The organism is Pseudomonas agarici (assembly GCF_001543125.1).
Taxonomy (GTDB): Bacteria; Pseudomonadota; Gammaproteobacteria; order Pseudomonadales; family Pseudomonadaceae; genus Aquipseudomonas; species Aquipseudomonas agarici.
The window spans coordinates 5,183,169-5,412,874 of record NZ_CP014135.1 but is presented as its reverse complement, the minus strand read 5'-3'; the positions used below and the strand labels follow the sequence as shown (position 1 = coordinate 5,412,874).

216 protein-coding genes, 4 tRNA genes, 1 other RNA gene and 2 pseudogenes (2 of these 223 cut by a window edge) are annotated in these 229,706 nt (G+C 56.0%); 159 read left to right on the top strand and 64 right to left on the bottom strand.

Annotated elements, in window-relative coordinates; genetic code table 11:
* The 4 genes from AWM79_RS23725 to secB form a co-directional block, all read left to right on the top strand.
* On the top strand, positions 1-745 hold the 3' end of the coding sequence (locus tag AWM79_RS23725; protein WP_017134350.1) for a hydantoinase/oxoprolinase family protein. Its footprint begins 1,397 nt before the window's first position; only the last 745 of its 2,142 coding nucleotides appear in the window; its start codon lies off the left edge, out of view; it ends in the stop codon at positions 743-745.
* Between the two features lie 40 nt (positions 746-785).
* Positions 786-3,104 (top strand): hydantoinase B/oxoprolinase family protein, encoded by a 2,319-nt coding sequence (locus AWM79_RS23720; RefSeq protein ID WP_060783883.1) that lies wholly within the window; start codon positions 786-788, stop codon positions 3,102-3,104.
* A 75-nt stretch (positions 3,105-3,179) separates the two neighbouring features.
* Positions 3,180-3,680, top strand: a complete 501-nt coding sequence (locus AWM79_RS23715) for an acetone carboxylase subunit gamma (RefSeq protein WP_017134348.1) — start codon at positions 3,180-3,182, stop codon at positions 3,678-3,680.
* A 120-nt stretch (positions 3,681-3,800) separates the two neighbouring features.
* Positions 3,801-4,253: a protein-export chaperone SecB gene (secB, locus tag AWM79_RS23710; protein ID WP_017134347.1), complete on the top strand. Its 453-nt coding sequence runs from the start codon at positions 3,801-3,803 to the stop codon at positions 4,251-4,253.
* Between the two features lie 96 nt (positions 4,254-4,349).
* On the opposite strand, the gene AWM79_RS24720 is transcribed toward secB, so the two are convergent.
* The 4 genes from AWM79_RS24720 to AWM79_RS23695 form a co-directional block, all read right to left on the bottom strand.
* Positions 4,350-5,318 (bottom strand): YeeE/YedE thiosulfate transporter family protein, encoded by a 969-nt coding sequence (locus tag AWM79_RS24720; RefSeq protein WP_081503079.1) that lies wholly within the window; start codon positions 5,316-5,318, stop codon positions 4,350-4,352.
* Between the two features lie 598 nt (positions 5,319-5,916).
* Positions 5,917-6,546 carry a cytochrome P460 family protein gene (locus AWM79_RS24715; protein ID WP_082712668.1) on the bottom strand — a complete coding sequence of 210 codons (630 nt, stop codon included), beginning with the start codon at positions 6,544-6,546 and terminating at the stop codon, positions 5,917-5,919.
* Positions 6,547-6,712: 166 nt separating this feature from the next.
* The gene (locus AWM79_RS25825) at positions 6,713-7,600 is read right to left on the bottom strand and encodes a helix-turn-helix domain-containing protein (RefSeq protein ID WP_244159600.1); all 888 of its coding nucleotides are present in this window, start codon (positions 7,598-7,600) and stop codon (positions 6,713-6,715) included.
* A gap of 482 nt (positions 7,601-8,082) precedes the next feature.
* Positions 8,083-8,649, bottom strand: coding sequence for a carboxymuconolactone decarboxylase family protein (locus tag AWM79_RS23695; protein WP_039792943.1), 567 nt, complete (start codon positions 8,647-8,649; stop codon positions 8,083-8,085).
* Positions 8,650-8,967: 318 nt separating this feature from the next.
* Here AWM79_RS23695 and AWM79_RS24705 point away from each other — a divergent pair, with 318 nt between their 5' ends.
* Positions 8,968-9,882 (top strand): LysR family transcriptional regulator, encoded by a 915-nt coding sequence (locus AWM79_RS24705; protein ID WP_039792942.1) that lies wholly within the window; start codon positions 8,968-8,970, stop codon positions 9,880-9,882.
* A gap of 63 nt (positions 9,883-9,945) precedes the next feature.
* Here AWM79_RS24705 and AWM79_RS23685 read toward each other — a convergent pair whose 3' ends face one another.
* Together AWM79_RS23685 and AWM79_RS23680 are read right to left on the bottom strand one after the other, a co-directional pair.
* The gene (locus AWM79_RS23685) at positions 9,946-10,482 is read right to left on the bottom strand and encodes a YkgB family protein (RefSeq protein ID WP_060783882.1); all 537 of its coding nucleotides are present in this window, start codon (positions 10,480-10,482) and stop codon (positions 9,946-9,948) included.
* Positions 10,483-11,192: 710 nt separating this feature from the next.
* Positions 11,193-12,167, bottom strand: coding sequence for an AraC family transcriptional regulator (locus AWM79_RS23680; RefSeq protein ID WP_017134342.1), 975 nt, complete (start codon positions 12,165-12,167; stop codon positions 11,193-11,195).
* A gap of 118 nt (positions 12,168-12,285) precedes the next feature.
* Between AWM79_RS23680 and AWM79_RS23675 the strand changes: the two genes are divergently transcribed.
* Positions 12,286-12,819, top strand: a complete 534-nt coding sequence (locus tag AWM79_RS23675) for a carboxymuconolactone decarboxylase family protein (protein WP_017134341.1) — start codon at positions 12,286-12,288, stop codon at positions 12,817-12,819.
* 77 nt (positions 12,820-12,896) lie between these two features.
* Here the strand turns inward: AWM79_RS23675 and AWM79_RS25820 are convergent, their stop codons facing one another.
* The 3 genes from AWM79_RS25820 to AWM79_RS23665 all read right to left on the bottom strand — a co-directional run bounded on the left by AWM79_RS25820 (position 12,897) and on the right by AWM79_RS23665 (position 15,504).
* On the bottom strand, positions 12,897-13,775 hold the full coding sequence (locus AWM79_RS25820) for a helix-turn-helix domain-containing protein (protein WP_244159599.1): 879 nt from the start codon (positions 13,773-13,775) through the stop codon (positions 12,897-12,899).
* A gap of 34 nt (positions 13,776-13,809) precedes the next feature.
* Positions 13,810-14,484 (bottom strand): peroxiredoxin-like family protein, encoded by a 675-nt coding sequence (locus tag AWM79_RS23670; RefSeq protein WP_060783881.1) that lies wholly within the window; start codon positions 14,482-14,484, stop codon positions 13,810-13,812.
* Positions 14,485-14,892: 408 nt separating this feature from the next.
* The gene (locus AWM79_RS23665) at positions 14,893-15,504 is read right to left on the bottom strand and encodes a cytochrome P460 family protein (RefSeq protein ID WP_060783880.1); all 612 of its coding nucleotides are present in this window, start codon (positions 15,502-15,504) and stop codon (positions 14,893-14,895) included.
* Positions 15,505-15,879: 375 nt separating this feature from the next.
* Between AWM79_RS23665 and AWM79_RS23660 the strand changes: the two genes are divergently transcribed.
* Entirely contained in the window at positions 15,880-16,308 is a 429-nt protein-coding gene (locus AWM79_RS23660) for a c-type cytochrome (protein ID WP_017134339.1), read from the top strand.
* A 542-nt stretch (positions 16,309-16,850) separates the two neighbouring features.
* Entirely contained in the window at positions 16,851-17,135 is a 285-nt protein-coding gene (locus tag AWM79_RS23655; protein ID WP_017134338.1) for a cytochrome c maturation protein CcmE domain-containing protein, read from the top strand.
* A 254-nt stretch (positions 17,136-17,389) separates the two neighbouring features.
* Here the strand turns inward: AWM79_RS23655 and AWM79_RS26155 are convergent.
* The 3 genes and pseudogenes from AWM79_RS26155 to AWM79_RS23645 form a co-directional block, all read right to left on the bottom strand.
* Positions 17,390-17,962: pseudogene (locus AWM79_RS26155) on the bottom strand (methyl-accepting chemotaxis protein); the annotation flags it as partial.
* 285 nt (positions 17,963-18,247) lie between these two features.
* Positions 18,248-18,934: pseudogene (locus AWM79_RS26150) on the bottom strand (cache domain-containing protein); the annotation flags it as partial.
* Between the two features lie 388 nt (positions 18,935-19,322).
* Positions 19,323-19,973, bottom strand: a complete 651-nt coding sequence (locus AWM79_RS23645) for a flavin reductase family protein (RefSeq protein WP_060784041.1) — start codon at positions 19,971-19,973, stop codon at positions 19,323-19,325.
* 417 nt (positions 19,974-20,390) lie between these two features.
* On the opposite strand from AWM79_RS23645, the gene AWM79_RS23640 reads away from it, so the two are divergent.
* From AWM79_RS23640 to AWM79_RS23555, 18 genes are all read left to right on the top strand, one after another.
* Entirely contained in the window at positions 20,391-20,936 is a 546-nt protein-coding gene (locus tag AWM79_RS23640) for a 4-hydroxylaminobenzoate lyase (RefSeq protein WP_017134335.1), read from the top strand.
* Between the two features lie 47 nt (positions 20,937-20,983).
* On the top strand, positions 20,984-22,144 hold the full coding sequence (locus tag AWM79_RS23635; RefSeq protein WP_060783879.1) for an ABC transporter substrate-binding protein: 1,161 nt from the start codon (positions 20,984-20,986) through the stop codon (positions 22,142-22,144).
* Between the two features lie 77 nt (positions 22,145-22,221).
* Complete coding sequence (locus AWM79_RS23630) at positions 22,222-22,827, top strand: NADPH-dependent FMN reductase (RefSeq protein ID WP_017134333.1); 606 nt, start codon at positions 22,222-22,224, stop codon at positions 22,825-22,827.
* Entirely contained in the window at positions 22,824-23,741 is a 918-nt protein-coding gene (locus AWM79_RS23625) for a branched-chain amino acid ABC transporter permease (protein WP_026013460.1), read from the top strand. The genes AWM79_RS23630 and AWM79_RS23625 overlap by 4 nt, the downstream gene beginning before the upstream one ends.
* Before the next feature lie 4 nt (positions 23,742-23,745).
* The gene (locus tag AWM79_RS23620) at positions 23,746-24,699 is read left to right on the top strand and encodes a branched-chain amino acid ABC transporter permease (protein ID WP_039792961.1); all 954 of its coding nucleotides are present in this window, start codon (positions 23,746-23,748) and stop codon (positions 24,697-24,699) included.
* A complete protein-coding gene (locus tag AWM79_RS23615; RefSeq protein ID WP_017134330.1) occupies positions 24,696-25,448 on the top strand; it encodes an ABC transporter ATP-binding protein in 753 nt (250 codons plus the stop codon). The genes AWM79_RS23620 and AWM79_RS23615 overlap by 4 nt, the downstream gene beginning before the upstream one ends.
* Complete coding sequence (locus AWM79_RS23610) at positions 25,445-26,155, top strand: ABC transporter ATP-binding protein (protein ID WP_060783878.1); 711 nt, start codon at positions 25,445-25,447, stop codon at positions 26,153-26,155. Before AWM79_RS23615 ends, AWM79_RS23610 begins: the two co-directional genes overlap by 4 nt.
* A gap of 257 nt (positions 26,156-26,412) precedes the next feature.
* The gene (locus AWM79_RS23605) at positions 26,413-27,915 is read left to right on the top strand and encodes a 2-hydroxymuconic semialdehyde dehydrogenase (protein ID WP_060783877.1); all 1,503 of its coding nucleotides are present in this window, start codon (positions 26,413-26,415) and stop codon (positions 27,913-27,915) included.
* Positions 27,916-27,924: 9 nt separating this feature from the next.
* Positions 27,925-28,317, top strand: coding sequence for a RidA family protein (locus AWM79_RS23600; protein ID WP_060783876.1), 393 nt, complete (start codon positions 27,925-27,927; stop codon positions 28,315-28,317).
* A 10-nt stretch (positions 28,318-28,327) separates the two neighbouring features.
* Positions 28,328-29,119, top strand: coding sequence for a 2-keto-4-pentenoate hydratase (locus AWM79_RS23595; protein ID WP_017134325.1), 792 nt, complete (start codon positions 28,328-28,330; stop codon positions 29,117-29,119).
* 6 nt (positions 29,120-29,125) lie between these two features.
* Positions 29,126-30,088: an acetaldehyde dehydrogenase (acetylating) gene (locus AWM79_RS23590; protein WP_017134324.1), complete on the top strand. Its 963-nt coding sequence runs from the start codon at positions 29,126-29,128 to the stop codon at positions 30,086-30,088.
* Positions 30,075-31,109, top strand: a complete 1,035-nt coding sequence (gene dmpG, locus AWM79_RS23585) for a 4-hydroxy-2-oxovalerate aldolase (RefSeq protein WP_208599960.1) — start codon at positions 30,075-30,077, stop codon at positions 31,107-31,109. Before AWM79_RS23590 ends, dmpG begins: the two co-directional genes overlap by 14 nt.
* A complete protein-coding gene (locus AWM79_RS23580; protein ID WP_017134322.1) occupies positions 31,106-31,885 on the top strand; it encodes a 2-keto-4-pentenoate hydratase in 780 nt (259 codons plus the stop codon). The genes dmpG and AWM79_RS23580 overlap by 4 nt, the downstream gene beginning before the upstream one ends.
* Positions 31,882-32,313, top strand: a complete 432-nt coding sequence (locus tag AWM79_RS23575) for a RidA family protein (RefSeq protein ID WP_017134321.1) — start codon at positions 31,882-31,884, stop codon at positions 32,311-32,313. The genes AWM79_RS23580 and AWM79_RS23575 overlap by 4 nt, the downstream gene beginning before the upstream one ends.
* Positions 32,313-32,870 carry a 3-hydroxyanthranilate 3,4-dioxygenase gene (locus tag AWM79_RS23570; RefSeq protein WP_017134320.1) on the top strand — a complete coding sequence of 186 codons (558 nt, stop codon included), beginning with the start codon at positions 32,313-32,315 and terminating at the stop codon, positions 32,868-32,870. The genes AWM79_RS23575 and AWM79_RS23570 overlap by 1 nt, the downstream gene beginning before the upstream one ends.
* The gene (locus AWM79_RS23565; protein ID WP_017134319.1) at positions 32,867-33,862 is read left to right on the top strand and encodes an amidohydrolase family protein; all 996 of its coding nucleotides are present in this window, start codon (positions 32,867-32,869) and stop codon (positions 33,860-33,862) included. The genes AWM79_RS23570 and AWM79_RS23565 overlap by 4 nt, the downstream gene beginning before the upstream one ends.
* A gap of 281 nt (positions 33,863-34,143) precedes the next feature.
* Positions 34,144-35,103, top strand: a complete 960-nt coding sequence (locus AWM79_RS23560) for a LysR family transcriptional regulator (protein ID WP_017134318.1) — start codon at positions 34,144-34,146, stop codon at positions 35,101-35,103.
* A gap of 398 nt (positions 35,104-35,501) precedes the next feature.
* Complete coding sequence (locus AWM79_RS23555; protein WP_017134317.1) at positions 35,502-36,740, top strand: OprD family porin; 1,239 nt, start codon at positions 35,502-35,504, stop codon at positions 36,738-36,740.
* 97 nt (positions 36,741-36,837) lie between these two features.
* On the opposite strand, the gene AWM79_RS23550 is transcribed toward AWM79_RS23555, so the two are convergent.
* The 6 genes from AWM79_RS23550 to AWM79_RS23525 form a co-directional block, all read right to left on the bottom strand.
* Complete coding sequence (locus AWM79_RS23550) at positions 36,838-37,803, bottom strand: hypothetical protein (RefSeq protein ID WP_017134316.1); 966 nt, start codon at positions 37,801-37,803, stop codon at positions 36,838-36,840.
* Positions 37,796-38,785, bottom strand: coding sequence for a diacylglycerol/lipid kinase family protein (locus AWM79_RS23545; protein WP_017134315.1), 990 nt, complete (start codon positions 38,783-38,785; stop codon positions 37,796-37,798). Before AWM79_RS23545 ends, AWM79_RS23550 begins: the two co-directional genes overlap by 8 nt.
* Before the next feature lie 72 nt (positions 38,786-38,857).
* A complete protein-coding gene (lptG, locus tag AWM79_RS23540) occupies positions 38,858-39,940 on the bottom strand; it encodes an LPS export ABC transporter permease LptG (RefSeq protein WP_017134314.1) in 1,083 nt (360 codons plus the stop codon).
* Entirely contained in the window at positions 39,937-41,010 is a 1,074-nt protein-coding gene (gene lptF / locus AWM79_RS23535; RefSeq protein ID WP_017134313.1) for an LPS export ABC transporter permease LptF, read from the bottom strand. Before lptF ends, lptG begins: the two co-directional genes overlap by 4 nt.
* A gap of 127 nt (positions 41,011-41,137) precedes the next feature.
* Positions 41,138-41,950 carry a nucleotidyltransferase family protein gene (locus AWM79_RS23530; RefSeq protein ID WP_026013457.1) on the bottom strand — a complete coding sequence of 271 codons (813 nt, stop codon included), beginning with the start codon at positions 41,948-41,950 and terminating at the stop codon, positions 41,138-41,140.
* Positions 41,934-43,067: an N-acetyltransferase gene (locus AWM79_RS23525; protein WP_167375443.1), complete on the bottom strand. Its 1,134-nt coding sequence runs from the start codon at positions 43,065-43,067 to the stop codon at positions 41,934-41,936. The genes AWM79_RS23530 and AWM79_RS23525 overlap by 17 nt, the downstream gene beginning before the upstream one ends.
* Before the next feature lie 577 nt (positions 43,068-43,644).
* Between AWM79_RS23525 and AWM79_RS23520 the strand changes: the two genes are divergently transcribed.
* From AWM79_RS23520 to AWM79_RS23460, 13 genes are all read left to right on the top strand, one after another.
* Positions 43,645-45,396 (top strand): fatty acyl-AMP ligase, encoded by a 1,752-nt coding sequence (locus AWM79_RS23520; RefSeq protein ID WP_017134310.1) that lies wholly within the window; start codon positions 43,645-43,647, stop codon positions 45,394-45,396.
* Between the two features lie 11 nt (positions 45,397-45,407).
* A complete protein-coding gene (locus AWM79_RS23515; RefSeq protein ID WP_244159598.1) occupies positions 45,408-46,307 on the top strand; it encodes an NAD-dependent epimerase/dehydratase family protein in 900 nt (299 codons plus the stop codon).
* Between the two features lie 35 nt (positions 46,308-46,342).
* Positions 46,343-46,603: an acyl carrier protein gene (locus AWM79_RS23510; protein ID WP_017134308.1), complete on the top strand. Its 261-nt coding sequence runs from the start codon at positions 46,343-46,345 to the stop codon at positions 46,601-46,603.
* Positions 46,590-47,783 (top strand): serine palmitoyltransferase, encoded by a 1,194-nt coding sequence (gene spt, locus AWM79_RS23505; protein ID WP_017134307.1) that lies wholly within the window; start codon positions 46,590-46,592, stop codon positions 47,781-47,783. The genes AWM79_RS23510 and spt overlap by 14 nt, the downstream gene beginning before the upstream one ends.
* Positions 47,784-47,892: 109 nt before the next feature.
* The gene (locus tag AWM79_RS23500) at positions 47,893-49,617 is read left to right on the top strand and encodes an ABC transporter ATP-binding protein (protein WP_017134306.1); all 1,725 of its coding nucleotides are present in this window, start codon (positions 47,893-47,895) and stop codon (positions 49,615-49,617) included.
* A 39-nt stretch (positions 49,618-49,656) separates the two neighbouring features.
* Positions 49,657-50,463 (top strand): nucleoside/nucleotide kinase family protein, encoded by an 807-nt coding sequence (locus AWM79_RS25815; RefSeq protein ID WP_244159597.1) that lies wholly within the window; start codon positions 49,657-49,659, stop codon positions 50,461-50,463.
* A gap of 6 nt (positions 50,464-50,469) precedes the next feature.
* A complete protein-coding gene (locus AWM79_RS23490; RefSeq protein WP_017134304.1) occupies positions 50,470-51,216 on the top strand; it encodes a nucleoside/nucleotide kinase family protein in 747 nt (248 codons plus the stop codon).
* A 113-nt stretch (positions 51,217-51,329) separates the two neighbouring features.
* Entirely contained in the window at positions 51,330-53,093 is a 1,764-nt protein-coding gene (gene cptA / locus AWM79_RS23485; protein ID WP_017134303.1) for a phosphoethanolamine transferase CptA, read from the top strand.
* A 161-nt stretch (positions 53,094-53,254) separates the two neighbouring features.
* A complete protein-coding gene (locus AWM79_RS25810) occupies positions 53,255-53,596 on the top strand; it encodes a hypothetical protein (RefSeq protein WP_060783874.1) in 342 nt (113 codons plus the stop codon).
* A gap of 98 nt (positions 53,597-53,694) precedes the next feature.
* Positions 53,695-54,951: a TolC family protein gene (locus AWM79_RS23475; RefSeq protein ID WP_060783873.1), complete on the top strand. Its 1,257-nt coding sequence runs from the start codon at positions 53,695-53,697 to the stop codon at positions 54,949-54,951.
* On the top strand, positions 54,948-56,432 hold the full coding sequence (locus tag AWM79_RS23470; RefSeq protein ID WP_026013452.1) for an efflux RND transporter periplasmic adaptor subunit: 1,485 nt from the start codon (positions 54,948-54,950) through the stop codon (positions 56,430-56,432). Before AWM79_RS23475 ends, AWM79_RS23470 begins: the two co-directional genes overlap by 4 nt.
* Positions 56,429-59,587 carry an efflux RND transporter permease subunit gene (locus tag AWM79_RS23465; RefSeq protein ID WP_017134299.1) on the top strand — a complete coding sequence of 1,053 codons (3,159 nt, stop codon included), beginning with the start codon at positions 56,429-56,431 and terminating at the stop codon, positions 59,585-59,587. Before AWM79_RS23470 ends, AWM79_RS23465 begins: the two co-directional genes overlap by 4 nt.
* A complete protein-coding gene (locus AWM79_RS23460) occupies positions 59,584-59,937 on the top strand; it encodes a copper-binding protein (RefSeq protein WP_017134298.1) in 354 nt (117 codons plus the stop codon). The genes AWM79_RS23465 and AWM79_RS23460 overlap by 4 nt, the downstream gene beginning before the upstream one ends.
* Before the next feature lie 145 nt (positions 59,938-60,082).
* Here AWM79_RS23460 and AWM79_RS23455 read toward each other — a convergent pair whose 3' ends face one another.
* Positions 60,083-61,072 carry a LysR family transcriptional regulator gene (locus tag AWM79_RS23455; RefSeq protein ID WP_060783872.1) on the bottom strand — a complete coding sequence of 330 codons (990 nt, stop codon included), beginning with the start codon at positions 61,070-61,072 and terminating at the stop codon, positions 60,083-60,085.
* Between the two features lie 182 nt (positions 61,073-61,254).
* Between AWM79_RS23455 and AWM79_RS23450 the strand changes: the two genes are divergently transcribed.
* The 4 genes from AWM79_RS23450 to AWM79_RS23435 all read left to right on the top strand — a co-directional run bounded on the left by AWM79_RS23450 (position 61,255) and on the right by AWM79_RS23435 (position 65,921).
* Entirely contained in the window at positions 61,255-61,785 is a 531-nt protein-coding gene (locus AWM79_RS23450; protein WP_017134296.1) for a 4-hydroxylaminobenzoate lyase, read from the top strand.
* Between the two features lie 361 nt (positions 61,786-62,146).
* A complete protein-coding gene (locus AWM79_RS23445; protein WP_026013451.1) occupies positions 62,147-63,613 on the top strand; it encodes a benzaldehyde dehydrogenase in 1,467 nt (488 codons plus the stop codon).
* A 13-nt stretch (positions 63,614-63,626) separates the two neighbouring features.
* Entirely contained in the window at positions 63,627-64,760 is a 1,134-nt protein-coding gene (locus tag AWM79_RS23440) for an NAD(P)-dependent alcohol dehydrogenase (RefSeq protein ID WP_017134294.1), read from the top strand.
* A gap of 321 nt (positions 64,761-65,081) precedes the next feature.
* Positions 65,082-65,921, top strand: coding sequence for an AraC family transcriptional regulator (locus AWM79_RS23435; RefSeq protein ID WP_060783871.1), 840 nt, complete (start codon positions 65,082-65,084; stop codon positions 65,919-65,921).
* 81 nt (positions 65,922-66,002) lie between these two features.
* Here AWM79_RS23435 and AWM79_RS23430 read toward each other — a convergent pair whose 3' ends face one another.
* From AWM79_RS23430 to AWM79_RS23405, 6 genes are all read right to left on the bottom strand, one after another.
* Positions 66,003-66,518: a YkgB family protein gene (locus AWM79_RS23430; RefSeq protein WP_060783870.1), complete on the bottom strand. Its 516-nt coding sequence runs from the start codon at positions 66,516-66,518 to the stop codon at positions 66,003-66,005.
* 444 nt (positions 66,519-66,962) lie between these two features.
* A complete protein-coding gene (locus AWM79_RS23425) occupies positions 66,963-67,478 on the bottom strand; it encodes a YkgB family protein (protein WP_060783869.1) in 516 nt (171 codons plus the stop codon).
* Between the two features lie 456 nt (positions 67,479-67,934).
* Positions 67,935-69,374, bottom strand: coding sequence for an efflux transporter outer membrane subunit (locus AWM79_RS23420; protein ID WP_017134291.1), 1,440 nt, complete (start codon positions 69,372-69,374; stop codon positions 67,935-67,937).
* Positions 69,367-72,546 carry an efflux RND transporter permease subunit gene (locus AWM79_RS23415; protein ID WP_017134290.1) on the bottom strand — a complete coding sequence of 1,060 codons (3,180 nt, stop codon included), beginning with the start codon at positions 72,544-72,546 and terminating at the stop codon, positions 69,367-69,369. The genes AWM79_RS23420 and AWM79_RS23415 overlap by 8 nt, the downstream gene beginning before the upstream one ends.
* A 24-nt stretch (positions 72,547-72,570) precedes the next feature.
* Entirely contained in the window at positions 72,571-73,707 is a 1,137-nt protein-coding gene (locus AWM79_RS23410; RefSeq protein ID WP_244159596.1) for an efflux RND transporter periplasmic adaptor subunit, read from the bottom strand.
* A 43-nt stretch (positions 73,708-73,750) separates the two neighbouring features.
* Positions 73,751-73,981 (bottom strand): hypothetical protein, encoded by a 231-nt coding sequence (locus AWM79_RS23405; protein ID WP_060783868.1) that lies wholly within the window; start codon positions 73,979-73,981, stop codon positions 73,751-73,753.
* Positions 73,982-74,631: 650 nt separating this feature from the next.
* Here AWM79_RS23405 and AWM79_RS23400 point away from each other — a divergent pair.
* Positions 74,632-75,549, top strand: coding sequence for a LysR family transcriptional regulator (locus tag AWM79_RS23400; protein WP_017134287.1), 918 nt, complete (start codon positions 74,632-74,634; stop codon positions 75,547-75,549).
* A 128-nt stretch (positions 75,550-75,677) separates the two neighbouring features.
* Positions 75,678-76,565 (top strand): LysR family transcriptional regulator, encoded by an 888-nt coding sequence (locus AWM79_RS23395; RefSeq protein WP_017134286.1) that lies wholly within the window; start codon positions 75,678-75,680, stop codon positions 76,563-76,565.
* 21 nt (positions 76,566-76,586) lie between these two features.
* On the opposite strand, the gene AWM79_RS23390 is transcribed toward AWM79_RS23395, so the two are convergent.
* Together AWM79_RS23390 and AWM79_RS23385 are read right to left on the bottom strand one after the other, a co-directional pair.
* Entirely contained in the window at positions 76,587-77,402 is an 816-nt protein-coding gene (locus tag AWM79_RS23390) for an alpha/beta fold hydrolase (RefSeq protein WP_017134285.1), read from the bottom strand.
* A 239-nt stretch (positions 77,403-77,641) separates the two neighbouring features.
* Positions 77,642-78,553 (bottom strand): LysR family transcriptional regulator, encoded by a 912-nt coding sequence (locus AWM79_RS23385; RefSeq protein ID WP_017134284.1) that lies wholly within the window; start codon positions 78,551-78,553, stop codon positions 77,642-77,644.
* A 148-nt stretch (positions 78,554-78,701) separates the two neighbouring features.
* Here AWM79_RS23385 and AWM79_RS23380 point away from each other — a divergent pair, with 148 nt between their 5' ends.
* The 4 genes from AWM79_RS23380 to AWM79_RS23370 all read left to right on the top strand — a co-directional run bounded on the left by AWM79_RS23380 (position 78,702) and on the right by AWM79_RS23370 (position 82,503).
* Positions 78,702-79,907, top strand: coding sequence for an MFS transporter (locus AWM79_RS23380; RefSeq protein ID WP_060783867.1), 1,206 nt, complete (start codon positions 78,702-78,704; stop codon positions 79,905-79,907).
* Between the two features lie 81 nt (positions 79,908-79,988).
* Positions 79,989-81,113, top strand: coding sequence for a maleylacetate reductase (locus tag AWM79_RS23375; protein WP_425262047.1), 1,125 nt, complete (start codon positions 79,989-79,991; stop codon positions 81,111-81,113).
* A 75-nt stretch (positions 81,114-81,188) separates the two neighbouring features.
* Positions 81,189-81,752, top strand: a complete 564-nt coding sequence (locus AWM79_RS24695; RefSeq protein ID WP_074861814.1) for an NADPH-dependent FMN reductase — start codon at positions 81,189-81,191, stop codon at positions 81,750-81,752.
* Between the two features lie 361 nt (positions 81,753-82,113).
* On the top strand, positions 82,114-82,503 hold the full coding sequence (locus tag AWM79_RS23370; RefSeq protein ID WP_017134281.1) for a nuclear transport factor 2 family protein: 390 nt from the start codon (positions 82,114-82,116) through the stop codon (positions 82,501-82,503).
* A 310-nt stretch (positions 82,504-82,813) separates the two neighbouring features.
* Here the strand turns inward: AWM79_RS23370 and AWM79_RS23365 are convergent, their stop codons facing one another.
* Complete coding sequence (locus AWM79_RS23365; protein ID WP_060783866.1) at positions 82,814-83,728, bottom strand: LysR family transcriptional regulator; 915 nt, start codon at positions 83,726-83,728, stop codon at positions 82,814-82,816.
* A 154-nt stretch (positions 83,729-83,882) separates the two neighbouring features.
* On the opposite strand from AWM79_RS23365, the gene AWM79_RS23360 reads away from it, so the two are divergent.
* Positions 83,883-84,752, top strand: coding sequence for an intradiol ring-cleavage dioxygenase (locus AWM79_RS23360; RefSeq protein ID WP_017134280.1), 870 nt, complete (start codon positions 83,883-83,885; stop codon positions 84,750-84,752).
* 377 nt (positions 84,753-85,129) lie between these two features.
* Here the strand turns inward: AWM79_RS23360 and AWM79_RS24690 are convergent, their stop codons facing one another.
* From AWM79_RS24690 to greB, 3 genes are all read right to left on the bottom strand, one after another.
* Positions 85,130-86,017 (bottom strand): LysR family transcriptional regulator, encoded by an 888-nt coding sequence (locus tag AWM79_RS24690; protein WP_074861817.1) that lies wholly within the window; start codon positions 86,015-86,017, stop codon positions 85,130-85,132.
* 128 nt (positions 86,018-86,145) lie between these two features.
* Positions 86,146-87,603 carry an amidohydrolase family protein gene (locus tag AWM79_RS23355; protein ID WP_026013448.1) on the bottom strand — a complete coding sequence of 486 codons (1,458 nt, stop codon included), beginning with the start codon at positions 87,601-87,603 and terminating at the stop codon, positions 86,146-86,148.
* Between the two features lie 467 nt (positions 87,604-88,070).
* Positions 88,071-88,583 carry a transcription elongation factor GreB gene (gene greB / locus AWM79_RS23350; protein ID WP_017134277.1) on the bottom strand — a complete coding sequence of 171 codons (513 nt, stop codon included), beginning with the start codon at positions 88,581-88,583 and terminating at the stop codon, positions 88,071-88,073.
* Between the two features lie 92 nt (positions 88,584-88,675).
* Here greB and AWM79_RS23345 point away from each other — a divergent pair, with 92 nt between their 5' ends.
* The 9 genes from AWM79_RS23345 to AWM79_RS23305 all read left to right on the top strand — a co-directional run bounded on the left by AWM79_RS23345 (position 88,676) and on the right by AWM79_RS23305 (position 96,988).
* Positions 88,676-88,873: a hypothetical protein gene (locus tag AWM79_RS23345; protein WP_017134276.1), complete on the top strand. Its 198-nt coding sequence runs from the start codon at positions 88,676-88,678 to the stop codon at positions 88,871-88,873.
* Positions 88,874-89,024: 151 nt separating this feature from the next.
* Positions 89,025-90,062: a LacI family DNA-binding transcriptional regulator gene (locus AWM79_RS23340; protein WP_208599919.1), complete on the top strand. Its 1,038-nt coding sequence runs from the start codon at positions 89,025-89,027 to the stop codon at positions 90,060-90,062.
* A 149-nt stretch (positions 90,063-90,211) separates the two neighbouring features.
* On the top strand, positions 90,212-91,348 hold the full coding sequence (locus AWM79_RS23335) for an acyl-CoA dehydrogenase family protein (RefSeq protein WP_017134274.1): 1,137 nt from the start codon (positions 90,212-90,214) through the stop codon (positions 91,346-91,348).
* Positions 91,349-91,367: 19 nt separating this feature from the next.
* Positions 91,368-92,981 carry an AMP-binding protein gene (locus tag AWM79_RS23330; protein WP_143063220.1) on the top strand — a complete coding sequence of 538 codons (1,614 nt, stop codon included), beginning with the start codon at positions 91,368-91,370 and terminating at the stop codon, positions 92,979-92,981.
* A gap of 31 nt (positions 92,982-93,012) precedes the next feature.
* Complete coding sequence (locus AWM79_RS23325; protein WP_060783865.1) at positions 93,013-93,789, top strand: citryl-CoA lyase; 777 nt, start codon at positions 93,013-93,015, stop codon at positions 93,787-93,789.
* A gap of 5 nt (positions 93,790-93,794) precedes the next feature.
* Positions 93,795-94,292 carry an acyl-CoA thioesterase gene (locus AWM79_RS23320; RefSeq protein WP_017134272.1) on the top strand — a complete coding sequence of 166 codons (498 nt, stop codon included), beginning with the start codon at positions 93,795-93,797 and terminating at the stop codon, positions 94,290-94,292.
* Between the two features lie 3 nt (positions 94,293-94,295).
* Positions 94,296-95,081: an enoyl-CoA hydratase/isomerase family protein gene (locus tag AWM79_RS23315; RefSeq protein ID WP_143063221.1), complete on the top strand. Its 786-nt coding sequence runs from the start codon at positions 94,296-94,298 to the stop codon at positions 95,079-95,081.
* 214 nt (positions 95,082-95,295) lie between these two features.
* The gene (locus AWM79_RS23310) at positions 95,296-96,042 is read left to right on the top strand and encodes an electron transfer flavoprotein subunit beta/FixA family protein (RefSeq protein ID WP_026013446.1); all 747 of its coding nucleotides are present in this window, start codon (positions 95,296-95,298) and stop codon (positions 96,040-96,042) included.
* Between the two features lie 13 nt (positions 96,043-96,055).
* Positions 96,056-96,988: an electron transfer flavoprotein subunit alpha/FixB family protein gene (locus AWM79_RS23305; protein ID WP_026013445.1), complete on the top strand. Its 933-nt coding sequence runs from the start codon at positions 96,056-96,058 to the stop codon at positions 96,986-96,988.
* Between the two features lie 162 nt (positions 96,989-97,150).
* Here the strand turns inward: AWM79_RS23305 and AWM79_RS23300 are convergent, their stop codons facing one another.
* Entirely contained in the window at positions 97,151-98,215 is a 1,065-nt protein-coding gene (locus AWM79_RS23300; RefSeq protein WP_017134268.1) for a LacI family DNA-binding transcriptional regulator, read from the bottom strand.
* 323 nt (positions 98,216-98,538) lie between these two features.
* Here AWM79_RS23300 and AWM79_RS23295 point away from each other — a divergent pair, with 323 nt between their 5' ends.
* Positions 98,539-99,051: a RidA family protein gene (locus AWM79_RS23295; RefSeq protein ID WP_017134267.1), complete on the top strand. Its 513-nt coding sequence runs from the start codon at positions 98,539-98,541 to the stop codon at positions 99,049-99,051.
* A gap of 131 nt (positions 99,052-99,182) precedes the next feature.
* Positions 99,183-100,487 carry an MFS transporter gene (locus AWM79_RS23290; RefSeq protein ID WP_017134266.1) on the top strand — a complete coding sequence of 435 codons (1,305 nt, stop codon included), beginning with the start codon at positions 99,183-99,185 and terminating at the stop codon, positions 100,485-100,487.
* Positions 100,488-100,689: 202 nt separating this feature from the next.
* Here AWM79_RS23290 and AWM79_RS23285 read toward each other — a convergent pair whose 3' ends face one another.
* Positions 100,690-103,194, bottom strand: a complete 2,505-nt coding sequence (locus tag AWM79_RS23285) for an ABC transporter permease (RefSeq protein WP_060783864.1) — start codon at positions 103,192-103,194, stop codon at positions 100,690-100,692.
* Complete coding sequence (locus AWM79_RS23280; protein ID WP_017134264.1) at positions 103,194-103,877, bottom strand: ABC transporter ATP-binding protein; 684 nt, start codon at positions 103,875-103,877, stop codon at positions 103,194-103,196. Before AWM79_RS23280 ends, AWM79_RS23285 begins: the two co-directional genes overlap by 1 nt.
* A gap of 10 nt (positions 103,878-103,887) precedes the next feature.
* Here AWM79_RS23280 and AWM79_RS23275 point away from each other — a divergent pair, with 10 nt between their 5' ends.
* From AWM79_RS23275 to AWM79_RS23265, 3 genes are all read left to right on the top strand, one after another.
* The gene (locus AWM79_RS23275) at positions 103,888-104,493 is read left to right on the top strand and encodes an arylesterase (RefSeq protein ID WP_017134263.1); all 606 of its coding nucleotides are present in this window, start codon (positions 103,888-103,890) and stop codon (positions 104,491-104,493) included.
* 55 nt (positions 104,494-104,548) lie between these two features.
* Positions 104,549-104,842 carry a hypothetical protein gene (locus AWM79_RS23270; protein WP_017134262.1) on the top strand — a complete coding sequence of 98 codons (294 nt, stop codon included), beginning with the start codon at positions 104,549-104,551 and terminating at the stop codon, positions 104,840-104,842.
* 121 nt (positions 104,843-104,963) lie between these two features.
* Positions 104,964-105,932, top strand: a complete 969-nt coding sequence (locus AWM79_RS23265) for a L,D-transpeptidase family protein (RefSeq protein ID WP_017134261.1) — start codon at positions 104,964-104,966, stop codon at positions 105,930-105,932.
* Positions 105,933-106,052: 120 nt separating this feature from the next.
* On the opposite strand, the gene oprI is transcribed toward AWM79_RS23265, so the two are convergent.
* Positions 106,053-106,304, bottom strand: a complete 252-nt coding sequence (gene oprI / locus AWM79_RS23260) for an outer membrane lipoprotei OprI (protein WP_003172710.1) — start codon at positions 106,302-106,304, stop codon at positions 106,053-106,055.
* A 638-nt stretch (positions 106,305-106,942) separates the two neighbouring features.
* On the opposite strand from oprI, the gene AWM79_RS23255 reads away from it, so the two are divergent.
* Entirely contained in the window at positions 106,943-107,224 is a 282-nt protein-coding gene (locus AWM79_RS23255; protein ID WP_017134260.1) for a GNAT family N-acetyltransferase, read from the top strand.
* Between the two features lie 69 nt (positions 107,225-107,293).
* Here AWM79_RS23255 and AWM79_RS23250 read toward each other — a convergent pair whose 3' ends face one another.
* The gene (locus AWM79_RS23250; protein WP_017134259.1) at positions 107,294-108,370 is read right to left on the bottom strand and encodes a 3-deoxy-7-phosphoheptulonate synthase; all 1,077 of its coding nucleotides are present in this window, start codon (positions 108,368-108,370) and stop codon (positions 107,294-107,296) included.
* Between the two features lie 337 nt (positions 108,371-108,707).
* Between AWM79_RS23250 and AWM79_RS23245 the strand changes: the two genes are divergently transcribed.
* From AWM79_RS23245 to cysB, 6 genes are all read left to right on the top strand, one after another.
* Complete coding sequence (locus AWM79_RS23245) at positions 108,708-109,043, top strand: thioredoxin family protein (protein WP_060783863.1); 336 nt, start codon at positions 108,708-108,710, stop codon at positions 109,041-109,043.
* Positions 109,040-110,014 carry a putative 2-dehydropantoate 2-reductase gene (locus AWM79_RS23240; RefSeq protein WP_060783862.1) on the top strand — a complete coding sequence of 325 codons (975 nt, stop codon included), beginning with the start codon at positions 109,040-109,042 and terminating at the stop codon, positions 110,012-110,014. The genes AWM79_RS23245 and AWM79_RS23240 overlap by 4 nt, the downstream gene beginning before the upstream one ends.
* A complete protein-coding gene (locus tag AWM79_RS23235) occupies positions 110,011-110,988 on the top strand; it encodes a putative 2-dehydropantoate 2-reductase (protein WP_060783861.1) in 978 nt (325 codons plus the stop codon). Before AWM79_RS23240 ends, AWM79_RS23235 begins: the two co-directional genes overlap by 4 nt.
* Before the next feature lies 1 nt (position 110,989).
* Positions 110,990-111,901, top strand: coding sequence for a 5'-nucleotidase (locus AWM79_RS23230; protein ID WP_017134255.1), 912 nt, complete (start codon positions 110,990-110,992; stop codon positions 111,899-111,901).
* An 81-nt stretch (positions 111,902-111,982) separates the two neighbouring features.
* Entirely contained in the window at positions 111,983-112,483 is a 501-nt protein-coding gene (locus AWM79_RS23225) for a universal stress protein (RefSeq protein WP_017134254.1), read from the top strand.
* Positions 112,484-112,595: 112 nt separating this feature from the next.
* Positions 112,596-113,570 carry an HTH-type transcriptional regulator CysB gene (gene cysB, locus AWM79_RS23220; protein WP_017134253.1) on the top strand — a complete coding sequence of 325 codons (975 nt, stop codon included), beginning with the start codon at positions 112,596-112,598 and terminating at the stop codon, positions 113,568-113,570.
* Positions 113,571-113,717: 147 nt separating this feature from the next.
* Here the strand turns inward: cysB and AWM79_RS23215 are convergent, their stop codons facing one another.
* The 5 genes from AWM79_RS23215 to rloA form a co-directional block, all read right to left on the bottom strand.
* Positions 113,718-114,452 carry a phosphoadenylyl-sulfate reductase gene (locus AWM79_RS23215; protein WP_060783860.1) on the bottom strand — a complete coding sequence of 245 codons (735 nt, stop codon included), beginning with the start codon at positions 114,450-114,452 and terminating at the stop codon, positions 113,718-113,720.
* Between the two features lie 154 nt (positions 114,453-114,606).
* Entirely contained in the window at positions 114,607-115,950 is a 1,344-nt protein-coding gene (gene pabB / locus AWM79_RS23210; protein ID WP_060783859.1) for an aminodeoxychorismate synthase component I, read from the bottom strand.
* A 97-nt stretch (positions 115,951-116,047) separates the two neighbouring features.
* A complete protein-coding gene (locus AWM79_RS23205; protein WP_060783858.1) occupies positions 116,048-117,034 on the bottom strand; it encodes an alpha-L-glutamate ligase-like protein in 987 nt (328 codons plus the stop codon).
* Positions 117,034-118,566 (bottom strand): osmotic stress tolerance membrane protein RloB, encoded by a 1,533-nt coding sequence (gene rloB, locus AWM79_RS23200; protein ID WP_060783857.1) that lies wholly within the window; start codon positions 118,564-118,566, stop codon positions 117,034-117,036. Before rloB ends, AWM79_RS23205 begins: the two co-directional genes overlap by 1 nt.
* Before the next feature lie 5 nt (positions 118,567-118,571).
* Positions 118,572-119,111 carry a retropepsin-like aspartic peptidase RloA gene (gene rloA / locus AWM79_RS23195; RefSeq protein WP_017134248.1) on the bottom strand — a complete coding sequence of 180 codons (540 nt, stop codon included), beginning with the start codon at positions 119,109-119,111 and terminating at the stop codon, positions 118,572-118,574.
* A gap of 300 nt (positions 119,112-119,411) precedes the next feature.
* Here rloA and AWM79_RS23190 point away from each other — a divergent pair, with 300 nt between their 5' ends.
* The 5 genes from AWM79_RS23190 (at position 119,412) to prpF (ending at position 126,303) form a co-directional block, all read left to right on the top strand.
* Positions 119,412-120,134: a GntR family transcriptional regulator gene (locus AWM79_RS23190; RefSeq protein WP_017134247.1), complete on the top strand. Its 723-nt coding sequence runs from the start codon at positions 119,412-119,414 to the stop codon at positions 120,132-120,134.
* Positions 120,131-121,030: a methylisocitrate lyase gene (gene prpB, locus AWM79_RS23185; RefSeq protein WP_017134246.1), complete on the top strand. Its 900-nt coding sequence runs from the start codon at positions 120,131-120,133 to the stop codon at positions 121,028-121,030. The genes AWM79_RS23190 and prpB overlap by 4 nt, the downstream gene beginning before the upstream one ends.
* A gap of 57 nt (positions 121,031-121,087) precedes the next feature.
* On the top strand, positions 121,088-122,215 hold the full coding sequence (gene prpC / locus AWM79_RS23180; RefSeq protein WP_017134245.1) for a bifunctional 2-methylcitrate synthase/citrate synthase: 1,128 nt from the start codon (positions 121,088-121,090) through the stop codon (positions 122,213-122,215).
* Positions 122,216-122,458: 243 nt separating this feature from the next.
* Positions 122,459-125,041 carry a Fe/S-dependent 2-methylisocitrate dehydratase AcnD gene (acnD, locus tag AWM79_RS23175; RefSeq protein ID WP_060783856.1) on the top strand — a complete coding sequence of 861 codons (2,583 nt, stop codon included), beginning with the start codon at positions 122,459-122,461 and terminating at the stop codon, positions 125,039-125,041.
* A gap of 71 nt (positions 125,042-125,112) precedes the next feature.
* Positions 125,113-126,303 carry a 2-methylaconitate cis-trans isomerase PrpF gene (prpF, locus tag AWM79_RS23170; protein WP_060783855.1) on the top strand — a complete coding sequence of 397 codons (1,191 nt, stop codon included), beginning with the start codon at positions 125,113-125,115 and terminating at the stop codon, positions 126,301-126,303.
* Positions 126,304-126,348: 45 nt separating this feature from the next.
* Here the strand turns inward: prpF and ppsR are convergent, their stop codons facing one another.
* A complete protein-coding gene (ppsR, locus tag AWM79_RS23165; protein ID WP_017134242.1) occupies positions 126,349-127,167 on the bottom strand; it encodes a posphoenolpyruvate synthetase regulatory kinase/phosphorylase PpsR in 819 nt (272 codons plus the stop codon).
* A 294-nt stretch (positions 127,168-127,461) separates the two neighbouring features.
* Between ppsR and ppsA the strand changes: the two genes are divergently transcribed.
* From ppsA to AWM79_RS22985, 36 genes are all read left to right on the top strand, one after another.
* On the top strand, positions 127,462-129,837 hold the full coding sequence (ppsA, locus tag AWM79_RS23160) for a phosphoenolpyruvate synthase (protein WP_060783854.1): 2,376 nt from the start codon (positions 127,462-127,464) through the stop codon (positions 129,835-129,837).
* A 103-nt stretch (positions 129,838-129,940) separates the two neighbouring features.
* A complete protein-coding gene (locus tag AWM79_RS23155) occupies positions 129,941-130,912 on the top strand; it encodes an alpha/beta fold hydrolase (RefSeq protein WP_017134241.1) in 972 nt (323 codons plus the stop codon).
* A gap of 414 nt (positions 130,913-131,326) precedes the next feature.
* Complete coding sequence (gene rraA / locus AWM79_RS23150; protein WP_017134240.1) at positions 131,327-131,818, top strand: ribonuclease E activity regulator RraA; 492 nt, start codon at positions 131,327-131,329, stop codon at positions 131,816-131,818.
* A gap of 29 nt (positions 131,819-131,847) precedes the next feature.
* Positions 131,848-132,843 (top strand): zinc transporter ZntB, encoded by a 996-nt coding sequence (locus AWM79_RS23145; RefSeq protein WP_017134239.1) that lies wholly within the window; start codon positions 131,848-131,850, stop codon positions 132,841-132,843.
* Positions 132,844-132,907: 64 nt separating this feature from the next.
* A complete protein-coding gene (locus AWM79_RS23140) occupies positions 132,908-133,153 on the top strand; it encodes a hypothetical protein (RefSeq protein ID WP_017134238.1) in 246 nt (81 codons plus the stop codon).
* 2 nt (positions 133,154-133,155) lie between these two features.
* A complete protein-coding gene (locus AWM79_RS23135; RefSeq protein WP_017134237.1) occupies positions 133,156-133,980 on the top strand; it encodes a mechanosensitive ion channel family protein in 825 nt (274 codons plus the stop codon).
* A gap of 91 nt (positions 133,981-134,071) precedes the next feature.
* Positions 134,072-134,662, top strand: coding sequence for an RNA polymerase sigma factor SigX (sigX, locus tag AWM79_RS23130; protein ID WP_026013444.1), 591 nt, complete (start codon positions 134,072-134,074; stop codon positions 134,660-134,662).
* 106 nt (positions 134,663-134,768) lie between these two features.
* Positions 134,769-135,752 (top strand): OmpA family protein, encoded by a 984-nt coding sequence (locus AWM79_RS23125; RefSeq protein ID WP_017134235.1) that lies wholly within the window; start codon positions 134,769-134,771, stop codon positions 135,750-135,752.
* Between the two features lie 361 nt (positions 135,753-136,113).
* On the top strand, positions 136,114-136,788 hold the full coding sequence (locus tag AWM79_RS23120; RefSeq protein WP_017134234.1) for a helix-turn-helix domain-containing protein: 675 nt from the start codon (positions 136,114-136,116) through the stop codon (positions 136,786-136,788).
* Entirely contained in the window at positions 136,785-138,449 is a 1,665-nt protein-coding gene (gene sctC / locus AWM79_RS23115) for a type III secretion system outer membrane ring subunit SctC (protein WP_082712665.1), read from the top strand. Before AWM79_RS23120 ends, sctC begins: the two co-directional genes overlap by 4 nt.
* A 1-nt stretch (position 138,450) precedes the next feature.
* Positions 138,451-139,560, top strand: a complete 1,110-nt coding sequence (gene sctW, locus AWM79_RS23110) for a type III secretion system gatekeeper subunit SctW (RefSeq protein WP_017134233.1) — start codon at positions 138,451-138,453, stop codon at positions 139,558-139,560.
* Positions 139,561-139,569: 9 nt separating this feature from the next.
* A complete protein-coding gene (locus AWM79_RS23105; protein WP_017134232.1) occupies positions 139,570-141,624 on the top strand; it encodes an EscV/YscV/HrcV family type III secretion system export apparatus protein in 2,055 nt (684 codons plus the stop codon).
* 12 nt (positions 141,625-141,636) lie between these two features.
* The gene (locus tag AWM79_RS23100) at positions 141,637-142,044 is read left to right on the top strand and encodes an InvB/SpaK family type III secretion system chaperone (protein ID WP_017134231.1); all 408 of its coding nucleotides are present in this window, start codon (positions 141,637-141,639) and stop codon (positions 142,042-142,044) included.
* Positions 142,041-143,330: a type III secretion system ATPase SctN gene (gene sctN / locus AWM79_RS23095; RefSeq protein WP_017134230.1), complete on the top strand. Its 1,290-nt coding sequence runs from the start codon at positions 142,041-142,043 to the stop codon at positions 143,328-143,330. The genes AWM79_RS23100 and sctN overlap by 4 nt, the downstream gene beginning before the upstream one ends.
* A complete protein-coding gene (locus AWM79_RS23090) occupies positions 143,314-143,769 on the top strand; it encodes a hypothetical protein (RefSeq protein ID WP_017134229.1) in 456 nt (151 codons plus the stop codon). The genes sctN and AWM79_RS23090 overlap by 17 nt, the downstream gene beginning before the upstream one ends.
* Positions 143,766-144,668, top strand: a complete 903-nt coding sequence (locus tag AWM79_RS23085) for a hypothetical protein (protein WP_060783853.1) — start codon at positions 143,766-143,768, stop codon at positions 144,666-144,668. Before AWM79_RS23090 ends, AWM79_RS23085 begins: the two co-directional genes overlap by 4 nt.
* Positions 144,665-145,618 carry a FliM/FliN family flagellar motor switch protein gene (locus AWM79_RS23080; protein ID WP_244159594.1) on the top strand — a complete coding sequence of 318 codons (954 nt, stop codon included), beginning with the start codon at positions 144,665-144,667 and terminating at the stop codon, positions 145,616-145,618. Before AWM79_RS23085 ends, AWM79_RS23080 begins: the two co-directional genes overlap by 4 nt.
* On the top strand, positions 145,608-146,267 hold the full coding sequence (locus AWM79_RS23075) for an EscR/YscR/HrcR family type III secretion system export apparatus protein (protein WP_017134226.1): 660 nt from the start codon (positions 145,608-145,610) through the stop codon (positions 146,265-146,267). Before AWM79_RS23080 ends, AWM79_RS23075 begins: the two co-directional genes overlap by 11 nt.
* A gap of 10 nt (positions 146,268-146,277) precedes the next feature.
* On the top strand, positions 146,278-146,532 hold the full coding sequence (locus AWM79_RS23070; protein ID WP_017134225.1) for an EscS/YscS/HrcS family type III secretion system export apparatus protein: 255 nt from the start codon (positions 146,278-146,280) through the stop codon (positions 146,530-146,532).
* A 7-nt stretch (positions 146,533-146,539) separates the two neighbouring features.
* Positions 146,540-147,313 (top strand): type III secretion system export apparatus subunit SctT, encoded by a 774-nt coding sequence (sctT, locus tag AWM79_RS23065; protein ID WP_060783851.1) that lies wholly within the window; start codon positions 146,540-146,542, stop codon positions 147,311-147,313.
* Between the two features lies 1 nt (position 147,314).
* Positions 147,315-148,349, top strand: coding sequence for an EscU/YscU/HrcU family type III secretion system export apparatus switch protein (locus AWM79_RS23060; RefSeq protein WP_060783850.1), 1,035 nt, complete (start codon positions 147,315-147,317; stop codon positions 148,347-148,349).
* A gap of 113 nt (positions 148,350-148,462) precedes the next feature.
* Positions 148,463-148,954, top strand: a complete 492-nt coding sequence (gene sicA, locus AWM79_RS23055) for a type III secretion system translocator chaperone SicA (protein WP_017134222.1) — start codon at positions 148,463-148,465, stop codon at positions 148,952-148,954.
* A complete protein-coding gene (gene sctE / locus AWM79_RS23050) occupies positions 148,951-150,729 on the top strand; it encodes a type III secretion system translocon subunit SseC family protein (protein WP_026013443.1) in 1,779 nt (592 codons plus the stop codon). The genes sicA and sctE overlap by 4 nt, the downstream gene beginning before the upstream one ends.
* Positions 150,730-150,751: 22 nt before the next feature.
* A complete protein-coding gene (locus tag AWM79_RS23045) occupies positions 150,752-151,744 on the top strand; it encodes a protein IpaC (protein ID WP_143063222.1) in 993 nt (330 codons plus the stop codon).
* 8 nt (positions 151,745-151,752) lie between these two features.
* Complete coding sequence (locus tag AWM79_RS23040; protein ID WP_060783849.1) at positions 151,753-152,832, top strand: IpaD/SipD/SspD family type III secretion system needle tip protein; 1,080 nt, start codon at positions 151,753-151,755, stop codon at positions 152,830-152,832.
* A 93-nt stretch (positions 152,833-152,925) separates the two neighbouring features.
* Positions 152,926-153,222, top strand: a complete 297-nt coding sequence (locus AWM79_RS23035) for a phosphopantetheine-binding protein (protein WP_017134219.1) — start codon at positions 152,926-152,928, stop codon at positions 153,220-153,222.
* 210 nt (positions 153,223-153,432) lie between these two features.
* Entirely contained in the window at positions 153,433-154,677 is a 1,245-nt protein-coding gene (locus tag AWM79_RS23030; protein ID WP_026013442.1) for a winged helix-turn-helix domain-containing protein, read from the top strand.
* On the top strand, positions 154,674-155,114 hold the full coding sequence (locus tag AWM79_RS23025) for a transglycosylase SLT domain-containing protein (RefSeq protein WP_026013441.1): 441 nt from the start codon (positions 154,674-154,676) through the stop codon (positions 155,112-155,114). The genes AWM79_RS23030 and AWM79_RS23025 overlap by 4 nt, the downstream gene beginning before the upstream one ends.
* Positions 155,115-155,233: 119 nt before the next feature.
* A complete protein-coding gene (locus AWM79_RS23020) occupies positions 155,234-156,391 on the top strand; it encodes a PrgH/EprH family type III secretion apparatus protein (protein WP_082712664.1) in 1,158 nt (385 codons plus the stop codon).
* Between the two features lie 3 nt (positions 156,392-156,394).
* Positions 156,395-156,655 carry a type III secretion system needle filament subunit SctF gene (gene sctF / locus AWM79_RS23015; RefSeq protein ID WP_017134215.1) on the top strand — a complete coding sequence of 87 codons (261 nt, stop codon included), beginning with the start codon at positions 156,395-156,397 and terminating at the stop codon, positions 156,653-156,655.
* Positions 156,656-156,709: 54 nt separating this feature from the next.
* Positions 156,710-157,018 (top strand): type III secretion system inner rod subunit SctI, encoded by a 309-nt coding sequence (gene sctI, locus AWM79_RS23010; RefSeq protein ID WP_017134214.1) that lies wholly within the window; start codon positions 156,710-156,712, stop codon positions 157,016-157,018.
* Positions 157,015-157,728 carry an EscJ/YscJ/HrcJ family type III secretion inner membrane ring protein gene (locus tag AWM79_RS23005; RefSeq protein WP_060783848.1) on the top strand — a complete coding sequence of 238 codons (714 nt, stop codon included), beginning with the start codon at positions 157,015-157,017 and terminating at the stop codon, positions 157,726-157,728. Before sctI ends, AWM79_RS23005 begins: the two co-directional genes overlap by 4 nt.
* The gene (locus AWM79_RS23000) at positions 157,725-158,285 is read left to right on the top strand and encodes a protein OrgA (protein ID WP_060783847.1); all 561 of its coding nucleotides are present in this window, start codon (positions 157,725-157,727) and stop codon (positions 158,283-158,285) included. Before AWM79_RS23005 ends, AWM79_RS23000 begins: the two co-directional genes overlap by 4 nt.
* A complete protein-coding gene (locus AWM79_RS22995) occupies positions 158,260-158,973 on the top strand; it encodes an HrpE/YscL family type III secretion apparatus protein (RefSeq protein WP_060783846.1) in 714 nt (237 codons plus the stop codon). Before AWM79_RS23000 ends, AWM79_RS22995 begins: the two co-directional genes overlap by 26 nt.
* Positions 158,963-159,394, top strand: coding sequence for a hypothetical protein (locus AWM79_RS22990; RefSeq protein WP_060783845.1), 432 nt, complete (start codon positions 158,963-158,965; stop codon positions 159,392-159,394). The genes AWM79_RS22995 and AWM79_RS22990 overlap by 11 nt, the downstream gene beginning before the upstream one ends.
* A gap of 71 nt (positions 159,395-159,465) precedes the next feature.
* Positions 159,466-160,488 carry a quinone-dependent dihydroorotate dehydrogenase gene (locus AWM79_RS22985; protein WP_060783844.1) on the top strand — a complete coding sequence of 341 codons (1,023 nt, stop codon included), beginning with the start codon at positions 159,466-159,468 and terminating at the stop codon, positions 160,486-160,488.
* Positions 160,489-160,617: 129 nt separating this feature from the next.
* Here AWM79_RS22985 and rmf read toward each other — a convergent pair whose 3' ends face one another.
* Positions 160,618-160,833, bottom strand: coding sequence for a ribosome modulation factor (rmf, locus tag AWM79_RS24685; protein WP_074861824.1), 216 nt, complete (start codon positions 160,831-160,833; stop codon positions 160,618-160,620).
* A 707-nt stretch (positions 160,834-161,540) separates the two neighbouring features.
* Between rmf and rlmKL the strand changes: the two genes are divergently transcribed.
* On the top strand, positions 161,541-163,808 hold the full coding sequence (gene rlmKL / locus AWM79_RS22980; protein ID WP_060783843.1) for a bifunctional 23S rRNA (guanine(2069)-N(7))-methyltransferase RlmK/23S rRNA (guanine(2445)-N(2))-methyltransferase RlmL: 2,268 nt from the start codon (positions 161,541-161,543) through the stop codon (positions 163,806-163,808).
* Between the two features lie 134 nt (positions 163,809-163,942).
* Entirely contained in the window at positions 163,943-165,892 is a 1,950-nt protein-coding gene (locus AWM79_RS22975; protein ID WP_060783842.1) for a sensor domain-containing diguanylate cyclase, read from the top strand.
* A 42-nt stretch (positions 165,893-165,934) separates the two neighbouring features.
* On the opposite strand, the gene dacB is transcribed toward AWM79_RS22975, so the two are convergent.
* Positions 165,935-167,389, bottom strand: coding sequence for a D-alanyl-D-alanine carboxypeptidase/D-alanyl-D-alanine endopeptidase (gene dacB / locus AWM79_RS22970; RefSeq protein ID WP_060783841.1), 1,455 nt, complete (start codon positions 167,387-167,389; stop codon positions 165,935-165,937).
* A gap of 232 nt (positions 167,390-167,621) precedes the next feature.
* Between dacB and AWM79_RS22965 the strand changes: the two genes are divergently transcribed.
* Complete coding sequence (locus AWM79_RS22965) at positions 167,622-167,966, top strand: YggL family protein (protein WP_017134205.1); 345 nt, start codon at positions 167,622-167,624, stop codon at positions 167,964-167,966.
* 92 nt (positions 167,967-168,058) lie between these two features.
* Here the strand turns inward: AWM79_RS22965 and AWM79_RS22960 are convergent, their stop codons facing one another.
* Positions 168,059-168,817, bottom strand: coding sequence for a hypothetical protein (locus tag AWM79_RS22960; protein ID WP_017134204.1), 759 nt, complete (start codon positions 168,815-168,817; stop codon positions 168,059-168,061).
* 360 nt (positions 168,818-169,177) lie between these two features.
* Between AWM79_RS22960 and AWM79_RS22955 the strand changes: the two genes are divergently transcribed.
* From AWM79_RS22955 to AWM79_RS22940, 4 genes are all read left to right on the top strand, one after another.
* A tRNA-Glu gene (locus AWM79_RS22955) sits at positions 169,178-169,253 on the top strand.
* A 2-nt stretch (positions 169,254-169,255) separates the two neighbouring features.
* A tRNA-Gly gene (locus AWM79_RS22950) sits at positions 169,256-169,331 on the top strand.
* 103 nt (positions 169,332-169,434) lie between these two features.
* Positions 169,435-169,510: transfer RNA gene (locus tag AWM79_RS22945), tRNA-Glu, on the top strand.
* 3 nt (positions 169,511-169,513) lie between these two features.
* Positions 169,514-169,589 (top strand) — tRNA-Gly (locus tag AWM79_RS22940).
* A gap of 423 nt (positions 169,590-170,012) precedes the next feature.
* Here the strand turns inward: AWM79_RS22940 and AWM79_RS22935 are convergent.
* Positions 170,013-171,029, bottom strand: a complete 1,017-nt coding sequence (locus AWM79_RS22935) for a hypothetical protein (protein ID WP_060783840.1) — start codon at positions 171,027-171,029, stop codon at positions 170,013-170,015.
* 568 nt (positions 171,030-171,597) lie between these two features.
* On the opposite strand from AWM79_RS22935, the gene AWM79_RS25185 reads away from it, so the two are divergent.
* Together AWM79_RS25185 and AWM79_RS24680 are read left to right on the top strand one after the other, a co-directional pair.
* Complete coding sequence (locus AWM79_RS25185; protein ID WP_156430147.1) at positions 171,598-171,966, top strand: hypothetical protein; 369 nt, start codon at positions 171,598-171,600, stop codon at positions 171,964-171,966.
* A gap of 54 nt (positions 171,967-172,020) precedes the next feature.
* Complete coding sequence (locus AWM79_RS24680) at positions 172,021-172,908, top strand: scabin-related ADP-ribosyltransferase (protein ID WP_082712663.1); 888 nt, start codon at positions 172,021-172,023, stop codon at positions 172,906-172,908.
* A gap of 190 nt (positions 172,909-173,098) precedes the next feature.
* Here the strand turns inward: AWM79_RS24680 and AWM79_RS22920 are convergent, their stop codons facing one another.
* Both AWM79_RS22920 and AWM79_RS22915 read right to left on the bottom strand, forming a co-directional pair.
* Positions 173,099-173,857: an aspartyl/asparaginyl beta-hydroxylase domain-containing protein gene (locus AWM79_RS22920; RefSeq protein WP_017134200.1), complete on the bottom strand. Its 759-nt coding sequence runs from the start codon at positions 173,855-173,857 to the stop codon at positions 173,099-173,101.
* Positions 173,858-174,337: 480 nt separating this feature from the next.
* Entirely contained in the window at positions 174,338-174,754 is a 417-nt protein-coding gene (locus AWM79_RS22915) for a cupin domain-containing protein (RefSeq protein ID WP_017134199.1), read from the bottom strand.
* Between the two features lie 882 nt (positions 174,755-175,636).
* On the opposite strand from AWM79_RS22915, the gene AWM79_RS22910 reads away from it, so the two are divergent.
* Entirely contained in the window at positions 175,637-176,548 is a 912-nt protein-coding gene (locus AWM79_RS22910; protein WP_026013438.1) for an NAD-dependent epimerase/dehydratase family protein, read from the top strand.
* 170 nt (positions 176,549-176,718) lie between these two features.
* On the opposite strand, the gene AWM79_RS22905 is transcribed toward AWM79_RS22910, so the two are convergent.
* Positions 176,719-177,126, bottom strand: coding sequence for a PA2817 family protein (locus AWM79_RS22905; RefSeq protein ID WP_017134196.1), 408 nt, complete (start codon positions 177,124-177,126; stop codon positions 176,719-176,721).
* Between the two features lie 63 nt (positions 177,127-177,189).
* Positions 177,190-179,637 (bottom strand): acyl-CoA dehydrogenase, encoded by a 2,448-nt coding sequence (locus AWM79_RS22900; protein ID WP_060783839.1) that lies wholly within the window; start codon positions 179,635-179,637, stop codon positions 177,190-177,192.
* A 386-nt stretch (positions 179,638-180,023) separates the two neighbouring features.
* Between AWM79_RS22900 and AWM79_RS22895 the strand changes: the two genes are divergently transcribed.
* The 3 genes from AWM79_RS22895 (at position 180,024) to AWM79_RS22885 (ending at position 182,489) form a co-directional block, all read left to right on the top strand.
* Positions 180,024-180,647: a glutathione S-transferase gene (locus AWM79_RS22895; RefSeq protein WP_017134193.1), complete on the top strand. Its 624-nt coding sequence runs from the start codon at positions 180,024-180,026 to the stop codon at positions 180,645-180,647.
* Between the two features lie 133 nt (positions 180,648-180,780).
* Positions 180,781-181,713, top strand: a complete 933-nt coding sequence (locus tag AWM79_RS22890; protein ID WP_017134192.1) for an ABC transporter ATP-binding protein — start codon at positions 180,781-180,783, stop codon at positions 181,711-181,713.
* Entirely contained in the window at positions 181,710-182,489 is a 780-nt protein-coding gene (locus AWM79_RS22885; RefSeq protein WP_017134191.1) for an ABC transporter permease, read from the top strand. The genes AWM79_RS22890 and AWM79_RS22885 overlap by 4 nt, the downstream gene beginning before the upstream one ends.
* Before the next feature lie 39 nt (positions 182,490-182,528).
* On the opposite strand, the gene AWM79_RS22880 is transcribed toward AWM79_RS22885, so the two are convergent.
* Complete coding sequence (locus tag AWM79_RS22880; protein WP_060783838.1) at positions 182,529-183,065, bottom strand: DUF2062 domain-containing protein; 537 nt, start codon at positions 183,063-183,065, stop codon at positions 182,529-182,531.
* 140 nt (positions 183,066-183,205) lie between these two features.
* On the opposite strand from AWM79_RS22880, the gene AWM79_RS22875 reads away from it, so the two are divergent.
* The 12 genes from AWM79_RS22875 (at position 183,206) to AWM79_RS22820 (ending at position 194,678) form a co-directional block, all read left to right on the top strand.
* Entirely contained in the window at positions 183,206-185,440 is a 2,235-nt protein-coding gene (locus tag AWM79_RS22875; RefSeq protein WP_060783837.1) for a DNA internalization-related competence protein ComEC/Rec2, read from the top strand.
* Between the two features lie 99 nt (positions 185,441-185,539).
* On the top strand, positions 185,540-186,175 hold the full coding sequence (locus AWM79_RS22870) for a MotA/TolQ/ExbB proton channel family protein (RefSeq protein WP_017126384.1): 636 nt from the start codon (positions 185,540-185,542) through the stop codon (positions 186,173-186,175).
* Positions 186,172-186,600, top strand: coding sequence for an ExbD/TolR family protein (locus tag AWM79_RS22865; RefSeq protein WP_060783836.1), 429 nt, complete (start codon positions 186,172-186,174; stop codon positions 186,598-186,600). The genes AWM79_RS22870 and AWM79_RS22865 overlap by 4 nt, the downstream gene beginning before the upstream one ends.
* Positions 186,600-187,610: a tetraacyldisaccharide 4'-kinase gene (gene lpxK, locus AWM79_RS22860; RefSeq protein ID WP_060783835.1), complete on the top strand. Its 1,011-nt coding sequence runs from the start codon at positions 186,600-186,602 to the stop codon at positions 187,608-187,610. Before AWM79_RS22865 ends, lpxK begins: the two co-directional genes overlap by 1 nt.
* A 26-nt stretch (positions 187,611-187,636) precedes the next feature.
* Complete coding sequence (locus tag AWM79_RS22855) at positions 187,637-187,822, top strand: Trm112 family protein (protein ID WP_010447200.1); 186 nt, start codon at positions 187,637-187,639, stop codon at positions 187,820-187,822.
* Complete coding sequence (gene kdsB / locus AWM79_RS22850; RefSeq protein ID WP_060783834.1) at positions 187,819-188,583, top strand: 3-deoxy-manno-octulosonate cytidylyltransferase; 765 nt, start codon at positions 187,819-187,821, stop codon at positions 188,581-188,583. Before AWM79_RS22855 ends, kdsB begins: the two co-directional genes overlap by 4 nt.
* A complete protein-coding gene (locus AWM79_RS22845; protein ID WP_060783833.1) occupies positions 188,583-189,047 on the top strand; it encodes a low molecular weight protein-tyrosine-phosphatase in 465 nt (154 codons plus the stop codon). Before kdsB ends, AWM79_RS22845 begins: the two co-directional genes overlap by 1 nt.
* Complete coding sequence (gene murB / locus AWM79_RS22840; protein WP_060783832.1) at positions 189,044-190,063, top strand: UDP-N-acetylmuramate dehydrogenase; 1,020 nt, start codon at positions 189,044-189,046, stop codon at positions 190,061-190,063. The genes AWM79_RS22845 and murB overlap by 4 nt, the downstream gene beginning before the upstream one ends.
* A 236-nt stretch (positions 190,064-190,299) precedes the next feature.
* Positions 190,300-190,770, top strand: a complete 471-nt coding sequence (locus AWM79_RS22835; RefSeq protein WP_060783831.1) for a (2Fe-2S)-binding protein — start codon at positions 190,300-190,302, stop codon at positions 190,768-190,770.
* Positions 190,767-193,085 (top strand): xanthine dehydrogenase family protein molybdopterin-binding subunit, encoded by a 2,319-nt coding sequence (locus tag AWM79_RS22830; RefSeq protein ID WP_060783830.1) that lies wholly within the window; start codon positions 190,767-190,769, stop codon positions 193,083-193,085. Before AWM79_RS22835 ends, AWM79_RS22830 begins: the two co-directional genes overlap by 4 nt.
* Positions 193,085-194,071 carry an XdhC family protein gene (locus tag AWM79_RS22825; RefSeq protein WP_060783829.1) on the top strand — a complete coding sequence of 329 codons (987 nt, stop codon included), beginning with the start codon at positions 193,085-193,087 and terminating at the stop codon, positions 194,069-194,071. Before AWM79_RS22830 ends, AWM79_RS22825 begins: the two co-directional genes overlap by 1 nt.
* Positions 194,064-194,678 (top strand): nucleotidyltransferase family protein, encoded by a 615-nt coding sequence (locus tag AWM79_RS22820; protein WP_060783828.1) that lies wholly within the window; start codon positions 194,064-194,066, stop codon positions 194,676-194,678. Before AWM79_RS22825 ends, AWM79_RS22820 begins: the two co-directional genes overlap by 8 nt.
* A 204-nt stretch (positions 194,679-194,882) precedes the next feature.
* Here AWM79_RS22820 and rne read toward each other — a convergent pair whose 3' ends face one another.
* Entirely contained in the window at positions 194,883-198,113 is a 3,231-nt protein-coding gene (rne, locus tag AWM79_RS22815) for a ribonuclease E (RefSeq protein ID WP_176987320.1), read from the bottom strand.
* 710 nt (positions 198,114-198,823) lie between these two features.
* On the opposite strand from rne, the gene rluC reads away from it, so the two are divergent.
* Genes rluC through AWM79_RS22800 form a run of 3 tightly spaced genes read left to right on the top strand, consistent with a single transcriptional unit; the run spans position 198,824 to position 201,441 of the window.
* Positions 198,824-199,780, top strand: a complete 957-nt coding sequence (gene rluC / locus AWM79_RS22810) for a 23S rRNA pseudouridine(955/2504/2580) synthase RluC (protein WP_017134176.1) — start codon at positions 198,824-198,826, stop codon at positions 199,778-199,780.
* Positions 199,770-200,432, top strand: a complete 663-nt coding sequence (locus AWM79_RS22805; protein ID WP_017134175.1) for an HAD-IA family hydrolase — start codon at positions 199,770-199,772, stop codon at positions 200,430-200,432. Before rluC ends, AWM79_RS22805 begins: the two co-directional genes overlap by 11 nt.
* A gap of 19 nt (positions 200,433-200,451) precedes the next feature.
* Complete coding sequence (locus AWM79_RS22800; protein WP_060783827.1) at positions 200,452-201,441, top strand: S49 family peptidase; 990 nt, start codon at positions 200,452-200,454, stop codon at positions 201,439-201,441.
* 64 nt (positions 201,442-201,505) lie between these two features.
* Here AWM79_RS22800 and AWM79_RS22795 read toward each other — a convergent pair whose 3' ends face one another.
* Positions 201,506-202,084, bottom strand: coding sequence for a Maf family protein (locus AWM79_RS22795; protein WP_017134173.1), 579 nt, complete (start codon positions 202,082-202,084; stop codon positions 201,506-201,508).
* Between the two features lie 105 nt (positions 202,085-202,189).
* Between AWM79_RS22795 and AWM79_RS22790 the strand changes: the two genes are divergently transcribed.
* The 14 genes from AWM79_RS22790 to ffs all read left to right on the top strand — a co-directional run bounded on the left by AWM79_RS22790 (position 202,190) and on the right by ffs (position 212,809).
* A complete protein-coding gene (locus AWM79_RS22790) occupies positions 202,190-202,717 on the top strand; it encodes a YceD family protein (protein ID WP_017134172.1) in 528 nt (175 codons plus the stop codon).
* Positions 202,718-202,730: 13 nt separating this feature from the next.
* Positions 202,731-202,913, top strand: a complete 183-nt coding sequence (gene rpmF / locus AWM79_RS22785) for a 50S ribosomal protein L32 (protein ID WP_017134171.1) — start codon at positions 202,731-202,733, stop codon at positions 202,911-202,913.
* Between the two features lie 3 nt (positions 202,914-202,916).
* Positions 202,917-203,927: a phosphate acyltransferase PlsX gene (plsX, locus tag AWM79_RS22780; protein WP_017134170.1), complete on the top strand. Its 1,011-nt coding sequence runs from the start codon at positions 202,917-202,919 to the stop codon at positions 203,925-203,927.
* A 138-nt stretch (positions 203,928-204,065) separates the two neighbouring features.
* Positions 204,066-205,004 (top strand): ACP S-malonyltransferase, encoded by a 939-nt coding sequence (fabD, locus tag AWM79_RS22775; protein WP_026013437.1) that lies wholly within the window; start codon positions 204,066-204,068, stop codon positions 205,002-205,004.
* 17 nt (positions 205,005-205,021) lie between these two features.
* Positions 205,022-205,762, top strand: a complete 741-nt coding sequence (gene fabG / locus AWM79_RS22770) for a 3-oxoacyl-ACP reductase FabG (protein ID WP_017134168.1) — start codon at positions 205,022-205,024, stop codon at positions 205,760-205,762.
* 195 nt (positions 205,763-205,957) lie between these two features.
* Positions 205,958-206,194: an acyl carrier protein gene (gene acpP, locus AWM79_RS22765; protein ID WP_017134167.1), complete on the top strand. Its 237-nt coding sequence runs from the start codon at positions 205,958-205,960 to the stop codon at positions 206,192-206,194.
* A 111-nt stretch (positions 206,195-206,305) separates the two neighbouring features.
* A complete protein-coding gene (gene fabF, locus AWM79_RS22760) occupies positions 206,306-207,550 on the top strand; it encodes a beta-ketoacyl-ACP synthase II (protein WP_060783826.1) in 1,245 nt (414 codons plus the stop codon).
* Positions 207,550-208,365 (top strand): aminodeoxychorismate lyase, encoded by an 816-nt coding sequence (gene pabC / locus AWM79_RS22755; protein WP_017134165.1) that lies wholly within the window; start codon positions 207,550-207,552, stop codon positions 208,363-208,365. The genes fabF and pabC overlap by 1 nt, the downstream gene beginning before the upstream one ends.
* Before the next feature lies 1 nt (position 208,366).
* Positions 208,367-209,554 (top strand): endolytic transglycosylase MltG, encoded by a 1,188-nt coding sequence (gene mltG / locus AWM79_RS22750; protein ID WP_026013435.1) that lies wholly within the window; start codon positions 208,367-208,369, stop codon positions 209,552-209,554.
* Between the two features lie 19 nt (positions 209,555-209,573).
* The gene (gene tmk, locus AWM79_RS22745) at positions 209,574-210,206 is read left to right on the top strand and encodes a dTMP kinase (protein ID WP_017134163.1); all 633 of its coding nucleotides are present in this window, start codon (positions 209,574-209,576) and stop codon (positions 210,204-210,206) included.
* Positions 210,199-211,182, top strand: a complete 984-nt coding sequence (locus AWM79_RS22740) for a DNA polymerase III subunit delta' (protein ID WP_017134162.1) — start codon at positions 210,199-210,201, stop codon at positions 211,180-211,182. The genes tmk and AWM79_RS22740 overlap by 8 nt, the downstream gene beginning before the upstream one ends.
* A 54-nt stretch (positions 211,183-211,236) precedes the next feature.
* On the top strand, positions 211,237-211,593 hold the full coding sequence (locus AWM79_RS22735) for a PilZ domain-containing protein (RefSeq protein ID WP_017134161.1): 357 nt from the start codon (positions 211,237-211,239) through the stop codon (positions 211,591-211,593).
* A gap of 15 nt (positions 211,594-211,608) precedes the next feature.
* Positions 211,609-212,397 (top strand): TatD family hydrolase, encoded by a 789-nt coding sequence (locus tag AWM79_RS22730; protein ID WP_060783825.1) that lies wholly within the window; start codon positions 211,609-211,611, stop codon positions 212,395-212,397.
* Between the two features lie 315 nt (positions 212,398-212,712).
* Positions 212,713-212,809: signal recognition particle sRNA small type (gene ffs, locus AWM79_RS22725), an RNA gene on the top strand.
* 221 nt (positions 212,810-213,030) lie between these two features.
* On the opposite strand, the gene AWM79_RS25180 is transcribed toward ffs, so the two are convergent.
* The 8 genes from AWM79_RS25180 to AWM79_RS22700 all read right to left on the bottom strand — a co-directional run bounded on the left by AWM79_RS25180 (position 213,031) and on the right by AWM79_RS22700 (position 220,332).
* Entirely contained in the window at positions 213,031-214,131 is a 1,101-nt protein-coding gene (locus AWM79_RS25180; protein ID WP_156430146.1) for a hypothetical protein, read from the bottom strand.
* 342 nt (positions 214,132-214,473) lie between these two features.
* A complete protein-coding gene (locus tag AWM79_RS22715) occupies positions 214,474-215,178 on the bottom strand; it encodes an ATP-binding cassette domain-containing protein (protein WP_017134158.1) in 705 nt (234 codons plus the stop codon).
* On the bottom strand, positions 215,178-215,921 hold the full coding sequence (locus AWM79_RS22710; RefSeq protein WP_017134157.1) for a hypothetical protein: 744 nt from the start codon (positions 215,919-215,921) through the stop codon (positions 215,178-215,180). The genes AWM79_RS22715 and AWM79_RS22710 overlap by 1 nt, the downstream gene beginning before the upstream one ends.
* 11 nt (positions 215,922-215,932) lie before the next feature.
* On the bottom strand, positions 215,933-217,132 hold the full coding sequence (locus AWM79_RS24675; RefSeq protein ID WP_167375442.1) for a YcaO-like family protein: 1,200 nt from the start codon (positions 217,130-217,132) through the stop codon (positions 215,933-215,935).
* Positions 217,129-217,923, bottom strand: coding sequence for a SagB/ThcOx family dehydrogenase (locus tag AWM79_RS24670; protein WP_082712661.1), 795 nt, complete (start codon positions 217,921-217,923; stop codon positions 217,129-217,131). The genes AWM79_RS24675 and AWM79_RS24670 overlap by 4 nt, the downstream gene beginning before the upstream one ends.
* Complete coding sequence (locus tag AWM79_RS24665; RefSeq protein ID WP_074861834.1) at positions 217,920-218,783, bottom strand: McbB family protein; 864 nt, start codon at positions 218,781-218,783, stop codon at positions 217,920-217,922. Before AWM79_RS24665 ends, AWM79_RS24670 begins: the two co-directional genes overlap by 4 nt.
* An 82-nt stretch (positions 218,784-218,865) precedes the next feature.
* Entirely contained in the window at positions 218,866-219,102 is a 237-nt protein-coding gene (locus tag AWM79_RS25175) for a hypothetical protein (RefSeq protein WP_143063225.1), read from the bottom strand.
* A gap of 438 nt (positions 219,103-219,540) precedes the next feature.
* Entirely contained in the window at positions 219,541-220,332 is a 792-nt protein-coding gene (locus AWM79_RS22700; RefSeq protein ID WP_017134155.1) for a substrate-binding periplasmic protein, read from the bottom strand.
* 149 nt (positions 220,333-220,481) lie between these two features.
* Between AWM79_RS22700 and dnaX the strand changes: the two genes are divergently transcribed.
* The 5 genes from dnaX (at position 220,482) to AWM79_RS22675 (ending at position 226,421) form a co-directional block, all read left to right on the top strand.
* The gene (gene dnaX / locus AWM79_RS22695) at positions 220,482-222,605 is read left to right on the top strand and encodes a DNA polymerase III subunit gamma/tau (protein ID WP_060783823.1); all 2,124 of its coding nucleotides are present in this window, start codon (positions 220,482-220,484) and stop codon (positions 222,603-222,605) included.
* Between the two features lie 62 nt (positions 222,606-222,667).
* A complete protein-coding gene (locus AWM79_RS22690; protein ID WP_017134152.1) occupies positions 222,668-223,006 on the top strand; it encodes a YbaB/EbfC family nucleoid-associated protein in 339 nt (112 codons plus the stop codon).
* 256 nt (positions 223,007-223,262) lie between these two features.
* Complete coding sequence (locus AWM79_RS22685) at positions 223,263-223,496, top strand: PP0621 family protein (RefSeq protein WP_017132841.1); 234 nt, start codon at positions 223,263-223,265, stop codon at positions 223,494-223,496.
* The gene (locus AWM79_RS22680; RefSeq protein ID WP_060783822.1) at positions 223,486-225,075 is read left to right on the top strand and encodes a sensor histidine kinase; all 1,590 of its coding nucleotides are present in this window, start codon (positions 223,486-223,488) and stop codon (positions 225,073-225,075) included. The genes AWM79_RS22685 and AWM79_RS22680 overlap by 11 nt, the downstream gene beginning before the upstream one ends.
* Positions 225,076-225,077: 2 nt before the next feature.
* Positions 225,078-226,421: a sigma-54-dependent transcriptional regulator gene (locus tag AWM79_RS22675; RefSeq protein ID WP_017132839.1), complete on the top strand. Its 1,344-nt coding sequence runs from the start codon at positions 225,078-225,080 to the stop codon at positions 226,419-226,421.
* Here AWM79_RS22675 and thiO read toward each other — a convergent pair.
* The 3 genes from thiO to AWM79_RS22660 all read right to left on the bottom strand — a co-directional run.
* Entirely contained in the window at positions 226,399-227,517 is a 1,119-nt protein-coding gene (gene thiO / locus AWM79_RS22670; RefSeq protein WP_017132838.1) for a glycine oxidase ThiO, read from the bottom strand. The two genes, AWM79_RS22675 and thiO, sit on opposite strands and share 23 nt — an antisense overlap.
* A 106-nt stretch (positions 227,518-227,623) precedes the next feature.
* Positions 227,624-228,022: a type IV pilin protein gene (locus tag AWM79_RS22665; RefSeq protein WP_017132837.1), complete on the bottom strand. Its 399-nt coding sequence runs from the start codon at positions 228,020-228,022 to the stop codon at positions 227,624-227,626.
* Positions 228,023-228,034: 12 nt separating this feature from the next.
* Positions 228,035-229,706 carry the 3' portion of a pilus assembly protein gene (locus AWM79_RS22660; protein WP_060783821.1) on the bottom strand. Its footprint extends 1,484 nt past the window's final position, so the window shows 1,672 of its 3,156 coding nt (coding positions 1,485-3,156); its start codon lies beyond the right edge, outside the window; it ends in the stop codon at positions 228,035-228,037.

Sequence of the window (229,706 nt, the reverse complement as noted above, 5' to 3'; positions counted from 1 at the left end):
CTATGGCGGCGGCGGTCCCGTGCATGCCTACGGCTATACCAAGGGACTGGGTTTCAAGGAAACCATCGTGCCCGCTTGGGCGGCCGGTTTTTCTGCCTTCGGCTGCGCGACCGCCGATTTCGAATATCGCTACGACAAGAGTGTCGACATCGGTATCAACGAGAAGTCCACCACTGCAGATATCACCGCAGCCACCACCACCCTGCAGGCAGCCTGGGACGAACTGCGCGCCAAGGTGTTGGAAGAGTTTCGGATCAATGGTTTCAAAGATGAGGAGGTCACTCTGAGCCCTGGTTACTCCATGCAATATCTGGGGCAGTTGAACGATTTGGAAATCGATTCGCCGGTGGCGGCGCTCTCCGGTGCCGAGGACTGGGACGATCTGGTGCAGTCGTTCAACGATACCTACGCGCGGGTCTACGCCGACGCCGCGAGATCGCCGGAATTGGGTTACGGGATCACCGGCGCCATCATGCGCGGTTCCGTGGAAACCAAGAAACCCAATATTCCCGAGGAACCGGGAGCCGGTCCTACTCCGTCGCTTGAATCACACCTGGGTACCCGGCCTTTCTATTACGAAAAAAAGTGGGTCGACGCCGCTATCTATCATATGGAAAAGCTTAAGCCCGGTAACGAAATAAAAGGCCCGGCGGTCATCGAATCCGATGCCACCACTTATGTGATTCCGCCGGGATTCGAGACGTTCCTGGATGTGAACCGTCTGTTCCATCTGATCGAATGCTAATGACCAGCCAATTATAAATATAACGTGTTGAGGATCTCTCATGACTATTCAAGAAACCTTTGTCCAGGCGGGAAAACTGCTGGATAGCGGACTGACGCTCAATGAGCATCGCAATCTGATTTTGCAGCGCACGGAAAGAACAGGGTGCTACAACGGTCTGACACGGCTGGAGTTTAAAGAGTCGGACCCCATCGGTTATGAGCGGATTTTTTCCAAGCTCCGTGCGGGGTTGGTCAATTCCCGCGAAGTAGCCAAGAAGATTGCGGCATCGCCCATCGTCGAGCAAGAAGGAGAACTGTGCTTTACCCTCTATAACGTGGCAGGGGACTGTATTGCCACCTCTACGGGAATCATTATTCATGTGGGCACCATGGGCGCCGCCATCAAATACATGATTCAGAATAACTGGGAATCCAATCCTGGAATCAACCCAGGTGACATGTTCACCAACAACGATTGCCAGATCGGTAACGTGCATCCTTGCGATATCGCCACCATCGTGCCGATTTTCCATGAAGGCCTGCTGATTGGCTGGGTGGGCGGTGTGACCCACGTCATCGATGTGGGTGCGGTGGGGCCTGGCTCGATGTCCAACGGTCAAGTCCAGCGTTTCGGTGACGGGGTGCAGATCACCTGTCGCAAGACCGGTATCAACGACACGCCGCTGCGCGATTGGCTCCATGAGAGCCAGCGCAATGTGCGCACGCCAAAGTATTGGATCCTGGACGAGAAGACCCGTATCGCTGGCTGCCACATGATCCGCAATCTGGTCGAGGAAACGGTTCGCGAAGAAGGTATCGCGGCCTATGAAAAATTTACCACCGAAGTAATCGAGGATGGCCGTCGCGGGCTCATCAGCCGGATCAAGGCGATGACCATTCCCGGCAAGATCCGCACCGTCGCCTTTGTCGATGTGCCCTACATGCATGAAGATGTGGTCGTCCCGCCTTTCGCCAAGCTCAATACCATCATGCACGCCCCGTGCGAAATCACGGTCAAACCCGATGCTACCTGGCGCCTCGATTTCGAGGGCTGCAGCCGTTGGGGCTGGCACACCTACAATGCCAACCCGGTGGCATTCACCAGTGGCATCTGGGTCATGATGACCCAAACCCTGGTCCCCACTGAACGGATCAATGACGGTGCCCGTTACGCCACCGAGTTCCGCATGCCCAAAGGTACCTGGACCAATCCTGACGACCGCCGTACCGCCCACGCCGATGCCTGGCACTTCCTGGTCTCCTCCTGGAGCTCCCTGTGGCGTGGTGTGAGCCGAACGTATTTCGGTCGTGGCTATCTGGAGGAGGTCAACGCGGGCAACTCCAACCCCTGTAACTGGCTGCAGGGCGGCGGTATCAACCAAGAAGGCGAGATCCACGCCGTCAACAGCTTCGAAACCGCAGCCTGTGGCACGGGCGCCTGCGCCGTCAAGGATGGCCTGAATCACGCGGCGGCGATTTGGAACCCCGAAGGGGACATGGGCGATATCGAGATCTGGGAGCTGGCCGAACCGCTGCTCTATATGGGACGGACCATCAAGACCAATACCGGCGGGTATGGTAAATACCGCGGCGGTCTTGGATTTGAAACCTTGCGTATGGTCTGGGGCTCCGCCGATTGGACCATGTTCTTTATGGGCAACGGTTATATGAACAGCGACTGGGGGCTGATGGGGGGATATCCGGCCGCCACCGGTTACCGCTTCGAAGCCCATGACACTGGCCTTTTGGATCGCATCAAAGCGGGAAAATCACTGCCTCTTGGTAAGGATCGCGATCCCAGCGCCTGCGAATTCGAGAAACATCTCGACGCCGGTGCGCAGGTTAAGCGTGATAAGCAGTGCATCACTACTGAAACAATCTTCAAAAATGGTGATCTCTACCTCAATTACCTGCGTGGCGGCCCTGGCTTTGGTGATCCCCTGGATCGCGATCCGACGGCGGTCGCCGACGATCTCAACCAGAACTTCGTGCTGCCTGAATTTGCTCAAAAGGTTTATGGCGTAGTGATCTCTCAGAACGAAGCCGGCGACTGGATGGTCGATGAAAAGAAGACAGTGGCACGGCGCCAGGCGATCCGCCAGGAAAGAATTACCCGGGGCCAACCGACCCAGCAATGGATGAAACAGGAGCGTCAGAAGATTCTGGATAAGGAGGCATCGGTCCAGGTCCAGCAGATGTTCGCTTCCAGCTTTGCTTTGTCGGAGAAGTTCCTTGGCGAATTCAAAGCGTTTTGGGAGTTGCCGACCGCATGGGCGCTGAAAGAGAAAGATCTCGGTATCCCTATGTTTGGTGCTGAACACCATATGGATCTGAGCGAACTGCCCGATGTTCACCCCGTGATCATGACCGAACAGTGATTGTCTGCGAAGAGGGTGCCCGAGCATCCTTATCAATGACATCTCACAATTCAAAAAACAAAAGAGAGACTGATTATGTCAACCTATACCAAAAAACAAGTGTCTGATTTGGTCAAAGGGGACTTGGACTGGGATACTTTGCACCGCATGTTGTCTTTACCTAAGGACAAGGAACGTTACGCTAATTACATCGCCGTGTTACAGGAACAGGTATCTTGGGACGATAAGATCATCATACCCCTCGGTCCTCACCTTTTTCTTGCGGAAACACCGAAAGATAAGAAACTTGTCAGCAAATGCTCATGCGGTTATGAGTATGGCGATTACCGGAAAAACTGGAAGCTCAATGCATTGATCTACGTGCGTGACAGTAAAGAAAAGATGCAGGAGGTCTATCCTGCGCTGATGGCGCCAGACACCAGTTGGCAAGTTTACCGCGAGTACTATTGTCCAAGTTGTGGGGTGATGCACGATGTCGAGGCGCCCACTCCTTGGTATCCGGTCATTCACGACCTCCAGCCGGATTTGAAATCCTTGTTTGATTGGCTGGATCTGCCGGCGCCAGTGAACGCCTGACCGGCGTCCGTCACGCTGATTGATACCCCGACCGGGGCTCCGGTTGGGGTATTGCGCAGATTCCTTCCATGGCAAGCCAGCTTAATAAATTGAAATGCTGAAGAAATTATGAGGCGGATTATGTTGGACAAAGATAAAAATACCCATAAGACCGAACAGGTGTTTTTCGCGTTACAAAAAATCTATATTAAAAACTCATCTTTTGAAGCGCCGAATGCGGCAAAGGTTTTCAAGCAGAACTGGAAGCCTGAGGTCAGCCTGGATCTGAATGTCAGCTACGAATCGATCGGCGACGACCTCTATGAAGTGGTGCTGTCCATATCGATCACCGCAAAAAACGATAGCCTTCTGGCTTTCTTGGTCGAGATCGACCAGGCCGCATTGTTTATCATCAAGGGCTTACCCGAGCAGAAACTGGATGAAGCCCTCAATTGCGCCTGTCCTATGATCATGTTTCCTTATATCCGCGAGGCCCTCGACACCATAATGTTGAAGGGGTGTTTCCCACCGCTGATGCTGGCCCCCGTCAACTTCGACGCGCTCTATACGGAAAAAAACAGAGCCCGTGCTTAAGCCGGAAAATATTGCTTTGGCGGTTGTTCATGGATGGGTGTCGGGTAGACAGATTGCAGAGCGCTTAGGGTTTGCACGAAATAACCACACAGGCCACTAAGCGCTGTGACTAAGCTTAAATAGTCCGATTACCGCAACAAGCATCGCTGCATAAGCGATAAGAGCGTGGGGGGCGAGTGATGGAATACCGTGCAGCAGTAAAGTCTCGTTACCACCTGGGATGATTTCCGCGGAAAAACTCATCAACGAGCCTCCCGCGAGCTTTCGAAAAAAAGGTAAGGGTTGGGGTTTTCGGACTATTAGTTTGCGGGTCTTTCTCGCTGCCACGATGGCCCCCAAAATGAGCGATCCCGTAGCGGTAAACACCTGGAGAGCGACATCAGGTTGAGCTGGGTTGATCAGTTTGGCGGCACTGTGGGAAAGCACCGTCAGATATCCCCAGTTGCCGATTATCGCGTGGAGCAACCCCCCGGCGGCACCGATCACAGACATCGAAAAAAAAGGGCTCCAGGCGCTACCGGAAGGAGTCATGTTATTATTCGATGCAATGAAGCGATGCTTTAAATCAATATCATGAAAAGCAATTGCGATAAATGCCGCCCATATACAAATAGTTAACACGTTAGGTGTCGACAGATTTACTAAATAGAGAGGACTGCTGGGGGGGAATGGAACCACTTGAGCCAGGAGTGCGCCGATAAACATACCAATAAGCGTCCCAATATAGTCAGTTTCGCCATTAGCCAGATGAGCAATCGTGCCAAACACGCACGAACGATTTAGAAAAGCGCCAAAGCCGAAAAGTGCTCCAGCGACGAAGGTGATCTCAGAAGGTTTATAAGTGGGGGAGAGGTTAACAACACTTGGGAAAAACCAAACACTTGGTAAAAGCAGAGCTCCTGCCCATGCCGCGGCTGTAATAAACGCCCGAAGGTGGCTGGTTTGCTTATGTTTCATCCAATGGCCGACTGCAGCTACCGCACAAATATCGCCACGTCTTATGGCAAAGCCCATGATGAAAGCAAGGGCTGAGCTGATAACGATGGTACTGATAGAGTATGACAATTTCGTTAATTCTAATTAAGTTAATAGGAGGTTGAACGATTTGCAGTTGTAAGATAAAGTATCAGTTAGTTGTTTGTTGTGTTGAAACGAAAAAAATTTCCGTTGGTCTGTGATTACTATAGTTCAGATTTTTCTTCTTCTCAAAGAAATTGTAAAAAATTTATGCGTTTTTGGGGAAGAGTCTAAAGATCGTGAGACTTTTTAAGAAGTTTAAAAAAGTCTGTAATATAAAATGTTAATCTAGATGAAGTGCGATGAAAATTCTGAGTGGTAGAGTGTTGTTGGCTATTGTTTTATTTTTATAGGGTATAAAATTTGTAGAAAGTATCTTATGTGAAAGTGGCTGGGTAATCTTCTTGTTCCCTGTAATTTCTAAAATCTGAAGCCGTGGTGAGCGCGGATAGTAAAGGTTATCTTCGCTATAAATCCGCGCTCGGCTTATTTATTGGAGTATAATGTCTGCATAAGCTGTCAACACGGCATTCCCTCAGTAAACTCAATGCAATACTCATTAGCTTTTAGGGGGTTCACTGAAGGGCCGGCTTTTCAACATTCCGAGTCTGATAGGCTTGCCCTGTGAATGAATTATATTGTGTTTTTAGTTGTTGAGTGTCGAGATCTTGTCATGTGCGTTGAGAAGAGGATATGCCCATACATGTACCCAGTCAGTTTTCTTTACAGGGGTATGGCAAGCGATGCATGTACTTGTATCTTTGTTGGTAGTGACGGATGGAGCCTCTTGAGCAATTAACGCCCAACCCCAGCCATCAGTCCATATTCCGCTGTCTTTGTAGCGACCTTTTGTGTCTTTTATCATCACAAACCAACCTTCTCCTTGATTCCAAAATGAAGCATGGCCTGTCGTCAGGTCGGCTGCCGTGGTGCCTTGTAGTTCTTTGATTAGCATAGCGCCATCGGGAAAATCCCCGTGGGAGCGATAATATTCAATCGAGTCGCGATCAACATACACTTGGTGGAGCTGTTTTAAGCCCCCCAATGAATCTCCACCAGGTACTGCGAAGGAACCAAGAAATACAAATTCCGTTCTATAATCTTTCGGTACCTTTATATTTCCATTTTTATCTACATAATTTTTGTAGGTTTGTGAATAAGTTGTGGAGTGAATATTTGAAGGTTTAGCCATTGACTCTGCTAGCGATATGGCTGGAAGCGTAGAAACCAGCAAGGCCGTGAGTACGGTTACGACTCTGATTTTATTGGCAATCATTTTAATAACCTGCTTCGGAATTAATGAATTTTACGACAAGCTGCAAGCTGCATTGAGCGTTTCACGCGTGCATAGAGCTAATCGCTCATAAATTTTAGTTGATAATCATCTCCTGTCATTTCAAAATCGTGCTTTTTTAAGACGTAAGTCTTGAACGACACCAAGTTTAATTGCACCAAAGATCTCGGTATTGTCCTGGTGTTATTCCAACATGTTGTTTAAAAGCCGTGCTAAAGTGCGATTGTGAACTGAAGCCGCATTCTTGGGAAATTTGTGCCAGGGTAAGGTTCGATTCAGCCAACATATGTTCGGCACGTCGTACCCTATGTTGCAGAATATAAGCATGAGGGGATTGCCCTGTCCGGGCTTTAAATGTGCGTGTAAAATGAAAATGGCTCTGTGCGGCAATACTTGCAAGTTCTCCAACATGGATTGAAGAACCAATACGTTGCTCGATATATTCGGCTACCTTAACGAACCTAGGTTCTGGCAGGCACGACTTTGGCAGTTCTATTTCAAAATTAAGTGCAGTGTTTTTTTTGCCTTTTAATATCATTGCAATAATAAATCGGGCTGCGGCTGGGCAGTGAAGACCGTTCCTAACCAGGCTGGCGCAGGTATTAATTCCATCTCCGATCTTTTCAACTACACGACGTGCAACACAACCAAAGCCTGATTCTGGGCCGTAATGAAGGACTATATTTTTAAGGCAAGTTAAGTTTAGCTGTAAAGTTTCAAGGGTTCGTAATAGAAAGTAGTCATCAATCATTATCTCTACAAAGCTATTCGGAGTTTCCCATGTGATGATTTGGCTGTTTTCCGCGCCTTTTAGCACAAGGCATGTGCCATACTTTATTTCCACCTCCTTGTGACGTTCCAATTCGGTAAGCGATAGTGAACCATTAGAGGTGAGAAAAATTATTATCGTCATTTGTCCGCGACGAGACGAGTACCGTTGATTTCCTTTTTGTTTTAATGACCTGGCGCTGACAATTGTGTATATTTGAGTTGTGATAGAGGTTGAGTCGGAGCGAGGAGGAAGTAGTACCGTCATATTAGCCTCTGAAATACTTTTAGCTGTCGGCTATTAGTCCGTGAATAGCTATTATTAGATGTCTATCTTTTCTAATTGATCACAAAACGATACGGTTTTCTGATCGTTGTATAAGAGTCGGGAGAATAAGCTGAGGAGAGCCTCTAAGTGGCCTGAACGCAACGCTTGAGCTACTATGCCCCTGATCGTCACCTGTAGGAAAGATGTGATTTTTTCTACTAAAAGGTGAGTCATTTGCTTGCTCCAATTGGCGTGAAACCTTCTGTTGTTTCCACGTTTGCTTGAAAGCCCTAGAGCGCGCCGGAGAACACGCCCACATCAGCGAGATAACGGTGCAAGCATAACCTATACGATCAGTGGTCGGGAAAGACCGGTTGTTTTATCAGTATAGTAGGTTTTTTTGGATTGATAGGATGTGCTTGTCTCCGATTTAACTAAGTTAGCCCAATCAAGAGTAAGGCTATTTCAAAAACTTGCTATTTTTATGATTGATTTTGCATGATCTCATCTTTGCTCTCAGCGTGAGGGAAGTCAATGATGGTATTGTTTATTCTGTTTACCAGGCTGGTGAATTTTGTGGACGTGATAACAAAGCAGATCTCTATTAGATTTTTTTCGGTGTAACCAACGTTAAAAAGCTCTTGAATACTGCGGAAACTAATCACTCCCTTTGAGCTTATTAGCGTTCTGGTGAAGTCAAGTAGTGTATCAAATTTTTCGATGTTGGTTGGTTGTGCTATTTTTATTTTTTTTATAGTGTCTTGCGATAGACCGGCGAATTGCGCCAAAAACGTATGCGCAGTAATACAATAGTCGCAACCGGCGTTTACACCGACTGTGAGCCTAATTGCTTCTATTTCTATTTTTGAAAGCGTACCTTTCTCTATTATTTCATCGAGCTCAAGTATGGCTTTTAAACCTGTTGGGCTATGCGTTCCAATAGTTGCATAAACATTAGGTACCATGCCTGCCGCTTTTTTTATGGAGGTGTAGATTTCGGAGGCGATGCCAGAAGCTGAAGATGGATGAATGGTTGACAAGCGAGACATTGGAACTTTCCCTTGGTCTGACGATGTGGTAACTACTAGCTGCTCACAAGGTATGCGTGTTTGCTATTACTTGGCTCAGATAGATGCATCGAAAGGCATTAGTCGGTGGTGCATTTCAACACAGTCAAAGCAGATCTCAATGCTTGCAAATGATCAGTAAATTATTACAAGGCAAGCAAGACGTGCTCGAAGCTGCGCTCAGATATAAATTATCATTTGGCTTTGTGCGTTTTTATTGCTGACTGTATCTAGGATAATCGGCTATTATTGCTTAATAGACTAGCCACCTAACGCAGATAACATAAATTCGGATTTTGCATGAGTGAATATCTTTTTCCATTTCGTTTATTCGTCCGTGTCGCTTATTCAGGCAGTTTCTCCCGCGCTGGTCGAGAGCTAGGTATTTCTCAGTCCTCAGCTTCGCGGATAATTGCTGCTTTAGAGCATGACCTGGGAGCGAAGTTGCTGGTTCGAACGACGCGTGCAGTAATGCTTACTCCGGCAGGTGAAGCTTACTTGGCAAACATAGAGCCCATACTGGCGGCTTTTGATGAAGCAAATCTTGCCACTCGTGGCGGAACACAGCATCATGGCCGGCTGAGACTTGGAATACACTCCGGTGTGTCTCTCAGAGAGGTTGTACCGAAATTATCAGAGTTCCTTGATGCTCATCCAGCGCTAAGCGTCGATCTGGTTGCAGATCAGCCTAACCGAGATGCGCTAAGAGAGCGTGTAGACCTCACCCTCCAGGTAGATGTGCCTGAAAATGTCACAACATCAATGCGGCTTGTCAGCAGTACTCCTAAGATTTTAGTTGCTTCTCCCAAGTATCTTTTGCTCCGAGGAGTGCCGAACTCGCCTGTTGAACTGATGGCACATTCAATTATCGCTGAGCCTTCTTCGTCGAGAGCAGGTACCTGGTTTTTTTCGCACAATGGTAAGGCTGTATCAATCAGTATTGAACGGAGAATGACGGCTAATGCGTATGAAGCAGCCATGGCTGCGGCTGTTAGTGGCGTCGGTATTATGTCTACAGGGCTCTGGTCGTGTAAAGCGGAACTAGAGTCGGGTGTATTGATTCGCGTGCTTGAGAACTGGGATATGGGCGATATTAAACTCTATGCTTTGTTTCCGGCAGGCGCCGCATCGAAAACTGTCGCACGTTCCTTTGTCACCCACTTGGTCTCGGAATTCCAAAAGCAAGAACAGAGTGGTAAAGCATGGCCCCCCTAAATGTTGTTATGGGGAGCCATGTATTCTTGATGTTCTTAAGTATTTAAATCTTGCTCAACTCGATTACTTGTGACGCATTTTATATCGCTGGCTCTCTATGGCTGTCAGCGAATTTCCGATTACCAATATGGATAAAGCCAACAAGCCGACGTCTTTTAGTAGAAATTGACCGGGAACAACTGATATGGCAGGGAAGCCCAGTGCCGGCTCAAACACCACTGGAGTCGTGAGCATAAATGTAAGTGTCGTTACAAATAGTCCAACTGATAGAATTCCGCCAATAAGTGATAGTTTAGGAGATATGCATCTGGCTGAAATTAATAGTCCAATCGCAATCTCAAGAATCCCTAGGAAATAGGAGAATCCCATGATACTCATGAAATTATACATCCAAGATAACACTGGACTATGACTTACAAAACCGTAAATACCGTTCGCCTCATACTCGGTAAATTTCATACCGCCGAACCATAAATAGATTACCGTTAGTGCGGCAAAGGCGGCATACCATCCTGTTCGAGTGATTAGCACGCCTAAAGAATTGTTGATTATAAGAAGGTTTTCAATCTTATCGATATGCGAAAGCGGTCGGGTGTTCATGGTGTCTCCTCAAAAAAAGCATAAATATTTCTTATTAATCATGGGGGAAATGTGAATATCGGTTACTTCAATATCTCGTAGTCATTTTTCCTCTCGCATAAAATTAAAGCTCGGGGTGTTTGTGAGCTTGGATAATCCCTAGTTAATTTTAGCCATAGGACTTGTACCCACGCTAAGAAAGAGCCTCGAACTTTATATAAAGTAGGCAGAAATGGTAAAAAATATTTATGTGTTTAATTTTAATTTTCGCAAAAAATTAAATTTTAAAAAAAGGTGGACGCATAAACCAGCGAACGTGCGTCCCACCTAAGGGATGATCAAAGGAGCTCCTTCAAAGAGGCCACCGCTAAAATTGCTTGAAATGTAAAGTCGTAATTCATGCTTCACTTGAGAGCGGGGACAAACATTAGCTTGTTTGTTTACAGGTTTGTTTCGAAATCGTGCTTTTTTTGATTGGACGTCTAATGCATCGAGCTACGCTAATGGTCTGTACAGTCAGTTGGTTGGCCCAAGTTCGGCTGGCACAAGTCCATGGCCAATGTGCCATGACCCGTTATAGCTTGCTATGGCGAGGGACAGCAACGCGGATCAGGGGACTTGTCGCGCCGAAATTGACTAACCAAACAGGCTACCGGGAGCGAGGGGCCAGGCAATCACTTTAACGTTCGTTGGGGTCGGTTGAATCAAAGTCGATTGGGCTTGATCGGGGTTCATGGTGTCTCTGAGCTTTGAGTGGTGAGCAGCCTCGATTGTACGCGCCATTTGCCCGGCGTCATCCCTATGTGGTTTTTGAACGCCCTTTGGAAGGCCGCATCCGATTTGTATCCAGTGTCTTGAGCTATTTTAGAGATTGAGTTCGATGTCTGCGCGAGCTGCTTGCTTGCCTTCATCATGCGTATTTCTACGAGCATATCATTAGCGGACCTGCCAACTGCCTCACCAAATTGTCTCGCAAAGGTCGACCTCGACATCAGGCACAAAGATGCTAATTCTGACATCGTCCATGTCTTGGAGTAATCTTCAAACATTGCTGTAAAAGCTGGCTGAAGCCTTGGGCGTTGCACTAGACGTAACAACCCGGTTAGCGGTTCGGCACCTTCACTCGCCAGGCGTAAGGTCATACCAAAAAGCGCCCCGGACAGGTGATTAATTATCGACTCACTACCAGAACTGTGTTCTATTGCTTCTTCATGCATTAACGTTACTAATCGGGCGAGTCGGGTACGTGCGACTTGTTCTTCCGTTGAGTGGGTGAAGTTATTAGGATCGCAAATTCCCCGAATAATTAGCTGTCGAGGCAAGTTGTCCTTTATCATTTGTCGTGGAGATAATGGTAAAATAAAGCGCCCACAGAGCATGTTTACAGGTTTAGCATCGCTCTCATTAGTTATAATTCTAAGACCGCGTTCACGATGCGACTTGCCAGTCGTCGATAAGGCTCTGCCCCCTTCATATAAAACATGGGAGACACCCGAAGGGATGAGTAAAATGTCGCCTGCTTGCATAAATAAGACGGGATGCTCGCCGTCGTCGACTTGAGCGGTGCCCCGCAAGAGTATGTGATAAGGGATCTCGCGCGGTCCGCTGGCGGCGTAATCGAGTCTCCAGGGAGGACTGAAATGGCACCGAATGTCCAGCGTACCGCTTGCCGGCATCAGAAGAAGCAATCTGCTTAAAATGTCCATTCGAGACGCTCGAGCATGAATTCGGTTAATTATAGCATTAACATGACAGGCGTCCAGGGTTAGGCTATACAGTCTCTCATGCACTGAGGTTAATTGCTTTATTCAGTAGGAGTATTCGATGTCGCGCTTGACCACCATGGATCCGACTGAAGCTAGCGGATTGCTGGCAGAAACCTTCGCATCTATTAAAAGAGCCGCAGGTATGATTCCTAATGCTTATTTAACTATCGGAACGCATAGTCCGGAGGGATTGGACGCGGTGCTGCGTATAGATGAAGTGGTCGCTAAGAGCGATATTTCTGATGCTGATTTAGAGATTATTCGCCTGGTGGTGAGTGAGTGGACGGGTTGCCGTTACTGCATCGCGGCTCATAGTCTAAAAGCTCATTTTTTTGGCCTTTCGCACGAGATTACTTCAAACATTCGAGAAGGTAGTAGCACCGGTGATTTTCGTCGTGATGCCCTCGTTGAATTTGTCCGAACGATTTTTAGTAGCAAGGGGGCGCTTAATTCGCAGAGTGTGGAGTCGATAATTGCCGCAGGATATTCTGAGCGCCAAATTATCGAGATGTCCCTGGCGATTGCATCAACGATATTCATCAGTACCGTAAATCGAATTAATGATACAGAGATAGATTACCCTGAATTTTGATCGGTTTAATGGTGTCCTAAGTTTGCTATTTTTATAATTAATACTGTGATGGTACTTCCAGTCATGTAGTCTTGTGCTCAGCGATGAAGATCGCGGTATTTTCCAGGTGTTAAGCCTATTCGTTTCTTGAATGTTGTTGTGAAATGGGATTGTGAATTGAAACCCGAGTCGTTGGCGATCTGTGAGAGGCTGACGTTAGTTTCAGATAGTAAAAATTCTGCGCGGCGAATTCTACTGTCCAAGATATAGGAGTGCGGAGAGCTACCAGTGCTCGCTCGAAATGTGCGGGCGAAGTGAAATCTACTTTGGGCGGCAATTTCGGCCATTTCAGAAACACTTATTGCAGTTGATATTTCATTTTCGATATGATCGACAATTTCTTTCAAGATGTTCTCTGGTAGAGAGAGCCTCTTCTTATTCGATTTATCCTGATTTATGTTGTTTCGAATGTTAACCATCATTGCAATCAGAAAACGTGCCGTAGGCGCACAATAATATCCATCTGCCACTAAGCTTGCACTGGTTTTTTGATTCCCCAACATTTTGCATGCTAAACGTTTAGCGAGGGCACCGAATCCTGCTTCCGGGCCATAAACTCCGATAACGTCTGAGAGCGCAGTTTTACTCGGTGTAACTGCTGCTATCACATCTGAAACAAATCTATCTTCAATAGCTATCTCGAGCAGCTTATTAGGGGCAGTCCAGGACATGGTCTGCTCTTTTTCAGTGTTCCCGATCAGCACTGTGGTACCAATCTTGGCCTCGACGTTGATGCTGGCTGAAGAGTTACTAAATACCAGGCGTCCGTTATCGCTAAGAAATATAACTATGGTAAAACGCCCGGTGTTTGAAACATAATTACCTGAAGGTTCGCAATTTAAAATACGTGCACTGACCAACACAATAGGGCGGTAACGTCTTGAATTGTTCGATTGGATCAGCCTTTGGTGTTGCATTTATTATCTCGCTTTAGCTGAAAAGGGTAGGCAGCTATTCTATCGCGCGGCTTTTGCGAGGCTGCGGCATATTGTCCAGTACTAATAAGATTTCATTCATGCTCATTAGTTGTACATAATTCGGGTTGACGTCTGAATACACAATAGTCCCTTGTCTATCGATAATATAGAACGATGTCATGGGTAGCAGCTCACAATCTGCTCCATTCAATTTATCGAGGTCTGCTCCAAGTTGGAGATAGGTTTTTTTAAGAGACACCGATAGCCGCCATGCAACCTGAAACTCCTGGGCGATTCGACTGCGAGAATCGCACAGCAGTGGAAAGTTGAAAGCTTGTTTTCTGTCTACATCTACTTGGGAGAAATGTAGTTGTGGTGATATGGCAATGACTGACACTCCTCTATCACTTAGCGCCGTATGGATTGTTTCTAGAGCAATGAGGGTCGTATATGAATACCAGCACCATAGTCCTCTTAAAAAGACAATAACAACAGGCCCTTTTCGAGTAAGATCAAGCGAATTTACTTCGCTTCCCTCCATGTCGAATAATGTGAAATCAGGCGCACGGAGTCCCGCCTTGATTGCATGTGTTGCAATTTTTGATTCACACAACTCCACAATCGAATTTCGTAAAATTTCCTGACCCTTGGCAGCAGGCGGGTTCTGATTTCCCGTTAGAAAATTAACCGGGGGCGTGTACAACACCATCAATTTTCCTTAGTTTTTTAATTTCTTTAAAATTTATTGATTATACAAATTTTTAGGGAAAAATTTCTCGAATTGCAGTTTGTGTTATCACCAAAATGTTTATTTTTCAAACGCGTGAATTACCGTAGATCATGGTAGCATAAGTTTATTCCAAAAACGTGCGGTTTTTTATTTGCCATGAAAACTGCTGCGATTGGTGCGGATTTTGCTTTCCGCAATCAATCGGTGAGATGTTGGGGGGGGTGAGCAGTGTATGGAATAATAAAATAAGTTTACTTTGCTTTTCCTTATATCTTCACTTGTCCATGCTGCAGGTTGATATCAATGGAATTGATTTATTTGGCCAGTCGCCGAAAAGCCTTATTTATTTTATAAATAAGGCTTTGTCCGTAAAATATATGTTGTTAATTAAGGAAGAGGAAGAGGGGTCAGGATCGGCTTGTAGAATTGGATGTATACCATATCTTCCTTGGCGTTATCGATATGGCATCCGGCGCAGGCTTCTTTCGGTGACTCTGTAGACGCTGCGGAGTAGGGAGGGGCGTGATGGCCGAAGTTGAAATAGCCCCAATTTTTTGTTTTTGCAAAGCGTTTACTGTCTTTGACGGAGACGTCTAACCCACTTGGGCCTCCACCGGGGAAATAACCTCTACCCGATGGTTCAACACTTGATCCATCCGGTAATTGGCCTTTTTGAGTCAGGTGCAGCTCCTTCACCATCATCGTACCTTCTGGCCAGGTCCCGGTTTTTCGATACTGCTCGAAAGCCGCAGGCTCTACGTAAACATTATGATACTCAGGAAATCCCGCCTTCCCGTTGTTTAGCCCGTTTGGGGTAATGGGGGCTCCGAGAAAAACCCATTGCCGGAAATTCTTTGGCTGCACCAACTGACCTTTATCGTTGAAGGTTGGGCCAATTTTTATGTCCGGGTAGCCTGCGGATTGCGCGGCAGTAGCGTATAATCCGGCAAACGCCGTTATCGCTATCGCGGTGGTCATGTTAGTTATCAGGCTTTTCATTATGTTGTCTCCAGTAGGCAAGAGCTGAGATCTCTAATCTTAGAAGCGAAAACGTTCAGTAGTGATGCGATCATCATGTTAGTGTACGATCTGATGCATCGCTTTCAAAAACGTGCGGACTTTGCCATTCGTTGGCTGCATTGGCTGGACACTGGAGGCCGGCGTTCCTAGAATCATGCTTGTTGCGTGTGTGAACAAAGGTCAGGAGATCTATTATTGTCCCATTCACTCAGGATGGTCACGTGTAGATCTTTGGCGCGCTTTTTTTGCATTGGTTGGATTTAAGTGTGCCTGTTGCCTATGTAGCAATTTAGATTCGATATTTACCGAAAGCCTGATAGAAGTGATAAATTTAAACTAGCATCGGAGCCTTATATGAAATCTATCTTGACGAATTGCTCTCCAAGATTTTTGGCAGGGCTACTAGCGCTTGCTTTTGTTACGCCTTTGTTCGCTGAGGAGGGTGATGCCAAGCGTGGTGAGGCCGTTTTTCAACAATGCTCTGTTTGCCATCAGGTCGGGCCTACAGCGGCCAATGGAATCGGCCCGAATTTAACCGGTGTGGTCAATCGGAAAATGGGATCGCTTTCTGATTTTTCTTATGATACCGGATTACAAAAAGCGGCCCAGGCAGGAATGAGCTGGGATAAAGATAAAATATTCAAATGGCTTGCCGATCCGCAAGGCTATATTAGAGGTGTCGTGCATGATGATTCGGTTACTACAAAAATGACCATTAAAGTTAGTGACGAGCAGGCTCGCCGAGACGTGATTGCCTATATTGCTACGTTTAGTGGTAAATGAATTAACCTGCGATATGCTGAATGGTTTACTCATAAATCATGCTTGGAAATGTTTGCGACGATTCAACGGGGAGGACATTCACATGGGAAGAATGTCCTACACCTATAACGTAGGTACATAGCTAGGGCATTTGGTCGATTTCGTCGAGTTGCTCTCCAGAGGCGTTTTATGATGCCTGTGGCTGCTATATGCCCTTCGCAGCGCCCACGCATTGCTGATACTGCTGTGCAATGTGTCGCCTCGAGTGGAGCGCGGATAATCGCTGTTGCGCTGGTCACCGAGGCTATTTGGAGTCAGTCAATCTGGCGCTCATGGCCGTTTTAGAATACACGGCTAATGCGACAGTTGGCATGATCAATATATCTGCATCAAATAGTTGGTCGAATAATTAAGCGCGCTTCATCGGGGTGAGAACTTCAGTTTGTATGGGCTGTTGATGGTATCTGGTTTCTAGTGCTTATTATTAATGTCTTGCTGACATTTTTCATGCATCGGCGCTACTTGCATCGGTAGTTTTGTCGAGTACGACGGGAGGATAGCAAATGAGTCAGCTCCATAAATTACGGTTGATTTTCTTTCTTAGTATGCTTGCCGGGATCAGCACGGCTTCCACCGTGGTAATGAGCGCCTTGCGGGAAAACATCAGCCTCTTTTACACACCTACTCAAATAGCTAATGGTGAGGTTCCCGAGAATACACGGCTTCGTGCTGGGGGAGCGGTTGAGGTAGGATCGCCGCATCGCTCGACCGACGCGCCCGACGTCTCCAAAGCATTAAAAAAAAGCGGCCAGTCTTTACAGAACACATATAACATGCCGGCGAAGTAGAGATAATTAATTAGTTCTGAACTTGATCGTCTGACGATAGTACTCGCCCTGTGCTTTACCGGTGTGCAAGCCATGGTGCTGCTGGAGGGCTTAGTCCGGTGGCATGGACTATGTCGGGATGCCTGTAGTCGCCATGGCCGCTATGTTTAGCAGTCGTCTCAGTGCCACCCGAGGAGTTTAGTCGAGTCCGTAGGCGATCATTGATGGGGTATTCCTTGTATCGGCATTATGCTCGAGTTGTGGTGGATCTATCATCAAACGCGGAAGCGACCTAGTAGCTGATTTAAGTCACCCTTCAGCTGTTCTAAATGACGACTTGCTTCGTTGGATCGATCGGCCAGCGCCGCGCCATCATGAGCCAACGACGCTGCTTGGGTAACACTCTTATTGATTTCGTCAACCACCTGGGATTGTTGTAAGGTAGCGCCGGCGATGGACGCGTTAAGACCGCTGATGTTGCGCAGTGAAGACGTAATCTGATTCAGGTTCTGTCCCGCTAGGCGGGCTAGCTCAACTGTTTTTTGGGATGCCATGCTGCTGGCGTTGATTGCTTTTACCGCTGCTTGGGAATTGTTTTGCAGTTGCTCGATCATGAACTGAATTTCAGCGGTCGAGGTCTGAGTACGCTGCGCCAATAGCCGGACTTCATCCGCTACAACAGCAAAGCCGCGACCTTGCTCTCCGGCGCGGGCAGCTTCAATCGCCGCGTTCAGGGCCAGTAGATTGGTTTGCTCGGCAATCGCTCGAATGACCTCTAAGACTCGACCAATCTGTGAGCTTTCTTGATCCAGTCTTTGAATTACCACGACCGCTTGGTCAATCGTTTCAGACAGTCGATCGGTTTGGTGCAAGCTAGACTCGATACTGTGTTGGCCTTGTAAGGCTTGCTCCTCTGCCTGGAGCACTTCGTTGGCAGCGTGTTTGGCGCCTTTGGCGACATCTTGTACAGCATAAGAAACTTCGTTGATAGCGGTAGCCACTTGTTCCATTTGCTGTGACTGTTGTTGGCTTTGTCGTTGACCTGTGCTCGCGACATCGCCAAGTGAGAGAGAGGCGTGATCCAGTGCGCCAGCGACCTGACGGGTTTGACTGATGACCCTGTTCAGATTACCCATGAAGGAATTGAAGTGCTGCCCAAGAGCAGTTAGCTCGTCGTGTCCTTTGTTGTCTAAATTGCGGGTCAAATCGGCATCGCCGGTGGCGATGTTCGCCATGGCGTCAACTATCGCGGTCAATGGTAGGGAGATGCTGCGCGAGATAAGGGTTACCAAGACCGCTAGCAAGATACCGACTATCGCTAAGTTTCCTAATGCGTTGATAATTTTTCCGCGAAACTCGAGTAACACATCATTGACATAAGCGCCGGAGGTGATAATCCACCCCCACGGCTTAAACAATTCTACATACGAGACTTTTGGCAATGGCTCATCAGAGCCAGGTTTTGGCCAGAAATAGTCAACTTTTCCTTGTCCTTTATACTTAGCCAGATCGACCATCTCCCGAATGTAGAGTCTCCCTTCTGGATCCTTGGTTTCAAGCATGTTGACGCCTTGGAGTTTGGGATTGGTCGGATGCATAAGCATCGTGCCCTGTAGATCCAGGAGCACAAAATAATCCGTCTGATTGTAGCGCAGGCCATTTACCATGATACTGGCCTGCTTCTGTGCCTCTTCTCGGGTCAGTTCACCGGAGATTTCCTTTGCATGATAATAGCGCAGGATGCCGCTGACCGTCTCAACTACATGATGAGTTTTCAATGTCTTGGCATTGAATAGGTCGTCGCGGATCTGGTAGAGCATCAACGCTGACAACGCAATCAACATCAGCATGGAGGTTAACAGGATCAACCATAAGCGACGGCTGATAGGGACATTACGCAGAATAATCACCGAAAAAGCTCCTTTCTTGTCCTTTTTAGGTGTTACTTAACAGCTAGAAAACACCCGGAGGCGCAGGAATAAACTGCTTCGCAATGAGCGTAGTAGCGAGGCAACGGAATGGGGCGCCGTTGCACCTATTAAATGCGGTTATTTTGCAGTACGACACACTTAACGAAACAATCAGCCTTAAGGTCTGCCAATTTAACAAATATCAGCCTAAAGCCTTAAGAGCCCGCAAATAACAATCGTCAATAAAGCAGGCTAAGGTTTTTTATAAACTAAAACCGAATTAGGAAGAATCTGAAAATTACTCTCTTGGTTTTCCGGAAGAGGGTAAAAATGTTGGAACGGTGAGGCGAACCCGGTCGGTCGTTCGGCAATAGTTCGGGCCGCCCAATCGTCCATAGGGTTGAAAAAGGTCTACACGTACCCTGAGTTTTTCTTCATCAATTAGATCGTCCCGAAAATACATCGCTACGATTTCGCCGAATACAATGGAGCGCTGCTTTGAGAATTCTATGATTTTGTAGAGCTTGCATTCCCATGCAATGGGTGCGTCGCTAATGCGAGGCACATCGATTGCGGTGGACGGAGTCAAATCAAAGCCGACGGATTGTGCTTCTGAAATATGAGAGGGGAAGTCAGTACCACATAAAACCATTCTCTCGGCGATGCTTTCGTCAACCATGTTGACCACGAACTGCTCACGCTCGATGATATTTCTTAGTGTATCCTTTTGTTCGCCTGGGCGATGGCTTTCCTCACCATAATGGTCCACTGCAATCACAAACAAGGGTGGATCTTCGCCCATGTAGTTGAATGCGCTGTAAGGAGCTGCGTTGCACAGCCCTTCACTGTTCAAACTAGTTACAAGTGCGATAGGGCGAGGACCCACACTTCCGGTAATTAACCAATATTTTTGCATATTGGTAAGCTTTGACATGGCAATGTGCGTCATGCGTATCTCCCGGTTCGTTGTCTCGCGCATCGCGATCATTTTATTTTATGGGTAGAGCAACTGTAAGGGATTTTATCCGGTGGCCGTCCCGGGCTCAAATGAGAAATTGGCAAACTGATATAGCTATCGGTAATACCAGGGGGCGTGATGTCGAGGAAAGGAAAGACGAAGCGAAGAAGAAATGCATCAATAGCGTTCATGTTTGCACATTTGCGACGATTTTGGTGCGTTTTCGTTTAAAATATGGGTCTGGTATTACCGATGGTAATGCATGGTCACGACATCTTGAATTGTCGTGTTTTTTTTTACGCCATAGACTCGATTTCGCCAGGTAATTTATCTTGTCAGTCGGGTAGAGCCAGGTGTGTGAGGTCCACCGATTGCTTGGTTGTGTCCCTACCTTTGCAAGGAGTCATTATGTCAAAAGCCCCGAATGCACAGCTCGCAACACAGGAGAAAGGTGCGGTTTTGCCTTCTGGCCCGAGCAAGCCTGAAATGATGAAGGCTGTCGCTTCGTTATTATTATTTCTAAAAGGCAAGCCGCTGGATAAACAGCTGGAGGTGGAGCTTAATGAGAAATTTGGTGCGACTTCCGAGGCTTATTTAAATCTGTTGAGGTTGTTGCGTGTAGGCATAGGCGAAGGATGGGCCTGCTACGCGCAAATTGATGGGCCGGATTACTGTCGTGGCCAGTTAGCTAAGGCAACAGACAATCCAAATGGCTACAGCGTGGAAAGCGGCATGTTGAAAAATGTGTTGGGCAACTTCCACATTCATCCACGGGGCGAGATCAATATGATCGGTCCCGTGGACGAGGGCGCTACTTTTTGTGGAGGTGGTGCAGGTTGGAAAGTCTTCGAGCCCGGTAGCCGACACTTTCCAACGGTCGAGGGCGGAAAAGTTACCATGTTGTTCTTTCTTCCTGGTGGGGAAATTGAATACGTTGATCCGTATTGCAATTAGAGGCTTTATTTAACTTCCTGATAATACTCATATAATAAGGAAAGAAGATGAAAAAGCTCACTGCGTTTGCGTTACTTTCTGTGTTGACCTTTTCTGTTCAGGCGGCTGATAGTGTCAAGGTTGGGTTTATCAGTACGTTGTCCGGGCCAATTGCCGGCTTTGGTCTTGAAATTCGAGACGGTTTTAACCTGGCGCTAAAAAATAATGGGAACAAGATCGGCGGTTTGCCGGTCGAGGTTGTAGAGGGAGATGATCAGGCCAGCCCTGATGTTGGTAAACAATTAGCTGATAAGATGATCAAACGGGACAAAGTCGACTTTTTGACCGGGATTGTTTATTCGAACGTTATGCTGGCTGTGGGACCATCTGCATTCGCAGCAAAGACTTTTTATATCAGCGCCGCGGCTGGGCCGGCAGCACTTGCTGGTGAGCGATGCAATAAATATTTTTTTGGTTTGTCCTGGCAAAATGATGGGCAAAGTGAAGCGGCGGGTAGCTATATGAGTAATAAAAACTACAAAAAAGTTTTTATTCTTGCACCCAACTATACCGGCGGCAAGGAAAACCTGGAGGGGTTCAAGCGCTTCTTCAAAGGCGAGATTAGCTCAGAGGTTTATGTAAAGTTGGGGCAGCTCGATTTCGCCTCGGAGCTTGCTCAAATTCGCTCGAGCAAGCCAGACGCCGTGTTCTTCTTTTTGCCAAGTGGAATGAGCATTAACTTTATCAAACAGTATGTTGGTGCCGGGTTGGATAAAGAGATTCCTTACTTCTCCACGGGGCACTCGGCGGATGAAGATGTTGTTACTGCGGTTGGCGAGCAGATGGTCGGTTTGAAAAATGCCTCGCACTGGGCATGGGATCTGAAAAACCCACAAAATGAAGCTTTTGTGGCCGATTTCAAAAAAACCTACGGTCGTATTCCAACCATGTATGCCTTTCAAGGTTATGACGTAGTACGCCTTCTTGATAGCGCCGTTAAGGATGTAAAAGGGAATTTGTCAGATAAAGAGGCATTGCATGCTGCCCTGATGACGACCGATTTCAAGTCACTACGTGGTAATTTTAAATTTAATACCAATCAGTTCCCAATGGATAGCTTTTATCTACGTGAGGTTAAAAAGGATAGTGCTGGAGCTGTCACTAACAAAACTGTTGAAACAATTTTCGATAATCACTCCGACGCCTATGTAGGTGGCTGCAAATTGTAAGTTCTGTTGGGGTGAGTATTGATTTTAGTATTTTTTGTGCCTTTGCTCGTCAGCTTTAACTGAACGGAAATAATTTCATGAAACCTATAAAAATATTAGCATTTTCCGGTAGTGTCCGAAGAGCTTCATTGAACGTTAAATTATTGAATCTCGCTGTCGCTGCGACGTTGGAGCATGGCGCTCAGGTCACTCATATCGACTTGCGAAAATTCCCGTTACCCATTTACGACGGTGACTTGGAGGCTGAGTCGGGTGTGCCGGAAAACGCTCAAACTTTGCGCGAATTGCTGCTGACTCATGACGGGTTGTTGATTGCTTCGCCTGAGTACAATGGCTCAGTTACCGCGTTGCTAAAAAATACCTTGGATTGGTGCTCTCGGCCCGCCAACGGCGTCGACGGTCTAGCACCGTTTCGCGGTAAAGCGGTTGGCTTGATGTCAGCTTCACTCAGCCCCTTCGGTGGCTTGCGCGGGATCATCGATTTGCGCGGTATCATGGCAAAACTGGGTGCTATTGTTTTGAGTGAAGACGTTGCGCTGCCAACGGCACAAAATGCATTCGATTCCCAGGATGCCTTTGTCGATGTCAATGTCGGAAGACTGGTTCATCAGTTTACGTCGAACCTGATCGGACTCAGTACGAAGTTGCGATCAACTGTCGACGTTTCCGGGGTCGAGCCATGAGCACATTAGTGATTGAGGAAGCACTGAACGGGCTGCAGTTCGGGCTCATGCTTTTCTTGCTCGCGGCCGGATTGACCTTGGTGTTTGGGATCATGGACATGATCAACCTGGCCCATGGCTCACTGTACATGATTGGTGCTTACCTGACTGCTACCGTCGCCGATGCCAGTGGTTCTTATTTTATCGGCGTACCCGTTGCGCTGGTGGGCACGGCGATCATTGGCATGGTGTTGGAGATAAGCTTGTTCCGAAGGCTGTATCGGCGAGATCACCTGTCTCAGGTACTGGCCACCTTTGCCCTGATCCTCATCTGTAACGAGGCTGTGCGGATGATTTGGGGGGTACAACCGATTGCGCTCAACGCCCCGGCGGCTTTTTCACGTCCGATTGAGTTGATTGCCGGTCTACATTATTCCGCGCAGCGGTTGATGATTATTGCCGTGGGGTTGGTGGTCGCAATTTCCATGTACTTGCTGGTAGCAAAAACCCGGTTGGGCATGTGGGTCCGCGCCGGTGCGTCGAACCGAGAAATGGCTACCACCATGGGGGTGAACATCAAGGTGTTGTTCACCGTGGTGTTCGGTGTCGGTGCCGCGCTTTGTGCATTGGCGGGCGCAATGCTTGGACCCTTGTTGGCAGTACAGGTGGGCATGGGTGAAAGCATCTTGATTCTGGCCTTCGTGGTGGTCGTTATCGGGGGCATCGGGTCCATTAGAGGGGCATTCGTCGGTGCGCTGCTGATAGGCGCCGTCGATACGTTGAGCCGCTCATTGCTTCCCCTGTTGCTCGGCAAGTTCCTATCGCCAGCGGTGACCTCCTCGATTGGCGCGGCGATGGCTTCAATCATCATTTATGTCCTTATGGCTGCCGTTCTGTTCTGGAAGCCACAAGGCCTGTTTCCTGCTCGTGGGTGATCCTATGTACTCGACTCTCCACCACAGCATACGGTTAGGCGTGGCGGCCGTCGTTCTGCTTTGCTTGCTAGTCTTGCCTTGGCTGGCCAGCGTTTTTGATCAGACGTTCTACATGACATTTGCTACGCGAATCATGATCTTCGCGCTGGCCGCGACGAGCCTCAATCTAGTGTTGGGGTTCGGCGGGTTAGTTGCCTTCGGCCATGCCGGGTTTTTCGGGATCGGGGCTTACACGGTCGCTATCTTGATGGATATGGGAACCAGCTCCGCGTGGATTGCCTGGCCAGGTGCCGTTGCTCTGAGCGCGGCGTGTGCATGGCTCATCGGATGGATTTCGCTACGGACTCGCGGTGTCTATTTCATCATGATTACCCTTTCGTTTGCGCAGATGCTGTACTACATCTCTCAGTCGTTGACGGCTTTTGGGGGGGATGACGGCATGTCGTTACCAGGTCGTTCGACTCTGGCGCTGGGACCTGATCTTTCGTCAGATGTGAGTTTTTACTACGTCGTATTGTCGATTAGCGTCGTGGTGATGTTCGCCATGCAGCGATTGGTAAACGCGCGATTCGGCCGGGTTTTGCAATCAATACGGGAAAATGAATCGCGCATGGAGTCGATTGGCTATGCCGTGTTTCGCTACAAGCTGGTGGCCTTTACGTTGTCTGGTGCCCTGGCGGGATTGGCTGGAGCCCTGGTTGCCAATCAGAACGGCTTTATCAGCCCGAACCTTATGCTTTGGACACAATCCGGAACCCTGATGGTCATGGTAATCATGGGGGGAGTGGGCTATCTGTATGGTGGGGTCTTCGGTGCGGCAATGTTGTTGATATTGGAGGAGACATTGTCCAATTACACGATCCACTGGCAATTGCCATTGGGAGCCATTCTACTGATTGTCGTGTTGTTCGCACCAACAGGTATCGCTGGTCTGTTCAGCAGGAAGGTATCGCCATGAAGCAGCCGCTGCTGGAAGTGCGTAATCTCGTTAAGCGCTTTGGCGGGTTGGTCGCCACCAACGGCGCCAACCTGACTGTCCATCAAGGTGAAATTCACGCACTTATTGGTCCTAACGGTGCGGGTAAAACCACGCTGATTCATCAGATATCTGGAGCACTGAATTCTGATGAGGGCAGCATGGTGTTTGATGGGGTCAATATCATGGGCATGTCCATGCACCGGCGCGTTGCGGCTGGTCTGGCCAGGTCATATCAGATCACCAGTGTTTTTAAAAAACTGACAGTGCTGGATAACGTAGCGTTGGCGGTTCAAGCGCGCAGTGGCAGTAGTTTTCGCTTTTGGCGCTCGGCAATTTCCGAGACTCAGTTGTTCGACGAGGCCTATGCGATCCTGCAAGAAGTTGGCCTGGCATCCAGAGCCAAAATCATCGCCGGCAGTCTGGCTCATGGAGAACAAAGGCAGTTGGAATTGGGAATCACACTGGGTACACGACCAAAGCTGTTATTGCTCGACGAACCCATGGCCGGAATGGGGCCTGAAGACTCGGAGAGAATGGTGGATTTGCTCATGGCGCTAAAAGGTAAATCGACCGTGCTGCTTATCGAGCACGATATGGCCGCGGTTTTCCGGTTGGCTGACCGAATGTCGGCGCTAGTCTACGGAAATGTCATTGCCTCTGGTGTGCCGTGCGATGTGCGAGAAGACCCTGAAGTGAAGCGAGCTTACCTGGGGGAGGAGGCGGTATGAGTGCGATCCTTGAAGTCACCAACGTAGAAACATCGTATGGCCAAAGCCAGGTTCTGTTTGGTGTAAGTTTGCAGATTCGCGAAGGAGAGGTCTCGACCCTTCTTGGACGCAATGGCATGGGTAAAACCACCAGTGTTCGATCTATTTTGGGTTTGACGCCGATCCATTCTGGAACGATCCGGTTTCGCGGTGAGCTCATAGAGCGCAAACCCGCCGACGTCGTTGGGCGAAAGGGGATCGCGGTCGTACCGGAAGGACGCCACATCTTTCCCAACCTCACGGTGAGAGAGAACCTGGTCGCTTTTGCCTGCAATCGAAACAAGACGTCGGAGCCGTGGACGCTGGAAAAAATTTACAACTTTTTCCCTCGACTGGCAGAGCGCGAACGGAATATGGGTGGGCAATTGTCGGGTGGTGAACAGCAAATGTTAGCCATCGGTCGCGCACTGATGACCAATCCTCATTTGTTGATTCTCGACGAAGCTACCGAGGGGTTGGCTCCACTGATCCGGGATGAGATCTGGACCTGTCTTCACGCATTGAAAAAAAGCGGACAAACCGTTTTGGTGATCGATAAGTATATCGAAAAACTCATTGCTCTGGCCGATCATCACACCATTATCGAAAAAGGCCAGGTCGCCTGGCAGGGCTCTTCAAAGGAGCTGAGCCTCGATCAAGGTCTGTGGCAGAGATACCTGGGGGTTTGACACTCAGGCATCAGACTCCCCGTCAAGCGTGCTTGCTCGTCTGTTTTCACCTTGTCTGGCCTTCGCTTGAAAGCATTTCGTAAAGAGCCTAGACAGTTCTGTTTTGGCGGAGTGAGTCAGAGGGTTGCTCCTGGGCTTGCTTCGCCGTTTTTTCTGGTATTACTTTCGCTAATAAATGATCGCTATCTTTTGAATTTTGCTTTTAGCCAACTTCGATAAAATAAAGTCATCTTGCAACCACATCAGAGCAGGAAACTATGAGTACCTTACCGAATCAAGTGTGGCGTGCCGAATCTGCTGGTGTGCCAAGTCAACTTCTTAATTACATTGATGGCAACTTTGTCACTTCAGCGACAAGTTTTGCCAATATTAATCCGGTTAACGGAAAGCTCATTTCTAATGTGTTCGAAGCCGATGCCAAACAAGTCGACGAAGCGGTTATTGCTGCGCGAAATGCGCTGAAAGGTCCGTGGGGGAAGCTTAGCGTTGAGAGTCGCGCGGCGTTGATTCATAAGATTGCCGATGGCATCGAGGCGCGTTTCGAGGAGTTTGTCGCCGCAGAGGTTGCTGATACCGGGCGCCCGGTTCATCAAGCGCGAACGCTCGATATTCCTCGTGCGATTGCCAATTTTCGAACTTTTGCCGACTTGGCGAAAACCAGCCATACCGATTTGTTTGAAATGTCGACAGCAGATGGTGCCGGCGCGTTGAACTATACCGTGCGCAAACCACTGGGGGTAATTGGGGTTATTTCTCCTTGGAACCTTCCATTGTTGTTATTTACCTGGAAGGTCGCGCCGGCGTTGGCTTGCGGTAACGTTGTTGTTGCAAAGCCATCCGAAGAGTCACCTTCTTCGGCTACTTTGTTGGCTGAAGTGATGCATGACGCTGGCGTGCCCCCGGGGGTATTTAACTTGATTCACGGTTTTGGCAAAGATTCGGCGGGTGAGTTTCTGACTCGGCACCCCGGGATCAGTGCATTGACCTTTACCGGTGAGTCCAAGACGGGGGCGACCATTATGAAGGCGGTGGCCGATGGGGTGAAGGAGGTCTCTTTCGAGTTGGGCGGCAAAAACGCTGCGGTAGTCTTTGCCGACGCTGATATGGATGCCGCCATCGCGGGGGTATTGCGTTCTTCCTTTACCAACTCCGGGCAGGTTTGCCTGTGTTCCGAACGTGTGTATGTACATCGTTCGATCTTTGATGAGTTTGTCTCTAGGCTCAAGGTTGAAACCGAGCGGTTGGTCGTGGGCTACCCGGACCAGGACGGCGTGAGCATGGGGCCGCTGATTTCCCATGGGCATCGCGACAAGGTGCTTTCCTACTACCGTTTGGCGGTCGAGGAAGGCGCTACCGTCGTTACGGGTGGCGGGATTCCCATCTTCAACGACGAGCGCGACCAGGGTGCCTATGTTCAGCCGACGATTTGGACAGGGCTTTCGGACAAGGCCCGCTGCGTGACCGAAGAGATTTTTGGCCCGGTCTGTCACATCTCGCCATTCGACGAAGAAGACGAAGTTATCAATCGTGTCAACGACAGTGATTACGGCCTCGCCTGTGCCATCTGGACCACTCATCTTTCCCGTGCACACCGTGTTTCACGCCAAATCCATGTCGGTCTGGTCTGGGTAAATACCTGGTACTTGCGAGATCTTCGCACGCCATTTGGTGGTGTGAAATTGTCAGGATTGGGTCGTGAAGGTGGTCGTTTCTCGATGGATTTCTACTCCGACATTGCCAACATCTGCATAAAAATTTAAGGGGCAGGTATGCGTCAAATCCTGAAATCGAGCGCCATTGCCGCCCCGCGCTTTCATTATTCGCCCTGCGTGGCGATTGGCGACACTTATCAAGTGTCTGGAATGATTGCCCTGGACCCCGCCACTGGCCAATTGGTTGATGGCGATCCTGGGGTGCAGGCCAGCCGCATTCTCGACAATTTGCGCCGTGCATTACCTGATTACGGATTGACGTTGGACGACTTGCTCATCGCTCGTATCTACACCACTCGCTTTGATGCGTTTGCCCAGATCAATGCCGCCTGGGAAGCATTTTTTAGCCATGGCCAGCTTCCTCCGGCAAGAACCAGCGTCGGCGTTAGTGCTTTGCCCCTGGGAGCCAGTGTGGAAATCGAGTTTTCTTTCGTTAAATCATCACAGTGATCGAGAAGCCATGAACCATAATATCGAACTCGCCGCGGCCCGGTTATGGCAGGCGCAGGTGGATGCAATTCCCTGTGAGCCTGTGCGCGATTTGATCGGCGCTGACAATGTTGAACTGGCATACGCGGTGCAACAACTCAATACGGCGCGCTGGCTCAAAGAAGGCCGCCGTCAGGTCGGTCGCAAAATAGGTCTCACCTCCAAGGTTGTCCAGCAGCAGTTGGGTGTTGATCAGCCTGACTTCGGCATGCTGTTCGCCGACATGTGCCTGGCCGATGGTGAGGATGTCGCCTTCGGCCGGGTGCTGCAGGCAAAGGTCGAAGCGGAAATCGCGCTGGTGATCGAGCAGCCATTGGAGCATGAAAAACACACCATAGCCGATATCCTCCGCGCCACCGCCTTCGCGCTTCCCGCGATCGAGATTGTCGGCAGTCGCGTGGCTAACTGGGACATCAAGCTCGCTGACACCATTGCTGACAACGCTTCCAGCGGCTTGTTCGTGCTGGGCTCGCGACCGGTGAAATTGGATGCGTTCGATGTTGTCGGCTGTGGAATGCTGATGGAGCGGCGTGGCGATCAAGTCAGCGTGGGTATGGGGGCCGCTTGCATGGGCAACCCACTGCTGGCAGCGATATGGCTGGCTGACACCATGGTCCGCCTGGGTCAGCCGCTGCAACCCGGAGACATCATCATGACCGGCGCGCTCGGTCCGATGATTGCCGCCGCCCCTGGCGATAGTTTCGAAGCCAATATCCAAGGGCTGGGTCGCGTGCGCGCCTCCTTCGCCCGTGCGAAGGAGTAATCGAACGTGGATCAGAACACTCGACTGAACGTTGCGATCATTGGGTCCGGCAACATCGGCACCGATTTGATGATCAAGGTACTGCGCAATTCCAAGCACCTGGCGATGGGGGCGATGGTTGGGATCGATGCGGCTTCCGATGGTTTGGCGCGTGCCGCGCGCATGGGCGTTGCGACCACGCATGAAGGCATCACGGGTTTGGTCAACCTGCCGGGCTTCGAGCGGATTCGTATCGTGTTTGACGCGACCTCGGCTGGCGCTCATGCCAAGCACAACGAAGTTCTTCAGCAGCACGGCATTAAGGTCATCGATCTAACCCCGGCGGCCATAGGCCCGTATGTGATCCCGGTGGTCAATCTGGCCGATCACTTGTCGAGCCCAAACATCAACATGGTGACCTGCGGTGGCCAGGCGACGATTCCTATCGTGCGTGCGGTATCGCGGGTGTCACGGGTTCGCTATGCGGAAATCATCGCCTCGATTGCCAGTAAGTCCGCCGGCCCCGGTACTCGCGCCAATATCGATGAGTTCACCGAAACCACCTCGCAAGCCATTGTCAGCGTGGGTGGTGCCGGGCATGGCAAGGCGATCATCGTGCTTAACCCGGCCGAGCCGCCGTTGATGATGCGCGATACCGTTTTATGTCTAGCCGAAGCCGATGCTGATACCGACGCGATCCGTCAATCGATCGAGCAAATGGTCAAAGGAGTGGCGGCCTACGTACCGGGTTATCGGATGAAGCAGGATGTGCAGTTCGATACGATCCCGGCCGATCGACCGATCAACATTCCGGGGGTTGGCCGGGTGTCGGGAATCAAGGTGTCTGTGTTTCTCGAAGTTGAGGGCGCGGCGCATTACTTACCCGCTTATGCAGGCAATCTCGACATCATGACGTCAGCCGCGCTCGCCGCCGCCGACCAGATGGCTGCAAGAATGCTGGCGGTAGGGCAGGGGAATAACCATGAATAACACCAAGAAGATATTCATCCAGGACGTTACTCTGCGCGATGGCATGCACGCTATCCGTCATCAGTATACGTTGGATCAAGTGATAGCGATTGCCAAGGCTCTCGACGCAGCCAACGTCGACAGCATCGAGGTGGCCCACGGCGATGGGCTTGCCGGTTCCAGCTTCAACTACGGTTTTGGTGCCCACAGTGACTTGGAGTGGATCGAAGCCACTGCTTCGGTACTCGAACACGCCAAACTCGCCACGTTGCTGCTGCCGGGTATTGGCACCCTGCACGACCTGGATGCGGCTTTCAAGGCGGGTGTACGCACTGTCAGAGTCGCGACGCACTGCACTGAAGCCGACATCTCCCGGCAACACATCGAACACGCTCGCAAGTTGGGCATGGATACCGTCGGCTTCTTGATGATGTCGCACATGGCGACGCCCCGACAACTCGCCGAGCAGGCAAAACTGATGGAAAGCTACGGTGCGCAATGTGTGTACGTGGTGGACTCGGGCGGTGCGCTTACGATGCAAGGTATTGCTGAGCGCTTCCAGGCGTTTAAGGACGTACTCGACTCTTCGACGCAAACCGGTATGCATGCGCACCATAACTTGTCGCTGGGGGTCGCCAATTCGATCGTCGCGGTGGAAAACGGTTGTGATCGCATCGATGCCTCCTTGGCGGGTATGGGCGCTGGCGCCGGCAATGCACCGCTGGAAGTGTTCATTGCGGCTATCGAAAAGCTGGGCTGGAACCACGGTACCGAGTTGTTCACGTTGATGGATGCCGCCGACGATTTGGTGCGCCCATTGCAAGATCGTCCAGTACGCGTGGATCGCGAAACTCTTGCCCTGGGATATGCCGGCGTTTATTCGAGTTTCTTGCGTCATGCCGAAGCAGCCTCGGTACGTTATGGCGTGCCGGCTGTCGATATTTTGGTTGAGTTGGGAAGGCGGCGAATGGTGGGCGGCCAGGAAGACATGATCGTCGACGTCGCGTTGGATTTGTTGAATCAAACGAGGGGCAAGGTATGAGTACGCTGGATATCCACGCCATTTCGACCGTGCTTGATAACGCGGCGAGACTCCACGAGGAAGTCGATCCATTGACTCCAACCCACGGTTTTAATTTGGACGATGCCTATTTGATTCAAAGGGCGTCCATTGCCTTGCGTCATGCGCGGGGCGAGCGCCCGGTGGGAATCAAACTGGGGTTTACCAGCCGGGCGAAGATGATCCAGATGGGGGTCGATAGCCTTATTTGGGGGTTGCTGACCGACGCGATGCTGTATGAGGAAGGTGCGGTCATTGATCTGGCTGACTTCATTCATCCTCGGGCTGAACCAGAAGTGTGCTTTTTGACCAAGCGCGACATCGATCGTCCGCTGACATTACTGGAAGCCAGTTCCTATCTTGAGGGCGTTGCCCCGGCGATTGAGATCATTGATTCCCGCTACCGTAATTTCAAGTTCACCCTGGAAGATGTAGTGGCCGATAACTGCTCCTCCGCAGGCTTGGTCGTCGGCGCCATGTCGAGCGACGTCACAAACCTGGCGAACCTTGGGGTGGCGTTGCGTTTCAATGGGATGGCCCAGCAGATCGGCAGTACCGGTGCCATTCTCGGCAATCCGCTGCGCAGTGTCGTTCAGGCTTCGCGCCTGGCTGCTCGTGCGCAAATGGTCCTTCCGGCCGGATCGCTGATCATGGCGGGTGCGGCCACTGCCGCCCAAGCATTGACGCCCGGTACCCATATCAGCGCTGAAGTCAGTGGTTTGGGGCGAGTTGAGTTTTACACGAGGGCACCAGCATGAGTACTGAGGCAAAATTGGTGGAAGGCAAAGCCTTGCCACGAGGAAAGTTTCCCCACATCAAGCGCGCGGGTGATTTTCTCTTTGTTTCAGGCACCAGCTCCCGGCGTCCGGACAATTCACTGGTTGGCGTCGAGGTGGATGAGATGGGCACCACGCGCCTCGATATCGTGGCGCAAACCCGCGCGGTTATCGAAAACATTCGGGACATTCTCGCCAGTGTTGGAGCAACCCTGGACGATGTGGTTGAGATATCGACCTTCTTGGTTAACATGAATGATTTCGCGGGTTATAACGAAGTTTACGGCACATATTTTGACTACGAAGGACCCACTCGTACAACGGTAGCCGTACACCAGTTGCCCCATCCACATCTGCTTATCGAAATAAAAGCAGTTGCCTATAAACCGTTGTCAAAAGAGGGGAGTTGATGATGTTGACATATGGCAAACCATTGAATTTTCAACGCTGGCTCGATGACCATTCCGATTTGTTGAAACCACCTGTGGGGAATCAACAGGTTTGGCAAGATTCCGATTTTATTGTCACGGTTGTGGGTGGGCCAAACTTTCGTACTGATTTCCATGATGATCCGATGGAGGAATTTTTCTATCAGTTCAAGGGCAACGCTTACTTGAACATCATGGATCGTGGTCAACTGGATCGTATTGAACTGAAAGAAGGTGACATCTTTTTACTGCCTCCTCATTTGCGGCATTCACCGCAACGTCCAGAACCAGCAAGCCGCTGCATGGTCATTGAGCGCCAGCGCCCCGAAGGTGTTATTGACGGTTTTGAGTGGTATTGCCTGAACTGCAATAGCCTGGTTTATCGGGTTGAGGTTCAGCTCAAAAGTATTGTCAGCGATTTGCCGCCATTATTTGATGTCTTTTATAATAACATCGATTTGCGCAAGTGTTCTCAATGTGGTCAGGTCCATCCCGCAAAGGCGGCGCTGAAAACTGTCGCACGGGGAGATAACGCATGAAAATCGATATGCACTCCCACTTCTTCCCCCGTATCTCGGAGCAAGAGGCCGCAAAGTTCGATGCCGATCATGCACCGTGGTTGCAAGTCAGCGCCAAAGGTGACACGGGCTCGATCATGATGGGAAGAAACAATTTTCGCCCTGTCTATCAAGCCCTGTGGGATCCAGCTTTTCGAATTGAGGAAATGGACGCCCAGGGCGTGGATGTGCAGGTGACCTGTGCTACTCCTGTGATGTTCGGCTATACATGGGAGGCTAATAAGGCCGCGCAATGGTCGGAGCGAATGAATGATTTTGCTCTGGAATTTGCCGAGCATAACCCTCGACGTATTAAAGTCCTCGCGCAAGTACCGCTGCAAGATCTTGATCTGGCATGCAAGGAGGCGAGTCGCGCAATGAGTACCGGACACTTAGGGATACAAATCGGTAACCATTTAGGCGACAAAGATCTGGACGATGCGACACTTGAATCTTTCTTGACACATTGTGCCAATGAAAATATTCCAATTCTTGTTCATCCATGGGACATGATGGGTGGGCAGAGAATGAAAAAATGGATGCTGCCGTGGTTGGTAGCCATGCCCGCGGAAACCCAACTGGCTATCCTCTCCTTGATCTTGTCGGGGGCATTTGAGCGAATCCCCAAAACACTCAAGATCTGTTTTGGACATGGTGGCGGCAGTTTTGCCTTTCTGCTTGGGCGAGTAGATAACGCTTGGCGACACCGTGATATCGTGCGCGAGGATTGCCCTCGACTACCCTCTGAATATGTCGATCGTTTCTTTGTTGACAGCGCGGTCTTTAATCCAGGTGCGCTTGAGTTGCTGGTAGGCGTAATGGGCGAGGATCGGGTGATGCTCGGGTCTGACTATCCGTTTCCGCTTGGCGAACAGAAGATTGGTGACTTGATTTTGAACAGTGATTTTGACCAGCGTGCCAAGAACAAAATCATGTCGGAAAATGCCAGAAAGTTTTTTAATATCAATATCTGAATATTTTACCATCCTGCCAATTCACAGTGTTTGCAATAATTTAGCTGATATAAGACATAGGCAGATTTTGCTGTTCGCAACGCTGTTTAAGTTTTTTAGACGAGTTCTGTTATTTGTGGTGTGTTGGCCAGGATCGATTATTCTATGATTGCGCGTTGGAGGCAGGCATCCTGCCGGAATAGATTGGTCTTTTTTCAGCGTGGCTGTTTTTTCGCGATTTCGTGCTAAGCTAAATTTAGGGGGCCTTCGATGTTGGCACTGATTTTGTGTTAAGGAGTGTTATGGAGACTTCACCCATATCGACAATCACGCTGAGCCGAAAGCTAAAATTCAACCAACTCATGATATTTGAGTTGGTGTTGGAATCTGGATCGTTTGTAAGAGCGGCGAATTCGATGGGGTTAACCCAGCCTGCCATCACCAAGGCTATTTATGACCTCGAGTCATTTTTTGGCGCACCGTTGTTTGAGCGCTCCAATCGCGGTGTAACACCTACAGAGTTCGGCGTCATGCTCGGTCGCCGTGTCAAGTCGTTGATCGCTGAAGCCCGCTACATGACTGAAGAGGTTAATGCTTTTCGCACCGGAGAGGCAGGGCATGTGATCGTGGGCACTCTTATCTCTGCTTCAGCAAAACTTCTGCCTCGGGCTATCGTAAAGCTGCGTAAGGCGACGCCGGGGGTGGTGGTTACGATTCGAGAAGGAACAACAGCGCAGATGTTTCCTTCCCTGGCTACCGGGGATCTTGATATCGTTGTCGGGCTCCTCCCAGAACAAGAGTTGCCTTTGACCCATGCTTTTCCGCTCAAGCATGAAGTTTTATTTAATGAGTCTTTCTGTGCTGTCGTGGGTAAGGGGCACGTCTTGGCAGAGCGAAAAGGGTTGAACATAGGCGAATTGATGGATGAAGAGTGGATTTTTCCCCTTCATGAATCGCCTTCGTACAATGCCGTGGAGAAATTTTTCCGCGACTCCGGCTTAGGCTTTCCGGCTCATCATGTTAATTCTCTTTCTATTTTGACCAACATAGGATTGCTGTTGGAGACCGACATGATTGCATTGATGCCTCGAGCGGCGGCACTGCAATTTGTAAAAACAGGTTTGTTGGTTATTCTGGATATGACGACGACGGCTAATTTTGGTGAGGTCGGGTTTTCAATACGGGCTGATAAAGATGTCAATCCTGCGTGTAAAAATTTTATCAAATGCTTGCGTGAATCGTCTAAAGAAATTTTTGAGTAGCGCCATCACCACATAAAATTTCTTCCCCTCGAAGCGATAGCGAGCCTACTCGCTATCGCTGCTCTCCGCGCTTTTAATTTTGATGTTGCCAATCTGTTTTTCGATGTTGCTGGGTATTGCTAATGGTAATAGTCGATGGTGATATAATGATTGGCTCTTGAAATTTGAATGTTATAAAAAGGTGCTGTGTATCTATTTAAGAATTACTTGGCCTGGCTGCGGCGCCCGTAATCAGGGCTGTTGCGGTAATGTTGAGCTGCTTTCTGAATTAGGTCCATGCGTCAAACAGCTTCACAATAATAACTAGTAGCTGTGGGCGAGCGGCTTTTGCTGCGCGTATCACAATAATAATTAACTCCGCCATCGAAGCTGAGTATTGGCTTTTAATGGAGCACACTATGCGCATAAAAATAATACACGTAGTCGCTTTGATGTTGGTAATGCCCGTTGAGTCGGGATTCGCCAGCCAGCAATCGGATGCGAAGGGATTTGTCGAGGATTCAAAGGCAGTAATCAATGTTCGAAATATGTACATGAATCGAGACTTTCGACAATCTAAGGCTCCGCAGAGTTATGGGGAGGAGTGGGGTCAGGGCTTTATCGGCACTTATCAGTCAGGCTTCACTCAGGGGACGGTCGGTTTTGGTGTCGATGTGATCGGCCAACTCGGTTTGAAGCTAGATACGGGTGATGGCCGCAAGGGTGGTGGAACCGGGTTGTTGGAGCAAGATAAAGACGGAGCGAAAGACGAATATTCAAAATTGGGTGGCGCGCTTAAAGTGCAGTTTTCAAACAGTGTATTGAAATACGGCAACCAGTTTATGTCACTGCCAATTTTGTCGACATCGGACGCACGCTTGTTACCAGAATCAGCAACGGGTTTGGCAGTAACTAGTAATGAAATAAAAAATCTGACCTTGTCGACCGGGCATTTCACCGGTCTCAATAATCGTAATGATAGTAAGACGGATAGCGCCAGGCTGACTAGTCTCGATTACCTGGGTGGTGTCTACAAGTTTAACGATCAGTGGTCCAGTAGTTTATTTTATCAAAAGGTCGATGATTATTGGCGTAAATACTACGGTAATTTGAACTATAATTTGCCGCTGACTAAAGTCCAATCTTTTAACTTTGATTTTAATATTTATGACTCCAATAGTGTTGGTGATGAGCGGGCTGGTGAGCTGAATAACCGCATCTGGAGTTTGGCAGCTGCTTATACTTTAGGTGCACATCGTTTTATGATTTCTCGCCAACAGGTATCCGGGCGTGGTGATTATGCTTACGGCATCGATGGCTTGAGTACCGTATATGTTGCTAACTCTGTGCAGTATAGCGATTTTAACTATCAAGATGAGAAATCTTGGCAAGCACGTTATGATTTGAACCTGGCATCTTATGGGGTTCCCGGTTTGTCATTCATGACTCGTTATGTAAAAGGATATGGCTTCGACACGGCGGCGACGAACAACGGCCATGCGTGGGAGCGGGACATTGATACCAAATACGTGGTGCAAGAGGGGACAACTAAGAATCTCAGTTTCCGTTTGCGAAATGCGAGCTACCGAAGCTCCGACCGCGGTGGCAAGATTGACGAAGTTCGACTCATAATTGAATATCCTCTAAGTATCTTTTGATTCATCGCTGATACTAAAAAACGGCTGTTGACACAGCCGTTTTGCGTGTTTATCAAAGATTAAACATCTGAGCCTCGGCGTAACTTCATTGTGGTGTTCAGCGAAGACGGCGACTACGCAGCAACCGCCACAATAAAGGCCAGCAGAAAATCAGCGGATAACGGTGTAGATAGGGGCTGATTTTGACCGGTTCGCCCAGATGTCTTTCAAGCTTCCAGAGGGCGTAGTCGACCGCCCCTTCAAATGTGAACAAGGCTTTGATCAGTCGCAAAATATTCAGCGTGCGACCTTGTAGGCGTCTGACTTTCCATTTCCAGCGGGAAGCGTGTCTTGCCGATGCATCGCCTCGGTACACGAGCACTTCCCTTCCATCCTCGACCAAGCTCAGATCAGGTATCGACGCAACGGCCCCGCGTGTCATTTGAATAAAATACTCGGCGTTGGCTCCGACGATCTCTTTCGATCGACTCAGTTTCTCGGGTCGCAATTCGGTCGCATAGGTTAGCGACAAGGCCTGCTCCCAGAGTTCAGTGCTTGAAATGGTTGAGTGCACAACGGGGACGACTTCGGACACCATTCGAATCACAGCCTGGCTCAACGCATGATGGATGCGTGATCTGACAATGTCGTCATGGTAATACACCAGCCTTGAGGGTTGTGAAAACCTACTCCACAGATAGCTTTGAAACCAGGTCGATGTTCCTTTTTCAAAATCTTTCAGGGTTATCAGCGCGCACTTTGCGCGCAAGAACCCGCCCCCTGGTGCGGGAGACTTGAGCAGGAAGACGGTGGGCGCCAGACACCTACTGGCTAATCTGGACGCCAGACCCATGTGTGCGCTGGCGTAATCATCCACAAGCACATAGAGATCGACCAGGCCATCTCGCAGATTACCCCCACGAAGACATGAACCATAGAACAGCAGCGCCACCATGGCCGTGCCGAATCGTGCGTGTAACGTTTGCGTAATCGTCTGCAGATCCGATGCTACCGGGCGCGAGCTCTCCTGGCTTACGCTTTGCAGCAATGCCGGCGCGGGCTCGATCAACTGTGTGCTATGCATGACTTGGCTCGACATCAAAGAGGATGAACCGAGCGCTGACATCTGCTGACAGACGTAACGGGCTTTGGGTCGCAAAGACCTCCCCGTCTAACAGGTATTCGCTCAAATCATGAATAGCGGCGTGAGTCAGATTCTGGCTGACATAAGCGTCACTGTCTTGCATGGCAGCATTGGATTTGCCACGCAAGAGGAAGGGCAGGGATGAAAGAAGACGCGGTGCACGATGGGCGATCGCGGTGAAATGCATCGGTGCATGCTCAACTCCCCAGTAGGGCGTGCTCTTGAGTAAAAGCTTATCCAGGGTGGTGGCGAGGATCAGTAGCCAAGGGGAATACAGATACTGATGCTGCAATTGCAGACCCGCTTGAGTGGCCAGAGCGGCATCTGGCTCATTGCGTCGAAACAACGAGAGCAGCATGCGGATGAAGGCAAGGGCAGGGCCCAAAGCCCCACGGACGCCCTTGGGGCGCACTTTTGAGTGGAAGTATCTGACGCCATTGAGGATCGCCCCGGCGCCAAAAAACAAACCGAATTGCGCAGGAGCGCAACTGGCATCACAGACTTGCAGGACTGATCGAGTGCTGATCAGGGGCGGCGGTGCATTTCCCGCGAGCCAGTTGATCAGCGCTCTGAGCGCGGCAGCCGGTTTCATGGTCATTCCCAGATCGATCGCGCTCATGTTGGTGGTGCCTGCAGGTAGTGCCAGAACGCAGGGTGCCAACTCCACGGAACGCCTGAGCGAGGCGGTAAGCGCGGCCTGAAGACTGCCGTCTCCGCCAATGACCACCAGCAGATCGTTCACCCCCAAGTCGAAAATGTCCAACGCCTGCGCTATTTCGGCAGGGCTTGAAGCTTCGATCACCGTTGATTGCGGGACCTGTAAGACGAGTTCGCGCAGCGTTTTGAGATTTCGACTGACATGCCCGCTCTTGGGATTGAACAGCACGCCAACGTGCTTTGGGAACGTTATCGGGTCAATCATTCGAATCATCTGCCTGAGTGATGGATGGCACGAAACACACGTCCCGATTTACCGAAGGTACTGCTTGAGTTTTCATCGGCTCACCCGGTCGAATCGGTGTATGAGCATCATGGCAATGCCCAGCAGAACGAACGCCGGCAATAGCGTGGTCAGCATGACGTTGCCGGCGAACAACAAGCCAAGATTGGCGATGATCTGATTACTCACGTAGATCAGCAGGCCCAGTAGGGCACCGATCGCAAGACGTCCGCCTAGTCCGGGAGAGCGTTGTTGAACGAAGGTAAAGGGCACCGCAAAAAGGATCATTGCCAGGGTCAGAACGGGGCGGCCGAGTTTTTGCCACATTGCCATCTCATACTCGGCCGTCGTCTGGTCAGAGCCGGCCAGGAACTGAATGTAGTGATAAAGCTGCCTGATGGAGAAGCTATCGGTGGGCAGGGTCAACTCTCTCAGGCGTTGTTCTGAAAACACCGACTGCCACACGAGGTACTCCTGTTGGCTGGTGCTTTCATCGGTCTGTTTCCATTCCTTGATCTGGGCGTTCTTGAGCAGCCAGGTGCCGTCCGGGCGGATGTTCGCACTGTCGGCAAACACGTAAGATTTAAGACTCATGTCTGGGGCGTAGCGGAAGATCTCGATACGAAGTGGCGTGTTGTGTCGCGACATCGTGCCGATCCGCGCCACCTCATCGCCTCGCCGTGCCCAGATACTGCCGTCTTGGCCTGCGGACTCGCCTGAGATGGCCAAGGCCTCGTTTCTGAGGAGTACTCCGCGCTGCTGCAGTGGCGATGCCGCCCATTCATCCAGCGCTCCCATCATGACGACGAGAATCAAACCCGCGACAACGGTGGTGGCCGCAATACGCACAATGGAGATGCCGGCCGTGCGCATCGCCGTCAGTTCTTGCGTGGTCGCCAGTTGGCCTAATCCGACGATGCCTCCCAGCAACGCAATGAAGGGGCTCAGATCAACAGCGCGTCTGGGTAATGTCATCAGTACAACCAGGAGCGCCTGGTTCCATCGATAACCACCGGACGTCACATCGTCGAGCTCGTTGATCAGGTCAAAAGTGGTGAACAAGGGAAGTAGCAGCGCTGCCGCTGCGACGAACCCGATGAGGACATTACGAATGAGGTACCAGCTCGCTATTTTCATTTCGAGCGCCGTCGCAACAGAGACAGGTCTCGGGCTATGAATGCAAGAACCCCCAATGCCATAAGCAGCGGCACCAGCCAGACGCCGGGGGCCAACGCGATAGTCGCATTGGCCACCAGCGTCCGACAGATGTTGCCAGCATAAAAGATGATGATGAACAGAATGCTGATGGGGAGCAAGGTTGAGAAGCGTCCTTTGCGCGGCGCGCTACGGCTTAAGGGAACAGCGAGTAGTGCGAGGAGAAATGCAGTGACGCCGCGCGTCTGACGCCACTGCAATTCTGCTTTGTCCTTTGCCAGGGGAGAGGCGCTCAACAACGCCGTCGACGTTGCTTTGCGCTTGTTGTCCGGCTCCGGTTCTATAGGATTCAGGTGCAGGTCCATGGTGTTGAAACGGAGCGTGATGTCCTTCGTGCCGGCATGCTGCAATGTGTAGGATGTCCCGGTCGTCATCGCGATTACCGGGTTATCCGGATTCGCGTCGACCACCCTCGCCAGATGGGAGCGAAAGATCCGCGTCTTCCCTTCACCGGGGTCGTAGATGAGCGCGTTTTTCAGATTGCCTGAATCATGGTCAACTTGTTCGGCGAGAATCATTCGACCGTTGTCGGGGTTGAGGTTGAACCGTTGAGACTGCAGATGGTTCACGTCCAGATCAGTCTTGGACTCCTGCTCCAGCCGATAGGCCTGGGTATACGCCCAGGGGCGACCGTAGACCGACAGTATTGTCACGGCGATGGCGATCGGAATAGAGATCAGCGCGATGGCGCGATACAGACGTAAAGGGCTCGCGCCAGAAGCCCGAATGGCGGTGATCTCCGAGTCGTGGTACAGCCTGCCCATGGCGATGGCTACCGAGGCGTACAAGGCAACCGGCACCAGCATTTCGAGGGCGATGATGACCTTGTAGATCACAATGTCGATCACCGATTGCAGCGCCAGGGTGCCATTGGCCGCTTGTGTCAGGTAGCGTTGCGCTGAGTAGCTGGCAAATACAAACGTCAGAATGCCCACCATGATCGATACAGGGCGACGAATTTCGGCAATGATGTAGCGCTCGATCAAAAGCATGTAGGGGCCTTGTGGTCAGGCGTTGCTCTAAGTTGATGTTGTGTACCGTGTCTCGTGTGCCATGGAGTCGAACGTGTCCGATGTCATGGCGCACGAGGCGTTGGCCTGAAGGTCGATTCAGGGGCTCTCAGGTCAACGCTCTGTCCAATAAAAAACGTTCCACGAGTGCGTGATCGCTAATGGAGTCGATATCCACGGCGGCTTCGGCAAACGGCATGACAACGGCACCGATCTTCAATCCGACCGTCGATGAGATTCGCTGCATGGCCTGTTCGAGCGATAGTGTTCCCATGAGATATTTCAAGGTGGCGATCAACCCCAAGGCACTTGCGATCACTTTTCTCGGATTTTTGCGCTGCTCTTCGACAGATCGCCAGAATGCAGCGAGCTTCTCGCTTTGCGGTGTCATGAATGCAAACATGTTGCTGCCACAATAGGGGCCGCCCTTGAGTTTGATGGCGGTGCGACGATGTCCTGGAAACATCGTCATTACCGTTCCCAGCGGCGTGACCGCGACACAGACATCGCAACCGCTGTTGCGCGAACGATCAAGGAAATAATCAACGATTTCCGGGCGCAGAAGAGCATGGTCGGCGGTCGTGACGAAGACCGGACGGGTTTTGACGTGCCGTAACCCCAGTAGCGTGCTGGCGCTAGGTGTGAGAGCCGGTTCCAGGGCGAAAATTTCTCCGCGTCCCAATAACGTATGCAGGCGCTGATCGTTATCTAAAGCCCGGCGCGAAGGACCGACCAAGGTAATATCGGTCACGCGATCACTTGCTCTCAGGGCAGCCAATACGCGGTGTAGCATCGGAATGCCTTGAACTTTCGTGAGTGCCTTGCACCCCAGGCCGCCCAGTGCCGCCACAGGGTCATTGGGTTGCCGATCACCCGCCAATACAAGCGCTGAAAAGCGCACTGGCTCAGATGCGTTTTTCATAGAGTCGATACCGTTTGTAGGCGGTTGCACCAATGCGTTCAAGAATCGTGCGCATACCCGTGTTCGTTTCAAGAATCCACGACATTTCCAAGGCATCGAGTTTGTGTCTGATAAAGGGGGCTTTGAGTGCCTCAATCAGCAGTAACGCCAGTACCGGTCCCTGCCTGGTAAACTGATAACGTTGCCTGACGCCCATCAAGGGTACTCGCGCTGTTCGAGTCCCTCTGACCTTCAATGTCCAAAGCAACCGAAGCCAGCCAAAAGGCAAAAGCTTGCCCTTGAGGGGGGCGATTGCTTCATTGATGTTCGGCATGGCCACGATAAACGCGCAGGGTTCATTGTCGATCTCAGCGATGTAGATGAGATCGCTTGGCACCAGAAATTTCATCTGTTCGCCCATGTCCCCGAAATCTCTTTTAGTGAACGGCACAAACCCCCAGTTCTTGGCCCAGGCGTCGTTGAAAATATCGCGCAGCGTTTGCATCTCTTCGGCGAATTTCGACCGGTCTAGCACTCTGATGCGAATCCGCGAGCGTTCGCGATTCATCATCTCCTGAAGCGGCGCGGGAAAATTCAGCTCGTCGGTACGCATCCAGTAAGCCAGCAGATCGATGGCTTCGCGGTAACCGAGGTCATCCAGGTGCGGTTGGTAGTAAGGGGGGTGATGGTTCATGAAGGCCGAGGGAGGCGTATCAAACCCATCAACCAGCAAGCCGCTCTCTTGGTTGATATTCATGCTGAACGGGCCGGTTATCTGCTTAACCCCGCGCGCGCACAACCATGCTTCGGCGGTGGTCACTAGAGTGCGAAATACCTCAGGATCGTCAATTGCATCCAGCATACCGAAATGGCCGGTGTCCATACCGTGAAGTTCTTGGTGCAAGGTATCGATCTGAGCGAGGATACGACCCACAGGCACGCCTCCGCGTGTTGCGATCCAAGCTTGCCAGGTGATGTGTTCAGAGGTCGGGTTTTTTTTTGACAGATGTTCGCGTCGTTCGAGGTGCAGCGGCTCAATCCAACAAGGGTCATTGTTGTACAGCTTGCCAGGCAGCGAAATAAAGATATCAAGATCGTGCTGATCTTGAACCGCGGCTGCGCTGATCAAGGAGGTCATTTTGCTCATAGCTATTATTTGTTTTCCAAATCAATAGGTCGTTAGTCGATTCACAAGGCGTCGTGCCACTGAGATCGATTGCTTCAAAAAGAGCATTTAGCTGTTGCAGAAATATTTTGTTACGGCTATATATAACACAACAAAACGGATTAACCATAGAGCCTGAAGAAAGAATGAGTTTCCTCAAGAAAGGGCCGTTTTCCGTTAGCTCTGGGCACCTGGAGTGGTGGGTGTGCCGCGTCTGAACATGGAATGCCTCAGCTAGAGACACATCGTAAAATGGTAGGTTGAACGTCTTTAGCCGGGTTCTTTGTATCTGAGTTTTATAGTTGACGGTGGGTCTTAAATGACAGTCTTTATCAGTCACTGCTGGTCGGTAGTATGCCTTTTAGAGTAATGGCAGCGGCACCTAAGCGTAAAATGAGAGGTGTTCAAGCGTCGATATCGATTTATCGACGAGTGGATGCTGTTTTTAATTGATCGCTAATTGCGTCGTGCCCAAGTTTTCTGCCATGCCTGTCGTGGCCTCAAACCTCGTGCGAGATTTAGTGGTGCACCTGATAAAGGGCTCAGACCTATGACCGTTCTCTATTTGTCAGAGACAAGCGCTGTGCATTCGCTTCCTCAACGCCTGGCGGATTTTGCTTCGCTGGCCGAGGCGCTTGACTATGCGGCGCTCGGGCAAACAGGTATGAATTTCTACGATCGACGTTGCCATCTGGTGGCCGTTGTCGAGTACCGGCAATTGCAGGTTCGAGCCGTTGCGGCGGCCAAGCGGCTACTGGGTATTGGCCTGAAGAAGGGGGATCGTGTAGCCCTTATCGCGGACACGACACCTTGCTTTGTTGAAGCTTTTTTTGCCTGCCAGTATGCAGGTCTGATCCCGGTGCCGCTGCCCATCCCAACGGGTGTAGGGCACCATCATACCTACGTTGAAAAGCTGCGAGGGTTGCTGGCCAGTTGTTCTCCTTCTGCAATTATCGGCGGCCGGGAGTGGTTGCCGTTTGTGAATGAGGCCATTGATGCTGGCGCTCTGAAATTTTCCGGCGACTTTGATTTGGTCGAAGCGCTCCCCATGTTCGACGTCGAGCTCGTGCCCGCGCAACCGGATGATATTGCTTACCTGCAGTACACCTCGGGCAGTACCCGTTTTCCTCGTGGCGTGGTCGTAACGCAGCGTTCGGTTATGGCTAATCTTCGAGGCATCAGCCTGGATGGCATCAGGCTGCAACCCAAAGATCGTTGTATTTCCTGGCTGCCGTACTACCACGACATGGGCTTGGTGGGTTTTGTCCTGACCCCGGTTGCCACACAGCTATCGGTTGACTATTTGCAGACGCAAGATTTCGCCATGCGCCCCAAGCAATGGTTGAATCTGATGAGCCGTAACAGAGGTACGGTGTCTGTCGCGCCACCTTTTGGCTACGACTTGTGTGTGCGTCGTTGCAGTACTGCCGAGGTCGAGAGCCTGGATCTTTCGTGGTGGCGAGTGGCGGGTGTCGGTGCGGAACCCATTGCGATTTCCACGCTTAACCGCTTCGCCGAGCATTTCGCTCCTGCGGGTTTTAAAGCCAGTGCGTTCATGCCGTGTTATGGATTGGCCGAAAATACGCTAGCCGTCAGCTTCGCGGCTCCCGGCACGGGTGGGCAGGTTGATCGAGTGGATCGAGACATCCTGGAGCTTGAAGGAAGGGCCGTTAAAGCCACTGGGCGATCCACGGCCGTCAGCACATTTGTTAATTGCGGTCGCCCGTTGCCGGGTCATCAACTACAGGTGCTCGATGAGGCGGGTCATGCACTAGCCGAGCGCTGTATTGGTCGAATTGTCATTTCCGGTCCGAGCCTGATGGCTGGGTACTTCGAGGATCAGGAGTCGAAACGGCAGTTGGAAACCGTCCAACGATTGGACACCGGTGATCTGGGCTATCTGTTTGACGGTGACTTGTATGTTACGGGGCGCAAGAAAGACCTGATCATCATCCGGGGCAGAAACATCTGGCCTCAGGATATCGAACTCGTCGCTGAGTCCGAGCCGGAAGTCAGGCCGGGTGACGCTATCGTTTTTATTGTGCAGAAAGACGGGGAGACAACGGTGGTTGTGCAGGTGCAGTGTCGGATCCTCGCAAAAGAGCTGCGCGAACGACTTGTGCACACCTTGTTTGCCAAGATCCATAGCGAGTTCGGACTTTCGCCCACAATCGAGCTCGTTCCACCGCATAGCATTCCTCGGACCTCATCGGGTAAGCCAGCCAGGGCCGAAGCTCGTAAACGCTTTCTCAGTCAGTTAGCGGCGTGCCAGAAAACCCTCGCTGTCGCGGGTTCAGCATGATGGCACATACGGTGGCCCTGACCGGAGGGAGCGGGTTCATCGGTGGGCAGATCGGACGCATGCTAGTCGCCCAGGGTTTCAATGTGCGTGCCTTGAGCCGGACGCGGTCGGGCTTGCGCAATGGTATTTATTGGGTGCGAGGTTCGTTGGAAAACTCACGATCACTGACTGAGCTGGTGACGGGGGCTCGCACGGTTGTCCACTGCGCGGGTGCTGTCAGAGGGCGAGATGAATATGGCTTTCATCTCACCAATGTCGACGGTAGCCGTCGAGTCATGGAAGCTGCGCGTGACGGTGGGGACTGCGAGCGATTTCTGCATATGTCGTCCCTGGCGGCACGCCATCCCGAGCTTTCCTGGTACTCCAACTCCAAGTTTAACGCGGAGCGGGAAGTCCTTCATGCGGCCGGAAAGATCAATGTCGGTATTTTCAGGCCGACCGCAGTGTATGGCTCGGGCGATCGAGAGCTGCAACCTTTGTTTTCCTGGTTGTTGCGTGGACTGTTGATCAGATTGAGCGCAAGCGACTCGCATCTGAGTTTTGTTCATGTGTTTGATCTCACCGCAGCCGTATTGCAATGGATCACTAGTCCTGTGGCGAAAGCCGCGACGTATGAGATCGGTGACGGTACATTGGGTGGATATAGCTGGAAGGCCTTGGCGTGCATTGGGGCCGATATCCGCAAGGCGCCTGTTCGGCAGATGCCCATTCCCAGGGCTGCGCTGAATGGTCTGGCGCGGCTGAACCTCGCCTTGTCCTACCTGATTCCAGGTGAGCCGATGCTTACGACCAGCAAGGTCAAAGAGCTGGTTCACGACGATTGGACCTGCAGCAATGCCGACATTACCAATGCCATTGGCTGGGTGCCCCAGATCAAGCTGCGTCGCGCGCTGAAAGACCGGCTGTTCTAAAAAACGCGTCAATTTGAACGCTTAAGAGGTTGGCCATGTTTACGCAAGACACGATTCTGAAAAATGTCCTGGTATGCCTTCGAGAAATGGTTCCGGCCTCGGAAAAGGTAGGCCCGGAGAGTGACATGGTCAACGACTTGGGGTTGGAGTCCGTCAAGATGATGGACCTGCTGATGAGACTGGAAGACGAGTACGATCTGTCCATTCCCATTAATATATTGATGGACGTCAGGACCCCACAACAGCTGGCCAGTTCGCTTGTGGCTTATGTGGAGAAAAGTCATGGGGTTGTATGATCGTTTCAGCCGTCTGGCTGCCGAACGTTCCAGTCTTCAAGGTATGACCCCCAGTCCATTTGGTACCTGTATTGATGCGGTGTATTCGCCTACCGAGGGGCGCATAGGCGATCAAAACGTCATCCTCGCAGGAACCAACAATTACTTGGGGTTGACGTTTGACCCTGACGCCATTGAGGCCGCTCAACAGGCATTGACAACAGAAGGCACCGGCACGACAGGGTCGCGAATGGCCAACGGCAGTTACGGTGGCCATATGGCGCTAGAGGCTGAGCTTGCAGCCTTTCTCGATCGCCCTTCGGTCATCGTATTCTCCACGGGATATGTAGCGAACCTGGGAGTGATCGGCTCGTTAGCCGCGCCAGGAGAGGTGGTGCTGCTGGATGCTGATTGCCATGCCAGTATCTATGACGCGTGTGCGCTGGGCGGTGCCGAAATCATCCGATTTCAGCATAACGATGCCAAGGATCTTGAGCGACGGCTGCGTCGCCTGGGCGAGCGCGCCAAAAATGCGCTGATCATTGTCGAAGGTATCTACAGCATGCTGGGAGATACCGCACCGCTCAGAGAAATCGTTGAGGTCAAAGGTAGGCTCGGCGGTCATCTGCTCGTTGACGAAGCACACTCCTTCGGCGTCATGGGCGCCAATGGTCGAGGCCTGTGCGAAGCGCTCGGTGTCGAGAGCGAGGTCGACATCTTGTTGGGCACTTTTAGCAAAAGCCTGGCGGCGATTGGCGGTTTCGCTGCCGGCAAGAGTAGTGGCATGGAAATACTGCGTTATGCCAGCCGTCCCTACATCTTTACCGCATCACCTTCGCCTTCGGTCATTGCGTCGGTGCGCTCGACGCTGCGTTCGATCGCCACACGTCCCGAGTTGCGAGACCAGCTTTGGAACAACGCCAATCGCCTGTACCGTGGGCTGGCGGAGTTGGGTTATTCGTTGGGGCCGAATGTCAGCCCGGTGGTTCCCGTGATGGTGGGTACCAAAGAACAAGGCCTGCTGTTTTGGCGCGCGTTGATCGAGCAGGGTGTTTACGTCAATTTGGTGTTGCCACCTGCGACCCCGGCAGGCGTTACACTGGTTCGATGCAGCGTCAGCGCTGCCCACACCCCTGAGCAGATCGACCGGATTATCCATGCTTTCGCGATGCTGCGCTCCTTGGCCGGCCTGGTCAGTTGACGGTTGTGAGGTTGTTGGCCAATAGCGAGAGTGCCTATGAGCTGAACAACCGGGTTGTTGTGCGACAAGAATATCGAAGGCGCCAAGCCTGTAATTATTTGTGAGTGTTATGCGAATTATCTTTGCGTTTGGTCGATCCTACCCGGGACGTACCAGCTTGATGTTGCTGAGTCTGGTGGTTGCCGGGCTGGTTGAGAGCATCAGCCTGACCACCATGCTGCCATTGGTTTCGGTGATGTTGGGCGACAACGCTCATTCAAAATTTGGCGTGCAGGTTGTCAATGCGTTGAGGAGTGTGGGGGTCGAACCGACAATACCGTCGTTATTGATCATCATTGTCGTCGGCATGGCGGTCAGCAGCTTTTTGATCCTTTTAGCCAACCGCCAAGTGGGGTATACCGTTGCGCGTGTGGCCACCGACCTGCGGGTGGATCTGATCAATGCCACCTTGGGAAGTCGCTGGGAATATTATTTGCATCAACCAGGCGGGGCGCTGGCCAACGCAGTTGCGACGGAGGCCTATCGCGCATCCACGGCGTATGAGCACGCCGCTAATATGGTCGCCCTATCGATCCAGGCGGCGGCCTACGCTGCCATCGCGCTGGTCGTGTCATGGCAGGCGGCGCTGGTGTGCTTGATTGTGGGATTGGCCATTCTCATTGGTCTTCGAGGATTGGTCAAAACATCGCGGCGCGCGGGTAGAAGCCAGACTCGCCTGATGAAAGATCTATTGGTGAACCTCACCGACACGCTCGGATCGGTTAAACCGTTGAAGGCTATGGCACGAGAAGACATCGCCGATTCTCTGCTACGACACCAAGCCACCGAGCTCAATGCAGCCATGGAAAACGAGGTGACCAGCCGGGAAACATTGCGTGCCCTGCAGGAACCGTTGTTAGCCATCCTGGCGGCTGCGGGACTCTATGCGGGGTTGGTGATCTGGCAGTTACCGTTGTCATCGGTGATGGTACTGATCTTTATGGTGGTGCGCGTGCTTGGCCTGATGCACAAGGCGCAACAGCGATATCACCGCATGGCGGGACAGGAGAGTGCGTTCTGGGCATTACGTCAGGCGGTAGAAACGGCGGCGTCCCAGGTAGAGCCTCAAGGCGGGAGCGGTGAGCCGACACTCGAACAACGCATTGATTTTGACAACGTATCGTTTACCTACGAGCAGCGCACTGTTCTTAAAAAGGCTTCTTTTTCGTTTGAAGTCGGCATGATGACCACGTTGGTGGGACCGTCCGGTGAAGGTAAGACGACCATACTCGATCTGTTGTGCGTTTTACTGAGCCCTCAGGCAGGACAAATACGTGTTGACGGCGCCATCCTGAATGACCTCGATCGCCGTAAGTGGCGCCGTATGATTGGATATGTAACGCAGGAAACGCTTCTGCTGCATGACAGCGTTTTTGCCAACGTCACGTTGGGAGAGCCTACGCTGACGCGTGCGGATGCCGAACGGGCGTTGCGCCAGGCTGGAGCATGGGAATTCGTACAAAGCCTGGCCGATGGCATGGATTCGGTGGTCGGTGAGCGTGGCGGCAAACTCTCTGGCGGGCAACGTCAGCGCATTGTGATTGCCCGTGCCCTGGCTCATCGTCCACGCCTGCTGATTCTCGATGAGGCGACCAGTGCACTTGATCCTGACTCCGAGTTCGATATCTGCACATCCCTTAAGGCGCTGACGCCTGAGATCACCATCATCGCCGTTTCTCATCGCCCTCGCCTGATTGAACTGGCTGACCAGGTCATGCAGGTAAGGGACGGGCAGGTAACGCGCCTCTACGATTTTACCGCTGAGACCAACGAGACATTCAGTAGCAACGCGTAACCTCGTACTGCCCCCGATGAGCGAGATGGAAACCCTTCAATGAACAGCGCAACCCATAACCAACAGACGGTGGCTGGCGAGGAGACGGAGCAGGATATTCAAGCTGAAGTTGTACGTCCTCAAGCGCCTCTTTCAGGTGTTTTGCCGGGCGGACTGGCACCGCTGATTGCCTTCGTGGGATGCGATGGCGCTGGCAAATCCACGGTGTCCGCTGCTGTTCTCGCGTGGCTGAAAGAGTCGCGGGATGTACAGAGCTGTCACCTGGGTATTCAATCCAAATCATTGGGTGAGGCGCTGGTGAAATGGCCGTGGGTGGGGCCTGTTATCGGTCGTTTGCTCGCGGCGAATTCGGCTCGTGATCACTCCTCATTTCCTGGCAGTGGGAGAGGGCCAAGCACGCTCGTTGCCCTTGTCATTTTTTTATTGTCGGTGCGGCGCTGGAGGCGATATCGAAAGATGATGGTACTTCGCCGCCGTGGCATCGCTGTGGTGGCTGATCGCTTCCCGCAGATTGCGGTGGCGAGCATGAAGATCGATGGCCCAGGTCTTCTGAAGGTCAAACATCGCAACGGATTTGTGCGCTTTTTGGCTGGGTGTGAACGACTGCTATACGCCTACATGGTCAGCTACCGACCGGATCTGGTCATTCGCTTGAACGTTGACCTGGAAACGGCATTTGCACGCAAACCGGATCATCGTTACGAGTCTCTCGCGCTCAAGGTCGCGAGTGTTCCACAGCTCGAATACCAAGGTGCGCCTATCGTGGATCTGGATAGCCGCCTGGCGCTGGAAGAAGTCGTCGCACAGGCCAAGGCAGCCGTGTCTCTTCATTTAGAAAATGGTTAAGTGAGTATGCCTGGCAATGATCCTACGTTTTGCCGCTTTTCCGGGGAGCGCGCCGAGGCAGAGGCTCCCTTGATTGCCGTCATCGGTTCCGACGGCGCGGGCAAAACCACTCTCGCATCCTATTTGTGCAATGCCTTGAAAGCCGAGGGAGCCAGCTATTCGTATCTTGGCCTTGGCTCCGGCACGATCGGACTGAAGATTGGTGCCTGGCCATTGATAGGCCCGCTGTTGGAGCGCCATCTGACATCCAAGGCGCGGCAAGCACGTACTGTGGGAGAGCGTATTCCGGGCTTCTTCACGGCGCTGACCATCTATGTCTTTTCAAGGCTGCGTGTGCGCCGATTCAAACAGATGCTCAATAAGCGTAAAAAGGTCGGGCTGGTCATCTGTGATCGCTATCCACAGATAGAGGTGCCTGGGTTCTACGATGGGCCGGGGCTCAGTGCCGCTCGACCAAGTGGTTACCTGACGGCATGGCTGGCCGTTGAGGAGCTTGCCTTGTATCAGCGCATGGCTCTTCACAGGCCTACGCTGGTGATTCGCTTGAACATCGACGTTGAAACTGCGTTGGCCCGTAAGCCTGATCACAACCCGGCGCTGATCAAGAGAAAAGTGGATGTGACCCCGTTGCTGCTTTTCAACGGCGCGCGAATCGTTGATGTCGACGCGAGCCTGCCTCTCTCGGAAGTTCAGAGCAACTGTTTGGAATTGATTAGGCAAACGCTGAGGCCTAATCGTTCGCCTGCAGGTTGATGGGGCTATATGGGCGGCATGCGCCGCTATTTTTTTGCGCAACGGCGACTTGATCCGGTTCTGACCGCGGGTGTGGATGCTGGTGGACATTGTTTGAATACAAAGAGGGTTTCATGAACGCGATGCAGTCTGCTTTTTCAACCCGTCAGCCGACGAACTGGCCGGGCCTGCTCTGGAGTTTCATTTTCTTCTGGTACTTTTCCGGGGTGACGCAACTGCTGATCGTTCATGCGGGTGTGGCAGGTTGGAAAGGAATGCTTCAGGCCTCAATGGTCACGGTGCTGTGGTTGATTCCATTGATCCTTTTTCCGGCCAAAGCGCGGGTATTGGCGGGGCTGATCGGCGTTGTCCTGTGGGCGTCTTCGCTCTCGGGCCTGCTTTATTTTCAGATCTATGGTCAGGAGTTTTCCCAAAGCGTGATTTCCATCATGTTCGATTCGAATATGCAGGAGTCATCCGAGTACCTGGGGCACTATTTCTCCTGGTCGATTGTTAGCGTGGTCGCGGCTTATACCTTGGGTGGGCTGGTGCTCTGGACGCGCGTGCGCCCCGCGTATCTGTCTCGCAGGGCGATTGTGACGTGTTGTGCGTTGTTCATTGTGGTGGGGGCTGGGTTCAACGCAGTCAATCAGTTGCGTAAACGCCCGACGCTCAGCCTGGCGATCTCCAAGTTCGAAGAAAACATCGAGGCTGCGGCGCTGTGGCAAATGGTCGTGGGGTACCACCAGTACCGTCAGCAACTGGCTGAAATGTCGAAGATGCTCGCCGTGCAGGCGCAGATACCACCCTTGCTGAACCTTTCCGATAGCCATGCCGGACAACGCTCGACACTGGTGCTGGTCATCGGGGAATCGACTAACAGCCAGCGCATGAGCCTGTACGGTTACGCCCGGCAGACCACGCCAAACCTGGATCAACTGCGTGATCAACTGCAGGTCTTCGATCACGTCATTACGCCCCGTCCCTATACCATCGAAACGCTGGAACAGGTGCTGACATTTGCCGATCAGGAACATCCGAATCTGTTTCTGAGCACGCCCACGGTGGTCAGCATGATGAAGCAGGCGGGCTATAAGACGTTCTGGATCACCAATCAGCAGACCATGACCAAGCGCAACACGATGCTAACGCTGTTCTCGAAACAGGCTGATGAGCAGCGGTACCTGAACAACAATCGCGACCAGAACCAGACCAGCCAATACGATGAGGATGTACTCGAACCCTTCTCGAAGGTATTGGAGGACGATGCTCCGCGAAAACTGATTGTGGTGCACCTGCTCGGTACGCATATGAGCTACAAGTATCGTTATCCCGAGTCGTATGACTATTTCAAGGATCGCACCGGCGTGCCGGCCAACGTTACGCAAAGCCAGTTGGCGTTCTACAACGCCTATGACAACGCGGTGCGTTACAACGACTATGTGGTGTCGTCACTGATCAAGCGATTCAGTGATACCGATCCCAACGGCTTTCTGCTCTATTTGTCCGATCACGGCGAGTCTGTCTACGACCCTGTCGCTCCGGATGTCTTGGGGCGTAATGAAGCCGCGCCCACGCGGCCGATGTACACCGTGCCCTTTATTGTGTGGAAGTCGCCAAGTTGGAAGTCAGCACAAGGTACGACGATGGAGCCTCCTGAATACCTGGCGCGCCCTTACAGCACATCGCACTTCATTCACAGTTGGGCGGATCTTGCAGGGTTGCGATTCGGTGAATTCGACCCTACAAAAAGTGTCGTGAACGCTGGATTCAAACCGACGCGATTGTTGATTGGCAATCCTCATAATCCATCGAGCCTGCGCGATTTCAGTCTGCTGCCTTCCGATCCGCAGCAAGGTTCAGCTGCCCAAATAGCACAGCAGGGCGGTAAGCCGTAAGTAGGGCGCTGTCATACTTGAAAATAACTGACAAAGCTGGCCGCACGATAATGCCAGCTTAATTCAGATGCGGTGATATCAGCTCAGTCAGCGGCTTTGGCAGGCTGCTGAGTACAATCCTCCCATTGTGAGAGCCACTCTCAGCGACTACACTCTTGCCCATGAAGCGTTATCTGCGGTTTTGCATCATCTTCATGATTAGCTTGGCGCTTCCCCTCAGCGGGATGGCGGGCGTTCAGGCATCGGCGCAACCGTGCCCGATGGAAGCTAGCGGCATGGCGATGGTGGAGGGCATGACCCCCGATTGCTGTCAGGATACCAAGAGCCCCTCAGAGCACGGTAAGCCGTGTAAATCAGGTCAAGAGTGCAAGACCGGGAGCATGCTGCAAGTCTCGGTCATTAAGATGCCTGTTACCTTGTCTCATGCCGTTGTCACCTCCTTCTCCGGCGATTTTTCGCCTGTACCGACCCCGTCCGGGGTGTGGCGCCCGCCGCGCGTTTGATTCCTATCCCACGTTGAGCTTCATTCCGCATTCACGGAGTGGCCTTGTTGTGCCTGTGCTTTGAGCACGCGCAATGGATGACCAGAGGAATCGTAAGCATGAACTCCAAGTGCTATCGCACGGGCTGGCCTTTAGTGGTCGGCATTGCGGCAAGCCTATTGGCTTTGCCGAGCTTGGCTGCGCCACTGACACTCGATGAAGCGCTACGGCTGGCCGAAAACACGGCGCCGTCGCTGAACGCGCAAGACTCAAAAATCCAAGCAGCTAGCAGTGCCGCTATTCCCGCCGGCGAGCTACCTGATCCCAAGCTGATTCTGGGGGTGCAAAATTTTCCCGTCGGCGGGCCGAATCGAGGCAGTATCGACGATGATTTCATGACCATGCGAATGGCGGGGATCAAGCAGGAGGTGCCCAACAGCTACAAGCGCAAAGCGCGTATTGAAGTCGCTGATGCGAGCGTCGATCGTGCGACGGCAGAGCGTCGAATAGAGCGCCTGAATGTGCGCCTGTCCACGGCCATGGCCTGGATCAACAGTTACTCCGTTGAGCGCAAGGACGCGCTGTTTCAGGAATTCTACAAAGAGAACCGCCTACTCGGCGATACCGTCCGGGCCGAGATCGCCAGCGGCCGCGCGCAGCCGTCCGATGCGGTAACACCTAAGCAAGAAGCGGCTCAGTTGGAGGAGCAGCAGGACGAATTGATCCGGCAGAGAGACCAGGCCCGAGCGGCGCTCAAACGTTGGATTGGCGCCGCGGGCAACGACAAGCCGGTAGGTGGCTTGCCAAATTGGTCTCCTGATACCGCAGGCTACACCCGCCACTTGCACAACCATCCCAGGTTGGCGGCCTATGTACCCATGACCCGAGAGGCGCAGGCCAAAGTTCGTGAAGCCGAGTCAGAGAAGCATTCGGACTGGAGTTGGGAAGTTGACTACCAGCATCGCGGACGCGAGTTCGGCGACATGGTCAGCGTGCAGTTTTCCTTTGACCTTCCGCTGTTTCCGGGCACACGCCAAAACCCGAAGATTGCCGCGAAGTACGCCGAGCTCAATCAGATCGAGGCCGAGCGTGAAGCCGCTTTGCGCGAGCACAATCAGGAGCTGGAGGACGAGCTTGCCAACTATGAACGCCAGAATCGCGCGGTTCGCCGCAGTCAGAAAAGCCTGGTGCCTCTGGCCAGGGAAAAGGTCGACCTCAGCATGGCCAGTTATCGCGCCGGAAAGGCCGATTTAGGTTCAGTGGTCACTGCCCGCCGCGAGCTGATCGAAGCCCGCCTCAAGCAAATCGATGTTGAGGAGCAACGTGCGTTAGCCAGTGCTCGCCTCTACTTAGCCTATGGGGAGTCTGCTCAATGAGTTCTAACATGTGGAAAGTGGCCTTACTGATGGGGATCTCGGCTGCCTTCGGCATCGCGGGCGGATACTGGATACCTAAAGCGCAAATGGCGGGAATGCCAGGAGCCTCGACTCAACCGGAGCCAAAAGGCTCAACGGATCGCAAGGCACTGTACTGGTATGACCCGATGTACCCGCAGCAAAAATTTGATCATCCGGGCAAGTCGCCTTTCATGGATATGCAACTGGTTCCCCAATACGCCGATGGCGGCGGCGACAGTGCATCGGTTCGCATTGATCCAAGCTTGACGCAAAACTTCGGTGTGCGGTTTGCCACTGTCAGCAAAGGCGTATTCGCTTCAAGCGTGGACGTGGTCGGCGTCCTGGCATTTAACGAGCGGGATGTCGCCGTCGTTCAATCCCGGACTGCGGGTTTTGTCGAGCGCGTTTATGCCCGAGCGCCTGGCGATGTACTCAATGCCAATGCCGCATTGGTGGATATTCTGGTACCGGAATGGGCAGGTGCGCAGGAAGAGTTTCTGGCGCTCAAGCAAAACGGCGATTCGGCTTTGCTGGGCGCGGCTCGCCAACGACTGCGGCTGACCGGCATGCCGACCGGATTGATTGCCCAGGTCGAGCGCAGTGGCAAAGTCCAACCGACCCTGACCATCAGCAGCCCTATGGGTGGCGTGCTGCAAGAGCTGAACGTGCGCGAAGGCATGACGATTGCCGCAGGCCAGACATTGGCCCGTATCAACGGTTTGAGCAAGGTCTGGATGGAGGTGGCCGTCCCGGAAGCCGAGGCGGGATCGCTGTTAATCGGCCAAGCAGTGCAGGCGCATTTCCCGGCATTTCCCGGGACGACGATCAAAGGGACCGTCAGCACGATTCTTCCCAACACCAACCCTGACAGCCGCACCCTTCGCGTGCGCATCGAGCTGCCCAATCCAGACGGGCATCTCAGGCCTGGTTTGACCGCACAAGTGAGTATCAGCCGCTCCACGCAGCAGAGTGTCTTATGGGTGCCTAGCGAAGCGGTTATCCGCACGGGGCGCAGAGCCCTGGTGATGCTTGCGCAGGATGGCGGTCGTTACCGTCCGGTAGAAGTGCAGATAGGACAGGACAACGACGGCAAAACCGCCATATTGAAAGGCCTGGAGGAAGGACAGAAGGTAGTGTCCTCGGGGCAGTTCCTGCTCGACTCGGAAGCCAGTCTCAAAGGCATCGTTGCAACCCCGTTGGATATGTCCACGCCAAGCACGGCGTCCGCGGTCTTGCATGAGGCGCAAGGCCAGGTTCTGGAAATCGATAATGCCCAGGTCAAAATTGCCCACGGCCCGTTCAACACCCTGGGTATGCCGGGTATGACCATGAGCTTCCCACTGGCCAATCCGGCGCTGATGGTGGGTATCAAAGCCGGCGATAAGGTTCGATTCTCAGTGAGCCAGAATGATGATGGCCTGCATGTCGAGACATTGGAAAAAACGGGAGGCCAGCCATGATTGCCGCGCTGATTCGCTGGTCGGTGGGCAACCGCTTCCTGGTGCTGCTGGCCACGCTGTTCATCACGGCATGGGGGATCTGGTCGGTTCAAACTACGCCTATTGATGCACTGCCGGATCTGTCGGATGTGCAAGTCATCATCCGTACCCCTTATCCAGGCCAGGCGCCGCAGATCGTTGAGAACCAGGTGACCTACCCGTTGGCTACCACCATGCTCTCGGTCCCCGGGGCTAAGACGGTTCGTGGGTATTCCTTTTTCGGCGACAGCTTTGTTTACGTGTTATTTGAAGATGGCACCGACCTGTATTGGGCTCGCTCGCGGGTCCTGGAATATCTGAGTCAAATACAAAGCCGCTTGCCGGCGAGCGCCAAGCCAGCCCTCGGCCCGGATGCGACCGGGGTGGGGTGGATTTACCAATACGCCTTGGTCGATCGTAGTGGCGAGCATGACCTGGCACAGTTGCGTGCCTTGCAGGACTGGTTCTTCAAATTCGAACTCAAGACCTTACCCAACGTTGCGGAAGTAGCCACCGTGGGGGGCATGGTCAAGCAATATCAAGTTCAACTCGATCCGCTGAAGATGGCTAGCTTGGGCATCACCCAGGCCGAGGTGACCGATGCCATCGGCAAGGCGAATCAAGAGACCGGTGGCGCTGTACTCGAATTGGCCGAGACGGAATTCATCGTGCGTGCCTCCGGCTACTTGAAGACGCTCAATGACTTTCGAGCCATTCCACTCAAGCTCGGCATAGGTAATGTGCCCGTCACCTTGGGAGATGTGGCCACGATTCATCTGGGCCCGGAAATGCGGCGCGGCATCTCCGAGCTCGACGGCGAAGGCGAGGCCGTTGGCGGCGTGGTGATTTTGCGCAGCGGCAAAAATGCGCGAGCGACCATTGCGGCGGTCAAAAGCAAACTCGAAGAGCTCAAAAGTAGTCTGCCTAAGGGAGTGGAAATCGTCACCACCTATGACCGCAGCAAACTGATTGATCGCGCGGTGGAAAATCTCAGCCATAAGTTGATTGAAGAATTCATCGTGGTTGCGCTGGTTTGCGGGATTTTCCTCTGGCACCTGCGCTCATCGTTGGTGGCGATCATCTCCTTGCCCGTGGGGGTGCTGATTGCTTTCATCGTCATGCGCCACCAAGGGATTAACGCCAACATCATGTCGCTGGGGGGGATTGCCATCGCCATTGGCGCCATGGTCGATGCTGCGGTGGTGATGATCGAGAATGCGCACAAAAAGATCGAGGCTTGGCATACGGACCACCCTGGGCAGGAACTGCAGGGCGAGGAGCACTGGCGCGTGATGACTGACGCGGCGACCGAGGTCGGCCCGGCGTTGTTCTTCTGCTTGTTGATCATCACCTTGTCTTTCATTCCGGTGTTCACACTCGAGGCGCAGGAGGGGCGCTTGTTCGGTCCGTTGGCATTCACTAAAACCTATGCCATGGCCGCTGCGGCGGGGTTGTCCGTGACCTTGGTACCGGTGCTGATGGGTTACTGGATTCGCGGGCGGATCCCTGAAGAAAAACACAACCCGTTAAATCGCTGGTTGATCCGTATTTATGAGCCCGCTTTGGACGCAGTATTGCGTTGGCCGAAAGCCACGATGCTGGTCGCGCTACTCGTTTTTGTCAGTGCCCTGTGGCCTATTTCCCATCTCGGTGGTGAATTTCTTCCACGTCTGGACGAGGGCGATCTGCTCTATATGCCTTCGGCGCTGCCGGGGCTATCGGCACAGAAAGCCTCACAGCTGCTGCAGCAGACCGATAGGTTGATCAAAACCGTCCCTGAGGTTGAACACGTATTTGGCAAAGCCGGTCGGGCTGAAACTGCTACGGACCCGGCACCGTTGGAGATGTTTGAAACCACCATCCAATTCAAGCCGCATGACCAATGGCGTCCTGGCATGACTCAGGAAAAGCTCGTAGAAGAGCTTGATCGGATTGTCCGCGTACCGGGTCTGACCAATATCTGGATTCCACCGATTCGCAACCGTATCGATATGTTGGCCACCGGTATCAAGAGCCCTATCGGGGTGAAAGTCGCTGGCACCAACCTGATGGAAATTGACGCGGTCACGCAGGCCGTCGAGAAAGTCGCCAAAGGGGTGCCGGGTGTCAGCTCGGCTTTGGCCGAACGGCTGACCGGTGGCCGTTACATTGACGTAGACATCGATCGCACGGCTGCGGCTCGCTACGGAATGAACATTGCTGATGTGCAAGCCATTGTGGCCAGTGCCATTGGCGGTCAAAACGTGGGAGAAACCATCGAAGGTCTCGCGCGCTTCCCTATCAGCGTCCGTTATCCACGTGAATGGCGTGACTCGCCCGGCGCTTTGGAACAACTGCCGATCAACACTTCGATGGGCACGCAGATCACCCTGGGTACGGTAGCGAAGGTGAAGGTTAGCGACGGCCCGCCAATGCTCAAGAGCGAGAACGCTCGTCCTTCGGGTTGGGTGTATATCGACGCGCGTGGTCGGGACATCGCCTCCGTTGTGGCTGATCTACGACTGGCAGTGAATAAGCAGGTCAAGTTGCAGCCGGGGATGAGCTTGGCGTACTCGGGACAATTCGAGTTTTTGGAGCGAGCCAATGCACGCCTCAAACTGGTCGTGCCCGCCACGCTGTTGATTATCTTCGTGCTGCTTTACCTCACCTTCACGCGTTTCGATGAGGCGTTGTTGATCATGGCCACCTTGCCTTTTGCGCTGTCTGGGGGCGCGTGGTTCATTTACCTCTTGGGTTTCAACCTGTCGGTGGCGACCGGGGTGGGCTTTATTGCCCTGGCCGGGGTGTCTGCCGAGTTCGGCGTGATCATGCTGCTGTATTTGAAGAATGCCTGGGCCGAAAGCCAAACCGCTGGCGATGGTTCTGAGCGCGGGCTGGTGGCGGCGATTCGGGAGGGGGCTGTACAACGTGTTCGCCCTAAGGCCATGACCGTGGCAGTCATCATCGCCGGTTTGTTACCCATTCTGTTGGGCAGCGGTACTGGCAGTGAAGTGATGAGTCGCATCGCTGCGCCGATGGTCGGTGGGATGGTCACCGCTCCTTTGCTTTCCCTCTTTGTCATACCGGCGGCTTATCGCTTGATGCGACGCCGCCATCTTTGCGCTGTACCCACCAACGATGAAGGAAAAATCCTATGAAACTGACTCTGATGGCAGTTGTAGCCACCGTAGCTGCGCTCTCCTTTAACGCCTACGCAGAAGAGATGAATAGGGGGGGAGAGTCGATGCAAGACATGAACATGAGCCCTGCGGCCAAGGCGATGAGCGCAACCAAGACACAAGGAATCATCAAGGCGATTGACGCAGAGAAGCACACGGTAACCATCGCACATGAAGCCATCCCGGCTATCAAGTGGCCCGCCATGACCATGGCATTTTCTACGACAGCGAATCAGATAGTCGGGCTTAGCTCAGGCGATCACGTTGCGTTCACCTTCGACCGTGTCGATGGCACGGCAAAGATTGAATCTATTGAAAAAATGAAATAACGCCGAGGCGGATAACCGGTTCGACTGTCGGGCCGGTTGTCTACAGGAAATAACTTGTTTCCTGGCGCTCAATTTAAACCAGTGCAAAGGAAAGTGCTGCACTGGGCAGTACGCCTCAGTTACCAGCACAGGTAAAGGGTTTTGCTTAATTAGAGGGTCGAGATATTTCATTGGCGGCTGCATAGATCTGGCCGCGTAGCCAACGTTGTGCGGGGTTATCATCATTGCTACCATGCCAAGCCATATCCACTTGTTGTCGTGCAACTGGGTAGGGCAGGGGTTTGATCATTAATCCTAGCGTTCGAGCAAATGTCCTGGCCAATGGTTCTGGCACAATCGCAAGTAGTTCACCTTGCTCCAGTAGCATCGGTAACGCCAGAAAATGTGGAACTATTACTTGTTTTCGTACTGATAATTCCGATTCTGCCAATGCTAACTCCAATGCCTGGCGATCATACATTTGTGCCTGTCTGGCTAATCCTCTTTCCAGTATATATCCGTTCAAAGCGCCGTCGCCGTAGCCCTCCAGGGACACAACAGCCAGCGAATACTCGACCACATCCTGAAGTCTTAAGGGGGCCGAGCCGATGGGGTGGCTGCTGCTGCAGATGAACACTTCTTTCTGAAATAACACAGGTGCTGTGCGCAAGCGTTCAGGAACTCTACTGAACGTACCGATGGCTACGTCGATACGTCCTAAATCGATTTGCTCCGCCAGGTCCAATCGGGTCGCAGGTGTAATGATCAAATCGATACGCGGAGCTGCATCTGTTAGTTGTCGGTTAAGTTGCGGAATGAGCGTCGCGCAAATATAGTCATTGGCGGCAATTGTGAAAGAGCATTGCACATGTTGCGGTTCAAATGGAGACGCTGCGCGGGTGAGCACATCATTCATACTGTGCAGTGCGTGGCGTAGTGGGCCGATAATTTCCATGGCATAGCTTGTCGGGGTCATTCCCCTGCCGGTACGCACGAAAATTTCCTGGTCCAGTACTTCACGCAACCTCGATAATGCATGACTGACTGCGGACTGGCTCAAATGCAGTCGTTGGCTGGCTCGAAGGACACTTCCTTCTTCCATCACGGCATTGAATACCCTAATTAAATTCAAATCCAGCTTGTTAAAAGCAACCATGACAGCCATTCCGGATGAGAGGGCGTTGAGGAAAAATTTGCGTTCATAGATCAGTCTTTTGCAAGAATGTATCGAGATTTAGCATAGATGAATATCATGCATTATGACACTGCAGAATGATCATTTTTTGTCCAGATGCAATTGTGGGAGAGTTTTAGAAAGTCAACGGGAAGTGTCTGCAAATGAAAGAACGCGAACAGTTGATCAGCATCTGCATTGAATTTCTTTCAAAAGTAAAGGATAAAACCGCAGGTGCTGACCTTGATAAATGGTTGAACGAAACATACGGGCCCGATAGTGAAACTTACCAGGCAATAGCTGATCTTGTGATAAAAGGAGTTTCACAAGGCTGGGCAGCCGATACAGAAATTAGTGGCCCCAATTATCGTCGTAGCCGGTTGTGCGAACCTTGTGCAGAGACGTTTTACTTTAGTATTACTACGGTTTATATGGACAGCAAAGGTTATGAATTAAACAATTCAGAGCGCACATTTCGCGGGGATTACCACCTCCATCCGTATGGCGAGTTGAATATGGTCATTCCTCTTGATCAGGGAGCGGTGCTCGCGGGGCCTCGGGGCTGGCAGGGGGCTGGTTGGACTGCACCCGCCCCGGGAAGCCATCACTATCCCGAAGTGAAAGGCGGTGCAGTGATTGCCTTTTTTTTCCTGCCAGCAGGTCGAATCTCCTATGAGATCGAAGCTCAAGGCTAGTAGATGCGGGGCGCATATTGCTCCAGGCTCTGTACGACATGTATCTGTGTTCGTCCATGCGGCGTTGAAAGGCAGGCTCGCAATGCTTATTGACAACTCGTCAACTGCGCTTATTCTCCTGCTTTCGCCTTGCCTGATCTGCGTTCGAAAATATTTCGTACAGACCCTGAAAGTCGAGGATTAAGGTAAAGATCTCCTTGTTACGGGTGATCTTTTATGAGATTTGCAGCTTTAACTAACAAGTCTATATTAAAAAGCAAGCTATGATCATTTGGACCGTTTCTGACTGCTTTTGCGCGACAGATTGCAATTTTCGTCATTGTTAGTCGGTGATCTGGCTCATTCGTAAATAGGAGGTACAATGACTCAATCTCAACAGTTTTTGCCTACTAACATTTGGAATGGTTGCTTGTTCGATGGGCAATGGCGTAAGGGCGACAATACCGTTGCTGTCACAGAACCGGCGACCGGCAAACAATTGGGCCAGATCGCACTGGCCGACGCTGCGCTTATCGCCCGACAGGCGGCGATAGCAGCCTGTGCCCAAGAGACGTGGGCTGCCCTGCCTTATGACGAGCGCGCGCAGGTGATGCGTAAAGCTGCAAGCCTTGCAGAAGAACATGCAGCGGCAATCATCGATTGGGTAGTACGCGAAAGTGGTTCAATCCAGTTAAAAGCCGGTTCGGAGGTCGCGTTGGCGACCAAGTCGCTGCACGAATCGGCGTCGCTGCCGTCGCGCAGCACAGGAGAAGTACTCCCGTCGCAACCCGGTCGATTGAGCTTGGCGCGTCGGCGCCCCTTGGGCGTGGTCGGGGTCATCTCACCGTTCAACTTTCCGCTTTACCTGGCTATGCGTGCGGTTGCTCCGGCGCTGGCACTAGGCAACGCCGTGATACTCAAGCCCGATCCGCGCACCGCGGTATGCGGTGGTTTCGTGATCGCTCGCCTGTTCGAACTGGCGGGGCTACCGGCCGGCGTGCTGCAAGTTCTTCCCGGTGATGGCGCTACCGGTGCAGCCATGACCAGCGACCCGAACATCGCAATGATCCAGTTCACGGGTTCCACCGCAGCCGGTCGCAAGGTGGGCGAAGCGGCTGGACGCAACCTGAAGAAAGTATCTTTGGAGTTGGGAGGCAAGAACTCGTTGATCGTGCTCGACGATGCCGATCTGGATCTGGCCGTCACCAATGCAGCCTGGGGGGTCTACCTGCACCAGGGCCAAATCTGCATGGCCACCGGGCGTGTGCTGGTGCAGCGCGGCATTTACGAGCAGTTCCTCGATAAGCTGACCGCCAAGGCGCGTAGCCTGCGTGTCGGCGACCCGACTGGGGCGGATGTGCAGATAGGCCCGCTGATCAATGAACACCAACGCGACAATGCGCTACGTATCATCGAAGCGGCTCGTCAAGCCGGTGCAACCGTGCAGGTAGGTGGTCATTATGAGGGCCTGTTCTTGTCACCCACCGTACTTGGCAACGTGAGTTCGGACAACCCTGCGTTCCGCGAAGAAATCTTCGGGCCGGTGGCGGTGGTGACGCCTTTCGATACCGATGAGCAAGCGATCAAGTTAGCCAACGACACCGAATACGGTCTGTCGATGGCAGTCATATCGAATAACGTCGGACGGGCACTCAAGCTTGGCCAACGCTTGCGCACGGGCTTGTTGCATATCAACGATCAGACCGTCAACGACGAAGTGGTCAACCCGTTCGGTGGCGTCGGCGCTTCGGGTAACGGAACGAGTATTGGAGGCCCGGCCAACTGGGAAGAGTTTACTCAGTGGCAATGGCTCACCATCCAGGGCGAAGCACCTGATTATCCCATCTGAGGAGAAAGTCATTATGCATATAGCCGCAGATCGACGTGCGGTCACCGTCGCGGTGGCCCGAACTCCAGGCCAGCCCTTCACCATTGAAACGGCCTACCTCCGTGCGCCTCGAAGTGACGAGGTATTGGTGAAGGTAGTCGCCGTAGGCATGTGCCACACAGACCTGATCGTGCGTGATCAGCACTACCCGGTGCCGTTGCCGGCAGTGCTCGGCCACGAGGGCTCAGGTGTCGTCGAAGCGATAGGACCCAACGTCAAGAACCTGAAGGTCGGTGACCACGTGGTATTGACCTACGGTGCTTGTGGCCATTGTGCGCCTTGCGTCAGTGGCCATGAAACGTATTGCAAGAGCTTCTACGAGCATAACTTTGGCGGTGCCGGTCCGGACGGGGACATTGCCTTGCAAAGTGAGGACGGCGAACCGCTGCATGATCATTTTTTCACACAATCTTCGTTCTCAACCTACGCGCTGGCCCGCGAGAGAAATGCGATCAAAGTACCGGTCGAGGCACCGCTGGCATTGCTAGGCCCCTTGGGCTGCGGTATCCAGACAGGTGCAGGTGCCGTCATCAATTCGCTGAAGGTGCGTCCCGGCAGCAGCTTCGTCTCCTATGGCGCTGGAGCCGTGGGATTGAGCGCGGTCATGGCCGCGCGCATTGCCGGCGCCACCACCATCATCGCAGTCGATGTGGTGCCTTCCCGGCTGGAGCTCGCCATCGAACTAGGTGCAACCCATACCATAAACAGCCGGGAAGTTGAGCTCATCGACTCTGTGCGAGAAATAACAGGTGGCGGTGCCGATTTCGCGCTGGAGTCCACTGGCCGACCGGAAGTCCTTGAAGCCAGCATCGAGGCGCTTGGCGGGATGGGTACATTAGGTATCGTCGGAGCGCCAAAGCTTGGGACCAAGGCGAGCTTCGATATTAACAGTCTGATATTGGGCGGGCGCACCATCCGGGGTATCGTGGAGGGAGACAGTGTGCCTCAAATATTCATTCCTCAACTAGTCGAGCTGTATCAACAAGGACGGTTTCCATTCGACCGATTGGTCAAGTTCTATTCATTCGAACAGATCAACCAAGCCGCCGAGGACAGCACAAAAGGCATCACACTCAAACCCATCCTACAGATCGCCGAAATTGACTAATAGAACTAACCACACACACCACTAGGCAAGCGCCAGCCGCTCAGCGCACGAACGTCGTGATCAAGGCAATCGAAGCGCATCCGGTTCCCGTAAACGGTCTGGATGCGCGGTAGGGGCTGCTCGAAAACTGCGCTGTCATTATCCTCGCAGCCCCGGTCTATATGGGCGAGCGCTCGGCGCATATAGGCATTCCGAGCCCTGGCGCCGGGACTCATCACCGATAATAAATGAAAGGATCAGGTGCTCGCCGCCGCCCCAATGGTGTTTTTTAAATACTCGACCGACAATGGGCAGCAAGATTTCATCGGTTGAGGAATGATTATGGATCGTCTGTCTACGTTGCTGTCTCGATTTGGCGTTCGCGCGAACCTGTTTTACAACGATCAGCTTTGTGGGGTTCAAACCTACGGTGACGTTGATCAGCGTGGCCATATCCACCTGTTGCAGGCAGGTACGGTGACAATGCAGGGTGTTGATAACCGCGATAGGGTACTTACCCAACCCAGCTTGATATTCCTGCCACGGCCATGCCGACACCGCTTGTTTGCCCAGGAGTCCGACGGTGCTCGGCTCCTCTGCGCGTCGATGGATTTTGAAGGCGGTATCGACAACCCGCTGTCAGCCTCCCTACCGGACGTGTTGATTTTGCCTTTGGACAAATTACCGTTGCTGGCCACCACGCTGACGTGGATGTTCGCGGAGGCAGCCGATGGCCACTGTGGTAAAGAGGCGGTGATCAATCGACTGTTCGAGTTGCTGATTATATTGTTATTTCGGCATCTGCTGGACCAGAATCAATTGCATACTGGTTTGATGGCAGGATTGGCCGATCCTCGGCTTGCGCACTCTTTGCTGCGTGTCCATGACGCTCCCGACCACCCTTGGTCAATTGCGGAGATGGCGGATGAATCTAACATGTCACGTTCCGCTTATGCGGCGCATTTTCGAACCGTGATAGGACAAACCCCGGCAGAGTATTTATTGAGCTGGCGTGTCAGTCTGGCTCAGAAACTATTGCGAGAAGGTCGAGCCATCAATTTGATCGCCGAAGATGTGGGTTATGACAGCCCGTCGGCTCTGGCACGTGCATTTCGCAGAAAAACCGGAGTCAGCCCCCGTGAGTGGACTAAAGCGCTGACAGCACATGGAGGACAGGGTTGAAAACTGTATGGCGGTTGATAAGCCTTGCACAAACAATGACCCGAGTGCGATCCGCACTCGGGTCATTGAAGTGGTCATTGATCAGTTGGAGCGGGATTCAAGCTCAACCAGAGAATGCCCGGCCACGAAAACCGAGGCGGCCAGCAGTCCAATGTCCTTGAGCAGAAATTGGCCTGGAGCAATGGTGATGGCTGGAAAGCCAAGCCCTGGTTCGAACACGCCCGGAGTTGAAAACATAAAGCTCACAGTGGTCACAAACAAGCCGGCGGACAGGGCGCCTCCCAAGAGGGAGAGCTTAGGAGATAAGAAGCGACCCAGTATCAGAGCACCAATGGATACTTCCAAAACACCCAGCAGGTAAGAGAACATGTTCACACTGAAAATCTTGTAGACCCAGCCCAGCAGCGGACTATTGCCAACCAATGGAACTAAGCCTTGCGCTTCGTAGTTGGTGAATTTCATTCCGCCGAACCAGAAGTAGATCACGGCAAGGGCGAAATAAACGCCAAAGATTCCTAGGTTCATGGTGGTGGCGCCCAGTGAGTGTTTCTGAGTTTCGCCGTTCGCTTTGTAATTTGCAGCAGCCAGAGTTTTCATGAAATTGATTTCCAAATAACGGGTAACGGATTGGGCATGGCGTCAGCCTGGGGTCGCTGGTTTCTGGCTGTTCGCATGTCGTTCAAAATCCCACCGGGTTAGTACGTTGGGGTGCAGAAATTATTACCTTTAAGTGGAAATCGATGTGCTCCGAACGTGCAGTATTTGCTGCAGATCGTCTCGAACGAGGTTTTTTGAACTTGTCCATGCTCGGGCAATGTGCGAGTGACCTCGGGGTTTGGTAATTTGCCCCGCAGGCTGGGAAGTTGAGTTTATGGAAGGTATTTTTCACAGAAAACGACAATCAGCTCCATGAGTGGACTAAGGCGCTGAGGGCACTTGGGGCAGGGTTGAAGATTTCTTCTGCGGGATGGCGGTTTATAAGCCTTGCACAAACAATGGCCCGAGTGCGATGTGCACTCGGGCCATTGAAGTGGTCGTTGATCAGTTGGCGCGGGATTCAAGCTCAACCAGAGAATGCCCGGCTACGAAAATCGAGGCGGCCAGCAGTCCAATGTCCTTGAGCAGAAATTGGCCTGGGGCAATGGTGATGGCTGGAAAACCAAGTCCTGGTTCGAACACGCCCGGAGTTGAAAACATAAAGCTCACGGTGGTCACAAACAAACCGGCGGACAGGGCGCCTCCCAAGAGGGAGAGCTTAGGAGATAACAAACGGCCCAGTATCAGGGCACCAATGGATACTTCCAAAATACCCAGCAAATTGGAGAACATGTTGACACTGAAAATCTTGTAGACCCAGCCCAGCAGCGGACTATTGCCAACCAATGGAACTAAGCCTTGTGCTTCGTAGTTGGTGAATTTCATCCCACCGAACCAGAAGTAGATCACGGCAAGAGCGAAATAAACGCCAAAGATTCCTAGGTTCATGGTGGTGGCGCCCAGTGAGTGTTTCTGAGTTTCGCCGTTCGCTTTGTAATTTGCAGCAGCCAGAGTTTTCATGAAATTGATTTCCAAATAACGGGTAACGGATTGGGCATGACGTCAGCCTGGGGTCGCTGGTTTCTGGCTGTTCGCATGTCGTTTAAATCCCACGGGGTTAGCGCGTTGGGGTGTAGAGATTGTTACCTTTAAGTGGAAATCGATGTGCTCAGAGCGTGCAGTATTTGCTGCAGATCGTCTCGAACGAGGTTTTTTTTCGGCCCGCTTACGCTCGGGCGGTGCATGAATGACCTCAGCACTTGGTAATTGAGTAAGGAGTCTGGGAGAAAGAGGTGCGGTGAAAGGTGCCCAGGAGCTGGTGGCGCCGAAATTGACTTGCTGAGCTCACCACACAGGCCGCTAGCTGAACATTCAGCGTTGGTTCCTGAGGATCGATACGAGGCCGGTCATAGGTCGTGCGGGGAGGAGGGGTGAAAACGAGTAACGCTGGGATTGCCCCAGCGTTACTCGAGCCGGTCACTTCGGCTGGTTGGATTGCTGAGGGACGTATTGCGGCCATCCACCCGCAAGGGAGACAAACAAATCTACCGCGCTGGTGGTACTTCTTGCCTGGCTGTCAGCTTCTGAGATCTGGGCGTTGTAAAGCGAGCGTTGTGCGTCCAGCAACTCGAACAACTCGATAGCTCCAGCTTGATACCTGGCGCTGGAAATCCCCGCGGCTTTTTCCCAGCCATTCGAAGCACTTACCAGCCGTGCATTTTCATCCTTGTTTCTGGCGAAGCGGACCAGTGCATTGTCGACGTCTTCCAGTGCTCTGAGTACCGTTTGCTGATACCCCGCCAGCCGGGCAGCTGCTTGGGCGTCGGCAGCGGCGATGCGGCTCTTGACCCGCCCCACATCCAGGAACGACCAGTCAATGCCCAGCAAAGCCAGATTGGACTCGCCACTGCTGGAGTAAAGTCCGTCGCCACTGAACGCGTAGGTGCCAAATGCCGCGCCCAGACTGACCCTCGGGAAAAGGTCAGCCGTGGCAACGCCCACTCGCGCAGTCGCTGCATGGAGCTGATACTCGGCGGAGGCGACATCCGGCCGCCGTCGGATGATGTCCGCTGGCGTACCCGGTTCGATGACATCCGGCACTACCGGCATACCGGTATCTTTCTGCAATTGCGCATCCAGAGCGGTGGGTGTGAGTCCCGCCAGTACGGCCAGTCGGTGCCTGTCTACCGCAACGCGGGCTTCGAGTTGCGGGATGCGCGACAGCGTTGTATCGAGCTGGGCCTGAGCTCGGGAGAGATCGTAGGTCGAACCACGTCCCGCATCCAGCCGACCCTGCACGATATCCAGCGTTTCCCGCTGGCTGTCGGCATTGGTTTTTGAAAGCCTGAGTATCTTCTGGGCAGCACGTAGGTCGATGTAAGTTGACGCGACCTGGCTGACCACGGCGACCTGCATGGCTTGCAGGTCGCTGGCTCGCGCCGCCGTTTCGGATTTCTGAGACTCCACCGAGCGCCGTATCCGGCCGACGAAGTCCAGCTCCCAATTCAACGAGGCCTTGTTTGCATACACATCATCGCTACGTGAAGCTCCGTTTGCTTCATCGGTGCTCAGCCGTTGGTGACCGGCTTGCGCCGACAGGGTGACTGTCGGGATCTGATCGAATCTGGCCAGGCGCAGCAGCGCGTTCGCTGCGTCGTAATTGGCCAGAGCCGTGCGCAAGTCATAGTTGGCGGCCAGTGCGGTTTTCACCAGAGACGTGAGCTGTGGATCTTCGAATCGGTTCCAGAACTCATAATCAGCGGCGTTCGCTTGTGATTGAGCTGCGGGCGCGACATTGGCCTGGGTGAATGTCTCAGGCATGTCGGGCGTCTGGGGCCGATGAAAATCGGGCCCGACCGTGCAGCCCTGCAAGATGGCCATCAATACAGGCATGGACCAGCTTTTTACCTTAACCATGGTGCAAGTCCTCCGCAGCGTGTGGGGCTAGGCTCGAGGTGTGGTTGGGGACGGTGGCACCGAGTTTCCTTAGCGCCACGTAGAACACCGGCGTCAGGAACAGACCGAAGATCGTCACGCCGAGCATCCCGGCGAAAACAGTAACGCCGGTGGCGTGACGTACTTCGCTCCCCGCGCCCATTCCGACCAGCAGCGGCACCGCACCGGCGATGAACGCCACCGAGGTCATGACAATAGGACGCAGGCGCAGACGGCATGCTTCCAGGGCCGCTTCGATAGTACCTTTGCCTTGCATCTCGAGTTCGCGTGCGAACTCCACGATCAAAATGGCGTTTTTGCAAGCCAGTCCCATGAGCACCACCAGGCCTACCTGCACGAACACATTATTGTCTCCGCCGGTCAGCCATACCCCTGTCAAGGCGGCAAACATGCAGATGGGCACGATAAGAATCACCGCCAATGGCAATGTCCAGCTCTCGTACAGTGCGGCCAGTACCAGGAACGCCAGCATGACGGCGATCGGGAAGACGATGGCTGCGGTGTTACTCTGGGTCACCTGTTGATAACTCAGGTCAGTCCACTCCAGCTCAATCCCACGGGGTAGCGTGCGCGCCGCGATGTCTTGCAGTTTCTTGATGACTTCGCCCGAAGACATGACTCTCGGATCGGCATCGCCAATCAGGTCGGCCGCCGGGTAACCGTTGTAGCGCATGACCGGGTCCGGGCCGAAGGTCGGCACGATGTCTACCATTGCGCTGATCGGCACCATCTCGCCGTGTACGTTGCGCACACGCAGATTGCCAATATCCGTCGGACTCTGTCTGAAGCGCGAGTCTGCCTGAGCGACGACTCGGTAGACACGCCCCAGTATGTTGAAGTCATTGACATAAACCGAGCCCAGATATGTTTGCAATGTATCGAAGATAGCCGTCAGTTCCACACCTTGGGCTTGCGCCTTGGTGCGGTCCAGCTTCACTTCCAGCTGCGGAATGTCGGACTGGTAGGAGCTTACCGGGAACGTCATGCCCGGAGTGCTGGCCACTGCCGCCTGGAATTTGTTCAGGGCCTGCTGCAAGGCCGCGTAACCCAAGCCGCCTCGATCGGTCAGGAACAACGAATAACCGGAACCGTTACCCAGGCCTTGGATGGGCGGCGGCAACAGCGCATAGGCGGAGCCGTCCTTGATCGCCGCGAACTTGCGGTTGAGCTCGGCGTTGATTTCCGCCGCACTGCGTGTGCGCTCCGAAAACGGCTTGAGCAGTACGTAGGAGGTTACCAGGTTGGGGGTCGTGGTGTTCTGCAGCGCATTCGAGCCGACATAGGAGTTGGCATAGGCCACGCCGTCGATGCTCGAGGCAATCGCTGACATTTCACGCGCAACTGCATCGGATCGAGCCAGTGAGGCTCCCGGTGGCAGTGTTGCGCCCGCGAAGAGGTAGAGCTTGTCCTGGTTGGGAATAAAGCCGCTGGGAATTACATTAAACAGAGTAGCGGTGGCGCCCAACAACGCGGCATAGACCACGAAGACAACCCCGCGCCGTGGCAGGAGCCGAGCGATGGTGCCCTCGTAGCGCTCCGAATTGCGATTGAAGAATCGGTTGAATGGGCGCAACAACCAGCCCAGTGCCGCATTCATCCAACGAGTCAGGCGATCAGGCGGGGCGTGATGATGACGCAGCAGCTTGGCGGCCAGTGCCGGCGACAGGGTCAGCGAGTTGATCGTCGAGATGACAGTCGAAATCGCAATGGTGACAGCGAACTGCTTGTAGAACTGTCCCGTGACGCCGCTCATGAATGCCATGGGAATGAATACGGCGCACAACACCAGCCCGATTGCCAGGATAGGCCCCGAGACTTCACGCATGGCCTGATGCGCCGCCTGCAGCGGACTCAGGCCCAGTTCGATGTTGCGTTCGACGTTTTCCACTACCACGATAGCGTCGTCCACCACGATCCCGATTGCCAGGACCAGGCCGAACAAGGTCAGGGTATTGACGGAGTAACCCAGTATGTAGAGAAATGCGAAGGTGCCGACGATCGATACAGGCACGGCGATCAATGGAATGATCGAGGCCCGCCAGGTCTGCAGGAACAGCACCACCACCAAGACGATAAGCACCATCGCCTCGAACAGCGTGTGTTGAACGGCGCTGATCGACTCCCGGACAAAAACCGTGGGATCCCAGACGCTGACGTACTTCACGCCTTCAGGGAAGTCCTTGGACAGGCTATCGAGTTTGGCGTAGACCGCGTTGGCCACCTCAATGGCATTGGCGCCAGGAGTGAGGAAGAAGCCGATAGCGACTTCCTGGTTTTTGCCGCGAAATACCCGCAACGTATAGTCGCTGGAGTCCAGTTGCACTCGCGCCACTTGCGAGAGGCGCGTGACTTGCCCGTCGCCACCGGCCTTGATAATGATATCGCCAAATTCCTGCTCGGTTTTCAGTCGACCCTGAACGTTGATCGAAATGAGGAATTCGTTGTCCTGCGGCGAAGGCTCTGCCCCTAGTTGACCCGCCGACACTTGTACGTTCTGCTGGCGAATCGCGGCGATTGCGTCCTGAGCGGTGATACCGCGCGAGGCAAGCTTGTCGGGATCGAGCCAGATGCGCATGGCATAGTCGCCCGCTCCATACAGGATGATGTCGCCAATCCCGGGAATACGTGACAACTCATCTTTCACATGCAGACGCAGATAGTTGCGCAGGTACAGGGCGTCGAACTTGTCGTTGGTCGAGAACATGTCGACGAACATCAACGGCGTCGGCGATTGCTTCTGGGTGGTGATGCCGTATTGGCGAACCGATTCGGGCAAGCGCGAGAGTGCCTGGCTCACCCGGTTCTGCACGCGCACGGCGGCGGTATCCGGATCAACTTTGGAGTTGAAGGTGGCGACCACCTGGAGCGTGCCGTTGGAGCTGGCGACCGACTTCAGGTAGATCATGTCTTCGACGCCAGTAATCGCCTCTTCCAGCGGGACGGCGACTGACTCGGCGATTTCCTTGGGGTTTGCGCCAGGGTAGGTGGCTTTTACCACGACTGTGGGTGGCACAACTTCCGGGTATTCGCCCACCGGCAGCAGCGGCATTGCAACCAGGCCCGCCGCGAAAATAATAATCGACAGAACAATCGCGAAGATTGGTCTGTCGATGAAAAACTTGGAAAAGTCCATGATAGGAGCCTTTGATGATGACTTTTAGTTTCTCACGGTATTGGAAACTTGACGTTCGCTGTTGCCCGTGGGGGTGACTGGAGTCCCACTGGCATGGATGTTTTGCAGGCCAGATACGATGATCTTGTCATCGCGTTCAATTCCGGAAATGATGACGCGTTGTTTGTCGAGCAGTGTTCCTGTGTCGACATAACGTTTCTCGGCTTTGTTGTCGGCGCCCAAAACATAAACATATTTCTTGTCCTGATCGGTCAATATCGCCCGATCCGGTATGAGTGTGGCCGGCGCTGGTTCGCCCACTGACATTTGAACTTTGGCAAAAAGCCCTGGAGTGAGGAGACGGTCGGCGTTGTTCACGGTTGCGCGTGCACGAACGGTACCCGTAGTTGCGTTCACTTGGTTGTCGACGAAGCTCAATTGGCCAACGTAGGGGAAGTTCTCATCGCCTGCCAGGCCGATGCGCACGGAGGCGTTGCCGGAGGTTTTCAGCGTCTTCTGGTAACTCAGGAAACTGTGCTCGTCCGGGTCGAAGTAGACGTAGATCGGATCCTGCGAAACGACAGAGGTCAGAACGGACTGATCGGCAACGGCCAGATTACCGAGCGTCAACTGGGCTCGACTGGTGCGCCCGTCGATCGGTGAGCGGACCTCGGTGAACTCCAGGTTCAGTGCAGCGGCGGCCACTGCCGATTCGGCGGTGTGTACCTCGGCAAGGCTCTGATCATGGGCCGACCGCCTCTGTTCCGCCTCCTCCTTCGATACGGCGTTGCTCTTGATCAGCTGTTGCGAACGCTGGTCTTGCTGGCTGGCGAACGCCAGCGACGCACGGGCCCGCTCTAACTGAGCGCGTGCGCTGCCCAGCGCGGTGCGATAGGGACGCTGGTCGATAACGAAGAGCAGATCTCCTTTTTTGACCTCGCTACCCTCCTTGTAGGCCACCTTGGTGATGTAGCCGCCGACACGGGGGAGGATCGCCACCGTTTCCTTGGCACTGACCCGGCCATTGAAGCTGTCCCAGGTTTTGATGGTTTTAACGGTAACGCCGGTCACCTCGACAGCGGGAGCGCTGGCGGCTGATGCCTGGCTGGGTTCTTTATTGCAACCACTGATCAACAATACAGTGGTGATAATTCCGGTAACGGTGACTAAACGGGCGCGCACAGGATCATCCTTACTAATGTATATCGATGGAGAGGGCAAGTTTTCAATTTGCAGATTGCTTATCGGTCGGATGATTGGCATTGGCAGCCTGTTTTTCTTCTTGTTCCGCTATCTGGGACTCTTTCTGTTTGTGCTTTTCAATCTCTGTCTGTTGGGCAAAGGTCGCTGTGTTTTTTTCATGAAACCGCTGAAGTGCATCCGCGCCGTCAGAAGCATGGGCGAAAATAGGTAGAATAGAAATAAGTATTGCGAAGAATTTGATGGTGTTTTTCATGGTGTTTTCTCAAATGGTGCGCACAGTGAGGTGCTAAATTAAATTCAGTTTGAGGTTTGGCAGCAGGCAGAGCTAATAGGCAAAAATCAGCGGGAAGATAAAATAACCATCTCCTCTGAAGCGCCCCGGACTTGATAGCCTCTGTCACTTCGTCGACATAAAAAATCTGACATCGAAGTGGCTCTCTATACTAGCTTTCGCAATATTAACGTAACGTTATCTGGCCAAGTTATTATTTCTTGTATTGTGCCCCTATTGCTTTTTACCTTTAGTCCGATACATGCTTCTCTGCCCAAAAGTCGAACCTCGCTGGTGCGTGTTGAAAATGCCGCCTCCTCCAAAGAGTTAACGAAGGAGGTTCACCTTCGTTTAGCATATCTTTCGCATGCAGCATGCTACGCCGTAGGCGCAACCGTTGATCCGAGCCATGTTTAGCAGTCCTACAAACAGGGCGTGCCGCTCCGACCGAGAGGTTGCTGTGTCGAGACCCTTATTAGTCTTATGGCGTGGGGCGAATGGGTGGCAGTGATGCCTATGGTGCCCCTGGGGCTCAGAGCTCGACACGATGCCCTGGCATGGGACTACTATAGAAAAAAACCGTCCTTCGATAAACTAGGTCTATACGTTTTGTTTTTACGGAAACCCGTACAATGGCATTTGACCGGTTGGAGGCGATGCGAGCGTTCTGCCGTATCGTCGAAGTAGGTAGTTTCAGTCGCGCAGCGGAGTCGTTGAATTTGGCCAAGACGACGATCTCGGGCCAGGTTCAGGCACTGGAGAGCCTGCTGGGCATAAAGCTGCTGCATCGCACGACTCGCAAGGTTTCTACCACCGCGGAAGGTGCTGCCTACTACCGTCGTGCTCGCACGGTGGTGGAGGATGTAAATGAGCTAGAAGCGTCTGTTTCGCGAAGTCGTAATGCCATTCTCGGGCATGTCAAGATCGAAATGCCTTCGCCGGTAGGCATTTTGTTGATAGCTCCTTCATTACCGGATTTCGCCGCCAGATTCCCGCAGATCCATTTAGAGATTAGTTGCGGTGAGCGTATCGTGGACCTCGTCGAGGAGGGCGTGGATTGCGCCATTCGTGTCGGGCTTATCTTGGATCAGAATCTAATCCGTCGTCCAATCGGAATGATGCGCTTCTGCTTCTGCGCCTCTCCCTCCTACCTGGCTGGAGCCCCCGCGCTTGATGCCCCTACGGATCTTCCCGAGCATAGGCATCTAGGCTTCAAATTCCCGGCGACCAATAGGCGGCATCTGCCGATACTCACTCGTGGAGAAGAGCATTTCACGCTCGATCACCCACCGACGATGTATTTCAACAATGGCGGTGCCACGGCTGCAGCCGCGGTGGCTGGGCTGGGCGTGGCATTTCTGCCAAGGGCCGAAGCTGATGCGCATTTGCAAAAGGGCAGCCTGGTTGAGGTATTGGCTGATTGGCAAATGGCGAGCATGCCGATCTCGCTGGTCTATCCCGCTACCCGAGATTTGTCGGCGAGGGTACGGGCTTTTGCCGACTGGGCAACCACCTTAATGGCTAGCGATCCACTGTGGGCGCTTGAGTAGGGGTGGGGCCCAACGGATTTCCTCTCGGCTTGTTGCTGGACTGTGCTCATTCACTCAGGTTTGAGCTTCAGGCTGCGCAATTAGGTGTCGTAAAAATAGATAGTTAATTTCAATTTTGGATCGTTATCATGGATTTGGAAGCGCTGACCGACTTCAATCTTGTCGCCGCACTGGGAGGCTTTGGAAAGGCCAGCCGAAGTAGTGGCCGCCCCAAGACCACATTATCGCGCCGGGTGATGTACTTAGAGGAAAGCCTGGGAGTACGTTTGTTCCAGCGTGGGGCGAGATCACTGCGACTGACTGATGAAGGCCGCGCGCTTTACGAGCGCACACACCATCTGATCACAGAAATTCTCGATGTGGGGGATTTTGTGGCTACTGGGCTCTCGATTCCCAGCGGGCGGCTACGTATCAGCGTGCCCGTGTTATTTGCACATACGATGATCGGCCGGATTGCCGCGGGCTTTGCGAAGGCGTATCCCAATGTGGTGTTGGAAATCTTCGCCGAAGACCGCAATGTGAAGTTGGTCGAGGACCATTACGACATCGCTATTCGGGTAAATCCAAAACCCGATGAATTACTGGTCGGCCGCTGCTTTGCTCGAGATGAGATGCTGGTGGTTGCTCCTGCGTCGATGCCTGTTCCCGAAGGCAAAGGCTTGGGCGAGCCGATCGACGTGCCCGCTGTTATGCTGACAAGTGGGTTTGATAGCGGACAATGGACCTTCATGCGCGATGATCGTCAGATTACGTTGAACCCACAGCAGCGCTTACTTATGTCATCGCTCATTCCTGTGCGAGATGCCGTGCTGGCCGGAGCTGGCGTGGGATTGCTGCCACGGTCGCTGTTGGGCCAGAACGGCATAGATCAGAGCGCGCTCAAAATCTGGGGCAATGTACTCAACAGGCCCATCGAGCTTTGGGTATTACACTCATCGCGGCGTCTGGCGAGCAGTAAGGTCACCGCGTTCATTGAGTATCTGAGTAACCAATTTCCGGAGCATCAGCTGGTATAGCCTGTGCTCAAGAAACGCTGTTCAGCACTCCGTGCCCGGCAATGATTTCAGGAACGCAAGCAGGTCCTCCGTCACTCGTTCTCTACACTCGAATGGTAAATAGTGGCCTTCATTTTTGTACTCTACATAGCGTGCGTGCGGTATCAATTGTGCGGCTTTACGTCCGGTAACCGCGACCGGCGCGCTTTGATCGCTGTCTCCGTGAATGATCAGCGTAGGTACGCTGAATTTTTTCAGATCTTCATGGAAGTCCGTGCTATACCAAGCCTCGGCGCTATCAATCACTGCTCTGGAGCTCGCCTGATACGTCATATGCAGATACCACTGCTGCATGGCGACTTCTGAAAAAGTAGCGTGCGCATAGCCATCCAGACAGCCGATTCGATCATCGCAGAGTGCCTGCTTTAAGCCGTCAAACGCCGCACGCTCCATTCCTAATGGATTATTGGCGGACTGCGCCAATTGCGGTGTGACACCTGCGAGCAGTACTGCGCCGCAGATTCCCTCGGCACCAAAGCGACCCAGGTAGCGAGCGACTTCACCGCTGCCCATGGAATAGCCAACAAGCACTGCGTTCTGTAGCTTCAAGTGCTGGATAAGGCCACGCAAGTCATCGCTGAAGGTCTGGAAGTCGTAGCCGTTCCAGGGGCGATCCGATCGGCCAAAGCCACGGCGGTCATAGCTTATGACACGCAAACCTTGATCTACGAGTCTGTTAGCCTGGTAATCCCAGCTCTCGCTGGTTAGTGGCCAACCATGAATGAGAACAACCGGACGGCCTTGGCCCCAGTCATTATAGTGCAGTGCGACTCCGTCTTGTGTGTGAAAACAAGGCATATTCAATTGCTCCGGGAAATGACCGCAATGTGTGTAAATACCCACAATGCAAGTGGTAAAAAACGATAATTGAATGCTAACTTTGGAAAGAGTGTCTGAATAGCCGCAAAAGTGGAATATGCTGATCCGGATCTGGAACGATAATAATAATGCGGGTTGAAGGCACAACCGGTATATCTGATTCCCAGGAGATCTGATTGGATTTTTCCCAGGAAAATAAGAGCAACAGGTACTTGAATTTAGTTCCAGCGCTGTTCGAAGTTATTTTTAGAGAAGTGTTCTGTGAGGGTGTCGATAAACACCCTGACCTTGGTTGGTAGATAGCGGCGTGTCTGATACGCGATATTCATAGTAAGGCGCGGTAGTTGCCAGTCGTTTAATAATGTAACTAGCTCGCCACTTTCAAGATAGTTGTATATCGTATATTTAGGTTGGGCGATGATTCCCATACCGTGCAGTGCGGCTTTTATCGCAATTTGGCCGTCATTGGTGCGTAATGCCGGGGTGACAGGCACTATCAATGATTTACCATCTTTTTCAAAAGGTAGTTCATTGGGGTTGTTTGCATAACTGTAAATAAGCATTTTATGATTCGCCAGATCCGTAGGCGAAACAGGAGTGCCGTAGGTTCCCAGGTAGGCTTGCGAAGCAGCGAGCACTCGCTTGGTGACAGCCAGCTTCCTAACGGTCAAATTATTATCAGCTTCAAACTCCCGAGTACGAATTGCCAGATCGACACTATTTTCTACAACGTTCAGATATTGGTTGTCTGCAATGACATCTACATTGATATCTGGGTATCGCTTGTAGAATTCACTCAGTAGCGGCTCGATATGTAGCAGGCAGAATGAAAGGGAGGCGGTTACCCTTAATGTTCCATGGGGATTGTCGACCGAATCTTTCGCAACTGCTTCTGCTTCCTGCAAGTCCGATAAGATGTCCTTGCAACGACGATAAAACTCCATGCCTACCTCAGTCAAGGCAAGCGATCGAGTGGTGCGTTGCACCAAGCGCACGCCAAGACGTTTTTCAAGCATGCTCAGTTGGCGGCTCGCACTGGATACCGGCAGGTCTAGTTGATCGGCTGCACGACTGATGCTTGAGGCTTCGGCAATGTGTACAAAAAGATCAATTTCGTGAAAACGGTCCATGCCAGCTTTCCATTGAGTAGGAAGGTGTTTGCCAATATGTCGGCTATTTTTTAATGCAATGGAAGAATACCATCACGCTGCACGCCGCAGAAGACCGTCTCGCTCGTCATTGTGCACATGAATCAATATAAAAATACCGGAGGCATCAATGATCCAAGCTAGGCACCATGCCCTCGTGGGGGGCTTTCTAAGCTATATGTTCGACGCCCTGGAGATCGTCATACTCGCTATCGCGCTGCCTGCAATAATGGCTGAGACGGGCATGTCGAGGGCCGACGCAGGGTTGCTGGTCACCGCTACTCTGTTAGGTATTGGCGTAAGTAGTGTAACGGTGGGGTGGATATCGGACAAATTTGGCCGGCGGCCGGCGTTGCTGTCATCGCTTGCGCTTTTCGGAATATGCACCTGTATCATGGCTTTGCTGAACTCATGGGAACAAATGATGGCGCTTCGATTCGCCGCAGGGCTTGGCCTTGGTGGGGTTTGGAGCATTGTGTCGGCCTATATCGCCGAAACCTGGCCCAAGGAACATCAGGCACGAGCCACTTCGTTGGTTTTAAGTTCGTTTCCTCTGGGCTCTGGCGTTGCCGCCATACTCGCGGCATTAATTTTACCGGAGCATGGTTGGAGGATGCTTTTTTTAATTTGTGGAGGCTCGACGTTTATCTCCATTGCCTATGTCTATTTTTTTCTACCAGAATCTCCACAATGGTTAGCGGAACGTGATATCGACATGGGGAGGGAGGTACTGGCTGGGCCATTTGAGATATTTAAAGGGAGTCTTTTTTACCAGACGATCTTTGCAACGGTATCTGCCTCATTTTCACTACTGGCATATTGGGGTGTAACGTCTTGGCTACCGACCTACCTGACGTCGGAGCGAGGATTTGACCTGAAATCAATGGCTATGTATTTGGTAATACTAAATGCTGCAACTTTCTTGGGTTATCTCATCTTTGGTTTTTTTGCAGATCGTTATGGTAAACGTTTAATGGTAGTGCTGTCGCTGCTGGCGACAGCTGGAGTTCTTCCGTTTTTCGCCTTCGCGCAGGATCGTTCGACATTAATGGTATTAGGAATGACTTACGCTTTTTTTCTGGTATTTCCAGGCCTTTACGGGTCATATTTTTCCTCGCTTTATCCCACGCGGTTGAGAACAACCGGTGCGGGGTTTTGCTTCAACGTAGGTCGTGGTGTTTCGGCTCTGGCGCCATTCGCTCTCGGGTCACTTTCCAATCAAATGGGTTTTTCGTTGGCACTTTGTCTATGTGCGGTATTTTACGGTGCGAGTGCTCTGTTTGCAGCATGTTTATCGCAAAAAAAATCATGGAAAACTATGCAGTTGAGTGTTTAACCTGGTCTTATCACAATATCTATCTTATCTATACCGTTAACAAGCCAAGTCGACCCTAAATAAGAATGAGGAGGATGCATCGTGGATACTGCTGATAAGCATAGCGGCGAAAAGACATCGCTGACAAATTTCGCCTATGTAAATCAAGCACAGCGTGTCGTTTTTGGCGCGGGCAGCATGAGCAAGCTCGGTGCGGAGGCGGGTGCACTGGGATTGGACCGCGTGTTGGTTCTTTGCACTCCTGGCCAACATGCGCTCGCCGAATTAGTCAGGTCGGCAATTGGTTCCGAGCGGATAGCTGGAATTTTTGATCGGGCGACGATGCATGTCCCGATAGAAGTAGCTCGTGCCGCATGCGAATTGGCAAAAAGTTGTGCGGCTGATGGGGTCGTTGCCATAGGAGGAGGATCAACTATTGGTCTAGGTAAAGCGATTGCATTGGAGTTAAATTTACCAACTCTAGCGATTCCGACAACCTATGCCGGTTCAGAGATGACGACAATATACGGTTTAACCGAGGGAGGGATTAAGAGAACTGGAACAGATCCTAGAGTCATGCCCCGTACAGTTTTGTATGATCCCGATTTGACACTTGATCTACCTGTAAATATCAGTATTACCAGTGCTTTAAATGCACTTGCGCATGGCGCTGAAGGGCTATATGGAGAAAACCGTAGTCCCGTGACCAACTTAATGGCGGAGGCTGGCATAGCAGCCCTTGCTCGCGCGATTCCTATTTTACGCCGGCACGGTGACGGTATCTGCGATATCGACGAAATGCGCACAGCACGCTCCGATGCACTTTACGGTGCCTGGTTATGCGGGAGCGTCCTCGGTAAAGTCAGTATGGCCCTGCACCATAAACTGTGCCATACACTGGGCGGGAGTTTCAATTTATCCCATGCGGATGTGCACTCTGTGATTCTTCCTCATGCTCTGGCTTATAATGAGATTGCCGCGCCAGAAGCCATGGATAAGATCGCACACGCTCTTGGTACAAAAAGCGCCCCTCGAGGAATGTACGATCTGGCATTGAGTAACGGTGCTCCCACAGCGTTACGAGATATCGGCATGCGTGAATCAGATCTGCCACTCGCTTGCGAGCTGGTTATGAGTAATCAATATCCAAATCCCCGCCGTCTTGAAATAAAAGCAATCGGTTATCTACTTCGTAACGCATTCGAGGGTAACCCACCTCAGGCCTGAAAAATAAGCATTTAAATATTTTTATTACTGTTTTCCATGCGTTAATTCTATCCCAAAAGCAGAGATTTATATAATATGAAACAAATTCCTTCAATCGCAGTAGTAGTGGGGAGTCTAAGAAAAGACTCTATTAATCGAAAAGTTGCCAATGCACTCATTGAGATGGCGTCTGGTAGACTGCACATCAAAATTGTAGAGATAGGTGATTTGCCGCTTTATAATCAAGATATTGACGATGATACACCGCCTAAGGCCTATACTGTATTTCGACAGGAGTTGCAGAGTGCAGATGGTTATCTATTTGTAACCCCGGAATATAATCGATCGATCCCGGGGGTTCTAAAAAACGCTATCGATGTTGGATCGCGGCCATACGGTAAAAGCTCATGGGGTCGCGCAAAACCAGCAGCGATAATTAGCACTTCGCCAGGTGCTATCGGCGGATTCGGAGCTAATCAGCATCTTCGTCAATGTTTTGTTTTCCTCGATATATTATGCATGCAACAACCTGAGGCTTATTTGGGTAATGCGAGTACTTTTTTCGATGATAAAGGGGAGCTCAATGAAAAAACTAAACCTTTTTTACAGAGTATAGTTGACGATTTTATTAAGCACGTCGAGCGTATCTTAAAACATTGAGGCTGTATCTATTGTTGCATAGAAGTCGGGGGTTAAGTTTTTGAAGGTGGTTTTGATGTGGTGCGATGGTTTTATTTAAGTTGGATTTTTTGTAAGTTGCTTAACCCCTTGGCCTGAAAGTGTCGTGATCTGGGACGTTGTTATTAAGTTGTTACGTGCGGAGTGTCGATGGCTTCCTGTCCTGGTTTAGATGTCGTTAATGGTGGTTGCTAATTTAATCAGGTGTTAGCGGATAGACACCGGTCGTTGTTGTGGCTTTATTGTAAGGTTTTTTAATCTTAGTGTCGGTGCATTATTTTAATACGGTGCGGGTGGTTTGTTTTCCTAGATAAATTCTCTATCTGACGTTTAAGGAGTGTATATGAGTGACATGAGTAAAATTGATTCTATTATTCGTGAGCTTGAAAATAAACGCTACCGAGCTATGGTTGCGAGAGACTTTGTAGGGCTTTCTAAACTTATGCATTCCGAGCTTTCCTATGCTCACTCATCGGGGTCGGTAGACAGTTTGTCCAGTTACTTAAGAAAGTGCGAGGCTGGGTTTTATATTTACCATCATATAGAGCATCCGATTGATTCTATTATTATAATAGATAATACTGCATTAGTGCGCGGTGAGATGAATGCAGAAATTACCGTAGATGGTAAAAAGAAGCAGCTAAGAAATAAGATGCTGGCAGTGTGGATAAACGAATCGCAAGGATGGAAGCTGCTTGCTTATCAACCAACACCCGTTATCCAAATTTCTTAGATACCATGAGCAGAGGGGCGAGAAGGTAATTTTTTCTACGGGTTTACATTGGTTATTATCTATATAAGATAAAGGACAGTATTTTAATATTCGTCTTTATTGGTACTCGCTTAAACCGTAGGATGCAAAGCCAACACCATATGCCAGAGCATGGTTATGTTAAAGCAGTAGAAGGGCGTGTGTCTGCGCCCTTTTTAAAGCAATACTCTTATGAGAAGTGTTGTCGCCTCAAGGAGGAAAATCAATTTTTTCAAAAGGCCTTATTTGACTAGGATAGACGTGATTAAGATATGGAGATTTGCCCGGTTGATTAGCGCATCCAGTATAGTTCGTATTTTTCTTTTTCAAATACACTTATCATGAAATCGATAAAAATTCTAGTTCTGGCAGGCAGGTAGCGCCGCTCCTGAAATGCCATATTAATCGTTAGATCGGGAAGTCGCCATTCATCTAATACCGGTATTAGACGTCCGGCAATCAGGTCGTCATGTACAATATATTTTGGTTGTACCAGAATACCCGCCCCTGCAATTGCAGCAGCGCGTGCAATTTGCCCATCATTTGTTTCCAAAAGCGGATCGATTTTAATTGATCTGTTTTTTCCGTTGTTTGAAAAATTTAGAATTCGATGTTGGTGTGCGTGGTTGTATATCATTATGTCATGATTACATAGATCCTCTACGTGCTTGGGCGTTCCTCGATGGCGTAAGTATTCCGGAGAGGCCGCTAGGACCCGGCGGGTCTGGGCCAGGCGGCGTATGGTGATATTAGAGTCAGGCTCGAATTCTCGGGTTCTGATAGCTAAGTCAATGCCATTATCAATAATATCATCATAGCGATTTTCACCGAGGATTTTGATCTTGATTTGTGGGTAGAGCTTTTTAAAAGCCGGCAAAATAGGCGCAATATGGAGCATCGAAAAGGAAATAGATGCGGTAATAGTCAAGGTCCCGCTAGGCTCCACCAGTGAGGTTGTTATTGATGTCTCTGCTTCACGGAGCTGACTGAGTATGTTTTTGCAATGGCCGACAAATTCGTGTCCCGCTGGAGTAAGTGATAGTCGTCGGGTGTTACGCTCAATTAGTCTAACGTTTAGGCGTTGCTCTAATGCTGCTAGATGGCGAGTGGCAGACGCAGTAGAAATCTCAAGTAATCCGGCAGCTTTGCTTAATGTTCCCAATTCGGCTGTGTAAACAAGCAGTTCTAGCTCGGTAAGTCGATCCATAAAGCTTGTGCCTCACGACTAATAAATTATTTCAAATGCGAAATTAACAATTTCTTTTTTGAGCTGTCGTACATCGCTGAGTGGCATTATAGTGTATCTGAATGTTCTTTATCTGTACTACAATCTACAAAAAACGTACAAGAGGAAATGATCTATGCGAAACCTTGACGAGCAAACCATTACTCAAGCGGTGCTCGCTCGTAATGCTGACACCGAAGACCCTCGTCTTCATCAAATAATGACGAGCTTAGTTCAGCATCTGCATGCATTTGCCAGAGATGTCAAGCTGACCGAAGATGAGTGGCTCAAGGGTATTGAGTTCTTAACCGCTACTGGAAAAATATGTTCTACTGCCCGCCAAGAATTTATCCTGCTGTCTGATACGCTTGGGCTTTCGACGTTAATTGTCGCGCAAAACCATAGAAAACCTCAGGGCTGTACTGAGGCGACTGTGTTCGGCCCCTTCCATGTCAGCGACGCACCACGGTATGAGTTAGGCGCGGACATCAGCAATGGCATGCAAGGAATTCCTTGGTGGGTCAGTGGCACGATTCGAGGCCTGGATGGCGAGCCGGTGCCTTACGCCGAAATAGAGGTCTGGCAGGCTGACGATCTCGGATTTTACGACGTGCAATACGAACAATTGACCGAATATCAAGGTCGTGCTGTCCTGCGTGCTGATGCCCAGGGAGCCTATCGATTTAAGACTATCGTGCCAAAGGCATACCCTATTCCGAGCGACGGGCCGGTGGGAACGCTAATCAAGGCGTTGAATCGTCATCCTTGGAGGCCCGCCCATTTGCATTTTATGATTTCTGCTGATGGTTACGAACGTTTGGTCACGCATGTTTTTCAAGAGAATGGCGAATACCTCGATTCTGATGCTGTCTTCGGTGTGCGTTCCTCATTGATCGCTGAGTGGAATTATCACGTGAGCGGAACGACGCCCGACGGCCTAAGTTGCACTGAACCTTACTACACTTTGGATTTTGATTTCGTACTTAATGCTATAGCTCCTGATTAATAATATTATCTATCAGGCTCGTGGGGCGCTAACTGTACAAATCTGCGCGTGACTATTTTTTCAAAAAAACCAGCCTTCGTGCAAGTAAGGCTGGGATTCAAGATAGGAGTCATTCGTTGTTAATTGATTTGCAATGGTGCGATTGCTAGTTGTTAATATTTTTAAGTGTGTCAACCAATGGTTTGGATTTAAGCATAGATCTATTGGCAGGTTTAAAGTGATTGGGCTTTGCGTCCGACAAAAATATATAAATATAAATTTTTATGATGGCGGTTATTCAAGAGACGTTGTTGTGAAAGGAAGCACTCTTCCGTCACCAGGAAATTTTACAACGGTTATCTTCGCTGGACGATAGCAGGGTGGCGAACTAAAAGATTTCAGTATATCTTGAGCTCTCTAGTGGCAAAATTAATAAATTCCCGCACTATAGCCGACCTTCGCATATGAGGATGGAAGAGAAACCAAAGATCATGTCCAAAATTTAATAATGGACCTTCAAGCTTCACTAACGAGTCCCTCGCATCTCCAACGAAGCACGGAAGGTAGCCAATTCCAAAGCCTGCCTCAATAGCATCAGCAAGTGACAATACAGAGTTTACAGAAAAAACTACTCGTTCTGTTGGAATATTTTTTTTTATAAATTTAGCTGGGGATAATGACGAAAGATTGTCACATAAAGTGACCCAATCGCACTGAAGTATTTCTGCTCCCCGAGGCAGGATGCGATTAGTGTAGTCCATTGATCGACCGTATAGATCCCAATTAGTCCTTCCTAGGCATCGGCCGGCAAGATTCTCTGGTGGTGCATCTGTCGCACGTAATGCCACGTCAGAATCGGATGTCGCCAAATTTAATGCGTTGTTATCGATGGTTATCTTTATTCTGATTTTTGGCTGCTGTTTCTTGAATGCTATTAACATTGGCATTAACACATGAAACAGCAATGTGTCATTCGTAGTCAACCGAAGCTCGCCAGTAGGTTGAGTATTATCCTCCGACAGGCTTTGCACTACGCTATCGATGTCCTCATCAATCCGATGGGCGAGCTCAACGACTGCTATGCCGGCTGCGGTTAGTTCATAGCGTGTTCTGTGGCGTTGAAATAGAGGAGTAGAAAGCTGAGTCTCAAGCTGCCGTAGGCGCCGAAATACTGTTGATGCATTGACACATAGCCTCGTTGCGGCCCCGGATAAACTCCCTGTCTCGGCGACCGCCATGACGAGCTTCAGGTCATTCCAGCCCAATCTGTGCGATAAGCTACTCATCCCACTCCACATCCATAATGTATATGGATTTAGATATTAGAGCATTTTTGAATGTATAGCATAGCGTTTTTATCATCCATGGCGTGAGCCAAAAAACCTCTGCGAAACAAGAGCAACTCGATTTAAAGCTAAGGCTCTAGTAGATCACCGGCAGCGGCATGTATTCTTTTTGCCGAACTCTGCGCTTTAGCGATTATACTCGTCTCATTATAGGCAATTAGCCGTCCACTACGCTTAATTATCTTTCCATCAATAAAAACTGTATCAACGTTGTTGCTGGTAGCGCTTTGCACTACTGCGGTTTCGATATCGCTTACGGGAGCGATATTTAAATCATCAGCTCGGATCATGATAATGTCGGCTCTTTTTCCCTCGCTTATAGAGCCTGTTATTTCGCCCAGTCCTAATGCGATGGCACCATTGAGTGTCGCCATTTTAATGACTTCCGGTATGCCAATTGGACTGAAATTTGCGCTTGGCGTATGTGTCCAGGGAACCCCCAGATTCCATGTAAAGCGCATCATTTCGAACATGTCAGGCGGTGCGATAGATGTTGCATCGGAAGAAAGGGATATGCAGAGACCTGACTCTCGCATTTTCATTATTACGGCTCGCGCGTCACCGGTACTACTCAATCTGAGCTCGGAGTGGGTAGCTATTGTAATTGGGGTTTTGGTTCTGGCCATGGCCGCAAGGTCTTCATCTCTCGCGGATATGTAGTGTGCGATTAGGAAGTCTGGCCCGAGATATTGGCGCTTTTCGTACTCTACCGCATCAGCACTGTTAGGTCCCTCTTGTGGCGCATGAATAGCAACCGGTAATCGTACTTTTTTTGCGTACTCCATTTCCTTGTAAAATGTCGCTTCGTCACTTTGCAATGTGCCTCGTAAATTCAATCCTAAGTGTACCATTCCTTCAAATTTATCATTTATTCCAAACCATTGCCGCTGAACTCTATCTATATCATTGTAAGGGTTTATTTTATCCGCTGCCAGTCGATCGACATGACCATATGAATACCGTGCACGCATAAAGGATTCTTGGTGTGCACGCAGCTCCGCGTCCGCGTGTTCTGGCGATCGCGTGTTGTGTGACCAATTATGGACGGTAGTTGTTCCTCCATTTACGAGCTCAGCAGATGCCAGCATAACACTATTATAAAAATCGTCTGGCGTATAAAGTGCGGACGTTGCAAATTTTGCTGGATAGTAAGAGAATCCTTCTTTCTTGGCTGTGAAACTTCTTCCGATCGCGCTCCACATATGATAATGCGCATTCACAAAACCAGGCATAACAATCATATTGGTCGCATCGATAATTTCTGCGTCCACGTCACTAAGGTTTTTTCCAATACGATCGATAATACCATTTCTTATTATAATATCCGCCATGGGTAAGGTTCCGATATGCGGATCAACTGTAATTATAGCTGCATTTTTTATTAGGTATATTCCACGCTTTATCTCAGGATTATTATTTTTGGGGTTTGACATTGCGAATGAGCTGTTAAGCATTAGAGGACTGGCAACGCTCGCAATCGCACTCGCACCTAAAATTTTCGAAAAATCTCTTCGGGTAAGGCTCATTAAGAAATCCCTTATTTTTTGTTAATTTTTTTGGGCAAAACACGCGTCGACAAACCGAGATCGAAAGGCACGACAACCATTAGGATCGGACCTTTCACCTAGTGTCCTGTATAGTGAGTTCTATTAGTCAATTTCGGCGATACCAGCTCCTGGCTTGCGTTGTTATTCCTCGTCATAGCTGGCTATGACTCGTCACGACGCTTTGGTCATTGACGTGTGGCATCGGAACTTGAGCTAACAAACTAACCGTACCGACCACTAGTCTGCGCAGCTATATTTAAGCACCAGATTAAGTGGTCCAGGCCTGCATTTATGCAATTCTCTGATTGCGCCAATGATAGTGGCATAATGATTGCCGATGCCCATTCAGACGAGAATGCTCATCAGATCGCGGCGACGGAGACCGACCGGCAGGTGGCCGACCAGGCGTTGCTGCCGTTCAAGGTCTGGCGAATGAGCCGATGATTTCAAGTGTTTGTGGGAAGCGGGGTGCCAGCTATATCGGGCGAGTTCTCATAAGTAACGCTGCTGACGTACCAGGTAGCCGCACCGTTGGGTGTTTGTACCACGACCTCATCACCTCGTTCTTTCTTCAGCAGGGCTCGGGCCATGGGCGAGTCTATCGAGATGTAGTCGTTGCGCCCGTAGATTTCGTCGTAGCCTACGATCCGGAATTTCTTGATCTCGCCATCGTCATTTTCTACTTCAACCCAGGCGCCGAAAAACACCTTTCCCTCCTGCTCGGGGGAGTAATCGACGACTCTGACATCTTCCAATCGCTTGCGCAGATACCTGACCCTTCGATCTATTTCGCGTAGCAGCTTTTTGTTGTACTGGTAATCCGCGTTTTCACTTCGGTCGCCGAGGGATGCCGCCCATGTTACTTTTTGGGTGATCTCGGGTCGGTAGACTCGCCACAAGTGATCGAGCTCTGCCTTAAGGGTGTCGTGGCCACCGCGAGTAATGATGTTTGTGGGCAATGCCGCCTCCTTTTTGAAAAGTTATGTGTACCCATCCGGTGCTGTGCATTGTGGCTTAACAGCATTTCCTCCGCACTCTTGAGAAAACCGAGGTGCTTATCCAGTTCGAGATCAGGCTCGCTAACACGCTCGGCCAGCCATCCTTGGATGGCATCAGCGACATCTGCTGGACAGTCGCCCAGAAAGACCCGGACATGCCGGTCGAGGCGCTCGTCCATGAAATTTCTCCCATCCAGGCGAGCGATGCAAGAGCAACCAAAGACTATCCACCCCGCGAATTGGTCGCTTAAAAAATCCAATGTTCATGTGGCTGATGCCGGAACCAGAGACCGCGCGTTGACCGTTGGCTTGTGCTCGCTTCGGGTCAGCCATCGACTACGCCATGCACAGCGATGGTAGAGTAACCCTTCGCAAAAATGCGGAACCACGGCGGAGCTTCCATTGGAACAGCGAATCAACATTGCAGGGCTTGCCCGTCATCTGGGGATAGCGGTATCCACTGTTTCAAAAGCCCTCAACAACCGCCCGGACGTGGGGGAGGCTACGCGCAAACGGGTGCTTGAAGCGGCCCAGAAGTTTGGTTTTGTGGTCGACCCGGCCGGTCGACGATTGCGCACGCAGACGTCCGAGACGATTGGCTTCGTGTTGTCGCCGCCGCAAACTCATTTCGCTCATCCATTCTTTCTCGACCTGCTCATGGGCATCGATCAGGCTTTGGAGAAGACGCCGTTTCAGTTGGTCATCGTCTCTGGGCGAACCCCTGAGGGTGAACTTGAAAGTTTTCGCCGTCTGGTCGAACGTCATCGTGTCGATGCGGTGATGTTCGGCAGGACTTGCTGCGACGACCCGCGAATCCGCTACCTTCAAGAGCGCAAGGTGCCCTTTGCCACCTTGGGCAGAAGTGAAACGGGCGAGCCTTTTCCCTACGTGGACATTGATCGCACGATTGCCGGGCGCGATGGTACCGCGCGCTTTATTGCCATGGGGCATCAACGAATCGGCCTGCTGAGCCCGCCGGCGGAGTTGATGATGAGCCGACATTTGCAAGACGGTTGTCGCGCGGCACTCGAGGCTGCGCGGATTCCCTTCGATCCTGCGTTGGTGGTTGAGGCACCTATGAGTAAAGAGGGGGGGATGAGCGGTGCACGTCAATTGCTGGCGCTGAACAACCCACCGACGGCGATCATGTGCGGGCACGATCTGATGGCTGCTGGGGCGATCCAGGCGGTTCTCGAAACCGGCCGGCGTCCAGGGCATGACATCGGAATCATCGGCTGTGACGATCATCCGCTCGGCCCCTACCTGACCCCCCCGCTGACCACTTTTTCCGCACCGACCGTTGCCGCCGGGCAGCGCATGGTCGAACTACTGCTGGCGCTGATGAATGGTCAGTCGCCCGAGCAACTGCAGGAAGTCTGGACGCCGGAGCTGATTCTGCGTTCTTCCCACGGCTTGCCGCTGATCACTGTCAACGACTGATTTTATCGTCACGCGGGCGCTTGGACACGTGGTGTTCATGATAAATCGAAAACGTTTTCGAAATTATGGATCTATGCTCTTGCAATTCCAGTAATGCATATCTATATTCATCCGAAATCGTTTTCGTCAAAACACCTCGGAGAATAATAATGGACAGTGAAGACATCGAAATGCTCCGCGCAACGACACGCCGTTTCGTGCGCTCGCGCTTAGTGCCGCTGGAGGAGGCAATCGAGATCGCCGACGACGTCGACGAAGCATTGCTCGCTCAGTTGCGCTCTGAAGTCGCGGCGCTGGGGCTGTATGGCTTCAACCTTCCTGAGTCGATTGGTGGTCCAGGTCTTAACGCTGCCGCCAAGCTGGCGATCTTGGAGGAGATGACTTACACGTCTGTGCCGTTAAGCGAGGTATTTGGTCATCTCCCACTGTCGCTTGGGCGATGCAACGCACAACAGCAGGATCGACTTCTTCCCGATCTGCTGTCGGGTAAAAAGATCCTGACCTACGCTTTGACCGAACCGAACGCCGGCTCCGATTTGAGCAATCTGCGCACGCGTGCCACCAAGACCGAGGGGGGCTGGTTGCTCACCGGCAGCAAACACTTTATTTCGCATGCGGAAACCTCGGATTACATCATCGTCCTTGCCGTCACCGATCCCGAAGCTTCCCTCAAGAGCAAGTTAACGACGTTTATTGTCGAGAGACGCAACCCAGGCGTTGTCGGCATGACTCGATACAAGAAAATGGGCTGGCGTGGTTACCATCTCAACGGCTTCTCGTTGGAAGATTGTTTTGTGCCGGATGCCGATGTGCTCGGCGAGCCGGGGGATGGCTTCTTGGTCATGATGGAGTCGATCAACCACGACCGGATTCTTTCCGCATGCCGCTCGACCAGCCTTGCGGCGCGCGCCCACGCCATGTCTTGCGAGTATGCAAATGAACGCACGGCTTCCGGCACCGCGATTGCCAATCATCAAGCGATCCAATTGATGATCGCGGACAACGATGTCGAGATCGAAGCGGCACGATTGCTTATTCAACGGGCCGCGGAGCTGGTGGAGGCCGATGTGCCTCAGGCCAGGATCGCGACCGCTCGGGCTAAGTTGTATGCGAGCGAAATGGGCTGCCGTGTCGCGGACCGCGCCTTACAGATATTCGGTGGCATGGGCTACATGTGCGAGCTTCCGATCGAGCGTTTTTATCGTGACGCACGGGCTTTCCGTATCGGCGAAGGAACCTCGGAAATGCAACGCCTGCAAATTGCGCGATATGCGCTTTGCGTATAAGACTCTGTGGAAGGCCATCATGTTGAAAAAGACTTCTGCTGTGATTGAGCCGGTCTTGCCGAGAACTTTGAGCCCGTTCGCTCACGACACTATCTCCACTACCGATTTGCCGATTCAGGCGTTTACAGAGCTGTTGGCGCATCATCCCGGGCTACCTGCCTGCCATTTCGGCGGGTTGTCCTTGAGCCGAGCCGAGCTCAGCGCTGGAGCAGCTAGTTCGGCAAGTTATCTTATATCTCTGGGTTTTGCCGCAGGTGACGTCCTTGCTGTTTGGCTGCCGGACAGCCCCGCGTGGTTACAATTGTTTTTCGCAGCGGCTTCAATGGGTGTGATCGTTGTACCGATCAGTACCCGTTACAAGGTTGCCGAAGCGAATCACGTAATTGAACTGAGCCGCGCCAAAGGATTGGTGATCGCCACGGCGTTTCTTGACTATGACTATCAAGGTGCTGCGGCTTCGCTCAAGTCGAACAACTCAACCCTTGAGCATATTCTTAGCGTTGATATAAATGCTGGCCTTATTAACTATGAGGCAGTAGTGAATTCCTTCGAGTCAATAGCGTCGACTCAGTTACCACTGATTACGTTCAGCACATCGGGAACCACTGGGCATCCGAAACTGGCGCTGCACACGCAGATGGGTATCGCGAAACACGCATTGAACGTCGCGCGTGCGCTGGAAGTTCGCCCCGGCGATGTGATGCTTTGCGCGTTGCCGTTGTATGGTGTCCTCGGGTTTGTGCAAGCACTCGCGGCACTCGCGGCAGGTGCGGCCTGTGTCTTGATGCCGGTGTTCAAAGGCGAGGAGGCCGCACAAGCGATCGAGCGGTATGGCGTCACACACAGTTTCGGTTCAGATGGACTGTTTGAGCGAATTTTCGATACCACCGACTATTCGCTCAGTTCATGGCGGCGCGGCGGTTTCACCGAGTTTGCAGGCCTTGGACAAAAGATCTGCAAAAAAGCCGAACAAGACTTAAATCTGTTGCTCACCGGCCTATATGGTATGTCGGAGTGTCTCGCCATTGCGGCGACACGTTATCCACATGACGATCCGCAAGTTCGCGCACTGGGTGGCGGCTCACCGGTATCTACAGAGATTCGCATACGTGTTGTGGACAGTGACAGTGGTCTGGAAGTTGCCGAAGGCAACCAAGGTGAATTGCAGATAACCGGTTACAACATTATGACTGGTTATTTGAATAACGATACCGCAACTGCCGACGCGTTCACCCCAGATGGTTGGTTCAAGACCGGAGACCTGGTGCGACGCACGGTCGATGGTTTCATTTACCTGGCAAGGCTCAATGACGGCATGCGCCTCGGCGGCTATCTGGTCGATCCTTCGGAAATCGAGCGGTTTCTGATTCAGCACGAGAGTGTTATCGGTGCACAGGTGGTTTCCGTGAAAAAGCCAGGCACGGGCGATGTGGCCGTGGCTTTCGTCAGATCAATCGACGCGCAGTTGTCTGAAACAGAGTTGCTTACTTACTGCAAGGCAGGGATCGCCAACTACAAAGTGCCGAAACGTATTGTTTTTGTAGATGAGTTTCCGGAGAAACCTGGCCCGAATGGCGTAAAGATTTTAAAGACTAAATTACGCGAGATGGCAGCCAGCGAACTGTCCGTTTAATTGCGGTATCACAACAATAGGTAGCTAAATAATGAAAGAGTCTCAAGTGAGGTCGGATATCGCCTGGGCAACCCCGTCAAAAGTGGTTATTCACGGGCTTGATCTGTGCGAGGAAATAGTGGGGAAGATCGATTTTGGGCAGATGACTTTCTTACAACTGTTCGGCCGGCTGCCTGAACAACGTGAGTTGCGGATGTTCAACGCAATGATGGTCATTCTGGTCGAGCATGGAATCACGCCTTCGTCCTTGGCCACGCGATTTACCTATTGCGGTGCGCCGGAGGCCGTTCAGGCGGCGGTGGCTGCTGGGCTGCTGGGGCTGGGGTCAGTGTTTGTCGGCTCGCTCGACAACGCCGCGAAATTGTTGCAGGAAACAATTCCCGCCAATACCACCCTAGCGGATCCGCAGGCAAAGGCCGCCGAGATCGTTGCGGGTTATCGTTCGCGCAAGGAAATTATCCCGGGTATCGGACATCCATTTCACAAGCCGATCGACCCGCGCAGTGTCGCGTTGTTCCAGGTTGCGAAAGAAACCGGGTATGACGGGCCCTACGTTGCACTGATGAGTGCGATCGCCGAGCAAGCAACACATCAGGCCGGTCGTCCGCTTCCCTTGAATGTGACCGGAGCCATGGGGGCTGTCGCCTCGGAGATGGGTATCCCGTGGAAAATCTGTCGTGGTTTGGCGGTCGCGGCACGAGCCGTTGGATTGGTCGGGCATGTGCTGGAGGAGATGCGCCAACCCATGGCCGAGACGCTCTATCTGCGCACCGAGCATGAGGCGACGGTACATCTGCAAGAGGGGTAAGCGACATGTCAACTGGCGCTGTATCAACATCGAACCGTGCTGGACCCAACCCTGCTCTGGCACGTGAAGAGTGTGCTTTCTGGACGCAAGAGAAGCTGCGCAACGCAGATACCGATCAGTTCCACCACGTGAACAACGCGGTGATATCGACGCTATTCGAAGCGGCTCGAATGGAAATCCTAGCCGACGAAGCCTTAAAAGCGTCGATGGCTGGCAAGATCGTGGTGATAGCACATCTGTCGATTGACTTTTTGAACGAGGTCTATTTTCCGGGAGTTGTCGAGATCGGTTCTAGCACCATCAGAGTCGGGCGCACGTCATTTGAGCTGGCGCAAGGATTGTTCGTTGGCTCTCAGTGTTGCGCGTCTGCACGAGCGGTCTGCGTGCTCATCGACGTTGAGCGTCGCGAGCCGACAGCGATTTCGGAGGCGATTCGAACTCATTTGCTTAAGAGGGCGGCGAGCGTGAGCTCCGCGTCAGTCTCTACTGCACCGGCGAGGTGAAAAATGTCTGGAAATTTTACAAAGATCCTATTCGAGATGCGCGACGGCATTGCCGTCATCACCCTGAACGACCCGGAACGGCGCAATGCACTGTCCCGCCAGCTTGTCGGCGAAGTGTTCGACGCGCTTGAGCTAAGTGGCGCCGCGGCTGCGCGTGCCATTGTGATTGCTTCGAGTGGCACGGCCTTTTGCGCCGGTGCGAATATCGACGATTTGCGCGATGGATGGATGGAGCGCGCTGACCCCGCGACCGACCCCGCGCTGTTGTTCAAACGGCTGGTTGAGGAGCCTCGGGTCGTTATTGCGGCGGTACAAGGAGCGGCGTTAGGTGGCGGTTTTGAACTCTCGCTTGCGTGTGACCTGGTCGTCGCCGCCGAAGAGGCATGGTTCTCCCTGCCGGAAGTATCGCGCGGGGTCATTCCCAATACCGCTCTGGCACTTCTTCAATCGATGGTGGGGTCGCGTGTCGCCCTGGAGCTGATTGTGAGCGGCAGACGAGTGGGGAGCGCCGAGGGGCTTTCCCGGGGCTTGATCAATGCACTGGCGCCACGTGAGTCTGTTGTCGAAAGAGCTGTTGCATGGGCACAGGAGATTGTTTCCAAGGCACCTCCTGGCGCACTTTTGACCGCGAAGCGCAATCTGCATGCCCATGCGGCATATGACTGGGCGCGGGTGCAGCGTTCGGTAAGCGACGTTCCACGCGCCGAATGGCAGGAAGGGCTGGATGCGTTTACTGAAAAACGCGACGCGGATTTCGAAGCTTTTTGGCACGCGACCGGATCGGCCTAGTCGGCAAAAGGTGGACTTTGTTGTTATCCCATCCAAAGTCAGTGTCAGTTACTGCATTTATTCTATGTATTCAGGGACGAATAAGTCGTGGATGGTTCATTGAGCGGATGGTTCAACTTCGATAGCAACTTGGCGCACATCGAATCGTTGATTCGAAGTGGAGTCTTCGGGCCACAGGTGCAAACTTGTTGTTTATTTTGCGGAGGGCAGAGTAGTGAAAGCACTAGTATCAGTTAAGCGTGTTGTCGACTATAACGTGAAAGTTCGGCCCAAAGCCGATGGAAGCGGTGTGGAACTCGCCAACGTGAAAATGTCTATTAATCCATTCGACGAAATTGCGGTGGAGGAAGCTGTCCGGTTGAAGGAAATCGGCGCGGTGAGCGAGGTGGTGGTGGTCTCGTGTGGACCGTCGCAATGCCAGGAGACACTGCGGGTCGCGCTCGCAATGGGGGCTGATCGGGCAATACTCGTCGACTCTTCAGTTGAATTACAACCGCTTGCCGTGGCCAAGCTTCTCCACGCAGTCGTCGCTCGCGAATCCCCACAATTGATCATTTTGGGCAAGCAGGCCATTGACGACGATAGTAACCAGACTGGCCAAATGCTCGCTGCCTTAGCCGGGCTTGCGCAGGCAACTTTCGCTTCAGAAATTTCGCTCGCGGCGGGTCAGCTTCAAGTGACCCGTGAGATCGATGGTGGACTTGAAACGCTCTCGCTTACGCTTCCCGCGGTGGTAACGACGGACCTGCGACTCAATGATCCGCGCTATGCCACCCTGCCTAACATCATGAAGGCCAAGAAGAAGCCTTTGGACGTCATCACCCCGCAGATACTCGGCGTGGACGTGACCCCGCGATTGAAAACGTTGCGCGTGGCGGCGCCGGCGAATCGGGCGGCAGGCATCAAGGTGCCGGATGTCCGGACGTTGATCGAAAAACTGAATGAAACTAACGTTCTATAGAGCGGGGTAGAAAATGACTATTCTGGTAATTGGCGAACATGACAATACATCAGTCAAACCAGCAACGCTGAATACGCTTGGCGCGGCAAAAATGGTGGGCGGCGATATCGATTTGCTTATTGTTGGGCACGATGTGCAGCAGGCGGTCGATGCGGCATCGAAGATCGTCGGCATTCGGCGGGTTCTGGTTGCCCAGGCAGCACACCTTGCGGATCAGTTGTCAGAAAATGTTCAAGCTACCGTGATGCAGCTGGCGAGGAATTACAGCCATATTTTTGCGCCCGCGACTGCCTTCGGCAAGAATATCGCGCCGCGTATTGCTGCAGCGCTGGACGTGGCGCAGATCAGTGATGTGATCGCGGTTGAAAGTCCGGACACCTTTCAGCGTCCGATCTACGCGGGAGGTCTGATCGCTACGGTGCAATCCGAAGATAGCGTGAAGGTTGTGACGGTCCGGACCACCGGATTCGAAGCCGTCGCAGCCACGGGCGCAGATGCACCGATCGAACAGGTACCAGCCGCACCGGACCAGGGCCTGTCGACATTTATAAGCCGACAGATCGCGAAGATGGACCGTCCGGAGTTGACGGCTGCACGGATCGTCGTTTCGGGCGGCCGTGGCCTGGGCAATGGTGAGTATTACCAGGATATGCTGCGCCCGCTGGCAGACAAGTTAGGTGCGGCACTGGGCGCTTCCCGTGCGGCGGTGGATGCCGGTTTTGTCCCGAACGATTATCAAGTGGGACAAACGGGGAAGATTGTTGCACCTGATCTTTATTTTGCTATCGGCATTTCGGGGGCGATTCAGCATTTGGCGGGTATGAAAGACAGCAAAGTGATTGTGGCGATCAACAAAGATCCAGAGGCACCGATATTCGCAGTGGCTGACTACGGTCTGGTAGGCGATCTGTTTGAGATCGTACCTGAGTTGACCGCGTCCATCTGACTGCACGACAAATGGCCATGCGTGGTTAGATCGGCTTGGGCCGCAAGTCGGTCAGTAGAAGCAAGAGGCACAATGTGAGTGTTGAGCCTCTTGTTCTTCTAGGCTCTGTACGAAATGTATCCGCTCTTCTGCTATACCCCTCATCAACCGGCATGACGTGGCTCAGGCTGATTGCTTAGGCGATACAAGTTTGTCCTTCGCAGAGCTCTGACTTTGCTCACGGTAAGGACCGTCGGAAGCGCGAATGATCAGTTCCGGTGTCCAGACTTCCTGCAGTTCCTGAGGGGGCTTGCCCGCTAGTCGCTCAAGTAACATTTGCGCCATTCGCTTACCCGCACGATACGTCTCAGCCGAAAAGGTCGTCAGCGAGGGCTGTACAAAGCGGCCGATTGGATGATTGTCGCCACCAATGACGCCGACATCGCGCCCCGCTGCTTTGCCTGTTTCGGCAATGCCACGTAACACGCCTAGCGCTATCAAGTCATGGCCGCACACGATGGCCGTGGGTGGGTCTGGGAGTGTAAGCAGCCGACGCGCGGCGTCCGCCCCGCCTTCTTCAGATATCTCGGCTTCTACACAAAGCGTTTCATCGTAGTGGATTCCCGCGGCACGCAGAGCCTCTACATACCCCGCATGTTCGAGGTGACTGAACATCAGGTACTCGGGAGCATGAACGAGGGCAATCCGGCGATGACCTAATGCGATGAATCGTGCACAACCGGAGCGGCCGACGACGTAATGATCGATATCGACATAGGGAAAACTGTTGGATGTTTCGCTTCTGCCGAAAGCGACAAAAGGAATGTCCTGTTCGAGAAGGTAGGCGATGCGCTCGTCGTGTCGACGCGTGCGTGCGAAGAGCAGGGCGTCGACACGCTGGCGTTTGATCAGTCGTTTAAACAGATCCATTTCCGCTTCCACGCTTCGTGCGGAAGCAACGATAACCTGATGACCGGTATCGTCCATTGCTTCATTCACGCCCATCAGCATGTCCAGAAAGAAGGGGTGAGCGAATGATGTCTGGGGAGGCGAGAGGACGAACGCGATGGTGTCGGCCGCTTTGCGCCGCAAGCGGCGTGCGGAAGGATCCGGAGAAAAGCCGAGTGACGCTGCCGCTTCGAGTATGCGCTTACGGGTTGCGGGGCTGACGTCCTCCCGCCCATTGAGCGCCTTCGAAACAGTGCTGATGGAGAGGTTGAGCGTGGCTGCAAATGCTTGAATGTTCATTTCACCTCTACTGGAGCAACCGTGATTGATGCATCGAAAACGATTTTATCACCCCTGACTCCGTTAGGGTGAAACCGACGAATGCGGCTGTTTCTCCACAAGATAAACGTTTTCGAAATAAAGACAGGCTCTCGGCATAAAAAGACGAATAGTGTGATTTGCTTTTCGCCGATGACGCATCGTTATTACGAATTATTTCAAAGAAAAAAATATGGTTATCAGTGAGTTAGAATCAATTTTGCCATATCAGGTGGCTGTTTGAATTTTAGACAGAAAACGTTTTCGTAAATCTGTGTTTTTGCGATTGAACTTTTCAGAAAGCAATGGTAGATTTCTTATCGAAATCGATTTCGTTAAAACAAAAATTCCATTGCGCATCGATAACCTTGAGTGCTGCGAGCGCGACGGAGCGGAATTCCTCTGTATTTCTATTGGTGGAGAACGCTTTGATAGAACACATCCTCACTCAGAAAGCTCCTTTGCCGAGGGGGCACTATGCCCAGGCAACCAAGGCGAATGGCTTTGTTTTCGTATCGGGTCAACTACCGCTGACAACCGACACCCCTCTCACCCTTCCAGAAGGACTTGATGCACAGGTCCTGCAAGCCCTTTCAAATATGCGTGAAGTGCTCCTCGCGGCAGGGACCGATGTGGGAGCGCTGGTGAGCGTCCAGATTTATGTTTCAAACATTGATAACTGGCCGCGTGTCAATGAGCTTTATCGACAGTTTATCGGTGATCCGGCACCGGCTCGAACGGTGGTGCCGTGCGGTGAACTCCATTATGGGGCGATGGTGGAGATTAGTGCGGTTGCCCTATGCAGTGACGTTTCATAAAGACAAGAACAATTAAATGAATGTCGCGCGAAAGTAGTGTCTGTACGTCGCGCTGCCCTGAGGAAATGCCGTTGAGACAGTACTGCGAGCGTGGCAAGCGCAGCCTGTCTCATCCGAGGAGGAGATCGATTATGAAGGCTTTTGACTGGTACAAAGCGGCTAGCCCGATAGAGCGGAGAACATTTTGGGGCTGCTTCGGCGGTTGGACTCTGGATACGTTTGATAATCAGGTTTTGGCGTTTCTGCTGCCTGTGCTGATGGCAACGTGGCATTTCTCTAAACCGGAAGCGGGATTGATTGTAACCTCCTCTTTGCTCTCCACTGCCTTGGGAGGATGGGTGGCGGGTATTCTGAGCGATCGTTATGGGCGGGTACGTATCCTAACGTGGGCAATTATCTGGTTTACCGGCTTCAGTGTCGTTGCCGGGTTCACCCAGTCTTATCATCAATTGCTGGTCGTGAGAGCGTTGCAGGGGATAGGGTTCGGTGCGGAATGGGCTGTCGGGGCGGCACTGATGGCTGAAGTCATCAACCCAGCGCATCGAGGAAAAGCGCTAGGTCTCGTGCAAAGCGGCTTCTCCATTGGATGGGCGCTCGCCGCGATGGTTACCGGTTTGCTTTTGGCGTATTTCCCGGAGTCCATAGCCTGGAGGATGGCGTTCTGGATTGGTGTTATTCCGGCCGTGTTTGTGCTGATGTTGCGCCGATATATTCCTGAGCCGAAAATCTTCAGCGAGGCCAAAGCCGTGACGGGCGGGGTAGCAGAGGCGACATGGCGCTCCTCGTTTCACAAGGATGTTCGGCGCTCCAGTCTTCTCGCCGCATTGCTGATTACCGGGCTGCAAGGGGGCAGCTACGCCATCATGGTCTGGCTACCGACGATGCTGGCCCAGGTCCGCCACTTGCCTGCATCGTCTGTTGCCATGATGATAACGATGATGAGCGTTGGCTCCTTTATCGGGCAAGTATGCTTCGCTTACCTGAACGATTCCCTGGGGCGTCGGTTCACCATGATGGCGTTCTGTCTGTTCTCCGCATTCCTGACCGGCGTTTACCTTCTCGTGCCAATGAATGCATGGCTGTTGACGTTGTTGGGGCTGCCGGTGGGTATGGGTATCAATGGCGTATTTGCAGGTGTCGGTCCCATGTTGTCGGAGCTTTTTCCAACTCGGATTCGAACGACGTGCATGGGCTTTTCCTACAACGTTGGCAAGTCGATGGGGGCGATGAGCGTTGCGCTGGTGGGGGTAACCGCTGAATATCTCGGCCTGTTGAGTTCAATCGCTCTTTTCTGCTTCATGGGGTATTTCATCGCATTGGTTGCCCTGGCGCTCTTACCGGAAACACGCGGTCGGGATCTCTCGAACATTGCGCCTATCGACGACGCCTACCAGCGGACGGATTTAACAGAACAAGCGCAACCTGTCCGCAGGTAGCAGCGTTTGCCAGGGAAGGTTTGGCTAACAGTTGCGATAATAAAGCTGGGTGATCGCAACTGTTAGTCGCGGCTATCGCTTGTCTCTACGCTGAACATCCCTATCGATTTTGTGAGTGGTGGTCGATGATGGCACCGTTGCTCAGGTCGTTGTGAGTAACGGCCCATCGTCAATCGATCAAGTGAACAGGGACGCGAGTCGATCAACCCTCGCGCAGCACTGTCAGCGGACTGGCATTCAGTGCCCGACGGGTACCGAATACGCCCGCGCCGCCGATCATCAACGCACCGATCACTGGCAGCAGCAATAGCCATGGATGAGGGTGCCAGGGCAGGTCGAAGGCGAACCGGTACAACACCAGGCTCGCCAGCTCTGCGCCCAGCGCTGCCAGCAGGCCACTGACCGCGCCCAGCAGGCCGAACTCGATCCGCCGGGCCTTGACCAGCAATCGTCGCTCCGCCCCCAGCGCCCGCAACAGCGCACCCTGGCGAATACGTTCGTCGAGGGTTGCCTGCAAGCCGGAGAACAGCACCGCCATGCCCGCCGCGAGGACGAACAGCAACACGTACTCGACCGCGATGGTGACTTGCGCCAGGATGCTGCGCAGTTGTTCGAGCAAGGCCTCGACCTGCAAGACGGTCACCGCCGGGAAGTCCCGAGCCAGCTCGACGATGTCCTTGTCATACCCCGGTGCCAGATAGAAGCTGGTCAGGTAGGTTGCCGGCAGGTTCTGCAAGGTGCCGGGCTGGAAGATCATAAAGAAGTTCGGCTGGAAGTTGTCCCAGTTGATACTGCGTAAGCTGGTCACCCGCGCTTCGCGGTTGGCGCCACCGACGGTGAACACCAGGTGATCGCCGAGCTTGAGTTTCAGGCTGTCGGCAACCTTGGCCTCCACTGAAACACCGGGAATATCGCCTCCCAGTCGCGCCGACCACCAACTGCCGGCCGTCAGCGTGTTACCCGGCGGCAGGTCGGCGGCCCAGGTCAGGCTGAGGTCGCGCTGGATCGCGCGGTCACCGCTGGAGTCCTTGCTGACGATCTCCTGCACCGGCTTGCCGTTGATGCTGATCAGGCGACCCGGCACCACCGGGTAGATCGGTGCCGATTGCGCCGACAGCTTGATCAGGTGGTCACGGAAGCCGTCTTTGTCCGCCGGCAGGATATTCAGGGCGAAATAGTTCGGCGCGTTCTTGGGCAATTGGTTCTGCCAGGTGTCCAGCAACTCGCCGCGCAGCAGCGCGATCAGCGCCATGGATAGCAGGATCAGGCCGAAGGCCAGGGATTGGCCGGCGGCTGCCAGCGGATGGCGTAGCAACTGGCCCAGTCCCAGGCGCCAGGGCAGTGCTGCCCCGGCCAGCAGTCGACGCAGGCTTTGCAGGCCGAGGAGTAGCAGGCCCCCGAGCAGTAGCGCGGCCATCACACCGCCGCCGAGCAGGGCAAAGGTCAGCACCAGGTCGAGGCTCAGGCGCCACATGATCAAGCCCAGAGCGAGCAGCGCCGCGCCGTAGACCAGCCAGGTGCTGGCAGGGATCGGCAGCAGGTCGCGGCGCAGTACCCGTAGCGGCGGTACCCGGCCCAGCGCGGCCAGCGGCGGCAGAGCGAAACCGGCCAGGGCCACCAGGCCAGTGCCGATACCGGCCACGGCTGGCATCAGGCCGCCAGGCGGCACATCGGCGGGCAACAGGTCGTGCAGCAGATAGAACAACCCCAGTTGTGCCAGCCAGCCGACCAGGGCTCCGCCGATACTGGCGAGCAGACCAAGGATCGCCAACTGCAGGCTGAACAGTGCCATGGTTTCCCGGCGCGACAGCCCGAGACAGCGCAGCAGGGCGCTGGCATCGAAACGGCGGGCGGCGAAGCGTGCCGCACTGAGGGCCACGGCCACCCCGGACAGTAGAACCGCCACCAGGCTTGCCATGTTTAGGTAGCGCTCGGCCTTGCCCAGGGCTCCCCCGATCTGCTGGTTGCCGTCGCGGGCATCCAGCAGGCGTTGGTTCGCCTCCAGTCCCGGTTTGAGCAGGTCGCGATAAGTGGCCAGGGCGCTGGCCGGGCCCCGCCAGAGTTCCCGATAGCTGACCCGGCTGCCGGGCTGCACCACGCCGGTGGCTTGCAGGTCCGTGAGGTTGATCAGTACACGGGGAGTCAGGCTGTAGAAGTTGCCGGCCCGGTCTGGCTCATAGGTGAGTACCCGTGCCAGGCGCAGGGTCTTCATACCGACATCGATGCTGTCGCCAATTTTCAGGCCCAGCGCCGTCATCAGCCGGGCTTCGACCCAGGCCTCGCCGGGGCGGGGTTCGCCACCGGCGGTTTCGGTGCCAAACGGCTCGGCGGCGCTTTTCAGTTCGCCGCGCAAGGGATAGCGGTCGTCGACGGCCTTGATGCTCGACAGTTGGATGCCGTTGTCGGTGGCGATCACGCTGGCGAACTCGACGATCCGCGCATGCTCCAGGCCCAGGTCACGGCCACTGCGGATCTGTTCCGGGTGCGCTGGCGAGGTACCCTCGAGCACCAGGTCGGCAGCGAGGAATTCGGTGGCGCGCAGCATCATCGCGTCGTTCAGGCGGGCGCCGAAATAGCCGATGGCAGTGCTGGTTGCCACGGCGACCAGCAGGGCGAAAAACAATACCCGCAGCTCGCCGGCACGGGCGTCGCGCATGAGCTGGCGGCCAGCAAGGCTAAACAGACGTAACAGCGGCAAGCGTGCCATCAAGGCTCCAGGGGGCCGACCAGTTGGCCGGCGTCAAGGCGGATCAGGCGCCGGCAGCGGTGGGCCAGGCGTTCGTCGTGGGTCACCAGCACCAGTGTGGTACCGCGCTCCTTGTTCAATTCGAACAACAGGTCGCTGATACGTTCGCCCGTGTGGCTGTCGAGGTTGCCAGTCGGTTCATCGGCGAACAGCACCTCCGGCTCGGCGGCAAAGGCCCGGGCGATGGCCACCCGTTGCTGCTCGCCACCGGACAACTGGCGCGGCGAATGAGTCAGGCGCTGGCCCAGGCCGACCCGTTCCAGCAGGTGGCGGGCACGCTCGCGGGCGTCGTGGCGGCCATCCAATTCCAGCGGCAGCATGACGTTCTCCAGGGCGTTGAGGCTGTCGAGCAACTGGAAGCTCTGGAACACGAAGCCGACGTGTTCGGCGCGGATTCGCGCACGTTGATCCTCGTCCAGGCTGCTCAGGGCACGCCCGGCGAGGGTGACTTCACCGCTGCTGGGCAGGTCGAGGCCGGCCAGCAGGCCAAGCAGGGTGGATTTGCCGGAGCCCGAGGCACCGACGATGGCCAGGCTGTCGCCCTTGTTCAACGTCAAGCTCAAAGGGTGCAAGATGGTCAGCTCACCTTCCGCGCTGGGAACCACTTTGCTAAGGTTCTGCGCGGTGAGAATGCTTTGGCTCATGGAGAATCCGATGCGAGTGTGGTTTTTGAGTACCGGCCTGGCCTTGCTGTGCATGGCCCAGAGCGCGGCGGCAGGTACAGTTCTGATTGTTGGCGATAGTATCAGCGCAGCTTTCGGCCTGGATACCCGTGTCGGTTGGGTGTCATTGCTCGAAAGGCGCCTCAAGGACGAGGGTTTCAAGGACAAAGTGGTCAATGCCTCCATCAGTGGCGACACCAGTGCCGGTGGCCAGGCACGGCTGCCCGCGCTGCTTGCCGAGCATAAACCGGACCTGGTGATTCTCGAACTGGGGGGCAACGATGGCCTGCGCGGGCAGTTGCCGGCGCAATTGAAACAAAACCTTGCATCGATGATCGACCAATCCCAAGCCAGCGGCGCCAAGGTTCTGCTACTGGGCATGCAATTGCCGCCCAACTATGGTGCGCGTTACCTCAAGGCGTTTGCCGAGGTGTATCCGACATTGGCTCAGGAGAAGAACATCCCGCTGGTACCGTTTTTCCTCGACGGCGTGGGCGGTCATCCAGAACTGATGCAGGCCGACGGCATTCACCCGGCACCGGCGGGTCAGAGCAAGTTGCTCGATAACGTCTGGCCGACCTTGAAACCGCTGCTTTGAGCTTTTTTAGCAGCGATTTTTCGGCTAAGGTGGCGCCCCCGATTTGGAGCCGCCGATGCAGCGTCCCGCCTGGTCCCTATTTGCTTATCAACTGATCGAACCTGACGAGCAGTTGGACCTGTTCGCCTGCCAGGAAGTGCGGGTACATCTGGTTACGCGTCAGTTGGAGTTGGGTGGCTCCGCCGACCGGACGCTCTGCGGCACTTTGCTGCCAGCGCAACCACGCTGGTCGGGAGTGGATAAGTCGATCTTCCGCGACCAGCGCCTGTGCCCATTTTGCCGGGCGATTCTCGAATCGCAGAAACGCGGTACGCCGCCGATCTGGCCGGAATTGCGTTTCGAGCTGTAAAACCTGTCTGTCTCCTCGCTCAAGCGCTGCCAATGTCCTCGGGGACGAGCTCCCGTTGTGGGGGAGCGTCGGTGTATAATGAGTGCTTATTTCACCGTTGATCATGCGAAGGATTCCCCGGATGTTGTCGCGCTTTCCTGCCGTCACCCGTTATCTGTCCGTTGCCGCGCTGTGTGCGGCGGGCCCTGTTAGCGCGCTGGAATTGCCGCTGCCACCGCCGGGCGAGGATATCGTCGGCCAGGTCCAGGTGATCCAGGCCAAGTATGAAGATACCTTCGCCGACCTGGGCACCACCTACGACCTGGGCTATTCGGAGATGGTCGCAGCTAACCCGGGTGTCGATGCCTGGTTGCCGGGGGCGGGCACCGATATCGTCCTGCCGACCCGCTTCATCCTACCGCCGGGGCCACGCGAAGGCATTGTGATCAACCTGGCCGAATATCGCCTGTACTACTTCCCGAAAGGCCGGGACGTGGTCTATACCTTCCCGCTGGGGATCGGTCGCGAGGGTTGGGGCTCACCGATCGCCCATACCAGCATTATTGCCAAGACGCCAAACCCGACCTGGACGCCGCCGGCCTCGATCAAGGCCGAACATGCCGCCAACGGCGATCCGTTACCCAATGTGGTGCCAGCCGGCCCTGACAACCCTTTAGGGCCGTTCAAGTTCACCCTCGGCACGCCTGGCTATCTGATTCACGGTTCGAACATGAAGTTCGGTATCGGTACCCGAACCAGCCACGGCTGCTTCCGCATGTTCAATAACAACGTGCTGGAGATGGCCGGTATGGTGCCGGTCGGCACCTCGGTGCGGATCATCAATGAGGCCTACAAGTTTGGGATTAGCGGTGGCAAGGTCTACTTGGAGGCGCATACGCCGGTGGATGATAACGGTAACCCGTCGGTGGTCGACAAGCACACGGCGGTGATCAATGCCCTGCTCAAGCGTGAAGACCTGGCGAAAAACCTGCGGGTGAACTGGGACGAGGTGCGTGACGTGGTCGCGGCCGAAGATGGCCTGCCGACCGAAATCGCTGTGCCGGGTGCGCCGTCGCTGGTGTCGAACGCACCGATCGACCTGCTCCAGTAACGGTTGCAATCGACCCGCCAGGCCTGGGCACCCAGGCGGGTTTATGTGCCGTGGCACACCCACGGACATAAAAAAGCCGATCCAAGCATGGATCGGCTGGGTAACGGCCCCGAAGGACTATTACTTACGGCTTGCTTTTTCAAGCATGCGCAGAGCGCGCTCGTTAGCTTCGTCAGCAGTCTGTTGTGCTTTTTGAGCAGCAGCCAGAGCTTCATCAGCTTTACGGTAAGCTTCGTCAGCACGAGCCTGGGAGCGAGCAGCGGCGTCTTCGGTAGCAGTCAGACGAGCTTCGGTTTCTTTGGATACGCTGCTGCAACCGGTAGCCAGAACAGCGGCCAGGGCCAGAGCCGAGAATTTCAGAACGTTGTTCATCGTGTTCCCCTTCAAGGACTTTCTATTAATGACCATAACCCCAGAGTGAGGAAATAGCCGACGAACATACTACCCATTACTTGTAGTAAGTAAACTGACGTAGCGCAAGAAGCAAAAAAAATTTTGGCCGAGAGTATTTTTCGGCTAACTTTTTATGGTTCTGTCAAAAAATATGTCGCGATAGACCCTGTTTCGAGCGCATGAGGTGATCTTCAAGTGCGCTAGTGTGCCATCACCGACGAGTGTCCAGTGTGTACTAAGAGTCGTTCTAACTGTAGCGGATGACTCTTGTTCTCTACCGTCCGTGCTGCGGGGACGCTCTTTGTGTTAAATGAAAAGTGACTTTAATCAAGGGGGCTCGTCGTAATCGCGCAACACTCCGGCGATCTTCAATTTGTGTTCAGTTTTTTCGCCGAAAGGGTAGTGGTCGCGCTATCATCGAAATGCTGATAGGTCATGTGACGAGCGTGTCTTGAGCATTTGAACCAAGAGTGCCTACTATTTGGTACGTGTTCGGTTTTCCAGGGAGCGTTCGGCTTTTCTCGTTGTCCAAGCCGGCACGAGGTGGCGTAGTGGTTTCTTCGCCGGAAAAAGATCGGTAAGGTAGGGTCCCATACCAAGACCCGCGAGGAGTAGTGATGAGCGAGGCGTTGTCCATCCACCATGACCAGGCTGGTCATCAGTTCGAGACCAATGTGGACGGTTACCGTGCCTACCTGACCTATATGGATCTGGGTAAGCAGACCCTGGATATCTACCGCACGTTTGTGCCCAACGCCTTGCGTGGCCGTGGCATTGCGGCGGCCCTGACCGAGCAGGCGCTCGAGTACGCCGATCGCATGGGGTATACGGTGATTCCGTCCTGCTCCTATGTAGAGCGCTACATGGAACGTCATCAGCGGCACGCGGCGAAGATCTGAGTCAACCGAACATCTGCAAAAACGCCGGGCATTGCCCGGCGTTTTTGTGTGCGGGGGATTAATCCGCCGTCAGGTACGTGCGCGCTTGGGCAGCACATCCTTGAGCTTGGCATGCATGCTACGCAAGATTTTCTCGGTGCTTTGCCAGTCGATGCAGGCATCGGTGATCGACACGCCGTATTGCAAGTCGGCGAGGTCTTTGGGAATGGCCTGGCAGCCCCAGTTCAGGTGACTTTCGACCATCAGGCCGATAATCGACTGATTGCCTTCGAGAATCTGATTGGCGACGTTCTCCATCACCAGCGGTTGCAGGGCCGGATCCTTGTTGGAGTTGGCGTGGCTGCAGTCGACCATGATATTTGCCTTGATCTTGGCCTTGGCTAGCGCCTGCTCGCAGACCGCGACACTCACCGAGTCATAGTTGGGCTTGCCGTTGCCGCCACGCAGTACCACGTGACCGTAGGCATTGCCCTTGGTGGTGACGATCGACACGCCACCTTCCTGGTTGATACCGAGGAAACGGTGTGGGTTGGAAACCGATTGCAAGGCGTTGATCGCTACGGTCAGGCCGCCGTCGGTGCCGTTCTTGAATCCGACCGCCGAGGACAGGCCGGAGGCCATTTCGCGGTGGGTCTGGGATTCGGTGGTGCGCGCGCCGATGGCTGACCAGCTAATCAGGTCCTGCAGATACTGCGGCGAGATCGGGTCAAGGGCTTCGGTGGCGGTGGGCAAACCCATTTCGGCCAGGTCCAGAAGCAATTGCCGACCGATATGCAGGCCGTCCTGGATCTTGAACGAGTCATCCAGGTAAGGGTCGTTGATCAGGCCTTTCCAGCCGACCGTGGTCCGCGGCTTCTCGAAATAGACACGCATCACCAGGTACAGGCTGTCAGAGACTTCGCCAGCCAGTACCTTGAGGCGCTCGGCGTACTCGTGGGCGGCTTTGATGTCGTGGATCGAGCAGGGCCCGATAACGACGAACAGGCGATGGTCCGTGCCATCGAGAATATTGCGAATCACCTCGCGACCCTTGGTCACGGTGCGCAGGGCAGCGTCGCTCAAGGGAATATCACGCTTGAGCTGATCAGGCGTGATCAGCGTCTCGTTGGAGGCGACGTTAAGGTCGTTGATCGGTAAATCAGCCATCGTGTTACTCGTCAGGTCACAGGTGCCGGCCGCCAGCCCCGCGCGGCGGTACACAGCGATTGAGCGTGTCGGGGAGCGGAACCTTAGCGCGTTAGACCGTGGGCGGGCAATGGGCACGGCCTGTTTCATCCGCTAAGGTCCTTATAAATGGCTAGCCGAGGCTTGCGTTTCACGCACCGGGCTGGGTAGCTGGAGTAACATGCAGCTTCGCCTACGGGAAATGCCGGCAGGCTCAAGCACAGTGAGTTTTACCGGGACGTCTACGGGATCAGGTAGAAAACGCAGCATGCCAAACCACTTCGGCTGTCGATCAGCGCAAAAACCTTGCGCCCGTATAATGAAGAGTCTGGAATTGTCGGATTTTGACGCAGATCGGAGTTTATTGGCTCTGCCAGGTGTTTCCCTGATTATCTTCACCAGCGCCGGCTGCGCTAGCTGCCGTTTCGCCCGAGAGGTGCTGCCGGGCCTGGAATTGGCGGTCGAGCGTCTATGCTGGATCGATGCTGGTGACAACGGCGGGCTGGTCCAGCGCTATGAAGTATTTCACTTGCCGGCGTTGTTCGTGGTCAAGGACGGTGAGTTCTATGGAGCCGTGCGTTCGCGGTTGGTCTTGAACGAGCTTGCCGAGGGGCTGCAACAGGCATTGGCGGGCATTGCTGAGGAGTTGCCATGATCGAGCGTGTGGCTGCCCCGCGTATCGGTATTATCGGTACGGGGGCCATTGGTACTTTTTACGGGGTGATGCTGGCACGTGCCGGTTTCGATGTGCATTTTCTATTGCGCAGCGAATTTCAACAGGTGGCCGCCCATGGCTTGTTGGTGGACAGTCTGATCCATGGTCGGCTGATCCTTAATCCGGTCCAGGCTTATATCGCCGCGCAGGACATGCCGCCGTGCGACTGGCTGCTGGTCTGTACCAAGGCGCTGGATGATCCGCGGTTGCTTGCATCGATTGTCGGTATCGCGGCTCCCGGAGCGAGCATCCTTCTGATGCAGAACGGCCTGGAGGTCGAAGAGCAACTGCGCCTGGCGCTGCCCGATGAATTGCACCTGCTGGGTGGTCTGTGCCTCAACTGCGCACACCGCGAGTCGCCCGGCGTGGTGGTGCATCAGGCCATGGGCGGGGTGAACATTGCCTATCACAGTGGTCCGGCGACGGACGAGCGGGCACGCCGAACCGTAGCGGCGGCGGCGACAGGGTTGTTTCACCAGGCCGGTTTGGAGTCCGCGGTGATCGATGATCTGCGGCAGGCGCGCTGGCAGAAGCTGGTGCTGAACATTTCCACCAACGGTTTGTCGGTGCTGCTCGACTGCGGTACCGAACGGATGATGGCCGATCCCGACAGTCGGGCGCTGGTGTTCGGCCTGATGGAGGAAGTGGCTCAGGCCGCCGCTACTTGCGGCAGCCCATTGCCATCAGGTTTTATCGAGCAATTGATGCAAATGGCGACTGCGGTGCCGGATTATTACCCGAGCATGTATCACGATTATCGCTGCCGTCGGCCCATGGAGCTGGAGGCGATCTATGCGCGCCCGCTGGCTGCCGCGCGGCGGGCCGGGTGTGACATGCCGAGGACGCAGACACTGCTCCAGGCACTGAGTTTTCTCGAATCACGACAGCTTTCCTCCAAGGAGTCACCATGACAGTTTCAGTGACCGGGCCGCGTATCGGCGTGATCGGAACCGGCGCCATCGGCGGGTTCTACGGCGTGATGTTGGCGCGTGGCGGTTTCGATGTGCATTTCCTGCTACGCAGCGAGTTCTCGGCAGTGGCTGACGGCGGCCTGCATATCGACAGCGCGGTCCACGGCTCGCTGCACCTGGATCCCGTCCAGGCCTATGCCTCGGCTGACGATATGCCGCCGTGCGATTGGTTGCTGGTGGGCGCCAAGACCACCAGCAATGCCAGCCTTGCCCCGCTGATCGCCCAGGTGGCCGCGCCGGGGGCCAAGGTGTTGTTGCTACAGAACGGCTTGGATGTCGAGGAGCACTTGCGGCCATTGTTGCCCAATGCGCTGCACCTGCTCGGTGGACTGTGCTTCATCTATGCGCATCGCGCAGCTCCCGCGGCTGTCGTGCACCAGGTGCTCGGGACGGTGAAAATCGGTTATCACAGCGGTCCGTCAGGTGATGATGAAAGTGCCCGCCAGGCGGTGGTCGAGGAAGGATGCCAGTTGTTCCACCGGGCCGGCATCGAGTCCCAGGCCATGCGTAACCTGCAAGAGGCGCGCTGGCAGAAGCTGGTGTGGAACGTGCCCTACAACGGCTTGTCGGTGTTGCTGCGGGCCAGTACCACGCCCTTGATGAACGATGCCAGCAGCCGCGAGCTGATTCAGGCATTGATGGCCGAAGTGGTGCTAGGCGCGCAGGCATGCGGTCATGCAGTGCCGGCTGGGTACGCCGAGCAGTTGTTCAAGGCCACGGAAAAGATGCCGGATTACTGGCCGAGCATGTACTACGATTTCGTCCACAAGCGCCCAATGGAGCTGGATGCGGTGTATGCCCGACCACTGGCTGCCGCTCGTGCGGTTGGGTGTGAGCTGCCGAATATCCGTGCGCTGTACCAGGCCCTGGCTTTCATCGAGGCGCGCAACGGCCGAAACAGCCAGGAGAGCTGATATGGCAAAGGGCTTGAGCGACAAGCTGGTGTTGGCGATTTCATCGCGGGCGCTGTTCGACCTGAGTGAAAGCCATAAGGTCTATCTGACGCTGGGGGTCGAAGCCTATCGCAAGTACCAGATCGAGCATGAGGAAGAAATCCTCGAACCGGGCGATGCCTTTCCCCTGGTGAAGAAACTGTTGAGCCTGAATGCCAGCCTCGGTCGCGCCCGGGTCGAGGTGGTATTGGTCTCGCGTAACAGTGCGGACACTGGCTTGCGGGTCTTCAATTCGATCCAGCATTACGGCTTGGATATTTCCCGTGCGGCGTTTGTCGGAGGCCGCAGTCCTTATCCGTACCTTGCGGCCTTTGGCTGCCACCTGTTTCTGTCGACCCACGCCGAGGACGTGCGCAGTGCCCTGGATGCCGGCTTCGCCGCCGCGACGATTCTTTCCGGGGGCGCCCGGCGGGCCGCCAGCGCCGAACTGCGCATTGCCTTCGACGGCGACGCGGTGCTGTTTTCCGATGAATCGGAGCGCGTCTACCAGTTGGGCGGGCTGGAGGCGTTTCAGGCCAGCGAGCGTGAGTCGGCGCGCGAGCCGTTGCGCGGCGGCCCGTTCAAGGGCTTCCTGGCGGCGCTCAACCTGTTGCAGAGCGAGTTTGCGGATCAGGCCTGTCCGATTCGTACCGCTCTGGTCACGGCCCGTTCCGCTCCGGCCCATGAGCGGGTGATCCGGACCTTGCGCGAGTGGGATATTCGCCTGGACGAATCACTGTTCCTCGGAGGCCTGGAAAAATCCGCGTTCCTCGAAGCCTTCGCCGCCGACGTGTTTTTCGACGACCAGGCCGGGCATTGCGAGAAAGCCCGCGAAGTGGTCGCGACGGGGCATGTGCCCCATGGCATCAGCAATGAGCAACGGCCTCTGGATTAGCTCGACCAGCCGGGCGTCGAACTTCCCGGCACACTGCTAAGCTCAATCCATCTCCGCCATTCTGGCAATCGAGGAGGCCCCATGATTCGTTCGATGCTGTATGCCACAGACCTCGGCCTGTATGCGCCTTATGTCATGCAGCATGCGTTGGGGTTGGCTCGCACGTTCACGGCTGAGTTATATGTCGTCCATGCGGTTGAGCCTTTGGGGTTGTTCGCGGAGTCGGTGCTGCAGAGTTATCTGGATGAGCAGGCATTGAACGAATTGCACAGCCAGGGTCTTAACACCGTGATGGCCAATATCGAGCGACGGGTATTGGACAGCATCCGTGAGGAGTTGGGAGAAGGGCGGCAGGACCTGGCAATGATCCAGTCGGTTCAAGTGATCCTGGGGGATCCTTCACAAGTCATCCTTGACCAGGCGCAAAAGCTGGCGGTCGATCTGTTGATTGTCGGAAGTCACAGTCATGGCACCGGAACGGAGGCACACTTGGGGCGTACCGCTGCGCGAGTCTTGCAGTTGTCCCAGGTGCCGGTCTATCTCGTGCCGTTGTTGCAGCGTCGTCGGCACAGCGAGAGCTGAGCCAGAAATTCGACGAATTGATGAAAAAGTTCTAGATTTATTATTCAAACCATTCATATAGTTATATATCGCCACTGCTGCCTGTGGCGTCTACCTGCTTTGAGGGATACATATGAAGCTTCAACAACTGCGCTACATCTGGGAAGTGGCGCACCACGACCTCAACGTTTCCGCGACGGCCCAAAGCCTCTACACCTCACAGCCGGGTATCAGCAAACAGATCCGCTTGCTCGAAGACGAATTGGGCGTCGAGGTTTTCGCCCGCAGCGGCAAGCACCTGACCCGCGTCACGCCTGCCGGTGAGCGTATCATCACCACCGCCGGAGAGATCCTGCGCAAGGTCGAGAGCATCAAGCAGATCGCCCAGGAGTTCTCCAATGAGAAGAAGGGCACCCTGTCGATCGCTACCACCCACACCCAGGCGCGTTATGCCTTGCCGTTGGTGATCAGTAATTTCATCAAGCAGTACCCGGATGTGGCGTTGCACATGCACCAGGGGTCACCGATGCAGATCGCCGAAATGGCTGCGGACGGCACCGTGGATTTTGCGATTGCCACCGAGGCGCTGGAACTGTTCGGCGACCTGGTGATGATGCCGTGCTACCGCTGGAACCGCTGCGTAGTGGTGCCCCAAGGGCATCCGCTGACCAAGCTGCCCAAGCTGACCCTGGAAACCCTGGCCGAATACCCGATCGTTACCTACGTGTTCGGTTTCACCGGGCGCTCCAAGTTGGACGAGGCTTTCAGCCATCGCGGCCTGACTCCGAAAGTAGTGTTCACCGCCGCCGACGCCGATGTGATCAAGACTTATGTGCGCTTGGGCCTGGGCGTCGGGATCGTGGCGAAGATGGCAGTCGACACGGTGCTCGACAAGGACCTGGTAGTACTCGATGCCAGTGAGCTGTTCGAGTCCAGCGTGACCAAGATCGGTTTTCGGCGTGGGACGTTCTTGCGTGGTTTCATGTGCGACTTCATCGAGAAGTTCGCGCCGCACCTGACCCGTGAAGTCATGGCCAAGGCCATCCAATGCCACAACAAGCAGGAGCTCGAAGAGCTGTTCGCCGGCGTTGAGTTGCCAGTGCATTGATCGCTCGGCTGGCAGCGAGCAGAATTAGCCGCAAAGGCCGCTGGGGCGCGTACCTGTAGGAGCAAAGCTTGCCCGCGAAGCTTTTAGCGGTCTCTTAAGACCCTCTTCTGCGGCCAGCCAGCTTCCTACAAGGACCGTGTTCGGCCTTCAGCTCTTGGCGATCAGGTTGCCGGCGTGCAGGCCGCATTCCTTCTGGGTGGCTTCCTCCCACCACCAACGGCCTTCGCGCTCGTGTTGGTTGGGCAATACCGGGCGGGTGCAGGGTTCGCAGCCGATGCTAATGAAGCCGCGTTCGTGCAGGCTGTTGTAGGGCAGTTCGAGCATGCGGATGTAGCCCCAGATTTCCTCGCTGCTCATCTGCGCCAGTGGATTGAACTTGTACAAGGTACGTTCCGGGGTCGAGAAGGCGCTGTCGATTTCCAGCACCGCTACCTGGCTGCGGGTGCTTGGGCTCTGGTCGCGACGCTGGCCGGTGGCCCAGGCGGTCACGCTGGCCAGCTTACGCCGCAACGGTTCGGTCTTGCGGATGCCACAGCACTCGCCATGACCGTCCTTGTAGAAGCTGAACAGGCCTTTCTCCTTGACGAGGGGTTCGAGCTTGCTGTGGTCGGGGGACAACAGCTCGATATCGATCTTGTAGAACTCGCGGACCTGATCGATAAAACGATAAGTTTCCGGGTGCAGGCGACCGGTGTCGAGGCTGAAGACCTTGACGTTCTTGTTCAGCTTCCAGGCCATGTCCACCAGCACCACGTCCTCGGCACCACTGAACGATATCCACAGATCGTCGCCAAACTGGGCGAAGGCCAGCTTGAGGATGTCCTGGGCAGATTTGTTGGCATATGTCGCGGCAAGTTCAGCGACGTCGAACGGTTGGCTCATCAGGCGGTTCCTACAGTCAGTGGCGCTTTGCGCTCGTATAGACGGCAATAGTAACAAAATCCTGCCGACGCGGGCCGACTGCGCCGCTCATGGCCGGCGATGGCGAGGAACGGCAACGCCGCATGGGCCAGCGCAGATATATTTCATACAGGGCCTAGAGGCGTTGCAAGGTATCGAGCAACACCCTCACCTTGGTGATCGACTCCTGGTATTCCTCCTGCCAGTCGGAGTCCGCGACAATCCCGCCGCCACCCCAGCAACACACCTGGCCGTCCTTGACCAGCAGGCTGCGGATGGCGATCGAACTGTCCATCTCGCCGCGTACATCCAGGTACAGCAGCGAGCCGCAGTACAGTCCGCGCCGCGTCGGTTCGAGTTCGTCGATGATCTGCATGGCGCGGATTTTCGGTGCGCCGGTGATCGAGCCGCCGGGAAAGCTACCGACAATCAGGTCCAAGGCATCACGGCCCTCGGCCAGTTCGGCGGTCACGCTGCTGACCAGATGGTGCACATTCGGGTAGCTCTCCAGACTGAACAGCTCCGGCACTCGCACGCTGCCAATCCGACAACTACGGCCCAGGTCATTGCGCAGCAGGTCGACAATCATCAGGTTTTCCGCACGGTCCTTGACACTGGCCAGCAGCTCGGCGGCATTCGCCGCGTCTTCGGTGGTGTCTTTGCCCCGTGGCCGGGTGCCCTTGATCGGTCGGGTTTCCACCTGGCCGGCGCTGACCCGGATAAAGCGCTCCGGTGACAGGCTCAGCACCGCACCCTGATCGGGCAGGCTCTGGAACCCGGAGAATGGCGTTGGACAGGCGGCACGCAAGGCTCGGTAGGCGATCCACGGATCACCCTGGCAGGCGGCGCGAAAACGCTGGGCAAAGTTCACCTGATAGCAATCGCCCGCCTGGATGTACCGTTGGATACGCTCGAAGGCCTGGTGATAAGCATTAGCGTCGAGGTCCGCCGTCATCGGTGTGGTCAGCCGGAATCCGTCGTGTAGGTCCGATGGGGCCTGGTTGAACAGGTCGATCAGGCGTTCGCGCTCGGTGGGGGCCATGCTAGGGTGGAACACCAGTTGGCTGCTGCCTTGTTGGTGATCGCTGATCAACGCCCAGTTGTACAGGCCAAAGCGGGCATCGGGCAGTTGCAGGTCGTCTTGGGCCTGGCTGGGCAGCGCTTCGAGATGGCGACCGAAGTCGTAGCTGAGATAGCCGATCAACCCGCCGACGAACGGCAGCTCATAAGGTGCGGGCAGGGCAGCTTCGCCCAGCCGTCTCAGGTTATCCCGCAGGCGCCGTAGCAGCGCTTGCGCCGGCTCGTCCGGCAAGACCGTCAGTTGCTCAAGCGGCCAGGCACTGAGCAGGTCATACCGCCCACGCTCGGCGACCGGGCGACCGCTGTCGAGCAGCACGGCACCAGGGGCATGACGAATCGTCGCGAAGTAATGAGCGGGATCAGGAGCATAGGGCAGTGGGTGTACGGAGCAGGTCAGCATACGGGACGAATCGGTCTTGGGCGCGAGGACGGCAAGTGTAGCCCTCCTGGAGGGTAGGCGTTGATAGGCATGTCAATGGCGTTCGATGCCGCTGGACTCAGGCATCCTTGGGCGGTACATGGCCGAACATGTCCTGGACGAAGCGTACCCGCTCTTGCGGGGTTTCGTCGATCCCGGCAGCCATCAACCGTTGCAGATGGGCCTCCACGGCCTGGGTCCGGTCAGTCAGGCCGCAGTCGTTGGCAATCTGGATATTCAGCCCGGGCCGGGCGTTGAGTTCGAGGATCAGTGGACCTTTGTCCTGGTCCAGGACCATGTCCACGCCGATATAGCCCAGGCCACACAGTTCGTAGCAGCCAGCGGCCAGTTGCATGAAACTGTCCCAGTTCGGCAGTTGCACACCATCCACCGCATTGGTGGTGTCGGGGTGTTTGCGGATGATGTTGTTCAGCCAGGTACCGCGCAAGGTCAGGCCGGTTGCCAGGTCCACGCCGACGCCGATGGCACCCTGGTGCAGGTTGGCCTTGCCGTTGGACTGGCGGGTTGGCAGGCGTAGCATGGCCATCACCGGGTAGCCCAGCAGCACGATGATGCGGATGTCCGGCACGCCTTCGTAGCTGATGCTCTTGAAGATCTGGTCGGGGGTCACCCGGTATTCGATCAGTGCGCGATCACGGTGGCCGCCCAGGGAGTAGAGCCCGGTGAGGATGCTGGAAACCTGGTGCTCGATTTCCTCATGGCTGATGATCTGCCCGGAAATCGTCCGATAGTGTCCTTCGAAGCGGTCGGCGATCACCAGGATGCCGTCGCCGCCGGCACCCTGGGCCGGCTTGATCACGAAGTCGTTGCGCCCGCCGATGATCTCGCCGAGCTTGTCGATGTCCTTTTCCGTGGAGATCACACCGTACATTTGCGGTACATGGATACCGGCCTTGATCGCCCGTTCCTTGGTGATGATCTTGTCATCGACGATCGGGTAGAGGCTGCGCTTGTTGTACTTGAGCACATAGTCGGCGTTACGCCGATTGATCCCCATGATGCCCTTGGCTTCCAAGGCCTTCCAGGTTTTCCACAGGCCGAACATCAAGCGTCTTCCTTGAGGAAGGCTTTGAAGCGCACCAGTTCGGTCAGGCGGTAACCGCGATAGCGTCCCATGGCCAGCATGAAGCCCACCAGGATCAGTAGGATCGTCGGGAAGGTGAAGACGAAGTACACCAGCTCCGGCACGCTCATGATCAGGTGTGCCAGGGAGGCGGCGAACAGGGTACCGATCGCGACTTTCATCGCATGGCCGCCGCCACGTTCTTCCCAGGTAATGGACAGGCGCTCGATGGTCATGGTCAGGATCACCATCGGGAATAACGCCACCGACAGGCCGCGCTCCAGGCCGAGCTTGTGGCTGAACAGACTGATGACGGCGATCAGTACCACGACAAAGGTAAGCACCACCGACAGCCGCGGCAGCATCTGCAGTTTCAGGTGTTCCAGGTAGGAGCGCAGCGACAGGCCGAGCGCGGTGATGATGGTGAACAGAATGATACCGAAGCCCAGTTGGGTTTCTCGGAAGGCCAAGGCGATGAGCACGGGGGTGAAGGTGCCGAGCGTCTGCAGGCCGACCAGGTTGCGCAGAATCAGGATCACCAGCACGCCGATTGGGATCATCACCATGATCATGAAAGTCTGCTGGGTTTGTAGCGGCAGGCCGTAGAGCGAGTATTCGAGGAAGTTGGCGTCGGAGTTTTCGTCGGTCAGCTTGGCCAGGCGGATGGCGTTCATTTCGCTGTTGTTCAGGCTGAAATTGACGCTGGCCTTCTTGCCGCCTTCCACGCTGATCAGGTTCTCGTCGCCGGTCCACCACAACAGGCGGTCGCTGGGCAGGCCCTGCTCGCCGGTATCCGGGTTGAAGTACAGCCAGTCGTTGCCATTGAAGCTGCGCAACCAGAGTTCCGGGGCCTGCGGTTGGTCGGCTACCAGGCGGATGGTGTGGACTTTTTCCAGCGGTACGTGGGCGATGGACAGCAGCAGCTCGATGATCTGTGCCTTGCGCGGCGTCGACGGATCGCCCGCCAACAGCAGCTTGACGTTGTCGTCGTTGAGGTTGTTGACCCGTTTGATGGTTTCGCCGATGAAGGTCTCGACATCCGCCGAGTGCTGACGAATCGGCGCGAGCAGGGCTTCGGCGGCGATCTTTTCCGGGCCTTCGATGGCCATGCTGTCGCGGAAGGTCGGGCCTTTGACCTTGGGTTTTTCGCCGGTATAGCGTTTGGTCAATACCAGGCGGTAATACAGGGTCTGTTTACCGCTGACCCGCCGTGCCGACCAGGTGACCTTACGGTTGCCTTCGATGCGATTGACGCTGACACCGTAGTTGTTGGAAATGAAGCTCTCGTTGAGGCTGACGTAGTCGCGGCTCAGTGGCGGCACGAACATCTGGATCTTCACCGGGTCCTTGCTGGCGGCGAGGAACTCGACCTTGGCGTCGATGTTCCACAGGTCGTCCGTGGCATCCTCGGTAACCGGAATCCCCAGTACGAAAATCTGATAGGCCGTGACCGAAATACCCAACGCCACCAGAACGGCGATCAGAACTTTCAGATGGAGGGTAAGAGCACGCATGCGAATTACTCGGCGGTTTGAGCGTCGTCGGTGCAGGCGGGTTTGCCGGCAGCGTATTTAAGACTCGGATCGACCAGCGCGTCGAAGCGCTTGAGCGCCTCGGAGCCAATCAGAAGCGGGTATTGGAATGTGCTTCGGTCGGTCAAGTTCACTTCAATACTGCGTAAAGCCGCCCCCATGCAAATATTCAGGGTAATCACCGGGCGGGCGGTATAGGTCTTGTCCTCATCCGGGTCGTAGTCGCCGGAGCGCCGCTTGATCTTGCTGACACGGGCTAGCGGCAGCTCAATGGGGTGCGAATGGGCGGCGTCGATGGCCAGGTAGAAGCGCACCCAGCTTTCGCCGTCGCGCTTGAAACGTTTTATGTCACGGGCACTGAGGGAGGCGGTCTTGGCCCCGGTGTCGAGTTTGGCCGCGACTTCCAGGTCGATTCCCACCAGGCTCGCGTACTCGTTCAGGCCGTAGACGGTCTTTTCGGTGGCGAGGCTCAAGCCTGGCAGACCGAGCAGCAACAAAAGCAGTAGGGAGAAGGGCTTGAGTCTCATAAATCCTGGCGCGTATCGGGCAATCTTGATTCAAGGTGACTGGCAATACAGCGCAAGCTTCCTCGTGCGTCTGTCAGATTCAGATAAAGATGACAGGCATGGCATCGTCTGGTGCGCGCGGCATTCTAGCACGCTGGTTTTATGGCGCCAGCGCTGGGGACGCTTCCTGTCGGTTGTCTCCACCGGCAAGGGGTGTTTGCGTCAGCTCTTAGACTATTGTCGACAATGCTAATTAATTCTTTGACTGAAAGGGTCGTATTGGCTAGTTTTAGCGTTATTGGTTAGAAAGGTGTCGACAATATGCTGGGAGAGCTGGAGCCGGTCGTGACTGTCCAGGAAGATTCCGAGACGCTATCCGAGAATGTCTTTCGGCGCATCCAGGCAGCCATCGTCAAGGGCGAGATCGCCCCCGGCAGTAAGATTTCCGAGCCGGAGCTGGCGCGCACCTATGGCATCAGCCGTGGCCCGCTGCGCGAAGCCATCCATCGCCTCGAAGGTCAGCGCTTGCTGGTACGGATCCCCCATGTCGGGGCGCGGGTGGTGTCCCTGAGCCATGCCGAGCTGGTCGAACTCTATGAAATCCGCGAGTCCCTCGAAGGCATGGCCTGCCGCCTGGCGGCCGAGCGGATGACTAGCGAAGAGATCGAAGAATTGCGTCAGGTGCTGCACACCCATGAGCGTGACGCGGCGTTCCAAGCGGGTGTCGGTTATTACCAACAGGAGGGCGACTTTGATTTCCACTACCGGATCATTCAGGGCGCCGGCAACCGGACCCTGACCCAAATGCTCTGCGGCGAGCTGTATCAGTTGGTGCGCATGTATCGCATCCAGTTTTCCGCTACGCCCCACAGGCCGCGCCAGGCCTTTGCCGAACACCACCGGATTCTCGATGCCATTGCCGATCGCGACGGCGAACTGGCCGAGTTGTTGATGCGTCGTCATATCGGCGCGTCGAAACGCAATATTTCGCGTTACTACCAGGACAGCGCGAAACCGACAGCCACTCCACGAGGTGAGTCATGAGTCAGGGTTCCAACAAAAACACGCCCGGTCAGCGTTTCCGCGATGCGGTCGCCAACGAGCATCCGTTGCAAGTGGTCGGTGCGATCAACGCCAACCATGCGTTGCTGGCCAAGCGTGCCGGTTTCAAGGCGATCTACCTGTCGGGCGGTGGTGTCGCCGCCGGCTCCCTGGGTATGCCGGACCTGGGTATCAGCGGCCTGGATGACGTGTTGACCGATGTACGACGCATCACGGATGTCTGCGACCTGCCGCTGCTGGTGGATGTCGACACTGGCTTTGGTTCCTCGGCGTTCAACGTCGCCCGCACTGTCAAGTCGATGAGCAAGTTCGGTGCGGCGGCGATTCATATCGAGGACCAGGTCGGCGCCAAGCGCTGTGGCCACCGTCCGAACAAAGAAATCGTCTCCCAGCAGGAAATGGTCGATCGCATCAAGGCCGCCGTGGATGCTCGCAGCGATGATAGCTTCGTGATCATGGCGCGTACCGACGCGCTGGCCGTGGAAGGGTTGGAGTCCGCCCTGGATCGCGCCGCCGCCTGCATCGAGGCGGGTGCCGACATGATTTTCCCGGAAGCCATTACCGAGCTGGCGATGTACAAGCTGTTCGCCAGTCGGGTGAAAGCGCCGATCCTGGCCAATATCACCGAGTTCGGCGCGACGCCGCTGTACACCGTCGAGCAACTGGCCGGTGCCGATGTGTCGCTGGTGCTGTACCCGCTGTCGGCGTTTCGCGCCATGAACAAGGCGGCGGAAAACGTCTACACCGCGATTCGTCGCGACGGCACCCAAGCCAACGTGATCGAGACCATGCAGACTCGTATGGAGTTGTACGATCGTATCGACTACCACACCTTTGAGCGCAAGCTCGACGCGCTGTTTAGCCAAAAGCAGGGCTGAGGCCTGGCCCCCCCCGACTTGCCGGGCCCCAAATAAACTCAACAATTGGAGAGAGCAATGGCTGAAGCAAAAGTACTGACTGGCGCCGGCCTGCGTGGCCAGGTGGCCGGGCAAACATCCTTGTCCACCGTGGGCCAGGCCGGTGCTGGCCTGACCTATCGCGGTTATGACGTGCGTGAGCTAGCGAGCGAGGCGTGCTTTGAAGAAGTCGCCTACCTGTTGCTGTACGGCGAATTGCCGAGCCAGGCCCAGTTGAGTGCCTACATGGATAAACTGCGTACCCTGCGCGATTTGCCCCAGGCCCTGAAAGAAGTGCTGGAGCGAATTCCCGCCGACGCCCATCCGATGGATGTGATGCGTACCGGTTGCTCGTTCCTCGGCAATATTGAGCCTGAAGGCGATTTCTCCCGCCAGCACGCAGCCACCGACCGGCTGTTGGCCGCGTTCCCGGCCATCGTGTGCTACTGGTATCGCTTCAGTCACGAAGGCCTGCGCATCGATTGTGTGACCGACGAGGCTGCCATCGGCGGGCATTTCCTGCACCTGCTGCACGGCAAGGCGCCGAGCGAGCTGCACCGCAAGGTGATGGACGTGTCGCTGATCCTTTATGCGGAACATGAATTCAACGCTTCGACCTTTACCGCGCGAGTCTGTGCTTCGACCCTGTCCGACCTGTTCTCCTGCGTCACCGCGGCCATCGGTTCGCTGCGCGGACCCTTGCATGGCGGTGCGAACGAGGCAGCGATGGAAATGATCGAGCGTTTCAGCTCGCCGCGAGAAGCCGTCGAAGGCACCCTCGGCATGCTGGCGCGCAAGGACAAGATCATGGGCTTCGGCCACGCGATCTACAAAGACAACGACCCGCGCAATGAAGTGATCAAGGGCTGGTCGAAGCAGCTCGCCGACGAGGTGGGTGACAGCGTGCTGTTCGCGGTCTCCGAAGCCATCGACAAGACCATGTGGGAGCAGAAGAAGCTGTTCCCCAATGCCGATTTCTACCATGCCTCGGCGTACCACTTCATGGGTATCCCGACCAAGCTGTTCACGCCGATCTTCGTTTGCTCGCGCCTGACCGGCTGGGCGGCGCATGTGTTCGAGCAGCGTGCGAACAACCGCATCATCCGTCCGAGTGCCGAGTACATCGGCGTCGAGCAGCGCAAGTTCGTGCCAATCGAGCGTCGCTGACCGAGCAGGCGCAAACCGTTTCAGGGGCTGTGACTGGCCCGATTTGTGACGAGCAGGCTTGTCCTCCGTTGGGTTGCGCGGCGACCCCGAATCCAGACAGCGCGGTGTGTCATATAGAACGCGTTCAATGGTTTTGCAACTGCTGCGCGGTCGAGCGTGGGCAAGCCCACCTGCCACCGGTTACAGTCCGGCTCCAGAGACTTTGCACCCGTCGTTGACCTTACCGTGAGCGAGTCCGATATCATGAATACTCAATACCGTAAACGCCTGCCCGGCAGCCACCTGGATTTCTTCGACGCCCGCGCGGCGGTCGATGCCATCCAGCCCGGCGCCTACGACAGCCTGCCTTACACTTCCCGCGTTCTCGCCGAAAACCTGGTGCGGCGCTGCGATCCGGCGACGCTCGGCGACTCCCTCAAGCAATTGATCGAGCGCAAGCGCGACCTGGATTTTCCTTGGTTCCCGGCACGTGTGGTCTGCCATGACATTCTCGGCCAGACCGCCCTGGTCGACCTGGCGGGGCTGCGCGACGCCATCGCGGTCCAGGGCGGCGACCCGGCCCAGGTCAATCCGGTGGTGCCGACCCAGTTGATCGTCGATCACTCCCTGGCCGTGGAGCGCGGCGGTTTCGACCCGCAGGCCTTTACCAAGAACCGCGCCATCGAAGACCGGCGCAACGAAGACCGCTTCCACTTTATCGACTGGACCAAGAAGGCCTTCAAGAACGTCGATGTCATCCCGCCGGGCAACGGCATCATGCACCAGATCAATCTGGAGAAGATGTCCCCGGTGATCCAAGCGCGTGATGGCGTGGCCTTCCCGGACACCTGTGTCGGCACTGACAGTCATACGCCTCACGTCGATGCGTTGGGGGTGATCGCTATCGGTGTCGGCGGTCTGGAGGCCGAGAGCGTGATGCTCGGCCGGGCGTCGTGGATGCGCCTGCCGGAAAGCGTCGGCGTCGAACTGACCGGCAAGCTGCAAGCGGGCATCACCGCCACCGACATGGTATTGGCGCTGACCGAGTTTCTGCGTCAACAGAAGGTGGTGGGTGCGTGGCTGGAGTTCTTCGGCGAGGGCGCCGGCGCACTGACCCTGGGCGACCGCGCAACGATTTCCAACATGGCACCGGAGTACGGCGCTACTGCGGCGATGTTCTTTATCGATCAGCAGACCATCGACTATCTGAAACTGACTGGCCGTGAAGACGCACAGGTGCGGTTGGTCGAAAGCTACGCCAAGCACACAGGCCTGTGGGCCGACAGCCTCAGGAGCGCCCGGTACGAGCGCGGTGTACGGTTCGATCTGTCTTCGGTGGTGCGCAACATGGCCGGTCCCAGCAACCCTCACGCCCGTGTCGCCACTCGCGATCTGGCGGCCAAAGGCATTGCCGGCCCGTGGAGCGATGTGCCGGGGCAGATGCCCGACGGTGCGGTGATCATCGCCGCCATCACCAGTTGCACCAATACCAGCAACCCGCGCAACGTGATCGCCGCCGGTCTGTTGGCCCGCAATGCGAACAAACTGGGCCTGACCCGCAAGCCATGGGTCAAGTCGTCGCTGGCGCCGGGTTCCAAGACCGTGGCGCTGTACCTGGACGAAGCCGGGCTGACCAAGGAACTGGAGCAGTTGGGCTTTGGCTTGGTGGCCTTCGCTTGTACCACTTGCAACGGCATGTCCGGCGCCCTGGACCCGCTGATCCAGCAGGAAATCATCGACCGCGATCTCTATGCCACCGCCGTGCTGTCCGGCAACCGCAACTTCGATGGACGTATCCATCCCTATGCCAAGCAGGCCTTCCTGGCGTCGCCGCCGTTGGTGGTGGCCTACGCGATTGCCGGCACCATCCGCTTCGACATCGAGAAGGACGTGCTCGGTCTGGACGCCGAGGGCCGGGAAATCCGCCTCAAGGACATCTGGCCAAGCGATGAAGAAGTCGACGCGGTGGTCAAGGCGTCGGTGAAGCCCGAGCAGTTCCGCCAGGTCTATATCCCGATGTTCGCCATCCACGAAGACACCGGCCCCAAGGTCAAGCCGTTGTACGACTGGCGGCCGATGAGCACCTATATCCGCCGTCCACCGTACTGGGAAGGCGCCCTGGCCGGTGCGCGACCGCTCAAGGGTATGCGCCCGCTGGCGGTGCTGGGGGACAACATCACCACCGACCACCTGTCGCCGTCCAACGCCATCATGCTCGATAGCGCGGCTGGCGAGTACCTGGCAAAAATGGGCCTGCCGGAAGAGGACTTCAACTCCTACGCGACCCACCGGGGCGACCATCTCACCGCGCAACGCGCGACGTTCGCCAACCCCAAGCTGTTCAATGAAATGGTCGTGGAAAACGGCAAGGTCAAGCAGGGTTCCCTGGCGCGGGTCGAGCCGCAAGGCCAGGTCATGCGTATGTGGGAAGCCATCGAGACCTACATGCAGCGCAAGCAGCCGTTGATCATCATTGCCGGTGCCGACTACGGCCAGGGCTCGTCCCGTGACTGGGCGGCCAAGGGCGTGCGTCTGGCCGGGGTCGAGGCGATTGCCGCCGAAGGCTTCGAGCGCATCCACCGCACCAACCTGGTGGGCATGGGCGTGTTACCGCTGGAGTTCCTGCCGGGAACCGACCGCAAGACCCTTGCTATCGACGGTACCGAGACCTTCGATGTGCTCGGCGAGCGCACGCCGCGGGCGACCCTGACCCTGGTGATCCGGCGCCGCGACGGTGAGCGTGTCGAGGTGCCGGTGACTTGCCGTCTGGACACCGCCGAAGAGGTTTCGATCTACGAGGCCGGTGGGGTCTTGCAGCGTTTTGCCCAGGACTTTCTGGCCGGCTAGACGAGGACGATCGTTGCCACGCTGGCGTGGCAACGATCAAAAATAGGTGTTCAGACTCCGCAGGAGCTTTTATGGCCCACGTAGCGCAAATCAAGATTCCCGCCACCTATATGCGTGGCGGCACCAGTAAAGGCGTGTTCTTCAACCTCGACGACCTACCGGAAGCGGCGCAATTGCCAGGTGCCGCGCGGGATGCGCTGTTGTTGCGAGTGATCGGCAGCCCAGACCCCTATGAAAAGCAGATCGACGGCATGGGCGGGGCGACCTCCAGCACCAGCAAGGCGGTGATTCTGTCCAGGAGTCTCACGACTGATCACGATGTCGATTATGTGTTCGGCCAGGTGTCGATCGACCAGCCGTTTATCGACTGGAGCGGTAATTGCGGCAACCTGTCGGCGGCGGTCGGCTCGTTCGCCATCCATGCGGGTCTGGTGGAGGCGGGACGTATTCCACGTAATGGTGTGGCGGTGGTGCGGATCTGGCAGGTGAATATCGGCAAGACGATCATTGCCCATGTGCCGATCACCGAGGGCGAGGTTCAGGAAACCGGCGATTTTGAACTCGACGGCGTGACCTTTCCCGCCGCTCAAGTGCAACTCGAGTTCATGGACCCGGCGGCCGAGGAGGAGGGTGCGGGCGGTTCGATGTTTCCCACCGGCAACCTGGTGGACGACCTGGACGTGCCGGGTGTGGGTACCTTCAAGGCGACCCTGATCAACGCCGGTATCCCGACCATCTTCCTCAATGCGGCGGATATCGGCTACACCGGCAGCGAGTTGCAGGGCGATATCAATGGCGATCCCAAGGCCCTGGCAATGTTCGAGACGATCCGCGCCTATGGTGCGCTGCGTATGGGCCTGATCGCCCATATCGACGAGGCGGCTCAGCGCCAGCACACGCCCAAAGTTGCCTTTGTCGCCCCGCCAGCCAGCTATACCGCCTCGAGCGGCAAGCCGGTGGCGGCGGGTGAGCTTGATCTGCTGGTGCGGGCATTGTCCATGGGCAAGCTGCACCACGCCATGATGGGCACGGCGGCAGTGGCTATCGGCACGGCGGCGGCGATTCCCGGCACCCTGGTCAATCTGGCGGCGGGCGGTGGCGAGCGCAGTTCAGTGCGCTTCGGACATCCTTCGGGTGCTTTGCGTGTCGGCGCCGAGGCGATCCTGGCCGACGGTGAATGGCGCGTGGTCAAGGCCATTATGAGCCGCAGTGCCAGGGTGCTGATGGAGGGGTGGGTACGTGTGCCCGGCGATGCGTTCTGAAGAGAGACGGCAAGCAGTAATAAGCCGGCGCAAACGACAGTCGTGTTATTTGAAGCGCCGCTCCACACCTTTTTCCACGAGGATCTTCGCCGAAATCTCTTCTACGGAAAAATGCGTGGAGTTGATATGCGCGATATTTTCCCGGCGGAACAGGTTTTCCACTTCGCGCACTTCGAATTCGCACTGGGCGTAGCTCGAATAGCGGCTGTTGGGTTTGCGTTCGTTGCGGATCGCGGTCAGGCGGTCCGGGTCGATGGTCAGGCCGAACAGCTTGTGCTGGTGGGCACGCAGGGCGGCTGGCAGTTGCAGGCGCTCCATGTCGTCCTCGGTCAGTGGATAGTTGGCCGCGCGGATGCCGAATTGCATCGCCATGTACAGGCAGGTCGGGGTCTTGCCGCAGCGCGATACGCCCACCAGGATCAGGTCGGCCTTGTCGTAGTAGTGGGTGCGGGCGCCGTCGTCGTTATCGAGGGCGAAGTTCACTGCCTCGATTCGTTCCATGTAGTTGGAGTTGCCGCCAATGGAGTGAGATTTACCCACCGAGTAGGAGGAGTGCTCGCTCAGCTCCTGTTCCAGTGGAGCGAGGAAGGTGGAAAAAATATCGATCATGAAACCATTTGAAGTCGCGAGGATCTCACGGATGTCTTGGTTGACGATGGTATCGAAGATGATCGGTCGAAATCCGTCCTTCTCGGCGGCGAGATTGATCTGTTGTACCATGGCCCTGGCCTTGTCCACGCTGTCGATATACGGACGAGTGAACTTGGCGAAGGTAATATTCTCGAACTGCGCCAGCAGGCTTTGACCCAGGGTTTCGGCGGTAATGCCGGTGCCATCGGAAATAAAGAAAGCAGATCGTTTCATTTGCACCTTGGGCCTTAAGCTGATGACGATTCTTGGATATGATAGGCGCGATTTGCCAGTCCAGAATGGTCGGCATTCTCACTTATTTTCCAGGTCCAGGCCACATAGCGTCTGCATAAGCGTTCGCCGAGCGGCGATCAGGCAAGGTAAGAACAGGCAAGGAACGGCTGGAGTCGCGTCCGACTTGAGCCCGCTAATGAGCCTCCGAGCCTGTTCTTAACGCAGTATGATCGTCGCAGGCAACTCTGCAGCTCGCTCCGAGCTTTTCCAACACAGTTTAGTGGAGAGATCACCTTGGTAGAGTACGTAGTTTCCCTCGATAAGCTCGGCGTCCATGATGTAGAGCACGTAGGGGGCAAGAACGCATCCCTGGGCGAGATGATCAGTAACCTCGCGGGTGCCGGCGTGTCGGTCCCCGGCGGCTTTGCCACTACGGCTCAGGCGTATCGTGATTTTCTCGAACTCAGTGGCCTGAACGATCAGATCCATGCGGCGCTGGATGCGCTGGATGTAGATGACGTCAATGCCCTTGCGAAAACCGGCGCACAGATCCGTCAGTGGATCATGGAGGCCGAGTTTCCCGAAAAGCTCAACGCCGAAATCCGTAGCGCCTTCGCTATCCTGTCGGCGGGCAATCCGGACATGGCGGTGGCTGTGCGTTCCTCGGCCACCGCCGAAGATCTGCCGGACGCCTCCTTCGCCGGTCAGCAGGAAACCTTCCTGAACATTCGTGGCGTGGAAAACGTCATTCGTGCGGCCAAGGAGGTGTTCGCCTCGCTGTTCAACGACCGTGCCATTTCCTACCGGGTGCATCAGGGCTTCGACCATAAGCTGGTGGCCCTGTCCGCTGGCGTGCAGCGCATGGTGCGTTCGGAAACCGGCACCGCCGGGGTGATGTTCACCCTCGACACCGAGTCGGGCTTTCGTGATGTGGTGTTCATCACCGGCGCCTACGGCCTGGGCGAGACCGTCGTCCAGGGCGCGGTGAACCCGGATGAGTTCTACGTTCACAAGGGCACGCTCGAAGCCGGTCGTCCGGCCATTCTGCGTCGTAACCTGGGTAGCAAGGCGATCAAGATGATCTACGGCGACGAGGCTAAGGCCGGTCGTTCGGTCAAGACCGTCGATGTCGACAAGGCCGACCGCGCGCGTTTCTGCCTGAGCGATGCCGAAGTCAGCGAGCTGGCCAAGCAAGCGATGATCATCGAGAAACACTACAAGTGCCCAATGGACATCGAGTGGGCCAAGGATGGTGACGACGGCAAGCTGTATATCGTCCAGGCTCGTCCGGAAACCGTGAAGAGCCGTACCCAGGCCAACGTCATGGAACGCTACCTGCTCAAGGAAACCGGCACCGTGCTGGTGGAAGGCCGCGCCATCGGCCAGCGTATTGGCGCCGGCAAGGTAAGGATCATCAAGGACGTGTCCGAGATGGACAAGGTTCAGGCCGGTGATGTGTTGGTCTCCGATATGACCGACCCGGACTGGGAGCCGGTGATGAAGCGTGCTAGCGCCATTGTCACCAATCGTGGTGGGCGCACTTGCCACGCGGCAATCATCGCCCGTGAGTTGGGGATTCCCGCAGTCGTGGGTTGCGGCAATGCCACCGAACTGTTGAAAGACGGCCAGGGCGTCACCGTGTCTTGTGCCGAGGGCGATACCGGCTATATCTTCGAAGGTGAACTGGGCTTCGATATCAAGAAGAACTCCGTCGATGCCATGCCCGAGCTGCCGTTCAAGATCATGATGAACGTCGGTAACCCGGACCGCGCCTTCGACTTCGCGCAGTTACCCAACGCCGGTGTGGGCCTGGCCCGCCTGGAGTTCATCATCAATCGCATGATCGGCGTGCACCCCAAGGCGCTGCTGAACTACGCCAGTCTGCCGCAGGAAATCAAGGACAGCGTCGACAAGCGCATCGCCGGCTACGACGACCCGGTCGGTTTCTATGTCGAGAAGCTGGTCGAAGGCATCAGCACTCTGGCCGCCGCGTTCTGGCCAAAAAAGGTCATCGTGCGGCTGTCGGATTTCAAGTCCAACGAATACGCCAACCTGATCGGCGGCAAGCTCTACGAGCCGGAAGAAGAAAACCCGATGTTGGGTTTTCGTGGTGCCTCGCGCTATATCAGCGAATCGTTCCGTGACTGCTTCGAACTCGAGTGTCGCGCGCTCAAGCGTGTGCGCAACGAGATGGGCTTGAGCAACGTCGAGATTATGGTGCCGTTCGTCCGTACCCTCGGCGAAGCCAGCCAGGTGGTCGAGCTGCTGGCCGCCAACGGCTTGGCCCGTGGTCAGAACGGCCTGCGCGTGATCATGATGTGCGAACTGCCCTCCAACGCGATCCTGGCCGATGAGTTCCTCGAGTACTTCGACGGCTTCTCCATCGGTTCCAACGACCTGACCCAACTGACCCTGGGTCTGGATCGCGACTCGGGGATCATCGCGCACCTGTTCGACGAGCGTAACCCGGCGGTGAAGAAGCTGTTGTCCAATGCCATCCAGGCCTGCAACAAGGCCGGCAAGTACATCGGTATCTGTGGGCAAGGTCCTTCCGATCACCCGGACCTGGCGCGCTGGTTGATGGAGCAGGGTATCGAGAGTGTTTCCCTGAACCCCGATAGCGTACTGGAAACCTGGTTCTTCCTGGCTGAAGCTCAGACTCAGGCCTGATTCAAGTGAAATGAAATGCCTGCCGGCTTTATGAGCTGGCAGGCATTTTTATATGTGCAGGGCGAGGCCACACAGGAGTCGCCCTTTTTTGTGCAAGAGCATTATGCAAAGCAGCAGTCATCTTTTTCCCGTGGCTTTGCTCAGCGCCGAGCGTTGTGGTGATCTGAGCGAAGACGTCTATCGTTTAAAACCGGGTAACAGCCCCGATGGTACGGTTGAACTGGCGGTGACCCGTCTGGGCCTGGCCGATCAACTGCAAGTGCGTGGCATGCCGGTCATTCTTCTGCATGGTAGTTTTTCCAACCGGCGTTTCTGGTATTCCCCCAAGGGCATCGGCCTGGGCGCCTATCTGGCGCGTGCCGGATTCGATGTGTGGATCGCGGAAATGCGCGGGCACGGGTTGTCCGCGCGCAATCAGGATTATCGCAAGAACCGCGTGGCCGACTATGCGCGCTACGATCTGCCGGCCATCGCCGCCTTTGTCCGCGAGCGGAGCGGGCAGGTGCCCCACTGGATCGGCCATTCCCTGGGCGGCACCACCCTGGCGGCGGCCCTCGGTGGTCAGCATCTGAGGGCGCCGGACGTGGCCTCGGTGGCCCTGTTCGGCTGCCAGGTCAGTCGTATCTATTGGCCGTTGAAGATTCCCCCGGTGGAGTGGAGCGCACGCTTGCTGCTCAAGTCCTTCACCCACCTGTCCGGCTCACGTCTCAAGCGTGGGCCGGAGGATGAGCCGATCGGCCTGGCCCTTGAAAGTCTGCGCTGGCATGGCTTGTGCGGACGTTTCGGGGATAAAGAACACAATTGGTGGGAGGGCCTGGCGCAAGTCGACGTACCGGTGCTGGCGGTCAGTGCCGCGGGTGATCGCCAGGATCCGGACTGGGCCTGTCGTCAGTTGTACGAGCAGATAGGCTCGCCACTCAAGCGGTTTATCTGTCTGGGGCGCAAGGCCGGGTTCGGTTCGGATTTCGGTCATATCCAGATGCTGGTCAGCAAACCGGCACAAGCCGAAGTCTGGCCATTGGTGGCCGACTGGTTGCGTGATCAGCCGTCTTTATTGCGGTCTGAGTCAGTCTGATGGTCTGTGTGACAAGTTCTGTCAGTCAATTTCGGCGCCACCAGCCAGTGCCGGCGTTGCTACCTTATCGGCTACTAGGTTCAGCAAACGCTCTAAGAAGGGCATTTCGCTTCGAAGTGGTAGCGGCTAAGATAAGCGGCATTGCGCATTTTGGGTCATCGTCCAAACATCCGCTCGGGGGAGCGCTTCTCTAAGCAAGCTGCTCTAGTGGCCTGTGTGGTGAGTTCTATGAGTCAGTTTCGGCGCCACCCGCCCCTGGCCGGTGTTGCCATTGCTTGCCATAGCCCGGCTAGCCGGGTCACAGCGCCTTGGCCATGGACGGGTGGCATCCGAGCTTGAGCTAACGAACTCACCGTACAGGCCACTAGAGGGTCGACACAACGATCGTGTTCTCTCACCTACAGGAGTTTACCCATGAACCATTACGTCACTCCCGACCTATGCGATGCCTATCCGGAGCAGGTGCAGGTGCTTGAGCCGATGTTCAGCAACTTCGGCGGTCGAGACTCCTTTGGTGGCGAGATCGTGACCATCAAGTGCTTCGAGGACAACTCGCTGGTCAAGGATCAGGTCGAACTCAAGGGCGCCGGCAAGGTGCTGGTGGTCGATGGCGGTGGATCGCTGCGCCGGGCATTGCTCGGTGACCTGCTGGCTGAGAGGGCGGCGAAGAACGGCTGGGAAGGATTGGTGATCTACGGCTGCATCCGCGATGTCGATGTGATTGCGCAAACCGACCTGGGTGTGCAGGCACTGGCCAGCCATCCGATGAAGACCGACAAGCGCGGCATCGGCGACCTGAACGTGCCGGTCACCTTTGCCGGCGTCACCTTCCGTCCGGGCGAATATGTCTATGCGGACAACAACGGGGTGATCGTCTCAGCCAGTCCGTTGAAGATGCCTGAGTAGTTTTTCGAAATGGAATTACAGGAGTAAGGATGTTCGAGGAAGACAACGCGCAATGGGGGCTGGTCCATGCCTTGGTTCTCGATGGTAAGGGCAGTGCGCGCTCGATTGCTCGGACGCAGCTGGACGATCTGCAGTTGCGGCCGCAGGAAAGTCTTTGGCTGCACTGGGATCGCAGCCACCCGCAAACCCAGGCCTGGTTGCGTGCATCCAGTGGCCTGAGTGAATTCAGCTGCGACCTGCTATTGGAGGAAAACACCCGCCCACGCCTGTTGCCGTTGCCAGAGAGTGAATTGCTGCTGTTTTTGCGCGGGGTCAACCTCAATCCAGGCGCCGAGCCCGAGGACATGGTCTCGGTGCGCATCTTCGCCTCGGCCCAGCGGGTGATTTCCCTGCGCTTGCGACCGTTGCGCGCGACCGATGAACTGCTGGTCCAGTTGGAGGCGGGCAACGGGCCGAAAACCGCCTCTGAGCTGATCCTCTACCTGGCCCAATACCTGACGCTGAAGGTTCAGGATCTGGTCAGCGACCTGTCGGAAGTGGTCGATGACGAGGAGGAAAAGATAGATGCCGACGAACGGTATAGTCCCGAGCATGGGGCGATCGTACAGATACGCCGCCGGGCAGTCGGGCTGAAACGCTTTTTGGCCCCGCAGCGGGATATCTTTGGCCAACTGACGCGCATCAGGTTGTCCTGGTTTGCCAGCGACGACGCCGACTACTGGAACGAGTTGAACAACAGCCTGACCCGTTATCTGGAAGAGCTCGAATTGACTCGAGAGCGCCTGGGGCTGGTGCTTGAGGCCGAAGACCGGCGTCTGAACGTGCGCATGAACAAGATCATGTATCGCTTCGGGATCATCACCGGGATTTTCCTGCCGATGAGTTTTCTCACTGGTTTGCTGGGAATCAATGTCGGCGGGATTCCAGGGTCCCAGGACCCCTATGGATTTGCCATCGCTTGCCTGTTGATCGCCGCCCTGGCGCTTGGCCAATGGTGGTTGTTTCGCCGTTTGCGCTGGCTGTAAAACATGTTTGATGTGACTCGGGAAATTCTGATCGCGTCTTTCCAAGACATTCCGAGAGGTGCGTATGCACGATCCGTTTGAACAGTCTCTGCGTGACATGCTCAGGGCCTCGCCGTCCAGCCGTGACGACGATGCGTGTTTGGGGCGTGTCCTGAAAACCGCCAACCGTCAGGTCGGCGCAGGTGATCTCTTCAGTTTGCTGGGGCGTTGGCTGCAAGCGCTGCTGATCGCGCTGAACAGTGGATCGGCGCATGTCATGCCGGTTTCCCGTCGTACCCCTACTGCTCGCTCTACGGATAAGGCTGATTGAATATGGAACTTGATCTCTGGACCCGGAGTCTGGTAGCGGCGATGACGGCGTTGTGGACGAAGGTCGCAAACTTCATCCCCAACCTGTTTGGTGCCCTGGTTGTGCTGCTGCTGGGGTTTGTGGTGGCCAAGCTGCTCGATACCCTGCTGTCCAAGTTACTCGCCAAACTAGGGCTGGATCGCCTCATGGGGGGCACCGGGCTGACCAAGTTGTTGAGTCGCGCGGGCATTCAGGTACCGATCTCGACCCTGATCGGCAAGATTGTCTATTGGTTCATTTTGCTTATTTTCCTGGTTTCTGCCGCCGAATCCCTTGGACTTGAGCGAGTTTCGGCTACGCTCGACATGTTGGCTCTGTATTTGCCGAAGGTATTTGGCGCGGCGCTGGTCCTGTTGGTGGGTGTATTGCTGGCGCAACTGGTCAACGGTCTGGTGCGCGGTGCCGCCGAAGGCGTGGGCCTGGACTATGCCAGCGGCCTGGGGCGGGTGGCCCAGGGGTTGGTGGTGATCATCAGTATTTCAGTGGCGATCAGTCAGTTGGAGGTCAAGACCGACCTGCTGAACCATGTGATTGTGATCGTGTTGATTACCGTTGGTCTGGCCGTTGCATTGGCCATGGGCCTGGGCAGTCGGGAGATTGCCGGGCAGATTCTTGCGGGAATCTATGTGCGTGAGTTGTATCAGGTTGGGCAACAAGTGCGAGTTGGCGAGGTCGAAGGCCAGATCGAAGAGATCGGCACGGTTAAAACCACATTGCTGACCGATGAGGGTGAGCTAGTCTCTCTCTCCAATCGGATTCTGTTGGAGCAGCATGTGAGTAGCCGCTAATCCGGCAAACCCTGCTAATGTATGCGGCCGCAAAAAGCCCGCGATTTTTGGGCCGCGGCGTACATTGACCTGACTGTCGGCATGACTCGTTTTGAATAAAACCCAATCGCTATCCATGCGCTACGATCCCCGCGAGCTCTCCGATGAGGAGCTTGTTGCGCGTTCGCATGCGGAGCTTTTTCACGTGACGCGTGCCTACGAAGAGTTAATGCGTCGCTATCAACGAACTTTGTTCAGCGTTTGTTCAAGGTATTTAGGGAACGATCGTGATGCGGACGATGTCTGTCAGGAAGTGATGTTGAAGGTCTTGTATGGCCTCAAGAACTTTGAGGGTAAATCGAAGTTCAAGACATGGCTTTATAGCATCACGTACAACGAGTGCATTACGCAATATCGAAAAGAACGGCGAAAGCGTCGCTTGATGGACGCCTTGAGTCTCGACCCGCTCGAGGAGGCGTCGGAAGAGAAGGCGCCGGTACCTGAGGAAAAGGCCGGACTTGATCGCTGGTTGGGGCATGTAAACCCGATCGACCGGGAAATCCTGGTGCTACGTTTTGTCGCAGAGCTCGAGTTTCAGGAGATCGCGGACATCATGCACATGGGGTTGAGTGCTACGAAAATGCGCTACAAAAGGGCGCTAGATAAATTGCGTGAGAAATTTGCGGGTATTGCTGAAACTTAGTTCGACGCAAATATCTCTTACGTTCAGGCAAGTTCTGCTAGACTTGTCGCCGAGTTGTCCCCCGGTTTGGGGACTGATTCACAATCACCAGATGGGGATTTAACGGATGAAACTGAAAAACACCTTGGGCATTGCCGTTGGTACACTTGTAGCCGCAACTTCGTTCGGCGTCCTGGCACAAGGCCAAGGCGCGGTCGAGGGTGAGCTGTTCTACGGCAAGAAGTACAACGACAGCGTCAACCACGTTGAAGACGGCTATCAGCCAGGCGCGAGCATTGGCTACTTCTTGACCGACGACGTTTCCGTCAACCTGACCTACGGCAAGGACAACCACACTCGTTCGAACGACGGCACTGGCAATCAGAAGATCCGTGGCGATCAGTTCGGTCTGAACAGCCAGTACCACTTCGGTAGCGTTGGCGATGCGATCCGTCCATACGTTCAAGGTGGCGTGAAGTACGGCACCCTGACCAACGTGGCTGCTACCGGCCACACCGGTCGTGACCAGTCGACCTTCCTGACCGCTGGCGCTGGCGCCAAGTGGTACATCACCGACAATCTGTACGCTCGTGCCGGTGTTGAAGCCGACTACAAGCTGGACAACGGTCAGTGGGACTACATCCCTAGCATTGGTCTGGGCGTGAACTTCGGTGGTAGCGGTGGCAAGGTTGCTGCAGCACCTGCTCCAGCTCCAGTTGCCGAAGAGCCAGCACCGGTTGCAGAAGCTCCAGTCGCTGAAATGGTCAAGGTTCAGTTGGACGTGAAGTTCGACTTCGACAAGTCGGTCGTCAAGCCTAACAGCTATGCCGACATCAAGAACCTGGCTGACTTCATGAAGCAGTACCCTCAGACCAGCACCGTGGTTAAAGGCTATACCGATAACGTCGGTACCGATGCCTACAACCAGAAGCTGTCCGAGCGTCGTGCTCATGCTGTCGCACAAGTGCTGACCAATCAGTATGGCGTTGAGCAATCTCGCGTTAGCTCGCTGGGCTACGGTAAGAACAATCCGGCTGCCAGCAACGCCACCAAAGAAGGCCAAGCTATCAACCGTCGCGTAGAAGCTGAAGTTGAAGCCCAAGCTAAGTAATTAGCCTGGTCGTACCGAGAAGCCCGGCTCATGCCGGGCTTTTCTTTGTCCGCGATTTGCCTGAAGTTCTGCGGCTCAAGGGCGTGGATTATCAGCCGCTCAGCTAATACAGCTGCTGGCGTTGCGGCGTAGATTGCCGTTGTACCTGAACCACCGTTGGTAAGGGTTTTCAGTGATGGGGCAAGGTCATATGCCGGTAGCCCTTATTGTCGCGCACGAATCATCAACTTCTCATCATGATCTGTCGCTGGGAGCACGCGATGATCGCTGACGATTCATCGACAGACGGGTGGGATGCAGGGTGCAGGTTGACGAACGCTTCGCGATAACGTGTCCGGGGGTTCTATCCGCAGAGCGGGTCTTGTATGTACGGGCCGGCGACACCGGTGTGTGCCTGTCCCACGATGACCTGCAGGTTTGCTGGTATTTGCCCGCCGGCTGGCAGGGCCTGGTGGTTGGGCGTGGTGCGATGAAAGTCGTCTCCGGCGGGTTGGCCTGCGAGACGTTGTCGGGGACCTGCCTGATGAAGTTGCAGGTGTTCATCGATATGGGCGGTTGTTTCGAACGGCGCCGCTCGTCCGCCGAATCCTGGGCAGCCTTGCCGGTGAGCGCGGCAGCCACCACCAGCAAGGAGGGCTTGGAGCGGTGGTATATCGAGCGCGCATTGCGCGGTGGCGCCGATTATCGTCGGTTTGCCGGCGTGTTGCGCCAGAGTGCGAGCTACTGGCTGGTGCTGTTTCTGCTGGAGCAGGGAACCGCCAGTGAAAAGCTGATCGGCCTGGCCCGGCGTTATGGCGTCTCGGTCTCGCATTTTCGCCGCCTGTGCCACCAGGCTCTGGGCGGCGCAGCCAAGCCGGAACTGCGTGATTGGCGCACGGCCAAGGCACTGCTGCGGATGATTCGCGGTGGGGGCTCGCTCACCGATGTGGCACTGGAGTACGGTTATGCCTCCTCGTCGCATTTCTCCAAGGAGGTGCGCGAGCTGCTGGGCGTTGCGCCGAGCCGGTTGCTCGATCTCATGGAGCAGCGAGGTTGAAAGCGGCGCCGGCACGCGCCTCGCGTCGTTGGTTCGGCGTGCTGCTGCTGGCCTGCCTGACGGTCCCGCTGGCGGCTGGCGCACCGGCGAAAACAGAAGACTACGTGGCGCGCGAAGAAGGTCTGCGCAGCTTTTTCTCGGCGTTATCGGCGCCTCTGGGCAAACCGATCATCGTTAGCAAAGCCGCCGCCGGCAAACGCATCAGTGGTGAGTTCCCGCTGCATTCGGCGCGCCAGACATTCGACCGCATCGTCGCCCAGATGGGGCTGATCTGGTACAGCGACGGACAGGCCATCTATCTGTATGACGCTGGCGAGGTGAAAAGTTCGGTGGTAGCGCTGCGGGTGATCAGCGTCGAGACCCTCAAGCAGTTTCTGCGCCAGTCGGGCCTGGAGGACTCGCGTTACCCGTTGCGCAATGACGGTCGCCGGACCTTTTATATTTCCGGCCCACCGATCTATGTCGATCTGGTGATGCAGGCGGCTCAGTTGATGGACAACCAGCCCTCCGAGCTGTTGCTCGGGCAACAACGGATCGGTGTGATTCACCTGCTCAACACCTTTGTCGGCGACCGCAATTATGAGCAACGGGAACAAAAGGTCTCGATCCCAGGTATGGCCACGGTGATCGAGAGCCTGCTCAAGGGCGAGCAGAGCGGTGTCGAGCCACGGGTGGAGGTCTCGACCGTGGCGGGCAATCCGCTGCGTATGCCGCAGTTTCCCCTTGAAGGGCTGGCCACGCCGATTGCCCCGGATGATCCCACCGCTCCCCGGGTGCTGGCACGGGAAACTGCCGCCGGGAATATTCGCGTGGTGGCCTATCCGGATACCAACAGCTTGCTGGTCAAGGGCCTGCCCGAGCAGGTGCGCTTCATCGAAAACCTGGTGGCGGCGCTTGATATCCCCAAGCGGCATGTCGAGTTGTCGCTATGGATCATTGATTTGAACAAAGATGAACTGAATCAGCTCGGCGTGAACTGGCAAGGTGGGATCAATGCGGGCGGCCAGTTGGGTGTGTCGCTTAACAGCGGATCGGCGACGACCCTGGATGGCGTGTCCTTTATTGCCCAGGTCATGGCCCGGGCGCAGAAAAACCGTGCCAATGTGGTGGCGCGTCCGGTGATCCTGACCCAGGAAAACGTCCCGGCACTGTTCGACAATAACCGGACCTTCTATACGCAGTTGTTGGGGGAACGCAGTGTGGACCTGCAAAGCGTGACCTACGGTACACTGATCAGCGTGCTGCCGCGCTTTGCCATGGCCGATGAAATCGAAATGTCGTTGAATATCGAGGACGGCAGCGAGGTGGAACGTGGCGGGGATGACGGCAAGGTGCAGCCGATCCCGACCGTGGGACGCACCCGGATCAGCACTGTCGCCCGGGTGCCGCAGGGCAAGAGTCTGCTGGTCGGCGGTTTCACCCGTGACGATTACCGGGAACAGGTGGCGCGTGTCCCTCTGCTGGGTTCGATTCCACTGATAGGTGGATTGTTCCGTTACCGGGTCAGCAGTTCGGCCAACACGGCGCGAGTGTTCCTGATCCAGCCCAAGGAAATTCTCGGTGCCTTGCAGGAGAGCACTGAGCACCTGGGCAAAGGCTTGATGACCGCGCAGCAACAGGAAGCGGTGCGTCGGGCCTTCATGCGGGCGGCGCAGCACTGACATGGTGTTGCTCAATCCTGCCACCCGTGCCTCCATGGCCCGCCTCGACCTTGCCAGGCAGGAGGCGCAGGCACAGCCCGATGCCGACTCCACCGACCAGGATGCCAGCCCGGCGGCGGCGCTCCAGCGCTTTATCCAGAGCAGCGATGAGATGTCGGCGGCCCTGACGCAGTTTCGCAATCGGCGCCTGTTCGAACTCAAGACCGACAGTCGGCCCGAGAGTTTCGAGTCGGTGCTCGACGAAGACGTGGTACCCAAGGCCCGCCAGCTGTTGGCGCTGAGCAAGGTCACCGACAAACCGGTCGAATGGCTGTTGCAGATGGCCCGCAGCCTGTTTCCCGATGACAGCGATCTGGCGCTGGTGCTGCGCGAACTGCTACGTCGCCGGCAACTGCAAGCCCCTGTCCGTCAGCGGCTTGAGAGCCTGCTGGAACAGGTGATCGCCCAGGCTTCGCCCAGGCGGCTGAAGGCCGGTATCAATAGTGCCCTGAAAGCCCGGCTGTTTGGTCGCGCGATGGCCTTGCGGGCGAGTTTTCTGCGCGAGGCCTATCGCGACTTTCTCGAAAGCGATGACCGCGCAACCTGCTGCTATGAGGACTGGGTGGCACTGTTCGGGCCAAGCCGGCGGGCAGCGGTGTTGGCCTTTATCGAGGCCGCTTTGCTGACCGATATCGATGCCCAGGACCCTAGTTGTTCACGCGGCGAATTTGGCGCGTTGTTGGCCCGGCTGGCTGATCTGAAACGCTTGCGCTCGGCGGATGCGATGTTTGTCGGTGGCCTGCTGGACGATGCGCTGATCCGCCAATACAACCCGGAGGAACTCGACTGGCTGGTGTTCTTCTTCGGTGTGTTGAAGCACCCCGAAGAACTCGACCAACTGTTATCCGGCGTTCTCGGCGAACAGGTGTGGCTGGCGTTGCATCGCGAGCGTTCGATGCTGCTACAGGCAGTCCGTCGCAGGTGCCTGCAGTTGCCCACCGAGCTGTTCGCCGAGTGCGCTGCCAGGGAACAATTGGCCGAGCAGTTCGCTGCCTTGGCGGATATCGCCTACGCCCACGAGCAGATCGAGCGACGGCGCGCCAGGGTGTCCGCTGATGGGTTTGGGGACTAAGGGCCGGCCATGCTCAATCAACTTCTGCGTAGTGTCTCGGCCCGCCCCGAGCTGTTGATCTTGTCCTTAATGGTGATGATCATCGCGATGTTGATCATTCCCTTGCCCACGCTCTTGGTCGACTTTTTGATCGGCCTGAACATCGTGATTTCGTTGCTGATCTTTATGGGGTCGTTCTATATCGAGAGCATTTTGGCGTTCTCGACATTCCCGGCCTTGCTGTTGTTGACCACGCTGTTCCGGTTGGCGTTGTCCATCAGTACCAGCCGACTGATCCTGACCCAGGCCGATGCCGGCGAGATCATTGCCTCATTCGGCGAGTTTGTGATCGGTGAGAACCTGGTGGTGGGGTTTGTGATCTTCGCGATTGTCACCATCGTCCAGTTTATCGTCATCACCAAGGGCTCGGAGCGGGTGGCCGAGGTCGCGGCGCGGTTTTCCCTGGACGGGATGCCGGGCAAACAGATGAGTATCGATGGCGATCTCAAGGCAGGGGCCATCGACGCTGCGCAGGCACGCGAGAAACGCAGCGTGCTGGAGCGTGAGAGCCAGCTCTATGGTTCCTTCGATGGGGCGATGAAGTTTATCAAAGGCGATGCCATCGCCGGGATCATTATCATCTTCGTCAACTTCCTGGGAGGAATCGCTATTGGCGTTGGGCAGTTGGGCATGGATTTCGCCACGGCCCTGTCCACCTACACCCTGTTGACCATCGGCGATGGCTTGGTCGCGCAGATCCCGGCGCTGCTGATCGCCATCGGTGCCGGTTTCATTGTCACCCGGGTCAACGGCGACGAAGCCAACCTGGGGCGTAACATGCTCACTCAGATGTTCGGCAATCCATTCGTGATCGGGGTGACCGCGTTGTTGGCGGTGGCGGTGGGGACGCTGCCGGGGTTTCCGTTGCCGACTTTCGTGCTGATTGCCGGTGCATTGGCCCTGGTGGTGTTCATGGGTTGGCGCAAGAGTCGTGTGGCGGCGCCGCAGTCACGGGAGGTCGCGCCAGAAGCACCGCCCGATACGGCAACCGATAGCGAGCTGGGGATGCTCGACAACCTTGATGATATCGCCACCGAAACGGTCGCCCTGATGTTCCTGGTGCCCGCATCACGGCTGCAGGAGTTGCGCGTCGCCAAGCTCGCCGAGCGTTTTCGCAGCCAGTTTTTCGTCGACTATGGATTGAAAATCCCGCTGCCGCAGTTGCGCGGTTCCGAAGCGTTGCCGGGGCATCAGGTGGCAGTGCTGATCAACGAGGTACGGGCCGACCAGTTCGATATCCATTTCGATCACTGGCGGGTACTTGACTATTCGCCGGAACTGGCCGCCATGGGCTTGTCGCTGGTGCGCGGGCGTGACAGCAACAAGCTCGAAAGTGTCTGGATCGGTGCCGAGGGCAAGGCTACCGCGCTAAAGCTGGGGTATCGGCTACGTGCGGCCTACGACGAATGCTACTGCTGCCTGGTGGTCTTGCTGGCGCGCAATATCAATGAGTTTTTCGGCGTGCAGGAAACCAAGGCGCTGCTCGATGAAATGGAGGGGCGCTACCCGGACCTGCTCAAGGAGGTCTATCGCCACGTCACGGTGCAGAAGATTGCCGAAGTCCTGCAACGGCTGGTTGGCGAGCGGATCTCCGTGCGCAACATGAAGCTGATTCTCGAGTCCCTGGCCCACTGGGCCTCTCGGGAGAAGGACACGATTGCCCTGGTCGAGCATGTACGGGGTGGCCTGGGGCGTTACATCAGCAATAAGTTTGCCTATGGCAACGACCTGCGTGTACTGCTGCTGTCGCCGGAGTTCGAGGAGGTGGTGCGCAATGGTGTCCGCCAGACCTCCGGCGGCAGTTTTCTCAACCTGGAGCCGGCGCAGTCCGAGGACCTGATCGACCGCTTGAGCCTGGGTCTGGAGAGCCTGCATGTGCCACAAAAAGACCTGGTGCTGCTGTGTTCGGTGGACGTGCGGCGCTACATCAAAAAGCTGGTTGAAGGGCGCTTTCGCGAACTGGACGTGATGTCCTTTGGCGAGCTCAGCGAGACCATTTCAGTCAATGTCATCAAGACGCTATAAGGAAAAACACCCATGCGGAATATGGATATTGCCGAACGCTTGCGCGGCGCGCTGTTGTACAGCGGCTGCACCCCGGCGCAACTGGGACAGTTCGACAGCCACAGTACGATCGAAATGGAGATGATCGAGCAACCGAACATCAGCCTCAACGTCGTCGACGAAGATGTCTGGCTATGGAGCGTTGTGGCGCAGATGACGCCTTCTACATTCGCCTACTGCGCCGAGAACCTGATGCAGTTTCTGCTCAAGGGCAATGCTCATGCCCGTACCGGACAATTGCAGTTGTTCAAGAATGAAGGGCAGTTGGAAGTGCGGCTGATGCTCGGCGAGCCGGCGCTGGCCAGCGACCGGGCCTTTGCCGAGGCTATCGATGGGTTTATGGAGGCCATCGAAGAGCTCTGCGGCATCATTCGCCAATGAATGCGCTGCGGCTCGAACGGCGCGGTGCCCATCCTCGCCGCCTGAGTGGGCCGTTGATCGAGGCGGCGCTGGAGGGCGTGTCCATTGGCGAGGTCTGCGAGATCCGCCGGCACTGGGCAGCGGCTGAGCTGCTGGCCAGGGCCCAGGTGATCGGCTTCAAGCCCGATACGGTGGTGCTCAGTCTCTTGGGGGAGGCTCGCGGGCTGTCGCGTGAGTCGATGATCGTGCCGACCGGCTCGGCGCTACGATTGTATTGCAGTGCCGAGATGCTCGGCAGTGTGGTCGATCCGCGCGGGGCTATCGTCGAGCGCCTGGCGCCGGCACCGGGATTCGACGGCAGGGAGTATCCGGTGGATGCCGATCCGCCGTCCTATCAACAACGGCGTCCGGTGGTCGAGCCGCTGATGACCGGTATCCGTGCCATCGACGGTTTGCTGACCTTCGGTATCGGCCAGCGCCTGGGCATTTTTGCCAGCGCAGGGGCGGGCAAGACTTCGCTGCTCAACATGCTGATCAACCATACCGATGCCGACGTCTTTGTCATTGGTCTGATCGGTGAGCGCGGGCGCGAGGTGACTGAGTTTATCGATCATCTGCGCCGCTCGCATAAACGGTCGAGTTGCGTGGTGGTTTATGCCACCTCCGATGTGTCGTCGGTGGATCGCTGCAACGCGGCGCTGCAGGCGACGGCCATCGCCGAGTACTTTCGCGATCAAGGGCAGTGCGTGGTGCTGCTGCTCGACTCACTGACCCGCTACGCCCGCGCCCGTCGTGACTTGGCCCTGGCAGCGGGCGAAACGCCGGCGCGGCGCGGTTATCCGGCGTCCGTATTCGATGCACTACCGCGTTTGCTGGAGCGTCCCGGCATCACGGCGCGGGGCAGTATCACCGCCTGTTACACCGTATTGCTCGAGAGTGATGACGAACCGGACCCGATCGCCGAGGAGATTCGCTCGATTCTCGACGGGCATATCTACTTGAGTCGCAGCCTTGCCGCCAAAGGGCATTTCCCGGCAATCGACGTGCTGCGCAGCGCCAGTCGGGTGGCGCATCAGGTAACCGGTGCCGCGGCCCGACAGTTGGCGGCCAGGACCCGCGAGGTGCTGGCGCGCCTGGAGGCATTGCAGGTTTTTCTCGATCTTGGCGAGTACACCCCAGGCATCGATCCGGCCAATGATCGCGCCATGGCCTGCCGGGATGAACTGACCCACTGGCTGCGCCAGAATGCCGACGAGATGAGCCGGCCCGATGAAACCCTGCGGAGCCTGCATGAGCTCATTGGCTGATATCGATCGCCTGTTGGACTTGAGTGTCTGGCGCCAGCGCCAGGGCGAGCGCAACTTGCAGTCGGCCCGTCAGCGCTTGGTACAGGTGCAACGGGAGCTGTGCGCGCTGGACGAGCATGAGGCTTCGCTACGGGCCTTGCTCGGCAGCCATCGCGCCGAGAACTGTGTGCTCGATCACTGGCAGTTACTCGAGACACTGCGGCGACAGGCGGTGATTCGTCGGCAGATTCAGCTGTTGGTGCTTGAGCGTGGTCCGCTGCATGAGCAACGGACACAGATGGATCAGGACGTGCATCGCTGGCAGCGGAAAATGCTGGTGTTACGGCGCAAGCATGCGAAGTACGTCGGATTGCGCCAGCGCCTCGGTCGCGAGCACCGACTTGAGCGTTTGCGCCGCGATGAAGGTGAAATCGAGGATCTGATTGGAATGAACGGATGAATGATATTTCCCGCGTATCACCCGCTCTTGAGCCCGTATCGGATTTCCAGGATGAAAGGCCGGACAAGTTCGAGCAGCGTCTTGGAGTCGTCGAGGATGAAGTGCTGCCCGCCGGTGCCGCGACGTTGCTCGCGGTGCTTCAACGAGTGGAGCCGGTGGGTAGCGGACCGGGCAAGATAACCGCGAATCCGGATGGATTGCGCGGGATGGCGGCAGGCGCCGATTCGCCGGCAGAACCTCCCAGGGAAAGCGCGACACCTGGCGTCGAGCCGGCAAATCGGTCGCTGAAAAAGGGCGATTCCGAGGGCGTGCGGATACGCGCTGTCGCGATCGGAGACGACAGGGCTGGACGGGACAGGGTAAGCGCCGGGTTCGACGGTCCGCTCAGAGAGGGCATGGGCGTCGCACCGCCGGCGCTGTTTATCAGTGGCGAAAGACGGGCGGCAGAAACGGACGTGGACGCTACGTCTGTGTGCCCGGAGGTGGGAGAGCCTGTCCCGGCGGCGGAGCATCGAGCTACTGCCGATGGCTCGCCTGCTACCCTGCCGGCCAGGCCGGAGTTCCAGCTCCCGGCTGCACAAGCCCCGTCTGCCGGGGAGGGCACTGAGCCGGGATCGACGTCCGAGCAGCATGATGGTGCGCCACCTGAGCCAGCCGGCGAGGATGGCGATGACACGGGACGACCTTTCCTGCAGGTACCCTTCAATAATGAGCGTGCTCAGGGTGAAGTCCTGATTACCCGCGAAGGCAGCGGGTCGTCCGACGTGCTGATTCGCGCCAGTGATGAGCAGGTGTTCGAACAGCTTCAGGCGCATTTCGATAAAAGCCGGCAACCGCACTGGTGGCTGGGCGAGTGGCCGGCACCGGGGGCTCCGAATGATGGGGGGCGGCGATCTTGAACCGGGCCTCTGTGCGCGTGACGGGATCGTCCCTGGGACTGCGTCGGGTCGATCCGCAGCGCTACGCATGCCGGTGTGCGATCGAACGTTGGCGGCGCGCGGGATATCAGGCCGAACTGAGTCCCCCGGTTGTTCCCGGTGATTACCTGAGTTTTTGCGCCCTGGGCCGGGGCGTTGGCTGGCAGGGGCTGGTCGAGGCCCGCGAGTGGCTGGATGGCTTGTTCCCGCAACTGCGCTCGTTACTGAAAGCACCGTGTGCCATTGAGCACATTGCCGAGTTGTTCCAGGCGGTGCCACGGCCTTTGAACATCACGTTGGAGGAGTTGCACTACGAGCGGCTGTTATCGGTCGAGCTGATCGCCCCGCCGGCGCTGGAGCTGCGCCCGTTGCCACGGATTGCCACGGCGCAGGGTTCGCTGTGGGTGGTCGGTCTGCCCGAGACACCGGCACCGCAGGCGCCTTTGCTGCCGAGCGCCTGGTTGTCGAGCCTGCCGCAGTGTGTGCGGGCGACGCTCGGCTACAGCGAATTGGCCAGGACGGCCTTGCGTACCTTCGCCGAGGGCGATGTGCTGCGAATCAGCCAGCCTACGCGGCAGTGGCATCTCGCGGGCCAACCGGTCGGTGAGTTCACCTTTATCGAAGAAGGCTTGCAGATGACCTTGTCTCCCGCTGCACCGGATAGACCGCCTGAGCATGACTCCGAGCCCGGCCCCTCACTCGGGCGGTTGCCCGTGCGCCTGGAGTTTGTCTTGTCGGAGCAGGCGATCAGCCTGGCCGAGCTGGCGGCGCTGATCGAAGGGCAAGTCCTGACGCTTGCGCCGACGGTGCTGCGCGATATCGAAGTGCGCGCCAACGGTCAAACGGTCGCGCGGGGCGAACTGGTGCAGTGGGGTGACGAGCTGGGCGTGGAGTTGCTGCAGGTCCGCCGAGGCAGTATCGATGAACAATGACGTCTCGCTGATCGCCTTGCTGGCGTTTGCTTCGTTGCTGCCATTCCTAGTGGCGGCGGGCACCTGCTACATCAAGTTTTCGATCGTCTTTGTGATCGTGCGCAATGCCCTGGGCTTGCAGCAGGTGCCGTCGAACATGACGCTCAACGCGATTGCCCTGTTGCTGGCGCTTTTTGTCATGACCCCGGTGGTGAAGCAGGGGTATGGCTACTACCAGGACAACCAGGTGCGTTTCGACAACATCGAAGCAGTCGTCGAGTTCAGTGAAAACGGCTTGGGCAGCTACAAGGATTACCTGCGGCGTTACACCGATCCTGAACTGGCATTCTTTTTCGAACGTGCCCAGCAGGTCGCTGCGGACGAGGCGGACCCCCTGGCTCGGGAGGAGGTCGAGCCGTCGTTGTTCGCGCTGTTGCCGGCTTACGCGCTGAGCGAAATCAAGAGCGCCTTCAAGATCGGCTTCTATCTTTACCTGCCGTTCGTCATCGTCGATCTGGTGATCTCCAGCATCCTGTTGGCCCTGGGCATGATGATGATGAGTCCGGTGATCATTTCCGTGCCGATCAAGCTGGTGCTGTTTGTCGCCCTCGATGGTTGGGCCTTGCTATCCACCGGGCTGGTCAGGCAATACCTGACGCTGCTGGAATGAGGGCAGTGGGATGAACGACCTGGTGTATGCCGGCAACAAGACCCTGTACCTGATTTTGCTGATGGTGGCCTGGCCGATCATTGTGGCGACCGTGGTGGGCCTGCTGGTTGGCCTGATCCAGACGGTGACCCAATTGCAGGAGCAGACCCTGCCGTTCGGTTTCAAGCTGCTGGCGGTGTCCGTCTGCCTGTTCCTGCTGTCGGGCTGGTATGGCGAGACGCTGCTCGATTTCAGCCGGGAAATCATGCGCCTGGCGCTGGATTGAGGGGCGGATGTCGATTGCGCTGTTTTTCGAGCTACACACCTGGCTGGCGGCGGCGATCATGGCGTTCGCCCGTCTGGCGCCGATTTTTTTCATGCTGCCGTTTCTCAACAGTAGCGTATTGACGGGAGCACCTCGTCAGGCGGTGATCCTTCTCGTTGCGCTGGGTTTTTGGCCCAGCGTCGGCTTGCCGCTGCCGGCATTGGACAGTCTGGCGTTCTTCGGCCTGTTATTGCGCGAGGCCGGGATCGGCGTCCTGCTGGGCAGCCTGTTGTGCTGGCCGTTCTGGGTATTGCATGGCATGGGCAACCTGATCGACAACCAGCGCGGGGCGATGCTCAGCAACACGGTCGACCCGGCCAACGGCGTGGACACCTCGGAGCTGGCGAACTTTCTCCAGTTGTTCGCGGCGGCGGTGTATCTGGAAGGCGGTGGCATGCTGTTGATGGTCGAAACCGTCGCCCGCAGTTACCAGTTGTGCCCACCGACGTCGGCCTGCGAGATAAGCCTGGCGGCGCTGTTGCCGCTACTGGACGCGCTGGTCGGCAAGATCCTGGTGATCAGTGCGCCGGTGGTGGCGGCCTTGCTGATCAGCGAAGCGCTGCTGGGGTTGTTGTCGCGTTATGCACCGCAGATGAACGCCTTTTCCGTCTCGCTGACGGTCAAGAGCCTGGTCGCCCTGATGGTGCTGATGGTGTACTTCGGCGCTCATCTCCCGCATGAAGTGTGGCGCATGGGACAGGTTGATCCGGCGACCCATTTGCATCGTTCGGGGCCACTCTGAAATGTCTTCCAGTGCTTCGAAAACCGAAGATCCCACCCCCAAGCGTCTGCGCGATTCGGCGCGCAAGGGGCAGACGTTCAAGGCCAAGGACCTGGTGGTCAGTTGCATGACCCTGTGCGCGATTATATTTCTGGTCAACAGCTTTTCGTTGCTGGAGGTCATGGAAGTCTACCGACGGATCGTCGCTGCCGGTTTCGAGGACAACGCCCAGCGTTATTTCGCACTCTTGCTCAAGCTGGCGCTGTTGTGCGTGCTGCCGTTGTTGCTGGTCTGTGTGTTGAGCAGCGCGCTGCCGGCGTTGTTGCAGAGCGGTTTTGCGCTGGCCAGCGAGGCCTTGAAGTTGAATCTGGGCGCCTTGAATCCGATCAACGGGTTCAAGAAGCTGTTCAGCCTGCGCACGGTCAAGGACAGCGTGAAGGCGCTGCTCTACCTGGGTAGCTTTGGCGTGGCGTTATGGATGGTCTGGCAGTCCGAGCGCCAGTTGCTGTTCGCGCAATTGTTCGCCCAACCGCTGGATCTGTTCCCGGCGTGGGGGCGGATGTTGTTGACCTTGCTGCTGACCTTCATGGCGTGTGCGTTATTGATCGTGCTGCTCGATGCCTTGTGTGAGTACTGGCTCTACATCAAGGACTTGAAGATGGATTTGCACTCGGTCAAGCGCGAGTACAAGGAGCAGGACGGCGACCCGCATATCAAGCAAAAACGTCGCGATCTGCACCTGGAGCTGTTGTCCGAGCAGGTGCGCTCCGATATTCGCGGCTCACGGGTGATTATCGCCAACCCGACTCATATCGCCATTGGCATCTACTTTCGCCCGGACATCAGCTTCATCCCCCTGGTCAGCGTGATCGAGACCAACCAGCGCGCCCTGGCGGTACGCGCCTATGCGCGTGAAGTCGGGGTCGCGGTGGTCAGTGATATCCGCCTGGCCCGACGGATCTTCACGACGCACCAGCGTTACAGCTTTATCAAGTTGCAAGAGATCGAGGATGTCTTGCGCCTGCTGATCTGGCTAGAACAGGTCGAGCAGGCCTGAATTTGGCCGGTTTGCCGGGGCCCGCATGAGCGCATTTTTGCGGTGGGCCATCCGGGATTTTGGCTCAATGCAACGCGTCAGCCAGTCTGGCGCCATCTTCAGGAGTGTGGCCGATGAGTCGCAGAGACACGCAAGAGGACGAACAGATAGCGTTCGAGGCGGTGCAAGCCGTCCTCGAAGGCATGCCGCTCAAGGATGTGCGCGGGATCAGCGATGAGCAGATGGACGGCCTTTACGCCTACGCTTACGAGTTTTACGAACAGGGTCGACTGGACGACGCCGAGAAGTTTTTCCACTTCCTGTGCATTTACGACTTCTACAACAGCCAGTACTGGATGGGCTTGGCGGCGGTGCATCAGCTCAGGAACAACCACCAGAAGGCCATCGAGTTGTATGCCGTTGCCTTTGCCCAGGGCAAGGACGATTGCCGTCCAATGTTCTACACCGGCCAATGCCAACTCGCCTTGGGGCAGGGTGCCAAGGCCAAGTTGTGTTTCGAGTATGTGCTCGAGCGGGTCACCCATGACGATTTACGCAGGCAGGCCCAAGTGTATCTGGACGCCTTGCGCCATATCGATAGCCAAGGTTCGGAGGATCAACAATGACAACAATCAATAGTGTTCCAGGCGCCGCGGCGATGGCCGCGACCACTGACAACCTCTATACCGAGGCGGCCCGAACCGCCGCCCGCACCGCCGATTTTCAGCGGATCAGCCATGAGGTGCTGACCGGTATCGAGTCGGTGGGGTATGAATCTGTCGATGGCGTCAGGAACGATGGCCGGCCCCGACTGCAACCGCCACCACCACGGGTCAATGGCGATCAGTCAAGTGCCGAGGGCGAGTTCGTGCGCCTGATCGCCTCGCTGATCGAGCTGCTCGGCAATGCCAACCTGGAAAGCCTGAAAAACCGTTTGTCGATGCTGCGGGCAGTGACCCAATCGTCCCAGCAGGGGCTGGATAGATTGTCCGCCGATTATAAGCAGGCCTTGGGCGAACTGGTGGCGGCCCAGGGGGCGGTGGATACCAGCCAGGAGCAGTTGCAACTGTTGAAGGACAGGCTCGATCAGGCCCAGATCGAACTCGAAGCCGCCGAATCGCACCTGGCGTCCCTGGATCCGTCTTCGCCCGAGTACGCCGATGCCTTGGCCCGGCGCGATGCCGCCAAGGCCGCACTTGGTGGTCTGCAACAGGGTTTCGAGGCGGCGCTCAAAGCGCACCTCGGGCTATTGGCCACGGCCAAGTCCGTGGCCATCAGGACCGAGGCGTTGGCCAGGCAGGTCCAGGCTGCCGGCATCGATGGCAAGGTCGTCGATCAACTCGGCCAGGAGCATTTGAACGCTGCCGGTGCCCTGGCGTTGGCGATGGCGCAATTGATTGCGTTACTGGGAGAGGCGGCCGACAAGCAAATGCAGGCCGATCAGGAGTTGTTTCTCTCGATGCAGACCGCGCGCCAGGAATTCATGAAGGTCAAGTCAGAAGAATACCAAGAGGAGGTGCGCAAGGCTGAGGCGGCCCAGAAGGTCATGGGGTGCATCGGCAAGATCTTCGGGTGGCTGGTGATGGCGGTCAGTGCGGTGGTGGCGGTGGTCGGCACGGTCGCGACCCTGGGGGCTGCCGCTCCCGCCGCCGGTGCGTTGGTGTCCGCGGCCGTCGGCATTGTCGGGGTACTGGCCTCCCTGACAGACATGATCGTTAAGGAGGCGACCGGAACCTCCTACATGGAAAAGGCCATGAAACCGCTGATGGAAGAGTTCCAGAAGCTGGTCAAGTTGCTGGGTGACCTGACCACCAAGTTCCTGACGGAGGTACTGAAGGTGTCCGAGGACATAGCCAAGATCATCGGTTCGGTCAGTGGTGCTATCGCCGCCGTGGCAGTGGTTATCGCTGCGGCGGTGGTCGGCGTCCATACCGCAGGACCGATACTCGGTTCGGTGCTGAACAAGGTCATGGAAAAGCTCGGCGAGGTGTTTGCCAAGATCCTGCCGTCGCTGCTCAAGCAGATGGTGGGAGCGATTGGCAAGACTCTGGCCAAGCTGGTGGAGCAACTGCGTGGCCTGGTGGGATCGAAGAGCGATGATATCGCCATGGCCCAGTTGAAAAACCGCCTGGAAATACTCCTGGCGGGCGTCTCGGTGGCGGGGGTCGGTACGCAGTCGGGGTTGCAGATCCAGAGCGGCGTGCACCAGAAAAAAGGCGCCGAGCACCTGGCCGATGTCCGGGTAAGCATGGCGATTGTCGATTCGCTGGGCGACTACCTCAAGGAGTCGCTGGAGACGTTCGTCAAGGCGATCGAACAGAAGGATAACCAGCTCAAGCAACTTATGGCCGATATGCAGCATCGCCATGGGGCCAGCCTGCATATCGCCCGTCATATCTGAACGTTGAGAGGATGTAGTTCCGATGGTAGAGATTTCTCGTCATGCAACATCGATATCGACTCCCTCTTCCCTGTCCGAGTTGGAGGCCGGTCAGGCCATTCGGCAAAGCCTGGGGCCTCTCAGTGGGGAGGATTTAAGCCGAATCGTCGAGGATCAGGTCATTGCTACCTGGGACCTGCGCCGACCCACGTCGCAGGAGCTGGCCAGGCTGCTCGATCCCAGTGACTTCAGTGAGGCCGAATGGAGGGCGGTGCTGGGCGAAGCGAAGAAACTGCTCAGCGATGAGGACGTCAGGGAGCTGGCCTTCAATCCGTCAGCCTGGGAAAAGCACACCGGCGTGCTGATTGCCGCGATCATTGCCTTGAATATGGCCAGGATAGCCACCGCCGAGTTGCGTGGGCATTTCAGCGTGATGACGGCCAATGCTGCGGTAGAGCAGGGCAAGGCGATTCGCGAGGGCGGAGACGCGGCGTTGTACGGCGCCTTCGCAGGGGCGGCGATTGCCGGCTCGATGGCATTGGCCGGTACCGTCATGACCATTGATGGCTACCGGCAGAAGCACGCCGGCCTGACTAGCCAGAAGCAACAGACGGTGGAGGCCATGGAGCTGGAAAGGGACATGCGCGACAACCACCTGGCACATGTGGCGCCGGGCGAGCCCAACGTGGTGATGGATATTATCAACGATGCCCGGCAACGCCGTGAGTTGGCCTCGCTCGATAATCAACTGAACTCGCTGCAGTGGGATCGGTTGATCTCGGCGGGGGGGAGCTTGAGTTCACTGGCGATTGTCTTCAGCAGCATGGTGAGCAGTGCTGTCCGTCTCCTTGAGGTTGCGCAAAAAGAGCGGGAGGTCCTGCAGCAGAGTAACCAGAGCGTGCAGAAGAGCCTGGGCGACGAAGAGGCGCAGATCGATGCGAGTACCGCCGCTCTGCTGCAGAAAATATTCGAGATCATGCGGCAGATCGATGAATTGCGTGGCCGTGTGATCGAAGCCACGGGTGGCAGGGTGTGAGGTGAACGATGAACGATTTGGGTATCAGGCATTATGCGGCTTCGAGCTTCTTGCACCTTGAGGATGTCGAGAGTCCGCAGACACCCGTGCGGCATGAGTCGGCGTTGACGGCACATGGCGGGCAAACGCTCGCCGGGTCGCCCGAGGATATGCGCAAAAGGCTGGAGGGGGCTGTCGAAGAGCTGATCAATACCACGGATCAAGAGGAGCGTGAGTTCAGGCAATACAAGTACGACCTGGCCCTTAAAGACATGGCTCAGCAGGCGTGGCGCAAGGAGCAGCAACAGATCAGGGGGTGGATCAGGTTGTCGGAGCAGGTAGCCGATTTGCCCCGTAACGAGGAGCTGCGCCAGTGGCAAGGGCAGGCAATCACGGCATTGATCGAGCAGCTCGATCGTGAGCCGGAGATCGCTGGGCTGGGGGCAAAAAAAACCGAAGAATTCCCGGATTTCTTTGACAAGCTGATCGAGCTGATCGGCATCATCGGTAACGATTACCTGAAGGTCTACGAACACATCGTGGCGACCTACTCGGGTTTTTTCAAGGCGTTCAATGAGCAGATTACCTCGAAACTGCATGAATGGATAAAAGGCGCCAACGAGGGTAAGGACGTAGAACTCAACGTGGAGGAGTTGAAAAAAGCCCTCGATGAGCTGATACGGCAGTTCAGCCAGGCTCCCGCAGGTGTCTTGTTTCCCGTTCCTGCCAAACAGGACGAGCCGCCCAACACCGCCAACAAAAAGCAGGCACAGGATTGGATCGATGCCATGGGTTCGGGGCGTCTGGTTTATCTTGGCGGTGACAACTATTGCGTGATGATCGATCTCTCCGCGCTGGATTCGATGGTCAAGCGGCTTGACGATATTCCCCTGGAAGAAATCAAGGAAGGAAAGGTTACCTGGAACAGCGCACAATTCCAGTCTTGGCAAACCGGTTTCAACGCACAAGGCGAGCAATTGAAGAATGAACTTCAAAAGCTCACGCAAAAGTACTCCAGCGCCAACTCCACGCACGATAATTTCATCAAGACCTTATCGTCTCATATGAGTCAGTTCACGGACATGTTGAAGGCAATGCTCAACTTCTGAGCTGTTGGCCCGCCGACCTTATATCACTACCCTTCGAAGACGGACCCTGGGGAGCTTCCTCCTGGGCTTCGTCCTGCTCTGGAGAAACAATCAATGACCTATCTGACACCGGGCTATTGCGATGATTTTATCGAACAGCAAGTGATGGTGTTGCTCGCTGACTACTTCCAACTGGAGCGTCGAAAGATTTTGTTCGAGTTGCGGCTTATCGAGGACTTGTACGTCGACTCGATGCACATCGTCGAGATGGCGGTGCTGCTCAACGAGGCCTTTGACATCGAGCTGCCCGAGCCTGGTGTGGCGAGATGGCGGACGGTGGCAGATGTGTGTCGCCTTGTAGGCATTACTCGACAACAAAGACTTGCAAGGGAAACGACTGACATAATATAGAGCGCTTTCCGTTGTTGTATAACTCTCATCGCCTGGGTGTTTTATATTCCGTTGAGTGTGTAGTTTTTTTCTTGTTTTATAAGAGAAATGTCCTACGGACTGCGGGAGACCAAGTTTCTATAGTCGCTGCCGTTCCTCGTTGATAGGCCCGGGTTGTCCGAGGCCTGTTTTGAATGTCAGTACATCTCTGTAGAGGTCTCAAGCTGATTTATGGACCGTGCCACTGATAACGTCCTGAAACAATCATTCGCATTTGGCGAGTGGATATTGCAAAGCGATGGAACGCTGTTGCGAAACGGAAAAGGAGTTCATCTGCCCCCCAAGGAGTTGCAGGTTTTGCGGTTGCTGCTGGGGTCGGCCGGCAAGCTGGTCACTAAAGACTCGCTGCTCGATTGTGTGTGGCCCGGTTGGGATGCGGCCGAGGAGTCGTTGACTCGCTGCATCTATACCTTGCGCAAATTATTGGGGGAAGGGCGAGGCTACATCGCCACGGTCTATGGCAAGGGTTATCGCTTTGTCGGAGCGGTGGCGCCCCTGGCATCTTCACCGGTTGAATGTCCAACGGCTTCCTCGTTGGCGGTATTGCCGTTTCGCCACGCGGACGATGTGGCGGCGCTGGATTTGCAGGATGCGACGATTCGGCAGTTGAAGTCCGCATTCGACGGTACTCTCAAAATCTTGCCGGCGGGGCTCATGGTGCCAGGCCCCGGCCCGAGCGATATCCGACAATTGATGGAGCGACTGGCGCCGGATTACTACCTGAGTGGGCGTTTTTATGCTCGAGGTGATCGGATGGAGCTGTCGGTCGAGCTGATTCGCGGCAGCGATCACTATCTGGTACGTGGGCCTGTGGCCATCAAGGGCGCGCTCGAAGAGGTGCTGCGGTCGATGGTGTCGATGGTGGCGCAACACCTCCCCGATGTGCGCCCTTCCGTCAGCGGTTGCTCGTCCTATCCCTTGGCGTTGGCCTTCCTCAAGGGCATATACGGCTTGCAACGGCATACTGCGCAAAGCGTGCAGGAGGCCATGCTGTATTTTCGCCAGTGCCTGCACATGGATGCGAGCTACGTTCCGCCCTGGTGCGGCCTGGCCGATGCCCACCTGGCGCTGTCGATGTTGGGGCGGGCTGATCGCGAGTCCGCCATCGAACAAGCCCGCGAGGCCATTGCTCAGGCCTTGGTGCTGGAGCCGGGCAATACCGATGCGCTGGCGCGGTTGGCCTTGATCACCAGCTTGCAAGGGTGTGGCGATGCGGCCCAGGTGTTGTTCCAGCGCTGCTTACTGGCCTCTGATCGGGCTGACGTCCATTACCTGTATGCCTGGCACCACTGGTGTGGCGGGCGCGATGAGCGAGCGCTGGAGAGCCTTGAATCATCGCTGCGCCGTGATCCGTCTTTCATCGCGGCACAACGGATGCGTGTGCGGATCGCCGAGGAACAGCGTAACCGGGCATGAGCAGGCGATACCGCGGGGGAGCCTGGTTGATGCTGGTATTGAGCGGGCCGCTGCAGGCCTTTTGCTGGGACTCCGCCGGACGGCGGCATGGCATCGAGCCGCAATTGTTGTACGCCATTGCTCATGTGGAAAGCGGCCTGCGTGCGCAGGCCGTGGGCCGCAACAAGGATGGCAGTCGGGATATCGGCCTGATGCAGATCAACAGCTTTCACCTGCCACGATTGTCGGCACAAGGGATCACCGAGCAGCAGTTGCTGGAGGATCCCTGTCTCAGCGTGCACGTCGGTGCCGCGATCCTGGCGCAGTTCATTGAACGCCATGGCTACGGCTGGACCGCCGTGGGCGCCTATAACGCCGGCAGTGGCGAGGAGCGTCAGGCTGCTCGCGAGCGTTATGCGCGCAGGGTCTGGCGCTTCTATCGGGTGCTGGTGCCGTGAGTGGAGCAGGCCCGAGGATTCTGATTGAAATCTTCCGGTAGGACGCTGGCGGCGATCAGGATCGTCCTTGCAGGCCTCGCTAGTATCGCCGGACGCTTTACCGATCGAAGAGGGTGACGATGCCGGACAACCCCTTTTTACCCTGTGTCCTGAGAATTGGTAGCGGTCTGTTGCAGGGGTGTGAGTTCACCCTGCGCAGCAGCCGGACACTGTTCATCGTCGGGACTCCCGATAGGTTGGGAGATGATGGACTGGTTGCTGCCATACCGCAGGATGCGATCTTCGTTCCGCTGGAACGGGGCCATTGCAACTTTGAGGTATTGCTTGGCCAGGAGTACGCGACTCTGCGGATCCTGGGCGATGAGGTCGAGGAGCGCGAAGTTGCCTTCCAGCGTTGCGAACAGATCGCCGGGTTGCACATTACCCTTCGTCCCGAGCACGAACCCTGGGCGCCAGAACTGTTCACGAGCACGGCGACTGTCGAACCGATGGCGGCGGGGCACACCGTTCGACCGCTGCTCAGGAAGGTGATTGTCACGGCGGTGGTGTGCGTATTGCTGGCGGCGTGTGCAGCCGTATGGTCGGTGCCAATGAAATCGTCCCGACCCGATGTATTGAGTCTGACCGCCGGCACTCATGGGGCAACCCGGGTTGTTCAGGGGCGGGATGATCGGGTCTACGTTTTCGTGACATCGGAGCGCGATGCGGGTTGGAGCCGCCAGGTGCTCGTGCGTCATGGCATCCCGAGCCAGGTGCTGGCTGTTACGGACGAACGCCGGCGTTTGGAGTCGCGGTTGCTCGAGCAGGTGCCGGCGCTGAGGGTCCAGCGTATCGATTTGTCGCAGCCCGCAAGCCCGCGGGTGTTTTACAGCCTGCGGCGCGGCGCGCCAGATGCCGGACTGGAACAGCAGGTCTCGCAGCTCTTGCACGAAGAGGCGGCTTACGTGCGCCAAGTCAGCTTCGAGCCCCAGGATGACGATCTGCTGGTTGCCTTGGCCGAGCAAGGCCTGCAACGCCTGGCACTGGCGTTCGAACGGGTCGGGCAGGGGGACGCGACGGTCTTCAATATCGCCGGGGATCTTCAGGACGCGCAGCGGCAAATGACGCGTGACTTTGTCGATGACTTCTATCGGCGCTGGGGAGACCGCCAGGTGCGCTTCAACATCGATCTCAGGGATGACCTGTTCAAGGGCCGGTCATTCCAATCGGGACCGCAGGGTTACATCAAGACGAGCAGTTCGTCCTGGCATTTTTCAACAATCCGTCAAACGAGGTGATTTATGGTAGATGTCACAAGACCGGTCGAGTTCGCCGACGATTTTCTGGGGCAGCAGGCCGAGGCTTTCGAAGCCGGGGCCAAAGACCTGAAGGATAAACTTGATGCGGCGCTGAAAGCGCTTGAAGGGAATGCCTCGGATCCATCGCTGTTGGCCAAGTATCAGTCGGCCTTTTCCTCCTATACCGTGTTCCGCAATGCGCAGACCAACACCATCAAGGGCTTCAAGGATATCGACATGTCGATCATCCAGTCGGCGCGCTGAGTTCCCGATCATCATTGGGTCGGCGATGACCGCCGGCCACGGCGAGTAGTGGCCATGTCTTATCAACATAATCCTGTCGGCCTGCTCGAACAGGTAGCGCTGGTCGAGTTGCGCAGCCCGCAGGAAAGCACGCCGGTGTCGCTGGAAGCGCGCCTGCTCGATGCCTTTGCCAGTTCCGCCGTGGACTCGGCACGGCGGGTTGGCGGCGTCCGCCAGTTACTGGATAGCCCGGATATCACTCACCCCGAGAAGCTGGCGGTGTTGCAGGAACAGATGGGCCAATACAACGTCGACATCAATCTGCTTAATACCCTGGTGCGCAAGGCCGTGGGGGCGGCAGAAACCCTGCTGCGCTCGTCATGAAACCCTGCGTGTGGCTTATCCTCCTGTGTCTGGCGCTGGCGGGGTGTCGGCAACCGGCGCTGCTCGACGGGCTTGATCAGCAACAGGCCAACGAGGTGGTGTCGGTGTTGCAGCGCAACAATATCGGCGCGGCAAAGCAGGATAACGGCAAGGTCGGCTACAGCGTCAAGGTGGCCCAAGTGGATTTCCCGGCGGCGGTGGACTTGTTGAATCTCTATGCGCTGCCGTCGAAACCTCGTGTGGAAGTGGCCCAATTGTTTCCCTCCGACTCCCTGGTCGCCTCCCCGCGCGCGGAAAAGGCCCGACTCTATTCGGCGCTGGAGCAGCGTCTGGAACAAACCTTGAGTGTGCTCGAAGGCGTCGTCTCGGCACGGGTGCATGTCAGCTATGACGTGGACGCCGGGGAGGGCGGGCGCAAGGCGTCTTCCGTGCATCTGTCAGCGGTGGCCGTGCATGAGCGCGATGTCGAGCCGGGGCTGTTGATCAACGATATCAAACGGTTCTTGAAGAACAGTTTCTCAGCGGTCGAATACGAAAATATTTCGGTGATCCTCACCCGGCGCTCTTCCACCCAGCATGCGGCGCCGCTGCCGGTCGAGCCGGCTGCCACTGCCTTCTGGATGCCTGCTTTGGTCCTGATGTTGCTCGTGGGGTTGCTGGCTGGCGTCGGTGGCTTCTATCACTTGCGGGCGTCGGGTGGGCGTGCATGAACGCCTTGGACGAACGCCTGCGACAGATTCTCTGGCAGCCGCTGGATTACTTGCATAGCCGGCGCCTGAGTCTGCCGGCGGGATTTAACGACGGGCCGGGTCGGCAGGTGCTCAATCGCATCTTGCTGGAGGGGCTGACGCTGCCGACGTCGTGTCCGGCGCTTTCCCCACTCGCGACAGTGTGGGTGCATGAGTGGTGGCGCCTGCCGCATATCGCCCGGTTGATCGGTGCTCAGCGCTTGTGGCCGGAGCTGGCGCGAGGCGCTCGCATGGGGTTGCTGTCCGCCAGTGTGCGGGACTTTGCACGGTGTGCCATCGCGCCTCGATTGATCCTGGAGCTGCTGTCTGACAGTCCGGTGTTGCAACAGGTGGACAGCGTCGGGCTGGCGCAGTTGCTAGCGTTCGAGCGGGCGCTGCCCACGGCGTTGCGCGAACGGCTGCTGTTGCAGTTCTGCGAGGCGGTGGTCGATGGACAGGCGCGGGTGCCTGTTCCGGCGCCTGATCCGACGCTGTTTTTCCTGGCGGTACAGCATGCTCGACGCCATCCGCACGATTGACGAACTGGCGGGGGTGGGCGCGGATACCGTGCATATCACCCGCCAGGAACTGGCAACCGTCCGTCGCTGCCGCGCCTTGGAGCGCGAGGCACAACGGCGTGCCCGGCAATTGATCGACCAGGCCCAGGCCCAAGCCGAGGCGATCCAGGCCACGGCGTTTGCCGAAGGTTATTGCGAAGGTGTGATTCAGGCTTGCGTCGACCTGGCCCAGGGCTTGTGCGAATCCCAGCGCCTGGCCAGCCAGTTGCACGAGCAAGTGGCCGAAGCAGTCCGGCAACTGCTCAAACATCTGCTGGATGATTCACGGTGGTTCGACGAGATGCTCGACCATTGGTTGGCAGGACAGCCCGACACGGCGCGGATGACCTTGCAGATCCTCTTGCCCGTCCACTGTCGTGGTCGGGTCGGCGCCCTGCGCGAGCACCTGGGGCGCTTGGGCGTGGCCTCGGTCAAGTTCGAATTCGAAGACCAGGAACGTTATGTAGTCCGGCTGGCCGATCAATTGTTCGAGTTTGACCTGGAGTCGGCTCGCGAACAATTGGCGCCGCGCGTGCTGAGTCAACTGGCTGGTTTGCCCGAAGGGGTGCGCGAGCTTGACCAGCAGGCACGGCAAGCCCTGGTGCAACTGGTAAGTCGATTTATCGACGCCGCCGAAGATCCATCGCAAGGAATCGACGATGCACATTGAAAGTCCCACGACAGTTTCCCCGACCTGCGCATCGGAAGATTTCCCGGCGCATCCCTTGGAGCAACGCCTGAATCGGCCCGCCCATGCCACGCAGGCGTCTGATCCAGGGTTCGAAGCCTTTTACCGGCAATTGCTGGCGCTGTCCGGGACGGGCGAGAAAGAGATCCTGTTGTTCATCGCCAACTATCGCAGCAGTGACGAAGGAGCGCTGGACTACCGTACCATCGGCGAGCAGATGACAGTCGTCGGCCAGGCGTTGTCACGTCTCAAGGAGGAAGGCCTGGAAGGGTCCGAACAGCACAAGGAACTGCGTGGCGTCATGGGCCGGTTGTTTGGCACCAGTTTATTCATCAATCAGTACATGCAGGATATTTTCAATCCTGAGTGGGACGAGGACAGTCGGGAAACGGCCGATTGGTAAACTCGCTTGTCAGGTGGTTGGCCGGCTATAATCGCCCGTTCAATTCGCCGCCATCCGAGTCAAGCCCGCCCATGTATAACCTGGCCCGCCAGTTGTTGTTCAAACTTTCCCCGGAAACCTCCCACGATTTGTCCCTGGACCTGATCGGCGCGGGTGGCCGCCTGGGGCTCAACGGTCTGTTGTGCAAGGCACCGGCGTCGAACCCGGTGAGCGTCATGGGGTTGGATTTTCCAAATCCGGTGGGGTTGGCCGCGGGCCTGGACAAAAATGGCGCGGCTATCGACGGCTTGGCCCAGTTGGGCTTTGGTTTTGTCGAGATCGGCACGGTGACGCCACGGCCACAGCCGGGCAATCCGAAACCACGGATTTTCCGCCTGCCCGAGGCCGAAGCGATCATCAACCGCATGGGTTTTAACAACCTGGGGGTGGATAACCTGATTGCCCGGGTTCGCGCCGCCCGCTACGGCGGTATCCTGGGGATCAATATCGGCAAGAACTTCGACACTCCGGTGGAGCGCGCCGTCGACGATTACCTGATCTGCCTGGATAAGGTCTACGCCCACGCCAGCTATGTCACGGTCAACGTCAGTTCGCCGAACACACCGGGTCTGCGCAGTCTGCAATTCGGCGATTCGCTCAAGCAGTTGCTCGAGTCCCTGAGCCAGCGCCAGACTCAACTGGCCGGGCAGCATGGCAAGCGTGTGCCCCTGGCGATCAAGATCGCTCCGGACATGAGCGACGAAGAAACCGTGCTGGTGGCCCAGGCACTGGTGGAGTCGGGGATGGATGCGGTGATCGCTACCAATACCACCCTCAGCCGTGTCGGTGTCGAAGGCTTGGTTCATGGCGAGGAGGCCGGTGGCCTGTCCGGTGCGCCGGTGCGCGAGCAGAGCACCCACACGGTCAAGGTGCTGGCGGCCGAGCTGGCCGGACGTTTGCCGATCATCGCCGTCGGTGGGATCACCGAAGGCGGACATGCGGCCGAGAAAGTCGCCGCCGGAGCGAGCCTGGTGCAGTTGTATTCGGGCTTTATCTACAAGGGGCCGGCACTGATTCGCCAGTCGGTGGATACCATCGCCGCTTTGCGCCGCTGAGTTCTGGGTATTAAAAAGGGCTCCTCTAGGGAGCCCCTGGGCCGAAGCCCGCCGCCCGGATGGGGCGTGCGTGGTTAAGTCGTTGCTTTCAACAGAGTGCTCGGATTGTCGTGTCGGAATGTGCCCTGATTAGCCGACAGCGTGAAGTTCGTTGAGTCTGTGGATTCCCGCAGTGCCGGTCATACCGTCCCAATTGTCGCCACGTCCTTCTCGCCAGCCGTTGATCCAGGCTTGGCGTACCGACGGTAGAGTAAAGGGGCAAAGCTCACGGGACTTGCCATGAACGCCGTATCGATATCCGCGTAAAAATGCTCTTTCCAACGGATCACGCTTAAGTCTTCTCATAGGGTGTTGCCCTCGCTGGTTGACTGTTATAGGTCCCGTCGACCTCTCGTCGAGGCCGGGCAGAATGCATCTGCATGGTGCTCGCTGCCGGCGTGGCGAGCTCCGCATCGGATGAAACTGTCCGCGCGTCGATCATGCTGCGTTAAAAACAGGTTCACAAGGCTCCTTTTAGCGTAGCGGGCTGAAGTCGGACGCGACCCTCGTCGCTCCTCACCTGTTTTTGCCTTGCCTGATCGCCGCTCGACGAGTTTCATCAAAAGCGGGAGATGTTGACGTCCTTGCGACGCCAACTGTGTTGAGTTCTAACCAATGTGCGATGGCGTGTGAATGATCGTTTTGTCATAAGAACGTAACGATATGTGGGGTAAGGCCATAAGATAGGCTGACCGTTTGCTCGGTTATCTGGAGAAAATCCAGCTATTATCAGCCCTTGCATGAAGGATGGGTTTCACTCTCTGCAAAAAATACTGACCCTCGTACTCAGGTATTATTCGACGAAGGGTCATGATGTGACTTTTTGTTACGAAAAGAATGAACTATCCCGGTGTCTCCATTCTTTTGTCCCCATAATTTATGGGCAAAAGCATATGCCGGATGGAACGGCACAATGGTGTGCCACACGAGCACTCTTCAAGAAACGTGCTCGATCAAAACCGAGCGGGTGATGCGTCGCCCGTTCATTGACTGCTCAAGGCCCTGGAATTCCCATGTCGGATCATTACGAACTCTTCCTCACTTGTCCCAAAGGCCTCGAAGGCCTGCTTCTGGAGGAAGCCGTCGGGCTTGGTCTTGAGGAGGCGCGCGAGCACACCTCGGCCATTCGCGGCTTGGCCGACATGGAGACGGCCTATCGGTTATGTCTCTGGTCGCGCCTGGCCAACCGGGTTTTGCTGGTGCTTAAGCGTTTCCCGATGAAGGACGCCGAGGACCTCTACCAGGGCGTATTGGATATCGACTGGCAGGATCATATGCTTGCCGACGGCACCCTGGCCGTGGAGTTCAGCGGCCATGGCTCGGGCATCGACAACACCCACTTCGGTGCCTTGAAGGTCAAGGACGCCATCGTCGACAAGTTGCGCACCCCGGCGGGTGAGCGTCCGTCTATCGACAAGATCAGCCCGGACCTGCGCATTCACCTGCGTCTGGACCGTGGCGAGGCGATTCTTTCCCTCGACTTGTCCGGCCACAGCCTGCACCAGCGCGGCTACCGCCTGCAGCAAGGCGCGGCGCCGCTGAAGGAAAACCTCGCGGCGGCGATCCTGATCCGTTCCGGCTGGCCGCGTATCGCCGCCGAAGGAGGGGCCTTGGCCGACCCGATGTGCGGGGTGGGCACCTTTCTGGTGGAGGCTGCGATGATTGCCGCCGATATCGCGCCCAACCTCAATCGCATCCGCTGGGGCTTCGATGCGTGGCTTGGCCACGTGCCGGCCTTGTGGAAAAAACTTCATGAAGAAGCCACGGCCCGCGCCGAAGCCGGCCTGGCCCGCCCACCGCTGTGGATTCGCGGTTATGAAGCCGATCCACGTCTGATCCAGCCGGGCCGCAACAACGTTGAGCGTGCCGGCCTGAGCGATTGGATCAAGATCTATCAGGGTGAGGTTGGGACCTTCGAACCGCGCCCGGACCAGAACCAGAAAGGCCTGGTGATCTGCAACCCGCCTTATGGCGAGCGCCTGGGAGACGAGGCGAGCCTGCTCTACCTCTACCAGAACCTCGGCGAGCGCCTACGTCAGGCCTGCTTGAACTGGGAGGCGGCGGTGTTCACTGGCGCCCCGGATCTGGGTAAGCGCATGGGTATTCGCAGCCACAAGCAATACTCGTTCTGGAACGGCGCACTGGCGTGCAAGCTGCTGCTGATCAAGGTGGTCCCCGACCAGTTCGTCACCGGTGAGCGGCGTACCCCGCAACAGCGCCAAGTCGAGCGGGCCCACGCCGAAGAGCAGGCACAGATCACCGTCGAAGCGCCGAAGCTCAACAAGAACGGCAACCCGATCAAGCCTGCGCCGCCAGCGGCACCGGTGATCGAGCAGGCACGCCTGAGCGAAGGCGGGCAGATGTTCGCCAACCGCCTGCAGAAAAACCTCAAGCAATTGGGTAAATGGGCCAAGCGCGAAGGTGTGGATTGCTATCGGGTCTATGACGCCGACATGCCGGAATACTCTCTGGCCATTGATCTCTACCACGATTGGGTACACGTCCAGGAATACGCCGCGCCCAAGTCCATCGACCCGCAAAAGGCTCAGACCCGCCTGTTCGATGCGCTGGCTGCGATTCCCCAGGCACTCAATGTCGACAAGAGTCGGGTGATCATCAAGCGCCGCGAGCGCCAAAGCGGGACCAAGCAATATGAGCGCCAGAGTGCCGAGGGCAAATTCACCGAGGTGAGCGAAGGCGGGGTGAAGCTGTTGGTCAACCTCACCGACTACCTCGATACCGGGCTGTTCCTCGACCACCGGCCGATGCGCCTGCGAATCCAGAAAGAGGCTGCCGGCAAGCGTTTCCTCAATCTGTTCTGCTACACCGCTACCGCCAGCGTGCATGCGGCCAAGGGCGGGGCTCGGACGACCACCAGTGTCGACCTGTCGAGGACCTATCTCGACTGGGCGCGGCGCAACCTGTCACTGAATGGTTTCTCCGACAAGAACCGCCTGGAGCAGAGTGATGTGATGACTTGGTTGGAAGGCAATCGCGACGAATTCGACCTGATCTTCATCGACCCGCCGACGTTCTCCAACTCCAAACGCATGGAAGGCGTGTTCGACGTCCAGCGTGACCATGTGCAACTGCTCGACTTGGCCATGGCGCGCCTGGCGCCCGCTGGCGTGCTGTATTTTTCCAATAATTTCAGCAAGTTCCAACTGGCAGACAACCTGGTGGCGCGTTACGCCGTCGAGGAAATCAGCCGCCAGACCCTGGACCCGGACTTTGCCCGCAACAGCAAGATTCATCGTGCCTGGAAGATCACCGCACGCTAAGTCATGACCGAGCCCCGCCTCTGGATTTTTATAGACGGCGGGGCTTTTGGGGCTGGCTAATCTACTGGCGAATAGCTATAACTCAGTCAAAGCCAATGTGATGTAAAACACGTCGGCGTGATGAGTTGTCGCCTATGTCGTCGCATCCCGTACACCCCAAGATTCTTGGCTTTATCAGTGAAGATGCTTCTGCCTGGCTGGTAGCGGTATTGGCTTTGTTGGTGGGCGGGTTGCTCACGCTGTTGTTGTCCGTGGCCACACGCGAGCTTTATCAGCGTCAGTTGCAGCTACGTTTCGAATTGTTGGCCAACGAACGCTTCAGCCTTATCGAGGAGCGCTTCGAGGACCAGGTGCAGCGGCTGGACGGTCTGCGGCGGTTCTTTGTCAATTCCGATTCAGTCACGCGCCAGGAATTCGAGGGCTACACCAAGCCGCTGCTGTTGCGGACCCAGGCTTATTCCTGGGCGCCATGGGTCAAGGGCCGCGATCGGGAGTCGTTCGAACGGCTTGCCCGGGCCCAGGGCCTGAGCGGCTTTTCCATTCGGGAACTCAATGCCGAAGGTCGCCTGCAATTGGCGGCGGTGCGTGACGAGTATGTACCGGTACTGTACAGCGAGACGCAGAGTGCCCAGGGTTCGCCGCTGGGCTATGACTTGCTGGAGCAACCCTTGCGCCGCATCACACTGGAACGTGCTCGCGATTCGGGCACCATGGCTGCCTCGCAACCGCTGAATCTGGTTGGAGTTGAGCAAGCCTACGCCCGAGGCTTGCTGTTGGTGGCGCCGATCACTGTGCTCGCGCGCGTCGAGCAACCCAGGCCGGAGCTCGAAGGATACGTGATGGCGGTGATCAGTATGCGTCAACTGGTCGCCGAGGGCCTGCCGGAGCAGAAGCACGACAACCTGTCGGTGCGCATTCTCGATCTGTCGACCAAAGGCGAGCATGAGCTGCTGTATCAATCGCCCAATCTACCGGTTGCCAGTCCATTGAGTGCCACTCGCCTGCTGCGTCTGGCCGACCGCGAATACCAGGTGGATATCCGCCCTTGCGAGGCTTTCATTCAAGTCAATCATTCATCGGAGGCCAGCCTGGCGGTGCTCGGTGCAATGCTGAGCGTGCTCCTCAGTGTTTTATTGTACAACCTTGTCAGTCAGCGCCAGCGCGCCCTTGAGTTGGTCGAGCAGCGGACCTCGCAGTTACAGGTGCGCGACCGTTTGCTGGAAAAGCTCGGCGCGAACGTTCCCGGTGGCATCTATCAGTACAAACTCAACCTCGACGGTAATGCGCACTTTGTCTATGCCAGCGCGGGCACGGGGGGAATCCTGGAAGTCGATACCCAACGTTTGCTGGAGAATGCCGAGCCGGCGTTCGAGCGTGTTCACCCGGACGACCTGGAGCCGTTGCGGGCCTCGATCCGGGTTTCGGCCGAGCGACTCAGCCCCTGGCGCGAAGAGTTTCGCGTGGTATTGCCGATGCGCGGCTTGCGCTGGTTGCGCGGCGAGGCCACCCCTGAGCGGCTGCCCACGGGCGAGGTGCTCTGGCACGGTTATCTTTCGGATATTACCGACCTCAAGCGGGTCGAGGAGGAGTTGCGAGCCCTGTCGGTCACCGATTCGCTGACCGGTATCTACAACCGGCGTTATTTCCAGGAGCGGCTCAAGGCTGAGCTGGCACTGGCCCAGCGCGGGCCAGGTGGCCTGGCGGTGATCATGCTTGACATCGATCACTTCAAGCGCATCAACGATCAGTACGGTCATGCCGAAGGGGATCGGGTACTCAAGGAGTTGTGTGGGCGGATCAGCCATCGTTTGCGTCGCACCGACGTCTTTTGTCGCCTGGGTGGCGAGGAATTCATGGTGTTGTGCCCCAACACCGACGCCGAACAGGCCCGCAAGTTGGCATTGGAGTTATGGCAAGGGTTGCGCAATGTGCCATTCGAGGGCGTGGGGTGGGTCACGGCCAGTTTCGGGATTGCCGGCTGGCGCATGGGGGAAGGGGCGGATGCGCTATTACTGCGGGCGGATTCGGGAGTGTATGCGGCCAAGCAGGATGGCCGTGACCGAGTGATGGCGGAACTCGATTGAGGCGGGCTTGCTTTCACGCAAGCCCGCCTGCCGGGCGATGGGTTACTCGCCCGAGTCGGTCGCTCTCGGCTGACGATACAGATCCAGCAACACCTGATCGAGCACCGACGAGGCGCCCCATGGTTTCGGATCGTTGAGGATTGCCACGACGGCCCAGGTCGTGCCGTTGCTGTCGCGGCTGAAGCCGGCGATCGCCCGCACGGTGTTCAAAGTGCCGGTCTTGATATGCGCTTCGCCCGACATGGCGGTACGTTTCAGGCGCTTGCGCATGGTGCCGTCCATGCCGGTGATTGGCATTGAACTGATGAACTCCGCAGCGTAGGGGCTTTTCCAGGCTGCCTGCAACAGGGTCGCCATTTCCCGGGCACTGACTCGTTCGGCGCGCGACAGACCGGACCCGTTTTCCATCACCAGGTGCGGGGCGGTGATGCCTTTCTGCGCCAACCACTGGCGCACGACCCGTTGCGCGGCTTTGGCATCGTCGCCATCGGCGTCATTGCGAAACTTTGCCCCCAAGCTGAGGAACAGTTGCTGGGCCATGGTGTTGTTACTGTACTTGTTGATGTCGCGGATGACTTCCGTCAGGTCCGGTGAAAATGCGCGAGCCAGCAGCTTGGCACCCTTGGGCACCGTGTCCTGGCGGTCCTTGCCGTGAATGCTGCCGCCCAGTTCCTGCCAGATGGCGCGCACTGTGCCGGCGGCGTAAGTCGGGTGGTCGAGCAATGACAGATAGGTCTGGGAGCTGCAACCATCGGCCAATTGCCCGCTGACGGTGATCAGGGTCGAGCCGTCGGCCTGGGGCGTCGGGTTGTAGCGCACATCGCCTGTGCATTGCTTGGCACTGAGCACCTTGACCTGATTGTCGATGCGGATGCTGGCAATCGGTGGCTCGACCGATACCGTGACCTTGCCTGAATCATTGCGGGCGACAAAACGCAGGGCCTTGAGATTGACCAGCAACGCATCGGGCTTGACCAGGAACGGCCTGTTCTCGTCGTTGCCGTCATCGTTGAACTCCGGCAACTGCGCAGGGATGAAGAAGCTGCGGTCCAGTACCAGGTCGCCGGTCACCTGGGTTACACCATTGGCTCGCAGGTCACGCATCAGCAACCAGAGCTTTTCCATATTCAGTTTGGGGTCGCCACCGCCCTTGAGGTACAGATTACCCTGCAAGGTGCCGTTATTCAGCGTGCCGTCGGTATAGAACTCGGTTTTCCATTGGTGATTCGGCCCGAGCATTTCCAGGGCGGCGTAGGTAGTGATCAGCTTCATGGTCGAGGCCGGATTCACCGACACATCGGCATTGAATATCGTCGGGGTGCCCGGACCGTCGAGTGGCAACATGACTAGCGACAGGGCATTGTTCTGCAGCTTGCTGGCCTTGATTGCTTGTTGGACCTTGGGAGAGAGCGTGGTGTTGGCCGGGGTGGCGGAGACGGGCAGTGCCAGGGGAAGCAGCAGGCTGGCGAATACGAAAGGGCGCAAAGATTTGATCATATAAAATAAGACCCTACAGCCGAGGGGAAAAATACGAGGGCATAGCGACAAAAATCCCTCAATGGTCATGAAAGTGTCGGTATTATGCCCCAAATCAGCGTTATTGGCGTCTTACAGGTGGGACGACGCCTCAATTTTTTGCGCTCGATCGGCCGGCCAGGCCCAGAGACTCGGGTAATTGCAGCCTTAAGCTGCTAGAGTGCTGCCCGTTATTACTTTTGAGGATTGTTTCATGGCGACTAACCGTTCCCGGCGTCTGCGCAAAAAACTGTGCGTTGAGGAATTTCAGGAGCTGGGTTTCGAGCTGAACCTGGATTTCAAAGAAGACCTGAGTGAAGAGGCCATCGACACTTTCCTCGAGGCTTTCCTGAAAGAAGCAATGGAAGCCAACGGTCTTGGTTATGTTGGCGGCGATGACTACGGCCTGGTTTGCCTGATCAAGCGTGGCTCGGTTTGCGAAGAACAACGCACAGCCGTCGAAGCCTGGCTCAAGGCTCGTAGCGAACTGACCTCTGCTGAAGTCAGTCCGCTGCTAGACGTCTGGTACCCCGAAAAACCGATCAATCCGGTAGCCTGACCTCGTTCGGGCCAGGCGCCGTATAAGCGGGTTTCCCGAGGCACAAAAAAACGGATACGCTATGGCGTGTCCGTTTTTTTGCCTGCTGGAAATCAGTCGTAGATCGCCTTCTTTTTCCAGTCGGCGTCAGCTTCCACGCCCTTGAGGCCCTGGCTCAATTCATTGACGTCATCTTCGGTCGGCTGAGTGGTGGCCAAGACCATGGCGTTGGCACGCGCCAGGAGTTTTTCCAAGAACAGCAGTTGCTCGGTATAGACCGCGGGCTCCGGTTGCTTGCGCAGGTACTGCACGCCGCGTTCGAACGCCAGGCGCGCTTGCCCCGGCTGGTTCTGTTGCAAGGCCCGCTGGCCGAGGTTGTTGAAGAACTCGATATGCAGCAAGACCAGGATATGCCGCACTTCGCGAACCCAGTGTTTGGCTTCGGAGGGTTGCAGGAAACGATCCTGGGCCGCGCGAGTGATCTGGCCGTGCAGGGCTTCGAGCAAGAAACGCACGTCCTTGGCCTTGGCTTCGGTCTGGATCGGGCTGGGCGGGTTGTTGACCGGAATCGATTCGCCCTGGTTGACCAGGGTGTCAAGTTCGGCGATGCGCGACTTGAGCACCGCATCGGTCTTGCTTATGTTCAGCAGGCGTTGGTTGGCGTTGAGTTCCAGGCGCGTCAACAGCAGCTTGAGCGCGGGGGTCATGTACTGGCCGGGAAAGGTCTCGGTGATCTCGGCGCAACGGCGCAGACGATCATTGAGTTCCACCTTGAGGCGAGCCCTTTCCAGCTTATTGTTCTCGGCCATATGGTTGAGGAACCCAATGGCGATCAAGAGAAAGATCCCAGCTGCGACCAGCAGGGCGATCATGAGTGGTGTCACCGTTAAGACCTCTTCAAGGGGAATACGAGCGAGTGTAGTGGCTTGGCGTTATCGCTGATAGCGTTGATCGACGTGTAGCACGGCGTCAGAGCGCTTCTGCATAGATAAGTAGATGCACATTGCCACTATTTGTATGGGGGACTATAGCGCCTTGTTGGGCGCCAGAATATAGGCGCCAATCGTCGGACGCGAGGGAAGCTCGGAAAGGACCGCAAAGCAGAGCGAAGTCATTGATTTAAATAAATTTATAGTTGGGGGTTGACGATTCTTCGATCCATCCATAGAATGCGCGCCACTTGCAGCGTAAAGCACACAGCGACACGCGGCAGGGAGTGAATGTTGTAGTGTGTCCCCTTCGTCTAGTGGCCTAGGACACCGCCCTTTCACGGCGGTAACAGGGGTTCGAGTCCCCTAGGGGACGCCAATGCGGGAATAGCTCAGTTGGTAGAGCACGACCTTGCCAAGGTCGGGGTCGCGAGTTCGAGTCTCGTTTCCCGCTCCAATTTTAAACGGTCTTGCTTTCGGGCGAGTCTGGGTGAGACCAGGGCCACCTCTTCGGATGAGGCTCTGGAGACCGAAACACACACCATGTGTACCGGGTAGTTGTCCCCTTCGTCTAGTGGCCTAGGACACCGCCCTTTCACGGCGGTAACAGGGGTTCGAGTCCCCTAGGGGACGCCATTTGCGGGAATAGCTCAGTTGGTAGAGCACGACCTTGCCAAGGTCGGGGTCGCGAGTTCGAGTCTCGTTTCCCGCTCCAAATATTGCATCACAGAGTTCTGTTGAATTCTGTGCGCGCTTGAAATCAGGACCTTCGGGTCCTTTTTTCGTTTCAGAGGCAGTCACTGAAGCTCGATACTATCGCCTGTTTTTGAGTTGCGGTTTAACTCCTGGATGGGGGTGTTGAATTTGGACGAACTGCGCGCATGTATTCAGGCTTGTTGTGAGCGCTGTGGCGACAGCGCTCGACTCTTGATGAATAGCGGCTCTGACTGTCCTGAAAAAACTCGGCCTCGAAAACTGATCTCATTGTCAGGCCTCGACCGAGCCATTTACTATTGCCGGTCATAGCAGAGTTGGGCTTCCTTCTATAATGCTTAGTGTATTGAGTTGTAAGCGATTTGAGTTAATAGATGTTTGCATCCTGCTCTTGTAAAGAGATTAAGCCTCCCTTCTTGAAACTTTATGAAAGCTGCATGGCGAAAGGGGCGCAATTGGCGCCTAAAAGAAGCTGTGACGAATCGCTTTTCGTTACGTTATGGATGTTTTTTAGTCTGAATTCAGTTGTGCTAAACTGAATTATAGCCTCTTTTATTTGCTGAGTATCGTGGTCTATATAAAATACGGAAATTTCCGAGAGAGACTCTCTATAGACAACAGAGGGCGACGTGCTGATCCTAATCCTAAGCTCAGGATAGCTAGTGCTGGGTTGGATCTCTTCATGTCCCAAAATGCTACCGTTAATGTCGGTTTTGATACACTTAAGCTCCCGTGTAAACTCCCCTGTAGTCTTATTTACTCCCTGGTAAAACACTACGTAGAAGCGTTGATTCTGTATCCGCCATTCAATAGCGCTTGGACTGTAAGCGATTGCTCGATTGTAGCATAGAGCTTCACCTATGGCTAAGCCGCTAGAGTGAATTTTTATACTGGCCAATTCTGAAGTTCCATCTTCCAGCCTATTAGCAAAAAATAGTCGATTGCCATACTCTCTGTTATCTTCGTATGATCTCGGTAGACTTGGGTAGTCATTCATTTTTTTGACCACGGAGTGTGTATTCCCAACTTGTCTGAAGGTGTTGTTATTGCCCTCGAAAACCGACAAAAATAATTCATTTTTATCTTTATGAAATACAAGAAAATTAAGTTTATTGAGGGGGTCGACTTGATAGGCTACAACAGTTTCGGTGGAGGTAATGCCTAGGTAAGTAACAGGGGAATCTTTTTTAAGAATATTTCTAAGATAAATTTTGCTGTCACGATCTCTGGATATGATGTAAGGCTCTTGGTCGAGTATAAATCCTGTCGGTGTACAATGGTTCGGTGTTTCTTCAGGGAGTTTTATTGGGTCTTTAAAATAATTGATATCGCTCCATTTGTTGTCCTTGATCCTAAGCGTAAAGGCCGGTGCGGAAAATGGAAAGGCTACTCCGATAATTACGCGAAAACCAAAAATCACACATGTATTTCTTTCTGTCATGATATTAGCCTCATTGGTTGTATATTGACTTGTCTGATTTGAGAGCTGGCATATTTTTTGAACTATAGCTAAGCATTTCTCGATGGCATGAGCTTAGACGGTGAATGTAATAAAAAAACAACTAAAATTATTAGTTTGCGGGCTGACGTGTGACCTTTATTTTTACCCAGAACTCCACATTGATCACAATCGAAAACTTCGACATGACTGATTGATTGCACCTGAGTGGACGGAGGCAGGCCTTTAGGGCGAGGGCAGATCATTGCCATTTTCATCGCAACCAATGTTCCCAGCGGGAGCCCTGATCTATCTTGAGCTTGATTCTAGCGATGGCTCTATCGGTTAGCGCCTTAATTGGTGGAGTAAACGTGGTCTTAGACTCCAGCCGGTCCGGTGTCTGTCAGCGGCGAAAAACTACAAAAATTCATAGGCATGTACTTAATATTACATCCAATAATGACGTGCATGCCCTAAAGGCTCCTCAGCTGACAGATCAACCTGATCGATGGTTCGAGCTTGGAAAACCAAGTGCCTGGTCGACTTAAATATAATATAGAGTACCGAGAACATGAGCCTCGTTAATTTTTTTCGTGAGACAGTTTCTATTTCTTTAGTTTTTGTAGTGCTGTTGTGCGGCAATGCTTATGGGGACGGATGCCCTCCTGAAAAAAAGGGAAAAGTGGGCGCAATACACTTCAATGAAACTACTACTGGTAGTCAAAGTGCTGCCGATATTAGAGTCCAGTTTACGCTGGTGAAATCTCCGGAGTACTGGCTTGTTCTTTCTCCAAAATATGGCCTTGATACACCATACGGGCGATCAATGTTTGCCATGCTGCTCACCGCCTATGCAACTGGCCTGGATGTTAATGTGTACCATTGTCGTGACAATGGGCTGGTAGACTATCTTATCCTCGAAAACCAAATTACCAATTGACTCTGTCACTCGCATTGGGGGGCTTTGCAATCAAAGCTAATGTGAGGGGAGTCCATGAGTAACCTCATTCAATCAGAACGGCTTGGTTCCGGTTCGCGACTCTTTTATTTGGTGCGTTTAGTGCTGAGCGTATTTGCGCGGGTAGCTAGTTACATAGGAGTGCTCTTATTTTGTTCCTTGGTTTTAGCCACCCCAAGTGAAGTTTATCGTGTGGATGAACGAGATCCGGACGAGATTTTTCGCGATGGTTTCCTCCCATGGGGAAAGAATGACTATCTGCTTGACCATGTCTTGGGGGCAAGCCTTCTACAGCGTGGAGATCGAGGATCTTTTTTTGTTGCTACCACCGACAATTTCGAAACTGCCAAATTCATTGCGCAACGTCGATATCATTTTCAGCCCAACCTACGAAATCGTTCTTTGTACATTTATACCATCCGGGCTGATCAACATTTCTACGAAGTAGATCGTTATATGGAGAGCATGGAAAGCAACCCACCAAAAGAAGAGAATCAACGGAGTATCGCTGAAGCGAGGCGTGCCTACGCATACCAAAGAGAATGGGTTGCCGCAGGCGGGGTGCCTGCGAAGCAAATTAGTGAGGCCCGTGAAGTGATGTACGCGAATGAAGAAGTGGTCCTTGGTAGTGAGTCGACAAACGCGGGTTATGAGCAAGGGCAGACCTTTGCCAGCGAAGGTATATATCCGCAGCATGGCATCCAGGCCTATCATCGGATAAGGCAGGCTTATGCGCTCAACTCAACGGTGGAATTTTTCCAGGGATTAGGAATTGGAATTGCGTTTTGCCCTCCGCCGCCTTATGCCCAGAGCGTGCAGAAAATCACGGACCTCGACGGGTGTATGAATCCGACGGTGGTTGATCTCGGCACCTACCCGATTGGTCTAGGTGGTGTATATAAGCTCCTTCTAGATGAAGATTGAAAGCTGGGCTACTACGTTTGTTCCTTTGACAGCTCTGCCTAAACAACCGGCAGAGGCGTCTGCCATCAACGAGCGGAGGGTATTGACGCTATTGGGTTCGCCGCCGAGCGCATGGACATGTGTTCTGGCACAGAGAAAGCGCTCGCTTGCCGATCCCATCACACCTGGAAGGGCTTTCGGCCTGTTACTATCACTTGAGCAAACCCTGTTCCCATGCACGATGATTCCTGCGAGCATCCTGGATAAAAGGGGACCACTGAATCAACTTGAGTACCATTTTGTTGAGTAGCCTGCCGCGCCAGTCCAGTGGGCGCTGTACGTCGAGAAACAACACCACACGGACTCCGCTCGTGTCATTCCAAACCTGGTGGCGGAAGGTGTCGTCGAAGATCAAGCAGCGACCTATCTCCCAGTGCCGTATCTCCTCGCCGACCTGAATACGACAATTCTCTTCGGGCGTAGGGATAATCAGGCCAAGATGCGCTCTTAACAGCCCGTTATATGGACCACGATGAGGCGGTATGTGTTTGCCCGGGCTCAAGATAGAAAAGAACGCGGTGAACATACCGGGAATTGATTCGATTAGTTGAGTCGTTTCCGGGCACCTGCGGCAGTTGCCGTCCATCTTGTAGCCATAACCATAAAGGAAGAATGTTTTCCATTGGTCATCTTGCGTCAAGCTGACCTGATCCTTGGATATGTCCTGAAAATTCGGAATGTTGTCGCGTTCTTTAAGAATCGTGTGTAGCTCTGCTGCAATCGTCGACCATTTTGATTCCAGCATCTGCGCCCAATCGAATATTGCTGGATCAAAAAACGGCGTAGCCCCCACCATGGAGTGTCGACTGATGAATTTTTCCAGTCGCTTGATCACCCACAAACCCACGGCAACGCTCGGGCGATGTTTTCGTTTTTTCTTACGGGTAAGGTCTGAAGGACGAATGTCCATGTTTATTATCCCCCATTACGCAAATGTGCAAGCAGCGTTGTTTAGCGAAGATGGCAACGCCACGGTAATCGTCATGGCATAGGCCGGCGGAAAATAAGCGGATAACGGTGTAGGGTGAGCTGGTTTCAATGGATTCGTCCAGATGCCTCGCAAGCCGCCAGAGAGCATAGTCGATGGCGTATTCAAATGTAAAAAAGTGTCTTGAACAACCCCGGCATATTCAGTGCGCGCCCTTGCGTGCGCAAGGATTGGATCGGGAAGATCGCGAGGATGGCCCTGTCAACGGCTATCCCGGATTCCCAGTCGACTGGTAGTTGCCTTCAAGCAGATGAGGAGAGTGGCTTGGATGCCGGTAAGAGCGTAAAGGGACGTAAGCGAAGTTGCGATAGTCGATACAGTGGATTTGATTGGCCAGATACCGACAACGCACCACCTCGGGTCGGGGTGATGCGTTGACGTGTCCGATCTTATTTCAATCTCTTATTTGTCGTTGGTGGTCAGTTCCTTGTCGTCCGAATCGACGACAAACACAGCGAGCAGCTTAGCCGGCTCGGTCTTGCTCGCATTGCGGCTCACCGGATGCCTTGAGCCGGGCGCCTCATAGAAGCTCTCTCCGGCCTTGTACACATGTTCCGGTTCGTCGTTAACCTTGCTGGCTATGCTACCCGAAACGACGTATGCATAGATGAATGCCGACTTGGCGTGGGTATGAGGTTGCGAGGCTCCTCCCGGTGGATAAAGTACTTCCACGGCGATCAGAGATTTGCCCGGAATGTTCGGGATCGCTCTGGCGAAATTCGATTTGACCGAATCGCCGTCACCGTGAGCCGCGGCAGCTCCGGCGAAGGCCATACCCGTGGCTGCCACGAGGGAAAGAAGGATGCGATGAAGTTTCATGGTTAGCTCCTTGGAAGTTATAGGTTAAAATTATGACCGGCCATTGGATCATAAAAAAGAACTATAGTATGTGAGCTTTCGCTACGCCAGAAGTCATGAGGATGTTGAATCTGAAGCCTGACCGTGGATCCAAAGCTTCGCTCGCCGAGCAGATTCGGCTGGATATCAGCGGTGTGATTGACAATGGCATACTCGCTCCCTGAGTCAGGTTGCCGTGTGGACGGACCTGATGGCCTGTTTGACTGCTTCCGTTAGTCGACTTCGGCGTCACAAGCTCCTGGCCTGTGCGGTTGTTTCTCGCCATAGCGGGCTATGGACCTGTGGCATCCGAACTTGAGCTGACGAACTAACTCGTACAGGCCATTGAAGTTTCCGATCATACAGAGTCCACCAATGGAACATGCACGTTCCATCGAAACAGATATAAAGTTCACTGTATACCAGCACTTCTTGCTTGGTCCAGCGCTCTTTCAAAAAATGGCCTGCCAGCGTCGGGCTGTTTCCCGGGCACAGCGTTCGCCCGGCTGCGAACCCGTGTCGCATGTGACGAAATCGAAGCAACGGCACCCTCGTGGCCAGGGTATCGCTACATATCTACGCAACGATCAGGGCTGATCTTCGGTGTAACAACAGCGATCAGACAGCAAATTCCGAATGCCTGTGTATGCTTACAGACACTGGTACTAAAGTTCTCCCAGCTTAAGATTCCGAAGAGCCCTATAGGGTCAGTGGTCTACGGTTTTTTCCGTTTTTTGGCGCTTTTTTGAATGTACCAAAATCATTCATACTGCCGCTCAGTGATTCAAAACCTAGTGCTACTTTCTGCTGCGTTGAGTCATTGACGCAGTGCAGCCGGGAAGTGCCGCTCAATGGAGAAAACTCATGAAAATATTTGTCGCTGGCGCCACTGGTGCTGTTGGACTACCTCTTGTGCGCGCCCTTCGAGCACTGGGTCATGATGTAACAGGGATGACTCGCGTCGGTCCAGGTGCCGACCGGCTGCGTGAAATCGGCGCTCACGTGTCTTCCGCCGATGCCTTCGACCGTCAGGCGGTTCTGGACGCCATCAATGCCGCCAAGCCCGATGTGGTCATTGACCAACTCACCTGGCTTCCAGCCGACCCTGCTGACATCATCAAATCAATGCCCAACGATACGCGCCTGCATAAAGTCGGCGGCGCTAATTTGTTGGCTGCCTCCGAGGCGGCCGGTGTGCGCCGCTATATCGTGCAGTCGCGGGGGTTCTATCTGAATGCCGAACCGGGGAAGCTTGCTGACGAAAGCGCCGAGCTTCGCGGTGAGGCTCCCGGTGAGGTCGGCGCCAGTGCGCGGGTCTTTGCTGAATATGAGCACGCCGTCATGGGTTCCTCCGCGCTGGACGGCGTGGTACTGCGCTATGGCTTCTTCTATGGTCCCGGCACTTGGTATAGACCTGGCGGAGCGATTGCGGAGCAAGCGCTAAGGGGTGAAGCATCGATCATTGGCGACGGCAACGCAGTCTGGTCGTTCGTTCATATCGACGATGCAATCGCGGCGACGGTTGCGTCGCTGACCAGCGAGCCTGGCGTATACAACGTGGTCGATGACGACCCTCTTCCCGTCGCCCAATGGCTGCCCTCGTTCGCAGCCTGGGTCGGCGCTCCGAAGCCCACTCGGATCAGCGTCGAGGACGCTCGGAAAGTCGCCGGGGACGAAGCGGTCTACTATCACACCCGCCTGACTGGCGCGTCGAACAGCGCGGCGAAGGCGAAACTCGGTTTCGCTCCGCGACCACTGCTCTGGAAGGATGCCTGAACGTGGCATTCCCGTTAGATTGACCGCTTAGGCCAAGTCGTCTACACGGCATGCGATAAAAACGCCGCTCAGTGATGAGCGGCGTTTTTGTTTGTGCGTGACTGGCCGGTGGCCATTCGATTTCACATTGGCAGGCGCTGCTCGCGTGGACGGCGAAGGCAGCGGTTTGATCAGTGTTTGCTGTCCTGGTTGGACAGGGCCAGCAGCTGCTTTTCCTGGTTCCAATCGAACGGTTCATCGTTCTGTTCGGCTTCGTAGCGACGTTCTTCCAACGCTTGATACAGCGCCAGTTCTTCGTCCGGCATGTAGTGCAGGCAATCGCCACCAAAGAACCACAGCAAGTCGCGGGGGACCAGGTGGGCGATCTGTGGGTAACGCTGGATCACCTGGCACAGCATGTCCTGGCCCAGGTACTGGCTTTCGATCGGATCGATCGGCAGTTGCGCACGCAGCTCATCGAAACGCTCCAGGAACAGGGTATGGCTTTCTTCGGGGACCTGTTCGGCTTCGCCGACGGCAACCAGAATGCTGCGCAGGTGGTCGAGCAGGACCAGGTGATCGGCAACGACGTTGGACATGGCAAGGGGCCTCAAGAGTAAAACAGGCGCGCGAGTATAAGACGCCACACGCCTGTTGTCGTCTTAACGTACTTTTCCCGCGCTCTGGCTCAGCTCCTCCTTGCTGAAGTCATCCACGTCGATAACCTTGCGCCGTGCGGCTTCGGCTTTGCGCAGGGTCTGGGCCTCGGCTGCTTGCAGCACCCCGGCTTCCAGGGCCGCATCGATGGCCGACTCGCCTGCCGCCGGCTTGACCTGACCACCTTTGAGCCCGCTGTGCAGCTTTTTCTGCAGTTCATGGCTGGCGCTCAGCAGGTCGTAGGCATGCTGCAGCGCGCCGACCGGATCGTCTGCCGATTGTGGGCGGTAACAGCCGGCGAGCACCGCTTCCAGGGCCGGATCGCCCTTGGCCCGGCCCAGCACCGCGGCGACTTCGGCATCCAGGGCATCCGACGGCCCGGTATGTCGCCGGCCGAACGGGAATACGATAACCCGCAACAGACAGCCCACTAGCCGGTTGGGGAAGTTGCGCAGCAGCTCGTCCAGTGCTCGCTCGGAGTGGCCGAGGCTTTCTTCCATGGCCCAGGTGAACAACGGATCGAGGTACTCCGGCGAGTCCAGGTCGTGATAACGCTTGAGCGCCGCCGAAGCTAGGTACAGGTGGCTGAGCACATCCCCCAGGCGGGCGGACAGCCGCTCGCGGCGCTTCAGTTCGCCGCCGAGGAGCATCATACTCAGGTCCGCCAGCAAGGCGAAGGCCGCCGCCTGGCGATTCAGTGCGCGGAAATAGCCCTGGCTGAGGCGGTTGCCGGGGGCCGACTCGAAGTGGCCGAGCCCGAGGTTCAGGACCAGGGTGCTGGCGGCGTTGCTCGCGGCGAAGCCGATATGTTCGAGCAGCAAGCCATCGAACTCCAGCAGCGCCTGGTCACGGTCCTCGCGTCCGGCCAGGGCCATTTCCTTAAGCACGAACGGATGGCAGCGAATCGCGCCCTGGCCGAAAATCATCAGGTTGCGCGAAAGAATATTCGCGCCCTCCACGGTGATGAAGATTGGCGCGCCTTGCCAGCTACGGCCCAGGTAGTTGTTCGGGCCCATGATGATGGCCTTGCCGCCATGGACGTCCATGGCATGGCTGATGCATTCGCGGCCACGCTCGGTCAGGTGGTACTTGAGAATCGCCGACAGCACCGAGGGCTTTTCTCCCAGGTCTACCGCATTGGCGGTGAGCATCCGTGCGCTGTCCATCAGCCAGGCATTGCCGCCGATCCGCGCCAGGGCTTCCTGGATTCCCTCGAAGGCGCAGAGCGGCACATTGAACTGTTCACGGATCTGGGCGTACTGGCCAGTGACCAGGCTGGTGAACTTGGCCGCACCGGTACCGACAGCCGGCAGGGAAATCGAACGGCCCACCGACAGGCAATTCATCAACATCATCCAGCCTTTGCCAAGCATTTCCTGGCCGCCGATCAGGAATTCCAGGGGGATGAACACATCCTTGCCGGCGTTCGGGCCGTTCATGAAGGCAGCGCCCAGCGGTAGGTGACGACGACCGATCTCGACACCTGGGGTATCGGTGGGGATCAGTGCCAGGCTGATGCCCAGGTCTTCTTCTTCGCCCAGCAAGTGGTCCGGGTCATAGGCCTTAAACGCCAGGCCGAGCAGGGTCGCGACTGGACCGAGGGTGATGTAGCGTTTTTCCCAGTTCAGGCGCAGGCCGAGAACTTCCTGGCCTTGCCAGTCGCCCTTGCAGACCACCCCGGTGTCCGGCATCGAGCCGGCATCGGAGCCTGCCAGGGGGCCGGTCAAGGCAAAACACGGGATATCGTCGCCACGGGCCAGCCGAGGCAGGTAATGATTACGCTGTGCCTCGGTGCCGTAATGCAGCAGCAATTCTGCCGGACCGAGAGAGTTAGGGACCATGACAGTGGAGGCGAGGTCGCCGCTGCGGGTCGCCAGCTTCATCGCCACTTGAGAGTGGGCATAGGCGGAAAAGCCCTTGCCACCAAACTCCTTGGGAATGATCAAGGCAAAAAAGCCATGTTGCTTGATATGCTCCCAGGCGGCTGGCGGCAGGTCCATGGCCTGGCCGATCTGCCAGTCGCTGACCATGGCACAGAGCGCTTCGGTCGGGCCATCGATAAAGGCTTGTTCTTCCTCGGTCAGTTGGGCCTTGGGATAGGCCAGCAGTTTGTTCCAGTCCGGGCGACCGCTGAACAGCTCGCCATCCCACCAGACGGTGCCGGCATCAATGGCGTCGCGTTCGGTCTCGGACATCGGCGGCAGGGCTTTCTGGAACCAGGCGAACAGCGGGGCGCTGAAGAGTTTGCGGCGCAGGTCGGGCAGCAGCAATGGCAGCGCCAAGGCCGCGAGAATGAGCCACAGGACCAGCTTTAGCCAGCCGTGGCCATGCAGCAAAATATCCAGCGCGACGAGGTACACGGCCACCACGCCAAGTGCTGGAAGCGGGGCGATGCGCCGATGCGCCAGATAGGCGACACCGAGCACCAAAACCAGTATCCACAACAACAGCATATGCAATCCTCCGTGAAGACGAGACAAAAACATCCCAGAGCTTAGTTGGTATCTGGTAGACGGGCGCCAGAGCTGTGTGTCTAAATCTGTGGGAAAAATCGTTCAAGCAACTGTGCTCCCGGCGCGAGTGGCGCTTTGCCTGGTCGCAAGAACAACTCCCTGGGACCACGACCTGACCGAAGCGCAGACTCGAGCCTTCCCAGGCAGACTGTCGTCAGGCACGGGTGTCTGAGTCCAGGACGCTTCATCGATAGTGACCACCCGGCGCTGCTGGAGTTCGCCTGTTCACCCACGAGCAGATTTCCCGAGCGGTGACCTGCACAACGATTTGAGTCGAGGCTGATCGGGCGTAGACTGCCTCGACATTTATCCTACGAGAGGTTGTCATGCTGAAAATCTGGGGTCGAAAAAATTCCTCGAATGTCAGGAAGGCACTGTGGATCGCCGAAGAACTGGGCCTGTCCTACGAGGCCATTGATGCTGGCGGTGCCTTCGGGGTGGTTGGCACTGCGCAGTACCGCGAGAAAAACCCCAACGGCCTGGTACCGATGATCGAGGATGGTGATTTTGTCCTGTGGGAGTCCAATACCATCGTGCGTTATCTGGCGGCCAAGCATGCCGCCGGTTCTGCCTGGTATGCCGAGGATTTACAGGCGCGGGCAGCCGCCGAAAAATGGATGGACTGGACGACTTCCTCCTTTGCCACGCCATTTCGTGGCGTGTTCTGGGGTGTGTTGCGCACACCGACCGAACAACAGGACTGGACGGCCATCAATGCCTCGTTGCAAGCCTGTAGCGAGCTGCTGGTCATGGTCGATCAGGCTCTGGCCGAACAGCCTTACCTGTCTGGCAGTGAAATCGGCATGGGCGATATTCCCCTCGGCAGCTTTATCTATGCCTGGTTCGAAATGCCCATCGAGCGCCCGTCGTTGCCCCATTTGCGTGCCTGGTACGAGCGCCTGAAACAACGTCCGGCCTACCAGCGGGCGATCATGACAGCCTTGACTTGATACCTACTATTAATGCGGATTGCTGTACTTGTGCCGCGGCGCCAAGCACCATAGCGCAGGTACGCCGCTATTGTTTTTGAGCAGGCTTGCCCTTATCTAGAATTTTCTTCCCTTCTTGGTGCATGAATCCGATATGAGTTCCGCTCTGTCCATCCGGCAGCTAACCAAAACCTACGGCAACGGTTTCCAGGCCCTGAGTGGTATCGATCTGGATGTTGCCGAAGGTGACTTTTTCGCTCTGCTCGGCCCCAACGGTGCCGGCAAATCCACGACCATCGGCATTCTTTCCACGCTGGTCAACAAGACCAGCGGCACGGTCAATATCTTTGGCAACGACCTGGACAAATCTCCTGCGGCGCTCAAGCGCAGCATTGGCGTGGTGCCGCAGGAGTTCAACTTCAACCAGTTCGAGAAAACCTTCGATATCGTCGTGACCCAGGCCGGCTACTACGGCATTCCGGCAAAAATTGCCAAGGAACGTGCCGAACAGTACCTGACCCAGCTAGGCTTATGGGACAAGCGCGACGTGCCGTCGCGTTCGTTGTCTGGCGGCATGAAACGCCGCCTGATGATCGCCCGGGCCCTGGTCCACGAGCCGCGCCTGCTGATTCTCGACGAACCGACGGCTGGGGTGGACATCGAGCTGCGCCGTTCGATGTGGACCTTCCTCACCGAGCTGAACGAGAAAGGCATCACCATCATCCTCACCACCCATTACCTGGAAGAGGCTGAACAGCTGTGCCGTAATATCGGCATCATCGACCACGGCACCATCGTCGAAAACACCAGCATGCGGCAGTTGCTTAGTCAATTGCATGTCGAGACTTTCCTGCTTGACCTCAAGCATGCCCAGGCGGTTGCGCCGGCGTTGATCGGCTATCCGAGCAGGCTGCTCGACAGCCATACCCTGGAAGTGCAGGTCGACAAAGCCGTGGGCATTACCGCACTGTTCAGCCAATTGGCCACGCAGCAGATCGAAGTCCTCAGCCTGCGTAACAAAACCAATCGCCTTGAGGAGCTATTCGTGTCCCTGGTGGAAAAAAATCTGTCGAAGGTGGCGGTATGAGCTCGGAGCTGCGCCCTAACCTGATCGCCCTCAACACCATCGTTTACCGCGAGGTGAGGCGTTTTACCCGGATCTGGCCGCAGACACTGTTGCCCCCGGCCATCACGATGGTCCTGTACTTCGTGATCTTCGGCAACCTGATCGGTCGACAGATCGGTGATATGGGTGGCTTCACCTATATGGAATACATTGTGCCGGGGCTGATCATGATGTCGGTGATCACCAACTCATATGGCAACGTGGTCTCGAGCTTCTTCGGCAGCAAGTTCCAGCGTTCGATCGAGGAGCTGATGGTTTCGCCCGTTTCGCCCCACACGATCCTGATCGGCTACACCCTCGGCGGTGTGCTGCGCGGGTTGATGGTGGGGATCATCGTGACCCTGCTGTCGCTGTTCTTCACCCACCTGCAGGTCCATCACCTGGGCGTGACCGTGCTGGTGGTGGTGTTGACGGCGACGATCTTCTCGCTTCTAGGCTTTATCAACGCAGTGTTTGCGCGCAACTTCGATGATATTTCGATTATCCCGACCTTTGTGCTGACGCCGCTGACCTATCTGGGCGGGGTCTTCTATTCGATCACCTTGCTGCCACCGTTCTGGCAGAGTGTGTCACTGGCCAACCCCGTGCTGCATATGGTCAATGCCTTCCGCTATGGCATTCTCGGTGTCTCGGATATTCGCATCAGCGTGGCAATCAGCTTCATGCTGGTGGCGACGATAGTGTTGTATATCGGTTGTACGCGGCTGCTGGTCAGTGGTCGGGGAATGCGTCAGTAGCTCTTCACGCTTGATCGTTTCCATGCTGGATGGGAACGATCAGCGGGGGGTAGGTTTATCCTTCCGGCGTTGTTCCCGGCGCCTCTTCCACTGGCGTGCCACCCACCAGCGCCAGTAACCCATGGTCAGGCAATAGCCCAATGCGGCCAGTACCAGCCCGAGAAGCAGCGAGCCCAGCAGGAACGGCTGCCACAGCGTCGACAATTGACTGCTGACCCAGTCCCAGCTCAGCTCGTCCGGCAGGCTGCGCGATGGCACCGCCATGATCCAGGCACCGATCTGGTAGGTGCAGTAGAAAATCGGCGGCATGGTCAGTGGATTGGTCAGCCACACCAGGCTGACCGCAATCGGCAGGTTGGCGCGCAGCGAAATTGCCAGGCACGCCGCCAGCAACATTTGCAACGGGATGGGCATCAACGCGGCAAACAGGCCGACCGCCATGGCCCGGGCCACGGAGTGACGATTGAGGTGCCAGAGGTTGGGATCGTGAAGCAGTTTGCCAAAAAATCGTAAGTGCTTGTGTTCCCGAATGCTGTTCGGATCGGGCATGTAGCGTTTGAATAAGCGACGCGGCATAAGGCTTCTCGGTCGGTTCAAGCAGGCAGTATGCCCGGATTTTACATACGGCCAATTCAGACTTTGTGACAATTAATAAAGCACTTGCCGGTTAACCGGGCTATTCCGAGAACTGGAGATCGGTTCAAGGAGTGGCGGAGATGCGCACAGGGATGTTGGCGCTGGCGGCGGGTTTGCTGATGCTGCGTTTTTTGCCGCAATTGCCGCCGGTCGGCATGCTGCTGGCACTTTCATCGCTTGGCCTGATGATGTTGCCATTTCGTCGCTATCCGGTCGCACTGTTCCTGTTCGGTTTCAGTTGGGCCTGCCTGCAGGCGCACTGGGCGTTGGCTGATCGCTTGGCGCCCGCTCTCGACGGCCAGACGCTGTGGCTCGAAGGGCGGGTTGTCGGCCTGCCACAAGGCAGTGATTCGGTACGCCGCTTCGAATTGGAAGGCGCGGTTGCCCGCCGGGATACACTGCCAAAGCTGATCCGTCTGGCCTGGTACGGCGGACCGCCGATCCAGAAGGGTGAGCGCTGGCGGCTGGCGGTCAAGCTCAAGGCTCCGGTGGGGCTGCTCAACCCCCACGGATTCGACCGTGAGGCCTGGCTGCTGGCGCAACGCATCGGCGCTACGGGAACCGTCAAGGACGGGCAATTGCTGGCGCCATCCAGCGGTTCCTGGCGCGATGCGATTCGCCAGCGATTGCTGCAGGTCGATGCCTGTGGCCAATCGGCAACCCTGGTGGCGCTGGTGCTGGGGGATGGTTCGGGGCTGTCGGCGCAGAGCTGGCGCGTCTTGCAGGAGACCGGGACCGTGCACCTGTTGGTGATTTCCGGGCAGCATATCGGGCTCTTCGCCGCGCTGGTCTATGCCTTGATCGCCGGCCTGGCGCGTTACGGTCTCTGGCCGCGGCGCTGGCCCTGGTTGCCGTGGGCCTGTGGCCTGGCCTGTGTCGCCGCTGTGGGTTACGGCCTGCTGGCCGGCTTCGGCGTGCCGGTACAGCGGGCGTGCGCGATGATCGGCCTGGTGCTGCTATGGCGCCTGCGTTATCGCCATCTGGGGGTGACCTGGCCGTTGCTGTTGGCGCTTAACCTGGTTCTATTGTTCGAACCGCTGGCCAGCTTGCGGCCAGGTTTCTGGCTGTCCTTTGCCGCCGTGGCCGTGTTGATCTTCTGCTTCAGTGGACGGCTCGGCGCCTGGCGTGTCTGGCAGAGCTGGACACGCGCGCAATGGACGATTGCCCTCGGCCTGGTGCCGTTTCTGTTGGTGCTGGGTTTGCCCATCAGTCTGAGCGGGCCGTGGGTCAATCTGATCGCTGTGCCTTGGATCAGTCTCGCGGTATTGCCGCTGGCCCTGTTCGGGACCTTGTTGTTGCCGCTGCCCTTAATTGGCGAATCGCTGTTGTGGCTGGCTGGCAGTTTGCTGGAACTGCTGTTCTTCGGGCTCGACGAGGTGGCGCTACAGGTCCCGGTCTGGTGGCCGGAAGCCATCCCGCCATGGGCCTGGCTGCTGGGCAGCCTGGGAATCCTGCTGTTGTTGCTGCCTGCCGGTGTACCGCTGCGGCCCTTGGGGTGGCCGCTGGCGGCACTGGTCGTGCTGGCGGCGCAATCGAGGGTGCCCGAAGGCCAGGCCGAAGTCTGGCAATTGGATGTCGGCCAGGGATTGGCGATTCTGGTACGGACCCGGCACCACACTCTCTTGTATGACGCGGGGCCGCGTTTCGGCGATTTCGACCTCGGCCAGCGCGTGGTACTGCCGTTCTTGCACAAGCATGGCGTGCGCAAACTCGACCTGATGCTGATCAGTCACGCCGATGCCGACCATGCCGGCGGCGCCCTGGCGGTGAGCAACGGTTTGCCGGTGGCCAGAGTGCTCAGCGGCGATGCCGAGGGGTTATCGACGCAATTGTTCGCCGAGTCGTGTATCGGCGGCGAGCGCTGGGAATGGGACGGGGTGAATTTTGCCCTTTGGCAGTGGCCTGGCGCCAGGGACAGCAACCAGCGTTCCTGTGTATTGCAGATCGAAGCGAATGGCGAGCGGCTGCTGCTGACCGGCGATATCGATATCCAGGCCGAGCAGGCGTTCCTGGAGAGTGCGCTGGCCGTCGACACCCACTGGCTGCAAGCTCCCCATCACGGCAGCCGCAGTTCTTCTTCGATGGCTTTTCTCCAGCGTCTGGCGCCCAGGGCGGTGCTGATTTCGCGTGGGCATGGCAATGCGTTCGGTCATCCGCACCCGCAGGTCATGGAGCGCTACCGGGCCTTGGATATGGCGATTCATGATAGCGCGGAGCAGGGCGCCGTGCGCCTGCAACTGGGAACCTTCGGCGCAGGAAGATTTGTGCGCGAGGCGCGGCGTTTCTGGCGAGCGCCGGTGCTGGCGAATAAATAACCATGGGTTATTAAAGCGCAGCAGCAGGCGACATCACGTTCTTCGGCCCGACCGACCCCCTATGTTAGAGTGGCGCACTTTTTCGAGGGGACTGTCACTGTGTGGGAATTGGTCAAATCCGGCGGCTGGATGATGCTGCCGATCATTCTGAGTTCCATCGCGGCTTTGGGCATCATTGCCGAACGACTGTGGACCCTGCGCGCCAGTCGCGTGACCCCGGAGCATCTGCTCGGGCAGGTCTGGGTCTGGATCAAGGACAAGCAACTGGACAAGGAAAAACTCAAGCAACTGCGTGCCGATTCCCCCTTGGGCGAGATCCTCGCGGCGGGCCTGGCGAACTCCAAGCACGGTCGCGAGATCATGAAGGAGTGTATCGAAGAAGCCGCTGCCCGGGTGATTCATGAGCTGGAGCGCTATATCAATGCCCTCGGCACCATTGCCGCCATGTCACCGCTGCTCGGCCTGCTGGGCACGGTGTTGGGCATGATCGATATTTTCAGTTCGTTCATGGGCTCGGGCATGACCACCAACGCGGCGGTCCTTGCCGGTGGTATCTCCAAGGCGCTGATTACCACGGCTTCGGGCCTGATCGTGGGGATTCCGGCAGTGTTCTTCCATCGTTTCCTGCAACGCCGGATCGACGAACTGGTGGTCGGCATGGAGCAACAGGCGATCAAGCTGGTGGAGGTGGTACAGGGTGACCGTGACGTGGAAATGCCCGAGGGCAGAGCGTGAAATTTCGCCGCAAGCCCCGGGAAACCATCGACATCAACCTCGCGTCGCTGATCGACGTGGTCTTCGTCCTGCTGCTGTTTTTTGTGGTGACTACCACCTTCACCCGCGAAACCCAGTTACGCGTGGACTTGCCGCAGGCGGTCAGCGGCGCGCCAGCCGAAGATCCGCAGGCCAAGCAACTGGACATCGCCATCAGCGCCGATGGAGTCTTCACGGTGAACAACCAGCTATTGGCGAAAAATGACCTGGCGAGCCTGATGCAAGCCTTGCAGAAAGAGTCCGGTGGCGATACCCAGTTGCCGCTTTCCATCAGTGCCGATGGCAAGGCCCAGCATCAGGCCGTGATCACTGCCATGGACGCGGCCGGCAAGCTTGGCTTCAGCCATTTGCGCATGACCACTGTCGAAGCGGCACCGGTTCCCTGATGACATTCTCCGATCGTCTACTGCGCGCCTGGTACACCGGCCATCCGGCCCTGGCCTTGCTGCGTCCGCTGGAGTGGTTATATCGTCGGGTGGTCGACGCTAGGCGGGCGCGCTTTGTCGCGGGTGAAGGGGTTATCTATCAGCCGCCGGTGCCGTTGATCGTGGTCGGCAATATCACCGTCGGCGGCACCGGCAAGACTCCGATGATTCTCTGGCTGATCGAGCATTGCCGGCGTCGCGGCCTGCGCGTGGGCGTGGTCAGCCGCGGTTATGGCGCCAAGCCGCCGAGCCTGCCGTGGCGAGTGCGTTGCGACCAGAGTGCCGCGGTGGCTGGCGACGAACCGCTGTTGATCGTCCAGCGTAACGATGTGCCGCTGGTGATCGATCCGGATCGCAGCCGTGCGGTGCAGACCTTGCTGGCCACTGAAACGCTCGATCTGATCCTCTCCGATGATGGCTTGCAACATTACCGGCTGGCCCGCGACCTGGAGCTGGTGCTGATCGATGCGGCCCGTGGTCTGGGTAATGGCCGTTGCCTGCCCGCTGGGCCGTTGCGCGAGCCGCTCGAACGTCTGCAAAGCGTCGACGCGCTGCTGTACAACGGTGCCACCGAGGACCGTGACAACGGCTTTGCCTTCCGTTTGCAACCGACCGCTCTGGTCAACCTGCTGACCGGCGAGCGCCGGCCGCTCGAACATTTTGCGCCCGGACAGGCGTTGCACGCGGTGGCTGGAATTGGCAACCCGCAACGTTTCTTCAGCACCCTCGAAACGCTACACTGGCAGCCTGTGCCCCACGCCTTTGCCGATCATGCCCAGTACAGTGCGCAAGCCCTTAACTTCACGCCGTCACTGCCGCTGGTCATGACCGAAAAAGACGCGGTGAAGTGCCGGGCGTTCGCGGCCCCCGATTGGTGGTGGCTGGCGGTCGACGCGGTGCCTTCCGAGGCCTTCGCGGCCTGGTTCGACACGCAACTGTTGCGTCTGTTACCTGATCGTCTGTTGCCCTAAACCCGTTTTTATCCAGGGAATCCCTCATGGACACCAAACTACTCGATATCCTCGCTTGCCCGATCTGCAAAGGTCCGCTCAAGCTCAGCGCCGACAAGACCGAACTGATCAGCAAGGGCGCCGGCCTGGCGTTTCCGATTCGCGACGGCATCCCGGTGATGTTGGAAAGCGAGGCCCGCACCCTGAGCACCGATGAGCGCCTGGACAAATGAGCATCCCGTTCATCGTGGTGATTCCGGCGCGTTTTTCCTCCACGCGCCTGCCGGCCAAACCGCTGCAACTGATCGCCGGTAAGCCGATGATCCAGCACACTTGGGAACAGGCGTGTAAAAGCAGCGCCCAGCGGGTGGTGGTGGCGACGGATGACGCGCGGATCGTGGAAGTTTGCCAGGCCTTCGGCGCCGAAGTGTTGCTGACTCGCGAAGATCATGAGTCCGGTACCGACCGCCTGGCAGAAGTCGCCAGCCAGCTGGGGCTGGAGCCGGACGCCATCGTGGTGAATGTCCAGGGCGACGAGCCGTTGATCCCGCCGGCGGTGATCGACCAGGTCGCGGCCAACCTGGCGGCGCATACCGAAGCGCGCGTGGCTACTCTGGCCGAGTCGATCGAAGATATCGAGGCTTTGTTCAACCCCAATGTGGTCAAGGTGGTCAGCGACATCAATGGCCTGGCCCTGACCTTTAGCCGCACCACCTTGCCCTGGGCCCGGGATGACTTCGCCAAGAACCGTGAGCAGATGCCCGAAGGCGTGCCGTTCCGTCGGCATATCGGCATCTATGCCTACCGCGTCGGTTTCCTGCATGACTTTGTCAACTGGGGCCCATGCTGGCTGGAAACCACGGAACGCCTGGAACAATTGCGTGCCCTGTGGCATGGCGTGCGGATCCACGTGGCCGATGCCCTGGAGGCGCCGCCCACCGGTGTCGACACGGAGCAGGATCTTGATCGCGTTCGTCGCTTGTTGGAGGCCTGATGCGGATTTTGTTTGTCTGCTTGGGCAACATCTGTCGTTCGCCCACGGCCGAAGGTGTATTGCGGCACAAGTTGCGCGAAGCTGGGCTTGCGGAGCATATCGAAGTCGACTCCGCCGGCACCGGCCAATGGCATATCGGCAAAGAGCCGGACAGCCGTAGCCTGCGCGCGGCGCGGATGCGCGGTTATGATTTGTCGGCGCAGCGCGCACGGCAGGTCAGCGCCGCGGACTTCAACCACTTCGACCTGATCCTGGCCATGGACCAAAGCAATCTGCGCCACCTCAAGCTGCTGCAACCAGCCCACGGCAGGGCTGAATTGGATCTGTTCCTGCGTCGTTACGACGGTGCGGTGGAGGAGGTGCCGGATCCATACTATGACGAAGAATACGGTTTCGAGCAGGTGCTAGACCTGATCGAACAGGCCAGCGATCGCCTGATCAGCGAACTCAAGGGGCGTCTATGAGCCTGCAATTGCAAGCCGGGATCTCCCTCAAACCCTACAACAGCTTTGGCGTCGATGTCCGCGCCCAATGGTTCGCCGAAGCCCACGGCGATGCCGACGTGATCGAGGCCCTGGCCTACGCGGCACAGTATGAATTGCCGTTGCTGGTGATCGGTGGCGGCAGCAACCTGCTGCTGACGGCGGATATCCAGGCGCTGGTATTGCGTATGAACAGCCGGGGCATTCGCCTGTTGAGCGACGACGGCGTTCGGGTGGTCGTCGAGGCGCAGGCCGGCGAGCCCTGGCATCCCTTCGTGCTGTCGACCTTGGCCCAGGGCTGGTCCGGCCTGGAAAATCTCAGCTTGATTCCGGGGACGGTAGGCGCAGCACCGATGCAGAACATCGGCGCCTACGGGGTCGAGATCAAGGACGTGTTCGCCGGCCTCACCGCTCTTGATCGGCAGAGCGGCCAGTTGCGCGAATTTTCCCTGGAGGAGTGCCAGTTCGGTTATCGCGACAGCCTGTTCAAACAGGCTGGCGGGCGTTGGTTGATCCTGCGTGTGCGTTTTGCCCTGAGCCGGGTCGAGCATCTGCATCTTGGCTACGGCGCGGTGGCCGAGCGCTTGCGCGAGCAGGGTCTTAGCCAGCCGAGCGCCCTGGATGTCAGTCGGGCTATATGCAGTATCCGCAGCGAGAAATTGCCCGACCCGGCAGTGCTCGGCAATGTCGGAAGCTTCTTCAAGAACCCGTTGGTATCGGCGGCCCACGCCGCCGAATTGAAGCGGGTACACCCTGGGTTGGTCGGTTACCCACAGGCTGACGGACAGATGAAGCTGGCGGCAGGTTGGTTGATCGAGGCCGCCGGTTGGAAGGGGTTTCGTGAGGACGATGCCGGTGTGCACCGCTTGCAGTCGTTGGTACTGGTCAACTATGGCACGGCCAGCGGCCAACAGTTACTTGCCCTGGCCCACAGGATCCAGGCCGATATTGCCGAGCGTTTTGCCGTTGAGCTGGAAATGGAACCGAACCTGTACTGAGGCTATGCTGATGGCTGCCATGTCATGCCAAGCCCTATGGAGTCTGACGCCATAGGGCTTTTTTGTTAATACGACTTCCCTTGGCCGACTAACGCTGTAGATAATGCTTTCAACAACGGCCCAATGAAGTACTGACTTCATGAGAGAGCCGATTAGCCTGAGTCGATCTGCTGCCGTCCGTGCGGCGCTTGCGCAGATGGCTCGACCCCCATGACCTGAACAATGCGGGCGTGCCCATGATTACCCTGAAACTCAATGGTCAAGATCGTTCCCTGGATGCTACCGAGGACATGCCGCTGCTGTGGGCGATCCGTGACGTAGCAGGTTACACCGGGACCAAATTCGGCTGCGGCATGGGCTTATGCGGTGCTTGCACTGTACACATCGACGGCCTGCCGGCACGCTCCTGCATCACCCCGGTCGGTTCGGTGGCGGGCAAGAGCGTCAACACCATCGACGATCTGCACAGCGACCCGGTCGGCCAAACGGTCCAGCGGGCCTGGCTGGAGGGCGGGGTGGCGCAGTGCGGGTTCTGTCAGGGCGGACAGATCATGTCCGCCACCGCCTTGCTCAAGGTCAACCCCACACCCAGCGATGCACAGATCGAAGAAGCGATGCTCGGCAATATTTGTCGTTGCGGCACCTACAATCGCATCAAGACGGCCATCCATGCCGCCGCCGCGCACCTGCGGGAGGCCAAGGCATGAGCCCGTTCCTGAACGATTTCGCCCTGAGCAACCTCAGTCGGCGCGGTTTTCTCAAGGGCGTCGGGGCCACTGGCGCCCTGGTGCTGGCGGCGACCTGGGGATTGCCCGAGGCCTTTGCCGAGGGTGAGAAGAAATATGGTGCCGATGGCATGCCCAATGGCTGGATCGACGATCCCAAGGTCTATATCAGCATCGACGCCGATGGCAGCGTGACAGTAATCTGCAACCGTTCCGAGATGGGCCAGGGTGTGCGCACCAGCCTGAGCATGGTGGTGGCCGACGAACTGGAAGCCGACTGGGCGCTGGTCAAGGTCCGCCAGGCGCCGGCGGATGAAGTGCGCTTCGGCAATCAGAACACCGACGGTTCACGCAGCATGCGCCACTGGTATGAACCGATGCGGCGTTGCGGCGCCGCGGCGCGAAACATGCTCGAGCAGGCGGCGGCAGCCCAGTGGAGTGTGCCTGTAGGCGAGTGCCAGGCGCAGTTGCACCGGGTTATTCACCGCCCGAGCGGTCGCGAGCTAGGCTACGGTGCCTTGGCCGCCGCCGCTGGCGCGTTGGCGGTACCGGCTCGGGACAGCCTGAAGCTTAAGCAGCCTGAGCAGTTTCGCTATATTGGCAAGGAGTCGACACGGGCCATCGATGGCGCGGATATCGTTAATGGCCGGGCGCTATATGGCGCCGATATCCATTTCGACGGCATGCTCTACGCCACCGTGGCGCGTCCGCGAGTTTATGGCGGCAAGGTCAAGTCCTTCGATTCAGCGGCCGCACTGAAGGTGCCCGGCGTGCTCAAGGTGGTGGAGATCGAAGGCCGTGCGCTGCCTTCCGAATTCCAACCGCTGGGCGGCGTGGCGGTGATCGCCAGCCATACCTGGGCGGCGATCAAGGGGCGCGAGGCGCTGAATATCGTCTGGGACGACGGCGACAACCGCAGCTACGACTCCATCGCCTATCGTCAGGAACTGGAGGCTGCGTCGCGCAAGCCAGGTAAAGTGGTGCGCAACACCGGCAACGTCGACGAGGCGCTGAAACGTGCTACCCGTCATGTCGAAGCCGGCTACTATCTGCCACATCTATCCCAGTCGCCCATGGAGCCGATGGTCGCCATCGCCCGTTTCAATGACGGCCAGTGCGAGGCATGGGCACCGATCCAGGCGCCACAGGTGGCCCGCCAACGGGTGGCGGAGCGGTTGGGTATCGGCTTCGACCAGGTGACGGTCAATGTCACCTTGCTGGGCGGCGGTTTCGGGCGCAAGTCCCAACCGGACTACCTTATCGAGGCGGCTATTCTCGCCAAGGAAATGCCGGGGCGGGCGGTGCGAATGCAATGGACGCGCGAGGACGATATCCACTATTCCTATTTCCATACCGTGTCGGCGGAGTACCTACGCGCCAGCCTGGATCGCGATGGCATGCCATCCGGCTGGCTGCACCGCACCGTGGCGCCCAGCATCACGGCGTTGTTCGCGCCCAACATGAACAATGAGTCGCCGTCCGAACTGGGCATGGGCTTCACCAACATGGCCTACGACATTCCCAATGTGCGCTTGGAAAACCCCGAGGCGAAGATTCATACCCGCGTGGGCTGGTACCGTTCGGTGTCGAACATTCCCCATGGCTTCGCCATCCAGAGTTTTGTCGACGAGTTGGCCCACAAGGCCGGGCAGGATCCGCTGGCGTATCAGCTCAAGCTGCTGGGGCCGGATCGCAAGATCGACCCGCGTACCCTGAGCGATCAGTGGAACTATGGCGAGTCCCCGGAGCGCTATCCGATCGATACCGCTCGCATGCGCGGCGTGCTGGAGACCGCCACCCAGGCGGCGGGCTGGGGACGCAAGCTACCCAAGGGGCGCGGGCTGGGCCTGGCGGTACACTACAGCTTCGTCACCTATGTGGCGGCGGTCCTGGAGGTCGAGGTCAAGGAGGATGGCACGTTGATTGTGCACAAGGCCGATATCGCCGTGGATTGTGGACCGCAGATCAACCCTGAGCGGATCCGTTCCCAATTCGAGGGCGCTTGTGTGATGGGCCTGGGCAACGCGGTGCTGGGGGAAATCAGCTTCAAGGAAGGCAAGGTCCAGCAGGACAACTTCCATATGTATGAGGTGGCGCGTATGCCGTTGGCGCCCAAGGAAGTGGCAATACACTTGGTCACGCCAGCCGGAGAAGTGCCTCTGGGCGGTGTTGGCGAACCGGGCGTGCCGCCGATCGCGCCGGCCTTGTGCAATGCGATCTTCGCCGCCACCGGCCAGCGGATCCGCAACTTGCCGATACGTTACCAGTTGCAAGGCTGGAACAAGGCGAAGGCCTGATGGACAGCGTCGATTTGAACGTCCTGCGCAGCGTCCTACAGTGGCGCCGTGCCGGGCAGCGAGTGGTGCTGTACTGCGTGGTCCAAACCTGGGGCAGTGCGCCTCGCCGACCGGGGGCCATGCTGGCCTTGCGGGAGGATGGGGTGGTGATCGGCTCCGTCTCGGGCGGCTGTATCGAAGACGACCTGATCGCCCGGTTGCACGATGGTCGGCTGCCTGAAGACGGGCCGCCGGTGCAACTGGTGACCTACGGCGTGACCCGTGAAGAGGCGGCGCGGTTCGGCCTGCCGTGTGGCGGAACCTTGCGCCTGACCGAGGAGCGGATCGCCGATCCAGGCTGGGTCGCACAATTGCTGCGGCGTTGCGAGGCTCACGAGATCGTTACCCGTGAACTGGACCTGACCAGCGGTGCGGTGACCTTACACGAAGCGAGCACGCACGATGCCCTGATCTTCGACGGACAGACCCTGCGGGCCACCTATGGCCCCCGTTGGCGGCTGTTGTTGATCGGCGCCGGCCAGTTGTCGCGGTATGTCGCGCAAATGGCCCGGCTACTGGATTTCGAGGTGTTGGTCTGCGATCCGCGAGAGGAATTCGTTTATGGCTGGGAGGAACAGCACGGGCGCCTTGTGCCGGGCATGCCCGACGAAGCTGTGCTGAATATCGAGACCGACGAACGCACGGCCATCGTCGCCCTGACCCACGACCCGCGACTGGACGACATGGCGCTGCTCACGGCGTTAAACTCCAGGGCCTTTTATATTGGCGCACTGGGTTCGCGGGCCAACAGTCGCAAGCGTCGGGACAACCTCGCGGCGCTGGGTTTGAGCGCGGAGGCGATTGCCCGCCTGCATGGCCCGATCGGCTTGCCTATCGGCAGCTACACGCCTTCGGAGATTGCCTTGTCGTTGCTGGCGCAGATTGTCGCGATCAAAAACGCTGTGGAGTTGCCACAGAAGAGACCGGAGATTGCAGTCAGTGGCTGAGCGGGTCGCGGCGATTATCCTGGCGGCGGGGCGGGGCAGTCGTTTTCGGCGGATCGCGGGAGCTGACCAGGATAAGTTGCTGGCCCCTTGTTGTGGGCGCGATGGAGTCGTTCGTCCGGTGTCGGCGCAAGTGCTGTGCAGCCTGCCTGATGGGGTGGGTGAGCGTCTGGTGGTCACGACGCCTGATCGTTGTGAAGTGATCGGTCTGGCGCGTGCCCACGGCTGTCGGCTGCTGCTGCTGGACTCCGCCGGCATGGGCGAAAGTATCGCCGCCGGAGTCGCCGCAACGGCCAGTGATAGCGGTTGGCTAGTAGTGCTGGGCGATATGCCGTTTATCTTGCCGCAGACTATTACGCAAGTGTTGGAGAGCATGACAAACGATCGGATTTGCGTGCCGATGCTTGCCGGCCAATATGGTCATCCGGTGGGCTTCGGTGCCGGTTTCGGAAATGCATTGCGGGGCTTGTCCGGAGATCGTGGAGCGAAACCGCTGCTCGCGACGACCAAGCTTCATCCGGTGCCTGTCGAGGACCCTGGGATCGTCTGGGATGTCGATGTGCCCGTTTCGCTCAATTTTGTCGTTGCCGATATCAAAACTGAATGTTGATCATGTTTGTAGGCGTGCTGAGATAACTTTCGACACGACTTGTCAACGAAAATGCCTATCCGTCACTATCTGCAGGTGCTTCATAACGTCCTAACTCAAGGGATACCAGATCGATGCCTTCTCTGGCGCCGCGACGCTATCCCGAAGCCATAAAAAAGCCCCGCCTGCATCGCTGCAGGCGGGGCTTTTTAGTTACCGCTGGAGTCAGGCGAGGGGTTTAGGTTCGTGGGCTTCTTCCAGGGCTTTTGGCGCGTGCTCGATCACTTCTTCGCCGGATTGCAGGTTCTCGTCGATGGTCGGTGCAGTTGCTTCGCTTTCAGTGCTGACAACAGGCGCCGTAGCGGCTTGTGGTATAACCGGTTCGCCAGCAGCCACTTGCGCTTCCACGGCAGGGGCGATCGTTGCGCCTGCCAGTTCGGCGGCCTTGCGCGCTTCTTCTTCACGCTTGCGGCGACGTACTTCACGTGGGTCGTTCGGCGCCCGGCCATTGCTGGACACGACCACCGTCGGGGCTTCGACCGGAGTCGGCGTTGATTGTGCAGCTTCCACGAGCTCGGTGGCAGGCGGTTCGACAAGCATCGGCTCGGCGACTGGCGCTGCTTGTCGTGGTGCTTCGACAACGGCTGGTTCAGCGGACCATTCGAAGGTCGCCTGGACTTCCTGGATGGGCTCCGGGGCTTTCTCGGCTGGGGTTTCAATCACCGGGGCCGCAACCACGGGCGTTTCGACAACCGCAGCTTGGACAGTTGGTTCCGGGGTCACGGGCATTGGCAGTTCGGTGTCCACGGTCAACTCAGTCGGCGCTTGAACCACTGGCGCGGCTTCGACAACCGGAGCAACTTCCACTTTCGGTGCGCCGATCACTTCCATCGAAGCGCCAGCTTCCACCACCGGTGTTTCAACGGGCGGGGAGTGCTCTACGGTAGCAGTGGCGCGTTCAGCTTGCTGGTGAGCTTCGGCTTCAGCCGGCGCGCTGATCACGCTGCTGGCGACAGCGGCGGTCACGGCCAGGCCGGCAGCCAGTTCGTCAGTGCTGGCGTCGCCCTGATGACCTTCGCTGCCTTCTTCGGAGCCTTCGATCACATTACCGTTGGCATCACGCTGACGCTCGCGACGGTTGCTGCGACGACGCTGGCCACGGGAACGACGACGTGGACGATCGCCGCCTTCGGCGTTGTCCTGGCTGTCATCCTGCGGTTGCTCTTCGCCCCGCAACGCTTGCTCTTCTTCGCTGACCACCGTGGCCTGTCCGATACGTGGTTGGCGTTCTTCACGCGGCGCACGTGGCTGGCGCTCTTCACGCGGGGCGCGGGCCGGACGTTCTTCAGCGATAGCGGCGGCGGCACCGGCGACTGCCGGGGCGGTATCCAGCGGCTCGCGCAGTTCGCGTACACGTTCTTCACGCTCGCCACGTGGCTTGCGATCTTCACGTGGCGCACGTGGTGCGCGTTCTTCGCGGGGAGCGCGTGGAGCACGTTCCTCACGGGCTACAGCCGGAGCTTCCTCACGGGCTTCGCGGGCATCACGTGGCGCACGTTCTTCACGAGGCTCGCGTGGTACACGTTCTTCACGGGGGGCACGCTCTTCGCGTGGCTTGCGCTCCTCATCGCGGCGACCGTTACGGTTGCGGCTCTGCTGACGACCGTTACGACGCTCTTCGTTGCGGGCTGGACGCTCGGTGGCCGGTTTCTCGACCACGACCGGCGCGGCTGGCTCTTCCTTGGTGGCGAACAGGCGGACCAGCGACTTCACCAGGCCCTTGAACAGGCTTGGCTCGGCAACCGGGGCAGGGGCGGCTGCAACCGGCGCGACCACTTCGCTTGGCACCGGCGCATTAGCGCGGGCCGGGGCGGTCTTCACCGCAGCTTCCTGGCGAACCAGGGTGCGGGTCGCAGCGACCGGCTGGACTTCTTCGACTTCAGCAGCGGCGGCGATTTCGTAGCTGGATTGGTTGGTATGGGCTTCCGGGCTGTCGTCGCGCAGACGTTGCACTTCAAAGTGCGGCGTCTCAAGGTGATCGTTCGGCAGGATCACGATGCGGGCACGGGTGCGCAGTTCGATCTTGGTGATCGAGTTGCGTTTTTCGTTGAGCAGGAACGCGGCAACCGGAATCGGCACTTGGGCACGGACTTCGGCGGTGCGATCTTTCAGGGCTTCTTCCTCGATCAGGCGCAGGATCGCCAGGGACAGCGACTCGACGTCACGGATGATGCCGGTGCCGTTGCAACGCGGGCAGACGATGCCGCTGCTTTCGCCCAGGGAGGGGCGCAGGCGCTGGCGGGACATTTCCAACAGGCCGAAGCGCGAAATGCGCCCGACTTGTACGCGGGCACGATCCGCTTCCAGGCATTCACGGACCTTTTCTTCCACGGCGCGCTGGTTCTTGGCCGGGGTCATGTCGATGAAGTCGATCACGATCAGGCCGCCGATGTCGCGCAGGCGCAACTGACGGGCAATTTCTTCAGCGGCTTCGAGGTTGGTCTGCAGCGCGGTTTCTTCGATGTCGCTGCCTTTGGTGGCACGCGCCGAGTTAATGTCGATGGACACCAGGGCTTCGGTCGGATCGATCACGATGGAGCCACCGGAAGGCAGTTCGACGACACGTTGAAAAGCGGTCTCGATCTGGCTTTCGATCTGGAAGCGATTGAACAGCGGGACGCTGTCTTCGTACAGCTTGATCTTGCTGGCGTACTGCGGCATCACCTGGCGGATGAAAGTCAGGGCTTCGTCCTGGGCTTCGACGCTATCGATCAGCACTTCGCCGATGTCCTGGCGCAGGTAGTCGCGGATAGCACGGATGATCACGTTGCTTTCCTGGTAGATCAGGAAAGGGGCGGAACGATCCAGGGACGCCTCCTTGATCGCGGTCCACAGCTGCAGCAGGTAATCGAGGTCCCACTGCATTTCTTCGCTACTGCGGCCCAGGCCGGCGGTGCGCACAATCAGGCCCATGTCAGCGGGAGCCACCAGGCCGTTCAGCGCTTCACGCAGTTCGTTGCGCTCTTCGCCTTCGATACGCCGGGAAATGCCGCCAGCACGCGGGTTATTCGGCATCAGTACCAGGTAACGACCGGCCAGGCTGATGAAGGTGGTCAGGGCGGCGCCCTTGTTGCCACGTTCTTCTTTTTCAACCTGGACGATGACTTCCTGGCCTTCGCTCAGGACGTCTTTGATGTTAACGCGGCCGTCAGGGGCTTTTTTGAAGTATTCGCGGGAGATTTCTTTAAGGGGCAGGAAGCCATGGCGCTCGGAGCCGAAATCGACAAAGGCCGCCTCGAGGCTCGGTTCGATGCGAGTAATCCGGCCTTTATAGATGTTGGCCTTCTTCTGCTCGCGTGCACCGGATTCAATGTCCAGGTCGTAGAGGCGCTGGCCGTCTACCAGTGCAACCCGCAACTCTTCGGGTTGAGTTGCGTTAATCAGCATTCTTTTCATGTAGTACCGTCGGTTTCCGGGCTGCCGGAAACGGCGTTCGGCACACACGACTTCTCACGGTCGGTGTCAGGTGCGTCAGGAGTGGTTGGCCACTCCCGTGTCTAGCGAGATTTCGACCTTCAGGCGAAGTCGCGACTGACGCTTCCTGCTTGCTGTGGTGGGATAAGCACCGCTTAAGCAAAACTGAGTCAGGAGGAGGAATCAACCGCGGGTGTGGACGATATGAAGCGTCTTGAACAAGCCTAATGCTACACAGTCCGACGGTTGTGCATCTCCACCCTACACGTATCCCTGATAATTCGGGTGCTGCCGCGCGCAGAATCCGCAGCGGGTTGGCATTTACCGTGAACGCCGAAAGAGGAGTTCACGCATCATGGCTAATCAGGCGTTGTTTCCGGCACTTTAGCTTGAGCGTGTCCCGCGATTGACTGCACTTTGTGAACTGGCCGTGAATATCGGCTCGGGATGACGAGTGATTACTCAGTTTCCCGGCTCGCTTCAGGCCTCATGTCACCTGCGCTCGTTACAATCACGAACCTGCCATGTGTAGCGAAAGCCCCGTAGGACGGCCTCTCGTCCTGATGAATTGCGTTGGTCAGGCTCGGCTGTTTGCCGTTGTTCCTCTGCCCGGCCGCTTTTGGCGGCATTCGCGACTATAGCAGCAATGATTAAGTGCTTCAATTCCATAAAAAATTGTTATCATTGCCGGCATGACGACGACGACCCCCACGACCCCAGGCGTCCAACTGCTTGAGGTCTCGCCGGAATATGCCGGCCAACGCATCGACAACTTTCTTCTTGCCCGGCTCAAAGGCGTGCCCAAGACCTTGATCTACCGCATCTTGCGTAAAGGCGAAGTGCGCGTGAACAAGGGGCGGATCAAGCCCGAATACAAGTTACAGGCCGGAGATGTCGTTCGAGTGCCTCCTGTGCGCGTTCCCGAGCGCGACGAGCCCGTGCCGCTGGCCCAGGGCCTGTTGCAACGCCTGGAAGCCTCGATCGTATTCGAAGATAAGGCGCTGATCGTGATCAACAAGCCAGCCGGCATTGCCGTGCATGGCGGCAGCGGCCTGAATTTCGGTGTGATCGAAGCCTTTCGCCAGTTGCGTCCGGATGCCAAGGAACTGGAACTGGTTCACCGCCTGGATCGCGACACTTCCGGCCTGCTGATGATCGCCAAGAAACGCAGCATGTTGCGTCATTTGCATGAGCAACTGCGCGGCGATGGTGTGGACAAGCGCTATATGGCCCTGGTCCGCGGTCGCTGGGAAACGGCCCTCAAGCAAGTGCGGGCACCTTTGCTCAAGAGCAACCTGCGTTCCGGCGAGCGCATGGTCGAGGTCAACGAAGAAGGCAAGGAGGCATTGACGGTATTCAAGGTGCTGCGCCGCTTCGGTGACTTTGCGACCATGGTCGAAGCCAAGCCGGTGACTGGCCGGACCCACCAGATTCGCGTGCACACCCTGCACGCCGGCCATAGCATCGCCGGTGACAGCAAATACGGCGATGAGGGGTTCTCCAGAGAAATTCGCGACCTGGGTGGCAAGCGCCTGTTCCTGCACGCCTACATGCTGAACGTGCCGTTACCCGATGGCGGCGAGCTGAAGTTGCAGGCGCCGGTGGACGAAATGTGGACTAAGACGGTGGAGCGGTTGAGTGCGGTCTGATTACAAGCTGCTGATTTTTGATTGGGATGGCACCCTGGCCGATTCCATTGGTCGGATTGTTCAGGCGATGGGCGAGGCGGCCGAACGTTCTGGCTGGCCCAAGCGCGATGATCCGGCGGTCAAGGGGATTATCGGCCTGGGCTTGCCGGAGGCAATTGGTACCCTATATCCGGGTATTTGCGAAGCAGAGTTGGTCATGTTTCGCCAGCATTATGCCGATAGCTATATTGCGCTGGAGGCGGTGCCTTCACCATTGTTCCCGGGCGTGGTGGAGTCCATGGAGGCCTTTCGTGCCATGGGTTACCGGTTGGCCGTGGCGACCGGCAAGGCCCGTCGCGGGCTGGATCGGGTGTTGAAGGCTCATGGCTGGCTGGATTACTTCGATGTCACCCGCGCCGCCGATGAAACCGCGAGCAAGCCTCATCCGTTGATGCTGGAGGAGATTCTTGCCCACTGCGGCGTGTCGGCGTCCCAGGCGCTGATGGTGGGTGATTCGGCGTTTGATCTGCAGATGGCGCGCAATGCCGGCATGGACAGCGTTGCGGTCGGCTATGGGGCCTTGTCGTTGGATGAGTTGCGAGTGTTCGAGCCGCGCCTGACGATCGATGGTTTTCCTGAATTGCAGGCCTGGCTGTGTCGTCAGGTCGATTGAGTCTATTGGGTGAGCACACATGGCAGATGAATGGAATGAACCGCCCAAGGCGAGTGCCGCCAATGGCGATGATAAAAGCTGGAAGTTGCTGGAAAAAACCCTGCTTGCCGGCGTCCAGGAGCAGCGCCGGGCGCGCCGCTGGGGGATTTTCTTCAAGCTGCTGACCTTTGCCTATCTGCTGGTCGCGCTGTTGATGTTTTCGCCATTGATGGACATGGAAAAGAGCACCGTTGGGAGTGACCGCTACAGCGCTTTGATCGAGGTGCGCGGAGTGATCGCGGACAAGGAGTCGGCCAGTGCCGACAATATCGTCGGCAGCCTGCGCACCGCGTTCGACGATCCCAAGGTCAAGGCAATCATCCTGCGCATCAACAGCCCAGGTGGCAGTCCGGTGCAATCGGGTTATGTCTATGACGAGATTCTTCGCCTGCGGGGCCAGCATCCGGATACCAAGGTCTATGCGGTGATTTCCGATATCGGTGCCTCGGGGGCGTACTACATTGCCAGCGCGGCTGATCAGATCTATGCCGACAAGGCCAGTCTGGTCGGTTCCATTGGTGTGACGGCGGCAGGTTATGGCTTTGTCGGCACCATGGAGAAGCTCGGTGTCGAGCGTCGTGCCTACTCTTCGGGCGAGCACAAATCGTTCCTTGATCCCTTTCAGCCGCAGAAAGCCGATGAAACCCGGTTCTGGCAAGGGGTGCTGGATACCACCCACAATCAGTTCATCGCCAGTGTGAAGAAGGGGCGCGGTGATCGTCTCAAAGATAAGGAGCACCCCGAGTTGTTCTCCGGACTGGTGTGGTCCGGCGAGCAGGCCTTGCCCTTGGGTCTGATAGATGGCCTGGGGAGCGCCAGTTCCGTGGCCCGCGACGTGATCGGCGAGAAGGAGTTGGTGGATTTCACGGTCCGTGAATCGGCTTTCGACCGCTTCTCGAAAAAGCTCGGAGCCAGTGTGGCTGAGCAGTTAGCCATGTGGATGGGCTTCCAGGGGCCGACCCTGCGTTAAATCCGGTAGTGGTTGCCCTGTGGCGAGCGCTTGCCACAGGGCTGTCAGACGCTGCGTGCCCGCTTTAAGGGATTTCAACGCCTTCGGCCAGCAGCATATCCACCAGTCTGATCAGTGGCAGACCGACCAGGCTGGTGGCATCGGGGCCTTCGGTGCTTTGAAACAGGCTGACGCCCAAACCTTCGGCCTTGAAGCTGCCGGCGCAGTCGTAAGGTTGATCGGCCCGCAGGTAACGCTCGATGCGCGCCGGGTCGAGTGGGCGCATGTGCACGGTAAACGGCACGCAGTCGACCTGGCAGTGGCCGCTCTGGCTATTGAGCAGCGCCAGGCCGGTGAGGAAGGTCACGCTGGCGCCGCTGGCGGCCAACAACTGCTCGCGGGCTTTGTCAAATGTGTAAGGCTTGCCGATGATGCGTCCATCGAGCACGGCCACCTGGTCCGAACCGATGATCAGGTGGCGTGGGTGGCTGGCGGACAGAGCTCGGGCCTTTTCTTCGGCCAGGCGCCTGACCAGCGCTTCGGCGGGCTCGCCGGGCTGATGGCGTTCGTCGATATCGGGCGCGCCGCAGGTGAACGGCAAGCACAGGCGGTCGAGCAATGCCCGGCGATAAAGCGAGCTGGAGGCGAGTAACAACGGCAGCATGGGCTTCTCCTGAGGATAACCGATGATTCTATCCAGAGGCGCAGCAGACGGACAGGGCTGAATTTCCTTTGACATGGGCGGGGGCATCCCTATAATGCTGCGCCTATGTTGAATGACCCGATTCCACCTCACGTTGACCCGCGCAAATTAGCCGACCGTGGCACCACCCTTCAAGGTGAGCTGTTGCTGGCTGATTTGGAGAGACTCTGCGACCCGCTTTCCGACACTGTCGGTACGGTGCAGGCCAAATTCGTTTTTGAACGAGATGAACGTAAGTCTGTGGTTATCCACAGCTTTATCGACACCGAAGTCAAGATGGTTTGTCAGCGTTGTCTTGAGCTGGTCACCCTGCCTATTCACAGCGAATGCAGTTATGCTGTGGTGAAGGAGGGTGCGAATACCCAGTCGTTACCGAAAGGTTATGACGTGCTGGAACTGGGCGAAGATCCTTTGGATCTGCAGGCGTTGATCGAGGAAGAGCTTCTGCTCGCCTTGCCCATCGTGCCTGCTCATCATCCGGAAGAATGCCAGCAGCCGGACGGGCTCCAAGAGCCTGAGCCGAGCGAGGACGAGGTAACGCGGTCCAACCCGTTCAGTGTATTGGCGCAGTTAAAGCGTGACCCAAACGTTTAGGAGTTAATCAATTATGGCTGTTCAGCAGAACAAAAAATCCCGCTCTGCCCGTGACATGCGTCGCTCCCACGATGCGCTCGAGGCTAGCACCCTGTCCGTGGAAAAGACCACCGGTGAAGTTCACCTGCGTCACCACGTATCGCCAGAAGGCGTGTACCGTGGCCGCAAAGTGACCGACAAGGGCGCTGACGAGTAAATCTTGTCCGCTCAGATCATCGCGATCGACGCAATGGGCGGGGACTTCGGTCCCCGCAGCATTGTCCAGGCTAGTATTGCCTGCCTGTGCGCAACCCCTTCGCTGCACCTGACCCTCGTCGGTCAACCCTCTCTTTTGGATGAATTGATTGCTGGCTATCCGGCTGTTGATCGCGCGCGTCTGACGATTGTTCCGGCGGCGGAGGTCATCACCATGGATGATCGGCCGTCCCAGGCGTTGCGTGGCAAACCGGATTCCTCGATGCGCGTGGCACTGCAGTTGCTGTGTGACAGCAAGGTCCAGGCGGTGGTCAGTGCTGGTAATACCGGGGCGCTGATGGCGCTGTCGCGGCATGTGCTCAAGACGTTGCCGGGCATTGATCGGCCAGCGATGGTGGCGGCAATTCCAACCCAGCGTGGTTACTGCCAGTTGCTCGACCTCGGGGCGAATGTCGACTGCAACGCCGAGCACCTGTTTCAGTTCGCCGTGATGGGCTCGGTGGCTGCTGAGGCTCTTGGCGTGGTGCAGCCGCGGGTGGCCTTGCTGAATGTCGGTACTGAAGACATCAAGGGCAATCAGCAGGTGAAACTGGCGGCCAGTCTGTTGCAGGGGGCTCGCGGGCTCAACTATATCGGCTTCGTCGAGGGGGACGGGTTGTATCGTGGCGAGGCTGATGTGGTGGTCTGCGACGGCTTTGTCGGCAATATCCTGCTCAAGTCCAGCGAAGGCCTGGCGAGCATGATCGCGGCACGGATCGAAGCGTTGTTCCGCGCCAATCTGGCCTCGCGGGTGGTCGGTGCCCTGGCTTTGCCGTTGCTGAGGCGCCTGCAAGCCGATCTGGCGCCGGCACGCCACAATGGCGCGAGTTTCCTTGGCTTACAGGGGATTGTCGTCAAGAGCCATGGCTCGGCCGGTGTCCAGGGCTTGCAGAGCGCCATCCGGCGAGCCTCAATCGAGATTCAGGAAAACCTTCCCGAGCGCTTGCATGGGCGCCTGGAGGATCTGTTGCTTTAGGCATTTTGCCTGGCTAATGCTTAAATGTGACCGCTCGGTTCAACGATCCATCCAACTGAGGCATTCAATCAAGGGTTTCTTGCCTTCCCAAGGTGGAGCCTCAACTCTCCGACGACAAGATCATTAGGGGCTCGTTTCATGTCTACCTCCCTCGCATTCGTCTTTCCAGGGCAGGGCTCACAGTCCCTCGGCATGCTGGCCGAGCTGGGCGTGCAGTACCCGCTGATCCTGGAAACCTTCGCTGAGGCCTCCGAGGCCCTGGGTTATGACCTCTGGGCGCTGACCCAGCAGGGGCCGCAAGAGCGACTCGATCAAACCGACAAGACCCAGCCGGCGATCCTCACTGCTTCGGTGGCCCTGTGGCGCTTGTGGTTGGCCAAGGGCGGCGAGCGCCCGGCGTATGTTGCCGGCCACAGCCTGGGTGAATACAGTGCGCTGGTCGCCGCCGATAGTCTGAGCCTGGTCGATGCCGTTCGTCTGGTCGAGCGTCGCGGTCAACTGATGCAACAAGCCGTGCCGGCGGGGCAGGGTGCCATGGCGGCGATCCTCGGTCTGGAAGATGCCGATGTGGTTGCCGCTTGTGCCGACTGCGCCCAGGGCGAAGTGGTTAGCGCGGTGAACTTCAACTCGCCGGGCCAGGTGGTGATTGCCGGGACCAAGGCCGCCGTCGAACGTGCCATGGAGGCCTGCAAGGCCAAGGGTGCCAAGCGCGCGTTGCCGCTGCCGGTCAGCGTGCCATCGCATTGCGAGCTGATGCGTCCGGCCGCCGAACGTTTTGCCGAATCGATTGCCGCCATCGACTGGCAGGCACCACGGATTCCGTTGGTGCAGAATGTCAGCGCGAGCGTCGCCGCTGATCTGAATACCCTCAAGCGCGATCTGCTGGAACAGCTTTATAAGCCGGTTCGCTGGGTCGAATCGGTGCAATACCTGGCCGCCCAGGGCGCGACTGAGCTGGTTGAGTGCGGTCCAGGCAAGGTCCTGGCCGGCCTGAACAAGCGTTGCGCCGATGGCGTCAACACGTCCAACCTGAATACCCCGGATGCCTTCGCCGCCACGTGTGCGGCGCTGGCCTGAAATTAGGAGAAGCCTGCATGAGTCTGCAAGGTAAAGTTGCACTGGTCACCGGCGCCAGCCGTGGTATCGGCCAAGCCATCGCCCTTGAGTTGGGTCGCCAGGGGGCCGTGGTCGTTGGTACCGCGACATCCGCCTCAGGTGCCGAGCGCATTGCCGCGACCCTCAAGGAAAATGGTATTCAAGGTACCGGCCTGGAACTCAACGTCACCAGCGACGAGTCCGTGGCCGCAGTCCTGGCCAGCATCACCGAGCAATTCGGTGTGCCGGCCATCTTGGTCAATAATGCCGGTATCACCCGCGATAACCTGATGATGCGCATGAAAGACGATGAGTGGTACGACGTGATCGATACCAACCTCAACAGTCTGTTCCGCCTGTCCAAAGGCGTTTTGCGTGGCATGACCAAGGCGCGTTGGGGGCGAATTATCAATATTGGCTCGGTTGTGGGTGCCATGGGCAACGCAGGCCAAGTAAACTACGCGGCAGCCAAGGCCGGCCTCGAAGGTTTCAGTCGCGCACTCGCGCGTGAAGTCGGTTCGCGGTCGATTACGGTAAACTCGGTTGCTCCAGGCTTCATCGACACCGATATGACTCGCGAATTGCCCGAGGCACAGCGTGAAGCCCTGCTGACGCAGATTCCGCTGGGTCGTCTGGGTCAGGCCGAGGAGATTGCGCAAGTGGTCGCTTTTCTGGCTTCGGACGGGGCAGCTTACGTGACTGGGGCTACAATCCCGGTGAACGGCGGGATGTACATGTAATTCAAATGTGACGGCTTGTTTGAAAAAAAGTCATACCAGCTGTCTAAAATCCGTTATAAAGCTGCAACTTATTGATGGGCAGAGGGCAAAAGGGGGTAAAGGCCGAAGCTTTCGGTTGAAAAGCTGAAAAGCCTTTCTATACACTTACCCACCGGCCAGCTGCCTGAATTTTTCCATTAGGAGTGAAAACAAGGTATGAGCACCATCGAAGAACGCGTCAAGAAAATCGTTGCCGAGCAACTGGGCGTCAAGGAAGAAGAAGTGATCAACAAAGCTTCCTTCGTTGAAGACTTGGGTGCCGACTCCCTTGACACCGTTGAGCTGGTGATGGCTCTGGAAGAGGAATTCGAGACCGAAATTCCTGATGAAGAAGCTGAAAAAATCACCACCGTACAAGCTGCTATCGATTACGTTACTGCCCATTCGGCGTAATAGTTTGTAATCGTTGCCCGCTGTCATGGAAAAACCGCACTGCCATCGTGGCGTGCGGTTTTTTCTTTAGGCGTGAGGCAAAGCGTGGTCAACAGGATAAAGGAGAGTGCTGTGTCGCGTAGACGCGTCGTAGTCACCGGTATGGGGATGTTGTCGCCATTGGGTACGGATGTTTCGAGCACCTGGCAGGGCATTCTGGCTGGCCGCAGTGGCATTGGTCTGATCGAACACACAGACCTTTCTGCCTATACCACCCGTTTTGGCGGTTCGGTAAAGGGCTTCATTGTCGAAGAGTATTTGTCGGTCAAAGAAGCCCGCAAACTCGACCTATTCATTCAATACGGTCTGGCCGCCGGTTTTCAGGCGGTGCGTAACGCCGGCCTGCAAGTCACCGATGCCAACCGTGAGCGTATCGGCGTGGCCATGGGCTCGGGTATTGGCGGTCTGACCAATATCGAGGAAACCAGCCGTATCCTGCATGATTCCGGGCCGCGGCGCATTTCGCCGTTCTTCGTCCCTGGCTCGATCATCAATATGATTTCTGGCTTCCTGTCCATCCATCTGGGTGCCCAGGGGCCGAACTACGCCATCTCTACCGCCTGCACCACCGGTACCCATTGTATCGGCATGGCGGCGCGTAACATTGTCTATGGCGAAGCCGACGTGATGATTGCCGGCGGTGCCGAAATGGCCGCTTGTGGCCTTGGCATGGGGGGGTTTGGTGCTTCGCGCGCGCTGTCCACCCGCAATGACGAGCCGGCCCGTGCCAGCCGTCCGTGGGACAAGGGCCGTGACGGCTTCGTGCTGGCCGACGGTGCCGGTGCGCTGGTCCTGGAAGAGTTGGAGCACGCCAAGGCGCGTGGTGCCATCATTTACGCCGAACTGATTGGCTTTGGCACCAGCGGCGATGCTTATCACATGACCTCGCCACCCCCTGACGGCGCTGGCGCGGCGCGTTGCATCGCCAACGCTCTACGTGATGCGCAGTTGAATGTCGAGCAGGTGCAGTACGTCAACGCCCATGGCACCTCGACCGCGGCCGGTGACCTCGCCGAAGCCCAGGCGATCAAGACGGTGTTCGGCGAGCACGCCTACAAATTGGCGGTCAGCTCGACCAAATCGATGACCGGTCATCTGCTGGGTGCCGCCGGGGCGATCGAGGCGATCTTCAGCGTGCTGGCGATCAACGATCAGGTGGCGCCGCCGACCATCAACCTCGACGAGCCGGACGAAGGCTGCGACCTCGACTTCGTGCCTCACGAAGCGCGGCGTATGCCGATTGACGTGGTGCTGTCCAACTCCTTTGGTTTTGGCGGTACCAACGGCTCGCTGGTGTTCCGCCGGTTCGCCGAGTGATGCAAAGCTGGGTCGACGGTCAACCGGCTGATTCGTTGCCGCTCAAGGACCGTGGCCTGGCCTATGGCGATGGTCTGTTCGAGACCATTGCCGTGAAGGCCGGACGTGCGCGGTTGCTGGAGCGGCATCTGCGGCGTCTGGTCGACGGTGGTCAGCGTCTGGGCATGGCGGTCAATCACCCGCTGATTCGCAGCGAGTTGCTGGTCTACAGCGCCGCCATGGGTGAGGGCGTGCTCAAACTCATCCTTACCCGTGGCGACAGCCTGCGCGGCTACGCCACGGCGGCTGACGCAGTGCCGCGCCGTATCCTCCAGGGCAGTCCCGCGGCGATCTATCCCGCGGCCCTGCAGAACGAAGGCATTCGCCTTTTTCCCTGTATCACCCGGTTGTCCGAACAACCCTTGCTGGCCGGCCTCAAGCACCTCAACCGACTCGAGCAGGTCATCGCTCGCAGCGAATGGCAAGATGCCGAGTATGCCGAAGGCTTGATGCTCGACGGCGCCGGACGGGTGATCGAAGGGGTTTTCAGCAACCTGTTCCTGGTGCGTGACGGCGTGCTGTTCACCGCTGACCTGAGCCGTTGCGGCGTGGCGGGCGTCATGCGTGCCGAGCTGCTGGACCAGGCCCGTGCATTGGCTATCCCGGTGAGTATTTCAGACATCAGCATGGAGCAGTTCCGACAGGCTGATGAGGTCTTTCTCTGTAACAGCGTCTACGGTGTCTGGCCGGTTCGGGCTTTTACCGACCTGAGCTGGTCGGTTGGTCCTCTCACCCGTAAACTGCAAGGCATTGCCCGCGCGCTATTGGATGTTTGAATTGAGACGTAAATGCTTGCTGCTGCTGCAGACGGGGCTGGTACTGGCGGGATTGGTGCTGGGTGGATCGGCCTGGAAGATCCATTCGGCGTTGGAGCAGACCCTCGACCTGACACAGGAACAATTGCTCGACGTGCCAACTGGCGCGACGCCCATCGGGACCTTCAACCGTATGGAGGCCGACGGCACCCTGCGTGATGCGTTCTGGCTACGCTTGTACTGGCGCTTCAACCTGGCCGGGGTGCCGTTGCACGGTGGCGAGTATCGGCTGACTCCGGGCATGAATGTGCGGGCGCTGTTGGGCCTCTGGCAGCGTGGTGAAGTGGTGCAGTACAGCCTGACCCTGGTCGAGGGTTGGAACTTTCGTCAGGTACGCAGTGCGCTGGCGAAGAACGACAAGCTCCAGCAGACCCTGAGCGAGCTGAGCGACGCCGAGGTCATGAGCAAGCTGGGCCACTTCGGCGTGTTCCCTGAAGGTCGCTTTTTCCCCGACACCTATCGCTTCGTGCGCGGAATGAGCGATGTCGAGCTGCTGGAAAAGGCCTACGACCGCCTGGACAGCGTACTGGACCAGGAGTGGCAAAAGCGTGCCGCCGACGCGCCCTACGCTAATCCGTACCAGGCGCTGATCATGGCTTCGCTGGTGGAGAAGGAAACCGGTGTCCCCCAGGAGCGCGGCCAGATCGCCGGGGTCTTCGTGCGGCGGATGCAGATTGGCATGTTGCTGCAGACCGATCCAACGGTGATCTACGGCCTGGGCGAGCGTTACACTGGCAAATTGACCCGCGCCCACCTGCGCGAAGCCAATCCCTATAACACTTACCTCAACGCTGGCTTGCCGCCGACGCCGATCGCCATGGTCGGACGCGAGGCGATTCATGCCGCCCTGAACCCGGTGGCGGGCAGCAGCCTGTATTTTGTCGCCCGAGGCGATGGTAGTCATGTCTTCTCCGATGACCTGGAGACCCATAACAACGCGGTGCGCGAGTTCCAGCTCAAGCGTCGTGCCGACTATCGCTCCAGCCCGGCACCGGCTTCGGGCGCAGCAGCGAGTCCGGCCCCCGAGGCTGCCACGCCGCCTGCGCCGGTCCCGGATGCCAGCGAACCCGCAGCAGGCCCAGACCCCTCCGGCGCAACGACAGATACACCGCCGGTGCCCGCCGAACCCACGGCGAAGGACGTGCAATGACTCTGATGAAGGACTGCCTGTGACCGGCTTGTTTATTACCTTGGAAGGCCCGGAAGGCGCGGGCAAAAGCACCAATCGCGACTATCTGGCCGAGCAGTTGCGTGCTCGGGGCATCGATGTGCTACTGACTCGCGAACCGGGCGGCACGCCCCTGGCCGAGCGCGTTCGCGAGCTGCTGCTGGCAACCAGCGATGAAGCCATGTGCGCCGACACCGAATTGTTGCTGGTGTTCGCCGCCCGTGCCCAGCATCTGGCTGAAGTGATTCGTCCGGCCCTGGCGCGGGGTGCGGTGGTCCTGTGCGACCGTTTCACCGATGCCACTTATGCCTATCAGGGCGGCGGTCGTGGTTTGTCCCAGGAGCGGATTGCCATCCTGGAAACCTTTGTCCAGGGCGAGCTGCGTCCGGACCTCACCCTGGTCTTCGACCTGCCGGTGGAAATCGGCCTGGCCCGTGCCAGTGCGCGTGGTCGGCTGGATCGCTTCGAGCAGGAAGGTCAGGTGTTCTTCGAAGCGGTGCGCCACACCTACCTCAAGCGCGCCCAAGCCGACCCGGCGCGTTATCGGTTGGTCGACGCCGCCTTGCCCCTGGCCGCAGTCCAACAGGCATTGGATACTCTATTACCGCAGATCCTGGAGCGGCATCGTGGCTGAAGCCTATCCCTGGCAGGACGATCTCTGGCGGCAACTGGCCGGTCGCACGCAGCATGCCCATGCCTATCTGCTCCATGGCCCGGTGGGGATCGGTAAGCGGGCGCTGGCCGAGCGTCTGATGGCACTGCTGCTGTGCAAGAGTCCGCAAGGCCTCAATGCCTGCGGGCAGTGCAAATCCTGCCTGTTGCTGGCGGCAGGTAGTCACCCGGACAACTACATCCTCGAACCGGAAGAGGCGGACAAGGCGATCAAGGTCGACCAGGTCCGCGAGTTGGTCAGTTTCGTGGTCCAGACTGCGCAACTGGGCGGGCGCAAGGTGGTGCTGATCGATCCGGTGGAATCGATGAATATCAACGCCGCCAACGCTCTGCTCAAGAGCCTCGAAGAACCGTCCGGCGATACCGTGCTGCTGCTGGTCAGCCACCAGTCCAGTCGTCTGCTGCCGACCATTCGCAGCCGGTGCGTGCAGCAAGCCTGCCCGCTGCCGGGCGAAGCCATGAGCCTGCAATGGCTGGCCGCAGCCTTGCCTGATTGCAGTGAGCCGGAGCGTATCGAACTGCTGACCCTGGCGGCAGGTTCGCCACTGGCTGCGGTCAGCCTGCAGGCCCAGGGCGTGCGCGAACAACGGGCGCTGGTGGTGGAGGGGGTGAAGAAACTGCTCAAGCAACAGCAATCGGCCACGCAGTTGGCCGAGGGGTGGAATGCCATTTCGCTGTTGCTGTTGTTCGATTGGTTCTGTGACTGGTCGAGCTTGATCCTGCGCTACCAACTGACCCAGGATGAAGTCGGCCTGGGGCTGCCCGACATGCGCAAGGTGGTGCAGTACCTGGCACAGAAAACCTCGCAGGAGAAGGTCCTGAATATCCAGGACTGGATCCTCGCCCAGCGCCAAAAGGTGCTGAGCAAGGCCAACCTCAACCGGGTGTTGCTGCTCGAAGCCCTGCTGGTGCAATGGGCCGCGTTGCCTGCAAACTAGCCGTCCAGGCTGGCAAGCGCCTAGAATTGGGTTATCTGCATTTCGGGAGTCCGTATGAACGAACCCATAGGCCCAGGGCCGCGCAACGGTATCTTGTCGTTGACCATCAAGGACAAGTCGGTGTTGTACGCGGCCTATATGCCCTTTATCAAGAATGGCGGCCTGTTCATCCCCACCTACAAGAGCTACAAGTTAGGTGACGAGGTGTTCATGCTGCTCAACCTGATGGATGAACCGGAGAAAATCCCGGTCGCCGGCAAGGTCATCTGGATCACTCCCAAGGGAGCCCAGGGCAATCGTGCGGCGGGTATCGGCGTACAGTTCAACGACGGCGACAACACTGCCCACAGCAAGATCGAAACCCATCTGGCCGGCACCCTTAAGTCCGACCGTCCCACCCATACGATGTAGTTGTCACGTTATCCCATGCTTATAGATTCCCATTGCCACCTCGACCGCCTTGATCTCGCCGAACACCAGGGTTCTCTGGATGCCGCCCTCGAGGCGGCGCGCCAGCGCGGCGTTGGGCATTTCCTGTGCATCGGCGTCAGCGCCGACAACGCCGCTGATGTAAAGGCCCTGGCTGAGCGTTATGCCGATGTCGACTGTTCGGTCGGCGTTCACCCTTTAGACGTCAAGCCTGACGCGACGCCGGCCCTCGACTGGTTACTGCGCGAGCTTGATCATCCGCGTGTCGTGGCAATCGGCGAAACCGGTCTGGACTATCACTACGAGCCACAAGCGGCGCAAGTGCAGCAGGCATCTTTCCGTCTGCACCTGCAGGCGGCGCAGAAGACCGGCAAACCGGTGATCGTCCATACCCGTGGTGCCCGCGCCGATACCCTGAGCCTGTTGCGCGAAGCGCGGTTGCCCCAGGCCGGTGTGCTACATTGCTTTACCGAGGATTGGGACATGGCCCGTGCGGCCCTGGACCTTGGATTCTATATCTCCTTGTCTGGGATCGTGACCTTCCGCAATGCCGATGCCTTGCGCGATGTGGCCCGGCAAGTGCCGGCCGATAGGCTGCTGGTGGAAACCGATTCGCCTTACCTCGCACCGATTCCCCACCGTGGCAAGCCGAACCTGCCACAGTACGTGCGCGATGTGGCGGATTACCTGGCGATGTTGCGCGGAGTGTCCTACGAGCAGTTCGCCGAACAGACCACCGAAAACTTCAAGCGCTTGTTCCCGCTGGCCCACGTACACGCCGCCTGACGGCTGTTACGTCAAACGCTGTACGTCCTGGGGGAGTGGCTCGCTGTTCGAACTGAAGCTTTGCCGGGTTCATATCCTGTATGCTCGACGTCGATATCCTGGTGTTGAGGGATTGAGGAAGGCGGTCTCCTCTATGAAACAGCGTTGCCGAACGCTGGCGCCGCAGAGCGTGTGAGCGCTCGGTGAAGTGGTGGGACAACGCCGACAAGTGTTTGAGCTCTATCGAATTTTTATCGGTGTCTGGCGGTTGTAACTTCTCGTTATCTAGGTACAATGGCGCGGCTCGCTGCCAGGCGAGCGTCGTTATGGTGACCTCATCGGTCCCCCCGCAACGATTACCCGTGAACCTGGTCAGGCCCGGAAGGGAGCAGCCACAGCGGGAACATTGTGTGCCGGGGTGTGGCTGGTGGGGTTGCCTCCATTTTATTAATCCTTGATTTTACAAGGATTTTCCAAAAAACTCCTCGAAGTATAGCGACCTTTAGGTGTGCCAGGGCGGTACGCCATAATCGACGTCAATCTCTCCGCCGCGTGGCATCGCACCAGCTTCGGCTTGATGCATTTCGCACCAAGCCAAAAATTCATGCCACTACTAGTGAACGTATTGGGCACTGGGAGTAAGTTTGTTTCAGGTCAATCACTCCTAATCAGATCTGAAGCGATTTGAATTATTTCAGGGGCCGCTCTGCTAGCCGAGCTAGAACTCGCCCCTATGGAGATGGCAGCATTTAATGCAAAATGTAAATTTTTCGCGGGGTCATTCTCTGCAACTTTAGCTTTAACTCGCGCAGCAAAAGCTTCATTGAAAACGTTTGAGTCGCGTGCACCGACTGATTTGGTGCCGCGCTCACGGGCACGCTTAAGCTCCGCATCGAATACCCCTTTCGCTTCGTTTATCCCGTTTGAAAGGCTGCCTTTAAATTCAGACGATGCCTCTAATCCGGTCTTTTGCGTAAGCGTACCAATTGTTTCGAGATCCCGAGCATCGTTATGGTATTTGCTGTCTATTACATTCATCGCGCTCGTGCGATGACGACTGCCCCATACATCGAGAAGAATGTCTGGGCGCTCTCCTGCGCCCTCTAGAATGACAGCTTCGTGATCCTCAATGAAGTTGTATACATCATGCAGTCGATCACCGGCGCTGAGCTTTTCGGCATGAACATGCATTAAGACATCTGAGTGTTCACCGCAATTTCCAGCTCTTGCATGTACGGCCAATGCGGCCCGCTGAGCGGATGATAGTCTTACCTTTTGCAGCGTAGATCGCATGGCGGATGATCTGAAAAACGAATCGTTTTGTGTTCGGTCCAAGTCCGACCGGACATTGCCTCTCCCTTCTGACAGCAATTTTTGAGTCTCTTTTATTGATACATTAGCCTCTCTTAACATCCCTAACTCAATGTCGTTGGGCAGACGATTATCGACCGTGCGTGCAAACACATAAGCCGCCAGCCGGCGATCAGTATCTGACAACGAAGAGCTGCGTCGAGGGCGATCTGAGGTTTTGATGTCTTGGGGGACACCGAATTCTTTCGATGATGAATAGTTTCCTATCAGCTGTTTTGCCAATGGTGTGCTGGCTTGGCTGGGGTCTCCATTTTCGACGTTTTCCGTGTGTTCAGATACCGGGACATGGATTGAGCGAGAGCCCGGAAACTCTATTCTCATATACTTTATATTTCCTGATTTTTTGACGTCATGAACGAAAGATAGGTTTTCTGAGCAGAGCACGAACCATCCGGTGCATCGATTGCACTGGTAAAAAGTGCCATTGGCCGGGAATGCGGATCTGTGGCGATTGAACCTGCCGAAGACGACCTAATCCCTGGTTTCGGATCCGATGTCATTGCATTTTCGGGGGGAGGGCTGACCAGAAAGTGTCGGCGTGATCATTAACCGCTTGCTAGGTGTCCGTTAGACGGCGTGGGTTCCATAAGTGTTAATATCGGTCAGATGTCTACAGCAGACCTCACATCGGCCGTGGTCGATTATGTGCATTCTTACGACCACAAGTACCGACGCGTTGAACCGTTCATGTTAGTGCCGATGCAAAGCTGACCTACTCCTGTTATTTCAGGAGGCCGCAGCTTGGATAAACGCCGCATCAAGCGATTTTGCATCATAGGCATCCATAAAAAACTGGCGGTTGTCAAATCGCTTGAACTGCTTTTGGCTCAACATATAGAAATAGTTGCAGTGGTCAACGATCTCATCAACGTTATGCGAGGAAGCCAGAATGGCGGTGCCACTGTTCGCTGCGCCGTGCAGGCACTGCCAGATATAATGACGAAATTCTGGATCGACACCTGCCGTGGGCTCGTCAAGGATGATGAAGTCAGCGTCCAACGACAGAAGGGAAAGGGTAAAAAACCAACGTTTTTCTCCATAACTGCACAACGCGGACTTTTTCCCCCATATCTCTTTGTAGCGATTGATGATGTTGGGGCTCCATTGCGAAAGCTTGTCCAGTACTTGTGTCTGTGCGTGGCGAGTCGAAGAGCAAAGCAGATTGGTCATTTCGAAGATATCGAACATGCGCAGGGCAGGTGGCGTCATTAGCGTCTGAGACAGATAAAGCTCTTTTGCGAAATCGTTCTGTATAGTCCCCGCACAAGGTGTCTTCAATTTACAAATGATATCAAAGAGCGTAGTTTTTCCTGATCCGTTTGGACCAAGCACACCGATAATAGCACCCGGCTGCACGCTAAGCGTCGCGTCTTGGAAAATCATCCTGTCGCTGTATCGGAATGATAATGAGTTTATTTCGAGACCTTTCATCAGTAACGGCTCCAGACAGGGTTGATGCGCAAGAATTTGATGGTTATCAACAAGCTTGAGATGAATATGATAAATATTAATAGGGTGAGTTCTACATTGGCCTCGAAGCCTTGCTCAACAAGTCCGACTGCGTGTATGAGTGGGTTACCCAGATTAATGCTGTTAAGCAGGGAGTTTTCCAAGAGTGAATTCGATAAGCCGAGGATCAAAATGCAAAATGAAAAAATCGAGAAAAGAGTATTGGCGTTTTGGAAATTTATGGGGAGTAAGCTAAAGTGAATGCCGATTGAGCAAAATAGTAGATAGCAAGTATAGAATTTTAAAATTATACTCAGCAACTCCGAAAGTGAATAAGCACCAAATGGTAGGCGTGTGGCAAGGTAAAATACCGTGCAGTAGATAATTGCGATGACTGAGTAGGCCAAGGTCTGGGCCAGGACAAAGACAAGCTTTGCCTCGTGATTATAAATAAAAGACCGAATATAGCCGCTTTCTCGACGACCAATGATATAAAAAGAAAAGCCGAACAGGGCAACACTGGACGAGATGTAGGCATAGAACCAAGCTGTATGTTCAGCGTAAGTCCCTGAAAATACCGCTGTCCCGCCTCTGGATAGCTCCAGGAGATAGAAAGCCGCACATGGCGAAATAATGATCCAGAATAAGGCAATGGGCTCCTTGAGCTGCTCTTTTATAAAGAGCCAGGCTAGACGGCTTGAGCGATAAGAAAAATGGCTTTGCATTGATTTATCCTCTATGGAAATGGAACCATCATTGATTTTCGTTCAGTGATTATGTCTTTCTTGAAGTGAAATGAGTATTTGTTATGTGTGTTTATATTTTTTGAATTATCCATGTGAGTAAACATGTCCGGTGAGATAAATTTGCTTACTGTGCAAGTTTCTCCATCTAGTAATCGAGTTTTTGTATAAAGATAGCCAAGTATATTTTGATCTATGATAGCTTGTCTGATACCGTTGAAGTTAAAAGGATGAGATGTATGTTTGTTCTCGTCGTGGGTTATGATATGAGTACTTATGTTTTGGAATGTTTGATAGTTGTTGCAGCTTAAGAAATATTTTATGTATGGATCGTGAAGGCTGTGCAATTTTCCGTTGATACTGGAGAATAGATTAATAAAGCGAAAGGTTTGCCAGAGTTCGTTAATGGCCTTGTCTAAGGCAGCTATTTTGGTTTCAGCATAAGATAATCCTGCACAATATAATACGTTGCGAGTTGTGTCTTTTTGTCCGTATACTACCAATAAACATTTTCCGGGGAATCTGTTGTCTGATATGTCAAAGGCTATGAGCTCTCCAGATTTACATAGTATTTGGTGTAATTTTGTGGTAACGTGATACCTCAATGATTTTATTAATTCGGTTGACCCTAAGACGGCAGTGCATTTTTTTGTAAGCCAAAAACGTGATAAAAATTGTCGTTCTAAACTTTCTTTTAATGCGCCGAACATTGACTCTTCGGCACTCCAGTGGAAACTGCAACCGCAGGTATCTCGCGATGGGTAAATTTCGCTGTCGCTGCCTAATTCTAGTGAGTTTAGAGAGATACACGCTGTTGGAATATAGCAAGGGGTGAAGTTGGAAAGCCTTGAAGCTTTCGTTAATTTATATCTATGTAGCTCCAAGTCGGAGGTTTTGAAGTTTTCGGAGTTTGTCTGGTAGAATGCTTTAATAAAAGATTTTACTTCTTTGGCGGAGAGGCTACTGGAGAGAGTGTTTTCTAAGTCCGGAAAAACCTCGATGTAAAAATGCCGCCTTTCAAAATATTCCCCTATGGCAGATTTGATTGCGTTTGAACCTATTCCTATACCAGATCCGGTGTTTAAGTGGAAATCAAATACTTCGGTCACTGACGGCATGTCTAGTGTGGCAGAAGGTTGATAACAAACTCTATTGGGGAACATGGTTCCAAAATTGTTGTTTATGATATTCATTTTTTTGCTCCAATTAAATGAACGCAAATTGGCGAAAATAGTACAGGGTTTAATCCCAATGCTTTTGATAACATGTGGTCTGTATAGCCAGCCCATAACCTGCAATTCAATCCAATATCTGCCGCCTGGAGCTCTATTAGCATATAGATTGAGCCTGCCTCCATTAAGGCCATGCGGTATCCACGATATCTATATTTGAATAAAATTTTTGGAAAGTAAGCCACATAGACAATTGCTATGCTTGGGCTGCCGATGCTTTGTATGTTGGATAATATCGTTTTTTTTAAATGATGTGTATTGCAACTGGTTTGCATGATTTCAAAGGATTTTGAGGCGGGGAGCAAGTGCAATATTTTTTGAGGGTGAGGCCAGCCTTCATTTTCGTCATTCAATGAACATATAAATATTTCTATTGGATAGAGCGCGCCCCCGCTAGGATAGTTTCTTTTTTTTGGGTTTGAATTTTTTGTTAAAAGTGGAACTATCAATCGTTGAATAATTGGGAGATTTAATTTTGTTTTTTCAAAAAAATCGCAAGATTCGTTTCTATTGAATGTATTTATTTCTTTTATGTTGTCAGGTAAGTTATGTGTTAAGCCAAGATCTGGGTAAAGGCTGAGCTCATTGGAACATAGAGTATCAAGTTGCTCTTCATTTAGTTGATGGAGGTAGGTGGTGTTTTCGAATGCTTCATGAATTGTATATTTTTCCTTGTTGTGAAAATTTTGTACTTCCTCGAATACTTTTGGATCTATAAATTTCAAGTAATAATCGTGAGGGATGGTTTTCATACATTTGATCTCAAACAGTCGCACATGAACCAATGAGGTATGTTTTCTTCGGTAATCAATCCTTTTTGTATATCTATGTATGATGTGAGAAACATACTATCTTGGTGACGTATTTCGTGTCCCGGTGTGGTATAGAAATTGATGTGGTCAGCAATAGCTCCGAAAATTATATTTTTTTGAAGTAGCGAATGTTTGCAAGATGGAATTGGTGAGCTTCGATCTTTGAAAAAATTAAATAATCTTACCCAGTTGTTATCTCTTTGGTTTGATTGAGTGTTGATCTCTAGTCGATCTACATTACAGAAATGACATGGATTGCCTATTTCGGGAATGTAAGGTGGGCTGATAGAAAAGAAGTTTCCGATCATTGTCCCAACTGAAATTGAGCTTTGGGGCGCGCCAGATGCTATTTCAAAATATAATTTCTTTAGTTGAGTGTAATCGTAGTTTTTACATAAAATAAAAAAGAAATATCGATCTGTTATTTTTAAGTGAAGTTTATTTTTAGGAAAATTTTGATAATCTACAGGTAGACTTAACTCGGTGGTCAATATTTCTTTCAAGTCAGCATTGTAAAAGTCATGGATGATGACTGTTTTTTTAAAAAAATAGTCACTGATTGGTTTTTTTATGTATAAAATTTTCTCCAGGAAAGAAAATGCTGCTGAAGAATCGAGACCATTTTCTATCAAGATGTCATTTATTTCTTCTTTGGATATATTGCATTGATCTCGAATTTTTATGGTTTTCAATGCATTTAGTAATGATTTTGAGTTGATTCTTGAAATTCCAATTTCTGATACTACGAGATCTTCATTAGGGAAGTTAAGTATTTCATAGTTATGTATGTTTATGTTCATTGGGGGCCTCCTTAATATCCTGCAGCAAAGGTTACTTAGCTCACTGCAGAGTAACCTTCACATGGTTTGGGTATTTAGTTCTCTAATCCTCACGCGAAGCAGCGGTTAGTTGATGTCTGTCATTGCTGGTAATCGCGTTGCCCCTTGAACCTCCACTTCCTCCGCTACCGCCGTTACACCCACCACCACCACCACAGCCACCACTCCCGCCGCATCCACCTTGGCTACCTGAACCACCAATATTTGCCTGAGGGCTTCTGTCGAAGCTAGGATCTTTTTTAAAGTTGAAGATCGAATCTCCAAAATTTTCGATACTCATGGCTTTCTCCTGTGTACTGTTTATGTATTAAGTAGCCGCTTTCATCAACTACTACTGCTGAGTAGCAGTAATGCTAGCTATAGCTCTTGTGCTAAAGTCACGTCAAATGCAAATGATGCTATTTGTAGGAAGTTTCGTAGTTTTTTTGAGTGTTTCAGAAGTAGTTGAAATTTTTAAAAATAGTTTTGTATTGTTTTTTATGGTTTTTTAAAAATAGTTATGTGTTTTTTTGTAGGGCAGTTCTTACATTAAATGAAGAGCACTTCTGCTTGGGAAAACGACAAACGGTCTTTGAAAAAAAAGCCCGTCTTAGGGCATAGCCTCATTCTTGGTTAAGTGGCTGACGTAATTGATTTTTCGTGCGTTTGTGAGGCGTTTTTCAACGGAGTAGGGGTGCACAGATGGCAGGACAGGCAAAGCTTCACTGGCCGGCCAGGCTCATGGGGCTTCAGGGAGTAATACAGGAGGTTGTGTAACCGGCTTGTCCAGTTGTTCGCCGTTGCCGGTGTAGAGCCCGATAATCCCGTCGATTTCCCCGGATATCTTCATTCTCAGCAGGGTCCGCAAGATCCGCTGCACCGGCAGCGCCGGATCATTGCGCACTAAACAGCCCACCGACTGCTCTTGCAGCATCGCTACGACTCTCAGTTGGTGCTGTGGCATGAGCTTCTGGTTGAACCAGTCCAGGCTCCACTGGTTGCTGACCGCATACTGATAGCGACCCGCCGATAGCTTTTTCAGCACCTGTTCCTGGTTACGAGCATCGTCGCGGATCAACTTGCCCGTATCGAACAGTGGTTGCAGGGTTGGGTAGGTGTAGCTCAATACGGTGCCGACAGGTTGTCTGGGCAGGTTCCGAAGATTGATCTGTTGCGGGTGGTTGGCATTGCTGATCAGCACATCGCGATGCACCAGCAGTGGAATGCTCCATATATAGTCGCCTGATCGGTTCGCCAGCCAGGATTGTGCGGCATAGCAACGCACGTCGATGTCGCCGTGCTCCATGGCACTCTGCACGCGGGCTCGGGCCAGGACATGAAACTCGGCGGGCACCCCAACCTGCTGGGCAAGGCTGGTCATCAGATCATAGAGAATACCCTGGGTCGGTTGGTCGTTCTCGATCTGGACCAGCGGCATGGCCCAGCTGTCGGCCACGGCAAAGCGCAATGGCGCAGGCGCAGCAGAACAGTTGGCGATCATCAACACAAAGGCGCCCCACGCTATACGCATTCAACTCTCCGGCTGGAGTACGACGCTTCAGGCTGTGAATTTTCCCATAAAGTTCAGCTTAGTCAGATTAGGGCCGAGCGCCGGATGCAATTTTGCCCCTGCTCCGCTAGCATTAGCGGTCTTCCGCTTTCCAGATGCGACGGTTATCGATGAGTTATCAGGTTCTTGCACGTAAATGGCGTCCGCGCTCGTTCCGCGAAATGGTCGGCCAGACCCATGTGCTCAAGGCGCTGATCAATGCTCTGGACAGCCAGCGACTGCACCACGCCTATCTGTTCACCGGCACCCGCGGGGTCGGTAAGACCACCATTGCGCGAATCATCGCCAAGTGCCTGAACTGCGAAACCGGTATTACCTCGTCACCGTGCGGTACTTGTTCGGTGTGCCGCGAGATCGACGAGGGGCGTTTTGTCGATCTGATCGAGATCGACGCCGCGAGCCGGACCAAGGTCGAGGACACCCGCGAGTTGCTGGACAACGTGCAGTACGCGCCGAGCCGAGGGCGCTTCAAGGTCTACCTGATCGACGAAGTGCACATGCTTTCCAGCCACTCGTTCAACGCCTTGTTGAAAACCCTGGAAGAGCCGCCACCCTACGTCAAGTTCATCCTGGCGACCACCGACCCACAGAAACTTCCTGCAACGATTTTGTCGCGCTGCTTGCAATTCTCTCTGAAGAACATGACCCCGGAGCGAGTGGTCGAGCACCTGACCCACGTACTGGGGGTCGAGAACGTACCGTTCGAAGACGACGCCCTCTGGTTGCTCGGCCGGGCGGCGGACGGTTCGATGCGCGACGCCATGAGCCTGACCGACCAGGCCATTGCCTTCGGTGAAGGCAAGGTCATGGCCAGTGATGTGCGGGCGATGCTCGGTACGCTGGATCACGGTCAGGTCTACGACGTGCTGCATGCGTTGATCGAAGGCGATGCCAAGGCGTTGCTCGAAGCGGTGCGGCATTTGGCCGAGCAAGGCCCCGACTGGAACGGCGTGCTCTCGGAAATCCTCAATGTGCTGCACCGCGTGGCGATTGCCCAGGCGCTGCCTGAAGGTGTCGATAACGGTCACGGTGACCGTGACCGCGTGCTGGCCCTGGCCCAGGCGCTGCCAGCCGAAGACGTGCAATTTTATTACCAGATGGGCCTGATTGGCCGGCGCGACCTGCCGCTGGCACCGGATCCGCGTGGTGGCTTCGAGATGGTGCTGTTGCGAATGCTCGCCTTCCGACCGGCTGACAGCACCACGGCACCGAGGCAGCCGCTAAAGCCAGTGGGGATCAGCCAGGCCACAGTTGATTCCGCGCGCAACGTGGCGGGTCCAGCGGCGGCTGCGCCGGTGGTCGCGGCTATGGCTGCGCAGGTCAAGGTTTGCGCGGTGCAAAACGCCGTGACGACTGATGCAATAGCACCCGCGCCCGGGGTCGAGCCAATTCCTGCGCCGGTGGTCGACACCGTGCCTGAGCGAGTCTCGGCGGTCGAGGCAGCACCCGTGGCCGAGCCCGTGGCAGCGGCGGTCGAAGCCGCCGATCTACCCTGGAACGCGCCCGCTGAGCCGCTGATGCACGAGCCAGCCATGGAGCCGGTACTGGAAACCGCTGCCGAGGCCGAGCCGCCGGAACTGGCGCCGCCGCCCGACAACGTGGTGCCGGACGCGCCGGGATGGGTGGCAGCAGGCATTCCCGAGCCGACTCCGGCCCAGGCGGATGCCGCGACCGCGGGCCTGGAGCGTGACGACGAGCCGCCGCTGGATGAAGATTATATCGAGCCGGATATGGATTCGTCCTACAGCTACCTTGACGATCTCGCCAGTGAACACGCCGCCGAGCCGGCACCGGAACCCGAGCCGTTGCCTGCCGCGCAGCCGGCCACCGGACTGGCGCTGGAATGGTTGCAATTGTTCCCGAAACTGCCGATCTCCGGCATGACCGGTAGCATCGCAGCCAACTGCACGTTGATCGCGGTCAATGGCGACGACTGGCTGCTGCACCTGGACCCGGCCCACAGTGCGTTGTTCAACGCCACGCAGCAGCGCCGTCTCAACGATGCGCTGAACCAGTACCATGAACGAACCTTGAGGGTGACCATCGAGCTGATCAAGCCCGAACAGGAAACCCCGGCCCAGGCGGCTTCCCGTCGCCGCCATGAGCGCCAGAACGAGGCCGTGGCGTCGATTCATGCCGATCCGTTCATCCAGCAAATGATGCAACAGTTCGGCGCGGTGATCCGTGACGATACTATTGAACCTGTCGAAGCCCTGGTGGCCCAGGGTGAGTAACTGAATGACGCGAGGCGGGTGCCTCGCGCCGATTGTCCCAGCAAACTTTTGAGGTGATTCCCATGATGAAGGGTGGCATGGCCGGCCTGATGAAGCAGGCGCAGCAGATGCAGGAAAAAATGGCCAAGATGCAGGAGGAGCTGGCCAATGCCGAGATCACCGGCAAGGCCGGCGGCGACATGGTCACCGTGGTCATGACCGGGCGTCACGATATCAAGCGTGTGAGCATCGACCCGAGCTTGCTGGAAGGTGTCAGCGACGACGATCGCGAAGTGCTGGAAGATCTGTTTGCCGCCGCCGTCAACGACGCCGTGCGCAAGATTGAAGCCAACAGCTCGGATAAGATGTCCGGCATGACCGCCGGTATGCAACTGCCGCCGGGCTTCAAGATGCCGTTCTGAGGTATTTTGTGCTCACGCAATGCTAGTGCCGGTGTGGTGAGTTCTATGAGTCAATTTCGGCGCCGGAAGTCCCTGACCGGCGCTGCTGTTCCTCGCCATAGCCCGGCTATGACTCGTCACAGCGCCTTGGCCATGAACTTCTGGCATCCGAACTTGAGCTGACGAACTCACCGTACAGGCCACTAGTGTAATTGCTCTGTGCGACCGTCTTGAGCTTGGCTAAACTGCCGGATCATTCACCGCATAGCTGGTCGCCATGGTTCGTTTACTGTTCTGGATTGCTCTGATTGCCGCCGCCGTATGGTTCTGGCGCAAATTCAAACGGGGCGAAACCTCGGCTCGCCCCTCCGACGAGCTCAGTGCCCCGCCCATGGTGCGTTGTGCCCATTGTGGCGTACACCTGCCCCGTGACCACGCCCTCAGCCAACAGCAGCAGTGGTATTGCAGCCAAGCTCACCTCGAGCAAGGCCCGGGCGCTCGTGACCGCTGAAACCCTCAGTCTCGGCGGTTCCCAGGCACGACGCCTGCTACGGCTCTATCACCTTTATCGACTGAGCATCGGCGTGGCACTGATCCTGCTGATTTCCAGCAAGATGGACGACAAGCTGCTGGACCTGGCCGACGACGAGCTGTTTCGCACCGGCAGTTGGATCTACCTGACCCTCAATATCCTGGTGGTGGTGTTGCTGGAAAATCCCAAGCGCCAGGCCCAGGTCTTCAGCCTGACGCTGACCGACGCCGTCATGCTCTCAGGTCTGTTCTATGCCGCTGGCGGCACACCCAGCGGTATCGGCAACCTGCTGATCGTCTCGGTGGCGATCAGCAACGCACTGCTGCGGGGTCGTATCGGCCTGCTGATTGCGGCCGTTTCGGCCATCGGCATTATTTACCTGACCTTCTACCTGAGCTTAAGCCTGCCGGCGGCCGCCAACGATTACCTACAGGCCGGGTTACTAGGCGCTCTATGCTTCGCCGCGGCGCTGCTGGTCCAGGGCCTGACCCGCTTGCTCATCGTCAGCGACACCCTGGCCGAACAACGCGCCACCGACGTGACCAACCTCGAAGCGCTCAATGCGCTGATCTTGCAACGCATGCGTACCGGTATCCTGGTGCTCGATGCCGAGTATCGTGTTCAATTAGCCAACCCGAGCGTCCTGGAAATGCTGAACCAGACCGATGTCCTTGGACGATCGATCGAGAGCGGCTCACCGGAGCTGATAGACCGCCTGCGCCTGTGGCACAGCAACCCTACATTGCGCCCGCAAAGTCTGAAAATCGCCGGAGGCAGTGCCGTACTGCAACCGGCGTTTATCGCCTTGCGACGCGGTGAACAACAGCAAACGTTGGTTTTCCTCGAAGACCTGTCACAGATCGCCCAACAGGCCCAACAACTCAAGCTCGCGGCCCTGGGCCGCCTGACCGCCGGAATCGCCCACGAAATCCGCAACCCTCTCGGCGCCATCAGCCACGCTGCCCAATTGCTACAGGAATCAAAGGAACTGCGAGGTTCCGACCGGCGCCTCACGCAGATTATCCAGGACCAGTCCAAGCGTATGAATCGGGTGATTGAGAATGTGCTCCAGCTGTCTCGAAGGCAACCGTCCGAAGCGCGGCTGCTAGACCTCGGTGCCTGGCTGCAAACGTTCGTCAGCGAATGGCGCGAACGAGCGCCTGCGAACCAGCAACTTCATCTGGAGATCGACAATGCCCGGATGCAAACCCGCGCCGACCCACTGCAGTTGACTCAGGTGTTGAACAACCTGCTGGAAAACGGTCTGCGCTACAGCGCCCAATTGCACGATCAGGCGCAGGTCTGGCTGAAACTGGCGCTGGAACAGAACAATGGGTTGCCGACTCTGGAAATACTCGATAATGGCCCCGGCATCGCGCCCGAGCGGTTGCAGCATCTGTTCGAGCCGTTCTTCACCACCGAAAGCCAGGGCACGGGCTTGGGCCTGTATCTGTCCCGCGAACTGTGCGAAAGCAACCAGGCCCGCCTAGACTATTCAAGACGCCAAGGCGGTAGTTGCTTTCGCATCACCTTCGCTCACGCACGCAAACAGAGTTGAACATGAGCCCACGGCAGAAGATCCTGATCGTCGATGATGAACCGGATATCCGCGAACTCCTGGAAATCACTCTGGGTCGGATGAAGCTCGATACCCAAAGCGCCCGCAATGTCGGCGAAGCCCGAGACAAACTGGCTCAGGACAGCTTCGACCTGTGCCTGACCGACATGCGCCTGCCGGACGGCACGGGACTGGAACTGGTCCAATACATCCAACAGCGTCATCCCCAGGTGCCAGTGGCAATGATCACCGCCTATGGCAGCCTGGATACTGCGATCAACGCACTCAAGTCCGGTGCCTTCGACTTCCTGACCAAGCCGGTGGATCTGGCCCGCTTGCGGGAACTGGTTACCAGCGCCTTGCGACTGCCGATGGCCGGTGAAAAACCACTGGCCATTGATACCCGTCTGCAGGGCGATTCGCTGCCGATGCGCGCCCTGCGCAAACAAATCGACAAACTGGCCCGCAGTCAGGCCCCCGTGTATATCAGTGGTGAATCAGGCAGCGGCAAGGAGCTGGTGGCGCGCTTGATCCATGCGCAGGGCCCTCGCGCCGAGAGCCCGTTCGTGCCGGTCAACTGCGGGGCCATTCCTTCGGAACTGATGGAAAGCGAGTTTTTCGGCCATCGCAAAGGCAGCTTCAGCGGCGCGGTCGAAGACACCCCTGGGCTGTTCCAAGCCGCCAACGGTGGCACCTTGTTTCTCGATGAAGTCGCTGACCTGCCTCTTGCCATGCAGGTCAAGCTGCTGCGGGCGATCCAGGAAAAGGCCGTTCGCAGCGTCGGCGGTCAACAGGAAGAAGTGGTGGATGTGCGGATTTTGTGCGCCACCCACAAAGACCTGAGCGCTGAAGTCAGCGCCGGACGCTTTCGCCAGGACCTGTATTACCGGCTCAACGTCATTGAACTGCGGGTCCCCTCGCTGCGCGAACGCCGCGACGACATTGAGCCGCTGGCGACCCATGTACTCAAGCGTCTGGCGGCAGGTAGCGGGCTGCCTGCCGCCAAACTCCACCCCAACGCCCTGGATATCCTCAAGGGTTATCGTTTTCCCGGTAATGTGCGTGAACTGGAGAATATGCTCGAGCGGGCTCATACCTTGTGTGAAAACGAGCAGATCGAGGCCAGCGACCTACGGCTGGCGCAAGCCGACGGCAATAACGCCGAGCCTGGGGGGCCGAATCTGGCGCAGATCGATAATCTGGAAGATTACCTGGAAAGCATCGAGCGCAAGCTGATTCTCCAAGCCTTGGAAGAAACCCGCTGGAACCGCACGGCGGCGGCCCAACGGCTGAACCTGTCGTTCCGTTCGATGCGTTATCGTCTCAAGAAACTGGGGTTGGATTGAGCCGCCCTTGAGGCGCGTAGGGAGCCGGGTCGATGATCGGCTCGTTTCCCAGCAACAGATCGGCAAACAGTTGGCAGGACGCCGGAGCCAGCACCAAACCGTTGCGATAATGACCGCAGTTGAGCCAGAGCCCGTCAAAACCAGGCACACGGCCAATAAACGGAATACCCGCAGGTGACCCAGGGCGTAATCCCGCCCAATGGGCAACGGGCTCGGCACCGGCCAACGCAGGAAGCAACTCCGCCGCCGATGCCTTGAGGCTGTCCAGCGCCGGTACAGTCGGTGTCTTGTCGAAACCTTCATGCTCCAGGGTGCTACCGATCAGGATATGGCCGTCACGTCGCGGAATCGCATAACGGCCTTTGGCCAGGATCATGCTGGGCAAGAAATCCGCCGCGCATTTATACAGAATCATCTGGCCCTTGACCGGTTCAACCGGCAGCTCCAGGCCCAGGGTCTTCAGCAATTCGCCACTCCAGGCGCCAGCGGCCAGCACCACCTGATCGGCTTGAATATCACCCGTTGAAGTCCGCACGCCGGCGATTTTCCCACCCTCGTGGATAAAATCGCTGACCTCGCACTGCTCGTGAATCGTGACATTGGGCAAGGCCTGCAAGGCCGCCTTGAGTGACTTCAGCAAACGCGGATTGCGCACATTGGCGACATTGGCCATGTAGATCGCCCGGCAATACCCCCCGCCCATGACCGGCACCGCATCGTGGACCGCCGAGATATCCACCGAGCTCAGCGGGCGTTTCTCGCGCTCGGCCCAGGCCAAAGCCTCGGCTTCGTCATCCAGGTCGAGCCAGTAGAGGCCGGTGGTATGAACTTCCGGATCCACCCCGGTCTGGGCGAAAAGTCTCGCCCCAAGCTGTGGGTAAAAATCCTGCGACCAATGGGCCAGCGCCGTGACGGCCGAACTGTAGCGCCACGGGTACAACGGCGAAACGATCCCACCGCCGGCCCAGGAGGCTTCCTGGCCGAGGCCGGAGCGATCCAGCAAAGTCACCCGGGTGATCTGGGAGGCCAGGTTGAATGCCGTCAGCAGGCCGATCACTCCGCCGCCGACGATGACTACATGTTGCTGGGTGTTCATTGATTGATCCAGACAGAAAAGAAACCGATATGAAGTCCCAGACAAACTCAGGCGCTATACGAAATATATCCTCTGGCATTGAAAGCCGGGCCTTCTCGAAAACGCTCTAGCGCCCCCAGCAATCCTTGACTGTCACGCCTGCGCCAGCCCCAGTATTGGCTGACACATTCAGGTTGTTCAGGGTGTAGCTACCACATTTGTCACTCGCCATCATCGAGCCCGCGACGGGCGTCGCGGTCAACGTGAAACTGGTGGCGCTCAAGGCGGGCACGATGCTGTAGAACGCGTTGCCGTTGCTCAGCACCGCCCCCACATACGTGGCGTTGCGTGAATAAAACCGCTCCAGCGTCTGCGCCTGCTCGTACAACAGGCCGGCAATTTCAGAGCGGTGTGCACGACGGACATACTCGGTGTAACTCGGGTAGGCCACGGCGGCCAGAATCCCAATAATCGCGACAACGATCATCAGTTCGATCAGGCTGAAACCTTCACCGGTTCTACGCATTGATCCTCCCACCTACTGTAATTGTCGCCACATGATGCGCCGGTTGTTCACACCGCCCAGTTCTAGCAACGGAGCAGATGTCCCTGACTCCTGCGGCCCGGCAATGATCTGGAGCCCATCGAGCTGCCTGATAAGCCCACCGATGTTCGGTACACTACCACTGTAAGTGATACCGCTAAATGCCAGATCGCTGGCGTTGATTGTCCCATCGCCGTTGGTGTCTAGAATCGGATAGGTCAACATGGCCCCGCTCACCGCATCGACATCCAGCAAACGTCCCGACCCGGCACTGGAACAAGGGTCGCTGGTGTCAACCTGTGCCGTGGTGAAGATCAATCGTCCAAAGGTCAGGAGCGCCGGGTAAATAACCCGCTCCCCAGTCGGTGTGTTGTTGGGAACCAAGGAAAAGTAAAACCCTTTCTTGGTCGTGTAATCGACCGGGTTCTGGCTGGAGGTGAAAAACGAAGTGCCTGTCGCGGGAGCATTGATCGTCTGGGCAACCAGGTTGCTCTCGGTATAACTGGCGCTGCTGCCGTCATTATCCAACACCGCGTAGAACGCCTGGCGCGCCGTGGTGGTCTTGTCCGCTGTTTCACTGAGTTTACCGGTACCGAAATAGACCAGCTTGCCTTGTCCTGGCAGATTGCCAATGACCGGTTGTGCGGTAATCGGTTGGGCCGTGGTGTTCAAGGCTGTGAACAGCGGCGCCCCGCCAAATGCCACGGCCCAATTGGCAGGAGCGGGATCAGTCAGTTTGAACTTCCACATCTGTCCTTTCAAATCGCCAGCGTATGCATATTGCACGACACTTTGAGCATTGACCCGCAGCTTTACCGAGCTGAGGCCATTGTTCCCAGTACTGTCGGAGGTAATTTTCGTGATCAACGAGCCGTCGCGCATATCCACCACATACAACGCCGCCACACCGGCGGCACTGCCATAGCCGTTGCCGATGAATGCCGCCCAGCGACCATCGGCCAAGCGAGCCACTTCCGGCTTGGCATAGGCATAACCCAGGTCATTGAAAACGTTCAGCGGATTGGCGACAGCCGGGGCCTTGATTTCCCACAGGGCGCCGATGGTGTTGGCGGTCGAGGCACCGTACAGGCGGATCGCGAAGAATGCCTTGCCACCTGCGCCAACACCGCCTACCGCAACGGTATTCCAGGTGCTATTGAGCTTGGCATCGGCCACGGTGATCTGACCATCGTTGAGGAATTTGTGGCTGCTGCCATTGATATAAGCCGGATCGGCGACATAGTGCAGGTTGTTGATCACACTCGACGGCATATACGCATAAAGGCGCTGGCCCGTCAGCGGATCGATGACGTTGAAAAAACCGTCGTTGGCATTGACCACCAGGCGTGCGGCCATCCCCGTACCGCCAGCCTTGGCATCCAGGTAAGCGGTGTAACTGGTGTCGCCAACGGTGTCCGATGCCGTGCGGTCGGTTGGCGAGGCATAAACCAGGCGTGAGTTGACGACATCCCCCAGATAGACGGTCCGGACCTTCAAACCGGCCTTGTTGGTACCCTTGCTCCACTCCACCAGATCGTTGCCGGTAATGCCCAACGGCAGGCTCAATCCCAGGGCCGTCTGCTGAAGCGGCGCGAAGTTGCCATAAGTCAGGGTAATAGGCGAACTGGTCAGCGTATTCCACGACTGAAAACTCGGAGTCGCAGCC

Excerpts from the sequence above, each read along its gene's own strand:
- AWM79_RS22830 (WP_060783830.1), top strand. The coding sequence starts at position 190,767 with ATGAGCCCGTTCCTGAACGATTTCGCCCTGAGCAACCTCAGTCGGCGC.
- AWM79_RS23355 (WP_026013448.1), bottom strand. The coding sequence starts at position 87,603 with ATGAGCCTTACCCGAAGAGATTTTTCGAAAATTTTAGGTGCGAGTGCG.
- AWM79_RS23385 (WP_017134284.1), bottom strand. The coding sequence starts at position 78,553 with ATGGACCGTTTTCACGAAATTGATCTTTTTGTACACATTGCCGAAGCC.
- AWM79_RS23320 (WP_017134272.1), top strand. The coding sequence starts at position 93,795 with ATGTCAACTGGCGCTGTATCAACATCGAACCGTGCTGGACCCAACCCT.
- AWM79_RS23205 (WP_060783858.1), bottom strand. The coding sequence starts at position 117,034 with ATGTTCGGCCTGTGGAAAACCTGGAAGGCCTTGGAAGCCAAGGGCATC.
- rluC (WP_017134176.1), top strand. The coding sequence starts at position 198,824 with ATGACGACGACGACCCCCACGACCCCAGGCGTCCAACTGCTTGAGGTC.
- AWM79_RS22845 (WP_060783833.1), top strand. The coding sequence starts at position 188,583 with ATGCGGATTTTGTTTGTCTGCTTGGGCAACATCTGTCGTTCGCCCACG.
- rloB (WP_060783857.1), bottom strand. The coding sequence starts at position 118,566 with ATGCGTGCTCTTACCCTCCATCTGAAAGTTCTGATCGCCGTTCTGGTG.
- AWM79_RS23190 (WP_017134247.1), top strand. The coding sequence starts at position 119,412 with ATGCTGGGAGAGCTGGAGCCGGTCGTGACTGTCCAGGAAGATTCCGAG.
- AWM79_RS23040 (WP_060783849.1), top strand. The coding sequence starts at position 151,753 with ATGAACGATTTGGGTATCAGGCATTATGCGGCTTCGAGCTTCTTGCAC.
- sctE (WP_026013443.1), top strand. The coding sequence starts at position 148,951 with ATGACAACAATCAATAGTGTTCCAGGCGCCGCGGCGATGGCCGCGACC.
- lptF (WP_017134313.1), bottom strand. The coding sequence starts at position 41,010 with ATGCTTTTGATCGAGCGCTACATCATTGCCGAAATTCGTCGCCCTGTA.
- acnD (WP_060783856.1), top strand. The coding sequence starts at position 122,459 with ATGAATACTCAATACCGTAAACGCCTGCCCGGCAGCCACCTGGATTTC.
- prpF (WP_060783855.1), top strand. The coding sequence starts at position 125,113 with ATGGCCCACGTAGCGCAAATCAAGATTCCCGCCACCTATATGCGTGGC.
- AWM79_RS22985 (WP_060783844.1), top strand. The coding sequence starts at position 159,466 with ATGTATAACCTGGCCCGCCAGTTGTTGTTCAAACTTTCCCCGGAAACC.
- fabD (WP_026013437.1), top strand. The coding sequence starts at position 204,066 with ATGTCTACCTCCCTCGCATTCGTCTTTCCAGGGCAGGGCTCACAGTCC.
- AWM79_RS22790 (WP_017134172.1), top strand. The coding sequence starts at position 202,190 with ATGTTGAATGACCCGATTCCACCTCACGTTGACCCGCGCAAATTAGCC.
- AWM79_RS22875 (WP_060783837.1), top strand. The coding sequence starts at position 183,206 with ATGCGCACAGGGATGTTGGCGCTGGCGGCGGGTTTGCTGATGCTGCGT.
- sctI (WP_017134214.1), top strand. The coding sequence starts at position 156,710 with ATGTCTTATCAACATAATCCTGTCGGCCTGCTCGAACAGGTAGCGCTG.
- AWM79_RS23100 (WP_017134231.1), top strand. The coding sequence starts at position 141,637 with ATGCGGAATATGGATATTGCCGAACGCTTGCGCGGCGCGCTGTTGTAC.
- AWM79_RS23460 (WP_017134298.1), top strand. The coding sequence starts at position 59,584 with ATGAAACTGACTCTGATGGCAGTTGTAGCCACCGTAGCTGCGCTCTCC.
- spt (WP_017134307.1), top strand. The coding sequence starts at position 46,590 with ATGGGGTTGTATGATCGTTTCAGCCGTCTGGCTGCCGAACGTTCCAGT.
- sctN (WP_017134230.1), top strand. The coding sequence starts at position 142,041 with ATGAATGCGCTGCGGCTCGAACGGCGCGGTGCCCATCCTCGCCGCCTG.
- AWM79_RS23060 (WP_060783850.1), top strand. The coding sequence starts at position 147,315 with ATGTCTTCCAGTGCTTCGAAAACCGAAGATCCCACCCCCAAGCGTCTG.
- AWM79_RS23135 (WP_017134237.1), top strand. The coding sequence starts at position 133,156 with ATGGAACTTGATCTCTGGACCCGGAGTCTGGTAGCGGCGATGACGGCG.
- AWM79_RS23560 (WP_017134318.1), top strand. The coding sequence starts at position 34,144 with ATGGAGACTTCACCCATATCGACAATCACGCTGAGCCGAAAGCTAAAA.
- AWM79_RS22905 (WP_017134196.1), bottom strand. The coding sequence starts at position 177,126 with ATGTCCAACGTCGTTGCCGATCACCTGGTCCTGCTCGACCACCTGCGC.
- AWM79_RS23285 (WP_060783864.1), bottom strand. The coding sequence starts at position 103,194 with ATGGCACGCTTGCCGCTGTTACGTCTGTTTAGCCTTGCTGGCCGCCAG.
- AWM79_RS23240 (WP_060783862.1), top strand. The coding sequence starts at position 109,040 with ATGATCGAGCGTGTGGCTGCCCCGCGTATCGGTATTATCGGTACGGGG.
- AWM79_RS22735 (WP_017134161.1), top strand. The coding sequence starts at position 211,237 with ATGAACGAACCCATAGGCCCAGGGCCGCGCAACGGTATCTTGTCGTTG.
- AWM79_RS22920 (WP_017134200.1), bottom strand. The coding sequence starts at position 173,857 with ATGGACATTCGTCCTTCAGACCTTACCCGTAAGAAAAAACGAAAACAT.
- AWM79_RS23295 (WP_017134267.1), top strand. The coding sequence starts at position 98,539 with ATGGTAGATTTCTTATCGAAATCGATTTCGTTAAAACAAAAATTCCAT.
- AWM79_RS23615 (WP_017134330.1), top strand. The coding sequence starts at position 24,696 with ATGAAGCAGCCGCTGCTGGAAGTGCGTAATCTCGTTAAGCGCTTTGGC.
- AWM79_RS23580 (WP_017134322.1), top strand. The coding sequence starts at position 31,106 with ATGAGTACGCTGGATATCCACGCCATTTCGACCGTGCTTGATAACGCG.
- sctT (WP_060783851.1), top strand. The coding sequence starts at position 146,540 with ATGTCGATTGCGCTGTTTTTCGAGCTACACACCTGGCTGGCGGCGGCG.
- AWM79_RS23715 (WP_017134348.1), top strand. The coding sequence starts at position 3,180 with ATGTCAACCTATACCAAAAAACAAGTGTCTGATTTGGTCAAAGGGGAC.
- secB (WP_017134347.1), top strand. The coding sequence starts at position 3,801 with ATGTTGGACAAAGATAAAAATACCCATAAGACCGAACAGGTGTTTTTC.
- AWM79_RS23645 (WP_060784041.1), bottom strand. The coding sequence starts at position 19,973 with ATGACGCACATTGCCATGTCAAAGCTTACCAATATGCAAAAATATTGG.
- AWM79_RS22890 (WP_017134192.1), top strand. The coding sequence starts at position 180,781 with ATGAGTTCCGCTCTGTCCATCCGGCAGCTAACCAAAACCTACGGCAAC.
- AWM79_RS23660 (WP_017134339.1), top strand. The coding sequence starts at position 15,880 with ATGAAATCTATCTTGACGAATTGCTCTCCAAGATTTTTGGCAGGGCTA.
- AWM79_RS22855 (WP_010447200.1), top strand. The coding sequence starts at position 187,637 with ATGGACACCAAACTACTCGATATCCTCGCTTGCCCGATCTGCAAAGGT.
- rloA (WP_017134248.1), bottom strand. The coding sequence starts at position 119,111 with ATGAGACTCAAGCCCTTCTCCCTACTGCTTTTGTTGCTGCTCGGTCTG.
- AWM79_RS23235 (WP_060783861.1), top strand. The coding sequence starts at position 110,011 with ATGACAGTTTCAGTGACCGGGCCGCGTATCGGCGTGATCGGAACCGGC.
- AWM79_RS23635 (WP_060783879.1), top strand. The coding sequence starts at position 20,984 with ATGAAAAAGCTCACTGCGTTTGCGTTACTTTCTGTGTTGACCTTTTCT.
- AWM79_RS23000 (WP_060783847.1), top strand. The coding sequence starts at position 157,725 with ATGAACGCCTTGGACGAACGCCTGCGACAGATTCTCTGGCAGCCGCTG.
- AWM79_RS22835 (WP_060783831.1), top strand. The coding sequence starts at position 190,300 with ATGATTACCCTGAAACTCAATGGTCAAGATCGTTCCCTGGATGCTACC.
- AWM79_RS23025 (WP_026013441.1), top strand. The coding sequence starts at position 154,674 with ATGAGCAGGCGATACCGCGGGGGAGCCTGGTTGATGCTGGTATTGAGC.
- AWM79_RS25815 (WP_244159597.1), top strand. The coding sequence starts at position 49,657 with ATGAACAGCGCAACCCATAACCAACAGACGGTGGCTGGCGAGGAGACG.
- AWM79_RS23525 (WP_167375443.1), bottom strand. The coding sequence starts at position 43,067 with ATGACCTCCTTGATCAGCGCAGCCGCGGTTCAAGATCAGCACGATCTT.
- prpC (WP_017134245.1), top strand. The coding sequence starts at position 121,088 with ATGGCTGAAGCAAAAGTACTGACTGGCGCCGGCCTGCGTGGCCAGGTG.
- AWM79_RS23575 (WP_017134321.1), top strand. The coding sequence starts at position 31,882 with ATGAGTACTGAGGCAAAATTGGTGGAAGGCAAAGCCTTGCCACGAGGA.
- rpmF (WP_017134171.1), top strand. The coding sequence starts at position 202,731 with ATGGCTGTTCAGCAGAACAAAAAATCCCGCTCTGCCCGTGACATGCGT.
- AWM79_RS24695 (WP_074861814.1), top strand. The coding sequence starts at position 81,189 with ATGAAACAAATTCCTTCAATCGCAGTAGTAGTGGGGAGTCTAAGAAAA.
- AWM79_RS23315 (WP_143063221.1), top strand. The coding sequence starts at position 94,296 with ATGTCTGGAAATTTTACAAAGATCCTATTCGAGATGCGCGACGGCATT.
- AWM79_RS23450 (WP_017134296.1), top strand. The coding sequence starts at position 61,255 with ATGAAAGAACGCGAACAGTTGATCAGCATCTGCATTGAATTTCTTTCA.
- AWM79_RS23655 (WP_017134338.1), top strand. The coding sequence starts at position 16,851 with ATGAGTCAGCTCCATAAATTACGGTTGATTTTCTTTCTTAGTATGCTT.
- AWM79_RS23440 (WP_017134294.1), top strand. The coding sequence starts at position 63,627 with ATGCATATAGCCGCAGATCGACGTGCGGTCACCGTCGCGGTGGCCCGA.
- sctF (WP_017134215.1), top strand. The coding sequence starts at position 156,395 with ATGGTAGATGTCACAAGACCGGTCGAGTTCGCCGACGATTTTCTGGGG.
- AWM79_RS24675 (WP_167375442.1), bottom strand. The coding sequence starts at position 217,132 with ATGAATATCATAAACAACAATTTTGGAACCATGTTCCCCAATAGAGTT.
- cysB (WP_017134253.1), top strand. The coding sequence starts at position 112,596 with ATGAAGCTTCAACAACTGCGCTACATCTGGGAAGTGGCGCACCACGAC.
- AWM79_RS23430 (WP_060783870.1), bottom strand. The coding sequence starts at position 66,518 with ATGAAAACTCTGGCTGCTGCAAATTACAAAGCGAACGGCGAAACTCAG.
- AWM79_RS23435 (WP_060783871.1), top strand. The coding sequence starts at position 65,082 with ATGGATCGTCTGTCTACGTTGCTGTCTCGATTTGGCGTTCGCGCGAAC.
- AWM79_RS23045 (WP_143063222.1), top strand. The coding sequence starts at position 150,752 with ATGGTAGAGATTTCTCGTCATGCAACATCGATATCGACTCCCTCTTCC.
- AWM79_RS23270 (WP_017134262.1), top strand. The coding sequence starts at position 104,549 with ATGCAGCGTCCCGCCTGGTCCCTATTTGCTTATCAACTGATCGAACCT.
- AWM79_RS23275 (WP_017134263.1), top strand. The coding sequence starts at position 103,888 with ATGCGAGTGTGGTTTTTGAGTACCGGCCTGGCCTTGCTGTGCATGGCC.
- cptA (WP_017134303.1), top strand. The coding sequence starts at position 51,330 with ATGAACGCGATGCAGTCTGCTTTTTCAACCCGTCAGCCGACGAACTGG.
- AWM79_RS23415 (WP_017134290.1), bottom strand. The coding sequence starts at position 72,546 with ATGGACTTTTCCAAGTTTTTCATCGACAGACCAATCTTCGCGATTGTT.
- AWM79_RS23675 (WP_017134341.1), top strand. The coding sequence starts at position 12,286 with ATGTCGCGCTTGACCACCATGGATCCGACTGAAGCTAGCGGATTGCTG.
- AWM79_RS22715 (WP_017134158.1), bottom strand. The coding sequence starts at position 215,178 with ATGAAAGGTCTCGAAATAAACTCATTATCATTCCGATACAGCGACAGG.
- AWM79_RS23020 (WP_082712664.1), top strand. The coding sequence starts at position 155,234 with ATGCCGGACAACCCCTTTTTACCCTGTGTCCTGAGAATTGGTAGCGGT.
- murB (WP_060783832.1), top strand. The coding sequence starts at position 189,044 with ATGAGCCTGCAATTGCAAGCCGGGATCTCCCTCAAACCCTACAACAGC.
- AWM79_RS22900 (WP_060783839.1), bottom strand. The coding sequence starts at position 179,637 with ATGCTGTTGTTGTGGATACTGGTTTTGGTGCTCGGTGTCGCCTATCTG.
- AWM79_RS23365 (WP_060783866.1), bottom strand. The coding sequence starts at position 83,728 with ATGGATCGACTTACCGAGCTAGAACTGCTTGTTTACACAGCCGAATTG.
- oprI (WP_003172710.1), bottom strand. The coding sequence starts at position 106,304 with ATGAACAACGTTCTGAAATTCTCGGCTCTGGCCCTGGCCGCTGTTCTG.
- AWM79_RS23510 (WP_017134308.1), top strand. The coding sequence starts at position 46,343 with ATGTTTACGCAAGACACGATTCTGAAAAATGTCCTGGTATGCCTTCGA.
- AWM79_RS23280 (WP_017134264.1), bottom strand. The coding sequence starts at position 103,877 with ATGAGCCAAAGCATTCTCACCGCGCAGAACCTTAGCAAAGTGGTTCCC.
- AWM79_RS23255 (WP_017134260.1), top strand. The coding sequence starts at position 106,943 with ATGAGCGAGGCGTTGTCCATCCACCATGACCAGGCTGGTCATCAGTTC.
- AWM79_RS23145 (WP_017134239.1), top strand. The coding sequence starts at position 131,848 with ATGTTCGAGGAAGACAACGCGCAATGGGGGCTGGTCCATGCCTTGGTT.
- AWM79_RS23570 (WP_017134320.1), top strand. The coding sequence starts at position 32,313 with ATGATGTTGACATATGGCAAACCATTGAATTTTCAACGCTGGCTCGAT.
- AWM79_RS22935 (WP_060783840.1), bottom strand. The coding sequence starts at position 171,029 with ATGACAGAAAGAAATACATGTGTGATTTTTGGTTTTCGCGTAATTATC.
- AWM79_RS23685 (WP_060783882.1), bottom strand. The coding sequence starts at position 10,482 with ATGAACACCCGACCGCTTTCGCATATCGATAAGATTGAAAACCTTCTT.
- AWM79_RS23420 (WP_017134291.1), bottom strand. The coding sequence starts at position 69,374 with ATGGTTAAGGTAAAAAGCTGGTCCATGCCTGTATTGATGGCCATCTTG.
- prpB (WP_017134246.1), top strand. The coding sequence starts at position 120,131 with ATGAGTCAGGGTTCCAACAAAAACACGCCCGGTCAGCGTTTCCGCGAT.
- AWM79_RS23720 (WP_060783883.1), top strand. The coding sequence starts at position 786 with ATGACTATTCAAGAAACCTTTGTCCAGGCGGGAAAACTGCTGGATAGC.
- AWM79_RS23520 (WP_017134310.1), top strand. The coding sequence starts at position 43,645 with ATGACCGTTCTCTATTTGTCAGAGACAAGCGCTGTGCATTCGCTTCCT.
- AWM79_RS22675 (WP_017132839.1), top strand. The coding sequence starts at position 225,078 with ATGAGCCCACGGCAGAAGATCCTGATCGTCGATGATGAACCGGATATC.
- AWM79_RS22885 (WP_017134191.1), top strand. The coding sequence starts at position 181,710 with ATGAGCTCGGAGCTGCGCCCTAACCTGATCGCCCTCAACACCATCGTT.
- AWM79_RS23625 (WP_026013460.1), top strand. The coding sequence starts at position 22,824 with ATGAGCACATTAGTGATTGAGGAAGCACTGAACGGGCTGCAGTTCGGG.
- AWM79_RS23085 (WP_060783853.1), top strand. The coding sequence starts at position 143,766 with ATGAATGATATTTCCCGCGTATCACCCGCTCTTGAGCCCGTATCGGAT.
- AWM79_RS25820 (WP_244159599.1), bottom strand. The coding sequence starts at position 13,775 with ATGCAACACCAAAGGCTGATCCAATCGAACAATTCAAGACGTTACCGC.
- AWM79_RS23290 (WP_017134266.1), top strand. The coding sequence starts at position 99,183 with ATGAAGGCTTTTGACTGGTACAAAGCGGCTAGCCCGATAGAGCGGAGA.
- AWM79_RS23670 (WP_060783881.1), bottom strand. The coding sequence starts at position 14,484 with ATGGTGTTGTACACGCCCCCGGTTAATTTTCTAACGGGAAATCAGAAC.
- pabC (WP_017134165.1), top strand. The coding sequence starts at position 207,550 with ATGCAAAGCTGGGTCGACGGTCAACCGGCTGATTCGTTGCCGCTCAAG.
- kdsB (WP_060783834.1), top strand. The coding sequence starts at position 187,819 with ATGAGCATCCCGTTCATCGTGGTGATTCCGGCGCGTTTTTCCTCCACG.
- AWM79_RS23090 (WP_017134229.1), top strand. The coding sequence starts at position 143,314 with ATGAGCTCATTGGCTGATATCGATCGCCTGTTGGACTTGAGTGTCTGG.
- thiO (WP_017132838.1), bottom strand. The coding sequence starts at position 227,517 with ATGAACACCCAGCAACATGTAGTCATCGTCGGCGGCGGAGTGATCGGC.
- AWM79_RS23035 (WP_017134219.1), top strand. The coding sequence starts at position 152,926 with ATGACCTATCTGACACCGGGCTATTGCGATGATTTTATCGAACAGCAA.
- AWM79_RS22975 (WP_060783842.1), top strand. The coding sequence starts at position 163,943 with ATGTCGTCGCATCCCGTACACCCCAAGATTCTTGGCTTTATCAGTGAA.
- AWM79_RS23325 (WP_060783865.1), top strand. The coding sequence starts at position 93,013 with ATGAAAGAGTCTCAAGTGAGGTCGGATATCGCCTGGGCAACCCCGTCA.
- AWM79_RS23620 (WP_039792961.1), top strand. The coding sequence starts at position 23,746 with ATGTACTCGACTCTCCACCACAGCATACGGTTAGGCGTGGCGGCCGTC.
- AWM79_RS22710 (WP_017134157.1), bottom strand. The coding sequence starts at position 215,921 with ATGCAAAGCCATTTTTCTTATCGCTCAAGCCGTCTAGCCTGGCTCTTT.
- AWM79_RS22800 (WP_060783827.1), top strand. The coding sequence starts at position 200,452 with ATGGCAGATGAATGGAATGAACCGCCCAAGGCGAGTGCCGCCAATGGC.
- AWM79_RS25185 (WP_156430147.1), top strand. The coding sequence starts at position 171,598 with ATGAGCCTCGTTAATTTTTTTCGTGAGACAGTTTCTATTTCTTTAGTT.
- AWM79_RS23490 (WP_017134304.1), top strand. The coding sequence starts at position 50,470 with ATGCCTGGCAATGATCCTACGTTTTGCCGCTTTTCCGGGGAGCGCGCC.
- AWM79_RS22965 (WP_017134205.1), top strand. The coding sequence starts at position 167,622 with ATGGCGACTAACCGTTCCCGGCGTCTGCGCAAAAAACTGTGCGTTGAG.
- AWM79_RS23005 (WP_060783848.1), top strand. The coding sequence starts at position 157,015 with ATGAAACCCTGCGTGTGGCTTATCCTCCTGTGTCTGGCGCTGGCGGGG.
- AWM79_RS23300 (WP_017134268.1), bottom strand. The coding sequence starts at position 98,215 with ATGAACATTCAAGCATTTGCAGCCACGCTCAACCTCTCCATCAGCACT.
- AWM79_RS23630 (WP_017134333.1), top strand. The coding sequence starts at position 22,222 with ATGAAACCTATAAAAATATTAGCATTTTCCGGTAGTGTCCGAAGAGCT.
- AWM79_RS22825 (WP_060783829.1), top strand. The coding sequence starts at position 193,085 with ATGGACAGCGTCGATTTGAACGTCCTGCGCAGCGTCCTACAGTGGCGC.
- AWM79_RS23250 (WP_017134259.1), bottom strand. The coding sequence starts at position 108,370 with ATGGCTGATTTACCGATCAACGACCTTAACGTCGCCTCCAACGAGACG.
- AWM79_RS23475 (WP_060783873.1), top strand. The coding sequence starts at position 53,695 with ATGAACTCCAAGTGCTATCGCACGGGCTGGCCTTTAGTGGTCGGCATT.
- rlmKL (WP_060783843.1), top strand. The coding sequence starts at position 161,541 with ATGTCGGATCATTACGAACTCTTCCTCACTTGTCCCAAAGGCCTCGAA.
- dnaX (WP_060783823.1), top strand. The coding sequence starts at position 220,482 with ATGAGTTATCAGGTTCTTGCACGTAAATGGCGTCCGCGCTCGTTCCGC.
- AWM79_RS25810 (WP_060783874.1), top strand. The coding sequence starts at position 53,255 with ATGAAGCGTTATCTGCGGTTTTGCATCATCTTCATGATTAGCTTGGCG.
- AWM79_RS23640 (WP_017134335.1), top strand. The coding sequence starts at position 20,391 with ATGTCAAAAGCCCCGAATGCACAGCTCGCAACACAGGAGAAAGGTGCG.
- AWM79_RS25825 (WP_244159600.1), bottom strand. The coding sequence starts at position 7,600 with ATGACGGTACTACTTCCTCCTCGCTCCGACTCAACCTCTATCACAACT.
- AWM79_RS23230 (WP_017134255.1), top strand. The coding sequence starts at position 110,990 with ATGGCAAAGGGCTTGAGCGACAAGCTGGTGTTGGCGATTTCATCGCGG.
- AWM79_RS22730 (WP_060783825.1), top strand. The coding sequence starts at position 211,609 with ATGCTTATAGATTCCCATTGCCACCTCGACCGCCTTGATCTCGCCGAA.
- AWM79_RS22700 (WP_017134155.1), bottom strand. The coding sequence starts at position 220,332 with ATGCGTATAGCGTGGGGCGCCTTTGTGTTGATGATCGCCAACTGTTCT.
- AWM79_RS24665 (WP_074861834.1), bottom strand. The coding sequence starts at position 218,783 with ATGAACATAAACATACATAACTATGAAATACTTAACTTCCCTAATGAA.
- AWM79_RS22995 (WP_060783846.1), top strand. The coding sequence starts at position 158,260 with ATGCTCGACGCCATCCGCACGATTGACGAACTGGCGGGGGTGGGCGCG.
- AWM79_RS23465 (WP_017134299.1), top strand. The coding sequence starts at position 56,429 with ATGATTGCCGCGCTGATTCGCTGGTCGGTGGGCAACCGCTTCCTGGTG.
- AWM79_RS23390 (WP_017134285.1), bottom strand. The coding sequence starts at position 77,402 with ATGCCTTGTTTTCACACACAAGACGGAGTCGCACTGCACTATAATGAC.
- AWM79_RS23500 (WP_017134306.1), top strand. The coding sequence starts at position 47,893 with ATGCGAATTATCTTTGCGTTTGGTCGATCCTACCCGGGACGTACCAGC.
- rne (WP_176987320.1), bottom strand. The coding sequence starts at position 198,113 with ATGAAAAGAATGCTGATTAACGCAACTCAACCCGAAGAGTTGCGGGTT.
- AWM79_RS22690 (WP_017134152.1), top strand. The coding sequence starts at position 222,668 with ATGATGAAGGGTGGCATGGCCGGCCTGATGAAGCAGGCGCAGCAGATG.
- AWM79_RS23075 (WP_017134226.1), top strand. The coding sequence starts at position 145,608 with ATGAACAATGACGTCTCGCTGATCGCCTTGCTGGCGTTTGCTTCGTTG.
- AWM79_RS23550 (WP_017134316.1), bottom strand. The coding sequence starts at position 37,803 with ATGCATAGCACACAGTTGATCGAGCCCGCGCCGGCATTGCTGCAAAGC.
- AWM79_RS23380 (WP_060783867.1), top strand. The coding sequence starts at position 78,702 with ATGATCCAAGCTAGGCACCATGCCCTCGTGGGGGGCTTTCTAAGCTAT.
- AWM79_RS23605 (WP_060783877.1), top strand. The coding sequence starts at position 26,413 with ATGAGTACCTTACCGAATCAAGTGTGGCGTGCCGAATCTGCTGGTGTG.
- lptG (WP_017134314.1), bottom strand. The coding sequence starts at position 39,940 with ATGAAAATAGCGAGCTGGTACCTCATTCGTAATGTCCTCATCGGGTTC.
- AWM79_RS22990 (WP_060783845.1), top strand. The coding sequence starts at position 158,963 with ATGCACATTGAAAGTCCCACGACAGTTTCCCCGACCTGCGCATCGGAA.
- AWM79_RS23445 (WP_026013451.1), top strand. The coding sequence starts at position 62,147 with ATGACTCAATCTCAACAGTTTTTGCCTACTAACATTTGGAATGGTTGC.
- dacB (WP_060783841.1), bottom strand. The coding sequence starts at position 167,389 with ATGATCAAATCTTTGCGCCCTTTCGTATTCGCCAGCCTGCTGCTTCCC.
- AWM79_RS23030 (WP_026013442.1), top strand. The coding sequence starts at position 153,433 with ATGGACCGTGCCACTGATAACGTCCTGAAACAATCATTCGCATTTGGC.
- fabG (WP_017134168.1), top strand. The coding sequence starts at position 205,022 with ATGAGTCTGCAAGGTAAAGTTGCACTGGTCACCGGCGCCAGCCGTGGT.
- AWM79_RS23125 (WP_017134235.1), top strand. The coding sequence starts at position 134,769 with ATGAAACTGAAAAACACCTTGGGCATTGCCGTTGGTACACTTGTAGCC.
- AWM79_RS24670 (WP_082712661.1), bottom strand. The coding sequence starts at position 217,923 with ATGAAAACCATCCCTCACGATTATTACTTGAAATTTATAGATCCAAAA.
- AWM79_RS23155 (WP_017134241.1), top strand. The coding sequence starts at position 129,941 with ATGCAAAGCAGCAGTCATCTTTTTCCCGTGGCTTTGCTCAGCGCCGAG.
- lpxK (WP_060783835.1), top strand. The coding sequence starts at position 186,600 with ATGACATTCTCCGATCGTCTACTGCGCGCCTGGTACACCGGCCATCCG.
- AWM79_RS24690 (WP_074861817.1), bottom strand. The coding sequence starts at position 86,017 with ATGAGTAGCTTATCGCACAGATTGGGCTGGAATGACCTGAAGCTCGTC.
- AWM79_RS23470 (WP_026013452.1), top strand. The coding sequence starts at position 54,948 with ATGAGTTCTAACATGTGGAAAGTGGCCTTACTGATGGGGATCTCGGCT.
- AWM79_RS23305 (WP_026013445.1), top strand. The coding sequence starts at position 96,056 with ATGACTATTCTGGTAATTGGCGAACATGACAATACATCAGTCAAACCA.
- AWM79_RS23105 (WP_017134232.1), top strand. The coding sequence starts at position 139,570 with ATGCTCAATCAACTTCTGCGTAGTGTCTCGGCCCGCCCCGAGCTGTTG.
- AWM79_RS24680 (WP_082712663.1), top strand. The coding sequence starts at position 172,021 with ATGAGTAACCTCATTCAATCAGAACGGCTTGGTTCCGGTTCGCGACTC.
- AWM79_RS25175 (WP_143063225.1), bottom strand. The coding sequence starts at position 219,102 with ATGAGTATCGAAAATTTTGGAGATTCGATCTTCAACTTTAAAAAAGAT.
- ppsR (WP_017134242.1), bottom strand. The coding sequence starts at position 127,167 with ATGAAACGATCTGCTTTCTTTATTTCCGATGGCACCGGCATTACCGCC.
- AWM79_RS22895 (WP_017134193.1), top strand. The coding sequence starts at position 180,024 with ATGCTGAAAATCTGGGGTCGAAAAAATTCCTCGAATGTCAGGAAGGCA.
- AWM79_RS23330 (WP_143063220.1), top strand. The coding sequence starts at position 91,368 with ATGTTGAAAAAGACTTCTGCTGTGATTGAGCCGGTCTTGCCGAGAACT.
- AWM79_RS23600 (WP_060783876.1), top strand. The coding sequence starts at position 27,925 with ATGCGTCAAATCCTGAAATCGAGCGCCATTGCCGCCCCGCGCTTTCAT.
- AWM79_RS22685 (WP_017132841.1), top strand. The coding sequence starts at position 223,263 with ATGGTTCGTTTACTGTTCTGGATTGCTCTGATTGCCGCCGCCGTATGG.
- AWM79_RS23530 (WP_026013457.1), bottom strand. The coding sequence starts at position 41,950 with ATGAAAAACGCATCTGAGCCAGTGCGCTTTTCAGCGCTTGTATTGGCG.
- AWM79_RS24715 (WP_082712668.1), bottom strand. The coding sequence starts at position 6,546 with ATGATTGCCAATAAAATCAGAGTCGTAACCGTACTCACGGCCTTGCTG.
- AWM79_RS24705 (WP_039792942.1), top strand. The coding sequence starts at position 8,968 with ATGAGTGAATATCTTTTTCCATTTCGTTTATTCGTCCGTGTCGCTTAT.
- AWM79_RS23425 (WP_060783869.1), bottom strand. The coding sequence starts at position 67,478 with ATGAAAACTCTGGCTGCTGCAAATTACAAAGCGAACGGCGAAACTCAG.
- AWM79_RS23405 (WP_060783868.1), bottom strand. The coding sequence starts at position 73,981 with ATGAAAAACACCATCAAATTCTTCGCAATACTTATTTCTATTCTACCT.
- AWM79_RS23555 (WP_017134317.1), top strand. The coding sequence starts at position 35,502 with ATGCGCATAAAAATAATACACGTAGTCGCTTTGATGTTGGTAATGCCC.
- AWM79_RS23610 (WP_060783878.1), top strand. The coding sequence starts at position 25,445 with ATGAGTGCGATCCTTGAAGTCACCAACGTAGAAACATCGTATGGCCAA.
- AWM79_RS23455 (WP_060783872.1), bottom strand. The coding sequence starts at position 61,072 with ATGGTTGCTTTTAACAAGCTGGATTTGAATTTAATTAGGGTATTCAAT.
- AWM79_RS23215 (WP_060783860.1), bottom strand. The coding sequence starts at position 114,452 with ATGAGCCAACCGTTCGACGTCGCTGAACTTGCCGCGACATATGCCAAC.
- AWM79_RS23680 (WP_017134342.1), bottom strand. The coding sequence starts at position 12,167 with ATGGACATTTTAAGCAGATTGCTTCTTCTGATGCCGGCAAGCGGTACG.
- AWM79_RS22915 (WP_017134199.1), bottom strand. The coding sequence starts at position 174,754 with ATGAAACTTCATCGCATCCTTCTTTCCCTCGTGGCAGCCACGGGTATG.
- AWM79_RS22910 (WP_026013438.1), top strand. The coding sequence starts at position 175,637 with ATGAAAATATTTGTCGCTGGCGCCACTGGTGCTGTTGGACTACCTCTT.
- AWM79_RS22880 (WP_060783838.1), bottom strand. The coding sequence starts at position 183,065 with ATGCCGCGTCGCTTATTCAAACGCTACATGCCCGATCCGAACAGCATT.
- AWM79_RS23225 (WP_017134254.1), top strand. The coding sequence starts at position 111,983 with ATGATTCGTTCGATGCTGTATGCCACAGACCTCGGCCTGTATGCGCCT.
- AWM79_RS23400 (WP_017134287.1), top strand. The coding sequence starts at position 74,632 with ATGGCATTTGACCGGTTGGAGGCGATGCGAGCGTTCTGCCGTATCGTC.
- AWM79_RS23265 (WP_017134261.1), top strand. The coding sequence starts at position 104,964 with ATGTTGTCGCGCTTTCCTGCCGTCACCCGTTATCTGTCCGTTGCCGCG.
- AWM79_RS23395 (WP_017134286.1), top strand. The coding sequence starts at position 75,678 with ATGGATTTGGAAGCGCTGACCGACTTCAATCTTGTCGCCGCACTGGGA.
- AWM79_RS23335 (WP_017134274.1), top strand. The coding sequence starts at position 90,212 with ATGGACAGTGAAGACATCGAAATGCTCCGCGCAACGACACGCCGTTTC.
- AWM79_RS23370 (WP_017134281.1), top strand. The coding sequence starts at position 82,114 with ATGAGTGACATGAGTAAAATTGATTCTATTATTCGTGAGCTTGAAAAT.
- AWM79_RS22665 (WP_017132837.1), bottom strand. The coding sequence starts at position 228,022 with ATGCGTAGAACCGGTGAAGGTTTCAGCCTGATCGAACTGATGATCGTT.
- AWM79_RS23070 (WP_017134225.1), top strand. The coding sequence starts at position 146,278 with ATGAACGACCTGGTGTATGCCGGCAACAAGACCCTGTACCTGATTTTG.
- AWM79_RS23545 (WP_017134315.1), bottom strand. The coding sequence starts at position 38,785 with ATGATTGACCCGATAACGTTCCCAAAGCACGTTGGCGTGCTGTTCAAT.
- AWM79_RS22960 (WP_017134204.1), bottom strand. The coding sequence starts at position 168,817 with ATGATCGCCCTGCTGGTCGCAGCTGGGATCTTTCTCTTGATCGCCATT.
- AWM79_RS23695 (WP_039792943.1), bottom strand. The coding sequence starts at position 8,649 with ATGTCTCGCTTGTCAACCATTCATCCATCTTCAGCTTCTGGCATCGCC.
- AWM79_RS23245 (WP_060783863.1), top strand. The coding sequence starts at position 108,708 with ATGAAGAGTCTGGAATTGTCGGATTTTGACGCAGATCGGAGTTTATTG.
- sicA (WP_017134222.1), top strand. The coding sequence starts at position 148,463 with ATGAGTCGCAGAGACACGCAAGAGGACGAACAGATAGCGTTCGAGGCG.
- AWM79_RS22795 (WP_017134173.1), bottom strand. The coding sequence starts at position 202,084 with ATGCTGCCGTTGTTACTCGCCTCCAGCTCGCTTTATCGCCGGGCATTG.
- rraA (WP_017134240.1), top strand. The coding sequence starts at position 131,327 with ATGAACCATTACGTCACTCCCGACCTATGCGATGCCTATCCGGAGCAG.
- pabB (WP_060783859.1), bottom strand. The coding sequence starts at position 115,950 with ATGCTGACCTGCTCCGTACACCCACTGCCCTATGCTCCTGATCCCGCT.
- AWM79_RS23360 (WP_017134280.1), top strand. The coding sequence starts at position 83,883 with ATGCGAAACCTTGACGAGCAAACCATTACTCAAGCGGTGCTCGCTCGT.
- AWM79_RS23595 (WP_017134325.1), top strand. The coding sequence starts at position 28,328 with ATGAACCATAATATCGAACTCGCCGCGGCCCGGTTATGGCAGGCGCAG.
- AWM79_RS23665 (WP_060783880.1), bottom strand. The coding sequence starts at position 15,504 with ATGAAAAGCCTGATAACTAACATGACCACCGCGATAGCGATAACGGCG.
- rmf (WP_074861824.1), bottom strand. The coding sequence starts at position 160,833 with ATGAGAAGACTTAAGCGTGATCCGTTGGAAAGAGCATTTTTACGCGGA.
- acpP (WP_017134167.1), top strand. The coding sequence starts at position 205,958 with ATGAGCACCATCGAAGAACGCGTCAAGAAAATCGTTGCCGAGCAACTG.
- sctW (WP_017134233.1), top strand. The coding sequence starts at position 138,451 with ATGGTGTTGCTCAATCCTGCCACCCGTGCCTCCATGGCCCGCCTCGAC.
- AWM79_RS23565 (WP_017134319.1), top strand. The coding sequence starts at position 32,867 with ATGAAAATCGATATGCACTCCCACTTCTTCCCCCGTATCTCGGAGCAA.
- AWM79_RS23140 (WP_017134238.1), top strand. The coding sequence starts at position 132,908 with ATGCACGATCCGTTTGAACAGTCTCTGCGTGACATGCTCAGGGCCTCG.